The sequence below is a fragment of the Bacillus sp. AMCV2 genome, assembly GCF_056033925.1.
In genome coordinates this window covers 2,667,086-2,897,771 of the sequence record NZ_JBVYIB010000002.1, presented here as the reverse complement: position 1 = coordinate 2,897,771, position 230,686 = coordinate 2,667,086, and the positions used below count along the sequence as shown (strand labels likewise).

Below are 230,686 nucleotides of genomic sequence, written 5' to 3'. Positions count from 1 at the left end.
AGAAAAGACGACAGCGTACAGGCCGTGATGAATGACATCGCCAAAAGCGGTAAATGGATTTGAGATCATCAATCCTTCCGGCAAATGAGGAAGTGACATAAATCCCTTTGAAAAATGGAGCTGACCGGTGAAAAAGGCGATCAAAGCGGTAGCTGCCATTCCGATAAATAAAGCGCCGCTAACATTCAGCACCATCAGGACCACGCTGATCAAAAGGCCAACCAGCGTTAAGATAACACCAGGTGAATGCAGATTGCCGAGAGTGACCAGGTTTGACTCATCAGCTGCCACAATGCCCGCTTGACGCAAACCGATAAAAGCAATAAACAGCCCGATCCCTGTTGTGATCCCGTATTTTAAATTGTTTGGAATCGCTTCTATAAGTTGTTTTCTTAAAGGCGTTAACGATAGAATAATGAAGAGAACCCCTGCTGTAAATACTGCGCTGAAAGCTGTTGCGTACGTGATGCCGCCATCGCTTGCGCTTACGACATGAAAGGCTAAATAAGCGTTCAAGCCCATGCCGGGCGCAATAGCAATCGGATAATTTGCTGCCAGGGCCATCCACAGCGTTCCGACAATGGAGGCAATAATCGTTGCGGTGAACACCTGGTCGAAAGGAACCCCGGCGTTAGCCAGAATGACCGGATTGACCACGACGATATAGACCATTGTGAAAAAGGTCGTCAGCCCTGCTATGATTTCTTGCTTTATGGATGTTTGCTGCTCTTTTAGATGAAACATAGTATCCTCCAATTACGAACGTTTTAACAAAACACCATTAATATTATTCGTTTTATTTGGTTTTTGCAAGTCATTTCTTGCGGAAAGGGGATCATTATGAACTGGGAAGTTGAAGTGATCAGAAAAAAAGAGGATTTAATTCGTGATACGCAGGAATTTTTGAGAATCAACAGTGTCATGGACGAAACAACCGCCGGACCCGGTAAACCGTTTGGAGAAGGGGTAAATGCCAGCCTGACTTCATTGCTGGAGCTTGGAGAAAAAGAAGGCTTTACAACAAAAAATCTTGACGGCTTCGCAGGTCATATTGAATGGGGGGAGGGTGATGACATTATCGGCGTACTTTGCCATGTTGACGTCGTGCCGCCGGGAGATGGGTGGACGAGTGATCCATTTTCAGCTGAAATCCGCAACGGACGGATTTATGCAAGGGGCGCCATTGATGACAAAGGCCCGACAATGGCGGCATTCTACGCGCTGAAAATCGTGAAAGACATGAATTTGCCCCTGTCCAAGCGAGTCAGAATGATTATCGGAACAGATGAAGAAAGTGATTGGAGATGCGTAGAGCATTATTTCAAGCATGAAGAAATGCCAACAATGGGCTTTGCGCCTGACGCCGATTTTCCTATCATTAATGCGGAAAAAGGGATCATCGATGCTTCTTTACTTATTCCGCACCGCCCAAATCAAGCAGAACCAAAGGCAGTGCTTGTCTCGTTTCAATCAGGCCTTCGTTTGAACATGGTGCCTGATGCTGCGGAAGCTGTCATTGAAGGGCCGAAAAATGAAGAGATTCTGTCTTCATTTAAAGACATGCTCCGCACGACGGACCAAAAAGGGGAAGCTGCAATAGAGAACGGACAGCTCATTTTGCGTATGTACGGTCTTTCCTGCCATGCGATGGAACCGAACAATGGGATCAATGCCGGCATTTTATTGTGCGAATTTCTCCAGCAGACTGAGCTTGACGATGCAGGAAAGCGGTTTGTGCAAGTTGTGACAGATAAGTTCTCAGGTGATACAAGAGGAAAAAAACTGGACATCGACTGTGAGGATGAAATCAGCGGTGAGCTGACATTAAATGTCGGAACACTGCGCTATAAAGAAGGGCAAGGAGGCGAGCTCGGGATCAATATCCGCTATCCTGTGACAGCTGAAAGCAAAGTGATCCGCGATGCATTCGAAAGCGCATCTGAATTTGAGCTGGGAGAATTCAAAGACAGCAAGCCGCATCACGTGTCCGCAGATCATCCGTTAGTCAAAACCCTGCAAAAGGTTTATGAAGGCCAGCTGGGTAAAAAAGCTGACTTAATCTCAATTGGCGGGGGGACTTATGCGAGATCCTTAAAAGCCGGTGTCGCGTTCGGCCCGCTGTTCCCCGGACGCCCTGACAGCGCACACCAAAAGGATGAATATATCGAGATTGATGACCTGCTTAGATCGACAGCGTTATATGCTCAGGCAATTTACGAGCTTGCAAAATAAAAGGACCGGCTTCTGCTGAAGCCAGTCCTTTTTTTAAATAAATGACCATAAATCAGTTGATAAGTACCGTTCTCCTGTATCAGCTGTCATGCAGACCACAACTTTGTCAGGAGAGAGGCGTTTCGCTGTTTCGATTGCCGCGAAGCAGGCAGCGCCTGATGAAGGACCGACAAGAATTCCTTCTTCAGCAGCAAGCCGTCTTGTCGTCGTATACGCGTCTTCATCAGAGATTTTGATAATTTCATCATAAACGTCTTCATTTAAAATCGGCGGTATAAAGCCTGGGCTCGTTCCTACAAGTTTATGCGCGCCAGGTTTTCCGCCGGATAATACAGGCGAACCCGCTGGCTCAACAACATGAACCGTGATATCCGGAAAAAGCTCTTTGAGCGCCTCACCTGTTCCGGTAATGGTTCCGCCCGTTCCAGAGGAGGCGACAAAAGCGCCGAGCGGTTTTCCGATTTCCTCTATTGCCCGGGCGATTTCAGGCGCTGTTGTTTTCCGGTGCGCATCAGGATTGGCAGTGTTATCGAACTGCATTGGAATATAGCTGTTCGGAATTTGTTCGGCAAGCTCCTTCGCTTTTTTGATGCTGCCCGGCATTCTTTCCTCTCCGGGAGTTAATACAACCTCTGCACCGTAAGCTTTAAGTAGGTTGATCCGTTCCTTCGTCATCGTATCAGGCATAACTAAGATTGCTTTATATCCGCGTGCTGCCGCATTCATGGCGAGCCCGATTCCGGTATTTCCGCTTGTCGGCTCTATAATAACTGATCCCGGCTTGAGTAAACCGTTTTGTTCAGCTTCTATGATCATTTGATAAGCGGCTCTGTCTTTCACACTGCCGCTCGGATTGAAAAATTCAAGCTTTAAATAGACTTGTGCCGCATTTTCCGGCTGAAGCCGATTCAATCTCACTAGCGGTGTATCTCCTATCAGATCAGCTGTGTTTGCAACGATTTTCAACATTGTCATTCCTTTCTGAATAAAACAAGTGTCATATAATATCCTAACATAATAAACGTTTGTGCGAGAGTGTTTTCATACACTGTTCCTCTATCCGCACAGCCTCTTTATTGATAAAATAATAGCTGTCAAAGAAGGGAGTGTCAGACGGATGCCAGATATACGGCCTCATTATTTCATCGGTGTTCCCATACCTGAGGGAATTGCAAATCCGATCTACCAGGCTGCGAAAAACGAACCGGTATTGACGTTTCAAAAATGGGTGCACCCGCTTGACTATCATATCACGTTAATTTTTCTCGGAGCGGCGGATGAGACACAAATAAAGAAGCTTGAAGTTTCGCTAGCAGAGATTGCTTCAGAAATTGACCCATTTTCAATTGAGTTTGACAAGATAGATGTATTCGGCGACCGCAGAAGGCCGCGCGTTTTACATCTGGAGCCAAAGAAAAACAAAACGCTTGATAGACTGCGGGAACATACGAAGCAGGCTGTACTTCAGGCCGGCTTTCAAGTGGAAAAAAGACCGTATCATCCTCATATGACGCTGGCAAGAAAATGGACAGGCGAACAAGGATTTCCAGCTCATGTTCCGTTTGAAAGCGGCGAAGTTTCGATGATGGCTGAACGATTTTCGCTCTTTCAAATACACTTGAACCAATCACCAAAATACGAGGAAATATTCAAATTTCAATTATCTTAATTCATTGCGGAGTGGAGAAACAAACATGGCACAAATCATCAAAATTCATGATTATATATCAAGATATGAGCTTGATCCGTACCATTATATCAACCAGTTTGTACGTCTGAAAAAAGAGCGCTGGCTTTCACTAGTAGAAGCAGCGGAGCGCCAGCATGAAGAAAGGCAAGCCAGTGCTGAAGAACCGGAACCGGTGCAGAAACGAAAAAAATTTTCATTGAAAAGAAGAAAAGAAGAGATAAAAGCCGATATACAAGAAGAGAGACACCAATGGTTTGAGGACGAAGAAGATATTCATGTAAGGCTCCCGAAGAGCAGGGTGGCGCTTGCTTCTTTTTATAAAAGACATTTATATGATTTTCAGCTCAAATGGGCCAGCTCTACTCTTTCAGAAATATCTCAACTCTCAAACCAGGTGAAGCAGGACCGCATTTTGCGTTATCTGACCCAGCAGCTGCCTGATTCTTATTTTATTATGTATAAGCCTGTGCTGAAAATTCAGCAGGCGGCGGTTGAATTAAGCATTGTGATTATTTCTCCTCTGGAAATTTATTGCGTTTCTTTTTTAGAGGCTGAGGAAGACAGTGTCTACATAGGGTCTAAAAATCGTTTTTGGGACAAGAAAACAGCCTCTCAGACTGCATCAGTGTTAAATCCAGGGCTTAGCCTGTTTCGTACGGACTCGGTTGTGTCAAAAATCGTAAAGGAAAAACAGGCTGAGATTCCGGTTCGGAAATTGCTTCTGAGCAGAACGTCGTACATCGATTACCCGGAGCCGCCATACGGCTTAGAAATAGCGGATAAGCGGAGCGCGGAAGAATGGATTGAGCGGCAGAAGAAAAACACTGCTCCGATCAAACATCATCAGGTAAAGGCTGCAAAGGCTCTATTGTCTTACTGCATGTCTGACTCCTATCGCAGACAGGAGTGGCTGGAGTAAAAGAGAACGATTTGAGCGGTTTTCTCATAACATAAGCAGGTGAGAAAGATGAGCCATTGGTTTTTTATTATTAATCCGACAGCAGGACATCGGAACGGCCTGCGTGTTTGGAAGTCCATTCAAAAAGAATTGATCAAACGAAAGATTGAGCACCGTTCATTTTTAACTGAACATCCGGGACACGCCGAGGTGCTCGCCAGACAGATTTCAACGATACAAGAATATAAGCTGAAGCGCCTGATCGTCATTGGCGGAGACGGAACCATGCATGAAGTTGTCAACGGGCTGAAAGATGTTGACGATATTGAGCTGAGCTTTGTACCGGCGGGCGCGTATAATGATTTTTCGCGAGGATTCTCTATCAAAAAAATCGATCTGATACAGGAAATCAAGAAGGTAAAGCGCCCGTTAACAAGAACCTTTCATTTAGGGAGCGTCAATTTCCTTCAGGATAAATCACAGATTCTTTATTTTATGAATCATATCGGAATCGGGTTTGACGCATATGTCAATAAAAAGGCGATGGAATTTCCGTTGAGACGGGTTTTTCTTTTTCTCCGCCTTCGATTTCTTGTGTATCCGCTTTCTCATTTGCACGCTTCGGCAACCTTTAAGCCGTTTACGTTAGCTTGTACGACGGAGGACGAGACGCGCGAATTTCATGATGTCTGGTTTGCCGTTGTATCCAACCATCCGTTTTACGGGGGAGGCATGAAGGCTGCGCCCCTAGCAAATCCGCGCGAGAAGACATTTGATATCGTAATCGTTGAAAACCAGCCGTTTTTGAAAAAATATTGGCTTTTATGTCTCATGGCATTTGGAAAACATACAAAGATGGATGGCGTTACGATGTTTAAAGCGAAAGACATTACATTTTACACGAAGGACAAAATCCCGTTCCATGCTGACGGAGAAATCATGGGCACTACCCCGTTTCGTCTGGCATCTAGTCCTTCACCCCTAAGGATCAAAACATAAACGTGTTTGAAGGAGAGAGCTTCCGATGGTCAGCATCCGCCGCAGCTTCGAAGCGTATGTCGATGACATGAATATCATTACTGTTCTGATTCCTGCTGAGCAAAAGGAAATCATGACACCGCCGTTTCGGCTTGAGACAGAAACAACAGTTTTTCCTCTGGCTGTCAGGGAGGAATACTCCCTTGAAGCAAAATACAAGTACATCTGCGTATCCGACCATCCTGTGACATTTGGAAAAATCCATTGCGTCAGAGCATCCAGCGGCCACAAAACGGATCTCCAAATTGGCGCGGTCATCCGGACGGCTGCGTTTGATGACGAATTTTATTATGACGGAGAGCTGGGCGCCGTTTATACCGCGGATCATACCGTATTTAAAGTATGGGCGCCTGCTGCAACCTCAGCTGCTGTCAAGCTTTCACACCCCAATAAAAGCGGGCGCACATTCCAAATGACTCGGTTGGAAAAAGGCGTCTATGCCGTTACGGTCACAGGTGACCTTCACGGATATGAGTATTTGTTTTCTATCTGCAACAATTCAGAATGGATGGAAACCGTTGACCCGTATGCAAAGGCTGTGACAGTAAATGGAGAGAAGGGCGTCGTCTTGCGCCAGGATCAAATGAAATGGACTGCTCCTCTTAAACCATTCTCACACCCTGTGGATGCCGTCATCTATGAGACGCATCTTCGCGACTTCTCCATCCATGAAAACAGCGGCATGATAAACAAGGGAAAATACTTAGCGCTGACGGAAACTGATACACAAACCGCAAATGGCAGTTCTTCGGGACTGGCGTATGTAAAAGAGCTTGGTGTTACACATGTGGAGCTTCTGCCGGTGAATGATTTTGCCGGAGTTGATGAAGAGAAGCCGCTTGATGCATACAATTGGGGATATAACCCGCTTCATTTCTTTGCCCCGGAGGGAAGCTATGCCTCAAACCCTCATGATCCTCAAACGAGAAAAACAGAGCTGAAACAAATGATCAATACCCTGCATCAGCACGGTCTGCGAGTCATTCTGGATGTTGTTTTTAACCATGTGTATAATCGCGAGAATTCACCCTTTGAAAAGACAGTGCCCGGTTACTTTTTCCGGCACGACGAATGTGGGATGCCGTCAAACGGCACCGGCGTTGGCAATGATATTGCATCAGAAAGAAGGATGGCGAGAAAGTTTATTGCAGATTGCGTGGTCTATTGGCTTGAAGAATACAATGTCGACGGCTTCCGATTTGATCTCCTCGGCATTTTAGATATTGACACCGTGCTTTATATGAAAGAGAAAGCAACTAAGGCAAAGCCCGGAATCCTGCTTTTTGGAGAAGGGTGGGATCTGGCTACACCGCTGCCGCATGAACAGAAAGCTGCTTTGGCGAACGCGCCAAGAATGCCGGGCATCGGTTTTTTTAATGATATGTTTCGTGACGCTGTAAAAGGGAACACCTTTCACCTTATGGCAGCAGGGTTTGCGCTCGGCAGCGGTGAATCAGCACAAGCTGTGATGCATGGAATTGCCGGGTCTTCCGGATGGAAGGCATTAGCACCGATTGTTCCGGAACCAAGCCAGTCCATCAATTATATCGAATCACACGACAATCACACCTTTTGGGATAAAATGAGCTTCGCGCTTCCTCAAGAAAATGACAGCCGAAAGCGAAGCAGGCAAAGGCTTGCAGCCGCGATTATTTTGCTTGCCCAAGGGGTGCCGTTTATTCACAGCGGCCAGGAATTTTTCCGGACGAAGCAGGGAGTGGAAAACAGCTATCAATCCAGTGACAGCATCAACCAGCTCGACTGGGATCGCCGTGAAACGTTCAAAGAAGATGTTCACTATATCCGCAGGCTGATCACGCTGAGAAAAGCGCATCCTGCATTCCGTCTTAGGTCCGCTGCAGACATCCGGCGCCATCTTGAATGCTTGACGCTAAAAGAACACCTTATCGCATACAGGCTTTATGATCTTGACGAGGTTGACGAATGGAAAGATATCATTGTTATCCATCACGCGAGTCCAGCCTCCGTCGAGTGGAGGCTGCCAAACGACATACCTTATCGGCTTTTATGTGATCCATCAGGATTTCAGGAAGACCCGGCAGAAATCAAGAAAACGGTTGCAGTAAACGGCATCGGAACGGTTATCTTATATTTAGCATCAGATCTTAAGAGTTTTGCTTGACGAAGTTTGTGCTATAGCGCTAAAATTTAAAGGACGGCTATTGATTAGCATATGAGACTCTCAATAGCTGTCTTTTTTATTTTTATACGATTCGTACGAAAAAGGCATTCGCTGGATAGACTAGAAACGATTAGCCTTAATTCTAAAATATTTTAAGAAATGATGGGTTGAACATTGATATGAACTGGTTGGGACAATTACTAGGTAGCGATTGGGAGATCTTCCCCGCCGGAGGAGCTACAGGAGATGCATATTATGCGAAACATAACGGGCAGCAGCTTTTTTTAAAACGTAATAGCTCACCTTTTTTAGCTGTTTTATCCGCCGAAGGCATTGTTCCGAAGCTGGTTTGGACAAAACGGATGGAAAATGGGGACGTCATTACGGCCCAGCACTGGATGACCGGCAGAGAGCTGAAGCCTAAAGACATGAGCGGACGGCCCGTTGCTGAATTGCTTCGTAAAATACACACATCAAAAGCCTTGCTGGACATGCTGAAGAGACTTGGAAAAGAACCGCTGAACCCGGGGGCTCTTTTGTCTCAGCTGAAGCAGGCTGTATTTGCTGTGCAGCAATCTTCGCCGCTGATTCAAGAAGGGATCAAGTATTTGGAAGAACACCTGCATGAAGTGCATTTCGGTGAGAAAGTCGTTTGCCATTGTGATGTCAATCATAATAACTGGCTATTGTCTGAAGACAACCAGCTGTATTTAATTGACTGGGACGGCGCCATGATCGCTGATCCGGCGATGGACCTCGGGCCTTTGCTGTACCACTACGTCGAAAAGCCAGCTTGGGAGAGCTGGCTGAGCATGTACGGCATAGAGCTGACAGAAAGCCTTCGGTTGCGAATGGCTTGGTATGTGTTATCTGAAACAATTACTTTCATTGCCTGGCATAAAGCAAAAGGAAATGATAAGGAATTTCATGATGCAATGGAAGAGCTGCATATCCTCATGAAACGAATTGTTGATTAATCAGGAATACGAATCCATTTGCTCTACCCATTGAGACAGGCTGTTCTGATGCTCTTGTATGTGTGAGTCGATGGATTTGGACGATATTCCTGATTGGCTGTAGCGGTAAACATCTTCAAGCACGTTTTTGAAATTTGAATCAAGCTCGGTGTTTGCCATCAGTGATTTAATCACACGCTCAAGCTGCTCGTACTCTGCGACTGTTCCGCAGCAGTCCAATTGATGGTCAGTCAATATATCCTTCAATAAATGAACTTGATGCTCATAATGTAAACCCATAACGGTACACTTCCCTTCAGTATCATACGGGTTAAATTGTTCAAAACAGAGCGTTTTTATACATGTGAAAGGAGTGTTCCAGCAGACGGGACCCTCTTTTTTTATGCGCTCGGCCTTAAGAGAGATACACTGGAAAAACGAGCTTGCGGGTCTTTTTAATTCATGGTATGTTGTTAGTCGAAATAATAGATAGAGGTGTCAATCATATGAGAATGCGCCACAAGCCTTGGGCTGATGACTTTTTGGCTGAAAACGCAGATATTGCCATCAGCAATCCTGCTGATTATAAAGGGAAATGGAACACAGTGTTTGGCAACGACAATCCGATCCATATCGAGGTCGGTACAGGAAAAGGCCAATTTATTTCTGGTATGGCCAAACAAAATTCCGACATCAATTATATTGGTATTGAGTTATTTAAAAGCGTCATCGTGACAGCCGTCCAAAAAGTAAAAGACAGCGAAGCGCAGAATGTAAAGCTTCTGAATATAGATGCGGACACGCTGACGGATGTGTTTGAGCCGGGGGAAGTGAAACGGGTCTACTTGAACTTTTCTGATCCTTGGCCGAAGAAACGGCATGAAAAACGCCGCCTGACATATTCCCACTTCCTCAAAAAATATGAAGAAGTAATGGGCAAAGGCGGATCGATTCATTTTAAAACGGACAACCGAGGTTTGTTTGAGTACTCTTTGAAGAGCTTCTCTGAGTACGGCCTGCTGCTGACATACGTCAGTCTCGATTTGCATAACAGCAATCTGGAAGGCAATATTATGACAGAATATGAAGAAAAATTCTCTGCACTCGGCCAGCCGATCTATCGGGCTGAGGTTGAATGGAGAACGTAAAGACAGACTCTGACAGGAGTCTGTTTTTTTTATGGACCGTTTGCTACCATGATGACAGGGGGGATGAAAATGGAAACAATGAAAATTGGTAATATCACGTTGACCTGGCTTGACGGAGGCGTGACGCATATGGACGGAGGTGCCATGTTCGGCGTCGTTCCAAAGCCGCTTTGGTCTAAAAAATATCCAGTCAATGAAAAAAACCAGATTGAACTAAGGACAGACCCTATTTTGATTCAAAAGGATGGGCTCAATATCATCGTTGACGCCGGAATTGGGTCCGGCAAGCTGACTGATAAACAAAAACGAAACTATGGCGTGACACAAGAGTCGAATGTGAAACCCTCATTAGCTGCACTCGGATTAACGGTTGCCGATATAGATGTGATCGCAATGACACACCTTCATTTTGATCATGCATGCGGTTTAACGGAATATGAAGGTGAACGGCTCGTCTCTGTCTTTCCGAATGCAGTGATTTATACATCAGCTGTTGAATGGGACGAAATGCGCCATCCGAATATCAGGTCGAAAAATACGTATTGGAAAGAAAATTGGGAGGCTGTAACTGGCCAAGTCAAAACCTTTGAAGACACCTTAACGATCACAGAGGGTATTACAATGCATCACACCGGAGGCCATAGCGACGGACACAGTGTCCTGATATGCGAGGATGCGGGTGAAACTGCCGTACATATGGCAGATCTGATGCCGACACATGCCCACCGCAATCCGCTATGGGTGCTGGCTTACGATGATTATCCGATGACCTCTATCCCGCAAAAGCAGAAATGGCAGGCGTTCGCAGCAGAAAAAGACGCTTGGTTTATTTTTTATCATGATGCCGAGTATCGCGCCCTTCAATGGGAGGAGGACGGAAGCATCAAAAAGTCAGTTAAGCGAATGAAGCAATAGCATATTTTTATGTTTACCCTGCATGTTTTCCGGCTAATAATGCAAACCTAGTACTAATTATACTCAGAAAGGAAGAGGCAGGGTGAAACAATTCAGAGTAACAAACGAAGGAGACATTCAAACAACATTAAGAGGCCTTGAAGTGCTCTCTGTTCCTTTTTTGAACAAAGGTGTTGCTTTTACTGAGGAAGAAAGAAAAGAACTTGGTTTAAAAGGCTTTCTGCCGCCCAAGGTATTAACAATTGATGATCAGGCGAAAAGAGCGTATGAACAATATTCCGCACAGCCTGACGATTTGAGTAAAAATGTCTATTTAACGGCGCTGCACGATCGGAATGAAACGTTGTTTTACCGCCTGTTAAATGACCATTTAGGAGAAATGCTCCCGATTGTCTACACACCGACAGTTGGAACGGCAATTCAGAGATACAGCCATGAATACAGAAAACCACGAGGGCTCTATCTGTCAATCGATGACCCGGACGGTATGAAAGAAGCATTTAAACAGTATAAAGATCAAAGCGATACGATCGATTTAATTGTTGCAACTGATGCAGAAGGAATTTTAGGAATCGGTGACTGGGGCGTCGGAGGAATCGCGATTTCTATTGGCAAGCTGGCGGTTTATACAGCGGCTGCGGGCATTGATCCGAGCAGAGTGCTGGCTGTTGTTTTAGATGCGGGGACAAATCAGGAGAGCCTCTTGAACGATCCGCTTTATGTCGGCAACCAGCATTCCAGAGTGCGCGGGGAACGCTATGACCAATTTATTGACGACTACGTTGCGCTGGCGAGAGAAACATTTCCGAATGCATTACTGCATTGGGAGGATTTCGGGGCGAAAAACGCGCGAAGCATTTTGAAACGCTATAAAGATAAAGTGTGTACCTTCAATGATGATATCCAAGGAACTGGCGCTGTTTCTTTGGCCGCAGTCTTATCCTGTGCAAAAGCGTCTAAAGTTCCGCTGAGGGATCACAGAGTTGTTATATTCGGAGCGGGAACGGCAGGAATTGGAATTGCCGAACAACTGCGGGAAGCATTGGTGCGCGAGGGACTGAGTGAAGAAGAATCATACAAGCGCTTCTGGTGCATAGACAGAAACGGGCTGTTAACAGATGATATGGATCAGCTTCTTGATTTCCAAAAGCCGTATGCTCGTTCGGCTGATGAAGTGAAGGATTATCAGCGGAACGGAGACGGCGGAGGCATTGATCTTCTTGAAGTGGTCCGGCAGGCGAAACCGACGATCCTGATCGGCACATCTACGGTTTCCGGCGCTTTCACTGAAGAAATTGTAAAAGAAATGGCGTCACATGTGAAACGGCCGGCGATTTTGCCAATGTCAAATCCGACAACTCTTTCTGAAGCAAAGCCGGAGGATTTAATCGAATGGACAGAAGGCCGTGCGCTGATCACGACAGGAAGCCCGTTCCCGCCAGTTGAATATAACGGAGTTACGTATCATATCGGGCAGGCGAACAACGCGCTTGTCTTCCCTGGTCTCGGTCTTGGAACGATTGTTACCAAATCAAAATTAATTACCGATGGCATGTTTGAAGCATGTGCTCGGGCAATCGCAGGTATGGTCAATGTCGGGGTGCCTGGCGCGCCGATGCTTCCAAAAGTTGAAGATTTGCGCACTGTTTCGGCAACCGTTGCTGTTGAAGTTGCAAAAACCGCAATGAAGGAAGGCGTCGCTACGGAAGAGCCTGAAGACATTATACAGGCAGTGCAGGAAGCGATGTGGTATCCGGTATACAAACCGATTCGCGCGATATAATAAAAAAGAGCCGCTGCGTAGGCAGCGGCTTCTATTTTTTGCTTGTCCGGTGTTAAGAGGCGATTGTATCAATGACATCAACAATTTCTCCCGTTTTCGCATCCACCATGACTTCATACTGTTCTAATTCTCCGAAAGCTGATCGTGTAATGCCGGTTTTGTATACCTGTACCGTTTCTCCGTTAATATTGTAAGGCTCCGGCTGGGTGTAAATCCATGATCCGTCTATCGGGCCCCGCTGCTTAAAAGCAGACTTTACAATGCGAAGCGCTTTTTCTGAAGAAATATAAGGCTTCATCACATATTGTTTCACAACGACAGCCGTACAAATTCCAAGTCCTGCTCCTAAAAGAAGATGACGCAATTTCAAAATAAAGCACCTCCTGGTTGATCGTACTTTTCATTATACAGAAACAGCCAAATCCTGTTAAGCAATACGCGGCTGATCGAGCAGATTGGGTCAGGGTGCTTGGAAAACTTCATTGTTTCTAATAAAATAAAAGGACTACATAGAAATGAGGGGAAAACATGAATCAAGAAACGAAAGCGCTTTTCCAAACACTGACGCAGCTTCCCGGCGCGCCGGGCAATGAGCATCAGGTTCGTGCTTTTATGAAGCAGGAGCTAGCCAAATATGCCGATGACATCGTTCAGGACAGACTGGGAAGTGTTTTCGGAGTCAGACGAGGCGCAGAGGACACACCGAGAATTATGGTAGCCGGGCACATGGACGAAGTCGGCTTCATGGTGACATCCATTACAGACAACGGGCTGCTCAGATTCCAGACGCTCGGAGGCTGGTGGAGCCAAGTTTTGCTTGCGCAACGGGTTGAAATTCAAACAGATAACGGGCCGGTTCCGGGTGTGATTTCAAGCATACCGCCGCATTTATTGACAGATGCGCAGCGAAACCGTCCGATGGATATCAAAAACATGATGATCGATATTGGAGCGGATGATAAGGAAGACGCCATCAAAATCGGCATTAAACCGGGACAGCAGATTGTGCCTGTTTGTCCGTTTACGACGATGGCGAATGAAAAGAAAATTTTATCAAAAGCATGGGATAACAGATATGGATGCGGCTTAAGCATTGAACTTCTGAAGGAATTACACGGTAAAGAGCTTCCGAATACACTCTATGCGGGTGCAACGGTTCAGGAAGAAGTAGGGCTAAGGGGCGCGCAGACAGCTTCTCATATGATTAAACCGGACTTGTTTTTCGCCCTTGACGCCAGCCCGGCAAACGATATGAGCGGAGACAAAAATGAATTCGGCCAGCTTGGAAAAGGCTTTTTGCTTCGCATTCTTGACAGAACGACAGTCATGCATCGCGGAATGAGGGAATTCGTTCTTGATATGGCTGAAACGCATGATATTCCATATCAATATTTTGTATCCGGCGGGGGAACAGACGCAGGCAAGGTTCATATTTCGAACAGCGGTGTGCCGTCAGCGGTTATCGGAATATGTTCCCGCTATATTCATACAAACGCTTCTATCATTCATATTGATGATTATGCTGCTGCTAAAGAAATGCTCATCAAACTTGTAACAGCCTGCGATAAGCAGACGGTGGATGCGATTAAAGAAAATATGTAGGTTTCATAAAAGCTTGTTGAACGAGCAGTAAGCCCGGATCGACAAGCTTTTTTCTTATTCTGTTTCAAATAGATAGGAAAGAGCCTTAATGGCTTGGTTAACGGTTTCAACCGTAATATTCGCTTTATTGGAAAGCTCTTTTAAAGGATGGTGGAGCGATTCTGGCCGGATGATAATCAGGGGTTTTCCTTTTGCGATCGCATATGATGCATCCATTGCCGTGTTCCACTGTTTGTACTTTTCGCCAAACAGGGCGATCACAAAGTCTGCTTTATTCATCAGGACGGCGGTTCTGAAGTTGTTGATGTCAGAGGCTTTGTCATCCTTTAAAACGGCATTTGGCTGTACGCCCATAATTTCTTCACCAATATTGTCTGAGCGGTCATGATTCTCCATCGGGCCAACAAACGTAATCGGGAGCTTCAGTGATTTTGTTTTCTCTTTAATTTCCTCGCGCCAATTGCTGTGGATTTCTCCTGCTAAATAGACGATAAACTCCATATAAAAATCCCTCCTTATGTATGTCCATCTGTAATTTTCACCCTCATGTACACGATGTTAAACGAAACGAGCTTGATAATGCAAATAAAATATGATAATGATAATGGGAAAGCCAATCTTACATATTCATTCGTTGCATATAAGTGGTTTTGCCTCAAGCAGTTTGGTATGATCCAAATGGACGAGTATCGATAAAAAACATGTAAGAACATAAACAACTGGAGGGATATGAAATGAAAAAAATTGAATCAACTCAAGAGCTGGAAAAAGCGATAAAGGATGATTGGTCTGTATTTATGTTTTCAGCCGATTGGTGCCCGGATTGCCGTTTTGTAGAGCCTTTCCTGCCTGAACTGGAAGCGAATTTCCCTGAATTCACCTACTACTACGTAGACCGTGACAAATTCATTGATACATGTGCAGAGTGGGAAATTTACGGAATCCCAAGCTTTGTGGTGTTTAATGAAGGAAAAGAAGTAAATCGTTTTGTGAGCAAAGACCGCAAAACAAAAGAAGAAATTGAACAGTTTTTAACAGACTCTCTCGCTAAAGCGTAAAGGAGGACATCGGTTTGAAAATGACCTCAAGGAAGCTGTCAGATATACTGAAACAGCGCCTTCAGCACGAGAATCGCTCCTTTCTGTTTGACAGAGAAAAAGACACCCTCCGTGTTGAGGATCAAACGACTAAAAAAGGGATTACGCTCGATTTGCCGCCGATTATTGCAAAATGGGAACTGAAAAAAGACGAAGCCATTGATGAGATCGTGTACTATGTCTCCGAAGCGATGACGGCAATGGAAGGGAAGGCTCAGGAAATGACCGGGAAAGAAACTCGCATTTATCCGGTCATCCGCTCGACTTCCTTCCCGGACAAGTCCAGCGAAGATATTCCGCTCATTTATGACGATCATACCGCAGAGACAAGAATTTATTACGCGCTAGATCTCGGGAAAACCTACCGTTTAATTGACCAGCGCATGCTTGAGAAAGAAAACTGGACAAAAGAGCGGATCAGAGAGACGGCCGCATTTAATCTCCGTTCCCTGCCGACGGTTGTCAAAGAGGATACGGTTGCCGGCAATTACTTTTATTTCTTCAGGGCAAACGACGGATACGACGCAAGCCGGATTTTGAACGAAGCGATCTTAAATGAGTATAAGCAGCATGCAGAAGGTGAGCTGGCGATCTCTGTTCCTCATCAGGACGTTTTGATTCTTGCTGACATCCGGAATGAATCGGGGTATGATATTCTAGGACAAATGTCGATGAGCTTCTTTGCAGGCGGCACCGTCCCGATTACCGCCCTTTCATTTTTGTACAATGAAGGAAAGCTGGAACCGGTGTTTATCCTGGCGAAAAGCCGTCCGAAAAAGGATTAGAAAGGATTTTTACTTATGAACGCTTTTTATAATAAAGAAGGTGTGGGAGACACGCTCCTGATCTCTCTTCAAGATGTGACACGCGAACAATTAGGCTATGAAAAACACGGCAACGTCGTCAAAATTTTCAATAACGAAACAAAAGAAACAACGGGCTTCAACATTTTCAATGCGTCTTCTTACTTGACCATTGATGAAAACGGCCCTGTTGCGCTCTCAGAAACATTCGTGCAAGACGTGAATGAGATTTTAAACAGAAACGGCGTTGAAGAAACATTAGTCGTTGATTTATCTCCGAAGTTTGTTGTGGGGTATGTAGAATCAAAAGAAAAACATCCGAATGCGGATAAATTAAGCGTATGTAAAGTCAACGTAGGAGAAGAAACGCTTCAGATCGTCTGCGGCGCGCCTAACGTTGACCAAGGCCAAAAAGTTGTCGTTGCCAAAGTCGGTGCTGTGATGCCTAGCGGACTTGTCATTAAGGATGCAGAGCTTCGCGGCGTTCCGTCAAGCGGAATGATCTGCTCAGCGAAAGAGCTTGATTTGCCGGATGCCCCTGCTGAAAAAGGCATCCTTGTGTTAGAAGGAGACTATGAGGCGGGAGACGCATTTCAGTTTTAGACTCCCATAAATCCGCCAAAAAAAACGAATCATGTGAAAAGCCGCTAAGCCCTTGTTTAGCGGCTTTGTTTCTGCTGATAGCTTAATCTTTTCTGGGCCGACCAGCAGTGGTATACTAAAAACCGTCCCAGAAAACTATAAGGGAGTTAGAGATAAATTATGAGTTGGCTTCATAAATTTTTTGATTTGTTTTTAGGCGAAAGCGAAGAGGATGCTGAACGGGAGACAAAACCCGCTCAAATTCCGCAGCAACAAGAAGTACATCATCCTGAAGGACAATTAAAAAGATTGGAAGATCCTAAAATATATTATGAATATCCAAAAGGCAAATTCCGTTTTCCAGTCGTGCCTGACGGATACAAAAATCATGACCTGAGAAGGCGCCGCACACCATCGGACGAACCGAAATCCGCGCCTCGTCCAAGTGCTGCACCTTACAGAGAGCGTCCCAGAAATGAAGAAGAGCAGCATACATATCAAGCATCAGAGCCGGCGAAGAAACCGTTTAAACCGACAAATATCCCTTCGCCTGTCTATGGATTCAATCAAAAACCATCTGTTAAAAAGGATGTGCCGAAAAAGCCTTCTGAAACATTGAACGAACCGGATAAATCGGTAAAAGAGAAGGTAACACTGCTGTCAGAAGAGATCGAACGTGAACGCGGCTATCCTGCTTCAGACACACAGGCGCATTCCAAAAAAGAAAGTCCTTTCTTCCCGGATACCCAATTTGAAAAACAGCCTTCTGGCGGTTTAAACAGAAAGGATACGGAGTATGATGAGGCGCTGGCGAAACGGCCAGCCGAGCCGTCAGGTAACAAAGTGTCATTTGAGTCAGGCGTTCAACAGCCGGAAAAAGAGGAGCCTTCCTTCCCAGCTGAACATCCCGAAGAGCAAACACCGCCTGAGATGCTCACAGATACGGCGGCTGAAGGGCTTTCAGACAGTGAAGTAGGTCGCGAAGAGCCTGCAACGGCTGAGGAAGAACAAAGGGAGCAGCAGTCAGAGAAATTTGAAGAGCCTGTTTTCTCCGCTGAACTTGATGAAGAGCAAACAGCTCCTGAATCTCAGACAGAGGCAGTATCTGAGGATGAAAAAGCAAAAGAGCCGTCAGACAGCCCAGTATACAATCATCATGAAAACGCGGCAGAAGGTGCTGAGTCCCCGTTCGTTCAAGAAGAACAAATGGACATTCGTCAGGAAGAGCCTTTATTGACTGATCATGAGTATTCATCAGAGGCTCTGGCTCAAGCAGAAACTGTGGCAAAAGAATCAGAAGAGCCGTCAGACAGCATAATAAATAATCATTATGACATCCTGGGAGAGGCTCAGGAAACGAAGATAGATGTTCAGCCATACAGCCATGCAGAGCCTGAGAAAACTGAACGCTTGGAGCAGGGTTCCAAATCGTTTTCTGCAACCCTTGAAAACCGGCAGGAAATTCGCGCAGACAAACCTCGCGAAGCTTCAGAAGAGCCGAAAAAAAGGCCTGGTGTACAGGAGAAAAGGACCGAACAAAGCGCATCTTCTCAAAAAGGGCCATCCGTTCCTTTTAATGTGATGATGCTGAAAAGAGATACGCATAAACAGCAAAAAGCAGAGGAGCGCCGCGGCAGCTATGTATTTCCGAATGTTGCACTGCTTGATGTCCCGCCAGCGCAGGTTCAAGATGATACTGCGTGGATCGAAGAACAGCGTCAGCTTCTTGATTTAACCTTGAAAAACTTCAATGTCCGCGCCAATGTGGTCCATGTAACCCAGGGTCCGTCTGTCACGAGATTTGAAGTGCATCCTGAACCAGGTGTAAAGGTGAATAAAATCACCAACTTGTCCGATGATATTAAACTCAGTCTCTCAGCGAGAGATATTCGGATTGAAGCGCCGATTCCGGGGAAAAACACGATCGGAATAGAAGTGCCGAACCGCACGAGCAAGGTGGTTGATTTGCGCCAGATGATTCGCAGCTCCGCTTTTAGGACAAGCAAGTCACCGCTCACAGCTGCGCTGGGATTAGATATTTCGGGAAATCCTGTCGTTATCGACTTGAAGAAAATGCCGCATGGCTTGATTGCCGGCGCTACAGGCTCCGGAAAAAGCGTATGCATCAATACAATATTAGTCAGCCTGCTTTATAAAGCTGACCCGAGTGAGGTAAAGGTGCTGCTGATTGATCCGAAAATGGTAGAGCTGGCCCCTTACAATAAAATTCCTCACCTCGTCAGCCCGGTCATTACTGACGCCAAAGCGGCTACCGCTGCTTTAAAATGGGTCGTTGAGGAAATGGAGCGCCGCTATGAGCTTTTTGCCCATTCAGGTGTCCGCGACATTGACCGCTTTAATCAATTAACTGCTGAACACCAAATGGGTGAAAAGCTGCCATATTTAGTTGTCATTATTGATGAGCTTGCAGATTTGATGATGGTGGCTCCAAACGATGTGGAAGAAAGCATTGCGCGGATCGCCCAAAAAGCCAGAGCGTGCGGTATCCATCTTCTCGTCGCAACTCAGCGTCCGTCAGTCGATGTCATTACAGGTCTGATTAAGGCGAATATCCCAACGAGAATCGCCTTTTCTGTCTCAAGCCAGGTTGATTCCCGAACAATTATTGACATAGCCGGTGCAGAAAAGCTTCTCGGAAAAGGAGATATGCTCTTTTTGGAAAACGGCTCGGGAAAACCGGTCCGTCTGCAAGGTAACTTTGTGTCAGACCGGGAAATCGACCGCGTTGTTTCCCACGTCAGAAGCCAAATGCCGCCGACCTATTTATTTGAACAAGAAGAGCTCGTAAGACAAGGATCAGCCCTGAAAGAAGAGGACGAACTGTTTTACGAAGCGTGTGAGTTTGTTGTAGAGCAAAACAGTGCGAGCACTTCAAGCCTGCAAAGAAGATTCAGAATCGGTTACAATCGTGCGGCAAGGCTGATCGACATGATGGAAGCGGAAGGCATGATCTCTGAGGCAAAAGGAAGCAAGCCTCGAGAGGTGCTGATCACAGCAAGTGATTTAATAAACGAATAATATGGGTTCATTTTCACACCAAACATGGTATGATAGTGTTTAGAGCATTTAACAGCTTACAGCAGCTGTGCATAGACAAATCTTGATATCTGGGTTTAATCGGAAAGAAATAACCTGATACTAAACATAACAAAACATATAAAATACGCCGCTAAGGGGGGCTTTTCAGCCGCCGCGGTCGCAAATTGAAATGAGCGTCATATACTGGGGAACAGATAGACGTTTGTTGGAGGTACAATTATGACTGTTTATCATTTTGTTGGAATAAAAGGGACCGGTATGAGTCCGCTTGCCCAAATACTTCATGATAATGGATATACTGTCCAAGGATCGGATATCGAAAAATTTATTTTTACGCAAACAGCGCTTGAAAAAAGAAATATTACGATTCTTCCTTTTAGCGCGGAAAATATTAAACCCGGCATGACAGTCATCGCCGGAAACGCATTCCCAGACACGCATCCTGAAATAGAAAAAGCGATGTCTGAGGGAATTCCGGTGATACGTTATCATAAGTTTTTAGGCGACTACATGAAAAAATTCACGAGTGTTGCCGTTACGGGCGCACACGGCAAAACGTCGACTACGGGTCTGCTGGCTCACGTGATCCAAAACGCAAAACCGACGTCTTTCTTAATCGGAGACGGAACAGGCCAGGGAAATGAAAACAGCGAATACTTTGTGTTTGAAGCGTGCGAATACCGCCGCCATTTCTTAAGCTATCAGCCGGATTATGCGATTATGACGAATATTGATTTTGATCACCCTGATTACTTCTCAAGCATTGACGATGTATTTGACGCTTTCCAAGAGATGGCTCTTCAAGTCAACAAAGGCATTATTGCCTGCGGAGACGATGAGCATCTGCCGAAAATCCATGCGAACGTCCCGGTTGTGTATTACGGCACGGGGGAAGAAAATGATTTTCAAGCCAGAAACATCGTAAAAAGCACGGAAGGGACAACTTTTGATGTCTTTGTCCGCAATACGTTCTATGATACGTTTTATATTCCTGCGTACGGCCACCACAATGTATTAAACTCATTGGCGGTCATTGCGTTATGCCATTATGAAGAAATTGATTCCAGCATCATTAAGCATGCTCTCAAATCCTTTGGGGGCGTCAAACGCAGATTCAATGAGAAGCAGCTTGGGGATCAAGTGCTGATCGATGACTATGCTCATCATCCGACAGAAATAAAAGTGACAATTGAGGCGGCAAGACAGAAATATCCTGATCGGGAAATTGTCGCGGTATTTCAGCCTCATACATTTACACGGACGCAGCAGTTTCTTGACGAATTTGCAGAAAGCCTGAGCGGCGCTGACTGTGTGTATTTATGCGATATTTTCGGCTCAGCCCGTGAGAATGCCGGAAAGCTGACGATCGGTGATCTCCAGGGAAAAATTCATAATGCCAAGCTGATTGAAGAAGATGACACATCTGTTTTAAAAGCTCATGATAAAGCCGTTCTCATCTTTATGGGAGCAGGAGATATCCAAAAATATATGAGAGCCTACGAAAACGTCATGGCATAATAAAAAGCAGTGATCTCACTGCTTTTTATTTATCTGATGGGAAAGCTTATTAAAGGATTTTCTTACATAACGGAGAATAGTATGTATACAGCCCAGTACACATGTTTATGATTGAAGAAAACGGGTAAACAGCAGTATATCCTGCAGCAAGGAGGTTTGAGATGATTATTATTCTTTATTTGAGCGTTGCACTCATCGCAGTTGCATTTCTCGTATTAGTGATCTACTTGTCTAAAACATTTAAGTCACTGCAGCTGACACTAAAAAACGTCGCATCCACTCTTGAAGGGCTGGAGGGACAAATGAAGGGCATCACAACTGAAACAGCCGAGCTTTTACATAAGACCAACCGCCTGGCTGAAGATATTCAGGAAAAATCAGAAAAGCTGAATACGGTCGTTCATGCTGTTCAAGGAGTGGGAGCTTCTGTACAGCAGTTCAATACATCCATGAAACAAGCGGCAGGGTCTGTATCGGCATCAGTTAGAGAAAATCAAGATAAGATCAATCAAGTTGTCACATGGAGTCAAGCAGCAATGGAAATTTGGGAGAAATGGAAGCAAAAGAAAAAATCAGCCCTGTAAGAGAAAAAAATACTAAGAGGAGGAATAATGATGAGCAAAGATGGAATTAATAGTAAAGATTTTTTAATCGGAACTTTAATCGGGGGAATCATCGGTGCCACTACAGCTCTTTTTCTAGCGCCTAAATCAGGCAAAGAACTTCGCGACGATCTCGGCAGCCAAGCTGTTGCTTTACGGGACAAAACTGATAAAATGACGGCAGATGCGAAGGAAAAAGGCACGCAATATGTCAGCATCGCAAAAGACAAAACTTCCAACATCACACAGCTTGTAGCGGATCAGTCTGGGCAGATCATGAACAAGGTAAAGGATTTAAGAGACCGTTCCAAATCTGACAAAACGGATTCATCGACTGCAATGCAAGATATGAGGGAAGAAGCGATGCAGGCGGCTGATGAAACAAAAGATCAAGTCCTCCAGACGAAAGAAGATGTAAAAGACGAACTGAAAGATGCACAAAAACAGGCTGAGCAGTTGAATCGCTGAGCAGGGAAGGAAGAGCTTGAGTCATGGCTAAACAGCTTATTCAATCTGAGGAAGAATTTAAACGGATTGCAGAACAGGAAGGCGTTTTCGTCTTCTTTAAACACAGCACCACATGCCCGATCAGCCAGGCAGCATTTCATGAGTTTGATGCCTTTGCAAATCAGCATGAGGATGTGCCGGCTTACTATCTTCAAGTACAAGAAGCCCGGCCGCTGTCCAATTTCATTGCAGAAACATATGGGGTCAAGCATGAAAGCCCTCAGATATTCATCATCCAGAACGGTGAAGTGAAATGGCATACCTCACATTCACAAATTACAGAAGCCGCTATTGAGCAGCATTTGTCATAGAAAAAAGCGCCCAGATATCATCTGGCGCTTTTTTTTGTAAAAAACCCTTGAACATTGCCCTCACATCATGTAGGATAGCTTCATAGATTACTTTATCACTTAAAAGCGTTTGGGTAATAAAGTAGAGTTTTTATAAAATTTTTTGTATTTCAGTATTTCCATTTGGAATTACTTATAGTAAGATGCATGATAACTACAAAATAAAAAATGAATGTGCAGGGAAAGGATGAAAAAAAATGAGCAACACAGAGTTAGAGCTTTTAAGGCAGAAAGCAGACGAATTAAACCTACAAATTTTAAAACTAATCAACGAACGCGGAAATGTTGTAAAAGAGATCGGTAAAGCGAAGGAAGCACAGGGTGTCAACCGATTTGACCCTGTCAGAGAACGCACAATGCTGAACAATATCATTGAAAACAATGACGGGCCGTTCGAAAATTCAACCATCCAGCACATTTTTAAAGAGATATTCAAAGCCGGTTTAGAGCTTCAGGAAGAAGATCACAGCAAAGCGCTGCTTGTCTCCCGCAAGAAAAAACCTGAAGATACAATTGTTGATATCAAAGGCGAAAAAATCGGAGACGGCCAGCAAAGATTCATTGTCGGCCCATGTGCGGTAGAGAGCTATGAGCAGGTAGCTGAAGTCGCTGCAGCTGCGAAAAAACAAGGGATTAAAATTTTGCGCGGTGGAGCCTTTAAGCCTCGTACGAGCCCATACGATTTCCAAGGGCTTGGTGTTGAAGGCCTTCAAATTTTAAAACGTGTAGCGGATGAATTTGATCTGGCGGTTATCAGTGAAATCGTAACTCCGGCTCATATCGAAGAAGCGCTGGACTACATTGATGTCATTCAAATCGGAGCGCGCAACATGCAAAACTTCGAATTGCTGAAGGCGGCCGGCGCAGTGAAAAAGCCAGTGCTTCTGAAACGTGGTCTTGCTGCAACGATCTCTGAATTCATCAATGCTGCTGAATACATCATGTCACAAGGAAATGACCAAATTATCCTTTGTGAGCGCGGAATCAGAACATATGAAACAGCAACGAGAAACACGCTGGATATTTCAGCTGTGCCGATTTTGAAACAAGAAACGCATTTGCCAGTCTTTGTTGATGTTACGCATTCAACAGGCCGCCGTGACCTCTTGCTTCCGACAGCTAAAGCCGCTTTAGCGATCGGTGCAGATGGCGTAATGGCTGAGGTTCACCCTGATCCGTCAGTCGCACTTTCTGACTCTGCTCAGCAAATGGCGATTCCTGAATTCGAAAAATGGCTGAATGAACTGAAGCCAATGGTGAAAGTCAACGCTTAATTGAACAATCCAAAAGGCCGCGCCTGCGGCCTTTTTTTATGCTTTCTCGTTTATTTAGTTATAAAAACCAAGTATACGTTTTCATCATCTATAAAAACGTGTATAATTTCATGAGAAGTAATTAAATTTGATGAATAATGAAAAATAATGTACACTACTGACTTACGCTTACAAATCATAAACGACATAAATTCGGACATTATGACATTTCTCTACATAAAGTGTTTATGCTATAGATAAGGATAAGTGTATCCAGTAAAAGGAGTGGTTTTAGGATGAGCAATATTACGATCTACGATGTAGCGAGAGAAGCTAATGTAAGCATGGCAACCGTTTCCCGTGTCGTGAACGGCAACCCGAATGTAAAACCGACAACGCGGAAAAAAGTCTTGGAAGCCATTGAACGTCTCGGTTACCGTCCAAACGCGGTGGCAAGAGGGCTGGCAAGTAAAAAAACAACAACTGTAGGTGTCATCATTCCCGATATCTCAAGCATTTTCTATTCAGAGCTTGCACGCGGAATTGAAGATATCGCGACAATGTATAAATACAATATTATTTTGAGCAACTCTGACCAAAACATGGAGAAAGAGCTGCACTTGTTAAACACAATGCTCGGCAAACAAGTGGACGGCATCGTGTTTATGGGCGGAAACATTACGGACGAGCATGTGGCGGAATTTAAGCGTTCCCCAGTGCCGATCGTACTTGCTGCTTCTGTAGAAGAGCAGGAGGAAACACCGTCAGTCGCTATCGATTACGAACAGGCGATTTATGATGCCGTGAAGCTTTTGGTTGATAAAGGACATACAGACATCGCGTTCGTTTCCGGACCAATGGCAGAACCGATCAACCGTTCGAAAAAACTCCAAGGCTACAAACGTGCGCTTGAAGAAGCGAACCTTCCGTTTAATGAACAATTTGTAGCTGAAGGGGATTACACATATGATTCCGGACTCGAAGCACTGCAGCATCTGATGAGCCTGGATAAAAAACCGACAGCCATTCTTTCTGCAACTGATGAAATGGCACTGGGCATTATCCATGCTGCTCAGGATCAGGGCTTATCCATTCCGGAGGATCTCGACATTATCGGTTTTGATAATACAAGATTAAGCCTTATGGTTCGCCCGCAGCTTTCAACAGTTGTTCAGCCGACATATGATATTGGCGCCGTTGCGATGAGACTGCTGACGAAGCTCATGAATAAAGAGCCGGTTGAAGAGCATATCGTCGAACTGCCGCACCGTATAGAGCTAAGAAAGTCAACCAAGTCATAAGAAAAACAAAGAGCAAGCTTCACCTTTATGGTGAATTCTTGCTTTTTTCATGGGGAGAAATGATGAAACGTTTTGATTATCTTACACCTGTTGGATTTGTGTTAGGAACGATTATTATTGTTATTGGGATTATTTCGGGATCGGGAGTAAGCGGTTTCCGCTCTTTTCTTGATCTGACCTCTTTCTTCATCGTAACAGGGGGACTTTGCGCGGCTGTTTTTATCAGTTTTCCACCAAGAGAGCTGAAAAAAGCGCCCTCTGTGTTAAAGCAGGCATTCATCCGCCAGGAAGACAATGTGAAAGATCTTGTGAAAACCTTTGTCTCCCTTTCCGATCACGCGCGAAAACACGGGCTTTTATCATTGGATGATCAGGCTCGGGAAATCAAAGATCCATTCTTGAAAAAAGGGCTGCTTTTAGCGATTGACGGCTGGGATGAAGAAACGATTCGGCTCGTCATGGATTCAGAAATCGCAGCAATGGAGGAACAGCACCGAAAAGGGCGGCGAGTTTTTGAAAAAGCGGGAGAATTCGCTCCGGCGTGGGGAATGATCGGAACACTCGTCGGGCTTGTGCTGATGCTCAAAAACTTAAACGACCCGCATATGCTCGGACCAAACATGGCCATTGCGCTTCTGACGACTTTATATGGTTCATTACTGGCAAATATGGTCTTCAACCCGATCGCGGCTAAGCTTGAAGAGAAAACAGAAAGTGAAATTTTCATCAAGCAGGTAATGGTGGAAGGGATTATCGGTGTTCAATCCGGAAAAAACCCGCGCAACCTTGAAAGCCAGCTGGTCGTTTTCAGCTCACGGGAAGAATGGCAGAAGCAGCCAAAACAAGTAAAAACAAAAAAGGGATCTGTACATGAAGCTTAGAAGAGAACGTTTTGAAAGAAGGAATGGAAGCGGAAAAAACAGTCAATCTTCATCCAGCTGGATGGTAACCTTTACAGATTTGATCACCTTGATCCTTGTGTTCTTTATTTTACTCTTTTCGATGTCCCAAATTGATCTGCAAAAATTCAAAGCGGCAGTGGACTCAATCCAGAAGGAAGGCAACGGGCTTCAGCCGGACCAAACATCCATAGAAAAAAAAGAATATATCCCCACCTGATACGAAGAAGCAAGAGGATCAGCAGGATCAGCTTCTCAAGAAAGTAAATACATATATAAAAGACAATCATTTGAAGGCCCAAATGACAGCCAAACGGGATGAACGCGGTGTCGTGCTCGTTCTTCAGGAGGCTGTGCTGTTTGATACAGGTGAGGCAAAGGTGCTGAAAAATGCCGAAACACTTCTTCACCAAATTGCCGTTCTTCTTCAAACAATTCCAAATGACATTCAGGTGGAGGGGCATACAGACAGCCGAAACATTTCGACATACCGATACCCGTCGAACTGGGAGCTATCAGCAGCACGGGCAAGTGGAGTGATTCAATACTTCACGTCAAAAGAGAAGCTTCCCTCCAAGCGCTTTATTGCTGTCGGTTATGCGGATACAAAGCCGGTGAAGGATAACAAGACAAATGAACACATGAAGGAAAATCGGCGTGTGGAAATAGTGATCAAAAAATCAAAAACGACCTCTTCGTAAAGGTCGTTTTTTACTTTGTTCTTTGCTGTTCAGAACGTATCGCATATAATGCTTTGCTGACAGTTTGGGCATTTTTTTCTGTAATTTCAGGCTTGCGGGGAATCGGAGGATATAAATCAGCCGGATCGCTCCAGCTCGACGGAAGGGCCACGGGGCATTGTTTTTGCCATTTAGCAATCCATTCCGGCGGGATCTCGTGTCCCGGGTCAATTCCCTTCATTTCAAGCCATATTCTGGCCCAGGCGCGGGGCACGACACGCCAAATATCATATCCGCCGCCTCCGACTGCAATCCATTTCCCTCCGCAATATTGATGAGCCAAAGTGTGTGCAAGACGGGGGATTTCTTCGTATATATTGATTGTTGCTGATAAATGCGTCAGCGGGTCGTAGTAATGGGCATCGGCGCCGTTTTGGCTGATAATGACATCAGGCTCGAAATACGCGGCGACTTCTGAAGCTGCTGTCCGGTAAGCCTCAAGAAAAGAATCATCCTCTGTAAAAGCGTCAAGCGGGATATTAAAGGAATAGCCATATCCTTTTCCGCTGCCTTTTTCTTGGATCTGGCCGGTTACAGGGAATAAATACCTTCCTGTTTCATGAATGGACAGCGTGCATACGTCAGGATTATCGTAAAATGTAAATTGCACACCGTCCCCGTGGTGGGCGTCCGTATCAATATAAAGCACTCTGGCGCTATATTTTTTCTGGATATATTGAATCGCCACAGCGCTGTCGTTGTATATGCAGAATCCTGATGCTCTCCCGCGAAAGCCATGATGAAGCCCTCCACCAAGGTTTGCCGCATGCAGGGCTTGTCCTGACATGACCCAGTCTGCGGCCGTTAAAGTGCCGCCGACCAAGAGGGATGCCGCTTCGTGCATGCCGGCAAAGACGGGTGTGTCTTCAGTGCCGAGCCCGTAGCTTTCTCCTTCTTCAGCGGGAAGCTTTCCGGCGCCCGCAAGCTTTACGGCCTGAATGTAATCGTCCGTGTGGACAAGGGAAAGCTCCTCTTCTGAAGCGAGTCTGGGGGTGACAATGTCTCCATCATCAAAGGCATTGATCATCTTAAGCAAATCATATGTTAACAGAACCCGCTGCTGATTAAAGGGATGCTCCTGATGAAACATATAGGTTTGGTAGGATGGAGAATAGATAAATACACTGTCTCTCATAGCAGATCCCTTTGCTCTGACGGCCATACGACGTGGTGTCCATTTCTTTGTAATGCCTGCAAAAACGGCAGCGGATTCATCGTTTTTACACGGAAGACAAGCACTTTTACACCGGGATCGTCATGCGGATAAACAAGCACGCTTAATATTTTCACTTGAAGGTCTTGGCAAAGACTGCTGATCTCAGCGAGGCTTTTGGTGATGTCGTTTACTTTTATCTCAATTTGCGATCCCGGCTGGTCAGCGCCTGTCAATTTGACAAACGTCCGCAGCAAATCGGTTTTTGTTAAAATGCCTATTAATTTTTGATGGTGTACCACTGGAAGGCAGCCGATGCCATGCTCGTAGAACACGGCTGATATTTCTTCGACAAAATCTAACGGATGGGCGCAGACAACATCTTTTTTCATAATTGAATCTACGCTTCGTGTGAGAAATAGGCTTCGTTTGTTTTCTTCAAAAATACTCGGGCTGGCCTGTTTCATGTCTCTGTCTGTAATCATGCCGATCACGTGTCGTTCTTCATCTACAACAGGCAGATGCCTGATATGGAATTCCTTCAATTTGCATATTGCTGTTTCAAGCGTATCCGTCTTCGTTAATGTAATGACATCTCTTTTCATGATTTGCTCAACAATCATTATTTTTTCCCCTTTGTCAGTGTCAGTTAATACATATAACGATGATAAAAACGGAGCCTGTCAAATTGCTCAATTGATTCTTGGCTGACGTTTTTTCCAATGCGGGCCATCAGACAGTTTGCAGGGTGGGAGCTGATCTCCGGCTCATCCGTTGCAAACCAGACCAATCCGCCTGCATTCATCATCTTTTCCATGATCTTTCTGTATTCCCACACATCTTTTTTCATCCCTTTTAAATCCCAATGCCAGTAATATTCTGTCGTCATCACAATGTAGTTTTCCATTTGTTCATCCATCATGCTGACGGTCAGGAGCGTCTTTCCGACAGCGCATCCCCGATAGTCCGGCGCTACTTCGATGGCTCCGAGCTCAATCAAATCCTCCATATTTCCTTCAGACCATCTTTCGAGCGGGTCAGGATATAAATACGTGACATAGCCGACAATGGTTCGGCCGTCTCTGGCAATAATAATGCGCCCTTCGGGAAGGCCTGCAATGTCGACTAGCGCTTCATGCTGCTCGCGAGGCGGACGAAATGCGGTTAAATCTTTATGAAACTCATAACCTGCCAAATCCTCTGGAGAGACAGGCCCTTCTATCAGTAAAGAGCCGGTTGCTGTTTTGATGTTTGCTGAATGGTATGTTTTATGATGTTCCACTAATTCACCGTCCCATCAATTCTTATAAAAATACATGCCTTCTTTAAGAATACCAAATTATAAAGCGTTTTCAACATGGTTTATATTTTAAAAATTGAGAAGAATATGAATATATACTATAATAATTGTGACAACTTCAGCAAAGGGGGATGTTTGGGCATGAATTTGAAAGCGTTACCAGCAATAGAGGGGGATCATAACTTAAAAAACTATGAAGAAACGTACCGGCATTTTGATTGGGCCGAGGCAGAGAAACATTTCTCTTGGCATGAGACAGGGAAACTGAATGCGGCGTATGAAGCGATTGACCGCCATGCCGAATCGTTTCGAAAAAACAAAGTAGCGCTTTATTATAAAGACGCAAAAAGGGATGAAAAATACACATTTAAAGAAATGAAGGAAGAATCAAACAGAGCCGGGAATGTGCTGAGACGGTATGGAAATGTGGAAAAAGGGGACCGCGTTTTTATTTTTATGCCGAGATCACCCGAGCTTTATTTTATTATGCTTGGCGCAATCAAAATTGGCGCCATCGCCGGGCCGCTGTTCGAAGCATTTATGGAGGGAGCGGTGAAAGACCGGCTTGAAAACAGTGAGGCAAAGGTTGTTGTCACAACACCTGAGCTGCTGGAGAGAATACCGGTAGACAAACTGCCTCACTTGCAGCATGTCTTCGTAGTCGGGGGAGAGGCTGAGAGCGGCACGAATATCATCAATTATGATGAAGCAGCGAAACAGGAAAGCACAAGACTGGATATCGAATGGATGGATAAAAAAGACGGCTTTCTGCTTCACTATACATCAGGTTCCACTGGTACGCCAAAGGGCGTGCTGCATGTCCATGAAGCGATGATTCAGCAATATCAAACAGGAAAGTGGGTCCTTGATTTAAAGGAAGAAGACATTTATTGGTGCACGGCTGATCCAGGCTGGGTGACAGGTACGGTATATGGCATTTTTGCACCGTGGTTGAACGGAGCGACAAATGTCATCGTCGGCGGACGTTTCAGCCCGGAAAGCTGGTATGGAACGATTGAACAGCTTGGCGTCAATGTCTGGTATAGCGCGCCGACCGCTTTTCGGATGCTGATGGGAGCGGGAGATGAAATGGCTGCGAAATATGATCTAACTTCACTACGGCATGTGCTCAGTGTCGGTGAGCCGCTAAATCCGGAAGTCATCAGATGGGGACATAAAGTTTTTAACAAACGAATTCATGATACATGGTGGATGACCGAAACGGGCAGTCAGCTCATCTGCAACTATCCTTGCATGGATATTAAACCGGGTTCAATGGGTAAGCCGATTCCAGGAGTGGAGGCAGCGATCGTTGACAATCAAGGCAACGAGCTACCGCCATACCGAATGGGCAATCTCGCCATCAAAAAGGGCTGGCCTTCCATGATGCATACCATTTGGAATAACGCTGAAAAGTATGAATCGTATTTCATGCCGGGCGGTTGGTATGTGTCTGGGGATTCTGCTTACATGGATGAAGAGGGATACTTTTGGTTCCAAGGCAGAGTTGATGACGTCATCATGACTTCCGGTGAGCGCGTCGGCCCATTTGAAGTGGAAAGCAAGCTTGTCGAACATCCGGCTATTGCAGAAGCAGGCGTAATCGGAAAGCCTGACCCGGTGCGTGGAGAAATCATTAAAGCCTTTATTGCACTCAGGGAAGGATTTGAGCCGTCTGATAAACTGAAAGAAGAGATCCGCCTATTTGTAAAGCAGGGTCTTGCAGCCCATGCGGCTCCGCGTGAGATCGAATTTAAAGATAAGCTTCCGAAAACCCGAAGCGGAAAGATCATGAGGCGCGTGCTGAAGGCATGGGAGCTTAATCTGCCTGCTGGAGATCTGTCAACAATGGAGGATTAAAAGGCGGCGTTGACACAGGATTTTATTTATGTTAAAAATGATATAGCTTCATATGAAAAGGTAAAGATTGAGACAAGTAGAATATCCTTACGTTCCAGAGAGCTGATGGCCGGTGAAAATCAGCACAGATGGGTATATCGAATACACTCATGAACCGCTTTTGCAAACAAAGCCGGCCAGGCTTTCAGTAGTGAAAGAACGGACCTGATCCGTTATCAGGCAAAGTGATAAGACGAATGTTTGCATTCTCTTATTAGTAGGGTGGTACCGCGATAATCAATCGTCCCTTCGTGTAAACGAAGGGGCGTTTTTTATTTTAATCAAAAAAGGAGCTTTATCTTATGACTAACTTACTTGAAGACTTATCCTTCCGCGGATTGATTCAGCAAATGACAGATGAAGAAGGGTTAAATAAACAGCTGAATGAAGAAAAAATCCGCTTGTACTCAGGCTTTGACCCGACAGCAGACAGCTTGCATATCGGACACCTGCTGCCTATTTTAACACTTCGCCGTTTTCAGCTTGCAGGGCACCATCCGATTGCGCTTGTGGGCGGCGCGACGGGCCTCATCGGTGATCCAAGCGGAAAAAAAGCAGAGCGTACATTAAACACTGCTGACATCGTATCCGAATGGTCCCAAAAAATCAAAAACCAGCTGTCCAGATTTCTAGATTTTGAAGCAGCAGAAAACCCAGCTGTCATCGCGAACAACTTTGACTGGATCGGCAAAATGAATGTGATCGATTTCCTTCGAGACGTTGGTAAAAATTTCGGCATCAATTACATGCTGGCAAAAGATACGGTCAGCTCAAGAATTGAATCCGGCATCTCGTACACAGAATTCAGCTACATGATTCTTCAATCTTATGATTTCTTAAATCTTTACAGAGACAAAAACTGTAAACTGCAAATCGGCGGAAGCGATCAGTGGGGCAATATCACAGCGGGTCTTGAACTGATCAGAAAATCAGAAGAAGAAGGAGCAAAAGCGTTCGGCCTAACGATTCCGCTTGTCACAAAAGCAGACGGCACGAAGTTCGGAAAAACGGAAGGCGGCGCGATCTGGCTTGATAAAGAAAAAACATCGCCATATGAATTCTATCAATTCTGGATCAACACAGACGACCGTGACGTTGTCAAATACTTGAAATACTTTACGTTCCTTTCAAAAGAGGAAATTGAAGCATACGCTGAAAAAACAGAAACGGCGCCAGAAAAACGTGAAGCACAAAAACGCCTGGCAGAAGAAGTGACATCACTAGTTCACGGACGCGAGGCGCTGGAGCAAGCCATCAACATCTCCCAAGCGCTGTTCAGCGGCAATATTAAAGAGCTTTCTGCTCAAGACGTAAAAGTAGGCTTTAAAGATGTTCCTTCTATGGAAGCTGACAGCACCCAAGAGCTTTCACTTGTAGATGTGTTGGTGCAATCTAAATTATCTCCTTCTAAACGCCAAGCGCGTGAAGACATTCAAAACGGAGCTGTTTACATTAACGGTGAACGCCAGACGGAAATAAATTATACCCTATCAGCTGAAGACCGTATCGAAAATCAATTTACTGTTATGCGCCGCGGGAAGAAAAAATACTTCCTTGTGACGTATAAATAAGAAAAAGATCCTTTGCCACTGAAGGCAAAGGATCTTTTTGTTTACCGCATAGGAATGAAAGGAAAAGAGTATATTAGATAGGGCAAACACGACCAATCACCACCTTTTAAATGAAAGGAGCGCTAAAGCGTGAATCTCATGTGTACGATTGCAAAAGAACGGCTGCAGCGGGATTATTGGGAGCAGCAGGCGCAGGATAGTGTTGGCCAGCAAGAGGCAAAAGACAAAATAGACGATAAAAAAACCCCGACCGCATAGCGGCAGGGGTTTTTAAAACGATTAACGAGAGTAGAACTCAACGATAAGCGCTTCGTTAATTTCCGGAGCAAGTTCAGAACGCTCAGGAAGACGAGTGAAAGTACCTTCAAGCTTTTCAGCGTCGAAAGTAAGGTATTCAGGAACGAAGTTGTTCACTTCAACAGATTCTTTGATGATAGAAAGGTTTCTTGATTTTTCGCGAACACCGATTGTTTGACCAGGTTTCACTAGGTAAGACGGGATATCAACGCGGCTTCCGTCTACAAGAATGTGACCGTGGTTAACCAATTGGCGAGCTTGACGGCGAGTACGTGCTAAACCTAGCTTGTACACAACGTTATCAAGACGAGAATCTAAAAGAATCATGAAGTTTTCACCGTGTTTACCAGCTAGTTTGCCAGCTTTGTCAAACAAAGTGCGGAATTGACGTTCGTTTACACCGTACATGTGACGAAGCTTTTGCTTTTCTTGCAATTGCAAACCGTATTCTGATAATTTTTTACGTTGTCCTGGGCCGTGTGGACCTGGAGCGTAAGGGCGTTTTTCTAATTCTTTTCCTGTACCGCTAAGAGAGATTCCTAGACGGCGAGACAGTTTCCAAGATGGACCTGTATAGCGAGCCATAATGTGACTCCTCCTTTGGTTTTATTTTTGTGGAAAATAAAAACCGTCTGCTCTATTCGACCATGCACATTTTGTTTTCATGTATCCTCGCTCCAGCAGCAGAGAGTTACACGATACACCTTATTGATAAGGAACAAAATGAAAACATAGAAGCTGAACAAAAAGGCTGCAATATTTCACACAAAGGTCATTATATAATTTATTTGTTTTGAAGTCAACCATTCCTCCATTATTGCTTCACCGTTTATGATATAATAAACAAAAATTAGTGGTAAACTTTTAGGTGATAAAAACATGGTAGAACAAACTAAAGATCAATTATCCGCCTTTCATTATCATATGCTCGATTTTTTATTAACCAAATCTGAAAAAGTCACATTCACCGACTCTTTAATATGGCTGACTTCGGCTATTCAAACCTATTTTTCAACCCTTTGTGTTTCGCTTACACCGTCATCATCAGACTTTGTGACAAAACTGGCAGATGGTGAAGCGCGTTTTTCCGCTTCAAAAATAAACGCTTCATGTTATCTGATTGAGGACGGCTCCGGCAGGCGTTTCCATCTTGCGTGCAGGCAGGATGAAGAGATTCCTGAAGGGCTTCCGGACGTGGTTGCTTCATTTTTAAACCAGTCGATGAAACAGGAAAGACTCTATAACAAAACGATCTACCAAAAAAAGATATACAAAATGACGGAGCTGTTCCATTCACTGCTTGATCAGACAGATGTGCTGAAGCAGCTTTTAGAAAGCTTGACCAGCACATTTTCTCTTTTTGAGTTTTCTTTATTTATATCGCACGATCAAGACCAATGTTTAGGGATTCCTGCAAAAGAGCTGTATATGGAAGGGGAAAAATCCGATTCCTTTGCGCTCAAAGTGTATTTGTCCGGGGACATTTTGCGGAAAAATGAATCTGCCGCCTATATTCCGATCAAAGGACAGCAGGGCACATACGGGGTGTTGAAGGCTGAGGGAACGGGTGACAGCTTTCTTACTGATGCCTGCCTTGATGAAATGTCGCTGTTAGCAAACGCCGCGGGAAAAGCGTTTGAAAATGCCCAGCTCTACGAACAATCCAAAGCAAGCATCGCAAATTTGGAATTGATTAATGAAACATCACGCCGCCTGAATCAGCGGCTGACACTGACTGATACAATGAATGATCTGGCTGTGAGAATGGCAGAATCGTTTCAGGCAGAAGAAGTGGGATTTTTTCATATAGACCATTTTGAAAACCTAACATTGCTCCCAGGCAGCACAGCATTTTTTAAAGAAGCGAAGCCGTCAGATTTTTATAATGAGCTGAAAGAAAAGCTGTATGAAGGTGAAAAAGGGGTTTTCATCGGGAATGGCCAGTCTGTTTTTGGGAAGGCGGGGTACGGCTCGCTGATGGCTGCTCCGATGATTCAAAACGACCGGCTTCTAGGTTTTGCGGTTTTATTGAAACAGGAGCTGTACGCTTTTACATTTGAAATGTACAAGCTGTTTCAGGCGCTGATTCATCACGCGACACTGGCTGTAACCAATTCAATGCTCCGCGACCGCCTTGAGCATCTCGTGAAAACAGATCAGCTGACTGAACTGTATTCACGAGCGTATTTAGATGAAAAAATTCAATACAGCATGAAAATCCACCAAAAGGGTGTTTTTATTCTTGTTGATATTGATAATTTTAAGAATGTAAATGATACGTACGGCCATCAGACTGGGGACGAGATTTTAATTCAAGTCGCTTCAGTGATTAAAAGCAACATCCGAAAGCATGATGTCGGTGCCCGCTGGGGAGGCGAGGAGCTGGCGATTTATTTGCCAAATGTGCCGGTTGCAGTGGGGAAACGGATTACCGAGCGACTGGTTTATGCGGTCAGAAAAAATACGAAACCCGAGGTAACCATTTCCTGCGGTATATCCTGCTGGACGACAGAAACAAAAAAGTCGCTGAAAGAGCTTGTGCATGAGGCAGATGAAGCGCTCTACAGCGCGAAACGGAGCGGGAAAAACCGTTTGATGATTCATGACTCAATAAAATAAAAAAAGCCCAAAACGATATCAGTTTTGGGCTTTTATATTACTGAGCTAACGCTTTTTCTAGCGTTTCGGCAAATTGAGTTAAGTATTTTTCATCAATTTCGTCGAAACGGTTTTTCACTGGGCTGTCGATGTCCAAGACGCCGACAATTTTTCCGTCTACACGAATCGGAAGCACAATTTCTGATTGAGACGCTGCATCGCAGGCGATATGTCCAGGAAACGCGTTTACATCCTCAACACGTTCCACTTTTCCGTTTGCGTACGCTGTGCCGCAAACCCCTCTGCCGAAAGGAATCCGAACACATGCCGGCAGGCCTTGGAACGGACCTAACACAAGCTGTCCATCCTCTTCTTTGGCAAAATAGAAACCCGCCCAGTTGACTTCAGGCAGCGAATGATACAGCAGCGCTGAGGCATTTGCATAGTTAGCTATTTGGTCTGTTTCGTCTTCGGTCATGGCTTCGAGCTGTTTTAGCAGAAGCTGATAGTCTTTTTCTTTATCTCCAGATTGTTTTTCGACATGGAACATGGAAAACCCTCACTTTTTCTATAATATAAAACAAAGTTCCGGCTTTTCTGCCGGCATTTGTCGATAAGTTCTTACAGGAACAGCGGCTTTCTGCTTGAATAGTATCAAGAGGAAGGAGTGAGCCGTATGAAAGTAAGCACCAAAGACAAAATTATTGAATCTGCTGTCATGCTTTTTAACCAAAAAGGATTTTCTGGCACGTCTGTCCGTGAAATCGCAAAGTCAGCTGATGTAAATGTTGCGCACATCTCCTACTATTTTAAAGGCAAAGGAGGCTTGATGGAACACTTAGTTTCAGAGTTTTACGAAGGCTACAGCAAAACGCTTGAAACAGCGGCAAGCAATATCTCTTCTCAAAGCACGCAGGAACATCTTCTTCAATTGGTTTTCGATATTTTATCCTATCAGCATAATCATCGTCAATTAACTCGTTTTGTCTACCGGGAAGTTACAATTGACTCCACATTAATCAGGGAAATTATGTCGACATATCTAATGAAGGAAAAGTATATCTTTCAGCTGATCATTGAGGAAGGAGAAAAACAGCGTGAATATTTAACGCTGCCGCTGCCTCATTTTATTCTCCAATTAAAATCTCTCTTGATGATGCCCTATCTCCAGCCTCAATATATTTCAGAAGTACTCTACATGCAGCCGCACGAGCCGTATTTTTATAAAATGTATTTTGAAGAAATCAAGATTTGGATCAGAAGCGTCTTCCGGACAGGAGACGTGGCGCTCACCAATTAGCACCGTTCCAAAAACGCCTCATACGCATATCCGACATCTCCCGCTTGATGGGCATCTGACCCAAACACAAGCGGGATCTTCTTTTGCTTCGCTTTATTCAGCATCCAATCCTCGATATAAATACCGCCAGCGTAAGTTTTTCTTAAGCCGGAAGTATTGAAGTCGAGCTCCATTCCGTTTTCTTCAATGGCATTCAGGCACAGGGAAACGAGGCCGCGAATATGCTCGGACATGCTGTATGGAAACAGCTTGATGAATTTTTGGACGAGTGTGATGTGACCGACTCTTTTTGGCTTATAAACGCCGAGAGATGCTACAATGGAAGAATAGATACTCCGGTAATATTGTTCGTATACAGCTTCAATGCTTCCGCAGGCTGAAATTAGCTCTTTGAAGGTATGCTCGTCATAATCAAGGCATAGATAGGAAGAGTCTGTGCGCAAAAAATGAACGGATAAGATGCTGTCATCTAAATATGGCCCGTATGTGTCCAGGAATAATGTAATTTCGTCTTCAAATTCAGCGATATAATCGACTTCAAGCCCTGTCCGTATGCTAAGCTGTCCGCGATATTCTTTTTTTAATCCGGAAATTTCATTGATATAGCGTTCCAAAGAAGCTTGCGCCATCGCGCTGTCTTTCAGCGGCGTGGGATCGGTAAAAGAGGGCGGCAATGGGGCGTGTTCGGTAAAAGTAATCGATTCAAACCCTTTTTTTAAGGCTTCTTCTGCATATTGTCTGAGTGTGTCATTGGAGCCGTGAGGGCAAAATGGTGTGTGAATATGTCCGTCTCGCTTTTGCATTGATGTCACCCCATGAAAAAATAGTCAAATCCTGCCGATTTTGCACAAAAAGTTTTTGATTTCTGGTCAAAAAATGTTTGTTACATGGTATCATAATAACAATGAAAACGACAGTTTTTCTCAATACATATCCTGAAATCTTTCTGAATAAATAAAACACCCTGACAGATTAAGGTAAACAGCAAGGGGGCTCATTATGGAGTTTGTCATTGGATTATTAATTGTACTGCTTGCGCTGTTTGCGGCAGGCTACTTTTTCAGGAAAAAAATCTACGCCGAAATCGACCGGCTGGAATCGTGGAAGATTGAAATTCTGAATCGGTCGATCGTGGAAGAAATGTCTAAAATAAAACATTTAAAAATGACGGGTCAGACAGAAGAGTTCTTTGAGAAGTGGCGTGAAGAATGGGATGAGATTGTCACAGCCCACATGCCGAAAGTTGAAGAGCTCCTTTATGATGCCGAGGAAAATGCAGACAAATACCGGTTTAAAAAGGCCAATCAAGTGCTCGTTCATATCGACGACCTGCTGACAGCGGCTGAATCAAGCATTGAAAAGATTCTTCGGGAAATCAGCGATCTTGTCACAAGTGAGGAAAAGAGCCGTGAAGAGATTGAACAGGTGAGGGAGCGCTATTCGAAATCTCGAAAAAACCTGCTGGCTTACAGCCACCTTTACGGGGAGCTTTATGACAGCCTTGAAAAGGATCTGGACGAAATTTGGAGCGGCATCAAACAATTTGAAGAAGAAACAGAAGGCGGAAACTATATTACTGCAAGAAAAGTACTGCTTGAGCAGGACCGCAATCTTGAGCGGCTTCAGTCATACATCGATGACGTGCCGAAGCTGTTAGCTGATTGTAAGCAAACGGTGCCTGGCCAGATTGCTAAGCTCAAGGACGGCTATGCCGAGATGAAAGAAAAAGGGTACAAGCTTGAGCATATCCAGCTTGATAAGGAATTAGAAAATCTGTCAAACCAGCTGAAACGAGCGGAACATGTCCTGATGACTGAGCTGGATATTGATGAAGCGTCCGCAATCCTGCAGCTCATTGACGAAAATATTCAATCTGTTTATCAGCAGCTGGAGGGCGAAGTTGAAGCTGGTCAATCCGTACTAAGCAAAATGCCTGAATTGATTATTGCTTACGACAAGCTTAAAGAAGAGAAAGAGCATACGAAGGCGGAAACTGAGCTGGTGAAGGAAAGCTACAGGCTGACAGCCGGTGAGCTCGGCAAACAGCAGGCTTTTGAAAAGCGCCTTGATGAAATTGGGAAGTTGCTATCATCCGTTAAAGATAAGCTTGATGCAGAGCATGTCGCCTACTCACTTTTAGTAGAAGAAGTTGCTTCAATAGAGAAGCAAATTGAAGAAGTGAAAAAAGAGCATGACGAGTATCGTGAAAATCTGCAAGCGCTGAGAAAAGAAGAGCTTCAGGCGAGGGAGACGCTCAGCAATTTGAAAAAAACAATTTCTGAGACAGCAAGACTGCTGAAGAATAGCAACATTCCAGGCATTCCGAGCCATATTCAAGAGATGCTGGAGAACGCGCATCATCATATTCAAGAAACGGTCAATCAACTAAACGAACTTCCATTAAATATGGAAGAAGCCGGAGCCCATTTGAAGCAAGCAGAAGATATCGTCAACAGGGCAAGCCGGGAATCAGAGGAACTTGTCGAGCAGGTCATCCTCATTGAAAAAATCATTCAGTTCGGAAACCGGTTCAGAAGCCAGAATCATATTTTATCTGAACAGCTGAAAGAAGCGGAAAGACGTTTTTATGCTTTTGATTATGACGACTCTTATGAAATTGCAGCTGCCGCTGTAGAAAAGGCTGCGCCAGGTGCAGTAGAAAAAATCAAAGCTGATATATCCGCTTAGATAATCACGACCATGAAAAAGAGCCCGCAGTGTAATGAGCAGGCTCTTTTTTTTTCATTACAAAACGCCTGCGCAATAACGCAGGCGTTCTGTGACATTAACTTATTTCATTAAGCTGTTTGGATGGTCCGATGAATAAGGTCAGCACATAGCCGATAACCGCTCCGACGATTCCTGGAAGCACCCAGCCGATGCCGAGGCTGTAAAGAGGAAGATTCGCATTTAGAAACACATCTAAAGATCCAAGTGAAAAACCGGCTGCTTTGATACCGTCTAAAATACTGAAAAGTCCTGTACCGATCAAGCATGCGATGTACACTTCGCGTCTTTCTTTAAAGATCTTATCGATGAAGGAAAGAACGATAATGACAATGGCAAGCGGATAGATAGCTGATAAAATAGGAACAGAAAACGCGATAATTTGCGCGAGTCCGAAATTCGCAATGATCAAGCTGAATAACGTGACAATCGTAACGACAATTTTATATGATAATGCCGGAATAAGTTTTGAAAAATATTGGCCGCAAGATGTGACAAGGCCGATGCTTGTTGTTAAACATGCGACTGTAATCGCTGCTCCGAGTACGATGTTGCCTAATGAACCGAATAAATAATGGGAAGACGCAGATAAAATTTTAGCTCCTTCACCAACAGGACCAATGGCATTTGTGCTTGTTGCACCTAAATAAGCAAGGGATACATAAATGAAAGTCAGGCCTAAAGCGGCAATCACACCTGCTTTAATGCAGGCTGCAGCAAGAGCTTTAGACTGTGTAACGCCTTTGCTTTTTACAGCATTTACAACGACAACGCCAAATACAATTGAAGCAAGTGCGTCCATTGTTTTATAGCCTTCTAAAAATCCTTTAAAAACCGGTGTTCCTTTATATGCTTCTGTCACGGCGCCCAATCCGCCCATCGGCGTGAAGATGGCTTTGAGAACAATGATTAAAATAATTGTGAATTTGATGGGAGTCAGAATTTTTCCGACTCGATCCACAACCTTAGATGGGTTTAACGCTAAATAGTACGTAACGCCGAAAAAGATAAGTGTAAATATTAATAAAGAAAGTCTTTCTGGTACGCCAGTCAAAAACGGAACAGCGCCAATTTCATATGAAACAGTTCCTGTTCTCGGGATGGCGAATAATGGTCCGATTGATAAATAAAGCACGACAGTAAAGATTGTGCCGAAAACAGGGTGCGCTTTGTCAGCAAGGCCTTTAGCGTCCTTACCGGTTAATGCGATGGCGATAATGCCAAGAAGCGGCAGGCCTACCCCTGTCAGTAAAAATCCGCCGATGGCCTTCCAGACGTTGTGTCCGGCTGCTTGTCCAAGTTCCGGCGGATAAATCATATTTCCTGCTCCAAAGAATAACGCAAATAGCATGAAACCAATAATAATGGTATCTTTGACAGGCAGTGAGTGTTTCATGAAAAAAATCCTCCTAATAATTATGTTAAAATATTCTGTCAATTAATTGTCAGATAATATGACGAAACGAACAAATCTTATTATATGGTAAAAAAATTAGAAGTCAATACTAGTTTTTCGTAATTTTCTATTAAATTTTGTTATGGTAACATAAATATCATACCTTGTACCGCTTTCATAAAGGAGTAAAAAAGATGATATATTTAGATAATAGTTCAACGACGAAGCCTTACGATGAAGTCTTGAACGTATATGAACAGACAAGCAGCCGATACTTTGGCAATCCTTCATCTTTGCACCGATATGGAGCCGAAACGGAACAGCTGCTTCAAGCAGCCAAAAATCAAATCAAAAGGTCCTTAGGCCTAAAAAAATATGATATTGTATTTACGTCAGGCGCCACAGAAGCCAATAATGCGGCTTTAAAAGGAGCGGCTTTGTCAAAGATAAAAACAGGCAAACATATCATTGCCACTTCTATTGAACATCCATCTGTTACGGAATCGTTAGAACAGCTGAAAGAGTTGTTCGGGTTTGATATCACTTATCTTTCTGTGAATGAAGACGGATTTGTTTCTATTGAAGAACTAAAAGCAGCCATCCGTCCCGATACCGTGCTTGTCAGCATGATGCATGTGAACAATGAAGTCGGTTCCGTCCAGCCGATTGAAGCGGCAGGAGAAGTGCTGAAAGAGCACTCGAACATTTTGTTTCACGTCGATTATGTGCAGGGCATCTATAAAGTGCCCTTGGCAATTGAAAAGGCCGGCATTGATCTATGTTCAATTTCGGGGCATAAATTTCACGGCCTAAAGGGGACAGGCGCACTTATTGTAAAAGAAGGAACACGCCTTATTCCGCTCATAACGGGAGGCTCTCAGCAAAAAGGCATACGGGCCGGAACAGAACATACTGCTGGTGCGGTTTCGCTTGCCAAGGCCATTAATCTTGCCTCTGCTGATTTTGACACACGGCTTGACACGATGACTGCCACAAAGGAATTGTTTATGAAAAGGCTGAGTGAAATTGAGGGCGTCGTTATCAACACGCCTCAAATGAATAGCGCGCCGCACATTATTAATTTCTCTGTACCGGGGATTAAAGCGGAAGTGCTTTTACACATGCTTGAGGAACAGGATATATTCGTCTCCACAACATCGGCTTGCTCGGCAAAAGAACATAAGCCCAGTAAAGTTCTCTTAGAGATGGGCAAAGGAGAGCAGATTGCCGGAAGCAGCATCAGAATCAGTTTAAATTACAGCCAGACAAGCGATGTGGCAGATCCGTTTATGAACGCGCTTCGACCTGGCATCAAAAAATTAAGGAAAATGATGAGGTAGAAACATGAATTACGATCATATATTAATTCGTTTTGGGGAAATTTCGACCAAAGGCAAAAACAGAAAAAGCTTTATTGAGCGCTTAAAACAAAACATCAGACTCGTTTTGAAAGACTATCCGAATTTAAAATACTTTTCCAACAGGGATCGTATGACGATTACATTAAATGGAGAGGATCCTGAGGCTCTTTTTCCTCATTTAAAGCAAGTGTTTGGGATTCAAAGCTTCAGCCTGGCAATTAAATGTGACAGCCGCCTTGATGATATTAAGGCAACCGCACTAAAGGCCATCAAAGATCAATATAAACCAGGTGATACGTTTAAAGTCGCGACAAAGAGAGCGTATAAGCAATTTGAATTAGATACAAACCAGATGAACGCTGAAATCGGCGGCCATATTTTGCGAAATACAGAAGGATTGACGGTCGATGTTCGCAACCCAGACATCCCGCTCAGAATCGAAATCAGGGAAGAAGCAACATTTTTGACAATTCGTGATGAAAAAGGTGCAGGCGGGCTGCCAGTTGGTTCAGCAGGAAAAGCGATGCTGATGCTTTCTGGCGGCTTTGACAGCCCTGTGGCCGGTTTTTATGCGATGAAACGGGGATTGTCGGTAGAAGCTGTTCATTTCTTCAGCCCGCCATACACGAGTGAGCGCGCAAAGCAAAAGGTAATGGATCTGGCGAAATGTCTGTCCCGTTTTGGGGGAAGCATGACACTTCATATTGTTCCATTTACAAAAACGCAAGAGCTCATCCAAAAACAAATTCCTGAAAATTACACAATGACGGCAACCCGCCGCCTCATGCTTCAGATCGCCGACAGAATCAGAGAAAAGAGAAACGGGCTTGCCATTATTACGGGAGAAAGCCTCGGTCAGGTAGCGAGCCAAACGCTTGAAAGCATGTATGCAATTAATGCGGTGACGTCAACACCGATTTTGCGTCCGTTAATCGCCATGGACAAAACAGAAATCATCGAAAAATCACGGGAAATTGGCACATATGAGACAAGCATTCAGCCGTTTGAAGACTGCTGCACGATCTTTACACCGCCAAGCCCGAAAACACGCCCTAAAAAAGAGAAAATTGAACACTTTGAAAGCTTTGTTGATTTCGAGCCGTATATTCAAGAAGCGGTAGATAACATTGAGACAATGACCCTGTATAGCGAACAAGAAGCTAACGATAAATTCGATGAACTCTTTTAAATCAATTTTCAGCTCCTGTATACAATTACCAAAGTTTTTCTGAATGAAGCCATGTGTTTTGACACATTCTATACTCACAAGGAGGTGAGACACATGGCTAACAATAACTCAGGTAACAGCAACAACCTTTTAGTACCAGGAGCTGCTCAAGCGATCGACCAAATGAAATTAGAAATCGCTTCTGAATTCGGTGTAAACCTTGGAGCAGACACAACTTCTCGCGCTAACGGTTCTGTTGGAGGAGAGATCACAAAACGTCTTGTATCTTTTGCTCAACAAAACATGGGCGGAGGACAATTCTAATTTACAATTTCACATAATGGCTTAGGAGTGGGGGTATCCCCACTCCTTTTCATTTTTTACATATAAAAAAGGACCAGCGGCCTATAAAATCTATGTTTACAGAGGTTGCTTTTAGGCATATCCTTACGGAAAGAGCCTGTATTTATGTATAATGGGTGGAGAAAGTGAGGAGTTGTTCGTGTTAAAACGTGAAGATTTAATTGCCCCTATGCAATATAATTTAGTGAATGAAATGGAAAAGTTCAGTGCCGCTGGACAAAAAACCGCTCTTCTGTGGGAGGACGAGTCGGGCAAGCAAGAATCTTGGTCGTATGAAAAGCTGATGGAAGAAACAAATAAAATCGGAGCGGCCTTAGCTGATCTTGGATTTAAAAAGGGAGACAAGCTGATTGTAATGGTTCCGCGGGTGCTTGAAGCCTATGCTGTTTATTTGGCTATCCTGAAATCAGGAATGGTTGTCATTCCGTGCTCCGAAATGCTTCGCGCGAAAGATCTTGAATACCGGATTGAACATGCAGAGGTAAAAGGCGCCATCGTCTACTCAAAATTTATTGGCGCTTTCCGGGATGTCAGTACGGCTGATAAACTGATTACACTGTCTATTGGTGAAAATGATGCCGGCTGGAAAAACCTCTTATCAATTGAAGCGGACGGAAGCCAATTTAAAACAGCTGACACAACAAGAGATGATATGGCTTTCTTATCTTATACATCCGGGACAACAGGTCAGCCGAAAGGTGTTGTACATACACATGGATGGGCATTTGCTCATTTAAAAACTTCTGCCGGCGCTTGGCTTGATATTTCTGAAAAGGATATCGTCTGGGCAACTGCTGCCCCTGGCTGGCAAAAGTGGGTATGGAGTCCATTTTTAGCGGTGCTTGGCAGCGGAGCAACCGGTTTTGTGTACCACGGCAGATTCAAAGCAGAAAAATATCTAGAGCTTTTAAATCGCTACAAAATCAATGTTTTCTGCTGCACGCCGACAGAATACCGCTTAATGGCGAAGGTTGAAGGCTTGGACCGCTTTGATCTTTCTGCCCTGCACAGCGCTGTTTCCGCAGGTGAGCCGCTCAACCGTGAAGTCATTGATGTTTTCCAAAAGCACTTTGGCATTAAGGTACGGGACGGATATGGCCAAACAGAAAGCACGCTTTTGGTTGGTGTTTTGAAGGATACGCCTATTAAACCGGGAAGCATGGGAAAACCAACACCGGGAAATCAGGTGGAGATCATAAATGAAGACGGTGAAATCTGCAAACCTGGTGAGGTTGGCGATATCGCTGTTCACCTCAGTACGCCTGCGCTCTTTAAAGAGTATTTTAAAGATCCGGAAAGAATGAAAACACAAATTCGCGGCGATTATTTCCTAACGGGAGACAGAGCAAGAAAAGATGAGGAAGGTTACTTCTGGTTTGAAAGCCGAAATGACGATATTATTATCAGCTCCGGCTATACGATCGGGCCTTTCGAGGTGGAAGACGCGCTTGTTAAGCACCCAGAAGTAAAAGAATGTGCTGTTGTCGCAAGCCCTGATGAAATCAGAGGCTCCATCGTAAAGGCGTATGTAGTCCTGCAAAATCATGAAAAACGCAGTGATGAGCTTGTCAAAATGCTGCAAAACCATGTGAAGACGATTACCGCTCCATACAAATATCCTAGAGAAATTGAATTTGTGGAAAGCCTGCCGAAAACGGCTTCTGCAAAAATAAGACGAGTGGAATTAAGAAGACGTGAAGAACAGCTCAAAGCCAATAAAAAGGCGTAAAGAAAGAGAGTGAACGTGAATGAAGGCGATATGGCACGGCGGTTTCATTTATACGATGCTCAAAGAAGGTGATCGGACTGAGGCAGTTTATGTTGAGGATGGTGTCATAAAAGGCACCGGCAGCTATGAACGTTTGAAGGAAAAGTACGGGTCGCCGGAAACAGAAGAAATCAGCCTGAACGGAGCAGTGATGTTCCCCGGTTTTGTTGACAGCCATCTACATTTGATCGGCCACGGTGAGAAACAGCTTCAGCTCGATCTATCCGCACTGACGTCGAAAGATGCAATTTTACAGGCTGCGAAGGAAAGAGAGCGGCAGCTTCCTAAAAATGATTGGCTCATTGGAGAGGGCTGGAATGAAAATCAGTTTGAGACACCTGACTACTTGACTAAGCATGATCTTGATCGCCTGTTTCCTGACAGGCCCGTCTTGCTCAAGCGTATATGCCGGCATGCAATAGCTGTCAATTCTGCGGCTCTTCAAGCAGCGGGAATTTCAAGAAATACCCCTGACCCTGACGGCGGAGTCATTGTAAAAGATGCAAATGGAGAGCCGACCGGACTCCTGTTTGATAAGGCGCAGGATTTGATTCTGAAGGCTGTCCCGCCAGTCTCCCAGCACTATGTTGATGAGGCATTAACGGCTGCAATAAAGGATTGCTGGACAAAAGGCCTGACGGGCGGCCATTCGGAAGACTTGTCCTATTATGGTGAGGTTTCGGTGCCGTTGAAAGCTTATGAGAAAGCTGCCGCTGGCGGAAAGTATCCGTTCCGCTGCCATTTGCTCGTTCATCATGAAGCGGTCGATCGATGGGAGCAGCTGGAGAAACCGTCCGGCCCGTATGTGGAGTTTGGTGCGATGAAAATCTTTGCGGACGGGGCGCTTGGCGGGAGAACGGCTTTATTGAAAGAACCATATCAGGATGATCCATCAACAAATGGTGTCCAGGTTCATGATGACGAAACCCTTGGCCGGCTCATTCGCAAAGCGAGAGAAAAAGGGATGGAGGTTGCTGTTCATGCAATCGGCGATCTTGCTTTTGAAAAAGTGCTGAACGCAATAGAAAAGCATCAGCCCAAAAACGGCCGGCATGATCGGCTTATTCATGCCCAAGTGCTTGATAACGAATTAATCGAGAGAGCAGCACGCATGCCTATCGCACTTGACCTTCAGCCGCACTTCGTTGCAAGCGACTTTCCGTGGGTCATTGACCGTCTCGGAAAAGACCGGATGAAGACTGCATTTGCCTGGAAAACTCTTATATCTAAAGGCATTTTATGCGCTGGTGGTTCAGATGCCCCGATTGAGCCTGTTGACCCGCTTCTAGGGATACAGTCCGCGGTTCTCAGGAAAAGCAGTCATGAGCAAAACGGGCCAAGCTATAATGAAAGTGAATGTTTACCTGTATATGAAGCGATAAAGCTTTATACAGAAGGTAGCGCCGGTATCATTTATAAAGAGAAGTCACGCGGAAAAATTGCGGAAGGCTATGACGCGGATTTTACAGTTCTCAGTGGTGATCCGTTTGCCATTGACCCCGCACAGCTTCATCTTTTAGATATTAAAAAAACCGTGATTAACGGCCAGATTGTATATGAGAAATCGTAAAAGGACAGGCAGCTGCCTGTCCTTTTAGTTTCTATAAAAAAGTACGCTTCACTTTTTCCCAAAATGAATTGTCCTTTAGTTTGACTGTTTTGATTTGCTTATTAGACAGTTTGATTTCGATCGTTTTCACATTTCTCGTGCTGAGTGCTTCATTGTCTAAGCCAATGATTGGGTGTTCGTTGCCGTCCTGCACCACACGAAGGGTCAGCTTTCGGTCAGAGCTGAGGACAAATGGCGAGCCGAGTGTCCGGTAGGTGTTATTGTTAAGAGAAGCAAGCTCAGATACCTGCATGCATGGGAGCAGCGGATCAACAACCGCTCCTGCAACAGACTTGTTATAGGCGGTGCTGCCTGTAGGCGTTGAGATGATCATTCCGTCACCTCTAAACGTTTCAAAGTGGAGATCATCAATCAGCACGTCCATCACAAAGGTTTTAATGATGCTTGAACGGATGGAAACCTCGTTTAAGCAATGAAAAGGACTGGCGTTATCCACTGTCACTTCAATCAGCGGATATTTTCTGACTTCAATTTGTTCAAACGTCATAGCATCGACCATTTTTTCACGCTCATCACTATGAAAGTCGCAATATAAATGAGCTTTCCCCTTTTTGGTAATGCCGACGTACAAGCAGTCGTCACGAAAATTTGTCTTTCTGACTGCCTGCAAAAATGTGCCGTCCCCGCCAATGCTAGCGATAATATTGGCGTCTGAGTGCTGGTTCACAACGGTAAATCCATGCTCTTCAGCCAATTGTGTTAACGAGCGGGCTTGTTCGTTTGTTTCCTGATCCTGTTTGTGAAAAAAATAAACATTACGGCGTTGATCGGTCATATCCCATTTCCCCTTTGCTGTCATATTTAAGTTTTTCTGCCATCCAGTATTTGTGATAAAATACCTTTGGCCATAAGTGTACCACGTTTGCCGGCAGCCCGTTAAGCCGGAGCTTTCTCATGAAGTGAAACATTTTTCATATTGAATCGTATAATGAGAGAGTTTAGGAAAAAGGAGGAGAAAAAATGAATGCAAAAAGATGGATTGCATTAGTGATTGCTCTGGGGATTTTCGGCGTGTCTATTATCGTCAGCATCTCTATGAGTTTCTTTGAAAGCGTCAAAGGCGCTCAAACGGATCTCACATCACTGACGGATGAATCGCAGGAAAAGACGCTGGAAAACGGCAGTCTCTCAAGTAAAATTGCCGTATTAGAGGTCAGCGGCACCATTCAGGATAATGGGGACTCAAGCAGTCTGCTTGGTGCAGACGGATATAACCACAGAACGTTCTTAAAAAACCTTGAGCGCGCAAAAGATGACAAGACGGTCAAAGGTATCGTTCTGAAGGTGAATTCTCCGGGTGGCGGAGTGTATGAAAGTGCTGAAATACATAAGAAACTGGAAGAAATCAAGAAAGAAACTAAAAAACCGATTTACGTGTCAATGGGTTCGATGGCAGCATCAGGAGGCTATTACATCTCAACAGCGGCTGATAAGATTTTTGCGACACCAGAAACCCTGACCGGGTCACTCGGCGTCATTATGGAAAGCGTCAATTATTCAAAGCTTGCCGATAAGCTTGGCATTTCTTTTGAAACGATTAAGAGCGGGGCCCATAAGGACATTATGTCTCCTTCCCGTGAGATGACGAAAGAAGAAAAAAACATCATGCAATCGATGGTTGATAATTCGTATGAAGGCTTTGTTGATGTCATTTCAAAAGGGCGCAGCATGCCGAAAGCAGAGGTAAAGAAAATTGCGGACGGCCGCGTGTATGACGGACGGCAGGCAAAAAAACTGAACCTCGTTGATGAGCTTGGTTTTTATGACGATACCATTACGGCGATGAAAAAGGATCACAAGGATTTGAAAAACGCCTCTGTCATTTCTTATGAGGAAAGCTTCGGATTAGGCTCACTGTTTTCCATGGGCGCGAACAAAATGTTTAAAAGTGAAATTGATTTTTTGAATATGAGAGAAATTCTATCGCAATCCGGTTCGCCGAGAATGATGTATCTCTATGCGAAGTAGGAGGGAACAATAATGGACGCGACATATGAAGAGTTAGAGCGCAATGACATCAAAGGCCCGCAAGAAGCGGAGCAGCTGACACATGCCTATGCTGGCTTTTGGGTTCGTTTCTGGGCTTTCCTGCTTGATTGGCTCGTGATATGGGGATTAAACCATTTGCTCGTTTCTCCCCTCTTTACCGTATTGGATCTGCCGAAAACATCCGGCATGTTTACCTTCTCGGCTTACAGTGTGACAACGCTTATTGTGTATCTTGCCTACTTCGCACTAATGACTAAATACTTCAGGCAGACGCTTGGTAAAATGGTGTTCGGCCTCAAAGTGGTTTCTGTGAAGCAAGATAGCAAGCTGACATGGAGTACAGTGATTTTTCGTGAAGTGGTTGGACGGTATATTGATAAGATTTGGATTTTATATATCGTTGTTGCTTTTTCACCTACAAAACAGGGGATCCATGATTACATCGCGGATACCACCGTGGTGCATGAAAAATTATACCGCAAATAACCGATAACCCGGACCTCTGTCCGGGTTTATTTTTTTAGGAATTGGCGATAATGCTCCTAGAGGAAGTGAAGAATATGGTGTATGTACTGACAGCCATTCTTATTCTCATAGGGATCGTACTGCTTCTCAGAATGAAAATCCATGTCGCGCTGGAGTATCTTCATGCCGCTGATAATGACAAATTGACTTTGAAGATTACGGCGCTGTTTGGCCTTATAAGGATCAAAAAAACAATCCCGGCGATTAAGGTGAACAAAGAAGACGGAACAGTGGATATCAAACAAAAAACTGAATCTAAAATGAAAAAAAGCAGCGGAAAGAAAAAAATTACACAAAACGATGTGCAGCAAAGCATTAATAAAATCGAAATGCTTTTGCATCAGGTCACCAGACTACGGAAAATCAGCGCGTCTTTTCTCGCGCATTTACATATCACAAAACTAGAATGGGTTACAGTAATCGGAATTCAGGACGCGGCAGTGACAGGTGTGTTAACAGGTGCTGTTTGGGGTGTGAAGGGCGGTATCGCAGCAATGCTCTACGACCACCTGGACTTTGTGAATAAACCTGTCTATGAGGTAATCCCGTCGTTTCAAGTCCCTGTTTCCAAGACCCATTTTCAGTGTATATTCTTTTTTCGCTTTGGACATGCTATGCTTGCAGCTTTCAAATTCGTCAAATACGGACGGGAGCTATCCGTATTAAAGAAGAATCCGTCGGCTAGAATGACTTCAAAGAATGATTCATCAGTTTAAGGAGGAAGCGTATATGGCAGACCATCCCATCCAAGGTTTAATGAAAACCGCAATGGAAAACTTGAAGGAAATGATTGATGTTAACACCATCATCGGAGATCCAGTAGAAACGCCTGATGGAAGTGTGATTTTAACTGTTTCTAAAGTTGGATTCGGATTCGCCGCAGGCGGAAGCGAGTTTGGCGGAAAGCCGGCCGAAAAGAAATCGGAAGACGATGAGACAAGAGAACAGAAACTTCCTTTCGGAGGCGGAAGCGGGGGCGGTGTGTCCATTACGCCGATCGCGTTTTTAATTGTCGGATCGACAGGCATCAGAATGCTTCATTTAGATGAAAATACCCATTTAATAGAGAAAATTTTAGACGCAGCCCCTCAAACACTCGAACGCATCCAGCAAATGTTCAAGAAAAATAACAAGAACCAAGGCCAGGGCCAAAATCAAAGCCAAATGAACAATATGAATTATTAAAAAAAGGTTAACTGCGCTGGCCGCAGTTAACTTTTTTTTGGCATAAACTTTGCAGTTTGCAGGAAACTTTACTATGATAGAGACATACATACAAAAGGGAGGAATTATAATGGCTGAAATTACATTCAAAGGCGGTCCGGTTACACTTGTCGGACAAGAAGTGAAGGTAGGAGATCAAGCTCCTGATTTCACAGTGCTGACTAACAGCCTTGAAGAAAAATCGTTAGCTGACATGAAAGGAAAGGTAACGATTATTTCTGTTATCCCTTCAATTGATACAGGTGTTTGTGATGCACAAACACGCCGTTTTAACGAAGAAGCTGCAAAGCTTGGAGATGTCAACGTCTACACAATCAGTGCAGACCTTCCATTTGCGCAAGCGCGCTGGTGCGGCGCTAACGGAATTGACAAAGTGGAAACACTGTCTGACCACAGAGATATGTCATTTGGCGAAGCGTTCGGTGTGTATATTAAAGAACTTCGTCTGCTTGCGCGTTCCGTATTTGTCCTTGATGAGAACGGAAAAGTCGTTTACGCTGAATATGTAAGCGAAGCAACAAACCACCCGAACTATGAAAAGCCAATTGAGGCTGCTAAGGCATTAGTGAAGTAAGCAGGGAAAAAAGCTCCAGGCTGCCGCCGGAGCTTTTTTTATGGCAAGGAGGAACACAATATGCAAAAAGACCATGTAGGTGCGGTGTATGAGCTGTTAAACGAAGCCGCGATTATGATAAAGAATGAATTGCAGATTTCATATATAGAGGCGCTGGCCGAAGCAGGAGAAATGTATTTTCTTGAAAAAACGGATCAGCTGAAACTGCCTGCTGATCAGAAAACCAAACAACTTCAGGCTCTGCTTGAAAAAGCGGAATTCGGAACGTATGAGCATGAGTGGGTGCGCAAGGCTTTTCAGCTTGCCGTCCTTAAAGGAATGAAAGATATCTCCCATCCAAACAGACAAATGACGCCGGATACGATCGGGCTTTTCATCAGCTATTTGGTGAATAAGTTTATGGCGGACAAAAAGGAACTGGCCATTCTTGATCCGGCCTTGGGAACTGGGAACCTTCTGTTTACCGTGCTGAACCAGCTGTCTGAAAAAACGGCAAACAGCTTTGGCATTGAAATTGATGATGTGCTCTTGAAGATCGCCTATGCCCAAGCGAACCTTCTGAAAAAAGAGCTTGAGCTTTTCCACCAGGACAGCCTCGAGCCGTTGTTTATCGATCCAGTTGACACGGTCATTTGTGATCTGCCAGTCGGCTATTATCCGAATGACGAAGGAGCAGAAGCGTTTGAGCTCAAAGCTGACGAAGGCCATTCCTTCGCTCATCATCTGTTTATTGAACAGAGCGTCAAGCATACCAAACCGGGCGGCTACTTATTTTTTATGATTCCGAATCATTTGTTTGAGAGCTCCCAAAGCGTCAAGCTGAAACAGTTTTTCAAAGATAAGGTTCATATCAACGCACTGTTGCAGCTGCCAAAATCTATTTTTAAAGACGAAGCGCATGCCAAAAGCATCCTTGTGCTTCAGAAACAAGGAGAGAATACGAAAGCGCCGGGGCAAATTCTGCTTGCGAATCTTCCGTCTTTCTCCAATCAAAAGGCGATGCTTGATATGATGGCTCAATTTGATGAATGGTTTAAAAAAGAAAAGTAAGTGTTTTAAAAGCAGCTTAGGCAGCCGTATGAGGTCGATGCCTAAGCTGCTTTTATTTATGCTTTTGAAGACCGGACTTGACGAATTGAATCCAGCTTTGAAACACAAAATACAGAGGGAAAAACCGCAAATTGTAAGCGTTCATCAATACAAAACTTATAGGGAATGTGTCTGAAAATAACGACTTCTTATTGTAAGCGTTATCAATACGCAAGTTGACTTGAAAAGCCGACATGACAATGTTTAAATGGAAAAGTCAGATATTTTTCGGAGAAGATGTTGATATTCACCGGGAAAAAAGTACGAAAAACGAAGTTGTTGATACAGAGTATAAAGGAGCGTCAATCATGTCCAAAATTATTGCAATTAACGCAGGAAGCTCGTCTTTGAAATTTCAGCTTTTCGAAATGCCTTCAGAAACCGTTTTAACGAAGGGTTTAGTTGAACGAATCGGTATCGCCGACAGCGTATTCACAATTTCTGTGAACGGCGAAAAAAATACAGAAGTAACTGATATTCCGGATCATGCGGTAGCTGTTAAAATGCTGCTGAATAAGTTGACGGAATTCGGCATTATTAAAGACTTGAATGAAATTGACGGAATTGGCCATCGTGTCGTTCACGGCGGAGAAAAATTCAGCGATTCTGTTTTATTAACGGATGAAACCATTAAGGAAATCGAAGATATTTCTGAATTGGCACCGCTTCACAATCCGGCAAATATCGTTGGAATTAAAGCGTTCAAAGAAGTGCTTCCAAATGTTCCTGCGGTAGCTGTATTTGATACGGCATTCCACCAAACAATGCCTGAGCAGTCTTACCTGTACAGCTTGCCGTATGAATACTATGAAAAATTCGGCATCCGTAAATACGGCTTCCACGGCACTTCACATAAATATGTAACTGAGCGTGCGGCAGAGCTTCTCGGCCGTCCGTTAAAAGACTTGCGCCTGATTTCCTGCCACCTTGGAAACGGAGCAAGTATTGCCGCTGTTGAAGGCGGAAAATCAATTGACACATCCATGGGCTTTACGCCGCTGGCCGGTGTAGCAATGGGTACACGCTCTGGAAACATCGACCCTGCCCTGATTCCATACATCATGGAGAAAACAGGCCAAACGGCTGACGAAGTATTGAATACATTAAACAAAAAAAGCGGACTGCTCGGCATTTCCGGTTTCTCAAGCGATCTTCGTGACATCGTTGAAGCAACGAAAGAAGGAAATGAGCGCGCGGAAACGGCTCTTGAAGTATTCGCAAGCAGAATCCACAAATACATCGGTTCTTACGCTGCAAGAATGAGCGGTGTCGATGCGATCATCTTTACTGCCGGTATCGGTGAAAACAGTGTGGAAGTCAGAGAACGCGTTCTTCGCGGTTTAGAATTCATGGGCGTATACTGGGATCCTGCGCTTAATAACGTGCGCGGCGAGGAAGCTTTCATCAGCTATCCGCATTCTCCGGTAAAAGTCATGATCATTCCGACTGATGAAGAAGTCATGATTGCGCGCGACGTTGTTCGTTTAGCAAAATAAATCGCATGAAAGCACATTCTCTTGAATGTGCTTTTTTGTTGATGCATGATAGTGACAGACAGAAAACATAAAAGAGGTGGGCCAATGAGCGTTCAAGAGCATAAACAAGAAGCTCCCGATATCGTTCGGTGCAAAGTGATTACTGTCAGTGACACGAGGACAGAGGAAACCGATAAAAGCGGCAAGCTGATGATCTCATTTTTAGAAGAAGCCGGTCATCATATTGCTGCATATGAAATTGTAAAAGACGAAAAGGATGCTTTGCAGCGGTCAGTGCTTGCGGGCTGCATGGATGAACAGACAGACGCGGTACTCTTAAACGGAGGGACAGGCATAGCAGATCGGGATGTCACAATTGAAGCCATTACGCCGCTGTTTTCGAAAGAACTGCCCGGCTTTGGAGAAATATTCAGGATGCTGAGTTATACAGAGGATATCGGCTCTGCTGCAATCATGTCGAGAGCAACTGCCGGCGTCATTCAGCATACCGCTGTTTTCTCAACGCCAGGCTCAAGCGGCGCGGTAAAGCTGGCAATGAATAAGCTGATTATTCCCGAACTTGCGCATATGGTCAGAGAAATCAGAAAAGACAAGTAAATGAATAAATACTACGAAACTTCACCTGAAATTTAGGTGAAGTTTTTTTTATAAAAGGCTTGAAAAAACGAAACGTACTTGTTAAAGTGTATACATACAAAATGTATTTTTATTAAATATAATTTATTTTTATACAAAATAGAAACACGGTTGAGAGGGGAATTTTATCATGTCAGAACAGAAAAAAGTCGTATTAGCATACTCAGGGGGTCTTGATACTTCCGTCGCAATAAAATGGCTTCAGGAGCAAGGATATAATGTAATCGCCTGCTGTCTGGATGTCGGTGAGGGCAAAGATTTGGCATTTGTTCAGCAGAAAGCGCTTGAAGTCGGCGCGACAAACTCCTACGTGATCGATGCAAAAGAAGAATTTGCACAGGACTACGCGCTTATTTCTTTGCAGGCCCACACGATGTATGAAGGAAAATACCCGCTTGTTTCGGCATTATCTCGACCGCTGATCGCGAAAAAACTGGTTGAAATTGCGGAAAAAGAAGATGCACAGGCGATTGCCCACGGATGCACAGGGAAAGGAAATGACCAGGTTCGTTTTGAAGTCTCCATTAAATCATTAAACCCTGATCTTGAAGTCATCGCGCCGGTTCGCGAATGGCAGTGGTCACGTGAAGAAGAAATTGAATATGCGGCTAGCCGCGGCATTCCGATTCCGATCAATCTTGACAGCCCGTATTCTATCGACCAAAACCTCTGGGGACGCGCCAATGAGTGCGGCATTTTAGAAGATCCATGGGCGGCGCCGCCAGAAGGTGCATACGATTTAACAGCTCCGCTGGAAAAAACGCCGGACACGCCGGAAGTGATTGAAATTGCATTTGAACAGGGCGTGCCTGTCTCCATTGACGGTGTTTCCTACTCGCTTTCTGAGCTGATCTTGAAGCTGAATGAAATGGCGGGCGCGCATGGTGTCGGACGTATCGACCACGTGGAAAACCGCCTCGTCGGCATTAAATCCCGGGAAGTATACGAATGCCCTGGTGCGATGACACTGATCAAAGCGCATAAAGAATTAGAAGATTTGACACTGGTGAAAGAGGTAGCCCACTTTAAACCGATCATCGAGCAAAAAATGTCAGAAATCATTTATAACGGCTTATGGTTCTCGCCGTTAAAAGACGCGCTGCACGCTTTCTTAAAAGAAACGCAAAAGCATGTCACAGGCATTGTCCGCGTGAAGCTGTTTAAAGGCCATGCAATTGTAGAAGGACGTAAATCGGAATACTCTCTATATGATGAAAAACTTGCAACATATACAAAAGACGATGCATTTGATCACCATGCAGCAATCGGATTTATCGAGCTTTGGGGACTTCCGACAAAAGTGAACAGCATCGTGAAAAAGAAGGAGCAGATTAAAGCATGAAGAAGCTTTGGGGAGGCCGATTTCAAAAAACACCGGAAAAATGGGTCGACGAGTTCGGCGCGTCCATATCATTTGACCAAAATTTAGTTGCTGAAGACATTACAGGGTCTCTCGCACATGCTGCCATGCTGAAAAAATGCGGTATTCTGACAGCAGAAGAAGAGCTGAAAATCCGAGAGGGCCTGAATACCCTTTTGCAAAAAGCAGAGGAGGGAACATTGGAATTCTCAGTCGATTATGAGGATATTCATTTGAACATTGAGAAAATGCTCATTGACGAAATCGGTCCTCTTGGCGGCAAACTGCATACCGGCAGAAGTCGGAATGACCAGGTGGCGACTGACATGCATTTATACTTGAAGAATCATGTCGGCCACGTCATCGAGCTGATTGAGGCATTCCAAAGTGCGCTGATTGAAAAGGCGGAAGCGAACGTTGAAACGATTCTGCCGGGCTACACACATCTGCAGCGCGCCCAGCCGATTTCATTCGCTCACCATCTGCTTGCGTATTTCTGGATGCTTGAGCGCGACAAGGAGCGTTTTCAGGATTCAATGAAGCGGATTAACAAATCTCCGCTCGGCTGCGGGGCGCTCGCGGGAACAACCTTCCCAATCGACCGTGATTATTCAGCGGAACTGCTCGGCTTTGATGCCATTTATGAAAACAGCTTGGACGGCGTCAGTGACAGAGACTTCATTTTGGAGTTTTTAAGCAACAGCAGTATGCTGATGATGCACCTATCCCGTCTCGCTGAAGAAATCATTTTATGGTGCTCGCAGGAGTTTAAATTCATCGAGCTTGACGATACGTACGCAACAGGAAGCAGCATGATGCCGCAAAAGAAAAATCCTGATATGGCGGAGCTGATCCGCGGCAAAACAGGACGCGTATACGGCGATATGATGGGACTGTTTACGATCATGAAAGGACTTCCGCTCGCTTACAACAAAGATCTGCAGGAAGACAAAGAGGGCATGTTTGACACGGTGAAAACGGTGGAGGGCAGCCTGCAAATCTTCACAGGCATGATCCAAACAATGACTATAAACAAAGACGTCATGAAGCAAGCGACAAAACAAGACTTTTCAAATGCGACGGAACTGGCGGATTATTTAGCTAAAAAGGGAATGCCGTTCAGAGAAGCGCATGAAGTGGTCGGGAAACTTGTGTACACATGCATCGAAAGAGGGATCTATTTAAGCGATATGCCGTTTGGCGAGTTTCAGCAGGCGAGCACACTATTCGAAGAAGATATTTACACTGTGTTAGACCCTTACTACGCAGTTGAAAAAAGAATGAGCGCCGGGGGCACCGGATTCAAACAGGTAAAGCAGGCGCTTGAAAAAGCGAAAGCTTGCGTGGCAGCAGGAGTTTGTTAAAATTTCCTTCATAAAATCCCGTCATTATAGCCAACCTACCTCTATAATGATGGGAGGCAGAATGATGAAAAAAGAACCGGAACGCTATATTTATGATGAACAAGAAAGCCAGGAGACAACAAGGCTCATTTCAGAAGCATATCAAAGCGGTTATGTCGATATGCCTGATCAGGAGTCTTCATCTCCTGCAGAATAAGCTGTCTGTACAGGCAGCTTTTTTTGTATGCCAAAGTGTAAAAAGTGATATTGCAAGCCTTTTATAGTAAAGTAGAAGAAGAAACACTTTATTGAAAGCGGCGACGTTGCTTTGGGAGGTATTCATGTGCGACATGCTTTAATTACTGCCGGTTCGAAGGGTTTAGGCCGCAAAGTGACTGAAACGTTGCTTGCAAAGGGGTATTCAGTAACAGTCAATTACAGACAGGATGAGGAGGCAGTCGGCCGCCTGAAGGAAGCCTGTCCCGATTGTCTTGACCGGCTGCAATTTGTAAAAGGTGATGTCACCAAAAAAGAAGATCTGCTGCGTATTGCAGAGGCTGCCTTAAACCGCTTCGGAAGGATCGACTTTTTGATTAACAACGCGGGACCATACATATTTGAACGTAAAAAGTTAGCCGATTATACTGATGATGAATGGTATGGCATGCTGGAAGGAAATTTAAGCGCCGTCTTTCATTTATTCAAAGCGGTTATTCCTATTATGAGAAAACAGCAATTTGGACGCATCATTACGTACGGATTCCAAGGTGCGGCTCACGCGCCCGGCTGGCTTCACCGATCGGCATTTGGCGCTGCGAAAGTGGGCTTGGCTTCTTTGACGAAGACAATTGCCATTGAAGAAGCCGAATTCGGCATAACCGCCAACATGGTTTGCCCGGGAGACATTGTCGGCGACATGAAAGAAGCATCGATAGAGGAAGCCAGAATGCGAATCGGCAAAGAAAAAACGCCGATAGGAAGATCCGGTACAGGCGAGGATATCGCCCGGATTATCGCTTTCTTGTGTGAGGAGAACTCAGACCTTGTGACAGGGACTGTTATTGAAGCCACAGGAGGCCTCAATGTCATTAACAAGAATCAAACAACATAAGTTTTTCAGCTTTTTAAAAAGGGAAAATAAAAAAATCAAAATCATGTGACGAGGTGAAAGAAATGAAAGTGACATATCACGGACATTCTGTAATCACAGTGGAAACGAAGGACCATCATATTATTTTTGATCCGTTTTTAACAGGGAATTCATTAACGGATATAAAGCCGGAGGATGTAAAAGCGGATGTCATCTTACTAACGCACGGCCACAATGACCATGTCGGTGATACTGAACAAATCGCCAAGCAAAATAACGCGTTGGTTATAGCCCCAAACGAGCTCGCTGTGTACTTAGGCTGGAAAGGCTTGAATGTTCATCCAATGCATATTGGCGGCTCCCGCCAGTTCGATTTTGGAAAAGTGAAGCTCACACAGGCCTTTCATGGATCAGCCATCACAGATGAAGAAAACAAAACGATCACTTACACAGGCATGCCTGCCGGTATTTTGCTGACTGTAGAAGATAAAACGATTTTCCACGCGGGCGATACGGCTCTTTTCTCTGATATGAAACTCATTGGCGAATTGAATCATATCGACCTTGCTTTCCTGCCGATTGGCGATAACTTTACGATGGGACCTGAAGACGCCAAGCTTGCCGCTGAATGGCTGCGCGCAAAACAGGTCGTGCCGGTGCATTACAATACATTCCCGGTCATCGAACAAGACCCAGAAGCATTCGCTGACAGCCTGCCGGGCGGAGTCGGCAAAGTCATGTCGGTCGGTGAGACGATCGAGCTTTAAACCGTGAAACCATCTCCTGATGAATCAGGAGGTGGTTTTTATTTTTTCAGTTATCCTGTAATGGTCTTATTAGAGGTTCCTTCCAATTCTTTGCTGTGCTGCTGAAAACGTTTGGTTATCCGGGCGATTAAGTCCTTCGTGGCGCGGTCAAAATGATTTTCTTTTTGATTTGTCAACAGCCCTATGGGCGGGGTGATATCCAGGTTCAGAATTGGAATGACTTTAGTGCCGTTGAACGGTTTAGAATGTGCGGTGCTGGTAAAGATTGAAATTCCGATGTTTTCACGTACGTAATATTCATGTGACATGCTGCTTGTGAGCTCCATTTTTTTGTAGCGATTCCCGAGTTCTCTATGTAAGTGCTGTTCAATTTGTAAGCGAATGGGGCAATTGGCGGGCGTAAATATGAAGCGCTCTTCTGCTAAATCAGACAAATGGACAGCCTTCTTCTCAGCGAGCGGATGTTGATCAGATACAATCACATTTAATGTGTCATAAAAAAATGGATGGTAGTAATTTTCAAGAATCAGCTCCGGCTCGCCGCAGACTGCAAAATCAATCGTCCCGTCTAAGAGCTTTTGACTGCAAGTATTGGCGTCATCAACCTTGATATTAACCGTTATCTTTGGGTAATCCTTTAAGAAATCCTTTAAAATCTCGGGGAATATCAGACTGGCGGTCGGCTCTGAAACCCCGATGTTGATAATGCCTGCCTCTTCTTCCTTTAAGTCGGAGAGGTTGTGTTTAAGCGCCTCGTATTGCATCAAAAGATCTCCTGTTCGTTCATAAAAAAGTTTCCCTGCTTTTGTCAACTGCAGGCTTTTTCCTCTTTCAAACAGCAGTACGCCTAAATCCTGCTCCAATTGCTTCATACGCATCGATATCGTCGGCTGCGAGTAGTTGAGTTTTTCTGCAGCTTTATAGAAGCTTCCAAATTTTACAATCGTATGAAACGTTTTGATTGAGCGTAACTCCAATGTGTTCCCTCCTGTTTTTCATCATTAAAAATACTGAAGTGAAGGTTTACTTTTTTTGATTAGTCAAATATCAGAGTATGCTTTATAGTATAAACAATAAAAGCTTAGTAAACAAATAGGAATTATATATTTTGAGAAGAGGAGTGACATAAATGAGTGAGGATATTTTTCGACTGGCAACTGTTGAAGATGCATCGGAGCTGTTGAAACTGGTTAACAGCGCATTTCAGCTCATTCGGCAGCTGGATATTGATTGGCCATCCACGAGAGCTGATATCCAAATGGTATCAGAAAATATTGAACATCATTCAGCGATTGTGCTGGAGCGGGATGGGAAGCTGATTTCAACGATTACAATCAGGTTCCCGTGGGAGAGTGAGACGCCTCCTTCAAAATATCCGTTTGTGTGGTGGTTTGCGACACTGCCGGAATATAAAGGGCAAGGTGCCGGAAGTAAGCTGCTTACGTATGTTGAAGAAAAAGTGCTTCGAGATATGCTGAAGGCTCCTGCGCTGACACTCGGCACATCGGCGCGCAAGCATCCTTGGCTTGCTGACATGTACAAAAGGAGAGGGTATGAAGTGTATTTTGAGCAGGAAAAAGACGGGGACATAGGTGTGATGATGCACAAGGTTTTGATTCCGGAACGATTTAACCCAACGCTTTTAGGTGCGCCCAGCTGGGCATGATGTGAGGCAGCCTATGAATAAGCGTAAAGGATTGGTTTTGCTGCTGTCAGTGTTTGCATTACTTGGCGGGGGATGTTCGCAAACAAATAACAAAACAGATCGTCAGGCTCAAACGGTCATAGTCGGCACTGGAACAGATTTTCCGAATATTGCGTTTTTAAATGAAAAAGGCGATTTGACCGGGTATGACATTGAAGTGATGAAAGCCATCGATAAGGAGTTGCCTCAATATACATTTGAATTTAAAACGATGGATTTCTCAAATTTGCTGACGAGTCTCGGAAATAAAAAAATTGATGTGATTGCGCACAATATGGCCAAAAATAAAGAACGAGAAAAGCGTTTTTTGTATCATAAAGTCCCATATAACTACTCGCCGATGTACATCACGGTGAAAGAGGATAATCACAAGATTCATACATTAAAAGACTTACACGGAAAAACAGTCATAGTTGGCGCCACGTCAAATGCGGCAGATTATATTACAAAGTACAACAAAACGCACGGCAGCCCGATTCATTTGAGATATGCGGGACAGGGAAGCAATGACACCGCCAATCAAATTGAAACCGGGCGCGCAGATGCAACAATAGCTACACCGTTTGCCGTCGATTTTCAGAATAAAACGCACGCCTTCCGCCAAAAGACAGTCGGTGACGTGTTATTAGATACCGAGGTGTACTTTATGTTTAATAAAGGCAGCCAAACCTTGGCGGATGACACGGATCAAGCGATTAAAAAGCTGGAGAAAAACGGAACGCTAAAAAAACTAAGCCGAAAATGGCTCGGGGCAGATTATTCAAAATCAAGTTTTGAAAAATAAATGGGGCGATGAGATGAAAACGAAAGCAGCATTCATGGCAATATTATTTTCGCTTATAACAGTTCTGTCAGCTTGCGGTGCAGGCAGTCAAACGACGGGAGCCGGGCAAAAGAAGGTACAGACGATCACGGTCGGAACTGGAACCCAATTTCCGAATATTTGCTTTATCGATGAAAAAGGCGATTTAACCGGTTATGATGTCGAACTGATCAAAGAGCTTGATAAGCGCCTGCCACATTATAAATTTACATTTAAAACGATGGAATTTTCCAACCTGCTTGTCAGCCTCGGACAGCATAAAGTCGATATCGTGGCACATCAAATGGAGAAAAGCAAAGAGCGTGAGAAAAAATTTCTGTTTAACAAGGTTGCTTACAACCATTTTCCTTTAAAAATTACTGTGCTTCAAAATAACGATACGATCCGTGGAATTGAAGACTTAAAAGGAAAACGGGTGATTACGAGTGCAACCTCCAACGGAGCGCTTGTACTGAAAAAATGGAATGAGGATAATGGACGGCCGTTTGAGATTGCCTATGAGGGCCAAGGCGCAAATGAGACTGCGAATCAGCTGAAATCGGGGCGTGCGGACGCAACGATCTCAACGCCTTTTGCAGTAGACTTTCAAAACAAGACGAGCGCTATTAAAGAAAAAACCGTCGGTCATGTGCTTTCAAATGCTAAAGTGTATTTTATGTTTAACAAAAATGAACAAACGTTAAGTGACGATATTGATAAAGCCTTACAGGAAATCATTGATGACGGAACGCTGAAAAGGCTCAGTTTGAAATGGCTTGGTGACGACTATTCCAAAGAGCAGTATTAGGTAAAAAGAGAGGGAGCAGTGATGGAAAAAGCGTTTGATATGAACATGATTGGAGATTTTGTGCCGACGTTAACCGCTTATTTACCGGTTACATTATACATTTTAACACTGTCCTTGCTTTTCGGTTTTGTATTAGGACTCTTTCTGGCACTGCCCCGCATCTACAATATGCCAATTGTAAATCAATTGGCAAAAGTGTATATCTCATTTTTCAGGGGAACGCCTATCATGGTGCAGCTTTTCATCGTGTTTTACGGAATCCCGGCGCTTACGGGGCTTATCGGGATTGATACAACAAAAATGGACCCGTTTTATGCTGCTGTCGCAACCTACGCGTTAAGCAATGCAGCGGCAGCCGCAGAAATCATTCGAGCGGGGGTGGGCAGTGTAGATAAAGGCCAAACGGAAGCGGCGTACAGTATTGGCTTAAGCGGTAGTCAGGCCTTCAGGCGAATCGTTCTGCCCCAGGCACTTGTCCAAGCGTTTCCGAATATGGGAAACATGGTGATCAGTTCTTTAAAAGATACATCTCTAGCTTTTTCAATAGGTGTTATGGATATGTCCGGAAGGGGCCAAACACTGATTACCTCAAGCAACCATTCTCTTGAAGTTTACATTGCGCTATCCATTGTTTATTATGCTGTAGCGATTTTATTCGAATGGTTCTTTCGAGTGGCAGAAAAACGAATCAAGAAGAATCAAACAAGGATTGTTACTGTTTTTGACATGAACATACATTGATATATTTCTTCGGATGAGGGGGGAGAAGATTGCAATTTGACTTTCCGTTTATCGTTTCCGCCATGAAAGAAATGGTAAAGACCATTCCTCTGACATTGATGATGGCTGTTTTGCCGATTGTGTTTGGATTTCTCGTGGCTCTTGGAAATATAATTGTTAGAATTTTTAGAATTAAGGGCTTGGTGGCTTGCTCAAGGTTTTATGTGTCTTTCTTTCGAAGTACACCTGCAATTCTTCACATTATGTTGATTTATTTAGGGATACCGCCTGTTGCAGATCAAGTCAGCAGTTTTTTTCATCTCGGCTGGTCCGCCAATGAGATACCGGTCTCCATGTTTGTCATCATAGCCTTGTCTTTAACTGCCGGAGCTTATCTGACAGAAATCATCCGGTCGGGCATTCTGGCGATGGATACCGGACAGGTCGAAGCGGCTTATTCAATCGGCTTGACACACAGCCAAACCTTTCGGCGTGTAATATTGCCGCAGGCGCTGATGGTTTCCATCCCAAACTTCACAAATTTGGGTATCGGCTTTTTGCATACCACCTCTATCGCGGCTATAGTGGCTGTCCCAGAGATTACAGGGACGGCGACTATCGTTGCTTCTGATAATTATGCATTTTTAGAAGCGTTTATCGGAGCAGCGATTATCTATTGGGTGCTGACTCTTATCCTAGAATCCGTAAATGGAGTATTAGAGAGAAAGGCAGCCAGATTTCAAGGAGGCACTTTATGATTGAGATTAAGAATATCCATAAACAGTTTGGCATCCACCATGTATTAAAAGGGATAAATCTCACGGTACGCAAGGGAGAAGTTGTGACGATTATCGGGCCGAGCGGATCAGGGAAAACCACCTTTTTACGGTGCCTGAATTTATTAGAACGTCCAGACGAAGGGATCATTTCTATACATGACAAAGTGATTAATTGCAGCTTTCCGTCCAAAAAAGAGGTTCACTGGCTCAGAAAACAGACGGCAATGGTATTTCAGCAATACCACCTGTTTGCTCACAAAACGGTAATTGAAAATGTCATGGAGGGCTTGACGATTGCCCGGAAAATGAGAAAACAAGACGCGTATACCGTAGCGGAAAATGAACTGAGAAAGGTCGGGCTTCAAGATAAATTGAACGCTTATCCGAGTCAGTTATCGGGAGGACAAAAGCAGAGGGTCGGGATAGCAAGGGCGCTTGCCATTCATCCTGATGTGCTGCTGTTCGATGAGCCGACGGCAGCGCTTGACCCGGAGCTGGTCGGTGAAGTGCTTGAGGTAATGCTGGAAATCGTGAAAACCGGAGCCACCATGATTGTTGTTACACATGAAATGGAGTTTGCAAGAAGGGTCTCTGATCAAGTTGTTTTTATGGATGAAGGAGTCATTGTTGAGCAAGGAACCCCGGAGGAAGTCTTCCGCCATACCAAAAAAGACAGAACGAGGCAGTTTCTCCGCCGTGTTTCGCCGGAATATTTATTTGAACCAAAAGAACACATAAAGGAGCCGGTGATATGATCCGCTTAAGTATTTTAGACCAAAGCTTGATTGGTGAAGGGGAGACAGCAGCTGATACATTACAGCATACAGTGAAATTGGCGCAAATGGCTGAAGAGTGTGGATATTACCGATTTTGGGTGGCCGAACATCACAATAATGATGAGATTGCAGGGTCTGCACCCGAGGTTCTTTTAGGCTATCTTGCTGCAAGCACAAGAAAAATTCGTTTAGCATCAGGCGGAGTGATGCTGCAGCATTACAGCTCCTATAAAGTAGCGGAGCAATTCCATCTTCTATCAGCGTTAGCTCCCGGCCGTATAGATCTTGGAGTGGGCAAAGCGCCCGGCGGGTTTCAGCTGTCCACAGACGCGCTGCAGGCTGAATATAAAAAACCGGTGCGTCAGTTTGATGAAAAACTGGAGGAGCTTACTCATTTCGTTCGGGATGATTTTCCTGATACCCACCGCTATGCTGCATTGCGTCCTAGGCCGCAGGTTGATCGGAAGCCGGGTATTTTTCTATTGGGAGGAAGCGCAGAGAGTGCCATTTCGGCTGCAAAACTGGGAATCTCTTTTGTCTTTGCTTACTTTATTAACGGTGAAGAGGAAGTGCTGAAGGAAGCCCGCCGAGCATTTGACGCGCATCTCCCGCCAGGATCTGAGGCTGAATTTCATCTTGCCCCCGCTGTTTTTGCGGCACATACAAAAGAAGAAGCGGAAAAACATATTGTGTCGCGTGAATCGATAAAAGTGGTTTTGAAAGACGGGCGTAAGGTCAACGCCGGTTCCCGCGAACAGGCTGAGGCCTATCTGGAAAACGTCACAGAGCCCTATGACATCATCGTGCAAAAAACCGGGATTATTGCCGGAACAAAGGAAGAAGTGGCAGAAGAATTAACACGTTTATCAGGCACATACAAAATCAATGATTTTGTTATTTTTACACCGATCAAAAATGCTGAAGAAAAACAGCTGTCTTATCAGCTGCTGAGCGATGCAGTTTTAGCTGCAAAACGTTAAGGAGGGACAGAAGAATGAGTGATGTTTTGAACATTGTGGTTTGGAGTAAAAAAGGCTGTTCGTATTGTGAAGAAGTCAAGAATTATTTGAATGAAAAAGGGTTCCCGTTCCAAAATATCGATGTTTCAGAAAAAGAAAAGCTTAGAGATATTTTACAGGTGAAATATGGGGTACGCCATGTGCCTGTGGTTGAAATCGGGCGCGGCAATCACTATCAAGGGATAACTGAAATCGGCATTGAACACCTTGATCTTGCACTTGCGAATTATATCCAAAGATAAAGGAGGCAAAAAGATGACACGTTCAGATTTTATTCAGTTTGGAGCCATGATTCACGGTGTCGGGGGAACAACTGACGGCTGGCGTCATCCCGATATTGATCCCTCGGCCAGCACGAATATTGAATTTTACATGAAAAAGGCGCAAACAGCCGAAAAAGGCTTGTTTAGTTTTATTTTCATTGCAGACGGCTTATTTATTTCTGAAAAATCGATTCCTCATTTTTTAAACCGTTTTGAACCGATCACCATTTTATCTGCGCTGGCATCAGTTACCAAAAATATTGGTTTAGTAGGGACGTTCTCTACATCTTTTACTGAGCCATTTACTATCTCCAGACAATTGATGTCGCTGGACCATATCAGCGGGGGCAGGGCAGGCTGGAATCTTGTTACTTCTCCGCAGGAAGGAGCGGCGCGCAACCATAGTAAGTCTAATTTGCCAGAACATACTGAACGTTACGCGATCGCACAGGAGCATTTGGATGTTGTGCGCGGGCTGTGGAATTCCTGGGAGCATGACGCATTTATACACAATAAGAAAACAGGGCAGTTTTTCGATCCGGCGAAGCTTCATCGCCTGAAACATAAAGGAAAGTATTTTCAAGTAGAGGGGCCCTTGAATATCGGGCGCTCTAAGCAGGGAGAGCCTGTAGTGTTTCAAGCGGGTTCATCAGAAACAGGCCGGCAGTTTGCTGCTAAAAATGCGGATGCGATTTTTACCCATTCCAATTCATTAGAAGAGACAAAAGCGTTTTATGCGGATGTGAAAAGCCGAGCTGTTGATGAAGGGCGTGATCCTTCAAGTGTGCGGATTTTTCCAGGGATCAGCCCGATTGTGGCAGATACGGAAGAAGAGGCGGAAAAGAAGTATCGTGAATTTGCAGAATTGATACCGATTGAAAATGCTGTTACTTATTTGGCCCGTTTTTTTGATGATTATGATCTGAGTGTTTACCCGTTGGATGAGCCATTTCCCGATATTGGCGATGTGGGAAAGAATGCGTTTCAAAGCACAACAGACCGGATTAAGAGAGAAGCAAAAGCCAGAAATCTGACGTTGCGGGAGGTAGCACAGGAAATGGCTTTTCCACGGCCTCTATTTATCGGCACACCAGAGCGTGTCGCATCCTTAATTGAAACTTGGTTCAACGCTGAGGCGGCGGATGGGTTTATCATTGGGTCGGATATACCGGGTACACTTGATGCTTTTGTAGAAAAGGTGATTCCGATTCTTCAAGAAAGAGGGCTTTATCGTCAAGATTATCGCGGCGGGACCTTGCGGGAAAATCTCGGTCTTGGCATTCCGCAGCATCAATCCGTTTTACATTCATCACATCAATAGGTTTCGTCTGATCGAATGCGGAAGCTGAGAGGGGAGGCTGACTTTTTTGACGATCATTGCCGGTACGGTTGTGAAAGGAAAACAATTAGGCAGAACGCTTGGATTCCCCACGGCAAATGTAGATGCAAAAATGCATGGGCTGCGTAATGGAGTTTATGGAGTTCTGGCGACAGTCAATCATCAATTTCATTTAGGGGTTATGAATATCGGTGTGAAACCGACGGTGGGCTCTAACCTTAAAAGGACATTGGAGATTTTTTTGTTTGACTTTCATAGAGACATCTATGGAGAAAAAATCGAATGCAGCATTCTCTTTAAAATTAGAGAAGAAAGAAGGTTTGATTCTTTGGAGTCGTTAACAAAGCAAATTAAAAAGGATATTTCGTGCGTTGCAAAACGCTTTGAGCTGATTGGGATTATGGCACCGAACAAAAAAGAAAGCCTGCTTTCCCATCAGGAGTTAAATCTTCCGGATCTCTGCTTTTACAAGAAGTGTAACAACCTATATGGCATCAACCGAGGCGTATACAATGTTATTGATAACTGGTTTTTTGAGTACGGAATTACACAAGTAGCTTACAGGCGCATTTATATTTTATCTTTTTTAAGCTTTTTGAAAGAAGATAATCCGAAAGTTTCCAGCAAGTATATAAGATTTGGGGCGGGCGGTCTTGCTGATAAATTGAACCGATTTATTTCATCTTATGTTGAAGAGTCTGAAGAAAATATATTGGGATAGGGAAAGGAGCGGAACATATGTCTTTGGATTATTGGAGAAATATAGAAGGCTCCTATCCATATCAGACTACAGGAAATGACATCCTGAAGTTGAAAGAGGAGTATAATCCCGTAAATCTCTCAACGCTAGAAAAGCAGCTTATCGGCATTCGCCGGCACCTGCACCAATATCCTGAACTGTCAAAAGAAGAATTTGAAACAACTGCTTTTATAAAAAAATGCCTTAAAGAAAAAGGGATACAGATTCGCCCTACTGCTCTAAAAACGGGTGTGTTCGCAGACATAGCAGGGGAGTCAGAAGGTCCGGCGATTGCTTTGAGGGCTGATATTGACGCCTTGCCAATTGAAGAAAAAACAGGATTGCCTTATGCGTCTAAACATAAAGGAATCATGCATGCGTGCGGTCATGATTTTCATACGGCAGCGCTTCTTGGTGCGGCCTTTTTATTGAAGGAAAATCAAGACAGTCTGAAAGGGAAGATTCGTTTATTATTTCAGCCGGCAGAGGAAGCGGGTGCCGGCGCTGCAAAAGTGATAGAGGACGGCCAACTGGATGGCATTGGTGCGGTTATTGGACTTCACAATAAACCGGATATCGCGGTTGGGACTGTAGGGTTAAAAACAGGCCCGCTTATGGCTGCTGTTGACCGATTTAAAGTAGAGATAGAAGGGAAAGGCGCTCATGCAGCATTGCCGCATAATGGTTTTGATCCAATTGTCGGCGCCTCTCAGCTTATTGTCGCCCTGCAAACGATTGTAAGCAGAAATGTAAACCCGCTGCAAAGCGCGATTTTAACCATAGGGAAAATCAACGGTGGCAGCACTTGGAATGTCATTCCGGATACAGTTGTCATTGAGGGCACTGTTCGTACATTTGATTCAGAGGTTCGTGATCAAGTGAAACAGCGTTTTTTGGCAGTCACAGAGCAGATTTCTGCCGCTTTCTCGTTAAAGGCAAATGTGAAGTGGCATTCCGGACCGCCGCCGCTTTGTAATGATGAGGAAATTACGGGGCTGGTGCGAGACGCTGCGCATAAAGCGAAACTTCAAGTCATTGATCCCGCCCCATCAACCGCGGGGGAAGATTTTGCTTATTATCTTGAGCATATTCCGGGATCCTTTGCGTTTTTTGGAACAGACGGTGATCATGATTGGCACCACCCTGCATTTACAATTGATGAAACTGCCATTATCAAAGCCTCTTATTTTTTATATGAAAGCGCCAAGAGATTGTTAGATTCGAATGAAGAATCAAAAATATCTGATTGATATAGATGGGGTGTTCTGATGAAGAAATTAATCGTTTTTGCATTTATTGGTTTATTGTCGCAGTTAATAGACGGTTCGTTAGGTATGGCTTATGGGGTTACCTCAACTTCTTTGTTATTGGCGTTTGGCATCACACCTGCTGTGGCTTCGGCTTCTGTCCATTTAGCGGAAGTCGTAACGACTGCCGCATCGGGAGTGTCGCATATTAAATTTGGCAATGTTGACAAACAAACCGTTTATCAGCTTGTCATTCCCGGCTCTATAGGCGCTTTTTTAGGCGCGGCATTCCTCAGCCATTTACCTGGAGATGTAGCGAAACCCTATATTTCTTTGTTTTTGCTCCTTCTGGGCGGATATGTATTGATCAGGTTTTTATTTCAATATAAACCGGCTCTTGAGAAGAAGCATGTGCCGTTAAACCGAAAACAATCCATCCCATTGGGAGTGATCGCTGGTTTTGCAGATGCCACAGGCGGAGGCGGCTGGGGACCGGTGACCACTCCGATTTTATTATCCCGCAAAGGCTTGAGCCCGAGGAAAGTTGTCGGGACTGTAGACACAAGTGAATTTGCCATCGCCGTATCTGCAACTGCCGGTTTTCTTATTTCATTAGGATGGGAGGACGTCAATTGGCTATGGGTGTTTTCACTAATGGCCGGCGGAATTATTGCTGCCCCTATCGCAGCATGGCTGGTGCAGAAGTTTCATCCGCAATTGATGGGTGTGCTTGTAGGAGGATTTATTATTCTGGTAAATGCCAGAACATTAATAAATGAATGGATCGCAAACACAGCTGTTTATCCATTGATCTATACGGCCATAGGGGCGATATGGCTATCCGCAGTTTTATTTGTTTTATCTAAAATAGGGAATCGAAATATTGTTAAGACAGCGGTTGATGTCCATTTAAAAGAAAAATAAAGGTTTTTCCGCTTTACGATGTAAAAGGAATCACGAGGTCCTTGCGCTTGACTGGAACGAAATCAACGCTGTAAGAAGCCGGTCGGGCTTCTTTTTTATTTTCCAGCCTCATTGCGTATAAATCCTTTGAAACCTTATAATAAAAACAAGAAGACTGTCCTTAGAGGTGAAAGGCTTGGCAACGAAGCATGAACAAATTTTAACGTATATCGATTCACTGCCTGTCGGTGAAAAAATTTCTGTCCGAAGAATTGCAAAGGAAATGAAAGTAAGCGAAGGAACCGCGTACAGAGCGATCAAGGAAGCAGAGAATAAAGGGTTTGTCAGCACGATTGAACGTGTGGGCACAATCAGAATTGAACAAAAGAAAAAAGAGAACATTGAAAAGCTTACCTATGCAGAGGTTGTAAATGTTATAGACGGACAAGTGCTCGGAGGCAGGGCAGGGCTCCATAAGACCTTGAATAAATTCGTCATCGGCGCGATGGAGCTTGACGCGATGATGCGTTACACCGCAGCGGGGAATCTTTTGATTGTCGGAAACAGAATCAATGCACACAGGCAGGCGCTTGAAGCGGGTGCGGCCGTATTGGTGACCGGGGGCTTTAACACGGATGACAGCATTGTGCAGCTGGCAGATGAGCTTGAACTGCCGATTTTATCCACGAGCTATGACACCTTTACAGTTGCCGCGATGATTAACCGGGCAATTTATGACCAGCTGATCAAAAAAGAAATTGTTTTGGTGGAGGACATCCTAACACCTGCTGACCGCACGGTATATCTTTCGCCTAAGGATAAACTTGAAAAGTGGTATGAGAAAAATTTTGAAACGGGGCACGGCCGCTTCCCGGTTGTCGACGATCAAATGAAAATCCATGGCATTCTGACATCAAAAGATATTGCTGGCCATGACCGAAATGCATCTATAGAAAAAGTCATGACCAAAAATCCCGTCACGGTTATTGGGAAAACATCTGTCGCTTCAGCTGCGCAAATGATGGTATGGGAAGGGATCGAAGTGCTTCCCGTCACTGACGGCCACCAAAAACTCATCGGCATGATCAGCCGCCAAGACGTATTGAAAGCTCTTCAAATGATTCAAAAGCAGCCGCAGGTCGGGGAGAAGCTTGATGATATCGTTTCAAGGGGGTTTAAAGATGAGGGTGATGATAAAGAAGATCAAACGGTTTACGAGTATGAAGTTACGCCGCAAATGACAAATCAGCTTGGAACCATTTCTTATGGCGTATTTACGACTATTTTGACGCAAGCGGCAAACCGATTTTTGCGCTCGAAAAAACGCGGCGAACTCGTCATAGAGAGCATCACCATTTTCTTTTTGAAGCCTGTGCAGATGGAATCAGTCATCGAAGTCAAACCTCGCATCTTGGAGGCCGGCAGAAAGTTTGGGAAAATGGAAGTGGAAGTGCACAGCCAAGGTCATATCGTGTCTAAAGCGATGCTGATGGTTCAGCTGATGGAAAGAAGCTAAGGGACGTTCAGGCGCCCCTTACGCGTGATCTCTTTCAGCTTCTTTGGCGTGAAGGGGATTGTAATGCCTAAAGGCTTTATAACCTGCCCAAGCGCTTCCTGCTCCTATGACGATAAAGATACCGCCGATTACTAACGTTAATACTGAATGGAATAATATCATTTGGTTAAGCCCGTAGAACAGGACTAGTGACCCTAAGGCCATGCTTGATTTTGCTGAACATATTTCTTTTGCCAAAGATGGCTTTGCCCGTACGCCTTTTACTTTATAGTACACATAAAAGCAGGCTGAAAGCCCAATCAAAAAAACAAGAACCAGCATAAATGAAATCCTCCATCGTAAAAGTTTACAAACCCATTTTATACAAAAACGGGCTTGGTTTTGACGTTATTTTTCTTTTCCGTCGGCAGAGAATGTGATTTAATGAATAAAAACAATAAAGGAGTATCAAATGAAAACAGAATTGATCAGAACCATATCATTATATGACACAATTATCTTACATAGACATGTGCGTCCTGATCCGGATGCCTACGGATCACAGTGCGGGCTTACGGAAATCCTGCGTGAAACATATCCTGAAAAAAATATTTTTGCGGTCGGCACGCCTGAACCGTCCCTCTCTTTCTTATATTCCCTCGATGAGGTGGACAATGAAACATATGAAGGCGCACTTGTCATTGTCTGCGATACGGCAAATCAGGAAAGAATCGACGATCAGCGTTATCCTTCAGGCGCCAAACTAATGAAAATCGACCACCATCCGAACGAAGATCCATACGGTGACCTTCTCTGGGTCGATACAAGCGCCAGCTCAGTAAGTGAAATGATTTACGAGCTGTATTTAGAAGGAAAAGAGCACGGCTGGAAGCTGAATACGAAAGCGGCAGAGCTGATCTACGCCGGCATTGTTGGAGATACCGGACGCTTTTTATTTCCGAATACCACGGAAAAAACATTAAAATATGCAGGCGAGCTCATTCAGTATCCATTCTCTTCCTCAGAGTTATTTAATCAATTGTATGAAACAAAACTGAATGTGGTGAAGCTTAACGGCTTTATCTTTCAAAATGTGTCTTTGTCCGAAAACGGGGCGGCTTCTGTTTTCATCAAAAAGGATACGCTTGAAAAATTCGGCACAACGGCTTCTGAAGCGTCGCAGCTTGTCGGGACGCTTGGCAATATCTCAGGTATTCGCGCCTGGGTGTTTTTCGTAGAAGAAGACGATCAAATCAGAGTCAGATTCCGTTCGAAGGGGCCTGTCATTAACGGACTTGCCCGGAAATATAACGGCGGAGGGCATCCGTTAGCTTCAGGCGCCTCTATTTACAGCTGGGATGAAGCTGATCGGATTTTAGCTGATCTGGAAACATTATGTAAAGAACACGAGTAGAGGGGAGACCCTCTCTCTTAGTGTTCATCTGTGACGGGGATGAACCAGCAGCCGAAATCAGTAAGGTCCTCGTAGACTTGGAGATTGTGTGATTGAAGTTCTTTTTTGATGAGGGAAGCGAGTGAGTTTGTTTCGGCATATGCAGAAAAACCTTGTCTGAGACGGGCTGCTTGATCTTTTGCTAACTGACGGTCACTGTAAACCTCCATTTCCCTTCCTCCTTCCTTTCGCCATTAAGCCTCACATATAGTTTATAAAAAAGAATGGGAAAAAGCGACAGAAGTTTGGAGAATTTAAAAAAAATCCATAATTATGTGGCGAAAGATATTTCAAGTTCCACTGTCAGCCTCGTATAAATAATCAATTCTCTGACGGTTGCCTCGTATTTTTTCTCATTGATCATATAGACTTTATTTTCAATTGTCCGCTTCAAGAGATCCTTTGTTTGATAGACGCTCTCTATGTCTTTTGTAATCACCTCTGAAATATCATCCTTTACATGCTCCTCGAATTTCGTTTTATCCGGCTGTGATATTTTATATTTATCCCCATTCAGCAATTTGACGCTGACGCTTTGAATCAGCAGTTTTCTTTTATTATCTTCATTCAGTTTATGGAGGTCTTCCTGATAGATCGAAATTTGATTGTTCAAGTCTTTTACATGCTCTTTTTGCTTTTCGATGAGGCTGACCTGCTCCTCTTGGAATGTTCCGTAAGTAAACAGGAAAAAGAACCAGCTGATTACGGCCCCGCACATCATTCCCGCGAAAAAACGCTGCCATCCCGGTTTTTTGTAATGCTGGGGGACCCTCATGAAGAAAGATGCTCCTGGGTCAGCCATGATATAATAAGCCAGCCGCTTTGCGCGCCTCCCATGGCCGAAATAATTAAAAGAAGCTGTTTAAAGATATCTCTCGTATTGCCTTCGAGTATGCCGCGTTCAAAGCTGTATACCGCATCAAAGGTGCCTCCGATAGCTGCGACAAGCGCCCATATTTTTAACCGGTTGGCAAGCTTTGTAATGGCTGTAAGCGGGGGTTCGCCTGCCAAGTATGCTCCGAGCCCTCCAATGAGTGCGCCCCCGATCAGCACCCCTAACGCAATGAAGTAGCTATTGATAAAATTCACCATAAATCCTGCTTCCTGATCCATCTTTATCACCTCACCTTTTATATCATATTGAGCTTTCAGGACAAGTATGATGATGAGTCAAAAAAGAACATTTGTTTCTTTTGGAAACCGGCCTTATAATGAAGGAAGAAATGGATCGTAATGAGAAAGAGGTGATAGCATGTCTTTTGTTCACCTGCAAGTGCATAGTGGGTATAGCCTGCTAAACAGCGCCGCGGCTGTGGAAGAGCTCGTCAGTGAAGCTGACAGGCTCGGATATGCGTCTTTGGCGCTGACAGATGATCATGTCATGTACGGAGCTATTCAATTTTATAAAGCTTGCAAGGCGAGAGGGATCAACCCAATAATTGGTTTGACGGCTTCTGTTTTTACAGATGACAGCGAGCTTGAAGCATACCCGCTCGTCCTGCTGGCAAAATCAAATACAGGCTATCAAAACCTGCTGAAAATCAGCAGCGTTCTGCAATCTAAATCAAAAGGCGGACTGAAGCCGAAATGGCTTCACAGTTATCGAGAAGGGATTATCGCAATAACGCCCGGCGAAAAAGGATATATTGAAACGCTTCTTGAAGGAGGGCTGTTCGAACAGGCTGCTCAAGCCTCGCTGGAATTTCAGTCTATATTCGGAAAGGGAGCTTTTTATTTCTCCTATCAGCCTTTTAAAGGGAATCAAGTCTTGTCTGAGCAGATTCTAAAGCTGTCAGAAGAAACGGGTATCCCTGTTACGGCCACAGGCGATGTGCATTACATAAGGAAGGAAGATAAGGCTGCCTACCGTTGTTTGAAAGCGATTAAAGCGGGGGAAAAACTGACGGATGCACCCCCTGAAGATTTGCCTGATCTCGATTTGAAACCACTCGAAGAAATGCAAAACATTTATCGAGAGCATCCCGAGGCACTGCAAGCTTCTGTAGAGATCGCGGAACAATGCCGGGTTGACGTCAGTCTCGGGCAGACCCGTCTACCGTCTTTCCCGACCCCAGACGGAACGTCCGCTGATGATTATTTAACGGATATCTGTATGGAGGGACTCCGCAGCCGTTTCGGCAAGCCTGATGAACGATACCTTCGCCGTCTTCAATATGAGCTTGATGTCATCAAGCGGATGAAGTTCAGCGATTACTTTCTGATCGTGTGGGATTTTATGAAGCACGCCCATGAAAAAGGGATTGTTACAGGACCGGGAAGGGGTTCTGCGGCAGGTTCTCTTGTGGCATATGTCCTGTATATCACAGATGTTGACCCGATTAAGCATCACCTTCTGTTTGAAAGATTTTTAAATCCCGAACGCGTCAGCATGCCGGATATTGATATCGACTTTCCCGATACTAGAAGGGATGAAGTCATTCAATATGTTCAGCAGAAATACGGTGCAATGCACGTCGCACAGATTATCACCTTTGGAACACTTGCGGCAAAGGCGGCGCTCCGGGACGTCGGCAGAGTATTCGGCGTCAGCCCGAAGGAGGCAGATCAGCTTGCAAAACTCATTCCTTCAAGACCGGGCATGACGCTGGATGAAGCGAGACAGCAGTCACCGCAGCTGGATAAGCGGCTTCGGGAGTCAAGCCTGCTTCAGCAAGTCTATTCAATTGCCCGGAAAATAGAAGGGCTGCCAAGGCATGCATCAACCCACGCAGCGGGCGTTGTCCTGAGTGAAGAACCGTTAACAGATGTTGTTCCGCTGCAAGAAGGGCATGAAGGGATCTATTTAACGCAATACGCGATGGACCATCTTGAAGACTTGGGCCTTTTAAAAATGGATTTCTTAGGTTTGAGGAACCTGACACTTATTGAATCCATCACTTCAATGATTGAAAAAGAAGAAAATATTAAAATAGATCTTTCAAGTATTTCCTACAGCGATGACAAAACGTTCTCCTTGCTGTCAAAAGGGGATACGACAGGCATTTTCCAGCTTGAATCTGCAGGGATGAGAAGCGTCTTGAAACGGCTGAAACCTTCAGGCCTAGAAGATATTGTGGCGGTCAATGCACTGTACCGGCCGGGTCCGATGGAAAATATTCCGTTATTTATCGACCGTAAACACGGCCGGGCGCCAGTTCACTATCCTCATGAAGATTTAAGGAGCATTTTGGAAGATACATATGGCGTCATTGTGTATCAGGAACAAATTATGATGATTGCTTCCCGTATGGCGGGGTTTTCTTTAGGCGAAGCAGACCTATTGAGAAGGGCGGTCAGCAAAAAGAAAAAAGAAATCCTGGACAGAGAGCGAAGCCATTTTGTTGAAGGGTGCTTAAAAAAGGAGTATTCTGTAGACACTGCAAATGAGGTCTACGATTTAATCGTCAAATTCGCAAACTATGGCTTTAACCGAAGCCATGCGGTGGCATACAGCATGATCGGGTGCCAGCTTGCGTATTTGAAAGCTCATTATCCGTTATATTTTATGTGCGGATTGCTGACAAGCGTCATTGGCAATGAGGATAAAATCTCTCAATATCTTTACGAAGCAAAGGGGAGCGGGATTCGTATCCTTCCTCCGTCAGTGAATAAAAGCAGTTTTCCGTTTACAGTTGAAAACGGATCTGTCAGATACAGCCTCCGCGCGATAAAAAGTGTAGGCGTCTCAGCAGTCAAAGATATATATAAAGCAAGAAAAGAGAAACCATTTGAAGATCTTTTCGATTTCTGCTTTCGGGTGCCGTCAAAAAGCGTAAATCGCAAAATGCTTGAAGCACTTATCTTTTCTGGTGCGATGGACGAATTCGGCCAAAACCGGGCCACGCTGCTCGCATCCATTGATGTTGCTTTGGAACATGCTGAGCTATTCGCCGCGGACGATGACCAAATGGGATTGTTTTTAGATGAATCGTTTTCAATTAAGCCGAAGTATGTGGAAACGGAAGAGCTTCCGCTAGTGGATTTACTTGCATTTGAAAAGGAAACGCTTGGCATTTATTTTTCAAATCATCCGCTCTCCGCCTTCCGAAAACAGCTCACTGCGCATGGAGCAGTCTCCATTCTGCAGGCTCAGCGGGCAGTCAAAAGGCAGCTTTCACTAGGCGTTCTGCTGTCGAAGATCAAAACGATTCGGACGAAAACAGGTCAAAACATGGCGTTTTTAACGCTCAGTGATGAAACCGGCGAGATGGAAGCCGTAGTCTTCCCTGAACAATTCAGACAGCTTTCACCCGTTTTAAGAGAAGGCGCTCTTTTGTTCACAGCGGGGAAATGCGAAGTAAGACAAGATAAGATTCAATTCATCATGTCCCGGGCAGAATTATTAGAAAATATGGATGCAGAAAAAGCGCCATCGGTTTATATAAAAATAGAAAGCAGTCAGCACAGCCAGGAGATCCTGGCAAAGATTAAGCGCATTTTGCTGGAGCATAAAGGGGAAACAGGCGTTTATCTCTATTATGAAAGGCAAAAACAGACGATTAAGCTACCTGAGTCGTTCCATATCAATGCAGATCACCAGGTGTTATATCGCTTAAAAGAGCTGTTGGGTCAAAAAAACGTCGTTTTAAAACAGTGGTAACGATTCGCTTTTTGTTATACAATTGGAGCAATTATGTGATCCTGTTTAAATATTCAGATAGATTTACTCCGCAGAATGCAGCAATCAACGCAGCAGTATACGAATCAAAAAATATCCATAAGGAGTGTTTAGGAGAATGTCATTAAGAGAAGAAGCATTACACCTGCATAAAGTCAACCAGGGGAAACTGGAGTCTAAATCAAAAGTAGAGGTCAGAAATGCGAAAGATCTAAGCCTCGCTTATTCTCCGGGTGTTGCAGAACCGTGTAAGGATATTCATGAAGACATTAACAAAGTATATGATTATACAATGAAGGGGAACATGGTAGCAGTTGTAACTGACGGTACAGCTGTGCTTGGCCTTGGAAACATCGGCCCTGAAGCGGCGCTTCCTGTTATGGAAGGGAAAGCAGTTCTTTTCAAAAGCTTTGCGGGCGTAGATGCGTTCCCGATTGCTTTAAACACAAACGATGTTGATAAAATCGTTGAAACTGTAAAATTGCTGGAACCGACATTTGGCGGCGTCAACCTTGAAGATATTGCAGCGCCAAACTGCTTTATCATTGAAGAGCGCCTCAAAAAAGAAACAAACATCCCGGTTTTCCATGATGATCAGCACGGTACTGCCATTGTAACCGTAGCAGGTCTTGTGAACGCGCTGAAACTGTCTGGAAAATCCATGTCATCCATTAAAGTTGTCGCAAACGGCGCGGGTGCGGCTGGCATTGCGATTATCAAGCTTCTTCATCATTATGGCGTTCGCGACATTGTGATGTGCGATTCCAAAGGGGCCATTTATGAAGGGGCGCCGAACGGCATGAACGATGTCAAAAATGAAGTGGCGAAGTTCACGAACCAAGATCGCAAAGACGGTTCTCTGAAAGATGTCATCGTTGATGCTGACGTATTTATCGGTGTCTCTGTAGCAGGCGCGTTAACAAAAGAAATGGTTCAAAGCATGGCAAAAGATCCAATTATCTTTGCAATGGCAAATCCAAATCCGGAAATCATGCCGGAAGATGCGCGTGAAGCCGGAGCAAGCGTTATCGGAACTGGCCGTTCTGATTTCCCGAACCAAGTAAACAATGTTCTTGCATTCCCTGGTATTTTCCGCGGAGCGCTTGATGTGCGTGCCACTCATATTAACGAGGAAATGAAAATCGCAGCGGTTGAAGCCATTGCTTCACTGGTTTCAGAAGATGAGCTTAGCGCAGACTATGTCATCCCTGCACCGTTTGATAAACGTGTTGCGCCTGCTGTTGCGAAGGCTGTGGCAAAAGCTGCGATGGAAACAGGTGTTGCAAGAATCACTGTTGACCCTGAGGAAGTCGCAGAAAAAACAAGAAAACTTACGATTATTGGTGAATAATTAATTCATTCCAAAAATGGCAGCGCGTTGGCGGAGACCGGCGCGCTGTTCTCAAGTTAAACTGACGGCTGAAATTTTTTTAGGGGGTTAGCCTTAAAAAAATTTCAGCCGGGTTTAACATTATTTTTGAATGCGCTGTCAACCTTGTCGTTTCAACACCTTATCTGATTTCATACAAGCCTTTCCGAGCACGTCATCGAATAAAAAGTTGTCGAATTGAGGATGACAGCGTTTGACAAAAAAAGTACAATAGTTTCGGTAAAGTTATTAGCAAGTCTATCTGTTTGATGACATGCGGTGAAGAGAACCCTTCACAAAAGGGAGGTAATCATTTGTTAAAGGATATATTCACGAAAAAGAAAAAGTATGCTTCCGTACCATCTGATCAAGCGAAGCACGATGTTCCGGAAGGCATTATGACAAAATGTCCTAAGTGTAAAAAAATCATGCTCACTAAAGAGTTGGATAAAAATATGCGGGTATGCATGAACTGCGATTATCATTTCCCAATGAACGCAAAACAGCGTATCGAAAGCTTGATGGATGAACAATCCTTTGAGGAATTCAATCAGGGAATGCTCTCGGAAAATCCACTTGGTTTCCCGGGATATCTGGAAAAGCTTGAAAAAGATCGCGAGAAAACATCCTTAAACGAGGCTGTTGTGACAGGCAAGGGCACCATCGGCGGACACCCGGCTGTTGTCGCCGTCATGGACTCTTCATTCAGAATGGGCAGCATGGGTTCAGTCGTCGGTGAAAAAATCACGCTTGCGATTGAAAAAGCAAAAGCTGATAAAGTTCCGTTTATTATTTTTACGGCTTCAGGCGGCGCTAGAATGCAGGAAGGCGTATTAAGTTTGATGCAGATGGCTAAGACAAGCTCTGCGTTAAAACTGTTCAGTGAAGAGCAGGGTCTTATTATTTCAGTAATGACGCATCCGACTACCGGAGGCGTATCAGCAAGCTTTGCATCCCTTGGCGATTACAATTTCGCTGAGCCTGGCGCGCTGATCGGTTTTGCCGGAAGACGGATTATTGAACAGACAATAGGAGAAAAACTGCCTGAGGACTTCCAAACGGCTGAATTTTTATTAAAACATGGACAGCTTGATGCGGTTATTCATCGCGACGATATGAAAAAAACGTTAGAAAATCTGCTGGATATGCATCAAACAGGAGGTGACATTGAGTGGCTCCAAGATTAGAATTTGAAAAACCGGTGATTGAACTGCAATCCAAAATCGCCGAACTAAAAAAATTCACCCAAGATTCCGATATGGATCTAAGTGCGGAAATCGAACGGCTCGAAGACCGTCTCGCTAAGCTTCAGGATGATATTTACAAAAATCTGAAGCCATGGGACCGGGTTCAAATTGCGCGTCTGGCGGACCGTCCGACAACTCTTGATTATATCGAACACCTGTTTACCGACTTTTTTGAATGTCACGGAGACAGAGCGTACGGGGACGATGAAGCCATTGTTGGCGGGATTGCGAAGTTCCACGGCCTCCCTGTAACGGTAATCGGGCATCAGCGCGGCAAAGACACGAAGGAAAACCTAGTCCGCAATTTTGGGATGCCGCATCCTGAAGGCTACAGAAAAGCGCTTCGTCTGATGAAACAGGCTGACAAATTTAACAGACCGATTATCTGTTTTATTGATACGAAGGGGGCATACCCTGGACGAGCAGCTGAAGAAAGAGGACAAAGTGAAGCTATTGCCAAAAACCTGTTTGAGATGGCCGGCCTTCGAGTGCCTGTTATCTGCATCGTCATCGGTGAAGGCGGAAGCGGCGGAGCCCTTGGTCTGGGAGTAGGCAATCACTTGCATATGCTTGAAAACTCTACTTATTCTGTTATTTCTCCGGAAGGTGCCGCGGCACTTTTATGGAAGGACTCCAGTCTTGCTAAAAAAGCAGCAGAAACAATGAAAATCACTGCGCCGGATTTAAAAGAATTAGGTATTATAGATCATATGATTAAAGAAGTAAAAGGCGGAGCGCACCATGATGTGAAGCTGCAGGCAAGCTATATGGACGAAACCCTTAAACAATCGTTAAAAACTTTGCTGAAGCTGAGCGAAGAAGAATTAGTTCAGCAGCGCTATGAAAAATATAAAGCAATTGGCAAAGTCTCGGTTGAAGATCAATATATCGGGGTAAACTAAATAAACGTGAAGCCTTTGGCTCACGTTTATTTTTTGTGACATTCCTTAAATTTTATTTAAAAACAATTTATTTAATTGTATAATAGGTAAGGTTTCATAGGGAGGATGGAGATCCCTTTTCATTGTTTTTAGGGCAATGATCATGTTATGTTTAATCATATATGTTGCTGAGGTGAATGGAGAATGAAACGTATAGGGGTATTAACGAGCGGCGGGGATTCCCCGGGAATGAACGCAGCAGTTCGCGCAGTAGTCAGAAAAGCGATCTATCATGACGTTGAAGTTTACGGTATTTACAACGGATACGCGGGATTGATCAGCGGAAAGATTGAAAAGCTTGAACTCGGATCAGTAGGCGATATTATACATCGTGGAGGAACTAAGCTTTATACGGCAAGATGTCCTGAATTCAAAACAGTTGAAGGCCGTGAAAAAGGGATAGAAAACTTGAAGAAGCTTGGTATTGAAGGCCTTGTTGTTATCGGCGGAGACGGTTCATATATGGGTGCGAAAAAATTAACGGAACACGGGTTTCCATGTGTAGGTGTACCGGGTACAATTGATAATGACATTCCGGGCACTGATTTTACAATCGGTTTCGATACAGCTTTAAATACAGTAATTGACGCAATTGATAAGATTCGCGATACAGCGACTTCTCATGAACGTACATATGTAATCGAAGTAATGGGCCGTCATGCCGGCGATATCGCATTGTGGGCCGGTCTTGCAGGGGGCGCGGAATCGATCTTAATCCCTGAGGCAGACTATGACATGCACGAAATCATTGCCCGCTTAAAACGCGGCCACGAACGCGGCAAGAAGCACAGTATTATTATTGTTGCCGAAGGTGTAGGCAGCGGTGTTGAATTCGGGAAACGCATTGAAGAAGAAACAAATCTTGAAACTAGGGTATCTGTATTGGGCCATATCCAGCGCGGAGGTTCTCCGAGTGCTGCTGACCGTGTGTTAGCAAGCCGTCTCGGCGCATATGCAGTTGAACTGCTGCTTGAAGGAAAAGGCGGACGCTGTGTAGGTATACAAAACAATAAGCTTGTAGACCATGATATTATAGAAATACTGGAGACAAAACACACAGTTGAGCAAAACATGTATCAGCTTTCAAAAGAACTGTCTATCTAATGTGCAGCTGAAGGCTGAAGATTTCAGAAGGAAGTGAACCAAATGAGAAAAACTAAAATTGTTTGTACCATCGGTCCGGCAAGTGAAAGTATTGAAATGCTTACGAAATTAATGGAGTCAGGAATGAACGTGGCTCGATTAAACTTTTCTCACGGAGATTTTGAGGAGCACGGTGCAAGAATTAAAAATATCCGCGAAGCAAGCAAAAAACTTGGCAAGAACGTTGGTATTCTGCTTGATACAAAAGGTCCTGAAATCCGCACACATACAATGGAAAACGGCGGTATTGAGCTTGAAACAGGCAAAGAGCTTATCATTTCAATGGACGAGGTTGTAGGAACAACAGATAAAATTTCAGTGACATATGAAGGTTTAGTCCATGACGTTGAACAAGGTTCAACGATTCTGTTAGATGACGGCCTTATCGGTCTTGAGGTACTTGATGTAGATGCCGCTAAACGCGAAATCAAAACAAAAGTATTAAACAACGGAACACTCAAAAATAAAAAAGGTGTTAACGTACCGGGCGTAAGTGTCAATCTTCCGGGTATTACTGAAAAGGATGCGCGAGACATCGTTTTCGGTATTGAGCAAGGAGTAGACTTCATCGCACCATCTTTCATTCGACGTTCCACGGACGTGCTCGAAATCCGTGAGCTTCTTGAAGAGCACAACGCTCAGGATATTCAAATCATCCCTAAAATCGAAAACCAAGAGGGCGTTGACAACATCGATGCAATTCTCGAAGTGTCTGACGGCTTAATGGTTGCACGCGGAGACTTAGGTGTGGAAATTCCAGCTGAAGAAGTGCCGCTTGTGCAAAAAGAACTGATCAAAAAATGCAACGCGCTGGGCAAACCTGTTATTACAGCGACACAAATGCTTGACAGCATGCAGCGCAACCCGCGTCCGACTCGTGCGGAAGCAAGTGACGTTGCAAACGCGATCTTCGACGGAACAGATGCGATCATGCTATCTGGTGAAACTGCTGCCGGAAGCTATCCGGTTGAAGCAGTTCAAACAATGCATAACATCGCGTCCCGTTCTGAAGAAGCTTTAAATTATAAAGAAATTCTCTCAAAACGCAGAGATCAAGTGGGCATGACAATTACAGACGCAATTGGACAATCTGTCGCGCATACGGCGATTAACCTGAATGCTGCTGCGATTGTAACGCCGACAGAAAGCGGCCATACAGCACGTATGATTGCAAAATACCGTCCGCAGGCTCCGATTGTTGCGGTTACTGTAAATGACTCTATTTCCAGAAAGCTTGCCCTCGTATCTGGCGTATTCGCAGAAAGCGGCCAAAATGCGAGCTCAACAGATGAGATGCTTGAGGATGCTGTCCAAAAATCATTGAACAGCGGAATTGTAAAACACGGCGATCTTATCGTTATTACAGCAGGCACTGTCGGTGAGTCCGGCACTACAAACTTAATGAAGGTTCATACTGTCGGCGATATCATCGCTAAAGGGCAAGGCATTGGACGCAAATCAGCTTACGGTCCGGTTGTCGTTGCACAAAATGCAAAAGAAGCTGAGCAAAAAATGACGGACGGTGCGGTACTTGTTACCAAAAGCACTGACCGTGATATGATTGCATCCCTTGAAAAAGCGTCTGCTCTTATTACAGAAGAAGGCGGCTTGACTAGCCATGCTGCGGTAGTCGGATTAAGCCTTGGCATCCCGGTTATCGTGGGTCTGGAAAATGCGACATCTATTTTGACAGATGGCCAGGATATTACAGTTGACGCTTCCAGAGGCGCAGTCTATCAAGGCCGTGCGAGCGTTCTTTAATTACAGGTGAAAACGGAAGGGGAATCCCTTCCTTTTCTCTTTATCATGCCTTTTGTTGAACAGAACGTGTTACACGTGTGGGGGGCTTGGATATGAGATTTTTGTTTTTGCTTTTTATTGTGTTTCCGGCAATAGAAATCGGCATATTCCTGTTTTTAGGCAAGCTGATTGGCATTTTGCCGACAGTTTTATTCATGATTCTGACGGGCATTATCGGCGCAGCAGCTGCAAAAAAACAAGGAACCGAAGTGTATTATAAGGTTCAGCGTGATCTTCAATATGGCAAAATGCCGGGGGAAGCGATTGCTGACGGTCTGTGCATTTTCATCGGCGGTCTATTGCTGATGCTTCCGGGCTTTTTATCAGATTTGGCCGGCGCTGTCTTCTTATCCCATTTACCCGCGGCTGGTGTAAGCCGATTCTGTTCAAATGGCTGAGAGGAATGTCGAAGAATAAGCGGATCATCATCAAATAAAAAACGGCAGCCATGAAAAAACGGCTGCCGTTTTATTTTTGCTGAACGGTGATATAGGACCATATTTCTTTTAATGCGCCTGTTGTGATGAAAGCTTGGATGATGACGAGTACAGCCGGTCCCGCAATCAGTCCTAAAAACCCGAATAATTTAAAGCCGGCAAACAGGGCGATGAGCGTTGCCAGCGGATCGATCCCGATAGATTTACTTAGTATCTTGGGCTCTGTCAGCTGCCGCTGAATAAGAACGACGAGGTACAGGATACCAATTCCGATCGCTTGGGGCAGCTGGCCCGTAATTGATAAATACAAAATCCAGGGCACAAATACGGAGCCGGCACCTAAGTAAGGGAGAAGATCTACAAGCCCGATTAAAAAAGCAATTGTTGCGGCGTGTTCAACCTTTAAGAGAGAAAGGCCGATAAATACAATCACCATCGTGATGAAAACGAGGACGGCTTGTGCTTTGATAAAACCAGTCATTGCTTTTTTTAATTCGCTGCTGATCGCTTTACTGTTAGCTGTCACACGATCCGGCAGAATTAAAACAAGCATGGCTTTCAGCTTATGCCAATCTTTTGTCATAAAAAAGGTTGCCAGAAGAGAAAAAATCAGAACCGCCGCCGTATTGGGAAGAAGAGCGAAAAATCTCGGGATCATCTCTAGAATGTGGGACAGCAGGAGCCCGGCATTTTTAGCGGCAGAATCACCGAGTGTCTGGATATGAGTGACGATGGAAGCCTGCTGGTTCGTTTCCAATTCTTGAAACAAAAGAGTTAACTCGTTATAGAGCGGCTGAATATGAGTTGTAAACAATTTTTCGCAATATGAAATAAACGTGCTGATATGCGGAGGCAGCGTTTTTGCTAGATAGGCTGTTCCCGTTACGATTTCGGCTACCAGAATGGTGAGCACACCGATGGCTGCGAGCAGAAAAAAAGCAAGAACGCCCAGAACATTTATCGTTCGGGGGAATCCTGTCACTTTGTCCAAATAATCGACAACAGGATGAATCACTGATGAAAGAATAAGGGCGATCAGGAACGGATAAGTTAACGGAAACGAATAATAGGCCGCAGCTATCGACCCTGCGGTCATTGATATGACAAAGAGGGTTCTGAAAAAAATAGTGATATAAGATTGATTCACGAAAACGGTCCTCCTCTCGTCAGCATGTCCTATTTTTTATATGTATTCACGCTGTTGCTGAATATGAATACATTCATCTTAAAGGAGGGATGGCATGTGTTTACACAAGCGAATTTATTTTTAATTTTACTCTTGGCCATCGCACTTATCGCAAAAAACCAATCATTGCTCTTTGCTGTATCCGTCCTTTTGATCATCAAAATCGTTGGACTTGATCAGAAATTATTCCCGACCATCCAGTCAAAAGGCATTAACTGGGGTGTGACCATTATTACCATCGCCGTTCTTGTCCCGATTGCCACGGGAGAAATCGGATTTAAGCAGCTTGGAGAAGCAATGCGGTCTTCCTACGCATGGATCGCCCTTGGAGCGGGGATCGCAGTGGCGCTGATTGCAAAAAACGGCCTGACCCTGCTTGAAAATGATCCGCATATTACAACTGCTCTCGTGATCGGGACCATTCTTGCAGTCGCGCTTTTTGGAGGAGTTGCGGTGGGACCGCTGATCGGAGCGGGGATTGCTTATTTAGCTATGCAGATCGTAAAACTGTTCACTTCATAAAAAAAAAGCGGCCTTAAAGCCGCTTTTTTTTGTATGCAAAAACCCGCAAATAAAGGCGTTTTTTCGGGGAAATCACAGAATGAAAAAAAAAAATTATAGGTAAACATTTAACAAATGTCTGATTATTGTTTATAATGAGAATAGGCTTAAACTTAAATAAGCTTATAAGAATTTGTTATGTTCTTTCATAAGCAAAGGGTTTTAGTACCAGCAGCCAGTAAAATGTAAGCATTTTCTTTTTGGGGGAGAGAAATACTTGCATCGTGCTTTTTAAGTAAGCCTCATGTTTTTACAACACTCTTAAAGGGGAAATTTATTGAAAAGGAGATGTTATATATGACAGCGACACGCGGTCTTGAAGGGGTTGTAGCAACAACATCATCTGTTAGTTCTATAATTGATGATACCCTTACATATGTGGGGTATGATATCGATGATTTGACAGAGAATGCAAGTTTTGAAGAAATCATCTACTTGCTTTGGCATCTAAGGCTGCCAAACAAAAAAGAGCTTGAAGAGTTAAAGCAGCAGCTTGCAAAGGAAGCTGCCGTTCCGCAAGAAATTATTGAGCACTTCAAATCTTATTCCCTCGAAAATGTTCATCCCATGGCTGCTCTTCGGACAGCAATTTCATTACTAGGCCTGCTAGACAGCGAGGCTGATACCATGAACCCGGAAGCCAACTACAGAAAGGCGATCCGCCTTCAGGCAAAGGTGCCTGGCCTGGTTGCAGCGTTTTCCAGAATTCGCAAGGGTCTTGAGCCTGTTGAACCGAGAGAAGATTACGGTATTGCGGAGAATTTTCTTTACACATTAAACGGTGAAGAGCCTTCACCAATTGAAGTTGAAGCCTTCAACAAAGCATTGATTTTACATGCTGACCATGAGCTGAACGCGTCAACGTTCACAGCGAGGGTCTGCGTCGCAACACTTTCTGACATCTATTCAGGCATTACTGCAGCAATCGGCGCGCTGAAAGGGCCTCTTCACGGCGGAGCGAATGAAGGCGTTATGAAAATGCTGACAGAAATCGGTGAAGTGGAAAATGCTGAGCCGTACATCCGCGCTAAACTTGAAAAGAAAGAAAAAATCATGGGATTCGGCCACCGTGTGTATAAGCATGGTGATCCGCGCGCGAAGCATCTGAAAGAAATGAGCAAGCGCCTGACCAACCTGACAGGCGAAAGCAAATGGTATGAGATGTCAATTCGTATAGAAGACATCGTCACATCAGAGAAAAAGCTTCCGCCTAACGTTGATTTCTATTCGGCTTCTGTATATCACAGCCTCGGTATTGACCATGATTTGTTTACACCGATTTTTGCTGTAAGCAGAATGTCCGGCTGGCTCGCTCATATTCTTGAGCAGTATGACAACAACCGTCTGATCCGCCCGCGGGCAGATTACACAGGCCCTGACAAACAAAAATTCGTTCCGATTGAAGAAAGAGCCTAAAGAACCATTGGAGGCTGGCTTGCGTCAATGAGGTTAGCCTCTTGTTCAGAACATCAAAATTGGGTTACACTTTAAATTGAATGTTGGGAAAAATCATTTTGTTTTCTATATAAGAAAAATAAAATGTTTTCTAAATATGAATTACATACTGGGAGGTTTTTATTGTGGCACAAGGTGAAAAAATTACAGTCTCTAACGGAGTATTAAACGTACCAAACAACCCGATTATCCCATTTATCGAAGGAGACGGAACCGGTCCTGATATTTGGAACGCGGCTTCGAAGGTTTTGGAAGCAGCAGTAGAAAAAGCATACAAAGGCGAAAAGAAAATTACATGGAAAGAAGTTTACGCCGGAGAAAAGGCTTATAATAAAACAGGTGAGTGGCTCCCTGCTGAAACATTAGATGTGATCCGCGAATATTTCATCGCGATTAAAGGCCCGTTAACGACACCTGTCGGCGGCGGTATCCGTTCTTTGAACGTAGCGCTCAGACAAGAGCTTGACCTATTCGTCTGCTTAAGACCTGTAAGATACTTTACTGGAGTGCCGTCACCGGTAAAACGCCCTGAAGATACTGATATGGTCATCTTCCGTGAAAATACAGAAGATATTTACGCAGGCATCGAGTATGCAAAAGGCTCTGAAGAAGTGCAAAAGCTTATCAGCTTCCTTCAAAATGAGTTAAACGTCAACAAAATCCGTTTCCCTGAGACATCAGGTATCGGCATTAAGCCTGTTTCAGAAGAAGGAACAAGCCGCTTGGTCAGAGCTGCCATTGATTATGCGATCGAGCATGGCCGCAAATCTGTAACGCTTGTTCACAAAGGAAACATCATGAAGTTCACAGAAGGCGCCTTCAAAAACTGGGGCTATGAACTTGCTGAAAAAGAATACGGAGATAAAGTCTTCACATGGGCTCAATATGACCGCATTGCTGAAGAAGAAGGAAAAGACGCTGCCAACAAAGCGCAAAGCGAAGCGGAAGCAGCAGGAAAAATCATTATCAAAGACAGCATTGCTGACATTTTCCTTCAGCAGATCTTAACGCGTCCAAACGAGTTTGATGTCGTTGCGACAATGAACTTGAACGGAGATTACATTTCTGATGCTCTTGCTGCGCAAGTCGGCGGAATCGGCATTGCTCCTGGAGCGAACATCAACTACGAAACAGGACATGCGATTTTCGAGGCGACGCACGGAACGGCTCCTAAATATGCAGGCCTTGATAAAGTAAACCCATCTTCAGTTATTCTTTCAGGCGTTCTGCTTCTTGAGCATTTAGGATGGAACGAAGCGGCTGATTTGGTTATCAAATCTATGGAAAAAACAATCGCTTCCAAAGTCGTAACTTACGATTTTGCTAGATTAATGGACGGGGCGACTGAAGTGAAATGTTCAGAGTTCGGAGAAGAACTGATCAAAAACATGGACTAAGCAAGGAAAAAGCCTAAAACTAGCCATAAAGGAGAAGAGAGACATGGGAAATACTCGTAAAAAAGTTTCTGTTATCGGAGCAGGTTTTACCGGAGCTACAACTGCATTTTTAATCGCTCAAAAAGAGCTGGCAGACGTTGTTCTTGTTGACATTCCGCAATTGGAGAACCCGACAAAGGGAAAAGCGCTTGATATGCTTGAAGCAAGCCCAGTTCAAGGCTTTGACGCAAAAATTACGGGAACATCTAATTACGAGGATACAGCTGGCTCTGACATTGTTGTCATTACAGCCGGTATCGCAAGAAAACCTGGTATGAGCAGAGATGATCTGGTCTCTACAAACGAAAAGATTATGAGAAGCGTTACGCGGGAAATCGTGAAATATTCTCCTGACTCTATTATTGTGGTGCTGACAAATCCTGTTGATGCAATGACATACGCGGTGTACAAAGAATCAGGCTTCCCTAAAGAGCGTGTAATCGGCCAGTCCGGTGTGCTTGATACGGCAAGATTCAGAACATTTGTGGCAGAGGAATTAAACCTGTCAGTGAAAGATGTGACTGGTTTCGTACTCGGCGGACACGGTGACGATATGGTGCCGCTTGTGCGTTATTCTTATGCTGGCGGTATCCCGCTTGAAACTCTTATTCCGAAAGAACGGATTGACGCAATTGTGGAGCGCACTAGAAAAGGCGGAGGCGAAATCGTGAATCTTCTTGGAAACGGAAGCGCGTATTATGCGCCTGCGGCTTCTCTGACAGAAATGGTCGAAGCGATCTTGAAAGATCAGCGCCGCGTCCTTCCTACAATTGCTTATCTTGAAGGGGAATACGGCTATGAAGGCATCTACCTTGGTGTTCCTACAATTGTAGGCGGCAACGGTCTTGAGCAAATCATTGAACTTGAACTGACAGACTATGAAAGAGCGCAGCTGAATAAATCAGTTGAATCTGTCAAAAATGTCATGAAAGTATTATCCTAATAAAAAGAGAGAAAGGCTTGCTTAATACAGCCTTTCTCTTTTTACTATAAATGAAAGCGTTATCATGCACATCTATATTTCTTTTAAAAATGATGTAAAAGGCGAATTGTCGGAATGTCCTGCTTTCGCTAAAATAAAATCATGAAACATGTTAAGATGACATAAAATAGAGAAATAGGATGTCGGGGAATTATAATACTGGAGGCACAGCATGAACAAGAAAATTTTAGTTGTGGATGATGAAGAATCTATTGTTACTCTTTTACAGTACAATTTGGAACGGTCAGGCTATGATGTCATTACCGCCTCGGATGGGGAAGAAGCACTCAAAAAAGCGGAAACAGAGAAGCCTGATTTGATTGTGCTTGATGTGATGCTTCCAAAATTGGACGGAATCGAAGTATGCAAGCAGCTGAGACAGCAAAAACTGATGTTTCCCATTTTAATGCTGACAGCGAAGGATGAGGAATTCGACAAAGTATTAGGGCTTGAGCTCGGTGCTGATGATTATATGACCAAGCCGTTCAGTCCAAGGGAAGTAAATGCGAGAGTAAAAGCGATTTTAAGGCGTTCGGAAATGGCTGCGCCCTCTAGTGAGATGAAGAATGATGAAATGGAAGGCCAGATCGTAATTGGCGATCTGAAAATCCTGCCTGATCATTATGAAGCGTACTTTAAAGAAAGTCAGCTTGAACTGACACCGAAAGAATTCGAACTGCTGCTCTATTTAGGCAGACATAAAGGCAGAGTTCTGACGAGAGACCTGTTGCTGAGCGCAGTCTGGAATTATGATTTTGCCGGAGATACGAGAATTGTTGATGTGCACATCAGCCATCTTCGCGACAAAATTGAAAACAATACCAAAAAACCGATCTACATTAAAACGATTAGGGGATTGGGGTATAAACTGGAGGAGCCAAAAATGAATGAATAAATACCGTGTGCGCCTTTTTTCTGTATTCGTTGTCTGTATGATTCTGGTGTTTTGTGTCCTCGGGCTGTTTTTACAGCAGCTTTTTGAAACATCTGATCAAAGGAAAGCAGAGGAACACATTGAAAAAGAAGCAAAATACTTGGCTTCGCTTCTTGATGCCGGCAATCTGAATGATCAAGCAAATGAGAAAATCATTAAAGATGCAGGCGGCGCGCTTGATGTGAGCGCATCCGTTATCGATACAGACGGCAAGGTGCTGTATGGGTCAAACGGGAGAGCGGCTGATTCCCAAAAGGTGCAGGCGCTTGTTTCTGGCCATGAGGGGATTCTGTCAACAACAGATAACAAGCTTTATTACGGACTTTCACTTAGAAGCGAAGGTGAAAAAACAGGATATGTGCTGCTTTCCGCCTCTGGAAAAAGCGACGGCTTAAAAGGCGAATTGTGGGGGATGCTGACGGCCAGTCTTTGTACCGCATTTATCGTCATTGTTTATTTTTATTCCAGCATGACCTCACGTTATAAAAGGTCAATTGAGTCAGCCACAAATGTAGCCACAGAACTCTCTAAGGGCAACTACGATGCACGGACATACGGCGGCTATATTAGGCGTTCTGATAAGCTAGGACATGCGATGAACAGCCTTGCCATTGATCTGATGGAAATGACGCGAACGCAGGAAATGCAGCGGGATCGGCTGCTGACAGTCATTGAAAACATTGGCTCCGGGCTGATTATGATCGACGGAAGAGGCTTTATTAATCTCGTAAACAGGTCTTACGCCAAGCAGTTTCATATCAATCCGAATCATATGCTGCGCCGTCTTTATCACGATGCATTTGAACATGAAGAAGTGATCCAGCTTGTCGAAGACATTTTTATGACGGAGACAAAGAAATGCAAGCTGTTAAGACTGCCGATCAAAATAGAACGGCGTTATTTTGAAGTGGACGGCGTTCCGATTATGGGGCCGGACGATGAATGGAAAGGAATTGTGCTTGTTTTCCATGACATGACGGAAACAAAGAAATTAGAGCAGATGAGGAAGGATTTTGTGGCCAATGTTTCTCATGAGCTGAAAACGCCGATTACGTCTATAAAAGGGTTTACGGAGACGTTATTGGACGGGGCGATGGAGGATAAAGAGGCGCTTTCTGAATTTCTCTCTATTATTCTTAAGGAAAGCGAAAGGCTTCAGTCTTTGGTTCAGGATTTGCTCGATCTCTCAAAAATCGAGCAGCAAAATTTCACGCTCAGTATCGAAACGTTTGATCCGGCCAAAATGCTTGGTGAGATTGAAACGCTTCTGAAGCATAAGGCGGATGAGAAAGGCATCTCCTTGCAACTGAATGTCCCGAAAGACCCTCAATATGTATCTGGTGACCCGTACAGGCTGAAACAGGTATTTCTTAATCTCGTAAACAATGCGTTAACCTACACGCCTGAGGGGGGCTCCGTGGCTATCAATGTAAAGCCCAGAGAAAAAGACATTCAGATTGAGGTTGCCGATTCTGGAATCGGAATTCAGAAAGAAGAAATTCCGCGCATCTTTGAACGCTTTTACCGCGTAGATAAAGACAGAAGCAGGAATTCGGGCGGAACAGGGCTGGGCCTTGCGATTGTCAAGCATTTAATAGAGGCTCATGAAGGGAAAATTGATGTCACAAGCGAGCCTGGACGGGGAACTGTCTTTACCGTGACGTTGAAACGGGCCGCTGAAAAGTCCGCCTAATGTTTACAAAGGTTTAACAATATCTTCATGCACTGTTAAACCTATGCTGGTAGGATGTAGTAGAACCCCTTCATCCAAGGAGCCAATTTTGACGGCGGGAACCTATTTGTGTTCCCGTCCTTTTTTGTGTCTTCTCTTATAGTTCACGTATTTTCCTTTCAAATTGAACTTTGTTAAAATAAGAGGAGCTAATGACTATGTAAGAGATGAATGGAAGCCTGAGGCTTCTTAGGAGGAAATTGAATGACGGAACGAAAAAAATTAGTGCTTGTAGACGGAAACAGTCTGGCTTACCGGGCGTTTTTTGCATTGCCGCTGTTAAGCAATGATAAAGGTGTTCATACGAATGCTGTATACGGCTTTGCGATGATTTTGATGAAAATGCTTGAGGATGAAAAACCGACGCACATGCTGGTTGCGTTTGATGCCGGGAAAACAACATTTCGTCACGGCACATTTAAAGAATATAAAGGCGGCAGACAGAAAACTCCGCCTGAGCTTTCCGAACAAATGCCGTTTATCCGCGAGCTGCTGGATGCCTACCAGATCAGCCGCTATGAACTGGAACAATATGAAGCGGATGATATTATCGGCACACTGGCCAAATCGGCTGAAAAAGACGGATTTGAAGTTAAGGTTTTCTCAGGGGATAAGGATTTAACCCAGCTGGCAACGGACAAAACGACAGTTGCCATTACGAGAAAGGGAATTACCGACGTTGAATTTTACACACCGGAGCATGTCAAAGAGAAATATGGGCTTACGCCTGAACAAATCATTGACATGAAGGGTCTGATGGGCGATTCCTCAGATAATATTCCGGGTGTGCCCGGCGTCGGAGAAAAGACTGCGATTAAGCTTTTAAAACAATTTGATTCCGTTGAAAAGCTGCTGGAGTCCATTGACGAGGTGAGCGGAAAGAAATTGAAGGAAAAGCTTGAGGAGTTTAAGGATCAAGCATTGATGAGCAAGGAGCTTGCGACAATTATGACAGATGCTCCGATTGAGGTATCTGTTTCCGCTCTGGAATATCAAGGCTTTAATCGTGAACAGGTCATTGCCATCTTTAAAGATCTTGGCTTCAACACGCTTCTTGAACGGCTTGGAGAAGACAGTGCAGAAGCAGAACAGGATCAATCGTTGGAAGACATTAATGTCAAAACAGTCACAGACGTGACAAGCGATATATTGGTTTCTCCATCCGCATTTGTCGTTGAACAGATTGGCGATAATTATCATGAAGAGCCGATTCTCGGATTTTCGATCGTAAATGAAACGGGAGCTTATTTCATTCCGAAAGACATTGCCGTTGAGTCTGAGGTGTTTAAAGAATGGGTGGAAAATGACGATCAGAAGAAATGGGTCTTCGACAGCAAGCGGGCTGTTGTCGCTTTGCGCTGGCAGGGCATTGAGCTGAAAGGAGCCGAGTTTGATACGCTCCTTGCGGCTTATATCATCAACCCGGGCAATTCATATGACGACGTTGCGAGTGTGGCTAAGGATTACGGCCTGCATATCGTTTCAAGTGATGAATCAGTTTATGGAAAAGGAGCAAAACGAGCAGTGCCGTCAGAAGACGTACTGTCTGAGCACCTTGGCCGAAAAGCGTTAGCGATTCAAAGCCTTCGGGAAAAGCTCGTTCAGGAGCTGGAAAACAACGACCAGCTTGAACTGTTTGAAGAGCTGGAAATGCCTCTTGCGCTTATTCTCGGCGAAATGGAATCAACTGGCGTCAAGGTCGATGTTGACCGTTTAAAACGGATGGGTGAAGAACTGGGTGCGAAGCTGAAGGAATATGAAGAAAAAATCCATGAGATTGCGGGAGAGCCGTTTAACATCAATTCTCCGAAGCAGCTAGGCGTCATCTTATTTGAAAAGATCGGTCTTCCTGTCGTAAAGAAAACGAAAACAGGCTATTCTACGTCTGCCGATGTGCTTGAAAAGCTGGCTGACAAGCATGATATTGTCGACTATATTTTACAGTACAGACAAATTGGCAAGCTTCAATCAACATATATCGAAGGGCTTTTAAAGGTGACGAGACCGGATTCGCATAAAGTGCACACGCGATTTAACCAGGCCTTAACGCAAACTGGCCGTCTCAGCTCGACTGATCCGAACCTGCAAAACATTCCGATCAGGCTTGAGGAAGGGCGGAAAATTCGCCAAGCTTTTGTGCCGTCTGAAAAAGACTGGCTCATTTTTGCAGCCGATTATTCACAAATCGAGCTGCGGGTGCTTGCCCATATTTCAAAGGATGAAAATCTGATCGAAGCTTTTACAAATGATATGGATATTCACACGAAAACGGCAATGGATGTGTTCCATGTCGCTAAGGATGAAGTGACATCTGCGATGAGACGCCAGGCGAAAGCGGTCAACTTTGGCATTGTTTACGGGATCAGCGATTACGGTCTGTCACAGAACCTCGGCATTACTCGGAAGGAAGCGGGAGCATTTATCGACCGCTATCTGGAAAGCTTCCAAGGCGTAAAAGCGTACATGGAAGATTCAGTACAGGAAGCGAAACAAAAAGGATACGTAACAACGCTTATGCATCGCCGCCGCTACATCCCTGAGCTGACGAGCCGGAACTTTAATATCCGAAGTTTTGCGGAGCGGACGGCCATGAATACGCCGATTCAAGGAAGCGCCGCTGATATTATCAAAAAAGCCATGATTGACATGGCTGCCAAGCTGAAAGAAAAACAGTTGAAAGCAAGGCTTCTGCTTCAAGTACACGATGAATTGATTTTTGAGGCGCCAAAGGAAGAAATTGAAATTCTTGAAAAGCTTGTTCCTGAAGTGATGGAGCATGCGCTTGCATTAGATGTGCCGTTAAAGGTGGACTTTGCATCAGGCCCATCTTGGTACGATGCGAAATAAACAGAGATAGGAAGTGATGGATGTGCCGGAATTACCAGAGGTTGAGACAGTCCGGCGCACTCTGACCGGGCTTGTAAAGGGAAAAACAATCAAATCGGTAGAGATCAGATGGCCGAATATCATCAAACGGCCTGCCGAACCGGAGGAATTTGCGCGAAAACTAGCAGGAGAAACGATACAGTCCATCGGAAGACGGGGAAAGTTTTTACTGTTTCATTTAGATCATTATGTTATGGTTTCTCACCTTCGAATGGAAGGAAAATACGGTCTTCATCAAGCCGAGGAGCCTGACGATAAACACGTGCATGTCATATTCACGATGACGGATGGAACCCAGCTTCGGTACAGGGATGTGCGGAAATTTGGAACCATGCACTTATTTAAACCGGGAGAAGAAGCGGGCGAGCTCCCGCTTTCTCAGTTAGGTCCGGAGCCGGATGCAGAAGAATTTACGAGTGCGTATTTAAAAGAACGGCTTGCGAAAACAAACCGCGCTGTCAAAACTGCCCTACTGGATCAAAAAACGGTAGTTGGACTAGGGAACATTTATGTGGATGAGGCTCTTTTCAGAGCGGGTGTCCATCCCGAGACAAAAGCAAATCAATTATCAGATAAAATAATCAAAACCCTTCACGCTGAAATCAAAAACACTCTGCAGGAGGCGATTGATGCGGGCGGAAGCACAGTCCGTTCATATATCAACTCCCAAGGGGAAATCGGAATGTTCCAGCTGCAGCATTTTGTGTACGGAAAAAAAGACGAGCCATGCAAAAATTGCGGCACGATGATTTCGAAAATTGTCGTTGGAGGAAGAGGCACGCACTTTTGCGCAAAGTGCCAGAAAAAAAAGTAGCATAATGCTTCATCGTCCAAGCTGTCGGTGCATATATCAGTAACTCTGTAATGGAGGATGCCATTTTCGAAACACGGATTTTTCACTTTCCCATATATATGATTGTGATGAATCCCGGGCATTTCACATCTGATACAAGAGCACCAACAGAAAGGAAGAAACGGATATGCAAATGGTTTCTATACTGCTGCTGGCGTTGGCTGTCAGCTTGGACAGTTTTTCAGTCGGATTTACGTACGGATTGAGAAAAATGAAAATACCGTTTAAAGCGATTTTGGTTATCGCCTGCTGTTCCGGTGCTGTCATGTTTATATCCATGCTGATCGGAAGTTTTCTCACGAAGTTTTTTCCTGTATATGTGACGGAGAAGCTTGGCGGTTTGATATTGGTTGGAATCGGTGCGTGGGTTCTGTATCAATTTTTCAAACCGGCAAAAGATAAAGAATACCTCTTGCATGAAAAAACACTGCTTAATTTAGAGGTTCGGTCATTAGGGATTGTGATTCATATTTTGAGAAAACCCATGAGTGCGGATATCGACAAATCGGGTGTGATCAATGGAATTGAGGCGGTCTTATTGGGATTTGCCTTATCGATTGATGCCTTTGGAGCAGGTATAGGCGCAGCCATTCTCGGTTTTTCACCGATTGTGATGAGCATTGCCGTGGCAATCATGAGCTCGCTGTTTGTATCAATTGGAATCAATGCCGGCCATTTTCTGTCTAAGTGGAAATGGATCGATAAAATGGCGTTTTTGCCGGGGCTTCTATTAATCACGATTGGGCTCTGGAAATTGTAAAAAGGAGTGGATCTCTTGACCTTAGTCATTGGTTTAACGGGAGGAATAGCTAGCGGCAAAAGCACGGTAGCCAATATGCTGATTGAAAAAGGAATAACAGTTATAGATGCAGATATCATTGCAAAACAAGCGGTAGAAAAAGGGATGCCGGCCTACCGGCAAATCATTGACGAATTCGGTGAAGACATTCTGCTCCCAAATGGCGATATAGATCGGAAAAAGCTTGGGGCACTGGTATTTACAAATGAACAAAAGCGTCTCGCTTTAAATGCAATTGTTCATCCCGCAGTCAGGCAGGAAATGCTCAATCGCCGTGATGAAGCCGTTGCAAATCGGGAGACATTTGTTGTATTGGATATCCCGCTATTGTTCGAAAGCAAATTGGAATCATTGGTTGATAAAATTATTGTGGTCAGTGTGACAAAAGAGCTTCAACTGGAACGTCTGATGAAGCGCAATCAGCTGACGGAAGAAGAAGCAGTCAGCCGTATCCGCTCTCAAATGCCCTTAGAGGAAAAAACTGCAAGAGCAGATCAAGTCATTGATAACAGCGGCACGCTTGAAGAGACCAAAAGGCAGCTTGATGAAATCATGAACAGCTGGGCATAATCAAAAAACACCGTTCATATTGAACGGTGTTTTTTTGCCATTAAAAATCAAAGTTGTCCGGATCAGGACCGACGCGCAAGTTTTCATTCAGTGCATCGATTCGGTTCATGTCATCCTGCGTTAATTCAAAGTCAAATACGCTTGCATTTTCTTTAATGCGGTGTTCCTTCGTTGATTTAGGAATCGTAATGATGCCATGCTGCAGATCCCAGCGCAAAATAATTTGTGCGACAGATTTATTATATGTTTGAGCGATGTCAGCCAATACAGGATGATCCAGCAGCTGCCCCTGCATTAAAGGTGACCAAGCCTCCATCTGGATGCCCTGATTTTGGCAGTATCTTATCAACTCTTTTTGTGTAAGGCGCGGGTGAAATTCCACTTGGTTAATCATAGGCTTAATTTCAGCTGCCGTCATCAGATCTTCAAGATGGTGAATTTGGAAGTTGCTTACGCCAATCGCTTTGATACGGCCTTCTTTATACAGCGTTTCAAGCGCTCTCCAAGCTTCTTTATACTTTCCTTCTACAGGCCAGTGGATGAGGTATAGATCCAAATAATCCAGACCGAGTTTGGACAGGCTTGTTTCAAACGCGGCGAGTGTTTCCTCGTAGCCTAAATCCGCATTCCATACTTTCGATGTGATAAACAGATCATCTCTTGAAATGCCTGCTTCTTCAATGCCTTCCCGAATCCCTTCTCCGACTCCAGCTTCATTTCCATAGATTGCTGCAGTATCAATACTGCGGTACCCGTGAACAATGGCAGTTTTAACTGCGTTTATCAGTTCAGATCCTTCTTCCACTTGGAACACGCCGAGGCCGAACCAAGGCATTTCCACCCCATTATGAAGTGTTGCTTTTGCTTGTAAATGTGTTGTCATGATCATTTCCTCCTTTAAAATTGTCAGGCTTCCTGCCGATCTCGTTTTTCCATCAAGCGGCTCCAGCCTGTTAAAATGACTGCACCGACCACCATTAATCCGCCTATCCAAGCGGTATGAATCAATCCGATTGAATCGGTGATCACACCGCCAAGGTATGACCCAAGCGCGATCCCTGCATTAAAAGCAGCGATATTCATCGCGGATGCGACGTCAACTGCACTCGGGACAAAACGCTCAGCCAGCATGACGACATACACCTGAAGGCCGGGCACGTTCATAAAGGCCAGCAATCCCATACAGAGAATGGTAATGAGCCCAGCTGCTTGATACGGGGCTGTAAATGTCAGTACGAATAGAACAATTGCCTGTACGATAAACATATAGAATAAAGCGGCGATCGGATTTCGGTTTGACAGCTTTCCGCCAATCATATTGCCGATAGCAATAGCTATTCCGTATCCGAGCAGAATCACTGCAACAGTCCCGGCTTTGAAGCCTGTTACTTCCTGAAGCAGGGGAGACAGATACGTGAACACAACGAATGTTCCTCCGTATCCAAGCGCTGTAATGACAAATAAAAGCAATAACCGGCTGTTTGTCACAAGCTTCAATTGATCCCGCATCGTTGTTTTCGTCCCTTTTCGTAATTTGGACGGTACAAGAATGCCATTTGTAATGAAAGCAATGATTCCGACGGCGATAATGACCATAAAGGCGAAACGCCAGCCAAACTGCTGGCCGATAAATGTCCCAAAAGGAACTCCGGTTACAGTTGCCACAGTGAGGCCAGTAAACATAATTGAAATCGCGCTAGCCCTTTTATCTTCCGGGACAATATCCGCTGCGATTGTCGAACCGATCGACATAAACACACCGTGCGAAAATGCCGATATTACACGTGCAGCTAGTAAAATCCCGATGCTTGAAGCGGTTGCTGCCATCGTATTACCGGCAATAAAAATAAACATGATCCAAAGCAATAGTGTCTTACGTGACATGCTTGAGGTCAATGAAGTTAATATAGGTGCCCCAAATGTAACGCCGAGCGCATAAAGGGAAACGGTCAATCCTGCTGTCGTGACTGGAATATCCAGGTCATCAGCAATGAGCGGCAAAAGGCCGACACTGATAAATTCAGTTGTCCCTATTGCGAATGCACTTACGGCCAAAGCTAGTAGTGCAGGAATACTGCTTTTATTGGCTGAAGTCATGATGTTCCTCCTTTGTAAGATGTGTTGTATGATTGAAATTCTGCCGAGTAAGCTATATAAATAAAAAAGAGCAGATTCAAATCAGCCGGCAAATGTGATTATGAAACATATCGTTAAGAAATAAAAGTACGTACTTTTAAGTGCTATAGTCACTTTTTGGTGCCTGTGAGGAGAATGGATTGTATGGAGAAGAAAAAATATAACATTTCTGTTGAAGCGACCCTTGAAGTGATTGGAGGGAAATGGAAATGCGTCATTTTATGCCATCTAACGCACGGAAAAAAACGCACAAGTGAATTAAAACGCCTAATGCCCAATATCACGCAAAAAATGCTGACTCAGCAGCTGCGCGAGCTGGAAGCGGACGGTGTCATTAACCGAATCGTATATAATCAAGTTCCTCCCAAAGTGGAATACGAGCTCAGCGAATACGGCCGCAGCTTAGAAGGAATTTTAGATATGCTGTGTGCTTGGGGAGCGAATCATATTAACAGAGTGTACGGGGATACATTTTCTGTGCTAGAAGAAAGTGTGCTCAATGATAAGTTAAAACAGGAATCATAAAGCATGAGGGCAGTCAGTGCGGAGCGCTGGCTGCTTTTTGGTTCTTACGCCTGATATTCTGTGCAAGAAAACATAAGATGCATCATAAATTAGCGTTATAATCGTTGATTTTTATCAATATGTACTGGCGAATTTGTTTTAATGTGTTATACTAATTTTAGATAGTAACAAATTAGGATGGCATAATTGATAAGGGGTGTCCAACATGAAGGTAAAAGTAGCGATCAACGGGTTTGGAAGAATCGGAAGAATGGTTTTTAGAAAAGCGATGTTAGACGATCAAATTCAAGTAGTGGCCATTAACGCCAGCTATTCCGCAGAAACGCTGGCTCATTTAATAAAGTATGACACAATTCACGGCAGATACGATAAAGAGGTTGTGGCTGGTGAAGACAGCCTGATCGTAAATGGAAAGAAAGTGCTTTTGTTAAACAGCCGTGATCCAAAACAGCTGCCTTGGCGGGAATATGATATTGACATAGTCGTCGAAGCAACAGGGAAGTTTAATGCTAAAGATAAAGCGATGGGCCATATAGAAGCAGGCGCAAAAAAAGTGATTTTGACCGCTCCGGGAAAAAATGAAGACGTTACCATTGTGATGGGCGTAAATGAGGACCAATTCGACGCAGAGCGCCATGTCATTATTTCAAATGCGTCATGCACGACAAATTGCCTTGCGCCTGTTGTAAAAGTGCTGGATGAAGAGTTTGGCATTGAGAGCGGTCTGATGACTACAGTTCATGCGTATACGAATGACCAAAAAAATATTGATAACCCGCACAAAGATTTGCGCCGGGCGCGGGCTTGCGGTGAATCCATCATTCCGACGACAACAGGAGCGGCAAAGGCGCTTTCGCTTGTGCTGCCGCATCTGAAAGGAAAACTTCACGGCCTCGCCTTGCGTGTCCCTGTTCCGAACGTCTCATTGGTTGATCTCGTTGTTGATCTGAAAACGGATGTTACGGCTGAAGAAGTAAACGAGGCATTTAAACGCGCTGCCAAAACGTCGATGTACGGTGTACTTGATTACTCAGATGAACCGCTCGTTTCGACTGATTATAATACGAATCCGCATTCAGCGGTCATTGACGGGCTTACAACAATGGTAATGGAAGACAGGAAAGTAAAGGTGCTGGCGTGGTATGACAACGAATGGGGCTACTCCTGCAGAGTTGTTGATCTGATCCGCCATGTAGCGGCACGAATGAAACATCCGTCTGCTGTATAAAATAAGGTCATGGACACATTTTAAAGAAAAAACCCTTAACAACATATTTCTGAAAAAACGCACCTTGCAAATTAGACTTAAACACAGTATACTATTTTTCGTGAACTTCTTGCTTGAGACTGTTTCGGAATTACTTAAAGGGTTAGGACCTCTCCGGACTAACTTTCCCCCGTGGTAAATGGCCGACCCAGTTGTTGGAATTTCACTTTTTAATTCTTGTTAAGGGGGGTCCATGACTATGGAAACAATGGGGCGTCACGTTATCTCCGAGCTATGGGGATGCGATTTTGATAAGCTGAATGACATGGATTTTATTGAAAAAACGTTTGTAAATGCTGCTCTAAAATCAGGTGCTGAGGTGCGCGAGGTTGCATTTCACAAATTTGCACCGCAAGGCGTAAGCGGAGTTGTGATTATTTCTGAATCACACTTAACGATTCACAGTTTTCCTGAGCACGGATATGCGAGCATTGATGTTTATACTTGTGGAGACTTAGATCCTAATGTCGCTGCTGATTACATTGCAGAGGCATTACATGCTGATACAAGAGAAAACATTGAAATACCAAGAGGAATGGGGCCTGTGCAGATTAAACAGGCGCAAGCGAAAGTACTATAAAGTAAATTGCGAACACAAAGGGAGCTGAAGCTAGAAAGCCATTATGCGCTTTTTAGCTTATGCTCCTTTTATTTTTATAAAGAAACGAGAGTGTCAGCTTTTTCTTTTTTCATTTTTTTTGTAAAATAAGAAGGAGATTTTCACAAACCACCTAATGCTAAAGAAACAAATTTAACACCGGCTCTCCCGACAGATGCTGTCACATCTATTTTTAAAAGGCGGAGGCTGCCGAAAATACATTGCAGGGAACGATATAGTTGGGAGCTGATTTTATTGAAATGTCCTTCATGCCAGCATAACGGAACACGAGTCCTTGATTCACGGCCTGTGGATGACGGAAAGTCGATTCGCCGAAGACGCGAGTGCGAATCCTGCCACTACCGGTTTACGACCTTTGAGAAAGTGGAGGAAACCCCGCTCATCGTCGTGAAAAAAGAAGGTGTGCGTGAGGAATTCAGCAGAGAAAAAATGCTGCGCGGTCTCATAAAAGCATGTGAAAAAAGGCCTGTTTCACTCAAAACGCTTGAAGACATGTGCTTTGATATTGAAAAAGAGCTTCGCAATCAAGGCTGCTCCGAGGTGAAGAGTGAGCTCGTCGGAGAAATGGTCATGGACCGGCTGGCTAAGATTGACGAAGTCGCATATGTGCGGTTCGCGTCCGTCTATCGGCAGTTTAAAGATATAAACGTCTTTATCGATGAATTAAAAGACTTAATAAAGAAAGAGCGTTAAAAGAGCTAAGAGGATTCTTCTAGCTCTTTTCTCATGTGCAAAATTGGCATTTGATAGATATAAGAAACGGTGTAAAATGAAAGGTAGAAACAAATTCGGAAGGTTTGAGAATGTATGGCTGACTATTGGAAAGATGTACTGCCTGTAGACCCGTATGTGGTTAAAAGCAGATCGATGCTGCAGGATATCGACAGACAAATTATTACACAACTGTACCAGCCCTTAATCGGCCCTGTTGCATTCTCTCTTTATATGACATTGTGGGGAGAGCTTGAACAAAACCGTCTGTGGGGCGGAGAGTCCACACATAGACAGCTGATGGGGATGACACAGTCCAACTTAAAAACGATCCATCAGGAACAGGGGAAGCTCGAGGGCATCGGATTGCTGAAAGTATATATGAAAGAATCCGAGCGGCAGGAGCGCCTCTTTATATATGAACTCCTTCCGCCGCTCAGACCAAATGAATTTTTTGAAGACGGAATGCTGAATGTTTTTCTGTATAATAGAGTCGGAAAAACGAAATATCAGCAATTAAAACAATTTTTTACGCACCCGGCCATTACAGAAGATGCGAAGGACATTACGCGGCCGTTTAATCACGCGTTTGAATCGCTGCAGCCGAGTGAATGGAAGCTCACATCCGATATGGAGGAAACGGTAAGGCTTGCCGAGGGGTCCGAGTATACTTCTGTCGGACAGTCTCCGTCCTACACCATAACGGAGGATGTGTTTGATTTTGATTTGTTTTTAGCGGGACTTTCTGAGACGATGATACCGAGAAAAGCGATGACCCAGCAGGTGCGTGACACAATCAAAAAGCTTTCTTATCTGTACGGAATTGACCCTTTGCAAATGCAAAATGTTGTGATGAGCGCAATTGATGAGCGTGACGTCATTACGACGGAGGCATTAAGAAAAGCGGCGAGCGACTGGTATCAAATTGAAAGAAACGGACAGCTGCCTGATTTGGTGGAAAAAACACAGCCGGTGCATCTGCGTGAAGGCGAAAAACCGGCAGAAGAGGATTCTCTAGATGGGAAGCTGATCGCATTGCTGGAGGCGATTTCTCCGAAGAAGCTTCTGCAGGACATTGCTGACGGAACAGAGCCGTCAAAAGCTGATCTGAAGATCATAGAAGAAATTATGTTCGAACAGAAGCTCGAGCCAGGCGTCACAAATGTGTTAATTTATTATGTCATGCTGAAAACCGACATGAAGCTGTCGAAAAACTATATTCAAAAAATCGCTTCGCATTGGGCACGCAAAAAGGTAAAAACGGTCAGGGAAGCGATGAAGCTCGCAATAGAAGAAAACCGCCAGTATCTTGAATGGGCTGAAGGAAAAACAAAGTCTTCGAAACGAAACCAAAAAGTGATTCGTGAAGAAAAGCTTCCTGATTGGATGACAGAAAAGGAAACAGCGTCTGATTCAGAATCCGGACAGCAGAAGCTGCATCCGCAGGATTTGGAAGAACAGAAGAAAAAGATGATGGAAGAAATGCAAAAACTGAAAAAATACTCTGCCTATTAAAGACAGAGATGCGGGGTGAAGGAATAGATGGAACCAATCGGCCGTTCCCTGCAGGGCGTAACCGGCAGGCCGGATTTCCAAAAACGTCTTGAACAAATGAAGGAAAAAGTCATGAAAGATCAAGATGTTCAAGCATTTTTAAAGGAAAACGAAGAAGTGATTGACCAAAAAATGATCGAAAAGAGTTTAAATAAGCTTTATGAATATATCGAACAAAGCAAGAATTGCTCCTATTGTTCGGAAGATGAAAACTGCAACAATTTGTTGGAGGGCTACCATCCGAAGCTTGTTGTCAATGGGCGGTCTATAGATATCGAGTATTATGAATGTCCAGTCAAACGGAAGCTCGACCAGCAGAAGAAACAAAAGTCTCTTATGAAAAGCATGTATATCCAGCAGGATCTTCTCGGAGCGACGTTCCAGCAAGTTGATATCAGTGACCCGAGCAGGCTCGCGATGTTTCAGCATGTTACAGACTTCCTGAAAAGCTATAATGAGACGGGAAAAGGGAAAGGATTATATTTATACGGGAAATTCGGGGTAGGAAAAACGTTTATGCTCGCTGCGATTGCCAATGAGCTGGCGGAAAAAGAGTATTCCTCCATGATTGTCTATGTGCCTGAATTTGTGAGAGAGCTTAAGAATTCGCTGCAAGACCAGACATTGGAAGAGAAGCTCAATATGGTAAAGACCACACCCGTATTGATGCTTGATGACATCGGAGCAGAATCAATGACAAGCTGGGTAAGGGATGAAGTCATCGGAACGGTGCTTCAGCACAGAATGTCCCAGCAGCTGCCTACTTTCTTTTCTTCTAATTTCTCACCTGACGAGCTGAAGCATCATTTTACGTATTCGCAAAGGGGGGAAAAGGAAGAAGTAAAAGCGGCAAGATTAATGGAGCGGATATTATATTTGGCTGCTCCGATCCGCCTTGACGGAGAAAACCGCCGCCATCCGTAACTGCTGCGGTTCAAAGGGGAAGGAACTGAGGGTATGAATCGAAAAACCGCTTTTAAATGGCTGGCAGTGCTGGCAGGTGCAGGTTTAATCTTTTGGGGAAATAAAATATATTTGAATGTATCGCCGAAAGAGATCAGGGTATGGGTATTGTCGTTCGGAGTCTTTGCACCTCTGATGTTTATCGGGATATCCATCGTCAGGCCACTTGTTTTATTTCCGGTGTCTGTTATATCAATAGCTGGCGGACTTGCGTTTGGCCCGCTTCTCGGCACGTTTTATACGTTATTCGGTTCGATGTGCGCCTCAGCTGTTTCGTTTTTTGCGGCAGGTTTGTTTGCGGCGAAAAAGAACGGGCATTACGAAAGGCTTGAAGCCATACAGAAGCAAATGGAGGATAACGGATTTTTCTATATCTTTCTTTTGAGAATCCTGCCGATCAATTTTGATTTCGTCAGCTATGCGGCAGGCCTTTCCAATGTCAAAGCGCTGCCGTATTTTGCGGCGACGGCTGTAGGAATCATCCCTGGGACCATTGCGCTGAATGTTCTGGGAGCAAGCTTTTTGACTGGCAATCTGCCAGCTTTCTTTCTTGTCCTCGCTCTATATATCGTGTTTATCTCGCTGCCATTTATCTTCAGAAAGAAAATGCAAAACTTGTTTCAGGAATCAAATTAAGATTTGCCAATGACCTTTACGTCTATTTTAAAAACATCCCCCATATACTTTTAACAGATGCCGTAAGGGGGGACAAACATGCTTGAAATAATCTTTGAAGATGACCATGATGCAGCCGCTTTTTTACATCTCATTCAGCATTCGGACGATCGGAACAATATCATTGTCCGTGAAGGCATACGAAAAATCGGGATTGAAAAAGCGAATCCGGCTTTTCCTATTCAGCGTTTTATGGAGCCGATTCTGGTCAAATTTTTTTTGGAATGCAAAGAAGACGAGCATATGCTGTCATTGATTGAGGAAACGTATTGTTTCACGGACCAGGATGAACAGCAGCAAATCCTTCAGCTCGCACACAGTATTATTGAAGGTGAAGCAGACGATCTTCCGTTTGAGCCGCTGAAGCTTTCACGGAAACAATCAATTTTGGATGAACTCCAAACGATCTGTTTAGAGGAAGGAGTATTTTACATTCGCTCCTTTCAGACCTTCCGACTTGGATCATACTATAAGCAGCTGAGAGATATTACAGAAGCAGCGATTGATGAATATAAGATGGAACAGGAATATCAAAACTTTATTCAAACACTCAGAGACTATGTAAACGCCAAACAGCCGCGAATCAAAAAAGTGCATATTGTCCATGATGGTTCCTTTACATTATGGGAGCTGCGCTATGTGCCGGAACGGGAAAAAATGAAATACATAGACAGGAGATTTGTCCGGGATCATCCTATGTATATTGATTCTCATTTGCTCGCGCCGCTGATTTCTATTGCGCCTGATGAAGTCGTGCTTTATACCGACCAGCCCGAGCACATGATGGCAAGGACCATTCAAAACGTATTTCAAGAGAGAGTGGAAATGCTCCCGCTGCACGCTTTTTCAGATGCAGAAATACCGGTGAAGCACTCGGAAGGATGAGGGCCGGCAGCCTGTTTATATAAGGCTGTCGGTTTAAAAAAGGAAACGCGATCGTGTTGATTTTTTGGATTGAACAATTTATAATACATAGGAGATTAAGAAAGACACACGTATTGATAAGGACACGAAGGAATGATACCGGCTCAAAGAGAGGGAAGCCCTGGCTGCAAGCTTCCCAGCTAAGGACCATTCGCTTTACCGCCTTTGAACTTCAGCTGTGAACCTCTTGAAAAGGAACAGTAATGGCTGACGGGAACTCCCGTTACAGAGCTTAGAGCCGCAGGTGCCGTGTATTGGCTTTGCGGAAAAAAGGGTGGAACCACGATTCCGTTTATTCAACCTCGTCCCTTTCATAGGGGGCGGGGTTTTTATATGCAAAAAAAGGAGTGACAAAGATGTCAGATATGGTAAAAATCACATTTCCTGATGGAGCAGTCAAGGAGTTTGCGAAAGGAACAACAACAGAAGATATCGCGGCATCCATCAGTCCGGGATTAAAGAAAAAATCATTAGCCGGAAAACTGAACGGAAAAGAAATCGATTTGAGAACGCCGATCAATGAAGACGGTACAGTGGAAATCATTACAGAAGGCTCAGAAGAAGGTCTTCAAATTATGCGCCACAGTACGGCTCACTTGCTGGCTCAAGCGATTAAACGCATCTACAAGGATGTTAAATTCGGCGTCGGTCCGGTTATCGAAAACGGGTTTTACTACGATGTAGAAATGGACGAAGCGATTACACCGGAGGATCTGCCGAAAATCGAGAAAGAAATGAAAAAAATCGTTAATGCGAACCTTCCGATCGTTCGAAAAGAAGTCAGCCGTGAAGAAGCGAAAGCCCGTTTTGCGGAAATCGGCGACGACCTGAAGCTTGAACTATTGGATGCGATTCCTGAAGGAGAAACCGTTTCGATCTATGAGCAAGGCGAATTCTTTGACCTGTGCCGTGGCGTCCATGTTCCTTCAACCGGAAAAATCAAAGAATTTAAGCTGTTAAGCCTTGCTGGCGCATACTGGCGCGGCGACAGCAAAAACCAAATGCTTCAGCGCGTATATGGTACAGCTTTCTTCAAAAAAGCTGATCTTGAAGAGCATCTTCGTATGCTAGAAGAAGCGAAAGAACGCGACCACAGAAAGCTCGGCAAAGAATTAAAGCTGTTCGCGAACTCTCAAAAAGTCGGACAAGGCCTGCCGCTTTGGCTGCCAAAAGGCGCGACAATCCGCCGCGTCATCGAGCGTTACATTGTCGATAAAGAAATCAGCCTCGGCTATGAGCACGTATACACACCTGTGCTTGGCAGCAAAGAGCTGTATGAAACATCAGGGCATTGGGACCATTATCAGGAAGGCATGTTCCCTCCGATGGAAATGGACAATGAAACACTTGTATTGCGTCCGATGAACTGTCCGCACCATATGATGATTTACAAACAAGACATTCACAGTTATCGCGAGCTTCCGATTCGTATTGCGGAGCTTGGAACGATGCACCGCTATGAAATGTCAGGTGCGCTGTCAGGACTTCAACGGGTACGCGGAATGACGTTAAATGATGCACACATCTTTGTGCGCCCGGATCAAATTAAGGATGAGTTTATCCGTACAGTCCGTTTAATCCAGGATGTATATGAAGACTTCGGTTTAAGTGATTACACATTCCGTCTGTCTTACCGCGATCCGGAAGATACAGAGAAATATTTTGATGACGATGAAATGTGGAACAAAGCGCAATCCATGCTGAAAGAGGCAATGGACGAAATCGGCCACGACTATTACGAAGCAGAAGGTGAAGCGGCATTCTACGGCCCTAAACTTGATGTTCAGGTGAAAACTGCGATCGGAAAAGAAGAAACACTGTCTACGGTTCAGCTTGATTTCTTATTGCCGGAACGTTTCGACCTGACATACATCGGTGAGGACGGCAAGCAGCACCGTCCGGTTGTCATTCACAGAGGTGTCGTTTCAACAATGGAACGCTTTGTTGCCTTCTTAATCGAAGAACACAAAGGCGCGCTGCCGACATGGCTTGCGCCGGTTCAGTTCCAAGTCATCCCGGTTTCTCCGGCTGTGCATTTAGACTACGCGAAAAAAGTGCAGGAACGCCTGCAGCGTGAAGGCCTGCGTGTTGAAGTCGACAGCCGCGATGAAAAAATCGGCTACAAAATCCGTGAAGCGCAAATGCAAAAAATCCCGTACATGCTGGTGGTCGGTGACCAAGAAGCAGAAAACGGAGCGGTAAACGTGCGTAAATACGGAGAACAGAACTCTGAAACCATTTCACTTGATGAGTTTGTGAAAAAGGCAGTAGCTGAAGCGAAAAAATAAAATAAAAAGCATGATCTCATTGAAGAGATCATGCTTTTTTATTTCTCTAATATAGGAAACAAATCATGAAGGCTGCTGATGATGTAATCAGGCGTTACGTCAGTTTCGTTTTTCTTATCCGTCCGGTTGATCCAAACGGTTTTGATTCCGGCTCTTGAAGCGCCTAAAATATCAGTATTCAAATTATCGCCGACCATGATGGCATCGTCTTTTTCAATATTCATCAGCTTAAGGCAGTGTTCAAAAATTGAAACATCCGGCTTGCCCTTGCCGAATGCGCCCGAGATGACGATTTCATTGAAGTAAGGAGCGAGCTCAGGTACGCCGGCAAGCTTCTCCTTTTGCAGACTCGGATCGCCATTTGTCAAAAGCAATAATTCATACTTGCCTTTTAATTGATCGAGTACAGCAAAAGTTTCATCATATACAAACGGGCGTTTTCTACGCTCTGCCGCAAAAAACTCTCCCAAGTATTCGCCATATGCAGGATCATCGATCCCAAGCGCTTTCAGTCCGTTTGTCCATGCATTTCTTCTGTACTCCGGCACAATCTTGTTCAGCTTTTGAAAGCCTTCACTGATTGGCTCTGAGAAATTGGACCACAATCCTTCAAACGGGTTAATGCCGATCATCACTGTATATGGATACGTCTCATATGACATGTACAATTCTCTCGCCGCTTCGCGAACAGCTGCTTCGAATTCCTCAGGGGCAAGGCCATATTTTTTCTCCGCCTGTAAGCAAGTTTCTGCAAATGTTGTTCTGACGCTTTTCTCGTCCCAAAGTAGTGTATCATCTAAATCAAAAAATACGGCTTTCATGATCTTCTCCTCTGCTTCAGATTCAAATCTTTCTGCCAAAAGGCTCATGTTTTATTTTACAATAGATAAAAGCCTTGTGAAATATGTTTTCAGACGATTTTAAAAAAACAGTCAGCCGTAAAACGAAAACATGCTAGAATGAAAACGGAAAGAACAGGTGACATGAATGATTCATTTAATGATTATGATGCTGGAGAGAGTGGGGATTATTGTTATATTAGGGTTCATTCTCGCCCATACGAAACTTTTCAGACAAGCTCTTCAGAATCAGGACGGCTATAAAGGAAAAGCGATTTTAATTTCTATTTTTTCTCTTTTCAGCATCATCAGCAATTATACAGGCATCGAAATTCAAAGAAATATGATTGTAAACAATGACTGGGTGTTTACGATAGATCCATCGGGCTCTATCGCGAATACCCGTATTTTGGGCGTGGAAATCGGGGGCCTTCTCGGAGGTCCGTTTGTAGGGGCTGGGATCGGCATACTGGCGGGCCTGCATCGTTTTTCACTCGGTGGCAGCACGGCCTTAAGCTGTGCCGTATCATCTATTTTAGCGGGTGTTCTTGCAGGCTTGATCGGCAGGTATTTTACGAAGCGATATCGAATGCCGACACCGCGCATCGCCGCTCTTGTGGGAATCGGCATGGAGTCACTGCAAATGATCATTATTTTGCTGATGGCAAAGCCGTTCAGTGACGCTTGGGAGCTTGTCAGCATGATCGGAATTCCGATGATACTCATCAATGGAACAGGCAGTTTTATTTTTCTGTCTATTATTCAAGCGATCATTCGCAAGGAAGAACAGGCAAGGGCTCTCGAAACGCATCGAGTGCTGACGATTGCTGATCAGACACTTCCATTTTTTCGCCAAGGATTAAATGAAAACTCCTGTAAAAGTGTAGCGGCTATTATCCATAAGCTGACAGGAACAGATGCGGTGTCTCTCACTGACAAAGAAAAGATCCTTGCGCATGTCGGTGCGGGAATGGATCACCACATCCCATCGAAAAGCTTGATCACCGGCCTGTCCAAAAAGGTGATTAAAACAGGGCATATTATGAAGGCGATTTCGCAGGAAGAGATTGAATGCACGCATGCTGAATGCCCTTTGCACGCTGCAATTGTCCTGCCGCTGACATCGAACGGCAATACAATCGGCACCTTAAAAATGTACTTTAAAAGCCCGGCAGGCCTGAGTCAGGTAGAGGAGGAACTTGCCGAGGGGCTGGCCATGCTGTTTTCAACACAGCTTGAGCTTGGGGAAGCAGAGCTGCAAAGCAAACTTCTCAAGGATGCTGAAATTAAAGCGCTTCAAGCACAGGTGAATCCGCATTTTTTATTTAATGCGATCAACACGATTTCTGCGCTATGCCGTACAGATGTTGAAAAAACCCGTAAGCTCCTATTGCAGCTCAGTGTTTATTTTCGTTCAAACCTTCAAGGAGCGAGACAGCTGCTGATTCCGCTCTCAAAGGAGCTGAACCATCTTAACGCCTATTTGTCATTAGAACAGGCGCGTTTTCCCGGGAAATATAAAATTGAGCTTAATATCGACAGCAGACTGGAGCAGATTGATATCCCTCCGTTTGTTTTGCAGGTGCTTGTCGAGAACGCGCTTCGGCACGCGTTTCCGAAAAAACAAGACATATGCAAGGTTACAGTCTGTGTCTTATCTGATGATGCATCCGTCTATATGAAGGTGGCGGATAACGGACGCGGAATTCCGCCGGACGTCTTGTCGGAACTGGGAAAGAAACCGTTTCCGTCTAAGGAGGGAACCGGTACAGCGCTTTATAACCTAAATCAGCGGCTGATCGGTTTATTCGGACAGCAGGCTGCACTGCATATCAGCAGTGAGGTTCATAAAGGGACAGAGGTTTCCTTTCAAGTGCCAATGCAACAGATGAAAGAGGGAGAAGAACATGCTCAGGGTGTTAATAGTTGATGATGAGATGCTGGCAAGAGATGAACTGGCTTACTTGCTTAAGCGGACCAATGAGGAAATGGAAATCAATGAAGCGGAAAATATCGAATCCGCTTTTGACCAAATGATGGATCAAAAACCTGATTTGCTGTTTTTAGATGTTGATTTATCCGGAGAAAACGGTTTTGATATCGCAAAGCGATTGAAAAAAATGAAGCATCCTCCTGCTGTTGTGTTTGCGACAGCGTATGACCAGTATGCGCTCAAAGCGTTTGAGGTGGACGCTCTTGATTATTTAACCAAGCCTTTCGATGAAGAAAGAATTCAGCAAACGCTGAAAAAATATAAAAAAGTCAATCGGGATATTGTAGAAACAGAGCAAAACAGCCATGCTGGCCAGCACAAGCTCGCGCTATCTGTGGGGGAATCGATTGTGATTGTGGATACGAAGGACATTATCTATGCCGGAACAGAAGATGGTCATGTCAATGTAAAAACCTTCGATCATTCTTATACGGTCAGCGATACACTCGTTGTGATTGAGAAAAAGCTGCCGGATTCTGATTTTATCCGCGTCCATCGGAGCTTTGTCGTGAATACCGAATATATTAAAGAAATTCAGCCATGGTTTAATTCAACGTATAATCTGATCATGAAAGACGGATCGAAAATACCGGTCAGCCGGACATATGCGAAGGAATTGAAAAAGCTGCTCCATATTTGATGGGCGGCTTTTTGCATTTCAGCCATTTGATTCTGCAACTCAGACCCGCTATTCGGCAAGTTATCTTGTAAGCGCTTTATAACAGGGAATTCTTATTTATAATGAGGGTACCAAAGAGAAAGAGGTGAAGAAAATGAGTGCTAAAAAAGTGTACGGGTTTTTAACACAAGCATTTATTTTTGCCGTCATTATGCTGGTTTCGAATATGATTGCCGCTATTGTCCCAATACCTATCCCGGCATCGGTTGTAGGGTTGGTCTTATTATTTCTCCTATTATGTTTGAAAGTCATTAAACTGGAACAAGTGGAAACGCTCGGAACGTCTTTAACCTCTCTGATCGGATTTTTATTTGTTCCGTCAGGTATATCTGTTATGAATTCGCTTGGTGTGATGCAGCAATACGGCCTGCAAATTGTTCTTGTCATTCTGCTCGCAACGATTATTTTGCTGGGGGCTACGGGATTGTTTTCTCAGCTGATTCTTTCGCTGAGCGGAAAACGCAAAACCGCAGCGGACATGAAAACAAAAACAGTGCAAAGCCCGCAGAACAATAACGAACTCGTTCACCATTAAGGGAAACAGGAGGTTCTTCACATGGAAAGCACAATGAGTCCTTATTTTGGGATTGTCGTATCACTTGCTGCATTCGGCATCGGCACCTTTTTATTTAAGAAAACGAAAGGCTTCTTCCTTTTCACTCCTTTGTTTGTTGCCATGGTGCTGGGGATCGCATTTTTAAAAATCGGCGGTTTTTCCTACGCGGATTATAATAACGGGGGAGAGATCATTAAGTTTTTCCTTGAACCGGCAACGATCGCATTTGCAATTCCTTTGTACAAACAAAGAGATAAGCTTAAAAAATACTGGTGGCAAATCATGGCCTCCATTATTGCCGGCTCTATCTGCTCTGTCACGATTGTTTATTTGCTCGCTAAAGGCATTCATCTCGATTCGGCCGTAATGAAAAGCATGCTTCCGCAGGCGGCTACAACGGCAATTGCGCTTCCTTTATCAAAAGGCATCGGGGGCATCAGCGACATCACAGCCTTTGCGGTCATCTTTAACGCTGTCATCGTATATGCGCTCGGAGCATTGTTCTTGAAGGTGTTTAAAGTGAAAAATCCGATTTCTAAAGGATTGGCTCTTGGAACATCCGGACATGCACTTGGTGTAGCGGTCGGGATTGAGATGGGAGAAGTTGAAGCTGCTATGGCAAGCATTGCTGTTGTCGTAGTAGGAGTGGTAACGGTTCTGGTCATCCCAGTGTTCGTGCAGCTGATCGGAGGATAAGCCAAGGCTGAATGCCATGGCTTTTTTTATTTTATGGTGCGTCTTCGGGATCGATATACCCTTGTTTAATGCCCCATTCTACTTGATCGTCATGCCACTTTTTTCGTTCTTCATAACCATAACCATCGTCATCAGGAAGCTCTGAAGCTGGCTGTTGAATGGTTTTATCTGTCTGACTCGAGGAAGATGGTGGATTTTTACTATTAGATGAGGGTGCCTCGGTCTGCTGCCGTTGTGCCTGTGATTGCCGCTTTTTCTCAGCGTTCGCTTTCTGCTCTTTTTGGATTGCTGCCTGCCGCTGTCTTTCAAGTTCAGCTTGTCTTTCCGCTTCCGCTAATCGCTGTCTCTCTGCCGCCTGCTGCTCTGCTAATCTCTGTCTCTCAGCTTTTTCCTCCTGCTGTTTCTTTCGTTTCGCCTCCCGTTCTTTTTCAAGCTTTTTCTCGGCGGCGATTTGTCTTTGCTTTTCAGCTTCTTCTTTTGCCTTCCGTTTTCCTAACTCAGTAGCGAGTGGACTCTCGAACTTCATGTCTAATGAAACGGGTTTTAGTTTTTTTAGCTCTTTCTCCAGCTCCTTTTGAGGAAATGCTGCAGTTGTCTTAACAGTTTCGACTTTTGATTCGGAAGATGTGCTGCTATTCGAGCAACCGGTTAATATCAATGTGAAAAATAAAGCAAGCTGTATCAGTTTGTTCATGTGTCAGGCTCCCTTCTGCTTCTTATATCGGTCAGAGATTAACTTTGTTTTACATTTCTTCCTGTCGGTGGTTTTGTTGTAAATTGCGAAATAAGGGGGAATGGTTGGCTCTTTGCATTCTGGGTGGGGATGAAAGATTTTCTTTTTCTCTCTTGCGCTCATAGAAAACCCATGTTACAATGTAAAAGTTGTTCCGGATAAGTCGTCCTTGACTAAAGATCCGGTATTGTGTAGAATAGTTATTGAATTGAATATAAATCACAAGCAGAAGCACCCGCTTCTCACCTGATTGACACATGCATGTAGTTGGCAGGTTGACCGTACATTTTTATTGATACAGATGTTCGTAGTGTGGGTGTTTTATAATGCCCACACTTTTTGTTTGCCTGCAAAATGCATTCAAAATGAGTTGTGAATCAATTCGAAGAAACTATGGAGGTGGCTCATTATTAGCAAAGATCAATTGGTTAATGAGGGTATCCGTGCACGTGAGGTCCGTTTAATCGGACAAAATGGCGACCAGCTTGGAATCAAGTCCCGTCAGGAAGCACTTGAAATCGCCGGCCGCGCAAATCTTGACCTTGTGTTAGTTGCAGCGAATGCAAAACCGCCTGTCTGCCGAATCATGGACTACGGTAAGTTCCGATTTGAGCAGCAGAAAAAGGAAAAAGAAGCACGCAAGAATCAAAAAATCATTAACTTAAAAGAAGTTCGGTTAAGTCCGACAATCGATGAGCATGACTTTAACACGAAATTGCGCAATGCGATTAAATTCCTTGAAAAAGGCGATAAAGTGAAAGCTTCTATCCGCTTTAAAGGACGCGCAATCACTCATAAAGAAATCGGTCAGCGTGTATTAGACCGTTTCTCCGAAGCATGTGCTGAGGTTGCGACAGTCGAAACAAAACCAAAAATGGACGGCCGCAGCATGTTCTTAATGCTCGCACCGAAAAACGAAAAGCAATAAGGAGGAAATCCCATGCCAAAAATGAAAACTCACCGCGGATCTGCTAAACGTTTTAAAAAGACAGGTTCTGGGAAGTTAAAACGTTCTCACGCGTACACAAGTCACTTATTCGCCAACAAATCTCAAAAGCAAAAGCGTAAGCTTCGCAAGAGTGCTGTTGTAAGCGCAGGAGACTTCAAACGTATCAAACAAATGCTTGCTAACATCAAGTAATCGGATAAGGAACAATTAGGAGGGAAATTCAATGCCAAGAGTAAAAGGCGGAACTGTTACACGTAAGCGTCGTAAAAAGGTTCTTAAATTAGCAAAAGGTTATTTCGGTTCAAAACATACATTATACAAAGTAGCTAACCAGCAGGTCATGAAATCTGGAAACTATGCTTTCCGTGACCGTCGTCAGAAAAAACGTGATTTCCGTAAACTTTGGATCACTCGTATCAACGCAGCTGCTCGCATGAACGGCCTTTCTTACAGCCGTTTAATGCACGGTCTTAAGCTTTCTGGTATCGAAGTAAACCGTAAAATGCTTGCTGATCTTGCTGTAAACGATCTTACTGCATTCAATCAGCTTGCTGATGCTGCTAAAGCTCAATTAAACAAGTAATCATATAGAGCCGCTCTCCAGCAGAGCGGCTTTTTCTATATAAAGGATGAGGCAACATGATTATTGCAGCTTATTTGGTGTTAATTAATCTGTGCGGTTTTTGGGTGATGGGCATTGACAAACGCAAAGCGCAGCAGCACAAGTGGAGAATTTCTGAAGACCGGCTGTGGCTGATAGCCATCGTGTTTGGAGCGCTCGGTGTCTGGCTTGGCATGCAAACCTTCAGACATAAAACGAAACACGCTTCTTTTAAGTATGGAGTACCGCTTCTTCTGGTAATTGAAGCGATTCTCATCGCTATTTACTATAGCCCGTTTGATTTATAAAAAGCAGAAAAGCGTTTAACGCTCTTCTGCTTTTTTTGCGAGTTTAATGGGCTGGTCCCAGTCAATCTTACAATTTGGATATCGTTCCAGCACTTTTTCTTCAATGTTCTCAAAATCTTTTGCAGAGAAATGTTTCAGCTTCTCAGGAGATTCTGTCCAGACAAAGATCGTGTGAATAAACAGCGGATGATCCTTGGAAGGAATATGCTTTTCTCCCTCAAAAAGCACGCCTTTATACGTCAGCTGAAAATTCTTCCGGGTATTGTTTTGTTCATCAATAATATAAAAATGTTCTTTTGATTGGGCCAGCTTAAGCCTTCTCTTAGGATTCGCGACATATTTGACCACGGCATAAATACAATAAGCAAAAAGTGCAAGCAAAATAATCCTTAGAACCATGACAAACATTGTGTGAAGGCACCTCCCTTATTGTGATGATCTGATGTAATACGAAAAGCATAGAAAAAGGTTTCACTTTTTCTAAAAGAAAGCTGTAAAAACATATACCCGATTTTCAAGTGAAATAGTCGTATGGTTAGCGCCATGTTTTGTATAATAAGAATGCAGGACTGATGAAGGAGGGTTTGGAACATGGCAAAATTAGATGAAACATTGACCATGCTGAAAGATTTAACAGATGCAAAAGGCATACCGGGCAATGAAAGAGAAGTAAGGCAAGTGATGAAATCATACATAGAACCATTTGCTGATGAGGTGACAACAGATCGCCTGGGCAGTTTAATTGCCAAAAAAACTGGTGCAGAAAACGGCCCGAAAATTATGATCGCCGGACATTTGGATGAAGTCGGCTTTATGGTGACACAAATCACAGATAAAGGCTTTATCCGTTTTCAAACCGTTGGCGGCTGGTGGGCTCAGGTTATGCTTGCCCAGCGCGTCACCATTGTCACAAAAAAAGGAGAAATCACAGGGGTTATCGGATCTAAGCCGCCTCATATTTTGTCTCCTGAAGCAAGAAAAAAATCAGTGGAAATAAAAGACATGTTTATTGATATCGGAGCTTCAAGCCGGGAAGAAGCCTTGGAGTGGGGTGTACTTCCGGGAGATATGATGGTTCCGCATTTTGAATTTACGGTCATGAACAATGAAAAATTCCTACTCGCAAAGGCCTGGGACAACCGCATCGGCTGTGCGATTGCAATTGATGTGTTAAGAAACTTACAAAACACAGACCATCCAAATATAGTGTATGGCGTCGGAACCGTGCAGGAGGAAGTCGGCCTGAGGGGAGCGAAAACGGCTGCACACACCATTCAGCCTGATATTGCGTTTGGTGTTGATGTAGGGATAGCAGGCGACACGCCTGGCATTTCCGAGAAGGAAGCGCAGAGCAAAATGGGCAAAGGCCCGCAGATTATCGTTTACGATGCATCCATGGTCTCTCACAAAGGTTTGCGCGATGCAGTTGTAGCCACTGCGGAGGAAGCCGGCATTCCGTACCAATTTGATGCCATTGCCGGCGGCGGAACTGATTCGGGTGCCATCCATTTGACGGCAAATGGCGTTCCTGCGCTGTCCATTACTATTGCAACCCGCTACATTCATACGCACGCGGCCATGCTGCATCGTGATGATTATGAAAACGCGGTAAAGTTAATTACAGAAGTCATTAAGAAGTTAGACCGAAAAACGGTTGACGAAATTACGTACCGATAAAAAGATACGGAAGAATCCGCCTATTGAGGCGGATTCTATTTTTTTGTCTGTACAAATTACAGCATAGTGACTACAATAAAGAGGATACCGAAAATTTCCTGAACATGACGATATACGAGACGCAGCTCGATTTGACAGGAAGGGAGGGTAAACAATCTAATTTGTAAGCGCTCTCTAATATAAAGGAGGTTGAACAACATTGAAAAAGAAAAAAACATGGAAACGCTTCTTACACTTTTCGAGTGCCGCTCTGGCTGCAGGTTTGATATTCACTTCCGCTGCTCCTGCAGAGGCAGCATTTTGGGGTGCATCCAATGAGCTCCTTCATGATCCGACTATGATTAAAGAGGGGAGCTCATGGTATGCGCTCGGAACAGGGCTTACAGAAGAACGGGGACTGCGGGTGTTGAAGTCTTCAGACGCTAAAAATTGGACCGTACAAAAATCCATTTTTAGCACACCGCTATCGTGGTGGTCCAATTATGTGCCGAATTACGAGCCAAACCAATGGGCGCCGGACATCCAATACTATAACGGAAAGTACTGGCTGTATTATTCTGTTTCTACTTTTGGAAGCAATACATCTGCCATTGGCCTGGCATCTTCCACAAGCATTAGTTCGGGGAGCTGGAAGGACGAGGGCTTGGTGATTCGTTCGACAAGCTCAAATAATTATAACGCCATTGATCCGGAGCTGACATTCGACAAGGATGGCAACCCGTGGCTCGCGTTTGGCTCGTTTTGGACCGGCATTAAGCTGACCAAGCTTGATAAGAATACGATGAAGCCTACTGGCTCGCTCTATTCGATTGCAGCCAGACCGAATAATGGCGATGCCTTAGAAGCTCCTACTCTTACGTATCAAAATGGTTACTACTATTTAATGGTTTCATTTGATAAATGCTGTGCTGGAGTGAACAGTACGTACAAAATTGCTTACGGAAGATCTAAAAACATTACAGGCCCTTATCTTGATAAAAGCGGAAAAAGCATGCTCGAAGGCGGAGGCACCATTTTGGATTCGGGCAATGACCAATGGAAAGGACCTGGAGGCCAGGATATTGTAAATGGAAACATTCTTGTTCGCCATGCCTATGATGCCAATAACAACGGCATTCCGAAGCTTCTTATCAATGATTTGAATTGGAGCTCGGGCTGGCCGTCCTATTGAATCAAAAAGCCGGGGGGAGAGCCCGGCTTTTTTTAAAAGAAAAGATTGACAGTATAATAGTCAATTACTATAATGAAATTGTTCGTACAAATATTTATTTATAGGTTTATTATCTATCATTAGTACGTATCTTTTATAATTGAAAGCGTTTTATTTTATGAGAAAGGGGCAGTTTACATGCTTCAGACAAAGGATTATGAATTCTGGTTTGTGACAGGAAGCCAGCACCTATACGGGGAAGAGACGCTGGAACTGGTAGATCAGCATGCTAAAAGCATTTGTGAGGGGCTCAGCGGGGTTTCTTCCAGATATAAAATCACTCATAAGCCCGTCGTCACTTCACCGGAAACCATCAGAGAGCTGTTAAGAGAAGCGGAGTACAGTGAGACATGCGCTGGCATCATTACATGGATGCACACATTTTCCCCTGCAAAAATGTGGATAGAAGGCCTTTCCTCTTATCAAAAACCGCTTATGCATTTGCATACCCAATATAATCGCGATATCCCGTGGGGTACGATTGACATGGATTTTATGAACAGCAACCAATCCGCACATGGCGATCGAGAGTACGGTTACATCAACTCGAGAATGGGGCTTAGCCGAAAAGTCATTGCCGGCTATTGGGATGATGAAGAAGTGAAAAAAGAAATGTCCCAGTGGATGGATACGGCGGCTGCATTAAATGAAAGCAGACATATTAAGGTTGCCAGATTTGGAGATAACATGCGTCATGTCGCGGTAACGGACGGAGACAAGGTGGGAGCGCATATTCAATTTGGCTGGCAGGTTGACGGATATGGCATCGGGGATCTCGTTGAAGTGATGGATCGCATTACGGACGACGAGGTTGACACGCTTTATGCGGAGTATGACAGACTATATGTGGTCAGTGAGGAAACAAAACGTGACGAAGCAAAGGTAGCGTCCATTAAAGAACAGGCGAAAATTGAACTTGGCTTAACCGCTTTTCTTGAGCAAGGCGGATACACAGCGTTTACGACATCGTTTGAAGTGCTGCACGGAATGAAACAGCTGCCGGGACTTGCCGTTCAGCGCCTGATGGAGAAAGGCTACGGGTTTGCCGGTGAAGGAGATTGGAAGACAGCGGCCCTTGTACGGATGATGAAAATCATGGCTAAAGGAAAAAGAACTTCCTTCATGGAAGATTACACGTACCATTTTGAACCGGGAAATGAAATGATTCTGGGCTCTCACATGCTTGAAGTGTGTCCGACTGTCGCTTTGGATCAGCCGAAAATCGAGGTTCATCCGCTTTCGATTGGCGGCAAAGAAGACCCTGCGCGTTTTGTATTTAAAGGCATCAGCGGTTCTGCCATTCAAGCTAGCATTGTTGATATTGGCGGGCGTTTCCGCCTTGTGCTGAATGAAGTCAACGGCCAGGAAATTGAAAAAGACATGCCGAATTTACCGGTTGCCCGTGTTCTCTGGAAGCCGGAGCCGTCATTGAAAACAGCAGCGGAGGCATGGATTTTAGCCGGCGGTGCACACCATACCTGCCTGTCTTATGAACTGACAGCGGAGCAAATGCTTGATTGGGCGGAAATGGCGGGGATCGAAAGTGTTCTCATTTCCCGTGATACGACAATTCATAAACTGAAACACGAGTTAAAATGGAACGAGGCGCTTTACCGGCTTCAAAAGTAGAGGGGGATGTCACATGGCTTACACAATAGGGGTTGATTTTGGAACTTTATCAGGAAGAGCGGTGCTCGTTCATGTCCAAACAGGGGAGGAACTTGCGGCTGCTGTAAAAGAATACAGGCATGCTGTCATTGATACCATCCTTCCAAAAACGGGTCAAAAGCTGCCGCGCGACTGGGCGCTGCAGCACCCTGCTGATTACCTCGAAGTCTTGGAAACAACCATTCCGTCTTTACTCGAACAGACGGGCGTTGAACCGAAAGACATTATCGGGATTGGAATTGATTTCACGGCATGTACGATCCTTCCTATTGACAGCAGCGGGCAGCCGTTATGCATGCTGCCTGAATATGAAGAGGAGCCGCACAGCTATGTGAAGCTCTGGAAGCATCATGCGGCCCAAAAACATGCTGATCGGCTCAATCAAATCGCGGAAGAAGAAGGAGAGGCTTTTTTACAGCGGTACGGAGGAAAAATTTCATCAGAATGGATGATTCCAAAGGTCATGCAAATTGCCGAGGAAGCGCCTCACATTTATGAAGCGGCTGACCGGATCATCGAGGCTGCAGACTGGATCGTGTACCAGCTGTGCGGCTCGCTCAAGCGAAGCAATTGTACCGCAGGGTATAAAGCGATGTGGAGTGAAAAAGCGGGGTATCCGTCAGATGATTTCTTTGAGAAATTAAATCCTTCAATGAAAACGATTACAAAGGACAAATTGTCAGGTTCTATTCATTCAGTAGGAGAAAAAGCCGGCAGTCTGACTGAAAAAATGGCAAAGCTGACAGGGCTTCTCCCGGGAACGGCTGTTGCGGTTGCCAATGTGGACGCTCATGTTTCCGTACCGGCGGTCGGCATTACAGAGCCAGGGAAAATGCTGATGATTATGGGAACCTCAACGTGCCATGTTCTTCTTGGTGAAGAGGTGCATATCGTTCCAGGTATGTGCGGCGTTGTGGACAACGGAATTCTCCCGGGCTATGCGGGATATGAAGCCGGGCAGTCCTGTGTCGGCGATCATTTTGACTGGTTTGTGAAAACATGTGTCCCGCCAGCTTATCAAGAGGAAGCAAAGGAAAAAAACATTGGCGTTCATGAGCTGCTGAGTGAGAAAGCAAACCATCAAGCGCCAGGTGAAAGCGGCCTGCTTGCTTTAGATTGGTGGAATGGAAACCGTTCAACTCTTGTTGATGCAGATTTAACAGGGATGATGCTTGGCATGACACTGCTGACGAAGCCTGAAGAGATTTATAGAGCGTTAGTTGAGGCGACAGCTTACGGAACACGGATGATTATCGAAACATTCAAAGAAAGCGGTGTTCCGATTGAGGAACTGTTCGCAGCCGGCGGAATAGCTGAGAAAAACCCGTTTGTCATGCAGATTTATGCGGATGTGACAAACATGGACATTAAAATCTCTGGTTCACCGCAAGCCCCAGCCTTAGGATCTGCCATTTTCGGCGCGCTTGCAGCAGGCAAAGAAAAAGGCGGCTACGATGACATCAAAGAGGCAGCGGCGAACATGGGAAAACTGAAAGATATAACTTATACGCCAAATGCCGAAAACGCCGCGGTTTATGAAAAATTGTACGCTGAATATAAAGAGCTGGTTCATTATTTCGGAAAAGAAAACCATGTCATGAAACGTCTGAAAACGATCAAAAATCTTCAATTTTCATCTGCCGCCAAAAAGAATTGATAAAGGGTGATGGAGCATGCTTGAAACATTAAAAAAGGAAGTGCTGACTGCCAACCTGAAGCTTCAAGAGCATCAGCTGGTAACCTTTACGTGGGGAAATGTTAGCGGTATTGACCGTGAAAAAGAAAGAATTGTCATCAAACCTAGCGGAGTCGAATACAGCGACCTGACAGCAGATGACTTGGTTGTTTTGAACCTTGATGGAGAGGTCGTCGAAGGCTCGCTTAAGCCTTCTTCAGATACACCTACCCATGTTTATTTATATAAAGCCTTTCCGAATATCGGGGGAATTGTCCATACCCATTCTCAATGGGCGACAAGCTGGGCGCAATCGGGCAGAGACATCCCTCCGTTAGGCACGACCCATGCTGATTATTTTGACAGTGCGATTCCATGTACTCGAGAAATGTACGATGAAGAAATCATTCATGACTACGAACTGAATACAGGAAAAGTCATAGCGGAAACCTTTCAGCATCATAACTACGAACAGGTGCCGGGTGTGCTCGTGAATAATCACGGACCGTTCTGCTGGGGCACTGACGCCTTAAATGCCATTCATAACGCAGTTGTATTAGAAACGGTTGCCGAAATGGCCTATCACTCCATTATGCTGAACAAGGATGTAACCCCAATCAATACAGTCCTGCATGAAAAGCATTTTTATCGAAAACACGGAGCAAATGCGTATTATGGCCAGTCATGATACGCCTGTGTCACCAGCCGGCATTCTGATTGACTTGGACGGTACTGTATTCAGAGGAAATGAGTTGATCGAAGGAGCAAGAGAAGCGATCAAAACGCTTAGGAGAATGGGAAAGAAAATCGTCTTTTTAAGCAACCGGGGGAATATCTCCCGTGCCATGTGCAGAAAAAAACTTCTTGGCGCGGGGATTGAAACGGACGTAAACGACATTGTTCTGTCATCAAGCGTGACAGCGGCTTTTCTGAAAAAACATTATCGTTTTTCAAAGGTATGGGTGCTTGGGGAGCAAGGCTTGGTTGACGAGCTGAGGCTGGCCGGTGTGCAGCACGCGAACGAACCGAAGGAAGCGGATTGGCTCGTGATCTCCCTTCATGAAACGGTCACGTACGAAGATTTAAATCAAGCCTTTCAAGCAGCTGCCGGCGGCGCTCGTATTATTGCTACAAACAAAGACCGCTCTTTTCCGAACGAAGACGGAAATGCCATTGATGTGGCTGGAATGATTGGGGCGATAGAGGCTTCCGCACAAGCGAAGACTGAACTTGTTGTCGGTAAGCCGTCATGGCTGATGGCGGAGGCTGCCTGTACAGCAATGGGGCTGTCCGCACATGAATGCATGATTATAGGAGACAGCATTGAATCTGACATTGCGATGGGGAAGCTTTATGGCATGAAAAGCGCCTTAGTGCTTACTGGTTCTGCGAAACAGGGCGAACAGCGTTTGTACACACCAGATTATGTGCTGGATTCTATTAAGGATGTAACCAAATTGGCTGAGGAGGGGATTCTGATATGAATCGTATCGCAGCTGACGTTCAGCGTGCTTTTGAACACGCCGGAGAAAAGACGTTTCCTATAAAAGTTGAAGAAATTGTTCTCGGTAAACAAGCAGCTGATTCGCTTTTGAATTATGTAAAACGAAAAAACAATAAACATATTGTCCTTGTCTGCGACGCGAATACACACCGCATTGCAGGAATTGATCTGGAAAATCAGCTAAATCAAGAAGGATTTCAGGCCGAGTGCCTGATCATTCCAGAAAATGAAGCCGGAGATGTGACAGCTGATGAACGATCGCTCATTCATGTGCTGATCCATACGAAACAAACAACGGATGTCATGATCGCAGTTGGTTCGGGCACGATTCATGATATCGTCCGCTTTGCGGCGTTTCAAAGAGATTTGCCGTTTATTTCTTATCCGACTGCTCCATCTGTAGACGGTTTTACATCAGCAGGGGCGCCGATTATTTTATACGGTACGAAAACAACCATTCAAACGAAGGCCCCTTCTGCACTGTTCGCTGATCTGGATCTATTAAAAGCCGCACCCCAGTCAATGGTGGCGGCTGGGTTTGGTGACATGCTCGGTAAAATAACGTCTTTAGCAGATTGGGAAATATCCCGGCATCTTGCCGGCGAGCCTTATTCGCCAGCAGGAGCTAAGATTGTTCAGGAGGCGCTTGCTGCCTGCATTGAACACACAGAAGACATTGCGATGAAAACGGAAACAGGCATACAGGTTTTGATGGAGTCTTTAATCGTATCGGGGCTTGTCATGCTGGCATTAGATCATTCCCGCCCGGCATCAGGCGGAGAACATCATATTTCACATTGGATTGAGATGGAATTAATGGAGAAAAAACGGCCACAGATTCTTCATGGGGCAAAGGTGGGCTGTGCAGCTGTTTTATTAACTGACACATACAGAAAGCTTGCTAAGGATGACGGGCTGAACGAATTTTCACCGAGCCGGCGGCAAGCCATCCAATCGGCTTATCAAACTCTCCCGGAAGGAGAAGTGCTGGCTGATTGGCTGAGATCAGCCGGAGGCCCTGCGTATTTTGACGAAATCGGTGTCGGGCAGGATTCCGTCAAGAATGCCTTCAGACACGCGCACACCTTAAGAGACCGCTGCACCGGATTAAGAATCATTAATGAAAACAAAACGCTGATCAACCATGGTCTATATGAATAGCCCGCACCTCGAATGGAAGGGGTAACGCAGATGAAAAAAATGACTGTCTGTTTTCTTGTGCTCATGATGCTGCTGACATTAGTCATTGCTGGGTGTTCAGCAGAAAGATCATCCGGGAAGTCGGGTGAAACCGAGCTGACCTTTTGGACATTTAACGGACTTCATGAGCAGTTCTATGTAGAAATGGTGAAGGAATGGAATGAAAAATATCCTGACCGCAAAATTAAGCTGAATACGGTCGTTTATCCGTATGGACAAATGCACGATAACTTGTCTATCTCCTTAATTGCAGGAGAAGGCGTCCCTGATATTGCCGATGTCGAATTGGCCCGTTTTTCAAACTTTTTGAAGGGCTCTGACATACCGCTTGCCGACTTGACTCCGCTGATTGAAAAGGACCGCGATAAATTCGTTGAGGCGCGGCTAACCCTGTACAGCAAAAACGGCAAGCTTTACGGACTCGATACGCATGTAGGAACAACAGTCATGTTTTATAACATGGATGTTATGAAGAAAGCCGGCGTCAATCCTGACGATATTAAAACATGGGATGATTACCATAAAGCCGGACAGAAAGTGCGCAAAGTGACCGGGAAGCCGATGGGAACGGTGGAAACAAATGATTCCGGAACGTTCTTATCTATGATTTCACAGCAAAACTCAGGCTATTTTGATAAAAACGGCAAGCTGATCCTCAATAATGACACCAACGTAAAAACACTTCAATATTTAAAAGACATGATCAATGATAAAACGATGATTCCTGCGCCGGGCGGCGGGCATCACAGTGAAGAATACTACGGCTTTATGAACCAAGGAGGAGCTGCTTCAGTCCTCATGCCGATTTGGTATATGGGAAGATTTATCGATTATATGCCTGATCTGAAAGGGAAGATTGCCATCAGGCCGCTCCCGGCATGGAAAGAGGGAGGCGACCGCTCGGCAGGTTTGGGCGGTACGGCAACCGTTGTGCCGAAGCAAGCCAAGCATGTTGAGTTAGCAAAAGAGTTTTTAGCCTTTGCGAAGGGTTCTAAAGAAGGAAACAAAAAGCTCTGGAGCGTACTTGGGTTTGACCCGCTTCGCTGGGATGTTTGGAGCTCCAAGGAATTGAAAGAGAAAAACAAATACACGGATTACTTCCAAAACGGAACAGGCATTTTTTCCGTGCTGCTCGATATCAAGGATGAAATCAATCCGATTTATTTACATGAGGATTTTGCCAAGGCTTCAGACCTTGTCAACAGAAGCGTGTTGTTCGACGCACTTAAATCTCAGCAAAAAACGCCTAAACAGGCCTTGGACAGAGCGGCAGGTGAACTGAAACAGAAATAGAATCCCATTCAAAAAGTGAAAGCGGGGAGGTTCTCATGAAACCTGTGAAAACAGGAACGGTTCATCCCGTTCCTTCAGCTGCGAAACAATCAGGCTGGCGAGATCTATTTTATTCAAAAAAAGCGGCGCCCTATCTGTTTACAGCGCCATTCGTTTTATCCTTTCTCGTATTTTTTCTATACCCCATCATTAGTGTCTTCATCATGAGCTTCCAAAGAATTTTGCCGGGAGAGGTGTCCTTTGTCGGATTGACTAATTATACAGCGCTAAACAACCCGACGTTCTATACCGCCCTTTGGAATACGCTGGAATACACCTTTTGGACGCTGATCGTGCTGATTCCTGTCCCATTGCTTCTGGCCATATTCCTGAATTCAAAGCTGGTCAAATTTAGAAATATATTTAAATCAGCGCTATTCATCCCGGCATTGACCTCCACCATTGTAGCGGGGATCATTTTTCGGCTGATCTTCGGAGAAATGGAAACGTCTCTGGCCAATTCCATCCTACTCAAACTCGGCTTTTCACCTCAGAACTGGATGAACAATGAACATACCGGCATGTTTTTGATGGTGCTGCTTGCTTCATGGAGATGGATGGGAATCAACATCCTTTACTTTTTAGCCGGTTTGCAAAATGTGCCGAAAGAGCTGTACGAAGCCGCTGATATAGACGGCGCGAATACAATGAAAAAATTTCTGCACATCACGCTGCCGTTTCTTAAGCCTGTAACCGTATATGTACTGACCATCAGCATCATCGGCGGATTCAGGATGTTTGAGGAAAGCTACGTCCTTTGGCAGAATAATTCCCCGGGTAATATTGGTCTGACGCTTGTCGGATATTTGTATCAGCAGGGGCTTGCCTACAACGAAATGGGGTACGGAGCGGCCATCGGCATCGTGCTTTTGATTGTGATCCTTGTTGTCAGCCTGATTTCATTAAAGCTGTCAGGCTCGTTTAAGGGGGAGGGATAAATGTTGCGGCACAGTCCTCAGTTCAGCGTTTATAGAATTGCGCTAACCCTGTTTTTTATTATGCTGAGCCTATTGTATCTTTTTCCGATTTTCTGTTTGCTTTTAGGATCATTAAAGCCGTCATCTGAGCTTTTGCGTGTGGGGCTCAATCTTGACATTGATCCTAAAGTAATGAGTCTTGATAATTATACATTTCTGTTTAACGGCGGAAGCATTTATTTCAAATGGTTTTTTAACAGTCTTGTACTTGGGCTTTTCACAACCGTGCTCACCCTGTTTTTTTCTTCGATGATCGGGTACGGGCTTGCGGTTTATGATTTTAAGGGCAGAAACATCATCTTTGTTCTTGTGCTGATTATCATGATGGTTCCGCTGGAAGTGATGATGCTTCCACTGTTTAAGCTTACCGTCGGACTGCACTTGATCGATTCATATACGGGTGTCATATTGCCGTTTATCGTTTCACCTGTTGCCGTTTTCTTTTTCAGGCAATATGCTCTTGGCCTTCCAAGAGATCTGCTGGACTCTGCAAGAATGGACGGCTGTACGGAATTCGGCATCTTTTTCAGGATTATGGCACCGCTGATGAAACCGGCTTTCGGCGCGATGATTATCCTTCAGTCCTTAAACAGCTGGAACAACTTCTTGTGGCCGCTGATTGTGCTTCGGTCGAAAGAAATGTTTACGCTTCCAATAGGGCTGTCCAGCTTGCTGAGCCCTTATGGAAATAATTACGACATGCTTATATCCGGCTCAGTATTTGCGATTTTGCCGGTGATTATCATTTTCTTGTTTTTCCAAAAGTACTTTATCTCCGGCCTGACGGTAGGGGGAGTCAAAGGTTAATGAAGGAGGAAACGTGTGATGAAAAAAGCGCGAATGATTGTAGACAAAGAATATAAAATCGGTGAAGTAGATAAACGAATTTATGGCTCGTTTATCGAACATATGGGTCGTGCGGTATATGAAGGCATATACGAGCCTGATCACCCTGAAGCGGATGAAGATGGGTTTAGAAAAGATGTTCAGTCGCTGATCAAAGAATTACAGGTTCCCATCATCCGCTATCCGGGCGGAAACTTTTTATCCGGATACAACTGGGAGGACGGTGTCGGACCAGTCGAAAACCGCCCGAGACGGCTTGACTTGGCATGGCAAACGACAGAAACCAATGAAGTGGGAACAAATGAATTTTTATCTTGGGCAAAAAAGGTGAACACTGAGGTCAATATGGCCGTCAACCTTGGTACAAGAGGCATAGATGCCGCCCGTAATCTCGTTGAATATTGCAACCATCCGAAAGGCTCTTACTGGAGTGATTTAAGAAGATCGCATGGCTATGAACAGCCGTATGGCATCAAAACATGGTGCTTAGGAAACGAAATGGATGGACCGTGGCAGATCGGCCACAAAACAGCTGATGAATACGGACGGCTAGCCGCAGAGACGGCAAAGGTCATGAAATGGGTTGATCCATCAATTGAACTTGTTGCCTGCGGCAGCTCAAACAGCGGCATGCCGACCTTTATCGATTGGGAAGCGAAGGTGCTGGAGCATACGTACGAGCATGTTGACTATATCTCTCTTCACACCTACTACGGAAACCGGGATAACAATCTGCCAAACTACTTGGCCCGTTCTATGGATCTGGATCATTTTATCAAATCCGTCGCTGCAACCTGTGACTATGTAAAAGCAAAAACACGCAGCAAGAAAACAATCAATCTTTCTCTGGATGAATGGAACGTCTGGTACCACTCAAATGAGGCTGATAAAAAAGTCGAGCCGTGGATCACTGCGCGTCCGATTTTAGAGGATATTTACAATTTTGAAGATGCCTTATTAGTCGGCTCTCTGCTCATTACGATGCTGCAGCACGCAGACCGTGTGAAAATTGCGTGTCTTGCACAGCTTGTCAATGTCATCGCGCCGATCATGACGGAAAAAGGCGGAGAAGCATGGAGACAGCCGATTTTCTATCCATACATGCATGCTTCTGTTTACGGAAGGGGCGAGTCACTGAAACCGCTTATTTCTTCTCCTAAGTACGACTGTTCTGATTTCACTGATGTGCCATATGTTGATGCTGCTGTTGTGTACTCTGAAGAGGAAGAAACCCTCACTATTTTTGCGGTAAACAAGGCTGAGGATCAGATGGAGACGGAGATTTCGCTCAGAGGCTTTGAATCCTACCAAATCGCAGAACACATCGTACTTGAGCATCAGGATATCAAAGCGACAAACCAGCATAACAGAAAAAATGTCGTCCCGCATTCCAACGGAACATCGTCTGTCAGCGAAAACGGCTTAACTGCTCATTTCACGCCGCTTTCCTGGAATGTGATCCGCCTGAAAAAACAGTCATAAGAGAAGCTAAGCCGGAGATTTCTCTCCGGCTTGTCTTTCAACTGCCACGAGCCGGCCCGTTCAAGCCGGCTTTTTGTATAGGAAAAAATGACCGCTTTTCACCATGAAATTGTGATATATTTATGAAAAACAGCAAAGGGGATGGGAGAAAATGAATGCGGTTACAATTGTGATAGCGTCAATGTGTATTTTGGCTATTGCCTATCGTTTATACGGAACATTTATGATGGTGAAGGTTCTCAAAGTGAATGATGACAAGCCAACACCTGCTCATGCGCTTGAGGATGGGAAAGACTATGTGCCTACAAATAAATGGGTTTCGTTCGGCCATCACTTTGCCGCGATCGCAGCGGCCGGTCCGCTGGTCGGACCCATTCTGGCGGCGCAGTTTGGCTATTTGCCGGGATTATTGTGGCTGTTAATCGGGGCGGTAATTGGGGGAGCCGTCCATGATATTGTTGTGCTGTTTGCATCGATGCGCAAAAACGGAAAATCGCTGTCGGAAGTGGCGAAGGATGAGCTTGGCCCTGTTGCAGGATTTTGTACAGGACTGTCCATGCTGTTTATCATCACGATCACAATGGCGGGCCTGTCGATGGTTGTCTTGCATGCGCTTGAACGTAATCCATGGGGAACATTTGCGGTAGGGATTACGATTCCGATTGCGATGGGTGTGGGCTTATTTTATAAGAAAACGGGAAATTTAAAGCTCGCTTCAACGGTCGGCTTTCTCTTTTTAATGGCAGGAGTCTTTATCGGTCCATGGGTACAGACTACCGCGCTCGGTGACTTTTTAACGCTAGATACGAAAACGCTTGCAATCGCGCTTCCTGTTTATGCGTTTTTTGCGGCTGCGCTTCCCGTTTGGCTGCTTCTTGCTCCGCGTGATTATTTAAGCAGCTTTATGAAAATCGGTGTTTTTATCGCTTTGATTGTTGGTGTGTTTGTCGTCAATCCGTCCATTCCGTTCCCTGCGTTTACAGAATTCGTAAAAGGCGGCGGGCCGGTACTGGCAGGACCTGTCTGGCCGTTCATCTCAATAACCATTGCCTGCGGGGCGATCTCTGGGTTCCATGCCTTTGTCGGTTCAGGAACGACACCGAAAATGCTGAATAAATGGAGTGATATGAAGCCGGTTGCGTTTGGCGCAATGCTTGTTGAGTGTCTTGTCGGCATCATGGCGCTGATTGCAGCGACCGCTTTACAGCCTGCTGATTACTTTGCGATTAACAGCACGCCTGAGGTTTTCCGTACGCTTGGCATGAATATCGTACATTTGCCTGAATTGAGCAGGGAAATCGGTCTGGACTTAGAAGGAAGAACAGGGGGAGCCGTCACACTTGCGGTGGGAATGACTTATATTTTTACCGGAATGCCGTTTTTCAGCCATTTGGCCTCATACTTTTTCCAATTTGTCATTATGTTTGAAGCGGTCTTTATTTTAACAGCGATTGACGCCGGCACACGCGTTGCCCGTTATTTGATCCAGGATTTCTTCGGGGAGGTGTATAAACCGCTGAAGAAAACAGACTGGATTCCGGGCTCTGTATTTGCCAGCGCGCTTGCCTGTTTGATGTGGGGGTACTTGCTGTATTCAGGAGATATCGGTTCCATTTGGGCGCTGTTCGGCGTTTCTAATCAGCTGATGGCTTCAGTGGGGCTGATTATCGGAGCGACCATCGTGCTGAAAATCGCTGATAAACGCCGGTACATTCTGACTTGCCTTATCCCGCTTGCCTATTTATATGTCACTGTCAATTATGCGGGCTATTGGATGGTGCGCAATGTGTATCTCAATCCTGAAGCAGCAGGATATAGTGTATTGAATGGCGTATTATCTATCATCATGCTGGTGTTAGGCTTCATCATTATCGTGGCGGCTGTGAAAAAATGGGCGCAGATGTGGAAAGATCCGAGCTTAAGGATGGAAGCGTCTATACCGGGCTAGAAGGACTATTGAAAATGCTGAGGGGGGTTGGCAATGAATCTATCAATGAAATATCTTATTCTATACGTATCGGACAGCAAGCGGGCTATTCATTTTTACCGGGATATTTTAGGACTGCCGATTCGTGCTGAACACGGCACGTATGTCGAATTTGATACAGGGTCTACGATATTGGCGCTTAATACCCGGGAAAGCGCCAGAGACATCACGGCGCTGGACATTCCGGATACATCTGCTTCAAACACATTTGAAATCGGGTTTGTTACTGAAAATGTAGAAGCGGTCATCAAAAGGATGAGAGAACAAGGCGTCTCGATTATCGGGGAGCCGAAAGTGAAACCATGGGGGCAGACGGTCGCCTATATCGCTGATCCGGATGGACATTATATCGAAATTTGCAGTCCGATGGAATAACGCACAAAAGCCCAAAACAATTTCTGTTTTGGGCTTTCTCATGATGTTTTGTGCCCGGCTGCTTCCAATAGCAGATCAGCCAGGTGAACGGCTCTGACTTTACCGCTTAGTCCTTCGCGTTCAATCCCGAGCTTCATCTGCAGCAGGCAGCCGGGATTTGCTGTTACAATGAGGATCGCTTCGGTTGCTTTGACGGCAGCCATTTTGCTGTCCAGTATTTTCATAGACATTTCAGCTTCGACGATGTTGTAAATTCCCGCTGACCCGCAGCAGCTGTCTGCTTTCTCCATTTCTTTGAATTCCGCCCCTTTGATGCTTTTAAGAAGCTGGCGGGGCTCAAGCGACGTATGCATTACATTTCTTAGGTGGCATGAATCTTGGTAGGTAACGACCTGAGGTGTCTCGAGCGCTAAGTCCATTTGATGGAAATCGAGTTCAACCAAAACGGAAGAAAAATCCTTCAGCTTTTGAACAAAAGCGGCGGCTCGCTCCGACCATTCCGGGTCATCCTTCAGCAAATGATCATATTCGGTAAGAAAGGCTCCGCATCCTCCTGCGTTTGTAATGACTGCATCCACGTCTAATGCTTCGAAAGCAGCGATATTTTGTTTCGCGAGCTCTTTCCCTGTGTTTTTTTCACCGCTGTGTCCATGAAGCGCCCCGCAGCAAGCCTGTTCAGGCGGAATGACAATGTCGCAGCCTGCCAGCTGTAAAAGCTTCAGTGTGGCATTATTGGTCGGTAAAAACATTGTATCCATTAAGCAGCCCGAAAAAAAGGCGACCCGCTTTTTCATGGGGCCAATGGACGGCAGGAAACGCGGTCGATGTTTCATGTCTTTGCTTTTAGGAACATCAGGAAGAACGGCTTCCATCGTTCGCAAATGCTCAGGCAGGACCCGAAGCATGCCTGATTTTCGCACAGCGGTTTGCAGTCCTGACCGCTGATACAAACCGATAAGGCTTACAGCTGATCGCATGCGGTTTTGGTGCGGAAACAGCTCGTGAAAAGCCGTCTTTCGCATGACACGTGCGCCGAGCGAGTGTTTTTTGTTTTGGTGGATAATATCTCTGGCTTCCTCAAGCAGCTGTCCGTATTTCACGCCTGACGGGCATACAGGTTCACAGGCGCGGCAGCCGAGGCAAAGTGACAGCGACCGTTCGACATCTTCATCCGGTTCAATCATACCGTCGGCTACGGCTTTCATTAAGGCGATACGCCCACGCGGAGAGTGTGTTTCCTGAAATCCCGATTCGATATAGGTCGGACAGGAAGGAAGACAGAAGCCGCAGCGCATACAATTCAAAAGCTCGCCTTCATCCATGCGCTCTTTAAACTCATTTTGGATCTGTTTCATTTCTTTTTCTGTTGTCATCTTTCTGCCACCACACGTTTTCTGGCATCTTTCGCAAACACTTTGCCCGGATTTAATATGTTCTGGGGGTCAAATGCCGCTTTCAGCGCTTTCATCGCATCAATGCCTTCTTTTTTCAGCTTCATTTCCAAGTAAGGCGCTTTCATTTCCCCGACTCCGTGCTCTCCGGTTATCGTCCCGCCAAGTTCAATCGCTTTCTCAAAAATCTCGGCAAAAGCCTGTTCGACACGTTCCATTTCATCCTTATTTCTTATGTCTGTCGTGCAAGTCGGGTGCAGGTTCCCGTCTCCCGCATGGCCAAAGGTGCAGATGGAAATATCATATTTAGCAGCAATATCATTAATCGCTTTTACCATATTGGCGATTTCTGAGCGAGGAACGGTCGCATCCTCTAAAATCGTCGTTGGCTTGAGGCGGGCAAGGGCAGAAAGTGCAGAGCGCCGTGCTTCAGTCAGGGCGAATGCTTCCTCCTCCGTTTGTGCGGTCTGAACGGAAACGGCCTCGCCTTTTTTGCAAATCGCCTCAATCTTTTCCATATCCCGTTCAACAGTTTCAAATGGCCCGTCTTGTTCAATTAACAGAACCGCCTTTGCGTTTGTCGGCAGTCCGATTTTGGCATAATCCTCAATCACCAATAGTGTAGGCTGGTCGAGAAATTCAAGCGTGGCGGGTATGATTTTTGCGGCAATGATGTCTGATACCGTTTGAGCAGCGGCATCGATATTTTCATATAGGGCAAGCAGCGTCTTTTTTGTTTCAGGCTTTGGAACGAGCTTGACGATTGCCTCTGTCACAATGCCGAGTGTTCCTTCTGAGCCGACAAAAAGACGTGTGAGATCGTATCCGGCCACATCCTTTGCGAGTTTTCCGCCGGTGCGGATGATGTCACCATTTGCGAGCACAACCTCCAGTCCAATAACATAGTCGCGGGTGACGCCGTATTTTAATCCGCGGAGCCCGCCGGAATTTTCATTGATGTTTCCGCCCATGGTTGATATTTTCATAGAACTCGGGTCAGGCGGATAAAACAAACCTTTGCTTTCAACCGCGCGGATCATATCCAGCGTAATGACGCCCGGCTGAACTGTGGCAGTTAAATTTTCTTCATCAATCTCAAGAATCTGGTTCATGTGCTTAAAGAGAAGCACAAGTCCGCCTTCAGTCGGGCACGTGCCGCCGCACAGGTTTGTCCCTGATCCTCTTGGAACGATTGGCACTCGATGTTCGCTGCAAATTGTTAAAATGCGTGATACTTCATCAGTATTCCTCGGAGCAATCACGGCATCAGGCATAGACTGATACTGAGGCGCCGCATCATATGAATAGACGAGACGGCCGGCAGTCGAGTCATCAAAGTTTTCTGGTCCGGAGACCCGAATCAGCTGCTCCTTTACATCCTTGGTGATCATTTTACCCATCCCCCTGTCAAAAAACGCTTTCAATCTATTGTAAAAGAAAAAAAGCAAAGCCTTCCATGGAGAAACATACAAAAAATGAAACTGAAACTCTCTCTATTTTGTATCTTGATCTAAAAAATAGAGGGCGACGTACATCGTGACGATGTCCTCGGTACGGTCAAAACGTAAACCCGTCAGCTGTTCAGCCTTAGCCAGACGATATCGCAATGTATTGATATGAATATGCATATCTTCTGCGGTTTGTTTCAAAGACAAATCGAGATGAAAGAAAGTCCGTAACGTATTCATAAGTTCCTGATGCTCTAGCGCCTCTCCTAATACTCTTTGCGGAAATTCGTTTCGGGTTCCCGGGCTGATCTCCGTCAGACACATATCAAGCTTCAGATCCTCTTCAAATATGGGCGTTTTTCGCTTAAGGCTGACAGCCAGCGCTTTTTCCGCTTGCTCGTATGAATCTGTCAGGCTGGAGCTTGCGACAGCCCTTCCGGCGCCAGCTGCTGTATATTGGCTGCTTGCGGTATTGGCAAACGAACAAATGTGAAGGATCTTCCGTAAAAGCTGATCCCTTTGTTCATGCTGCGGCACTTCATGATTAATCAAAATCCGTTCATTTCCCCACCTGATGAACAAATCCGCAGGGTACGAGGATTTCCAGCTGCATGCCATTTTTTCAATATCATGACGTGACCACTCATACCCCTGAATAAGAATCATTTGGCGCCGGGAGGAAAGGTCAACACCAAGAAGCTGAGCTTTCTCAAGAAAACTGGGAGACCACTCCTTTAATTGCAGCCAATCGATCATAAAGGACTCCAGCATTCTCTCACGCCACTGGGATTGCTCTAAATGCCGCGATTCCTTAATGAACAGCTCTGTCATTTTTCGAAGCAGTTCTCCGAATGGCTGAATCTCTGCAGGCTCACCTGTCAGCCCGAAGACGGCGATCACATCATGGTCAAAAAATACAGGGAGGTTTATGCCTGCTTTCACTCCTTTTAACCTTGTTTCATCTTCTCTTGTAATAATCACGCTGCGTCTTTCTTTTGCGCAGATAAGCGCTCCCTCATGAAATTGTCCGACACGCTCATCGTTTGTGCCTGCCATAATAAGACCGTCCGTGTTTACAATAATGACTTCACGTTCGTACATTTTTTTAACTTCAGCAATAATTTTTTTCGCTAATAACGGCTGTAAAAACATGGCGTTCCCCCTCATCATGTTTTTATTATATAAGAAAAAAACCGGGCGCTGTCACCCGGTTTCATGTCTTATTCGGCGGGTTTTAATCCGCCTTCAAGCGTTTTCAGCATTTCGTTTTTCTCACTTTCAGATGCGTGCTGCCAAATGACTTCGAATAAAACGCCGAGCCCTGGAAGCATTTTTTCTTCACCGCTTTGAATCGCATCTACGATTGTATGCTCAAGCTGCTCCTGATTATTGCCGGTGACATTGGAGATGACGGCATGACGTAAATTAAGATCCATGTAAAACGCTCCTTTTTCTAAAATGTAATACGTATATTCTAACCCTGCACCTGGTTTATTATGTGCTGTTCTTGCGATATAATAACATCATGTTAAAAAAAGGAGCGCCACATAGACAGTGAAACAAATAGAATCGGCAAAAAACCAAAAAGTGAAGGATTGGAAAAAGCTTCACACAAAAAAAGAACGAACAAAAACAAATACATTTCTGATAGAGGGAGAACACCTCGTTGAAGAGGCGTTGAAAAGCCCGGGCATTGTGAAAGAAATCCTTGTAAAGGATGAAACGAAGATTCCTTCAGATCTTGAGACTGGTATCCAGTGCTATATGCTGAGTGAAGATGCGTTTTCAGCTGTGACTGAAACCGAAACGCCGCAGCAGATTGCCGCTGTGTGCCATATGCCTGAAGAAAAGCTGGCAACGGCACGCAAGGTGCTGCTGATTGACGCTGTTCAAGATCCGGGAAACCTTGGCACAATGATTCGAACGGCTGATGCGGCCGGTTTGGATGCGGTTGTACTCGGTGACGGCACGGCGGACGCCTTTAACGGAAAAACACTGCGATCTGCGCAAGGATCTCACTTCCATATTCCTGTTGTGAGAAGAAACCTGCCTTCATATGTGGACGAATTGAAGGCAGAGGGCGTAAAAGTATACGGCACGGCGCTGCAAAACGGAGCGCCTTATCAGGAGATTCCTCAGTCTGAATCCTTTGCGCTCATTGTAGGAAATGAAGGTGCAGGGGTGGATGCTGCATTGCTGGAAAAAACGGATTTGAACCTATACGTGCCGCTTTACGGACAGGCTGAATCACTAAACGTTGCGGTTGCGGCTGCCATCCTCGTGTATCACTTGCGAGGATAGTGTTGCGCCAAGCGTTGGATTTCTCTATAATAGAACATAATATTTCAAAAACCGTGACAGAGGACCTCAATTTCTGATCAACTGCTTTCCAGGGAGAAAATGCCGCTGACTGAGAGCATTTTTAACGCAGCCGGAAATTGGCTTCACCTCTTGAGTTGTCGCCGGGACCGCGTACACTGCGCGTAAAGGTGAACCGGAATCTGATTCCGTTATGTCAATGAAGCTGACGACAGCATCAGTCTGTCTGAAATAAGGGTGGTACCGCGGCCACAACTCGTCCCTTGTACAAGGGACGGGTTTTTTTTATTTTCCAAAGACATATGACGGTTTGTTTACATAAAAGGAGGATGCAAAATGGAAGAAAAGCTAAAACAGCTGGAACAAGAAGCTTTAGAACAAGTAGAAGCGGCAAGCTCATTGAAGGTTGTCAATGATATTCGGGTGCAATATCTCGGAAAAAAAGGGCCGATTACAGAAGTGCTGCGCGGAATGGGCAAGCTTTCTGCTGAGGAACGTCCAAAAATGGGGGCGCTCGCGAACGAAGTAAGGGAGCGTATTGCCAATGCGATTGCTGACAAAAACGAGAAGCTTGAAGAAGAGGAAATGAAGCAGAAGCTTGCAGGACAGACAATTGACGTCACGCTGCCGGGGAACCCTGTTGCAGTCGGCGGCCGCCATCCGCTCACTGTTGTCATTGAAGAAATTGAAGATTTATTTATCGGTATGGGCTACACAGTCGAGGAAGGGCCAGAGGTTGAAACGGATTACTACAACTTCGAATCGCTCAATCTTCCGAAAGAACACCCTGCGCGCGATATGCAGGACAGCTTTTACATCACAGAGGAGACTTTGATGAGAACGCAAACTTCTCCTGTCCAAACACGGACGATGGAAAAGCATGAAGGCAAAGGTCCCGTTAAAATCATTTGCCCGGGTAAAGTATATCGCCGTGATAACGATGATGCGACGCACTCTCACCAATTTATGCAAATTGAAGGGCTTGTCGTTGACAAAAACATCAGCATGAGTGATTTAAAAGGAACGCTTGAACTCGTTGCGAAAAAAATGTTCGGGCAAGACCGTGAAATCAGACTCCGCCCAAGCTTCTTCCCGTTTACTGAGCCTTCAGTAGAAGTGGATGTGACATGCTTTAAATGCGGTGGAAACGGCTGCTCAGTATGTAAAGGAACAGGCTGGATTGAAATCCTCGGTGCCGGAATGGTTCACCCGAACGTGCTTAAAATGGCTGGCTTTGATCCGAAGGAATATCAGGGCTTCGCATTCGGAATGGGTGTTGAGCGCATCGCCATGCTGAAATACGGCATTGATGATATCCGCCACTTCTATACAAACGATGTCAGATTTATTTCGCAGTTTAAACAGGCGTAAGAGGAGGATGCAAGGATGTTTGTTTCTTATAAATGGTTAGAGGATTATGTTGATTTAAAAGGCATGGACCCGGCTGTTCTTGCTGAAAAAATTACAAGAGCCGGTATTGAGGTTGAAGGAATTGAATACAAAGGAGAAGGCATCAAAGGCGTTGTCATCGGCCATGTGCTGGAGCGCGAGCAGCACCCGAATGCTGATAAGCTGAATAAGTGCCTTGTGGATATCGGTGCTGAAGCCCCTGTACAAATCATTTGCGGCGCGCCGAATGTGGATAAGGGACAAAAAGTCGCGGTTGCAACTGTCGGAGCGGTGCTGCCGGGCAATTTCAAAATCAAAAAAGCCAAGCTTCGCGGTGAAGAATCAAATGGCATGATCTGTTCCTTACAGGAGCTTGGTATCGAAAGCAAACTTGTGGCGAAGGAGTATGCAGAAGGCATTTTCGTATTCCCGAATGACGCTGAAACAGGAAGCGATGCCTTAGCGGCTTTACAGCTTGACGATGCGATTCTTGAGCTGGGTTTAACGCCAAACCGCGCCGATGCCATGAACATGCTTGGTGTTGCTTACGAGGTTGCCGCGATTTTAGACACTGAGGTAAAGCTTCCGCAAACGGATTACCCGGCTGCTTCAGAACAAGCGTCTGATTACATTGCAGTCAAAATTGAAGATCAAGAAGCGAACCCGCTGTACACTGCAAAAATCATTAAAAATGTCACGATTGCTCCATCACCGCTTTGGATGCAGACAAAGCTGATGAATGCAGGCATTCGTCCGCACAACAACGTCGTTGACATCACAAATTTTGTCCTGTTGGAATACGGACAGCCGCTTCATGCGTTTGATTATGACAGATTTGGCTCTAAGGAAGTCGTAGTAAGAAAAGCAGCTGAGAATGAAATGCTCGTAACTCTTGATGATCAAGAACGTAAGCTGTCCGCCGATCACCTTGTCATTACAAACGGAACGAAAGCGCAGGCCGTTGCGGGTGTCATGGGAGGAGCAGAGTCAGAGGTTCAGGAAGATACGAAAACGATTTTGCTTGAGGCTGCGTATTTCAATGGGCAGACGGTTCGCAAGGCTTCCAAAGACCTTGGTTTGAGAAGTGAATCAAGCGTAAGATTTGAAAAAGGAATTGATCCGGCGCGCGTACGTCTTGCAGCAGAACGGGCTGCGCAGCTGATCCATCTGTATGCCGGCGGTGAGGTGCTTGCTGGAACAGTTGAGGAAGATCACCTGACAATCGAAGCAAATAACATTCACGTATCTGCTGACAAAGTGAGCAGCGTTCTAGGCCTGACGATCAGTAAAGAAGAACTGATCAGCATTTATAAACGTCTCGGTTTTACGGTCGGTGAAGCGGGTGAACTTCTCGTTGTGACTGTCCCATCACGCCGAGGCGACATTATAATAGAAGAGGATTTAATCGAAGAAGCGGCAAGACTGTACGGCTACGATAACATTCCGTCTACGCTTCCTGAGACAGCGGGAACTACAGGCGGATTAACGCCTTACCAGGCAAAACGCCGTAAAGTCAGACGCTTCCTTGAAGGCGCAGGCTTATCACAAGCGATCACTTACTCACTGACAAACGAGAAGAAAGCGGCAGCGTTTGCGATTGAAAAATCACTGAATACTGTGCTTGCGCTTCCAATGAGTGAAGAAAGAAGCATTCTCAGACACAGTCTTGTTCCGAATCTGCTTGATTCTGTTTCTTACAACCTTGCGAGGCAGACTGACTCAGTTGCACTGTACGAAGTCGGCTCCGTTTTCCTGACGAAGGAAGAGGACACAAAACCTGTTGAAACAGAACGCGTAGCAGGAGCTGTTACCGGATTATGGCGCAAGCAGCTATGGCAGGGTGAAAAGAAACCAGTTGATTTCTTTGTTGTCAAAGGAATTGTGGAAGGGCTGTTAGACAAACTCAACGTCCTAGACAGAATTGAATTTGTACAGTCTGAACGCAAACAGCTGCATCCGGGCAGAACAGCGAACATTTTATTGAATGGTTCTCTGATCGGCTTCATCGGCCAAGTCCATCCTTCATTGGAAAAAGAACTGGATATAAAGGAAACATACGTATTTGAGCTCGATCTTCATGCGTTGCTCGCAGCAGAAACAGCACCGCTTGTTTACAAGGCGATTCCGAAATATCCGTCTGTGACACGTGATATCGCCCTTGTAACAGATAAAACCGTCACAAGCGGCCAGCTTGAGAGCGTCATTAAAGAGGCTGGCGGCAAGCTTCTGAAAGAGGTAACTGTCTTTGACGTATACGAAGGCGAACATATGGAGGAAGGCAAGAAGTCAGTCGCTTTCTCACTCCAGTATGTCAACCCTGAACAAACACTGACTGAAGAAGAAGTGACAAAGGCGCACAGCAAAGTGCTGAAAGCGTTAGAAGACACATATCAAGCTGTTTTAAGAGGCTGATAAAAAAGCTTGCAGAGAAATCTGCAAGCTTTTTTCTATGAACGTTTTTTATCAGCAAGGCGCTGCGCTTTTTGCGTATTGGCGAAATGGAGTTTTGTAAAGGTTCTGAGTGCAGATGCCCCTTTTTTGAGGATCAGCTTGGCGGCCGCTTCATCGACGTGCGGACCGGCCCCTTTTGGAAGCGTCATTCCTGCCTCGCGTGATAGTTTATCCATTTCCATTAAAAACGAATATCTTGCAATGATTGAAGCAGCGGCGACAGCCAGGTGAATGCCTTCAGCTTTTGTGCTAAAATAGGTCCGCTCCTTCACAATGTCTCTGCCCTTTAAATGATTGAAGTAGACGCCTGGCTCAGCGAATTGGTCAATCAAAATGGCTTCAGGCTTTACTCCATCCAATTTTCTTAATAAATGGGTGATCGCTTGATTGTGCAGCAAAGCTTTCATTTTCCCTTGGCTCATGCCTTTTTCCTGCATGCTGTTATACTTTTCATTCTTTAAAACCAGCAGGCTATATGGAATAGTTTTGATCAGGTTTCGGGCAATCTCGATGATTTGCGGATCTTTTAAATCTTTAGAATCCTTAACACCGAGTTCCTTCATTAAAGGAAGCATGGTTTTGTCGACGTACGCACATACAACCGTCATTGGGCCAAAGTAATCTCCGGTTCCGACTTCGTCAGAACCGATAACAGACATTCCGGCGATATCTGCCGGAGGGGCATAGCGGGGATCAGCCGGCTTTTTGGCCGTTTTCTTCTTTTCCTGAGGCTCCGCTGTTCCCCAGCGCGCGGATTCTGCCGCTGCGTTTTTGCCTTGAAACAAGACCTTGCCTGATTTATATGCTGTAATGGTACAGCCGGGCGGTTTCGCCTGAAAAACGGCTCCCTGCGGAACAGAGGCTGTAAGCGAACCACTGTATGTCATTTTCATTTGGTCAATAGCAGACAACGATACTTTTATCACTGAATGGGACACGTAATAATCTCCTTTTTTTACACTTTTCGCTGTATATACCAGTGTATCATAACAGCGGGAGGCTCGTCTTTCCATTCATTTAATAAACGTGTTATGATAAGAACTAGGATTCTCGCGGAATGGAGGAGAAACGTTGTCTGACGGCAAAAAAACAAAAACAACCGTTGACATTTACGGCCAGCACTTCACGATTGTCGGTGAAGAAAGCAGAGCCCATATGAGGTATGTCGCCGGAATTGTTGATGATAAAATGAGAGAAATCAATGAAAAAAATCCATACCTTGATATAAATAAACTTGCAGTGCTGACAGCGGTAAATGTGGTGCACGATTATGTCAAATTACAAGAGAAATGTGAAAAACTGGAGCGTCAGCTTAAAGAAAAGGATTGAACAACTATGCTAGATATCATCATCTTAATCTTGCTCCTGATGGGGACTTTACTGGGGTTAAAACGCGGTTTTATCCTGCAGTTTATCCGCTTGACGAGCTTTATTTTATCAATTGCCTTTGCGGCTTTATTCTATAAAAACGTGGCACCGCATTTACATTGGATTCCCGCACCCGATTTTTCAGCGGGACAGCCGGCTCTTTCTTTTTTTACGGGGAATTTGGAAGCAGCGTACTATAATGCGATTGCGTTTATCGTTTTATTTATCATTGCTAAAATCTTACTGAGAATCATCGGCTCGTTCCTGAGTATTGTAGCCGGCATTCCGGTGATTAAACAAATCAACCAGATGCTGGGAGCCGTTCTCGGTTTTCTAGAAGTCTATTTATTTACATTTGTGCTGCTGTATGTCGCATCCGTTCTGCCGGTAGATGCACTGCAGCAAATGATGGGGCAATCGTCTCTCGCAAATGTGATCATTAACCATACACCGTACTTGTCAGGGCTTTTACAAGAGCTGTGGACACAGTACGGGGCATAAAAAAACTTCTCTTGTCCGGAGAAGTTTTTTTCAAGTATGATGGAAACATATGTGAACGTCTGGGGGTTATGATATGCATAAAAAAGATATTATCCGGCTGCTTGAAACCATTGCAGTCTATATGGAACTCAAAGGGGACAACCCGTTTAAAGTATCCGCCTTCCGAAAAGCGGCGGCAGCCCTGGAACAGGACGACCGAAGCTTATCAGAAATGGACGATATGATGTCGCTGTCCGGCATTGGAAAAGGAACGTACAGCGTCATTAAAGAGTATATAGATGAAGGAAAGTCAAGCACGCTCGAATCGCTTCAGAAAGAAGTGCCGGAAGGACTCGTGCCTTTATTGAAGCTGCCGGGGCTCGGCGGCAAAAAAATCGCAAAGCTGTATAAAGAGCTCGGCGTACACGATGCAGAATCTCTAAAGGAAGCCTGTGAACAGCAAAAGGTGCAAGGTCTTGCGGGCTTTGGCAAAAAATCGGAAGAAAAAATATTACAGGCGCTCGGGGAAGCCGGAAAACAGCCTGAACGGTTCCCGATCGGCTACGCCCTCCGGATCGCGCGGGAAATTGAGGAGCATCTTTCTCAATTTACGCATATCATCAAATTTTCTCGTGCCGGAAGTCTCCGCAGAGCGCGGGAAACGGTGAAGGATCTGGATTATATCATTGCTACAGATCATCCGGCTGAAGTAAGAGAGCAGCTTCTTGAGCTGCCAAACATCAAAAGCGTGATCGCAAGCGGAGATACGAAGGTGTCCGTCATCCTTTCCTTTGAATATGAAACAAGCGTCGATTTCCGTCTTGTGACGGAAGAGCAGTTTCCGACAACACTCCATCATTTTACGGGATCAAAGGATCACAATATTAAAATGCGCCAAATCGCCAAAGAACGCGGCGAGCGGATCAGTGAATACGGCGTTGAGACAGTTGAAACCGGAGAGATCAAAACATTTCCGAGTGAACGTGAATTTTATGCGCACTTCGGCCTGCCGCTGATTCCGCCGGAAATTCGTGAAAGCGGACAGGAAGTGGAAACCTACAGCGACAGCATTGAACTGATAGAACCCGGGCAAATCAAAGGTGATCTCCACATGCACTCAACGTGGAGCGATGGTGCATTTTCGATCAGAGAGATGGCTGAAGCCTGCATCAAAAAAGGCTATCAATACATGGCGATCACCGATCACTCACAATATTTAAAGGTCGCCAACGGGCTTACTGCAGAAAGACTTAAGCAGCAGGCAAAAGAAATTGACGCACTGAATGCAGAGTTTGAAAACTTCCGTATTTTGAAAGGCGTTGAGATGGATATCCTGCCTGACGGTACGCTCGATTATGATGACGATGTGCTTGCGGAAATGGATATCGTTATTGCATCGATTCATTCCAGTTTTAATCAGCCGGAACACGTGATTATGAAACGGCTTGAGACGGCACTGACAAACAAGCATGTTGACATTATCGCACACCCGACCGGGCGCCTTATCGGCAGACGGGCCGGTTACGAAATCGATATTGATCAGCTGATTGAGCTTGCGAGGAAAACAAATACGGCGCTTGAACTCAACGCCAACCCTGCGCGCCTTGATCTGCGCACAGAGCATTTAATGAAAGCAAACGAACAAGGGGTTACATTGGTGATTAATACTGATGCCCATAATATTGAGATGTTAGACGATATGAAAACTGGCGTTACTGCCGCGCGCAAAGGATGGACGGAAACGAAAAACGTTCTGAATGCCCGGTCGCTTAAAGACGTAGAGGCATTTCTGAAGCGCAACGATTAAGTAAGGAGGCTCACACAATCGTGCAGCAAAAAGTATTATCAGCTCTTGAATTTCATAAAGTGAAAGAACAGGTTATTGGGCATGCCGCTTCATCGCTCGGAAAAGAAATGCTTCTCGAGCTTAAGCCTTCTGCTTCTATAGACGAAATCAAAAAACAGCTTGATGAAGTAGACGAAGCTTCTGACATTATCCGGCTGAGAGGCCAAGCGCCATTTGGCGGCCTTGTAGATATCAGAGGAGCGTTAAGACGGGCGGAAATCGGCAGCGTTCTCAGTCCTTCTGAATTCACTGAAATCTCAGGCCTGCTTTATGCAGTTAAACAAATGAAACATTTTATCACCCAAATGGCTGAAGACGGTGTCGACATTCCGCTGATCCATCAGCATGCTGAACAGCTTATCACGCTGTCCGATTTAGAGCGGGACATTAATTCCTGCATTGATGATCACGGAGAAGTGCTTGATCATGCATCGGAAACATTAAGAGGAATCCGCACACAGCTCAGAACACTCGAATCAAGAGTCAGAGACCGGTTAGAGTCGATGCTGCGTTCCTCTTCCGCTTCGAAAATGCTGTCTGATACGATTGTTACGATTCGGAATGACCGCTTTGTGATCCCGGTCAAACAGGAGTACAGATCCAGCTATGGGGGAATTGTGCACGACACCTCATCCTCTGGTGCGACACTATTCATTGAACCGCAGGCGATTGTAGATATGAACAATTCCCTTCAGCAGGCGAAAGTGAAAGAAAAGCAAGAAATTGAACGGATTTTGCGTGTGCTGACAGAGAAAACGGCAGAGCATACAGAGGAGCTATTTCTAGATTTGCAAGTGCTGCAGACGCTTGACTTTATTTTTGCAAAAGCTAGATATGCAAAAGCGGTTAAAGCGACAAAACCGATTATGAACGACACCGGCTTTATCCGTTTGAAAAAAGCCCGCCATCCATTGCTTCCGCCTGACCAGGTTGTTGCCAATGACATCGAGCTTGGCCGCGATTTTTCAACCATTGTCATCACAGGGCCAAACACCGGGGGGAAAACAGTCACCCTTAAAACGTTAGGCCTGCTAACCTTAATGGCGCAATCAGGTCTTCATATCCCGGCAGATGAAGGGTCAGAAGCGGCAGTATTTGAGCACGTATTCGCTGATATCGGTGATGAACAGTCGATTGAGCAAAGTTTAAGTACGTTCTCATCCCATATGGTGAACATTGTCGGCATTTTAGAACAGGTCAATGAAAACAGCCTTGTGCTTTTCGATGAACTTGGTGCAGGGACAGATCCGCAGGAGGGGGCGGCCCTCGCCATGAGCATCTTGGATGACGTGCATCGCACCAATGCACGAGTGTTAGCTACGACGCATTATCCGGAATTGAAGGCGTACGGCTATAACAGAGAAGGCGTCATGAATGCCAGCGTTGAATTTGACATTGAAACGCTGTCACCGACCTATAAACTTTTAATTGGTGTGCCGGGTCGAAGCAATGCTTTCGAAATTTCAAAACGCCTCGGGCTTCCGGACCATATCATCGGGCAGGCGAAGTCAGAAATGACGGCCGAGCATAACGAAGTCGATACGATGATTGCGTCGCTGGAACAAAGCAAAAAACGTGCGGAAGAAGAGCTTTCTGAGACAGAATCAATCAGAAAAGAAGCGGAAAAACTGCATAAAGAGCTGCAGCAGCAAATCATCGAGCTTAACAGCAAAAAAGACAAAATGCTTGAAGAGGCAGAACAGCAGGCTGCTGAAAAAGTAAAAGCGGCAATAAAAGAAGCCGAGGACATTATTCATGAATTGCGCTCCATAAAAGAAGAACACAAATCCTTCAAGGATCACGAGCTGATTAACGCGAAGAAACGGTTAGAAGGCGCTATGCCGGCTTTTGAAAAGTCCAAGAAACCGGAAAAGCCAAAAGCGCAAAAACGCGACTTTAAGCCTGGTGACGAGGTGAAAGTCCTCACTTTCGGGCAAAAAGGAACATTGCTCGAAAAAACAGGCGGCAATGAATGGAATGTTCAAATCGGTATTTTAAAGATGAAAGTAAAAGAAAAAGATCTGGAGTTTATCAAATCAGCTCCGGAGCCAAAAAAAGAAAAAATCATTACAGCGGTCAAGGGAAAGGACTATCACGTATCGCTTGAACTTGATCTCCGCGGCGAACGCTATGAAAATGCCCTCAGCCGGGTTGAAAAATACTTGGATGATGCGGTGTTAGCCGGATATCCAAGAGTGTCAATCATCCACGGAAAAGGAACCGGCGCTTTAAGAAAAGGCGTACAGGATCTTCTGAAAAACCACCGCAGCGTCAAAAGTTCCCGTTTCGGTGAAGCAGGTGAGGGAGGATCAGGCGTTACGGTTGTTGAACTAAAATAAAAGGGAGTATGGCCATGAGTGATTTTTGGGAAAACGAGCTTGTGGAAATCGCGGCATATTACAGTGTCGCGGTTCTCTGCCTCGTCCTCTTTTTGACTGTGTTTGAGCTGGTGACGGCTTATAAAAACTGGGAAGAGATTCAAAAAGGAAATCTTGCGGTGGCAATGGCGACCGGCGGAAAAATTTTGGGAATCGCAAACGTATTTCAGCATTCCATCTCCCAGCATAATTCGCTGCTGCAAATGATCGGCTGGGGCGTTTACGGGTTTGTTATGCTTCTGATCAGTTACTTTATTTTTGAGTTTTTGACTCCGCGGTTTAAAATTGATCAGGAAATCGAAAATGATAACCGGGCTGTCGGCTTTATTTCATTTGTCATTTCTGTCGGGCTTTCATTTGTGGTGGCAGCCGGAATATAAGGGGACGGAGAATAGATGGAAAAGCTTGCGAAAATACTGCTCGCCGCGGCGGGAATCTTTTTGTTAATTGGTCTTATATATCTGTTCATATTATGAGAAAAAGAAAGATTTACCTTTCTTTTTCTTTTTTTTGCCGTCCATCTGCTATAATGATAAGGTGGATCTCTAAAATCGAAAGGGGAGGTTTTATGCAGTCTCAAAAGCCGTGGCTTGCCGAGTATCCCAACGATATCCCGCATGAGCTTCCATTGCCGAATAAAACCCTGCAATCCATCCTGACAGACTCCGCCGCACGATTCCCTGATAAAACCGCAATATCGTTTTATGGAAAAAAACTCACCTTTCATGACATTCTGACGGATGCTCTTAAACTTGCAGCTTTTTTGCAGTGCAATGGCCTGCAAAAAGGAGACAGAGTGGCTGTTATGCTGCCCAATTGCCCGCAAACAGTGATTTCTTATTATGGCGTCTTGTTTGCCGGTGGCATCGTGGTGCAGACGAATCCGCTTTATACCGAGCATGAGCTTGAATACCAGCTTAGAGATGCTCAGGTAAGTGTGATCATCACCTTAGATTTGCTTTTCCCGAAGGCAATAAAAATGAAAACGTTATCAATAGTCGACCAGATTTTGATAACCAGCGTAAAAGACTATTTGCCTTTTCCGAAGAATATTCTTTACCCGCTGACGCAAAAACAAAAAGTGCATATCGATTTTGACAAAACAGCTAACATTCACACGTTTGCTTCCAGTATGAAGCAGGAAAAAACTGAACTCCTGACAATCCCGAAGATCGATCCTGAGCATGATATCGCTGTCCTCCAGTATACCGGAGGAACAACCGGAGCTCCAAAAGGGGTCATGCTCACGCACCAAAATATTTTGGCAAATACTGAAATGTGCGCCGCTTGGATGTATGACGTGAAAGAAGGCGCTGAAAAAGTGCTGGGCATCGTCCCGTTTTTTCATGTTTACGGACTGACGGCAGTCATGAACTATTCGATTAAACTAGGCTTCGAAATGATTCTTCTTCCTAAGTTTGATCCGCTCGAAACACTTAAAATCATCGACAAACACAAACCAACGCTCTTTCCTGGCGCACCGACAATTTACATTGGCCTTTTGCATCACCCCGAATTGCAGCATTATGATCTGTCATCCATTAAAAGCTGTCTTAGCGGATCAGCCGCGCTCCCCGTGGAGGTAAAGCAGAAATTTGAAAAGGTGACTGGCGGAAAGCTTGTGGAAGGCTATGGTTTGTCTGAGGCATCCCCAGTGACGCACGCTAACTTTATCTGGGGAAAAAACAAGCCGGGCAGTATCGGCTGTCCTTGGCCGAGTACGGACGCCGCGATCTATTCTGAAGAGACGGGTGAGCTTGCCGCTCCGTATGAGCATGGAGAAATCATTGTAAAAGGTCCGCAAGTCATGAAAGGATACTGGAATAAACCAGAGGAAACCGCAGCAGTGCTGAGAGATGGCTGGCTGTTCACCGGGGACATGGGCTATATGGATGAAGAAGGCTTTTTCTATATTGCTGACAGGAAGAAGGATATCATCATTGCCGGCGGTTACAATATTTACCCGCGTGAGGTAGAAGAAGCGCTTTATGAACATGAAGCCATCCAGGAAATTGTTGTCGCAGGCGTTCCCGATTCTTACAGGGGAGAAACAGTAAAAGCATTTGTAGTATTAAAGAAAGGCGCAAAAGCCGATACAGAAGAACTGGACACTTTTGCGAGATCACGTCTAGCTCCCTATAAGGTGCCCAAAGCCTATGAGTTCAGAAAAGAGCTGCCGAAAACGGCGGTGGGGAAAATTTTAAGAAGGCGTTTACTTGAAGAAGAAGCCGAAAATCATCATATCAAATAAAAAAGAGAACTCCTATGAATAAACTTGACAAACCTGAAAATCCTTCTTATCATGAAATTATGAATGAATAGTCATTCATTTCTATAGGAAGGAACGATGAACATTGAAGCAAAAACGGCCAAAGTATATGCAGATTATTGATGCAGCAGTAGAAGTCATTGCAGAAAACGGCTACCACCAGTCACAGGTATCCAAAATTGCCAAACAAGCCGGAGTAGCGGACGGCACCATCTATCTCTATTTTAAAAACAAAGAAGATATTTTAATTTCTCTTTTCAAAGAAAAAATGGGTCAATTTATTGAGCGGATGGAAGAGGACATTAAAGAAAAAGCAACAGCGAAAGAGAAATTGGCGCTTGTGATTTCAAAGCATTTTTCCCTTTTAGCGGGTGACCATAATCTCGCAATTGTCACGCAGCTCGAGCTCCGCCAATCCAACTTGGAGCTGCGCCAAAAAATCAACGAAATATTAAAAGGCTACTTAAATATTTTGGATGGCATTTTGACGGAAGGTATACAATCAGGCGAATTAAAAGAAGGCCTCGACGTCCGCCTCGCCCGGCAGATGATTTTTGGAACGATTGACGAAACCGTGACAACTTGGGTGATGAATGACCAAAAGTACGATCTCGCTGCGCTTTCAGACAGCGTTTTAGAATTATTGGTGTCTGGAATTCATAATAAGTAAAGGAGTTCTGTCCTATGAATGCAATATCACTGGCAGTTGATCAATTTGTGGCAGTTTTGACGATTCACAATCCGCCGGCAAATGCACTTTCCAGCCGGATATTAGAAGAGCTGTCTTCCTGTCTTGATCAATGTGAGACAGATGCAGGCGTACGAAGCATTATCATTCACGGCGAGGGAAGATTTTTCTCAGCCGGCGCTGATATTAAAGAATTTACATCGCTTAAAGGCAACGAGGATTCCTCACTGCTGGCTGAGCGCGGCCAGCAGCTGATGGAAAGAATCGAAAGCTTTCCAAAACCGATTATCGCGGCGATTCACGGCGCTGCTCTTGGAGGCGGGCTGGAGCTGGCGATGGCTTGTCATATCAGAATCGCGGCAGAAGACGCCAAGCTGGGGCTCCCGGAGCTTAATCTCGGTATCATTCCGGGTTTTGCGGGGACACAGCGCCTTCCGAGATATGTCGGTACAGCCAAAGCACTAGAGCTCATCGGATCAGGAGAACCGATATCCGGAAAAGAAGCGCTTGATCTCGGACTTGTCTCAATTGGAGCGAAAGATGAGGCAGAAGTGATTGAAAAAGCAAAAGCACTTGCCGCTAAGTTTGCAGAGAAAAGCCCGCAAACGCTGGCATCTTTGCTTGAACTTCTTTATTCCAACAAGGTGTATTCCTATGAAGGCAGCTTAAAGCTTGAAGCAAAGCGATTTGGGGAAGCATTTGAGTCAGAGGACGCCAAGGAAGGCATCCAGGCATTTCTCGAAAAAAGAAAGCCTCAGTTCAAAGGCGAATAAAAGGGGATATGATCATGAATCTATTTGTACTGATGAAACGGACGTTTGACACAGAAGAAAAAATCGTCATTGAAACAGGAAAGATTCAGGATGACGGAGCGGAATGGATCATTAATCCATATGATGAGTACGCGATAGAAGAAGCCATCCAGCTGAAGGAAAAGCATGGCGGCACGATCACCGCCGTCACGGTCGGCGGTGAAGAAGCGGAGAAAGAATTGCGTACGGCGCTGGCCATGGGTTGTGACCAAGCTGTTTTAATCAACATAGAAGATGATCTCGAAGAACCCGACCAATATTCCATTTCTCAAGTTTTATACCACTATATGAAGGATCAGGAGTTTGATTTGATTCTCGGCGGAAATGTTGCCATTGACGGAGGATCAGGACAAGTGGCGCCTCGGCTTGCCGAGCTACTGGACATTCCGTGTATCACTACGATCACCAAACTCGAAATCAACGGCACTGATGCAGAAGCAGAAAGGGACGTCGAAGGGGATGTTGAAAAAATCAAAACGACGCTCCCATTGCTTGCCACAGCTCAGCAGGGCTTAAACGAGCCGCGCTATCCATCGCTTCCGGGAATTATGAAGGCTAAGAAAAAGCCGCTTGAAGAGCTTGAACTTGATGATCTTGACCTGGACGAAGAGGATGCTGAACCAAAGCTGAAAACCATTGAGCGTTTTCTGCCGCCAAAAAAAGAAGCCGGGAAGCTTCTCCAAGGTGAGCCTGCCGAACAGGCAAAAGAGCTTGTCTCATTGCTCCGCAGCGAAGCTAAAGTCATTTAAAGCTTGGACATTCAAAGAAACAGGGGGATGTTAGAATGGGAAAAAAAGTGATCGTACTTGGAGAAATACGCGATGGGGAATTGCGGAATGTCACCTTTGAAGCAATAGCTGCAGGAAGAACCATTTCAGGAGATGGAGAAGTCATCGGTGTTCTCATCGGTGAAAATGTACAAAGCATTGCACAAGAGCTTATTCATTACGGAGCAGATAAAGTTCTTACCGCTGAGGACCCGAAGCTGAAAACATACACGGCAGACGGGTACAGCCAGGTCATGAGAGGTGTTATCGAGCAAGAAAATCCTGATTCAGTCATCTTCGGGCATACGGCAATGGGCAAGGATCTTTCACCGAAGCTTGCTGCCCGGCTGCAAACAGGCTTAATTTCTGATGCTATAGATGTAAGCGTTACCGGAGGGAATGTTGTGTTCACACGGCCGATTTACTCGGGGAAAGCTTTTGAACGCGTCATTTCAACCGATCCGATGATCTTTGCGACAATTCGCCCCAATAACATACAAGCTTCAGAAAAAGACACCAGCAGATCGGGGAGCATCGAAAGCATTGATGTTTCTCTTACTGACCTCCGCACTGTTATCCAAGAGGTCGTGAAAAAAACAGCTGACGGCGTTGATCTCTCCGAAGCAAAAATTATCGTTGCGGGCGGCCGAGGAGTCAAAAGCAAGGAGGGATTTCAGCCTCTGCAGGAGCTTGCAGAGGTGCTAGGGGCCGCAGTCGGGGCTTCTCGCGGGGCATGTGACGCTGATTATTGCGATTACGCTCTTCAAATCGGGCAGACGGGGAAAGTCGTCACTCCGGATTTGTACATTGCATGCGGCATTTCCGGCGCCATCCAGCATTTGGCCGGCATGTCAAACAGCAAGGTGATCGTCGCCATCAATAAAGACCCCGAAGCCGATATCTTTAAAATAGCGGATTACGGCATCGTCGGTGATTTATTTGAAGTTGTCCCGTTATTAACTGAGGAATTCAAACAATTGAATATACACTCATAAAGGAAATCCCGGACTTTAAAAGTTCGGGATTTTTTCATAGTTATAAATACATACGTACAAATATAAAAACAATAGAAAATGTCGTTGACATGTACGAACATATATAATATGGTTACTTTAAAAGCGCTTACATTCATGATGACTCCTCAGGCAAAAGACAGATCACATATTTGACTGTGGTGCTTTTCATATCCGTATGAAAGGAATGATCAGAGGCATGTCTGAACATCAAGCAGTGATTCAAACAGATATCGTAAAAGGAACCATTAACAAAAATATATACGGTCATTTTGCTGAGCATTTAGGAAGAGGGATTTATGAGGGGATCTGGGTCGGAACGGACTCAGACATCCCCAATATCAACGGGATACGAAAGGACGTGCTGGAGGCGCTCAAACAGCTGCACATTCCTGTCCTCAGATGGCCGGGCGGGTGTTTTGCGGACGAATACCATTGGGCAAACGGTGTCGGTGACCGTAAGACAATGCTGAACACTCACTGGGGCGGTACAATTGAATCAAATGAATTCGGAACGCATGAATTTATGATGCTTTGCGAGCTGCTTGAATGCGAGCCATATATTTGCGGCAATGTCGGAAGCGGAACCGTTCAGGAAATGGCGGAGTGGATTGAGTATATGACATTTGAAGAAGGCACGCCGATGTCAGACTGGAGAAAACAAAATGGAAGAGAAGAGCCTTGGAAGCTGAAATATTTCGGCGTGGGCAATGAAAACTGGGGCTGCGGCGGCAACATGCATCCCGAATACTACGCAGATCTGTACCGGCGTTTTCAGACTTATGTCCGTAATTACAGCAGGAATGACATTTATAAAATTGCCGGCGGCGCAAATGTGGATGATTTTAATTGGACGGATGTGCTTATGAAAAAAGCCGCTGGCCTGATGGACGGGTTGAGTCTTCATTATTACACGATTCCGGGGGATTTTTGGAAGGGCAAAGGATCAGCCACAGAATTCACGGAAGATGAATGGTTTATTACGATGAAAAAAGCCAAATACATCGATGAATTGATTCAAAAACACGGCACGATTATGGACCGGTACGATCCGGAGCAGCGGGTCGGGCTGATTATTGATGAATGGGGCACGTGGTTTGATCCCGAGCCAGGCACGAATCCCGGTTTCTTATATCAGCAAAACACCATTCGTGATGCGCTGGTGGCGGCTTCTCATTTCCACATCTTCCATCAGCATTGCCGCCGGGTGCAAATGACAAATATCGCCCAAACGGTCAACGTTCTTCAAGCGATGATTTTGACTGAGGGAGAGCGGATGCTTTTGACACCGACGTACCATGTATTCAATATGTTTAAGGTGCACCAGGACGCTTCTCTTTTAGCCACAGAGACAATGTCTGCCGACTATGAATGGAACGGTGAAACGCTTCCGCAAATCAGCATTTCAGCGTCGAAACAAGCTGAAGGTGATATCAATATCACTATTTGCAACATCGATCACCAAAACAAAGCGGAGGCGCAAATCGAGCTGAGGGGCCTACACAAGGCAGCGGACCATTCCGGAGTCATTCTCACGGCAGAAAAAATGAATGCGCATAACACGTTTGACGATCCTCATCATGTCAAACCGGAATCCTTCAGACAATACACGCTCAGCAAAAACAAACTGAAAGTAAAACTCCCGCCAATGTCAGTCGTCTTACTTACGCTGCGTGCTGATTCTTAATCGCGCAAGAGCGCCGGAGCTTCATGCCGGCGCTCTTTTTCAGGTTTTAAAACAGCTCCGGCAGGGCATGGTAAAGTACATGACAGTGAAGAGGAGATGTGATCTTATGCTTCGTACCATTTTAATGATTATTGGGGCAATTGTAGTGATCGGGGCCATTATCAGATTTGTGTTTTAAAAAAAGAGCATATCCCATTCAACCATATAAAAATGAGTAAACCGGCTGTGATCAGGAAAAAATAATTTGTAAGCATTAAAATAGCGTGAACGAATGGGAGATGCTATACTAAAAATCATCATTTCACATTGGAGGAATTCAATAATGGCTATCGTAAAAGCAACTGATCAATCTTTCTCAGCTGAAACAAGCGAAGGCGTCGTACTGGCAGACTTCTGGGCTCCTTGGTGCGGACCTTGTAAAATGATTGCACCTGTTCTTGAAGAATTGGATCAAGAAATGGGAGACAAACTGAAAATCGTAAAAATCGATGTAGATGAAAACCAAGAAACTGCCGGAAAATACGGCGTTATGAGCATCCCGACTCTTCTTGTGTTAAAAGACGGCGAAGTAGTTGAAACTTCAGTCGGCTTCAAACCAAAAGAAGCGCTTCAAGAGCTTGTAAACAAACATCTTTAATTTTCCGCTGCTTACATGCCAGAGCGATTCCGATTGAGGGATCGCTTTTTTTATTCGCCAATTGTGAATCATAGAGAAAAACAAACGTTCGTGTTAAACTAGGAATAAAGGATTAAACATAAGGAAGGGTAACATATGAACAAACAACTGAAAGAAAAACTCGCCCTCCTTCCTGATCAACCGGGTTGTTATCTCATGAAGGACCGGCAGCAGACTGTGATCTACGTAGGGAAAGCAAAAGTGCTGAAAAACAGAGTACGCTCCTACTTCACCGGTTCTCACGACGCGAAAACCCAAAGGCTTGTGACGGAAATCGAGGATTTTGAATATATCGTGACGTCCTCCAATCTTGAAGCGCTTATTTTAGAAATGAATCTGATCAAAAAGCATGATCCGAAATACAACGTCATGCTCAAAGACGACAAAACCTATCCTTTCATAAAACTCACCCATGAACGCCACCCAAGGCTGATTGTCACCCGCAATGTCAAAAAAGACAAAGGGCGCTATTTCGGGCCGTATCCGAATGTACAGGCAGCAAGGGAAACAAAAAAACTGCTCGACCGTCTGTATCCTCTCAGAAAATGCTCCAAGCTCCCGGACAGAGTGTGCCTTTACTATCATCTGGGCCAATGCCTCGCTCCGTGCGTAAAGGATATTTCCGAAGAGACGAACAGAGAGCTGGTTGAAAGCATTACACGTTTCTTAAGGGGCGGCTATAATGAGGTCAAAAAAGAGCTTGAAGAGAAAATGCATGAAGCTGCTGAGAATCTTGAGTTTGAACGAGCAAAAGAGCTTCGTGACCAAATTGCCCATATTGAATCAACGATGGAAAAACAAAAAATGACGATGAACGATCTAGTCGACCGTGATGTATTCGCGTACGCGTACGATAAGGGCTGGATGTGCGTGCAGGTCTTTTTCATCCGCCAAGGAAAGCTCATTGAACGCGATGTCAGCATGTTCCCGCTTTATCAGGAAGCAGATGAAGAGTTCCTCACGTTCATCGGGCAGTTCTATTCAAAAAACAACCACTTCCTTCCGAAGGAGATTTTAGTTCCGGACAGCGTAGATCAATCCATGATCGAGCAGCTGCTGGAAACAAACGTTCACCAGCCGAAAAAAGGCCCGAAAAAAGAACTGCTCATGCTTGCCCATAAAAATGCGAAAATCGCATTGAAAGAAAAATTCTCTTTAATCGAACGGGACGAGGAGCGTTCAATCGGGGCTGTGCAGAAGCTAGGTGAGGCATTAAATATTTATACGCCGCACAGAATTGAAGCGTTTGATAACTCAAACATACAGGGGACAAACCCGGTTTCCGCGATGATTGTGTTTATCGACGGCAAACCATACAAAAAGGAATACCGCAAATATAAAATCAAAACTGTTACAGGGCCGGATGATTACGGTTCTATGAGAGAGGTTGTCAGAAGACGCTATACGAGAGTGCTTCGTGAGAATCTGCCGCTGCCCGATCTGATCATCATTGACGGAGGAAAAGGGCAGATCAACGCAGCAAGGGATGTCATTGAAAATGAACTCGGCTTGGATATCCCGATCGCCGGTTTAGCGAAAGATGAAAAACACAGAACCTCAAATTTACTGATCGGTGAGCCGCTGGAGGTGGTGTATCTGGAACGAAACAGCCAGGAATTTTACCTCCTGCAGCGCATTCAGGACGAGGTGCACCGTTTTGCAATCAGTTTTCACAGGCAAATCCGCGGAAAAAGCGCGTTTCAATCCGTTTTGGACGACATCCCGGGTATCGGAGAGAAAAGAAAGAAAATGCTGTTAAAGCATTTCGGTTCCGTTAAAAAAATGAAGGAAGCAAGCCTTGAGGACATCAAAAAAGCCGGTGTTCCCGCAGCGGCGGCTCAGCTCCTTTACGGCAAATTGCAAAAATAATGTTGTCCTTTTAAATAAGATCTGATAAAATGTGAACTAATTTCATAGTTAGATCGTGTTATATGGTGAAGATAGAGGTGCGAACTTCAAGAGTATGCCTTTGGAGAAAGATGGATTCTGTGAAAAAGGCTGAAAGGGGAGCGTCGCCGAAGCAAATAAAACCCCATCGGTATTATTTGCTGGCCGTGCATTGAATAAATGTAAGGCTGTCAAGAAATCATTTTCTTGGAGGGCTATCTCGTTGTTCATAATCATTTATGATGATTAATTGATAAGCAATGAGAGTATTCCTCTCATTGCTTTTTTTATTGTGGACAAAGCGCTCTTTCTCCTCACCCGCACGAACCAAAATGTAAAGGGTGGTAATACATGGGTCTTATTGTACAAAAATTCGGAGGCACTTCCGTCGGCTCAGTCGAAAAAATTCAAAATGCGGCAAACCGCGCAATTGCAGAAAAACAGAAAGACCATCAAGTCGTTGTCGTCGTTTCAGCAATGGGAAAATCCACTGACGAATTGGTCAGCCTTGCAAAAGCTATTTCTGACCAGCCGAGCAAACGCGAAATGGATATGCTGCTGGCGACAGGCGAGCAGGTCACGATTTCACTCCTTTCAATGGCATTGCAGGAAAAAGGCTATGACGCTGTGTCTTATACTGGCTGGCAGGCGGGAATCCGTACGGAGGCCATTCACGGAAACGCCAGAATTACAGATATCGACACTTCGGGTTTAGCAGACCAGCTTGAAAAAGGAAAAATTGTCATTGTTGCAGGATTCCAAGGCATGACAGAGGATTGTGAAATTACGACATTGGGCCGGGGCGGTTCAGATACAACAGCAGTTGCTTTGGCTGCCGCTTTAAAAGCTGATAAATGTGACATATACACAGACGTGCCAGGCGTGTTTACAACCGATCCGCGCTATGTGAAATCAGCGAGAAAACTTGCGGGCATCTCATACGATGAAATGCTTGAGCTTGCCAATTTAGGCGCCGGCGTTCTTCATCCAAGAGCAGTTGAGTTCGCGAAAAATTACCAAGTGCCGTTAGAAGTGCGTTCAAGTACAGAAACCGAAGCGGGAACATTAATTGAGGAGGAATCATCCATGGAACAGAATTTAATTGTCAGAGGCATTGCATTTGAAGATCAAATCACAAGAGTAACCATTTACGGGCTGACTAGCGGCCTGACAACTTTGTCTACTATTTTTACGACACTTGCCAAAAGAAACATAAACGTGGATATCATTATCCAAACGCAGGCCGAGGACAAGACTGGAATTTCCTTCTCTGTCAAAACAGAAGATGCAGACCAAACCGTTGCGGTGCTTGAAGAGTATAAAGACGCGCTGGAATTTGAGAAAATTGAGACAGAAAGCAAATTGGCTAAAGTATCCATTGTTGGATCCGGCATGGTCTCAAATCCTGGTGTAGCGGCTGAAATGTTTGCTGTACTGGCGCAAAAAAACATTTTAATCAAAATGGTCAGCACATCTGAAATCAAAGTGTCAACAGTCGTAAGCGAAAATGACATGGTGAAAGCAGTCGAGTCGCTTCACGATGCATTTGAGCTTTCAAAACACCCTTCAGCTGTGTAATGACAATCAAAAAGGCGGGACTATGCAGTCACCGCCTTTTTGATTACACTGGGTCTTTCATATCCCATTTCACAGTCAGAACCACTTTATCGGCTCTCTTTTTCACTTGTTCATATGATTCGGCAATCTGATCATTCATCAATTGAATTTGTTCAGCGATAAAACCAGCCTCCAGCTGAAAGCAAGGTTCTTTCTGATGTTTAAGCCGGTTGGAAATGATCGGCCCTTCAAGTTCAAATTCAAGCTCCTGTTTTTTAGCGCTTACGTTGGTGAGGGCTTCCCAGCCCGCTTCTTCAAAGAAGGCCGGAAATTCCTCCCATGATTCAAGAGGAAACTTACGGGCGAGATGTTTTCCTGCCCAATACATCATGGAAGAGTAATCTTGGCCAAGCATATCTGGGAGAACGATCTCTCGTATTAGTTCGTAGGCATAGGCGTTCATTTCAATTTCTTTTAGGTTGTCAATAGATGCTTCAAATTTAGACTTCATATCTGTCTCCCCTCTCTCCTGCGTATATTATAGCTCAAACAGGGGGGAGGATTACAGAATGATCCTGTAATTCTTATGAAAAATTAAGCAAGAAATATATATTGATAAAATAAAATTTTTCAATCAACTAATCAATTCGGAAAATTATAATTTATGTACGCGTTTTCTTGACGCCCTTTTGAGGGAGGAGTAAAATGAAATTGTCAATAAATCTTAATAAAGTGCTTACAATTGAAAGAAGTGGGGGAAGAGATTTAGCACATTTCGCACTTATCAAACAGGGGGTAAAGTAATGTCTGGGAACAGAGAGTTTTATTTTCGAAGATTGCATTCCTTGCTTGGCGTCATACCGGTCGGCATCTTTCTTATTCAGCATTTAGTCGTCAACCAGTTTGCCGCAAGGGGCGCTGAAGCATTCAATAGCGCTGCTCATTTTATGGATAGTCTGCCTTTCAGGTATGCCTTGGAAATTTTTATTATCTTCTTACCATTAATTTATCATGCAGTTTATGGTGTGTACATAGCGTTTACTGCGAAAAATAACGCAGGCCAATACAGCTACATGAGAAACTGGCTATTCGTCCTGCAGCGTGTAACCGGTATCATCACCCTCATTTTCGTCAGCTGGCACGTGTGGGAAACCCGCATTGCCGCACAAATGGGCGCTGAGGTCAATTTCGACATGATGGCGAATATTTTGAGCTCTCCGGCTATGCTTGGTTTTTACATTGTCGGTGTTTTATCAACAATTTTCCACTTCTCGAACGGTTTATGGTCTTTCGCTGTTACATGGGGCATCACGGTAACGCCTCGTTCTCAAAGAATTTCGACATACGTTACGCTGATTATTTTTGTTGCACTGTCATACGTAGGCTTAAAAGCGATTTTTGCATTTGTTTAAGAGTACTAGATTACTAGAGGGAGAGGGGCTATCATGAGTCAATCAAGCATTATCGTAGTCGGCGGGGGTCTTGCCGGCCTCATGGCGACAATTAAAGCAGCGGAATCAGGAATGGCGGTTAAGCTGTTTTCCATCGTTCCTGTCAAACGTTCTCATTCGGTTTGTGCGCAAGGCGGCATAAACGGAGCGGTCAATACAAAAGGGGAAGGTGACTCTCCGTGGGAACATTTTGATGACACGGTATACGGGGGAGACTTTCTTGCCAACCAGCCGCCGGTCAAGGCGATGTGTGAAGCGGCGCCTTCTATCATCCACTTATTAGACCGGATGGGCGTCATGTTTAACCGGACGCCTGAAGGCCTGCTTGATTTCCGCCGATTCGGGGGTACACAGCACCACAGAACTGCTTATGCTGGTGCGACGACGGGACAGCAGCTGCTTTACGCACTGGACGAGCAAGTGCGCAGATACGAAGTTGCGGGTCTGGTCACAAAATACGAAGGCTGGGAATTCCTTGGCGCTGTTTTAGATGATGACAGAACCTGCCGCGGAATTGTTGCACAAAACCTGACAAACATGCAAATTGAATCCTTCCGTTCAGACGCTGTCATTATGGCGACGGGCGGACCGGGAATCATTTTTGGAAAATCAACGAACTCCATGATTAATACAGGATCTGCTGCATCAATCGTTTATCAGCAGGGAGCGTATTATGCAAACGGAGAATTCATTCAAATCCACCCGACAGCCATACCGGGCGATGACAAACTAAGACTGATGAGTGAATCAGCGCGTGGAGAAGGCGGGCGCGTGTGGACATATAAAGACGGCAAACCATGGTATTTCCTGGAGGAAAAATATCCGGCATACGGAAACCTGGTGCCGCGTGATATTGCGACACGCGAAATATTTGATGTGTGTGTGAACCAGAAGCTCGGCATTAACGGTGAAAACATGGTATATCTCGATCTGTCTCATAAAGATCCGAAAGAGCTTGATATTAAGCTTGGCGGCATCATTGAGATTTATGAGAAATTCATGGGAGACGACCCGCGTAAGCTTCCAATGAAAATCTTCCCTGCGGTCCATTATTCTATGGGCGGTTTATGGGTGGATTACGATCAAATGACAAACATCCCTGGACTGTTTGCGGCTGGGGAATGTGATTATTCTATGCACGGCGGCAACCGCTTGGGAGCGAACTCCCTGCTGTCTGCGATTTACGGAGGCATGGTGGCCGGACCGAATGCGGTGAAATATGTAAACGGCTTAGAATCTTCAGCGGAAGACATGTCTTCATCCCTATTCGACGCTCACGTTAAGAAAGAAGAAGAAAAATGGGCTGATATTATGAGTATGGACGGAACCGAAAATGCCTATGTTCTTCACAAAGAGCTCGGTGAGTGGATGACGGCGAACGTAACGGTTGTCCGCCATAATGACAAGCTTTTGAAAACGGATGACAAAATTCAGGAGTTAATGGAGCGCTTCAAAAAGATCAACATCAATGACACGACAAAATGGAGCAACCAGGGAGCGATGTTCACACGCCAGTTCTCGAACATGCTTCAGCTTGCGAGGGTGATTACCCTTGGCGCATACAACCGTAATGAAAGCCGGGGCGCCCATTATAAACCGGATTATCCTGAACGTAATGATGACGAATGGCTCAAAACAACAATGGCTAAACATGTAAGCCCGTATGAAGCGCCGGAATTTGAGTATCAGGATGTCGATGTATCACTGATAACGCCTCGGAAACGGGATTACTCGAAGAAGAAGGTGGCGAAATAATCATGAGTGAACAAAAAACCATACGATTTATTATCACACGTCAAGATACAGCCGACAGCACGCCTTACGATGAAGAATTTGAGATTCCATACCGCCCGAATCTGAACGTCATTTCCGCTCTGATGGAAATCCGCCGGAATCCGGTTAATGTCAAAGGTGAGAAGACAACCCCTGTCACATGGGATATGAACTGTCTTGAGGAAGTATGCGGCGCATGTTCAATGGTCATAAACGGAAAACCCCGCCAGTCTTGTACGGCGCTTATTGACCAGCTTGAACAGCCGATCCGTTTAAAACCAATGAAAACATTCCCAGTCGTTCGTGATTTGCAGGTTGATCGCAGCAGAATGTTTGATTCATTGAAAAAAGTAAAAGCGTGGATACCGATTGACGGTACGTACGATTTAGGACCGGGGCCGAGAATGCCGGAAAAACGCCGTCAATGGGCATATGAATTATCAAAATGCATGACATGCGGCGTCTGCCTCGAAGCTTGCCCGAATGTGAACAGCAAATCGAAGTTCATGGGGCCTGCACCGATGTCGCAAGTCCGCCTGTTTAACGCACATCCGACAGGCGCCATGAATAAATCTGAACGATTAGAAGCATTAATGGATGAAGGCGGCCTTGCAGATTGCGGCAACTCGCAAAACTGTGTTCAATCCTGTCCAAAGGGGATTCCGCTTACCACTTCGATTGCAGCCTTGAATAGAGATACAAACTTACAAGCGTTCCGCAATTTCTTCGGAAGCGACAGAGTATAAGAAGAAAAAACCTCTTCCGCATGGGAGAGGTTTTTTAAACAATAAGGAGATGAAAAAAGATGAAGCTTCCCGCTTATATTGATATGCCGTTTCAAGAATGGAAAACATCCTTTTCTTTTTTCAATGAGGTATCCGTAAGATTTTCCGAGACAGACATGTTTGGGCATATGAATAATGTAACCCCTTTTATATATTTTGAGGAGGCGCGGATTTCTTATTTTAAAAAGCTGAATATGATGAGTGAAAACAAACAGACCATGACAGTCGTGGCAAGCCAGCAATGCGATTATTTGCGCCAAGTCATGCCTTATGAAGAGTTGCGTATCTATGTGAAAACAAGCGCAGTCGGCAGTTCATCTCTTACCTTGCACTATCTCGGAGAGAACCTCGAAGGCGAGCCCTGCTTCACCGGGACAGTTGTGATGGTTCAAGTCTCAAAGGAAAGCGGCAAGGCTGTCAGCTGGACGGATGAGGAGAAAGAAACGCTTCTTCATACACGATAAACTAATTATCTTGTAAACGTCACCTCCTGCGCCCTTCTTACATATGATATCTCGACTATATCAAAACCCATTCGTTTCTGATTCGCTCTCACCTTAGCAAGGAGGGTTACAATACTTGAAGGAGAAAGAATTTCAATCGAAGCCGCTGCTAACGAAAAGAGAAAGAGAAGTGTTCGAATTGCTCGTTCAAGATAAGACAACAAAGGAGATTGCAAGCGAGCTATTTATCAGTGAGAAAACCGTTCGAAACCATATTTCAAATGCCATGCAGAAATTGGGTGTGAAAGGGCGTTCGCAAGCCGTTGTTGAGCTTCTTAGAATGGGTGAGCTAGAGCTTTAATCCTTGCCGGTATTCCTTCTTTTGGAAGGAGCCGGTTATTGCTGTTTGTTTGGAACATTCGAAACCATATTTGGAATGCTGTGCAAAACGTAGGCAAGTCATAAATTAAATTTTATTTCTTGATGTTGTTTGACTAAAGTCCTCTATTTCTCTCCTGCGAGTCTTGCATTTTCTTCAAAAAAGAAGGAAAATAGACACGGAACGCTTTTGTGCGTAAGAGATCCTTGAGTGAGGGATGGACAAATGACATCAAAACCTTTGGAGCATGTTGCGGATATTGAAAAGTCACTCCGCCACATTGCCGCGATCATTAAGCAAAAAGGACGAGAAATCCTTAACCAATATGCGATTACGCCGCCGCAATTTGTCGGCTTGCAATGGCTTTATGAATTAGGAGATATGACAATCGGTGAATTATCGGGCAAAATGTATCTGGCATGCAGCACGACAACAGACTTAATCGACCGCATGCAAAAAAATGAGCTTGTTGAGCGGGTCAAGGACCCGGCGGACAGACGTGTTGTCCGGATACATCTGCTGCCTGAAGGAGAACGGATTATCCAAGAGGTCATTACAAAAAGACAGGAATATCTGCGTGATATGTTCGAATCGTTTACAGATGAAGAAATAGCCATCTTCGAAAAATCTTTGATGAAACTGCAGCATGAAATGAAGAGAAAATGAGGCGATTTTGTTGGAACAACCAATAGGAGTCATTGATTCCGGGGTTGGCGGTTTAACCGTTGCGAAGGAAATCATGAGACAGCTACCTAAAGAAAATATTATCTACGTCGGGGATACGAAACGGTGTCCTTATGGGCCGCGCCCTGAAGAAGAGGTGCTTCAATATACGTGGGAGCTGACGAATTATTTACTCGAAAACCACCACATCAAAATGCTGGTGATCGCCTGTAATACAGCAACAGCGATCGCATTGGATGACATCCAGCGAAGCGTCGGTATACCGGTGGTCGGAGTGATTCAGCCTGGTGCGAGAGCAGCGATAAAAGTAACGGATAATCAGCATATCGGTGTCATCGGCACAGAGAATACGATTAAGAGCAATGCATACGAAGAGGCGCTTTTGGCATTAAACCCTGATCTGAAGGTTGAAAACCTTGCCTGCCCGCTGCTTGTGCCTTTTGTGGAAAGCGGGAAGTTTCTCGACAAAACAGCAGACGAGATTGTCAAAACCTCGCTGTATCCGTTAAAAGATACATCGATTGATTCGCTGATTTTAGGCTGCACCCACTATCCCATTTTGAAAGAAGCCATTCAAAGATATATGGGAGAACACGTTAACATTATTTCGTCCGGCGATGAAACAGCCCGGGAAGTCAGCACGATTCTCTCGTATAAAGGGCTGCTGAACCAGTCTGCGAATGCCCCGGATCATCAGTTCTTGACAACAGGAGCGCGTGATCAGTTTGCGAAAATCGCAGACGATTGGTTTGGCCATGAGGTGGGCCATGTGGAATGCATCTCACTGCAAGAACCGATTAGAAGATAGTTTTCCCCGCAACGTTATGTTGCGGGTTTTTTTCTGTTTTGCCGGAATTCTTCGGTCTATTTCCTAAAGAGGCTCGTATACATAATAGTACAAACATCCTTAGGAGGGAAAAGTATGCTGAAAAAAGGACCTGCAGTCATTGGTGCCACTTGTCTCACCTCTGCCTTGCTTTTATCCGGATGCGGTTTGTTTCAATCTGATAAGGCAGCCGAGGAAATTGATCCGCCTCAAGACGTTACATTCGTGAACGATGAAGCGGGTGCCAATTCAAATACAACAGCAGCCAAAAAAACAGAAAGTGAAAAAAGCGATACCGCAAAAGCGGATCAGGCCTCATCTACTGTCATGAGGGAGCTTTATCTCATTGATAAAAACGGGTATGTTGTTGCGCAAACGCTGCCTCTTCCTAAAAGTGAGAGCACGGCTAAGCAGGCGCTTGAATACCTCGTACAGGGCGGGCCTGTGTCAGAAATTCTTCCGAATGGCTTCAGAGCGGTATTGCCGGCTGACACAACTGTTAACGTTGACATCAAAAAAGATGGAACCGCGATAGCTGATTTCTCTAATGAGTTCAAAAATTATAAGAAAGAAGACGAACAGAAAATCGTTCAGTCTGTGACGTGGACGCTGACGCAATTTAGTTCGATAGATAAAGTGAAGCTGAGAATAAACGGGCATGAACTGAAGGAGATGCCTGTAGGAGGGACACCGATCTCAGATGATTTAAGCCGCAAAGACGGCATTAATTTGGAGACAGCCGGTGTAAATGATCTCACTGCTACCCATCCGCTGACAGTCTACTACTTGGCGGAAAACGAAGACAGTGAATACTACGTGCCGGTGACCAAACGAATCGACAATTCGGAAAAAGACGACATCACAGCAGCCATTAATGAATTGGCTAAAGGCCCAAGCAAGGTGAGCGGGCTGTTAACAGACTTCAGTGAAGATGTAAAGCTGGTCAGCAAACCGAAAATCAAAGACGGGCGCGTGACGTTGGATTTCAATCAATCTATATTCGGCAGCGCCGATGAGAAGACGAAAATGATTTCTTCAGAAGTGCTGAACAGCATTGTGCTCACGTTAACGGAGCAGCCGGATATAAAAGGCGTGTCTGTTAAAGTGAACGGAAAATCAGAGCTGGTAAATGAAAAAGGCGAAAAGCTCACAGAACCGGTCTCCAGACCATCTCAAGTGAATACGGGTAGTTTTTAAATTGGGATTTTTGATATACTAGAAAGAAAGAGGTTAGCGTTCCGGCTGCCTCTTTCTTTATTCAATTCCGGGACAAAAATGGTTTATGTACATACAATCGGAGGTAAAACATGAGACATGACGGAAGACAACACGATGAGCTGCGTCCAATCACATTCGATTTGGATTTTATCAGCCATCCGGAAGGTTCTGTTCTAATAACAGCGGGAAATACAAAGGTAATCTGCAACGCGTCTGTTGAGGACCGCGTACCGCCGTTTTTGCGGGGCGGAGGGAAAGGCTGGATTACAGCAGAGTACAGCATGTTGCCGCGGGCAACAAACCAAAGAACAATCAGAGAATCTTCTAAGGGGAAAATTTCCGGCAGAACAATGGAGATCCAACGCCTGATCGGCCGCGCGCTTCGAGCTGTTGTAGATCTGGAAAAGCTCGGTGAACGGACGATTTGGATTGACTGTGATGTCATTCAAGCTGACGGAGGAACTAGAACAGCTTCCATTACAGGCGCATTTCTTGCTATGGCGATTGCGATTGGCAAGCTGATCAAAGCAGGAACAATCAAGACAAATCCGATCACTGATTTTCTTGCTGCAATCTCTGTTGGAATTGATAAGGAACAGGGAATTTTGTTAGATTTAAATTATGAAGAAGATTCCTCCGCTGAAGTTGACATGAATGTCATCATGACAGGCAGCGGCCGTTTTGTGGAACTGCAGGGAACCGGGGAAGAGGCGACTTTTTCAAGAGAGGATCTGAACGGTCTTCTGGGTCTTGCGGAAAAAGGAATTCAAGAGCTGATTGACAAGCAAAAAGAAGTGCTGGGTGATTCTCTGCCAGAACTGAAATAAAGACAGAAAGGCTTGATCATCATGAAAGAAGCAATTATTGCGACACATAATCCGGGAAAAGTGAAGGAATTCAAAGAAATTCTTGAGCCAAGAGGCTATGATGTCAAATCTTTAGCTGAAATTGGATTCACAGAAGAAATTGAAGAAACAGGCCATACATTTGAAGAAAATGCCATTCTGAAAGCGGAAGCTGTTGCCAAAGCAGTGAACAAAATGGTGATTGCGGACGACTCCGGTCTATCAATCGATAATCTTGGCGGCAGACCCGGGGTTTATTCAGCCCGCTATGCAGGGGAACAGAAAGACGACCAGGCAAATATCGAAAAAGTGCTCAGCGAGCTGAAAGGTATCGAAAAAGAACAGCGCACCGCCCGTTTCCGCTGCGCACTGGCCGTGAGTATTCCCGGTGAGGAAACAAAAACAGTCGAAGGCCATGTTGAAGGGTATATTGCCGAAGAACCGAGAGGAGAATATGGCTTTGGCTATGACCCAATCTTTATCGTGAAAGATAAAGATAAGACAATGGCTGAACTGACAAGTGATGAAAAAAATAAAATCAGCCATAGGGCTGACGCGCTTAAAAAGCTGTCTAAGCTTTTGGAGGCATAAGGAGGAAGCTTGTACATGAACGTGCTGATTATCAGTGACAGCCATGGGCTTGAAGAAGAACTCCAAACCATTGCGAAACGGCATGAGGCAGAAGTTGATCTCATGATTCATTGCGGGGACTCTGAGCTTGAAACGAGGCATCCTGCATTGGAGCCTTATGCGGTTGTAAAAGGCAATTGCGATTTTGCCGGCGATTTTAAGGACGAGCTTCTACTGACTGCCGGTTCAAGAAAAATACTGGTCACACACGGCCACCTTCACGGTATAAAACAGACCTTGTTAAACGTATACTATCGTGCAGAGGAGCTCGGAGCGGATATTATCTGCTTCGGGCATTCGCACATCGCGGGAAGCGAAGTGCTGCGGGGCAAACTGATGATTAACCCAGGCAGCATCCGGCTTCCGAGGGTGCGCAGGACAGAAAGCTATGCTATACTGACATTAGAAAATGATGCTGCGACAGTCCGTTTTTACGACCAAGCAGGCAATGAAATTGAGGATCTGCAAAACCGAGTCACACTATGAAAATGTCATGAGGAAGAAAATTTTCTTCCTCATGAAAAAAATTCTAAAAAACCGTTGACTTATTATTGCATCCCATATATAATAAATCTTGTCGCTGATAGTTAAAGCGAAAAACAAAAAAACAAAAAACAAAACGTGTCCCAGTAGCTCAGCTGGATAGAGCAACGGCCTTCTAAGCCGTCGGTCGGGAGTTCGAATCTCTCCTGGGACGTACCAAAAGAAAAACCTCAAATCCATTTAGGATTTGAGGTTTTTTGTTGTCGTCTTATGATTTTCATTTGTTATTTAACGGATCATCATCCAAGCCGTCAACTTTTCCGTCTTTATTCAGACGAGGTTCTTCTTTTTTCACAGTTTCAGAAATATGTTCATTTTCTTCAACAGTGCGTTTACCGACAACCACTTCATCAGTGACAACTGGTTTTTTAGTCACTTCCAGCTTTTCCTCAACGATTGGCACTCTGATTTCTTCCGAATCGTTGACGGGAGAAGCATCCGTTTTATTTTCATCCACTGGACGGCGTTCGACATAAATTTCATCATGTCTCACCGGGATGTCCATATCTCTTTTTTCTGTTTTCACTTCTTTTCCTATTTCTACTTCGCCGGTTTGAACGTCTTCCTTATCGACTTTAAGCTGTTCTTCTCGGAGCGGCATCGTTTTTTCTTCTTTCGTTGTATAATCCAATTCATTTGTGCTTGAAAAGCCGCCTGAAAGGGCATTGCCGTTATCAATAGGAGCAATTACATCTGCATCTGTATCGACGGCCACCAGAAGTTTTCCGTCATCCAAATCTTCTTGATACTTGTCTATGTCCTCAGTTTTAATATCCAAGTCGGATAATGCTTTGCTGTGTGTAGCAGTATCATCCATTGTGAAATAATCTTTCAGTTTATCGAAAAAAGATTCAGATTCGTCCTGATGTGCATCGATAGCTTGATTGACTTCTGTTCCTGTACGTGACTCCAAATAATCTGTATCTCGCCGGCTTGTCACAACAGAAATGTCATCAGAATCATAGCCTTTTGTGAGTAAGCCTTCAATCGCTGCGATGGTTTCCTGCGGGGTATCGTATACACCAACTATGCTTTTCATATCAATCTCCTCCTTTATGAATTTGCATTATATCGTTCATGTCGTTTGTAATTCCCGCTGTTTTTTAGATTAAACAAAATTGAAAACATCCGAGTTTTTTTAGAGAAAACTTTAATTAGAGTTTCCTGAAAAATGAATATACAGGAAAAGATATGAAAAAATTCATAGTCTTGCCGATATTTGTTATGTGAAACAATTAAATAAAGGAGTGTTTTCTTTTGAAAAAATGGTTCGTTGTTTTTTTCTTATTTGTTATTGCGCTGTTTCAATCGCTCCAAACAGTTAGCGCGGAAACAGTTGAATGGAAAGAAAGAGCAGATTTGCCTGAGCCGCGTGTCGGCGCAAGCAGCGGTGTAGTAGATGGAAAGATATATGTGATAGGTGGCGGAACTGTAAAACCAGATACTTATGGGAATCAAACGTTTGTCTATGATCCTAAAACAAATGAATGGACAAGAAAAGCCGACATGCCCACAGAGAGGGGAGGTGCTGCAACAGTTACAGTTGACGGTAAAATTTATGTCATGGGTGGAAGGTCAAACGATGGAGTTGTCAAGACAGTAGAAGTTTATGATCCAAAAAAAGATACATGGGAAAAATTAGATGATCTTCCCTTTGGAAATAATAAAGTTCCAGCTTATAAGATTTATGCAGAAGCTATAGGAAAGAAAATATATGTTGTGGCCTATGAAAATTCTAGATATGCAACGACTTACAGTTACGATCTCGAAACGAAAAAATGGGAGAAAAAACAGAATTTAAATTATGAAGTAACAGGAGCTTCTACTGCAGTAATTGATAATAAACTATATATTCTTGGCGGAACGCATTATATTCCCCAAATCGTTTATGTTTATGATCCAGAAAAAGACACATGGGCAGAAAATGGTAAAGGATTCACAGCAGGATATTATTCTGCGCTTGCTTATAAAGGGAAAATTTTGATGACTGGAGGTGTAAACCGAATTAAGGTGTACGATCCTAAAAGTCAATCAGTTACAGCAGTGACAAATCCGAAAGCGCTATACAGAATGGCGCATTCTTCTGCCATTATTGATGATACACTTTACGTAATTGGTGGAAGAGAAGAAAACTCCAGTTTTGGTGGAAGTTTTGGTGATAATGCAAATGCTAAAATTAAATCAGTTATATCTATTTCGCTCAAGGATTTAAACATACCATCCGATTCGGAGGAAACTCCGGGAGATAAGGATAAAGGATCAACAACACCTTCTGAGGATAACTCAGCAGAAGACGGAGACGCCCTTCTTGTTGTCACCATGGTAAACGGTTTGCAAAAAGAATATCAGCTGTCTATGAAAGAAGTGAACGGATTCCTCAAATGGTACAAGCAGCGTGATGCCGGAGAGGGACCAGGCTTTTATGAAATAGATGAGCATGACAACAACAAAGGGCCTTTTGAAAGTAAAAAGGATTATGTTGTGTTTAAAAACATCTTGATGTACGAAGTAAATAAATATAAATAAACCATCCATCCAAAAACCATCCAATGCAATGTTGGATGGTTCTTGTTGACTTACTCTATTAAACTTTAGAAGGGAAACGGTAAGAGATAGACAGACCTTCCCCTGCACCTATCTATCCTCATAAAGCAGTCTCACAATTCCTTCGTCATAAACACACTGTTTGGATCTTCAACATAGTCTGCAAACGGTTCACAGTACTGAAAATCGAAGCTTTCATACAACTTTCTTGCCGGCTCAAATGAAGCCATTGAACCCGTTTCTAAGCTTAACCGCTCATAGCCTCGCTTTCCAGCTTCTTCAATGATATGCTGGAGAACTTGTTTGGCAACGCCTTTTCTTAAATGTGATGCAGATGTTCGCATTGATTTGATTTCTCCGTGCCGGCTGTCCAGTTCTTTTAGCGCTCCGCAACCGGCTAGTTCATCACCCTCCCATGCACTCCAAAATGTTATTCCAGGGCCTCTTAGTTTCTCTAAACCTAAGGCATGGATGCTTTCCGGCGGGGACATAAGCGTCATGCTATGTAAATGCTCATTCACCAGTGAAACCACCTGATGTCCAGTTAAATCATCTATTTTTATATACATTTTATTCCTCCTCAAACATTCATCTTAATCATATTCCATCCTGTTTCCAACTATAAAGACAGAAAATCTGACAGTATTGAAGCACTTTTGGAATGTATGAGTTGCAGAAGATGCTTGAAAGAAAAAAAGGCCGAAATCGTTGTTCGGCCCTTGTAGTTTTCTTTAATATCTAAAGCCTCCATGCACACCGGCTGTTCCGCTGAACCCGCCGACGTGTGTCGCCGGAATACTGAACCCGCCGCTATGGCCGCTGAAGCCAGTGCCTGAAAATTGCTGCCCGAAAAAATCTGAAGTGTATGGATAAGAGGAGTACATAGCAGAGGGAGTGGTCAACGGGCTATATGCCTGGCTGAACGGCTGTCCGTATCCGTAGCCTCCAAATGGCTGATGGCTTTGCTGGTAAAAGGCAGGGACAGCAGGATAGTACTGCTGCGGAAAGCTCGGGAAGCTTGGAAAGCCTGCAGGGAATCCTTGCATGTCTGCTAATGATTTATTCATCGTATCACCTTTTCTTTGCAAGATACCATTAATGTATGCCGGGGAATAATAGGGGTGCCTATCCGAAATTGAAATGGATTGCAATATGATCTGTCAGACTCAATCCATATACGAACCGTAGCGTGTTATAAAATCTTACATATTTATTTAAAATTAAATAATTCTGGTGTATTGTTGATAGATTAATAAAAAAATTATAAAAACTTTTAACATTTGCGATTCCTTTTGTACCAATCATGAAAGCGTATACAATATAGATTGATTAATCAAAATTGTCTAATAATTTTAAAAAATGCTGTTGACACTGCGTCCAAAGCGGCGTAATATGAGTTCAACAAAAGATAAACGCAAGCTTCACAAGCGAAAATCATCGCAGTATGATTCTAAAAAAATGAAAAACAAACGACCTTCTTGAACAGCTGGAAAGCCGTTCCGAAGGCTGAATATGAAAAGCGCAGATGAGGATAAGTAGCCTTGAAAAAGCTTTCCACAGAGAACCGGGGTAGCTGAGAACCGGCGAAGCTTTACAAGGTGAACTCGCCTCAGAGTGCCAGTCTGAAATGACAGTAGGACTTGGCCGGGTGAACTTGATTCACTCGTTACTAAAGCGGATAGAAATATCCATGAGACGGCCGATTAACAGGCCGTAAACAAGGGTGGTACCGCGGAAAGAAAAGCCTTTTCGCCCCTTTTAGCTATCGCAGTTACTGCGCGGCTGATTGTGGGCGGAAGGGCTTTTTTTATTGAATAATCAGCTATCTAGCTAATGAAAAGATGATCTTTAAAGGATGAAAATCCAAAAGGAGGAACTAAAATGGGGACTAATGTACAGGTGGATTCAGCATCTGCCAAATGTACACAGACGATGAGCGGAGCATTAATGCTGATTGAATCATTAAAAAAAGAGAAAGTAGAAATGATCTTCGGTTATCCGGGCGGGGCTGTGCTTCCGATTTACGATAAGCTATACAATTCAGGGTTGGTACATATCCTTCCCCGTCACGAACAAGGCGCAATTCATGCAGCGGAGGGATACGCAAGAGTCTCCGGAAAACCGGGTGTCGTCATTGCCACGTCAGGCCCGGGAGCGACAAACCTTGTTACAGGCCTTGCTGATGCCATGATTGATTCATTGCCGTTAGTTGTCTTTACAGGGCAGGTAGCAACCTCTGTAATCGGGAGCGATGCATTTCAGGAAGCGGACATTTTAGGGATTACGATGCCAGTAACAAAACACAGCTACCAGGTTCGCCAGCCGGAAGATCTGCCGCGCATCATTAAAGAAGCGTTCCATATTGCAACAACTGGAAGACCCGGACCTGTATTGATTGATATTCCGAAAGATGTAGCAACAATTGAAGGAGAATTCAGCTACGATCATGAGATGAATCTCCCGGGATACCAGCCGACAACAGAGCCGAATTATTTGCAGATCCGCAAGCTTGTGGAAGCCGTGAGCAGTGCGAAAAAACCGGTGATCCTGGCGGGTGCGGGCGTACTGCACGGAAAAGCGTCAGAAGAATTAAAAAATTATGCTGAACAGCAGCAAATCCCTGTGGCACACACCCTTTTGGGACTCGGAGGCTTCCCGGCTGACCATCCGCTTTTCCTAGGGATGGCGGGAATGCATGGTACTTATACAGCCAATATGGCCCTTCATGAATGTGATCTATTAATCAGTATCGGCGCCCGTTTTGATGACCGTGTCACAGGAAACCTGAAACACTTTGCCAGAAACGCAAAGATTGCCCACATCGATATTGATCCAGCTGAAATCGGAAAAATCATGAAAACACAGATTCCTGTAGTCGGAGACAGCAAAATTGTCCTGCAGGAGCTGATCAAACAAGACGGCAAACAAAGCGATTCAAGCGAATGGAAAAAACAGCTCGCAGAATGGAAAGAAGAGTATCCGCTCTGGTATGTAGATAATGAAGAAGAAGGTTTTAAACCTCAGAAATTGATTGAATATATTCATCAATTTACAAAAGGAGAGGCCATTGTCGCAACGGATGTAGGCCAGCATCAAATGTGGTCAGCGCAATTTTATCCGTTCCAAAAAGCAGATAAATGGGTCACGTCAGGCGGACTTGGAACGATGGGATTCGGTCTTCCGGCGGCGATCGAGCGCCCAGCTGGCCGAAAAAGATGCTACTGTTGTCGCGGTTGTCGGAGACGGCGGATTCCAAATGACGCTTCAAGAACTCGATGTTATTCGCGAATTAAATCTTCCGGTTAAGGTAGTGATTTTAAATAACGCTTGTCTCGGAATGGTCAGACAGTGGCAAGAAATTTTCTATGAAGAACGTTATTCAGAATCTAAATTCGCTTCTCAGCCTGACTTCGTCAAATTGTCCGAAGCGTACGGCATTAAAGGCATCAGAATTTCATCAGAAGCGGAAGCAAAGGAAAAGCTGGAAGAGGCATTAACATCAAGAGAACCTGTTGTCATTGATGTGCGGGTTGCCAGCGAAGAAAAAGTATTCCCGATGGTGGCTCCGGGGAAAGGGCTGCATGAAATGGTGGGGGTGAAACCTTGAAAAGAATTATCACATTGACTGTGGTGAACCGCTCCGGAGTGTTAAACCGGATCACCGGTCTATTCACAAAAAGGCATTACAACATTGAAAGCATTACAGTTGGACACACAGAAACAGCCGGCGTTTCCAGAATCACCTTCGTCGTTCACGTTGAAGGAGAAAATGATGTTGAACAGTTAACGAAACAGCTCAACAAACAGATTGATGTGCTGAAAGTCACAGACATCACAAATCAATCGATTGTCCAGAGGGAGCTGGCCTTAATCAAGGTTGTCTCCGCACCTTCAACGAGAACAGAGATTAATGGAATCATAGAACCGTTTAGAGCCTCTGTCGTTGATGTCAGCAGAGACAGCATCGTTGTTCAGGTGACAGGTGAATCTAACAAAATTGAAGCGCTTATTGAATTATTAAAACCTTATGGCATTAAAGAAATCGCGAGAACAGGTACAACGGCTTTTGCGAGGGGAACCCAGCAAAAGGCGTCATCCAATAAAACAATATCTATTGTATAAAACATAACAAGGGAGAGATTAAAATGGTAAAAGTATATTATAACGGTGATATCAAAGAGAACGTATTGGCTGGAAAAACAGTAGCGGTTATCGGGTACGGTTCGCAAGGTCACGCACATGCCCTGAACCTTAAAGAAAGCGGAGTAGACGTGATCGTCGGTGTTAGACAAGGAAAATCTTTCACTCAAGCCCAAGAAGACGGACATAAAGTATTTTCAGTAAAAGAAGCGGCAGCCCAAGCCGAAATCATCATGGTTCTGCTTCCGGATGAGCAGCAGCAAAAAGTATACGAAGCTGAAATCAAAGATGAATTGACAGCAGGAAAATCATTAGTATTCGCTCATGGATTTAACGTGCATTTCCATCAAATTGTTCCTCCGGCGGATGTAGATGTATTCTTAGTGGCGCCTAAAGGCCCGGGACACTTGGTCAGAAGAACATATGAGCAAGGAGCTGGCGTACCTGCATTGTTCGCAATCTATCAAGATGTGACTGGAGAAGCAAGAGACAAAGCCCTCGCTTATGCTAAAGGAATCGGCGGCGCAAGAGCGGGCGTACTAGAAACGACATTTAAAGAAGAAACAGAAACAGATTTGTTCGGTGAGCAAGCAGTTCTTTGCGGCGGATTAAGCGCGCTTGTCAAAGCAGGATTTGAAACATTAACTGAAGCAGGTTATCAGCCTGAACTTGCATACTTCGAGTGTCTTCATGAGCTGAAATTAATCGTAGACCTTATGTACGAAGAAGGACTTGCAGGAATGAGATATTCAATCTCTGACACAGCACAGTGGGGAGATTTCGTATCAGGCCCTCGCGTTGTGGACGCTAAAGTAAAAGAATCTATGAAAGAAGTATTAAAAGATATCCAAAACGGTACATTCGCAAAAGAGTGGATCGTCGAAAACCAAGTAAACCGTCCTCGTTTCAACGCTATCAATGCAAGCGAGAACGAACATCAAATCGAAGTAGTGGGAAGAAAGCTTCGTGAAATGATGCCGTTTGTGAAACAAGGCAAGAAGAAGGAAGCGGTGGTCTCCGTTGCGCAAAATTAATTTTTTCGATACGACGCTTCGTGATGGTGAACAGTCCCCTGGAGTGAACTTGAATACACAGGAGAAACTTGCCATAGCTAAGCAGCTCGAAAGACTCGGGGCAGATATCATTGAAGCGGGATTTCCCGCTTCGTCCCGAGGTGACTTTTTAGCTGTTCAGGAAATCGCAAGAACCATTAAAAATTGTTCAGTAACTGGTCTGGCCCGTTGTGTAAAAGGTGATATTGATGCTGCTTGGGAAGCGTTAAAAGAAGGTTCTCACCCGAGAATTCATGTTTTTATCGCCACATCGGACATTCATTTGAAGCACAAGCTGAAAATGACACGTGAGCAAGTCATTGAAAGAGCGGTTGAAATGGTGAAATACGCAAAAGAACGTTTTCCGATTGTGCAATGGTCAGCTGAAGATGCCTGCCGCACTGAACTGCCGTTTCTAGCAGAAATCGTCGAGAAAGTGATTGACGCAGGCGCCAGTGTTATCAATCTTCCAGACACTGTCGGCTACCTGGCCCCGGCGGAATACGGAAATATCTTTAAATATATGAAGGAAAACGTTCCGAACATTCACAAAGCAAAGCTTTCAGCCCACTGTCATGATGATTTAGGAATGGCAGTCGCAAACTCTCTTGCTGCGATTGAAAATGGCGCTGATCAAATCGAATGCGCTGTGAATGGGATCGGTGAAAGAGCCGGAAACGCAGCATTAGAGGAAATTGCCGTAGCCCTCCATACCAGAAAAGATTTCTACCAAGTCGAAACAGGTATTACACTAAACGAGATTAAGAGAACAAGTGATTTAGTAAGCAAACTGACAGGCATGGCTGTCCCGCGCAACAAAGCGGTTGTTGGAGATAATGCATTTGCTCATGAATCAGGCATCCATCAGGACGGCTTTTTAAAAGAAAAATCGACTTATGAAATTATTTCACCGGAGCTTGTCGGCGTAACCGCAGATGCGCTTGTCCTAGGTAAACATTCCGGACGCCACGCATTTAAAGACCGGCTGACTGCTTTAGGATTCCAATTTGACAGTGAAGAGATTAATAAATTCTTTACGATGTTCAAAGAGTTGACTGAGAAGAAAAAAGAAATCACTGATGAGGATCTTGTTTCTCTTATTTTAGAAGAAAAAGTAACAGATCGCAAGATTGGGTATGAATTTCTTTCTCTGCAAGTACATTACGGAACAAGTCAGGTCCCTACGGCTACTCTTTCTTTGAAAAATCAAGAAAACGCAGAGCTTATTCAGGAAGCTGCAACTGGAGCTGGAAGCGTGGAAGCAATCTACAATACGCTTGAGCGCTGCATCGATAAGGATGTGGAGCTCTTAGACTACCGCATTCAGTCTAACAGAAAAGGCGAAGATGCATTTGCCCAGGTGTATGTAAGAGTTTTGGTGAACGGAAAAGAATCAGCAGGGCGGGGCATAGCGCAAGACGTATTAGAAGCATCAGCGAAAGCTTATTTGAACGCAGTAAACCGTCAATTGGTTTTCCAGTCGAATATGAGTGGGTTGAAAAACCACACAGCTGTCGGATCATAAAAGAAAGGAGAACGGTTAACTTGAAGAAACGTATTGCTCTATTGCCCGGAGACGGGATCGGCCCTGAAGTATTAGAATCAGCGACAGACGTACTGAAAAGTGTTGCCGAACGCTTTAACCATGAATTTGAATTTGAATATGGCCTGATTGGAGGGGCGGCTATTGATGAACATCATAACCCCCTCCCGGAGGAAACCGTTGCTGCTTGTAAAAATGCAGACGCGATATTGCTTGGCGCTGTCGGCGGACCGAAATGGGATCAAAATCCTTCGGAACTGAGACCGGAAAAAGGGCTGCTCAGCATCAGAAAACAGCTTGATTTGTTTGCGAACTTGCGGCCTGTGAAGGTATTTGAAAGCCTTTCTGACGCTTCGCCTTTGAAAAAAGAATATATAGATAATGTTGATTTCGTTATCGTTCGTGAGCTCACAGGCGGCTTGTATTTCGGCCAGCCGAGCAAACGCTATGTAAACACTGAAGGTGAGCAGGAAGCAGTAGATACACTGTTTTATAAGCGAACGGAAATTGAACGGGTGATCAGAGAGGGCTTCAAAATGGCGGCAGCCAGAAAAGGCAAAGTGACCTCTGTAGATAAAGCGAATGTTCTTGAATCAAGCCGGCTGTGGCGTGAAGTGGCTGAGGACGTTGCACAAGAGTTTCCTGATGTGAAGCTTGAGCACATGCTTGTGGATAACGCGGCCATGCAGCTAATTTATGCACCGAATCAATTTGATGTCGTGGTGACTGAAAATATGTTCGGTGATATTTTAAGCGATGAAGCGTCCATGCTTACAGGCTCGCTCGGAATGCTCCCGTCAGCCAGCCTATCAAGCTCTGGTCTTCATCTGTTTGAACCTGTTCATGGCTCCGCGCCTGATATTGCTGGTAAAGGGATGGCAAATCCGTTCGCAGCCATATTGTCAGCGGCAATGCTTTTGAGAACATCTTTCGGGCTTGAAGAGGAAGCGAAAGCTGTAGAAGATGCGGTAAACAAAGTCTTGGCTTCCGGAAAAAGAACAAGAGACTTGGCACGGGGTGAAGAGTTCAGCAGCACTCAGGCCATTACAGAGGAAGTTAAGGCAGCAATCATGAGTGAAAATACAATTTCTAATGTGTGACAGCTTACGTTAAGCGGTCTTAGCTCTAGGTAGAGGGAGGAAATAAAAGATGATGCCTCGAACAATCATCGAAAAGATTTGGGATCAGCATATTGTAAAACATGGTGAGGGAAAGCCGGATCTTCTCTATATTGATTTGCACCTCATTCATGAGGTGACGTCTCCTCAGGCATTTGAAGGCTTGAGACAAAAGGGAAGAAAGGTCAGAAGACCCCAAAATACATTTGCGACAATGGACCACAACATCCCGACTGTCAATCGTTTTGAGATAAAGGATGAAGTTGCGAAACGCCAAGTAACGGCGCTTGAAAGAAACTGTGAGGAATTTGGCGTGCGCCTTGCCGATCTTCACAGTGTGGATCAAGGGATTGTCCATGTCGTCGGCCCTGAACTGGGCTTAACGCTTCCGGGGAAAACGATTGTGTGCGGTGACAGTCATACATCAACACATGGCGCATTCGGCGCTCTTGCATTTGGTATCGGGACGAGTGAAGTTGAACATGTCCTTTCCACACAGACACTTTGGCAGCAGCGTCCAAAAACACTTGAAGTGCGCGTAGATGGAACGCTTCAAAAAGGGGTAACGGCAAAGGATGTCATCCTTGCTGTCATCGGCAAATACGGTGTGAAATTCGGCACAGGCTACGTCATTGAATACACTGGGGAAGTATTCAGAAATATGACGATGGATGAACGAATGACTGTTTGTAACATGTCAATTGAAGCAGGAGCAAGAGCAGGTTTGATTGCACCTGACGAGGTGACGTTTGAATATTGCAAAAATCGCAAGTACACGCCAAAAGGCGAAGAATTTGACAAGGCCGTAGAGGAATGGAAGGCGCTGCGCACAGACCCGGGCGCTGTTTACGATAAATCTATCGTCCTTGACGGCAACAAAATTTCCCCTATGGTGACATGGGGCATTAACCCGGGAATGGTTCTTCCTGTCGATTCTGAAGTTCCTGCGCCGGAAAGCTTTTCTGCAGAAGATGACAAAAAAGAAGCGATTCGCGCTTATGAATATATGGGACTCACTCCTCATCAGAAAATTGAAGACATTAAAGTGGAGCACGTATTTATCGGTTCCTGCACGAATTCCCGCATGACTGACCTTCGCCAGGCTGCTGATATGATCAAGGGGAAGAAGGTAGCTGACAGCGTAAGGGCCATCGTCGTGCCCGGATCCCAAAGCGTGAAGCTTCAGGCTGAAAAAGAAGGGCTTGACCAGATTTTCTTGGAGGCTGGATTTGAATGGAGAGAGTCAGGCTGCAGCATGTGTTTGAGTATGAATAATGATGTTGTTCCTGAGGGAGAGCGCTGTGCATCAACCTCTAACCGCAACTTCGAGGGCAGACAAGGAAAAGGTGCAAGAACACATCTCGTCAGCCCGGCAATGGCTGCGATGGCTGCCATTCACGGACACTTCGTTGATGTCAGAAAGTTTTATCAGGAAAAAACAGTTGTGTAAGGAGTGCGCGAGATGGAACCTTTGAAATCACATACGGGGAAAGCGGCCGTATTAAATCGGATCAATGTGGATACAGACCAGATTATTCCTAAGCAATTTTTGAAGAGGATTGAAAGAACAGGCTACGGGCGTTTTGCATTCTTTGACTGGAGATATGATGCGAATGGTGAACCGAACCCTGAATTTGAATTAAACCAGCCTGTTTATCAAGGAGCTTCCATTTTAATAGCGGGAGAAAACTTCGGCTGCGGGTCATCGCGTGAACACGCTCCGTGGGCACTTGATGATTATGGGTTTAAAATTATCATTGCACCGTCATTTGCTGATATTTTCCATCAGAACTGCTTTAAAAATGGCATGCTTCCGATCCGCATGCCATATGACAATTGGAAACAGCTTGTCGGCCAGTATGAAAACAAGTCATTGCAAATGACTGTTGACCTTGAAAATCAGCTGATTCATGACAGTGAAGGCAATCAAATTTCATTTGAAGTTGATCCGCATTGGAAAGAGATGCTGATCAACGGATATGATGAAATTTCATTAACGCTGCTGCTGGAGGATGAAATCAAGCAATTTGAATCACAAAGAAGCTCTTGGCTTCAAGCCTGAAAAAGCGGCCGGTATTTGTCCGGCGGCTTTTTTTGCCTAATGAAACCTTTCAATTCTTGTGTTTGTTCACAGGTGTTGATACACTTGAACAAAATAAATGCCTGAAAGGAATATAGGTATGACGCATGACAAGAAGAACGCAAAAATTATTCCTTTTCCTCATCTGAAAGACCGCCTTGTGGAAAAAGGGATGTCATCACTAAAGGAAAAAAAGTATCAAGAAGCGCTTGAACTGTTTTCAGAAGCGATGAAATATGATGATACTGAATCCGATCTTCACTTAGGGATGGCCATCTGCTTTTTAGAGCTGGGCGAGCTGGAAGAGGCAAAAAGCGTGTGCGAGAAGATGCTCAAAGAAGGTTATGGCCATTATTTTACGGTTTTGCAGGTGTACATGACCATCTTAATTCAGCTCAAAAAATATGAAGAAGTCAAAAGCACCATTGAAGCCGTTTTGGAAGAAAATCAGCTGCCGGCAGAAAGCGCCGAGCAATTTTATAAGCTGCTGGATTTCAGCCGGAAAATGACCGATCCGGATCGTGAGGACGAGGCTTGGGCCGAAGAATATGAGGATACAATTGACACCGAGAAAGTGCTGGCAAGCCCTGAGGAGCAAATGAATCTCATTCATTCCTTAAAAGACCGTAACGTAGCAAAGTATACAGGATTGCTCAAAACAATTCTCCAAGACCCCTCAGCCCATCCGATTATCAAAACGATGATTGTCATGCTATTGGCTGAGCATGAGTACAGTAAACCTGTGCACATTAGTAAATTTGGCGAGTCTTTGACAATTGAACCGTCTGAGATTGTTCCGCCTGATGCCGCCCCGATTCTGCACCGTGTTCTCAGGGTGCTGGATGAGACACTTGGAAATGAAAATCCTACCTTATATGCGGCAGTAGAAGAATTGTGGAGAAGACATTTGTACGTTTTATATCCGTTCCAGCCGAAATTGCTGTCGGCTGACCTTTGGGCGGCTGCCCTTCATAAAGTCGGTTACGAGATGCACGGGATTGAAATTGAAAGCGAAGAACTTCATATGATGTATGAATTTACAGACAGAGAACTCGATGAAGCTTGCACAATGTTAAAAGATATTGAAGAAATTTCTTATTTGTAAATCGCGCCATATAGTTGAAAGCGCTATGTGTTATGTTATAATATAGTGGTTGTATTTGTGTATAACGGGTTATAAGAAATACGGTTGGACAGGCTTTGCAGTTCATTATTAACATCTATACATAATGATTCTGATCTTTGGCAGCTTTGTTTTTGTTGGACGAAGCCGAATGATTGCTTTAGAATGGAAGACCGACACAACCTGAATAGATTTTTGGAGGGAAACACATGTCTGTAAAATGGGAAAAACAAGAAGGCAACGAAGGCGTTTTAACGGTTGAAGTTGATGCTGAAACGTTTAAAACAGCACTTGATGATGCATTTAAAAAAGTAGTAAAACAAGTTTCAATTCCTGGATTCCGTAAAGGTAAAATTCCTCGCGGATTATTCGAACAGCGCTTTGGCGTAGAAGCTCTTTACCAAGATGCTTTGGATATTCTTCTTCCTGTAGAATACCCTAAAGCGGTTGAAGAAGCTGGAATCGAGCCTGTAGACCGTCCTGAAATCGATGTTGAAAAAATCGAAAAAGGCGAAAGCTTAATCTTCACTGCGAAAGTAACAGTAAAACCTGAAGTGAAGCTTGGCGAATACAAAGGCCTGGGCATTGAAAAAGACGACACAACTGTAACTGACGAAGATGTTCAAAACGAACTAAAAGCCCTTCAAGAGCGTCAAGCTGAGCTTGTTGTAAAAGAAGAAGGCGCCGTTGAAGAAGGAAACACAGTTGTTCTTGATTTCGAAGGATTCGTTGACGGCGAAGCTTTCGAAGGCGGAAAAGCTGAAAACTACTCTCTTGAAGTAGGATCTGGCTCATTCATCCCTGGCTTCGAAGATCAGTTAGTTGGTCTTGAAGCAGGCGCTGAAAAGGATGTTGAAGTGACATTCCCAGAAGAATACCACGCTGAAGAGCTTGCAGGCAAACCAGCTGTGTTTAAAGTGAAAATTCACGAAATCAAAGCGAAAGAGCTTCCTGAGCTTGACGATGAATTCGCAAAAGATATCGATGAAGAAGTGGAAACACTTGCTGAATTAACTGAAAAAACAAAGAAACGTCTGGAAGAAGCAAAAGAAAACGAAGCTGACGCTAAATTACGTGAAGAGCTTGTTCTGAAAGCTTCTGAAAATGCTGAAATCGACGTTCCGCAAGCAATGGTCGACACTGAGCTTGACCGCATGCTGAAAGAATTCGAACAGCGTCTGCAAATGCAAGGCATGAACCTTGAGCTTTACACTCAATTCTCAGGTCAAGATGAAGCTGCGCTTAAAGAGCAAATGAAAGAAGATGCTGAAAAACGCGTAAAATCTAACCTGACTCTTGAGGCGATTGCGAAAGCGGAAAACCTTGAAGTATCAGATGAGGAAGTTGATGCTGAGCTTACTAAAATGGCTGAAGCATACAACATGCCTGTTGAAAATATTAAACAAGCCATCGGTTCTACTGACGCGATGAAAGAAGATTTAAAAGTTCGCAAAGCAATTGATTTTCTTGTAGAAAACCGTTAATATGGTGCATAATAATAGTAATAGTACTAATAAAACAGGGCGCGAATCATTCGTGCCTTGTTTTGTACAATTATGAGTTATCTCTTTTTCTTGGGGCAATATAGTTAATGCAGGGCTGTTTTTTGTCATACATATAGAATGTGCAAGTCAGAAACACATTGTTACCGTCTTTTTGGAAAGTATGGTAAAATGCAATACATACTCGTTCGTTTCAAGAATCATTTTCTTTTGCTCTGCCGGTAAAAGAAAAAGTGAGACAAGATTAAGGGGTGAAAGAATGTTTAAATTTAACGAGGAAAAAGGACAATTAAAATGCTCGTTCTGTGGAAAAACACAAGATCAGGTTCGTAAGCTTGTAGCTGGACCTGGTGTATATATATGTGACGAATGTATCGAACTCTGCACTGAAATTGTAGAGGAAGAACTCGGAACAGAAGAAGAAGTAGAATTTAAAGACGTACCAAAGCCTCAGGAAATTCGTGAAATTTTGAATGAATATGTCATCGGCCAAGATCAAGCGAAGAAATCACTTGCTGTGGCTGTGTATAACCACTATAAGCGCATTAACTCTAACAGCAAAGTTGATGATGTTGAGCTTTCAAAAAGTAATATTTCATTAATCGGCCCTACGGGAAGCGGTAAAACCCTTCTGGCGCAAACATTGGCTCGCATTTTAAATGTGCCGTTTGCGATTGCAGACGCTACATCTTTGACTGAAGCTGGATACGTGGGTGAAGATGTAGAGAATATTCTCTTGAAGCTCATCCAAGCTGCTGATTATGATGTGGAAAAAGCCGAAAAAGGCATTATCTATATTGATGAAATCGATAAAGTGGCTAGAAAATCTGAAAACCCGTCTATCACACGTGATGTGTCAGGTGAGGGTGTACAGCAGGCATTGCTTAAAATTCTTGAGGGTACAGTGGCAAGCGTACCGCCTCAAGGTGGACGTAAGCATCCTCATCAAGAATTCATTCAAATTGACACAACAAATATTTTGTTCATTTGCGGCGGAGCTTTCGATGGTATCGAACAAATCATCAAACGCCGTTTAGGCCAAAAAGTGATTGGATTCGGTGCCGACAATAAAGCTGCTGATCTTGAGAAAGAAGACCTTCTTTCAAAAGTGCTTCCTGAAGATTTGCTTCGTTTCGGGTTAATTCCTGAATTTATCGGACGTCTTCCGGTTATTGCAAGCCTTGAAAAGCTTGACGAAGAAGCATTGGTTGCGATCTTAACAAAACCGAAAAACGCTCTTGTTAAGCAATTCAAGAAAATGCTTGAGCTTGACAACGTTGAGCTTGAGTTTGAAGAAGAAGCGCTTTCTGAAATTGCTAAAAAAGCAATTGAACGCAAGACTGGAGCACGCGGACTCCGTTCCATCATTGAAGGCATCATGCTTGATGTGATGTTTGAGCTGCCTTCTCGTGATGACATTGAAAAATGTGTAATCACCGGGGCAACTGTGACACACGGAGAGCCTCCTCGCCTCTTATTAAAAGACGGCACTGAGGTAAGCCAAGATAAAACATCTGCATAAAGATAAGTACAAACCTCCTGAGTGGTAACACTCAGGAGGTTTTTTTGCATGCAACTCTTCTGGAAAAACGTTTATTCCCGTCTTCTATGGGAGATACTAGCAATCAGAGGAATGAATTGGATACATAAATTGTTTTTCAGGAGGGACCACCATGAGTTGGACAGGGATCGCGTTATTTATTCAGCTGTTTTTTGGGATCATCATCGGTTTGTATTTTTGGAATTTGCTTAAAAATCAAAGGACACAAAAGGTCACGATAGATAAAGAATCAAAGAAGGAAATGGAGCAGCTTCGGAAAATGCGCGCTATCAGCTTGTCCGAGCCATTATCTGAGAAGGTCCGCCCCAAAAGCTTTAAAGATATCGTCGGACAGGAAGACGGCATTAAAGCATTAAAGGCTGCTTTATGCGGGCCAAATCCTCAGCATGTGATTGTCTATGGGCCACCGGGAGTTGGGAAAACGGCTGCTGCGCGGCTTGTGTTGGAAGAAGCAAAAAAACATAAACAATCACCGTTTAAAGAGCAGGCTGTCTTTGTGGAACTCGATGCGACAACAGCCCGTTTTGATGAAAGAGGAATTGCCGATCCGCTCATTGGCTCTGTCCATGACCCGATATACCAAGGGGCCGGAGCGATGGGACAGGCTGGGATTCCGCAGCCGAAGCAGGGAGCTGTCACCCATGCCCATGGCGGTGTGCTGTTTATTGATGAAATAGGGGAGCTGCATCCTATTCAAATGAATAAAATGCTGAAGGTGCTTGAGGACAGAAAAGTCTTTTTAGACAGTGCGTATTACAGTGAGGAAAATACACAAATTCCGAATCATATTCATGATATTTTTCAAAATGGGCTGCCGGCTGATTTTCGCTTGATTGGCGCGACCACGAGAATGCCAAACGAAATTCCGCCAGCTATCCGGTCCCGCTGTTTGGAGGTTTTTTTCCGCGAGCTTGAAAAGGACGAGCTGAAAACGGTTGCTAAAACAGCAGCTGATAAAATTGAAAAAAATATCTCCGAAGAAGGACTGGATCTTTTGACCAGCTACACGCGGAACGGGCGGGAAGCCGTCAATATGATTCAAATCGCAGCGGGGATGGCTGTAACGGAGAATCGGAAAGACATTACGATTGAGGATATTGAATGGGTCATTCACTCCAGTCAGCTTACTCCAAAGCACGAGCAAAAAATCGGTGTTGAACCACAGGTTGGCATTGTAAATGGGCTTGCAGTCTATGGGCCTAACAGCGGATCGCTTCTGGAAATCGAAGTGAGTGTAACCTCGGCTCAAGATAAAGGATCAATTAACATCACAGGAATAGCTGAAGAAGAAAGCATCGGCAGCCAATCAAAATCAATCAGACGAAAAAGCATGGCGAAGGGTTCGGTTGAAAATGTATTAACCGTGCTCCGGACAATGGGAATGAAGCCTTCTGATTATGATATTCACATCAATTTCCCAGGAGGGATTCCAATTGATGGGCCGTCAGCAGGCATTGCGATGGCGGCGGGGATTTTCTCGGCGATACACAAAATTCCTATTGACAATACCGTTGCGATGACGGGCGAAATCAGCCTGAACGGTCTTGTGAAACCCATCGGAGGCGTCATTCCGAAAATAAAAGCGGCCAAGCAGTCCGGTGCGAAAAAGGTGATTATCCCATATGAAAATCAGCAGGCGATCTTAAAGCAGATTGACGGGATCAAGATTATTGCAGTGAAGACGTTCCAGGAAGTGCTTGATGAAATTTTAGTGAATCCGCCAACGGAACAAAAACCGTTTCATATTGAAATCAATAAAGAATCCGTTTAAACCCTATTTTGATAATAGGGTTTTTTTCATGAAGGACATCTTTTCCTTTTTCATATCAGAAAGAAAGGGTATACTACGAGGAGACTGTTTTATAGAAAATGGAACCATGCCGTTTATTGTACAAGGATGAAAAAGTTGTATTATAATGGTTCATACTAAAGTCACGGAGGTGTCAGTCACATGGCAGAAGAATTAAAACGCAGCATCCCGCTCCTCCCTTTAAGAGGTTTATTAGTGTACCCGACGATGGTTTTGCATTTAGATGTAGGACGTGACAAGTCGGTTCAGGCTCTTGAACAGGCAATGATGCATGATCATATGATATTTTTAGCCACTCAGCAGGATATTTCGATAGACGAACCTGGTGAAGACGAGATTTTCACTGTCGGCACCTATACAAAAATTAAGCAAATGCTGAAGCTTCCGAACGGTACGATTCGTGTGTTGGTGGAGGGCCTCAAGCGCGCCCATATCGTCAAATACAATGAACACGAGGATTACACGTCGGTAGACATTCAACTTATTCATGAAGATGATTCAAAAGATACAGAAGACGAAGCATTGATGCGGACTTTGCTAGACCACTTTGATCAGTACATAAAAATTTCTAAAAAAATCTCGGCCGAAACGTACGCCGCGGTTACTGATATCGAAGAGCCGGGGAGAATGGCAGACATCGTTGCTTCTCATCTGCCCCTTAAACTAAAGGATAAGCAGGATATTTTAGAAACGGCTGATGTCAAAGACAGGCTGAACAAGGTCATTGATTTTATTAATAATGAAAAAGAAGTGCTGGAGATTGAGAAAAAAATCGGCCAGCGTGTCAAACGTTCGATGGAGCGTACGCAGAAGGAATACTACTTGCGTGAACAAATGAAGGCGATCCAAAAAGAGCTTGGCGATAAAGAAGGCAAAACTGGCGAAGTTCAGACACTGACGGAAAAAATCGAAGAAGCAGGCATGCCTGAGCATGTGAAGGAAACAGCGCTTAAAGAATTGAACAGATATGAAAAAATTCCGTCAAGTTCTGCGGAAAGCTCCGTGATCCGCAACTATATCGACTGGCTGGTTGCTCTTCCATGGACGGATGAAACAGATGATAAGCTTGATTTGAAAGAAGCAGGACGTCTCTTGGACGAAGAGCACCACGGGCTTGAAAAAGTAAAAGAACGTATTTTAGAATATTTGGCTGTCCAGAAGCTGACCAAATCCCTGAAAGGCCCGATTCTCTGTTTGGCAGGACCTCCGGGTGTCGGAAAAACGTCTTTAGCCAAATCAATTGCAAAAAGCTTGGGACGCAAATTCGTCAGAATCTCACTCGGAGGAGTACGGGACGAATCAGAGATACGCGGACACAGACGGACCTATGTCGGAGCAATGCCTGGACGTATTATTCAAGGGATGAAAAAAGCGGGCAAGCTGAATCCGGTCTTCTTATTAGACGAAATTGACAAAATGTCATCTGATTTTAGAGGAGACCCATCATCCGCTATGCTTGAAGTGCTTGATCCAGAGCAAAACAGCAGCTTCAGTGATCACTATATTGAAGAAACCTTTGATTTATCCAAAGTGCTGTTTATCGCAACGGCGAACAATTTGGCCACAATCCCGGGCCCGCTCAGAGACAGAATGGAAATTATTAATATCGCAGGCTACACAGAAATAGAAAAACTTGAAATCGTAAAGGATCACTTGCTCCCAAAGCAAATCAAAGAACACGGGCTGAAGAAAAGCAACCTGCAGCTGCGTGATCAGGCGATTCTTGATATTATCCGCTACTATACGAGAGAAGCTGGTGTGAGAAGCCTTGAACGCCAGCTTGCCGCGATTTGCCGTAAAGCTGCAAAAGCCATTGTTGCTGAAGAGCGAAAACGGATTACGGTTACTGAGAAGAACCTTCAAGACTTTATCGGAAAACGTATTTTCAGATATGGACAAGCTGAAACAGAGGATCAGGTTGGTGTAGTGACAGGGCTTGCTTATACAACCGTTGGCGGAGATACGCTGTCGATTGAAGTATCGCTTTCTCCGGGGAAAGGGAAATTAATCCTGACAGGAAAGCTCGGAGATGTTATGAGAGAGTCAGCTCAGGCTGCATTCAGCTATGTGCGATCCAAAACAGAAGAACTTGGCATTGAACCTGACTTTCATGAGAAGTATGATATTCATATACATGTACCAGAGGGTGCGGTGCCAAAAGATGGTCCGTCAGCCGGTATTACGATGGCAACAGCGCTTGTTTCTGCTTTAACGGGACGGGCGGTTTCGCGTGAAGTCGGCATGACTGGGGAAATCACGCTTCGCGGGCGCGTGCTGCCGATCGGCGGCTTGAAGGAAAAAGCGCTTGGCGCACATAGAGCGGGATTAACGACCATTATTGCGCCTAAAGATAATGAAAAAGATATAGAGGATATTCCGGAAAGCGTCAGGGAGGGGCTGACATTTATATTGGCGTCCCACTTAGACGAGGTTTTGGAACATGCCTTAGTAGGAGAGAAGAAATGAAAGTCACAAAGTCAGAAATCGTGATCAGTGCAGTAAAACCGGAACAGTACCCTGAAGGGGGGCTTCCGGAAATCGCATTGGCCGGAAGATCGAACGTAGGAAAATCGTCTTTTATCAATTCATTAATCAATCGCAAAAATCTTGCGAGAACGTCATCAAAGCCAGGAAAAACACAAACGCTTAATTTCTATATTATCAATGATGAGCTGCATTTTGTGGATGTGCCGGGCTACGGTTTTGCCAAAGTGTCAAAGTCTGAGCGTGAAGCATGGGGCAGAATGATTGAAACCTACATCACGACACGCGAGGAATTAAAAGCTGTGGTGCAGATCGTTGATTTGCGGCATGCGCCATCTAATGATGATGTACAGATGTATGAATTCTTAAAGTATTACGGCATTCCTGTTATTGTTATCGCTACAAAGGCGGATAAAATCCCGAAAGGCAAATGGGACAAACATGCGAAGGTTGTCCGACAAACATTAAATATTGATCCGGAAGACGAGCTGATTCTCTTTTCCTCAGAAACGAAAAAGGGAAAAGACGAAGCTTGGGGAGCGATCAAAAAAATGATAAACCGGTAGAGAATCCTCTACCGGTTTTATTTATCGTATAGATTTTTTTCGTTTTATCAATAATAACAATAAACTAATTCCAATAAAGACAAACGGCCAATACTCCTTCAGAAGCGCTGTTGGAATATGCGCAGACTCAAGCCATGCCATAATTTGTTTAAAAAAGTACAAAAACAGGGAAAAACAAATCATCGACACAGCTTCATATACATATTCTTTTTTTTGAACGGCTGAAACGAGAAGTGAGAAGCCGATCATAAAGAGGAGCATTTCAAAATCATCCGGCCACCATACCCATTTCGGCTTGGCAAAAAAGTGTAAACCGATCCCGAAGAGAAGTAAACCGATGAAGAAATGGGGTGTAACGGCTTCTTTTTTTCCTTGATATACAAAGGCTGCGCCTAACAGCATGAGGAGAACAGGCCATTGATCCTGCCCTGAAAACAGTTCGGCTTGGCCGCTTTCTAGCCATGCATATACAGAAGCGGCAAGCAGCAGACAAGGGAATAAAATTGATTTTTGTTTCATGCATATCACCTTCTTGTTTTTTAGAGCTGATGTGTAGTAAATTTCTGCTGTTTTTGGTATTGTCAATAGGAATGCTTCTTTTCCCTGAAGCTTTTTCTAATATAGCATAAGAATTTTAAAATCTGTTCACATTTTGTGAAAGAAACTATGTTATAATTATTATAAATAATGAGTTCTATGTTAGAATGATTATAAATTAAGATTCGGTGTTGGGGGTGTAATTAGAGCGATGCATATACTTGTTGTGGGAGTAGATTATAAATCCGCCCCTATTGAGATACGTGAAAAAGTAAGTTTTCAGCCGAATGAGCTGGCAGAAGCAATGGTGCAGCTGAAAGAAGAGAAAAGCATTCTTGAAAACATCATTGTCTCAACCTGCAACCGCACTGAAATTTATGCGGTAGTCGACCAGCTTCATACCGGCCGTTATTATATAAAAAAGTTTTTAGCTGATTGGTTTCAATTAAGCAAAGAAGAGCTGTCACCGTTCTTAACGTTTTATGAGAGCGATGCCGCTGTTGAGCATTTATTCCGTGTAGCCTGCGGACTTGACTCTATGGTGATTGGCGAAACGCAGATTCTCGGACAGGTACGCGACAGCTTTAAAACAGCTCAGCAAGAAAAAACGATCGGGACTATTTTTAATGAGCTGTTTAAGCAGGCGGTTACAGTGGGCAAACGGACTCACGCCGAAACAGACATTGGCTCAAATGCGGTGTCAGTAAGCTATGCTGCAGTTGAACTTGCTAAAAAAATCTTCGGGAATCTTTCAAGCAAGCACATATTGATTCTCGGTGCGGGAAAAATGGGCGAGCTTGCTGCGGAAAACCTGCACGGACAGGGAATCGGCAAGGTCACTGTCATTAACCGAACATACTTGAAAGCGAAGGAGCTTGCAGACCGTTTCTCAGGTGAAGCGAGAAGCTTGAATCAGCTTGAAAGCGCGCTTGCGGAGGCTGATATTTTAATCAGTTCAACCGGTGCAAGTGAATTTGTCGTGTCCAAAGAGATGATGGAAAACGCGAATAAGCTTCGCAAGGGACGTCCGCTGTTTATGGTGGACATTGCCGTGCCTAGAGATCTTGATCCGGCGCTGAATGATCTTGAAGGTGTTTTTCTTTATGATATCGACGATCTGGAAGGCATTGTAGAAGCGAACATGAAAGAACGGAGAGAAACAGCTGAAAAAGTTGAACTGTTAATTGAAGAAACCATTGTGGAATTTAAACAATGGATGAATACACTTGGTGTTGTGCCGGTTATTTCTGCATTGCGCGAAAAGGCGCTTGCCATCCAGTCAGAAACGATGGACAGCATCGAGCGTAAGCTGCCTCACTTAAGCACAAGAGAGAAAAAACTGTTGAACAAACACACCAAAAGTATTATTAACCAAATGCTTCGTGATCCGATTTTAAAGGTGAAAGAGCTTGCGGCAGATGCTGATTCTGAAGAAAAGCTCGCGTTGTTTATGCAGATTTTTGATATTGAAGAAGCTGCGGGCCGTCAAATGATGAAAACCGTTGAAAGCAGCCAGAAGGTCCACTCTTTTAAGAAGGCTGAATCAAAAGCGGGCTTTAGCCCACTTGTAAGTGAGTGAAAGCTGAATGATTGATACTGCAATGGCAAGACTTAATGAGGGGACAATCGTCATTTACGCGTTAAGTGTACTCTTTTATTTTATAGATTTTCTTCAACACAACCGGAAGGCTGGAAAAATGGCCTTCTGGTTGCTTTCTATTGTCTGGACTCTGCAAACCGTGTATTTAGCCTATTTTATGTGGGTGACGGGGCGGTTTCCCGTATTAAATGTGACGGAGGCGCTTTATTTTTATGCCTGGGTGCTTGTCACGCTGTCACTTGTACTGACAAAGCTTTTACGTGTTGACTTTATCGTGTTTTTTACAAATGTTATAGGATTTTCTATGATCGCCATTCACACATTTTCACCGACAGAGCAGCAGTCAGCTGCTTTTTCCGGGCAGCTTGTATCCGAGCTTTTGGTGATCCATATTACAATGGCGATTCTTTCATACGGCGCTTTTTCCCTTTCTTTCGTTTTTTCTGTGCTATATATGTTTCAATATCATCTGCTGAAAAAGAAAAAGTGGGGAAAATGGCTGTTGAGAATAGAAGATTTATCTAAGCTTGATTATATGGCGTATGTTTTAAATGTCATTGGGGTTCCGATGCTGCTGCTGAGTTTGATTCTCGGCGTCATTTGGGCATATGTCTCACTAGAAACGCTGTATTGGTTTGACGCCAAAGTGCTTGGTTCGTTTGTCGTCCTGCTGCTGTACAGCTATTATCTTTATATCAGGCTGATTAAAGAGCTGCAAGGAAAGGTCGCTGCACTGTGGAATACGGCTTGTTTTCTGGTGCTGATGATCAATTATTTCCTGCTTGGAAGCCTGTCGCAATTCCATTGGTTCAGTTAAACGATGTCCCAAGCAGATTCGGGAGGAAAGAAATGATGAGAACGATTAAAGTAGGTTCCAGACGAAGCAAACTCGCTATGACTCAAACAAAATGGGTTATTCAAAAACTGAAGGAAATCAATCCTTTGTTTGCTTTTGAAATTAAAGAGATCGTGACAAAGGGCGACCGGATTGTCGATGTTACACTCTCAAAAGTGGGTGGAAAAGGGCTGTTTGTCAAAGAAATTGAACAGGCGCTTTTAAACGAAGAGATTGATATGGCAGTGCACAGCATGAAGGACATGCCTGCTGTTTTGCCTGAAGGCCTTGTGATCGGCTGTATTCCTGAACGGGAAGATCCTCGTGATGCCCTTATTTCAAAGAATCGCGTAAAGCTTTCAGAAATGAAGGAAGGTGCTGTCATTGGCACAAGCAGTTTAAGAAGAAGCGCGCAGCTTTTGATTGAGCGCCCTGACCTTACAATTAAATGGATTAGAGGTAATATAGATACAAGACTTCAAAAGCTGGAAACAGAGGATTATGACGCGATTATTTTAGCGGCTGCCGGCCTTTCTAGAATGGGTTGGAAGCAAGATGTCGTAACCGAATTCCTTGAGCCTGAGCGCTGTTTGCCTGCTGTGGGGCAGGGAGCACTGGCGATTGAGTGCCGAGAATCGGATGAAGAGCTGTTGGCGTTGTTTTCTCAGTTTACAGATGAATATACAAAACGGACTGTCTTAGCGGAACGTGCTTTTTTAAACACGATGGAGGGCGGCTGCCAGGTTCCGATCGCAGGCTACTCCGTGTTAAATGGACAGGATGAAATTGAAATGACAGGTCTTGTCGCTTCACCTGACGGCAAAATCATTTTTAAAGAAACCGTCACCGGAAACGATCCGGAGGAAGTAGGAAAGCGCTGTGCCGCTCTTATGGCTGACAAAGGAGCAAAAGATTTAATTGATCGTGTAAAACGGGAGCTTGATGAGGATGGAAAATGATTTTCCGTTGAAAGGAAAAACAGTGCTTGTCACCCGGAATAAGGCACAGGCAACATCATTTCAGCAAAAAGTGGAGGCGCTTGGCGGTAAAGCTGTTTTAACCTCTTTGATTACGTTTCGCCGCGCTTTGCCGAATGATGTTGCGGAACAGGTAAGAGAGGATCTTGCCGCGCCAGGCTGGCTTGTTTTTACAAGTGTGAACGGGGCAGACTTCTTTTTTTCTTATCTGAAGGAAAATCAGCTTATTCTCCCTGCGCATAAAAAAATTGCAGCCGTCGGTGAAAAAACCGCCCGCCGTTTAAAAACGCATAACGTATCGGTTGATGTGATGCCACAGGAGTATATTGCTGAACAATTGGCTGACGCTCTTAAGCAGCATGCTGAACCGGGGGAGCCCATTACCGTGATGAAAGGGAATTTGTCACGTGATGTGATAAAACAAGAGCTTGTCCCGCTCGGTTTTGAAGTAAAGGAATGGGTTCTCTACGAAACGATTCCGGATGAAGAAGGCATTGAGGCACTGAAAGACGCTGCGGGTCAATATTCCTTTGACTATGTAACATTTACGAGTTCATCAACCGTACATACGTTTATGCATGTCTTGGGAGAAGAATTAAAAAAGTGGAAGGCGAATGGGACGGCCTGTATCAGCATTGGGCCTTTAACAAGTGATGCCCTTCTGACGTACGGCATCACATCGCATACGCCTGATACATTTACAATAGATGGCATGCTTGAGTTAATGTGCAGCATGTCAAGAGAGGAAGAGAGAATATGAGTCAATCATTTAATAGACACCGCCGCCTGCGGACATCAAAAGCAATGAGAGAAATGGTAAAGGAAATACGTTTGCATCCATCAGATTTTATTTATCCGATTTTTGTCGTTGAAGGTCTGGAAGGCAAAAAAGCTGTTCCGTCAATGCCTGATGTTTACCATGTATCATTAGATTTATTGAAGGATGAAGTAGCGGAGCTGGTGAAACTGGGCATTCAATCTGTTATCGTGTTCGGCATCCCGGAAGAAAAAGATGATTGCGGAACACAAGCGTACCATGATCACGGAATTGTCCAAAAAGCCATCACAGAAATTAAAGAACACTTCCCTGAAATGGTTGTTGTCGCTGACACGTGCCTGTGCGAATATACAGACCACGGCCATTGCGGACTTGTCAAAGACGGGGTCATCCTCAATGATGAATCGCTGGAGCTTTTGGCGCAGACAGCTGTCAGCCAAGCGAAAGCAGGTGCGGATATCATTGCGCCATCAAACATGATGGACGGATTTGTTACAGTGATCAGAGAAGCACTTGATAAAGAAGGATTCGTCAATATTCCCATCATGTCTTACGCTGTTAAATATTCAAGTGAGTTTTACGGTCCGTTCCGTGATGCAGCAAACAGCACACCGCAATTCGGAGACCGCAAAACATATCAGATGGACCCTGCCAACCGTATGGAGGCACTCCGCGAAGCACAATCAGATGTCGAGGAAGGCGCGGACTTTTTGATTGTCAAACCTTCGCTTTCTTATATGGATATCATGCGTGACGTAAAAAATGAGTTTACTTTGCCGCTCGTCGCTTATAATGTAAGCGGAGAGTATTCAATGGTGAAGGCTGCAGCGCAGAACGGCTGGATCAAAGAAAAAGAAATTGTGTTGGAAATTTTGACAAGCATGAAGCGCGCGGGTGCCGACCTGATTATTACGTATCATGCGAAAGACGCAGCGAAATGGCTTGCGGAGTAATTTTATTCAGTTGACAGGAGTTGAGGCAGATGAGAAGCTATGAAAAATCAAAAACGGCTTTTAAAGAAGCGCAAAAACTCATGCCGGGCGGTGTGAACAGTCCCGTTCGCGCATTTAAATCGGTAGACATGGACCCGATTTTTATGGAGCGCGGAAAAGGTTCGAAAATCTTTGATATTGACGGGAATGAATATATTGACTACGTCTTGTCATGGGGGCCTTTAATTTTAGGGCATACAAATGACCGCGTCGTAGAAAGCCTCAAAAAAGTGGCTGAATACGGGACAAGCTTCGGTGCTCCGACTGAAGTGGAAAATGAACTGGCTAAGCTCGTCATTGATCGTGTGCCATCTGTAGAAATTGTACGAATGGTAAGCTCCGGAACAGAGGCTACAATGAGTGCCCTCCGTTTGGCAAGGGGCTATACAGGGCGCAACAAGATTTTAAAATTTGAGGGCTGCTACCACGGGCACGGCGATTCTCTCTTGATTAAAGCTGGTTCAGGTGTTGCCACTCTCGGTCTGCCTGACAGCCCGGGGGTGCCTGAAGGCATTGCGAAAAACACCATCACCGTTCCGTACAATGATTTAGAAAGTGTAAAGCTTGCTTTCCAGCAATTCGGTGAAGACATTGCGGGAGTCATTGTAGAGCCAGTTGCCGGAAATATGGGTGTTGTTCCGCCGCAAGAAGGTTTCCTGCAGGGTCTGCGTGATATCACTGAGCAGTACGGCTCTCTGCTGATTTTTGATGAAGTGATGACTGGCTTCCGGGTCGATTATAACTGCGCTCAAGGCTACTTCGGCGTAACGCCTGATCTGACTTGTTTAGGAAAAGTAATTGGGGGCGGACTTCCTGTCGGGGCCTATGGCGGAAAGGCAGAAATCATGGAGCAGATCGCTCCAAGCGGTCCGATCTATCAAGCTGGTACATTGTCAGGCAACCCGCTTGCAATGACGGCTGGCTTAGAGACATTGAAACAGCTGACACCTGATTCCTACAAGAATTTCATCAAAAAAGGCGACAGACTGGAAGAAGGAATTTCAAAAGCCGCCGAGGCTCATGGCATTCCGCATACCTTTAACCGTGCAGGTTCGATGATCGGTTTCTTCTTTACAAACGAACCAGTCATCAATTATGAAACAGCGAAATCATCTGATTTGAAGCTGTTCGCAAGCTATTATAAGGGGATGGCAAATGAAGGGGTATTCCTTCCGCCATCACAATTCGAAGGTCTTTTCCTCTCAACGGCCCATACTGATGAAGATATTGAAAACACAATCCAGGCAGCTGAGAAAGTATTTGCTGAGATCAGCCGCAGATAAGATTGAAAACCGGTATCAAGGACTCCTTGTGCCGGTTTTTTCGTGCTCTCCCACTCATATTTTCTCCAGTTCATACATACACCTTTAGTGACATCTAATTTTAAGGATTAGATGAAAGGAGGATATGAACTTGCCGCAAAATCATCGATTGCAATTTTCTGTAGAAGAATCGATCTGTTTCCAAAAAGGACAGGAAGTTTCTGAACTGCTTTCTATTTCATTAGATCCTGATATTAGGGTTCAGGAAGTAAATGATTATGTATCAATCATAGGATCGCTTGAACTTACAGGTGAGTACAACATAGATCAAAACAAACATACCGAAGAGATTTATACAGATAAGCGGTTTGTTGAACAAGTTAGAAAGAGAGAGGATGGAAGTGCGGAACTGACTCACTGTTTTCCTGTGGATATTACCATTCCGAAAAATAAAGTGAGCCATTTACAGGATGTCTTCGTCTTTATTGACGCATTTGACTATCAATTGACGGATTCGCGCATTTTAACAATTCAAGCTGATTTAGCGATCGAAGGGCTTCTGGACGATACGCAAGACAAAGAGCAGGAGATACCTTTATATGAAGCTCCTGCGGCATTCAGGGAGGAAGAGCTTTCAGAGCCGCCGGCACATAGTGTAGTAGAAGAACCGGGTGCATCATCGGCAGAGGAAGCAGTTCTTCAGCATGAACCGCCAGCCGAACCGCCAGAACTTTTTATCTCAAAAGCGGGGCTCCGTGAAGAACTGGAGACAGAAAAAGCAGAATCTGAGCCGCCTGAATCGGTTGCTTCAGAACCAGAGGCCAGAGAAGATGTAAAAGAGGAAGAAGAGTCAGAAGAGCTTGCTGTGCCGGAAACGGAGGTTCGTGCTGAATCGGAAACAGAAGAATCTGAGCCAGAACCTGATCATTCAGAAATAGAGATTCAAGAGATCGTTAAAGCAAAAAAAGAAACGGCTGAGCCGGCAGCTGCAATAGCGGACGTTCGTGAAGAAGCAGACTCTCCAGCGGAGACTGAGCTTCGTGAACACGCCGGAGCAGAAGAATCGCCTGCTTTGGAAGCTGAACTTCATTCAGAGACTGTGATTGCAGAGGAAAAAACGGAAACAACAGTGTCTCCCAATCATGAATATGCGCTGCGCCAAGAGGCTCAAAATGAAGAAGCAGCTCAATCGGATCAGGCTGATCCTGCGCTTTGCCAAGAAGAGGCGGAAGCGGATGAAGCTTTGGAGAGTGTATCAGAGGCCGCTCTCTCCATAGAAGATAGCAGAGAAACAATTTCAGCTGTATATGTGGAGAATGACAAAGCCGATTTACATTTCCATTTCAATCAAAAAACAAGCTCGGAGGAGGCAGCTCAAGAAGAATTGCCTGAACCGGCATACCGTACCTTCCTGCCTGAACAAGAAGAGGAGGATTCTTTTTATTCAGCGCCTAAGCTGCTGGAGGAGGAAGAACAAGAGGAAGAGAGCTTCGAAATTGAAGTGAGAAAAACACCATCAGCTGAAGAGCCTAAGGAAGAAACACCTTTTCAATCCTTCCAGCTGCCTGAATCTTCTGAGACTGAAAGGAAGGAAACGGATGCTGTTCCTAGGGTTGCTCCTGCTGCTGAAACGAAGGAACCTCAAACAAAGGAAAGTGATAATTCTCTTTATTTAACAAAACTCTTTACAAAAGAAGCGGATGAGTTTTCGAGAATGAAAATTTGTATTGTGCAGCAGGAAGATACGATCGAGCGTTTATGCGAACGGTATGAAATTACATCTCAGCAGCTGATCAGGATGAATTCTTTAGCCTTGGATGATGAATTAAAAGCAGGACAGATTCTCTATATTCCTCAATATAAAAATAGCCATGCGTAAACCGTAAGTGATCGGAAAATGTGGTGAATGAAATGGAAGATACCCAATCGGTTCTTCAGGAATACGGACTGACTGCTCAATTTATTGAGCCTGTCAGTCCTCTTGTTTGGAAAGTGTATACAGACTACGGCATATTTGCCCTGAAAAAATTGAAAGAGGGGCGCGGCAAGCATTTTACAGATCATATGGTGGCGATTGAGGAAAAAGGCTTTCGTTCATTCGTTCCCGTTTACAGAACAAATAGCGGTGAGTTTTTCTCAGCAGGCATACAATACGGAGATACTTACTATTTAATGCCTTGGCTCCAATTTGACCAAGAGGAAGAGCGGGATCAGAAGCATGCTTATTTATTTAGAGAAACAGCCCGTCTTCACGAGAGAACTGCACAGGAACTAAAGGTTAGACGTGATGAGATTGAACGTTATTACGGGCAAACGAAAAAAAAGTGGGAACAAGATAAAATTTTCTATGAGCAGTTTGTGGATAGAGCGGAGAAGGAATGGTACCTTTCTCCTTTTGAACTCCAGGCCATAACCTATTTTTCAGAAACCATTTCCGCGGTGAATTTTGCGCTGGAACGGTTGGAGGACTGGTATGAGTCTGCAAAGGAAAAGGACGTTTCACGGGTTGTAATGAACCACGGCAGCCTGTCTATACACCATTTTCTGTATAATGATGCTGGGACCGGATATTTTACAAACTTCGAAAGAGCATCTGTCGGTCCGCCGCAAAACGACCTGCTCGGCTTTTATACAAAAATGTTCAGAGGCTTTCCGAAAGCTTGTCCGGAATGCGTCGAATGGTTTTATGGATATACGAAATCATTCCCTTTGCGTGAAGCGGAAGTCAGCCTTTTTCTCAGCTATATGGCATATCCGGCAGCCATGTACAAGGTGCTGAACGGTTATCAAACTGGGAAAAGACAGCATGAAAAAGAGGAATGTACACAATTATTAAAGGCTTATTGGCAAATGAAAAATATAGAGCCGTTTGTGATGAAAATCCATCAGATTGAACAAGAGAAAAAATTTCAGGCTGAAAACGAGTCCACGTCTTAATGGCGCGGACTTGTTTGTTTATATCCATTCTAAATGAAGGGCGCAAGCTAAAAAGATTAGGATTGCGAGCAGCAAAACATCAAAGGTTGTCGGAAAGAAAATGGTTCTGATTCCTTGAAAAATCGTAATGGGAATAATCACTTGTGCGGATACAAGCCGAATTTGCCTTACCCATGGCGGCAACGAATAAGAGCTGAAACGTTTCTTCACGGTGCATCCTCCTCTACGCATTTACAAGCATCATATGTAAACTTGGGCAATAGGTGCCTGCCCATCTGTATAGAAAGCGGTGTTTTTGGAAAAGATGATTGACGAATCAAAAACACTTTTACTATAATAAAGAACATAAATAATGTATACAATGAGCTGATAAATACACCTGCTTAGAACGGGAAGAGTACAAAAAAGGCGCATGCAGAGAGAGAAGCCGTTTGCTGAAAGGCTTCTTATGTTGTCTGATTGGAAGGTCGCCCGGGAGCATAATTTCTTGAAAGAAGAGTAGAGAAATTCGGGAAACACCCGTTATCCGTTATAAGTGCATGAACTGATAGAGTTCATGAAAAAAGGTGGTACCGCGAAAGAGCTTTTCGTCCTTTTACAGGGATGAAGAGCTCTTTTTTCGTTCTCAGCCATTTTTAAACATGCTGGAGGGTTATGATGGAAACGAATGAACAAACAATGCCGACGAAATATGATCCGGCAGCGGTTGAAAAAGACCGATATGATTTTTGGCTAAAAGGCAAATTTTTTGAAGCGGGCAGTGACCAGACAAAAGAGCCATACTCTGTTGTCATCCCGCCGCCAAACGTAACAGGAAGACTTCACCTTGGCCACGCATGGGACACAACGCTGCAAGACATTGTAACAAGAATGAAACGCATGCAGGGCTATGATGTGCTGTGGCTTCCAGGCATGGACCACGCCGGCATCGCGACACAGGCTAAAGTGGAGGCGAAACTTCGTGAAGAAGGCAAATCCCGCTACGATTTAGGCCGTGAAAAATTCCTCGAAGAAACGTGGAAGTGGAAGGAAGAATATGCTGACTTTATTCGCAGCCAGTGGGCGAAATTAGGTCTTGGCCTAGATTATTCCCGTGAACGTTTTACGCTGGATGAAGGATTGAGCAAAGCGGTAAGAGAAGTATTCGTTAAGCTTTATGAAAAAGGCCTGATCTACAGAGGCGAATATATTATTAACTGGGACCCAGCGACAAAAACAGCCCTATCCGACATTGAGGTGATTTACAAGGATGTTCAAGGCGCGTTCTATCATATGAGCTATCCGCTTGCTGACGGTTCAGGCTCAATTGAAATTGCGACGACACGTCCTGAAACAATGCTCGGTGATACAGCTGTTGCCGTTCACCCTGAAGACGAGCGCTATAAACACCTTATCGGAAAAACGGTGATCCTGCCGATTGTAAATCGTGAAATTCCGATTGTCGGTGATGACTATGTTGATATGGAATTTGGTTCAGGTGCCGTGAAAATTACGCCTGCTCATGATCCGAACGACTTCGAGCTTGGCAACCGCCACAATTTAGAACGCATTCTTGTCATGAATGAAGATGGCACGATGAATGAAAATGCTCTGCAATATCAAGGTATGGATCGTTTTGAATGCCGCAAAAAGCTCGTGAAAGATTTACAGGAGGCGGGAGTTCTCTTCAAGATCGAGGATCATATGCACTCTGTCGGCCATAGTGAACGAAGCGGGGCTGTTGTGGAGCCTTATCTTTCTACACAATGGTTTGTGCGCATGCAGCCGCTTGCTGATGCAGCGATTGAGCTGCAAAAGAAAGAAGAAAAGGTCAACTTTGTGCCTGACCGTTTCGAAAAAACGTATTTACACTGGATGGAAAACATCCGCGACTGGTGTATCTCCCGTCAATTGTGGTGGGGCCATCGTATTCCTGCTTGGTATCATAAAGAAACAGGCGAGCTATATGTCGGGCTTGAAGCGCCGGAAGACAGCGAAAATTGGGAACAGGATACAGACGTACTGGATACATGGTTCAGTTCTGCGCTATGGCCTTTCTCCACAATGGGCTGGCCTGATGTAACGGCTGAAGACTTTAAACGCTACTATCCGACAGATGTTCTCGTGACAGGGTACGATATCATTTTCTTCTGGGTATCACGCATGATTTTCCAAGGCATTGAATTTACAGGCGAGCGCCCGTTCAAAGATGTTTTAATCCACGGCTTAATCCGTGACGAGCAAGGCCGGAAAATGAGTAAATCTCTTGGCAACGGTGTCGACCCGATGGATGTGATTGACAAGTACGGAGCCGATTCTCTGCGTTATTTCCTTGCGACTGGAAGCTCTCCTGGCCAGGATCTGCGCTTCAGCTATGAAAAAGTGGAATCGACCTGGAATTTTGCCAATAAAATTTGGAACGCCTCCCGTTTTGCATTAATGAATATGGATGGCATGACGTACGATGAACTTGATCTGTCAGGCGAAAAGTCAGTCGCTGACAAGTGGATTTTAACGCGATTAAATGAAACGATCGAGCACGTGACCCAGCTTGCTGATCGATATGAATTTGGTGAAGTAGGACGCCATTTATATAACTTTATTTGGGATGATTTCTGTGATTGGTATATTGAAATGGCGAAGCTTCCGCTTTATGGAGAAGACGAAGCGGCCAAGAAAACTACCCGTTCCATCCTTGCTTACGTACTTGATCAAACGATGCGTCTGCTCCATCCGTTTATGCCATTCTTAACGGAGGAAATTTGGCAGCACCTTCCTCACCAAGGGGAATCGATTACAGTAAGTCAATGGCCTGCAGTAGTGCCGGAGCATACCGATACTGAAGCGGCAGCTGACATGAAGCTTCTTGTTGAGCTGATCCGTTCTGTGCGCAATATCCGCAGTGAAGTCAATACGCCAATGAGCAAGCAGGTTGAACTGTACATTAAAACAAGCACAGACGAAATAGCAGCCCGCCTCGAAGCGAACCGTTCATATGTTGAACGCTTTACGAATCCGAGCGTGCTTAAAATCGGCACCGATATTGAGGCTGTTGATAAGGCGATGACGGCCGTTGTCTCAGGAGCAGAGGTTATTCTTCCGCTTGAAGGCTTAATCAATATTGATGAAGAAATTGCCCGTCTGCAAAAAGAATTTGATAAACTGACAAAAGAAGTTGAGCGTGTCCAAAAGAAACTTGGAAATGAAGGATTTATGAAAAAAGCGCCTGCACACGTAATTGATGAAGAACGTGAAAAAGAAAAAGATTATGTGGCGAAGCGTGACGCTGTTCAAAAACGAATGGCTGAGCTGAAGGGTTAATGAAAAGCCGGGGCGGTTTCTAGAGAAACCGCCTTGTCTTATAAAAGAGGGGATTATCATTGTTTACTGCATATCAAGATGCGCGCAGCTGGATTCACGGGAGGCTGAAATTCGGGGTGAAGCCCGGACTTGGCCGAATGAAACAGCTGATGGCGCGGTTAGGACATCCTGAAAAAAAAATCCGAGCGTTCCACGTCGCAGGAACAAACGGTAAAGGATCAACTGTCGCTTTTATCCGTTCTATGCTGCAGGAAGCCGGATATACGGTTGGAACATTTACATCGCCTTATATTATTACGTTTAATGAACGGATCAGCGTAAACGGGATACCGATTTCAGATGAGGAATGGACAGCACTCGTCAATCAAATGAAACCGCACGTTGAAGCCCTTGATCAAACGGAATACGGACAGCCGACAGAATTTGAAATTATGACAGCATGTGCATTTTTATATTTTGCAGAGTTTCATAAGGTCGATTTTGTTATTTTTGAAACAGGTCTGGGCGGTAGATTCGATTCTACTAATGTGGTTGAACCGCTCTTAACTGTGATTACAAGCATCGGACACGATCATATGAACATTTTGGGAAACACCATTGAAGAAATTGCAGGAGAAAAGGCCGGTATTATTAAAGAAGGTATTCCAATCGTTACAGCAGTTACCCAGCCGGAAGCTTTACAGGTCATCCGCCATGAAGCTCAACGGCATGCTGCGCCGTTCCAGTCATTGCATGATGCATGTGTTATTTTCAATGAAGAGGCTCTGCCTGCAGGAGAACAGTTTTCATTCAAAACGGAAGAGAAATGCTATGAAGATATTCGGACATCTCTGATTGGCACCCATCAAAGACAAAATGCTGCTTTGTCCATTTTGGCTGCGGAGTGGCTCAATAAGGAGAATATCGCCCATATCAGTGACGAAGCGTTAAGGAGCGGGCTTGTGAAGGCTGCTTGGCCGGGACGGTTAGAGCTTGTTCAGGAACATCCTCCGGTATATTTAGACGGTGCGCATAACGAAGAAGGTGTTGAAAAGCTGGCGGAAACCATGAAGCAGCGTTTCGCCAATTCACACATTTCTGTGGTGTTTAGCGCGTTAAAGGACAAACCGTATCAGAACATGATTAAAAGACTGGAAACCATTGCTCATGCGATTCATTTTGCTTCTTTTGATTTCCCGCGTGCTTCCCTTGCAAAAGATCTCTATGATGCAAGTGAAATCAGCAATAAAAGCTGGAGTGAAGATCCAGACGATGTGATCAAATTCATAGAAAGTAAAAAGGGCTCAAATGAAATTGTGCTGATTACCGGATCTCTTTACTTTATTTCTGACATTCGAAAAAGGTTGAAATAAAAGCATCCGGCTCCGGCAGAATCAAAAAAAAAAAGATTCTGCCGTTTTTTTTATGTGTAAAATTGAATATTCCCAATTGGAGCTCAGGATGTCCATTTTGCTACAATCCATACCAGAACTCAATGAGTAAAGGTGTGTTGTCTATGCTATCCATTCTTTTTATCTTCGGACTTATCCTTGGTTCTTTTTACTATACGGCCGGGTGCCGTATCCCCTTACATCTATCTATTATTGCGCCCCGTTCATCATGCCCGTTTTGCCGGCGGACATTAACTCCTGCAGAATTAATTCCCATCCTGTCATTCCTATTTCAAAAAGGTAAATGTAAAAGCTGCGGGCATAGGATTTCTTTTATGTATCCCGCAGCAGAGCTTGTGACAGCGTGTTTATTTGCCGCCGCAGGAATACGCTTTGGCACGTCGCTGGAACTGTTTCCCGCTGTGGTGTTTATCTCTCTTCTCATTATTGTTGCAGTGACAGATCTTCATTTTATGCTGATTCCAAATCGAATATTGATTTTCTTTCTTCCCTTTTTGGCGGCCGCGAGATTGATTTCTCCGCTTGATACCTGGTATGCAGGCCTGTTAGGTGCGGCAGCCGGATTTCTGTTTCTGGCTGTAATTGCCGCAATCACCCATGGGGGAGTAGGGGGAGGAGATATTAAATTATTTGCGGTGATTGGCTTTGTGCTTGGTGTGAAGATGCTGGCAGCTGCCTTTTTCTTTTCTGTTTTGATAGGTGCATTATATGGAGCGGCAGCTGTTCTGACTGGTAGACTCGCTAAAAGGCAGCCGCTTCCCTTCGCCCCCGCTATAGCCGCAGGGAGCATTTTAGCCTATTTATACGGTGACTCTATCATTTCTTTTTATATCAAAATGGCATTGGGCTGACTGCTGAAAAATTTGACGAACGTTTTTTGGACAAGGCGACAAAAGTCTTGTTCTTTTTTTCTTTGCCTGTGCTAAAGTGTGTAGCATGAAAAGCCGACAAGAACGGTCAAGCAAATGAAGGGAGGAAGCGGAATTGAAAAAAAGAAAGAATAAAAAAAACAGTAAAGCCGCAGAAAAAGCCCTCAAGGTGACGATTAATGGAAAAGAAGAGACGGTTTACGAACAAGAGACACCAGATACAGAGGCAGATAAAAGCATGACATTCTCAAATTGGGAGGAAAAAAGACAGGCAGAACAAGAGGTTGCGGCATCCCAGGAACATCCTGATGAAGATGAATTTAATTGGGATTCCGAGGAGGACAAGGTGTTTAAAGAGGACCCCAAAGTTGTTCCTCCTTATCAAAAGAAAAAAACAAAGTCTTATGCAAAAGGAAAGACCGGGACTGCCAAACCAGTAAAAAGAGTGGCTGCGACGATTGCCTTCGCGGCTGTCATTGGCACTGGATTAGGGCTATTCGCGTTAAGCATATCGGGGAATAAAGAAGCGTCAGCACCGGCCTCTTTAGAGGATTCTCTGGGCAGCCAAACGGCAAAAGCCGGAGATACTTCTGCTGATAAACAAACCTCAGGCGCAGAAAAACAAGCAGCACAAACTGAAGGTACATACAAAACATACGCTGTGCAAGCCGGGAAATTTTCAAATGAAAAGGGTGCCGAAACGTTAACAGAACAATTGACCGAAAAGGGTTATTCCGCCGTGTCACTGTCAAAGGATGACGGGTATACGTATGTCATCGCGGGCTTAGCCAGTGATAAGAATGTCTCACAGCAGTTAGGACAGGTTTTAATCGACAGTGATTTTGAAGCCTGGGGAGGCAAGGAGCTTTCCTTATCAATAGAGTCAGATATGACAGATACTTTTAAGGAAACAGCGGAGCTTGCAGCAAAGGCGATTCTCGGTGAAGACATTACAAAAGCGAGTGTAGAGAAAATAGAAAAGTCGCTTGGTGAAACAAAAGCGTCAGAAACAGGAGAGAAAAAAGCGATTTTGCAGGCTTTAAAGGAATTAGAGGATCCAAGTGCTGAAGCCGGGTGGAAGGCTCAGCAGGAGCTGTTAGCCGTCGTAAAATAAGAGATAGTGCCCTGAGCCTTCGTCCTTTAGTGACAGGCTTTTTTTATTTTGTCATGAAAAAGTTATTTTTCTGAAATTGTGACAAGCCTCGTGATTTGGTAGGATAAACGAGTATCTTTTTTTCTTAAGCAAACCCTGAAAGGATGACGAACATGACAAAACCGCTAATACTTGCATCACAATCTCCGCGCAGGAAAGAACTCCTCGATCTTCTCCAGCTGCCCTACTCCATTATTGTCAGTGAAGTAGAAGAAAAATTAAATCGAAACTTTTCACCAGAAGAAAACGTCCAATGGTTGGCAAAACAAAAAGCTAAGGCTGTAGCTGATCTCCACCCGCATGCAATCGTTATCGGTGCTGATACAATGGTATGCCTTGACGGCGAATGTCTTGGCAAACCGCAGGATCAAGAAGAAGCTGCTTCTATGCTGCGGAGGCTTTCAGGCCGAAGTCACTCAGTAATAACCGCGGTCAGCATTCAAGCTGAAAATCACAGCGAGACTTTTTATGATAAGACAGAAGTTGCGTTTTGGTCCCTCAGTGAAGAAGAGATTTGGACGTATATTGAAACAAAAGAGCCGATGGATAAAGCAGGTGCATACGGCATCCAAGGAAGAGGCGCGCTTTTTGTAAAGAAAATAGACGGAGATTATTATTCAGTCATGGGCCTTCCTATATCAAAAACAATGAGAGCTCTTCGCCATTTTGATATAAGGGCATGACGGTTCTATAAACGGGAAGGGAAAGAAAAGGAGTGCTTGGTCATACACGATCTGCCATTAAAACTCAAAGATTTCCCAATCAAAGAAAAGCCAAGAGAACGGCTTCTGAAAGTCGGAGCCGAGAACTTAGCGAACCATGAACTTTTGGCTATATTATTGCGGACAGGGACTAAACACGAATCTGTTTTGGACCTGTCAAACCGGCTGCTGCGCTCATTTGATGGGCTGCGTCTGCTCAAGGAAGCATCGGTTGAAGAGCTGTCAAGCATCCCGGGAATCGGTATGGTAAAAGCGATTCAAATACTGGCTGCAGTTGAGCTTGGAAGCCGGATTCATAAATTAGCCAACGAAGAACATTTCGTTATTCGCTCCCCGGAAGACGGCGCTAATCTTGTCATGGAGGATATGCGCTTTTTAACCCAGGAGCATTTTGTCTGTTTATACTTAAATACAAAAAATCAAGTCATCCATAAACGCACCATATTTATCGGAAGCCTGAATTCATCTATTGTCCACCCGCGAGAGGTGTTTAAAGAAGCGTTTAAACGATCTGCCGCTTCCTTTATTTGTGTTCATAATCATCCTTCTGGAGATCCGACACCGAGCAGGGAAGATATTGAAGTGACAAGACGGCTGTTTGAATGCGGAAACCTGATTGGCATCGAGCTGCTTGACCATTTGGTGATCGGGGATAAAAAATTTGTGAGTTTAAAGGAAAAAGGATATTTGTAACACTTTTTTTTTCGTCGAATTAAGCTATAATAGAGTTTATGAGTTTTTCCCTTTAGGGTATTTTTGCTTTAAGAAAGGAAGATACATACATATGTTTGGAATTGGTGCTAGAGACCTTGGTATAGATCTTGGAACTGCGAATACGCTTGTTTTTGTAAAAGGAAAAGGAATTGTTGTGAGAGAGCCGTCAGTTGTCGCTTTGCAGACGGATACGAAATCGATTGTCGCTGTCGGAAATGATGCGAAAAATATGATTGGACGGACACCGGGCAACGTGGTGGCTCTTCGCCCGATGAAAGACGGCGTTATCGCTGATTATGAAACAACGGCGACGATGATGAAATATTACATCAATCAGGCCATAAAAAATAAAGGCATGTTTGCCAGAAAACCATATGTAATGGTATGTGTCCCATCAGGCATTACAGCTGTTGAAGAACGCGCTGTTATCGATGCGACAAGACAGGCTGGAGCGCGTGACGCGTATCCGATTGAAGAGCCTTTTGCCGCAGCAATCGGAGCCAATCTGCCAGTTTGGGAACCAACTGGAAGCATGGTTGTTGATATCGGGGGCGGTACGACAGAAGTTGCGATTATTTCCCTCGGAGGCATTGTAACGTCTCAGTCAATCCGTGTAGCCGGTGATGAGATGGATGACGCGATTATCAACTACATCAGAAAAACGTACAACCTGATGATCGGTGACCGTACGGCTGAAGCGATTAAAATGGAAATCGGATCTGCAGAAGCTCCTGAAGAATCCGACAACATGGAAATCCGCGGACGCGATTTGCTCACAGGTCTGCCGAAAACAATTGAAATTACAGGAAAAGAGATTTCTAATGCTCTACGCGACACTGTATCTACAATTGTCGAAGCAGTGAAGAGCACACTCGAAAAAACACCGCCTGAGCTTGCAGCAGATATCATGGACAGAGGTATAGTGTTAACCGGCGGCGGAGCGCTTTTGCGCAATTTGGACAAAGTCATCAGCGAAGAAACGAAAATGCCGGTCCTTATCGCCGAAGATCCGCTTGATTGTGTAGCGATCGGAACAGGGAAAGCACTGGAGCACATCCATCTTTTCAAAGGGAAAACTAGATAATCGGGAGTTCAATAGAAGAGGTGTAACACGATGCCGAATAAGCGGTTAATGCTATTACTTCTGTGTATTATCATATTGGTGGCTATGATTGGATTTTCGCTGAAGGGCGGCCGCAATACCACCTGGCCTGAGAAAGTGATCGGCGATACGACGGGAGTATTTCAAAATATTTTTCATACGCCTGCCGAATTTTTTGCAGGAATATTTGAGAACATCAATGATTTAAAAAACACATACAAAGAAAACGAGCGTCTAAGAGAAAAGCTTGACGGACAGACACAATATGAAGCCAAGCTTCAAGAGCTTGAAGAAGAAAACAAATCCTTGCGAGACGAGCTTGGCCATGTCAAATCGATTAAAGATTACAAGCCGATTTTAGCAACGGTCATCGCCAGAAGCCCTGATAATTGGGCGAAACAGGTCACCATTAACAAGGGGACTCAGCAAAACGTAGCGAAAGATATGGCCGTTACAAACGAAAAAGGCGCATTAATCGGCAAGATCAAAAGTTCCGGACTTAATAATTTTACGTCTACTGTTCAGCTTTTAAGCGATACTGACCGCAATAACAGAGTCGCGACGAAAATTTCCGGAAAAAAAGGAAGCAAAGGCTACGGCTTGATCGAAGGATATGACAAAGAGAAAAAACGTCTTAAGATGACAATTATTGAGCGTAAGGATAAACAAGACGTGAAAAAAGGCGATCTTATTGAAACATCAGGGACAGGCGGTGTTTTCCCAGAAGGGCTGACAATCGGTGAAGTGACTGATATCGAGTCAGATTCCTATGGACTAACGAAGGTTGCTTATGTAAAACCTGCGGCTGACCTTACCGATTTAAATAATGTGATCGTTGTTAACCGTGACGTGCCGACTGTCGATACAGAGGAGGAAGGATCGTGAAACGTTTCCTTCTCCCTTTCGTTATGATGCTTGTTTTTTCTGCGGAAAGCATTTTTACAGATTTGGTGCATTTTCCTTTCGTTACAGATGACCAAGTGCTCGCCCCGCGTTTTTTGATGCTTGTATTGATATTCATGTCGGCTTTTATCAACCAAAAACACGCGATGATTTACGGATTTATTTTTGGTTTTCTATATGACATGAACTATACAAGTCTATTAGGCGTTTACATGTTTGGTTTTGCAGGGTTATGCTATTTGGCTTCAAAAGCGTTTAAAGTGTTGCATACAAACGCATTTGTAGTGATATTGATAGCAGTTCTGGCTGTCTGTCTGCTCGAATTTTACGTATTCGGCATTCAGTCTTTGATTCATAAAGACATTATGACGTTTAACGGATTTGTGCTTGACCGGTTTATACCGACAATTTTATTAAATATTGCAGCAGCTCTTATTCTTGTTCTGCCATTTAGATTGTTTTTTATGAGTCTAAAGAAAGAATTGAGAGATGAGTAAAAAGGATTTTATCTTTTTTTGACGAAATGAGTATGTTGTTGAGGTGAATATTGTGAAGACCAAAAAGCAGCAATATGTAACAATAAAAGGAACAAAGAATGGACTAACATTGCATCTGGATGATGCGTGTTCTTTTGATGAGCTTCTCGATGGTCTTCAGAATATGCTGTCAATTGAACAATATACCGATGGAAAAGGCCAGAAAATCAGCGTTCATGTTAAGCTGGGAAATCGCTTTTTATATAAGGAGCAAGAGGAACAGCTGACCGAATTGATTGCGTCAAAGAAAGATTTGTTTGTTCATTCTATTGACAGTGAAGTCATTACTAAAAAAGAAGCACAGCAGATAAGAGAGGAAGCCGAAATTATTTCTGTTTCAAAAATTGTCCGTTCAGGCCAAGTGCTGCAGGTAAAAGGCGACTTGCTCCTGATCGGTGACGTGAATCCCGGCGGAACAGTCAGGGCCGGAGGGAACATTTTTGTTCTGGGCTCACTGAAAGGAATCGCGCATGCCGGATTTAATGGAAATAATCAAGCGGTCATCGCCGCCTCTGAAATGCTTCCGACACAATTAAGAATCAATCATGTGTTAAATCGCTCCCCAGACCACATTCAAAAAGGGAACGAAATGGAATGTGCTTATTTAGATACAGACGGAAATATGGTCATTGAACGCCTTCAACATTTGGCTCATTTAAGACCTGATCTAACAAGGCTTGAGGGAGGAATGTGAATTGGGTGAGGCTATCGTAATAACTTCGGGAAAAGGCGGAGTAGGTAAGACAACAACATCTGCGAACCTCGGTACCGCCTTAGCCATTTTAGGGAAGCGCGTATGCTTAGTAGATACTGATATAGGACTGCGCAACCTTGATGTTGTAATGGGTCTTGAAAATAGAATTATTTACGATCTGGTAGACGTTGTAGAGGGCAGATGCAAAATGCATCAGGCGCTCGTAAAAGACAAACGTTTCGATGATCTGCTCTATTTAATGCCCGCTGCTCAAACGAGCGATAAGACAGCTGTTGCTCCTGAACAAATTAAAAACATGGTCCAAGAGCTTAAACAGGAATTTGACTATGTCATCATAGACTGTCCTGCCGGAATCGAGCAAGGGTACAAAAATGCCGTTTCCGGAGCTGATAAAGCGATTGTGGTCACTACGCCTGAAATCTCAGCTGTTCGTGATGCTGACCGTATTATAGGACTGCTGGAGCAAGAGGAAAATATTGAACCGCCGCGGCTCGTTGTTAACAGAATCAGAAATCACCTGATGAAAAACGGTGATACGATGGATATCGACGAAATCGTACAGCATTTGTCGATCGATTTGCTAGGAATCGTGGCTGATGATGATGAAGTCATCAAAGCTTCCAACCATGGTGAACCGATTGCGATGGACCCGAAAAACCGCGCTTCTATTGCCTATCGCAATATTGCCCGCCGCATCTTAGGTGAATCTGTTCCTTTACAGGTGCTTGAAGAGCAAAACAAAGGAATGATGGCTAAGATTAAGTCATTTTTCGGAGTAAGATCTTAATGTGATAGAATCAAAGAGAAGAATCTGACAAAGCAAATGCTATGTCAGGTTTTTTTGTTTTTGCCTGCTTTGTTCTTGACTAAACCGAATATTTGCCATGGACAAGACATATGATGTACAAACCCAACGAATGCAAAGGATGATGGCAATGAGTCACAGAGCAGATGAAATCAGAAAACGATTAGAGAAAAGAAGAAAGCAGCTTTCCGGCTCAAAACGTTTCTCTACTCAGACAGTTTCTGAAAAGCAGAAACCTCCGTCCTGGGTGATGGTAACGGATCAGGAAAAACATGGAACAATCCCGGTCTACGAAGATAACATGCCAACATTCAACGGAAAACACCCATTGGTGAAAACAGATTCAATTATCCTGAAATGTCTTCTGTCGGCCTGCCTTGTTCTCGTTTCAGCTATAGCCTATAAAACAAACATTGGACCCGTCAGTCAGATTAAACCCGCCGTAGCCAAAACCTTTGAAACTGAATTTCAATTTGCCTCAGCAAGCCATTGGTTCGAAACCAAATTCGGAAATCCGCTTGCTTTCCTGGCTCCTGAACACAAAAATAAGGAACAGCAGATTGAAGTAGGCAAAGATCTGATCGCGCCTGCATCCGGGAAAGTACAGCAGGATTTTCAGGACAATGGGGAAGGAATTAAAGTCGAAACAAGCAGCGATAAGATTGATAGTGTAAAAGAAGGCTATGTGGTTGAAGTCAGCAAAGACAGCCAGACGGGACTGACGGTTAAGGTGCAGCATGCTGACAACACCTATAGTATTTATGGCGAGCTCAAAGATGTGGATGTTGCTTTATATGATTTTGTTGATAAAGGCAAAAAGCTCGGTTCGATTAAGCTTGATGATCATAATAAAGGGGTCTATTATTTTGCCATGAAAGACGGCGATAAATTTATTGATCCGATTCAGGTGATTTCATTTGAATAAATGGCTCGACCTTATCTTAAAGATCCATGTGCATCCTTTTCTTTGGATTATCGCGGCATTGGGCTTGCTCACAGGCCATATGAAAGCATTATTATGTCTGCTCCTGATTGTATTGATTCATGAGCTGGGGCATGCTGCTCTGGCCGTGTTTTTTTCTTGGAGAATCAAGCGTGTTTTTTTGCTGCCGTTTGGGGGAACGGTCGAAGTGGAAGAGCACGGGAATCGACCGTTAAAGGAAGAGTTTGCGGTTATTATTGCCGGCCCTCTTCAGCACATCTGGCTTCAGTTTGCCGCCTGGATGCTTGCAGAAGTCTCAGTGATTCATCAGCATACCTTTGAACTCTTCACCTTTTATAATCTTTCTATCTTATTTGTCAATTTACTGCCGATCTGGCCGCTGGATGGAGGAAAACTGTTATTTTTGTTGTTTTCCAAACAGCTGCCTTTTCAAAAGGCTCACCGGCTTAATCTAAAAACGTCGCTCTGCTTCTGCCTGTTGCTCGGGTGCTGGGTTTTATTCGTGATTCCTCTGCAAATCAGCGCATGGGTTTTGTTTGTCTTTCTGGCTGTTTCCTTGTTTGAGGAATATCGGCAAAGGCACTATACCCATGTGAGATTTCTCCTCGAAAGGTATTACGGAAAAAACAGGGAGCTTGAGAAACTTCTGCCGCTGACAGTAAAGGCGGAGGATAAAGTCTATCATGTGATGGCCGAGTTCAAACGTGGCTGTAAGCATCCGATTATTATAGAAAAATCAGGCCAAAAGCTCAGCCAGCTTGACGAGAATGAAGTGCTGCACGCTTACTTTGCCGATAAGCGGACGAATTCTTCCATGGAGGAACTGCTGCTGCCCTACTAAAACTGATTGACAAACGCCTTGTATTTTGGTATATTTTTTAATGTTATGGATGTAGCACCATTGCTACAACCGCTCAGTACAGGTGTTAAGAGCTTTTACAGCCCCCTGGTATCTGGCGAGTCTTAGTCTAATAGGAGGTGCAGAGAATGTACGCAATCATTAAAACAGGCGGTAAACAAATCAAAGTTGAAGAAGGCCAAACTGTTTACATCGAAAAACTTGCTGCTGAAGCAGGTGAAACAGTTACTTTTGAAGACGTTTTGTTTGTTGGCGGAGACAACGTGAAAGTCGGCAACCCTACAGTTGAAGGCGCAACAGTAACGGCTAAAGTTGAAAAACAAGGCCGCGCGAAAAAAATCACTGTTTTCAGATACAAACCAAAGAAAAACGTTCATAAAAAACAAGGTCATCGTCAGCCTTACACTAAAGTGACGATCGAAAAAATCAACGCGTAAGCATGATTCAGGCAACAATCAGAAGGTCTCATGATAAAGGCATATTGTCTTTTGAAATGACGGGCCATGCGAATTTTGCTGAACATGGACAAGATCTTGTTTGTGCCGGAGTGACAGCCGTTGTGTTTGGAGCCGTTAACGCGGTCATTGTGCTCGCGGGCTTCGAGCCGCTTCTTGATATAGGGGAGGACGGGGGTTATTTTTATTTTGAATTCCCTGAATCTCTTGATCCAGAGGCACGCCAAAAAGCTCAGCTGCTGATTGAAGGCATGATTGTTTCGCTGGAGACAATCGAACGGGATTACAAAGACAACTTGCGTGTGACCACAAACATAATATAGGAGGTGAGCTACATGCTTAGATTAGATCTTCAGTTTTTCGCTTCTAAAAAAGGAGTAGGTTCTACAAAGAACGGACGTGACTCTGAGGCTAAACGTTTAGGTGCTAAACGTGCTGACGGTCAATTCGTAACAGGCGGTTCTATCCTTTACCGTCAACGCGGAACAAAAATTTACCCAGGTGAAAACGTGGGCCGCGGCGGAGATGACACTCTATTTGCGAAAATCGACGGAACTGTTAAATTCGAACGTTTCGGCCGTGACCGCAAAAAAGTGAGCGTATATCCTGTAGCTCAATAATGATTCAAAAAACTCCGGTCGATGATGACTGGAGTTTTTTTTGCAATATGCGGAGTAAACACCTAGAATGAAATGCAGAGTATGTGCGAGCAGACCCCGCCAAGAATGAGAATAAACATCTCAAACCCACTGGATATGTTCCCCAAGCAGTAATACATAAAATGTTCTGCCTGGCTGCAAATCAACCAAAGCCAGAAAAAAGGAACATGATATTTCTGGGAAAAACAATTGTTTTTCTAACAAAGCCTTCTCTGTTATAATTCATAATACACACTTATACAGACTCCTAAATAAGAAATTAAATGATTGGGAGTGCGAAAATGAAGGATGTTTCAAAAAATCAAGAAGAAAATATAAGCGACGACACGGCATTAACAAACGAACTGATTCATCTGCTTGGCCATTCCCGGCATGATTGGATGAATAAGCTGCAGCTGATTAAAGGAAACTTAAGCTTGCAGAAGTATGACCGCGTCTTTGAAATGATTGAAGAAATGGTTATAGACGCAAAGCACGAATCAAAGCTCTCAAACCTGAAAACACCGCATTTGGCGTTTGATTTTCTTACGTTTAATTGGAAAACCCATTATATGACGCTTGAATATGAAGTTCTCGGAGAAATTAAGGATTTGTCGGCTTATGATCAAAAGCTGGCGAAACTGATGAGAAAGCTGTTTCATCTGTTTGATCAAGCAGTCAGCAGAGAGAGTGAAAATCATTTAACGGTTTCGCTTCAAACAGATCATCCTGACAGACAGCTGATTCTGTACCTTGATTTTCACGGCGCCTTTGCCGATCCATCTGCTTTTAATGATATTCGGCAGAATGGATATGAGGACATTGATATCATGCGTTTTGAAATCACGAGTCACGAATGTCTGATTGAAATTGGGTTGGACTAGCGGAGTTTTTAACGGTTTAGAACGGAGGACATTATGTTTGTAGATCAGGTCAAAGTATATGTAAAAGGCGGCGACGGCGGCAACGGTATGGTTGCGTTTCGCCGTGAAAAATATGTGCCGAAAGGCGGCCCTGCCGGCGGTGACGGAGGAAAGGGAGGAGACGTCGTTTTTGAAGTAGATGAAGGTCTCCGCACCCTGATGGATTTTAGATACAAAAAACACTTTAAAGCGATTCGCGGCGAGCATGGCATGTCCAAAAACCAGCACGGACGAAATGCTGATGATATGGTCATTAAAGTTCCGCCGGGCACCGTTGTGACAGACGATGATACGAAACAGGTCATCGCTGATTTAACAGAGCACGGACAGCGGGCTGTCATTGCAAGAGGCGGAAGAGGCGGAAGAGGAAATAGCCGCTTTGCTACACCGGCTAATCCCGCGCCTCAGCTTTCAGAAAACGGCGAGCCGGGAAAAGAACGCTACATTGTTCTTGAATTAAAAGTGCTTGCAGATGTCGGACTTGTCGGGTTCCCGAGTGTGGGAAAATCGACTTTGCTGTCTGTTGTCTCATCTGCAAAACCGAAAATTGCGGACTATCACTTTACAACGCTTGTCCCGAATCTCGGCATGGTTGAAACGGATGACGGACGCAGCTTTGTCATGGCTGATTTGCCAGGACTGATTGAAGGCGCACACCAAGGCGTCGGACTGGGCCACCAGTTTTTGCGCCATATTGAACGGACGAGGGTTATTGTTCACGTCATTGACATGTCGGGCTTAGAGGGCCGCGATCCGTATGAGGATTATCTTACGATTAACCAGGAGCTGAGCGAGTACAATCTGCGTCTCACTGAGCGTCCGCAAATTATCGTTGCAAATAAAATGGACATGCCGGAGGCTGCGGAAAATCTCGAAGCCTTTAAAGAAAAGCTGACGGATGATTATCCGGTATTCCCGATCAGTGCGGTGACAAGAGAAGGTCTGCGTGAGCTTCTGTTTGAGGTTGCCAATCAGCTTGAGAACACACCGGAATTCCCGCTGTATGACGAGGAAGAGCTTACACAAAACCGTGTCATGTACACGATGGAAAATGAAGAAGTGCCATTTAACATTACACGCGATCCAGACGGTGTATTTGTGCTTTCAGGAGACAGCCTTGAGCGGTTATTCAAGATGACTGATTTCTCACGTGATGAATCGGTTAAACGGTTTGCAAGACAGATGCGCGGAATGGGTGTTGATGAAGCACTCAGAGAACGCGGAGCCAAGGATGGAGATATAATCAGGCTTCTGGAATTTGAATTTGAATTTATTGATTAATGAATGTTGGCTGAAAAGAGAGCCTGGTGTCAGGCTCTCTATTTTAAAGGGGGGATGCAAATGAAAGAGGAGACATTTTATCTTGTCCGTGAAGATGTATTGCCCGATGCAATGAGAAAAACATTGGAAGTCAAAAAGCTGCTTGATCGAAAAAAAGCAGATTCAGTAGCAGATGCCGTTCAAAAGGTCGATTTAAGCAGAAGTGCGTTTTATAAATACAGGGATGCTGTTTTTCCATTCTACACCATGGTAAAAGAACAAATTATCACACTTTTCTTTCATTTAGAGGATAGGTCAGGTGCGTTATCTCAGCTTCTTCAGGCGGTAGCTGATTCTGGAAGCAACGTTCTTTCCATTCACCAGACCATTCCGCTTCAAGGCAGAGCAAATGTGACACTGTCTATCAGTACGTCGGCAATGGAAGAAGACATTCATACATTAATGAATAAGCTCAGGAAGTTTGATTTTGTAGAAAAGGTTGAAATATTAGGTTCAGGTGCATAAGGGAGAGAAAATCGTCATGAAAGTCGGTTATTTAGGTCCAGTAGCTACATTTACACATCTAGCAGTCAGTTCTTGTTTTCAAAACGGCGCTGAACATGTTGCTTACCGCACCATTCCGGAGTGTATAGATGCAGCCGTTGCAGGCGAAGTTGATTTTGCTTTTGTTCCTTTGGAAAATGCATTAGAAGGATCTGTTAATCTAACAATAGACTATTTAATACATGAACAGCCCTTGCCAATCGTGGGTGAAATGACGTTGCCGATTCATCAGCACTTGCTCGTCCATCCCTCTAGAGAGAATGCATGGAAAGAGCTCGACAAAATTTACTCGCATTCACACGCGATTGCGCAATGCCATAAATTTCTCCATCGACATTTTCCTTCCGTTCCATATGAATACGCCAATTCTACCGGGGCGGCAGCAAAGTTTGTCAGTGACCATCCCGAGCTGAATATCGGGGTCATTGCCAATGATATGGCAGCTTCTACATACGAATTAAAAATCGTGAAACGGGATATACAGGATTATAGGGACAATCATACAAGATTTGTTATTCTATCTCCTGATGAAAACATATCTTTTGAAGTGAATTCAAAATTGAGCTCTAGGCCCAAAACGACCTTAATGGTCATGCTGCCGCAAGATGATCAGTCCGGGGCGCTGCATAGAGTGCTGTCTGCATTTTCTTGGAGAAATTTAAACCTGTCAAAAATTGAGTCACGTCCGACTAAAACCGGATTAGGCCATTATTTCTTTATTATTGATATTGAGAAATCGTTTGATGATGTATTGATTCCAGGGGCCATGCAGGAGCTTGAAGCGCTCGGCTGCAAAGTGAGGCTTCTGGGTGCATACCAGTCTTACCAATTATAAAAAAAGCCCACTAGAGGGCTTTTTTTAGTCTTTAATTAAAATGCCGGCTTCTTCAAGTGCTTGGCAGGCTTGATCGATGCGATGTTCATCAGGTGCTGTCAGTGTATGCAGGTGCACGCCGTCGGTCAGCTGTGATAAGTAGGCAGCATTCGTAGAATTGATTTTTTTGATGAAATGGCTAACTTCCTTCCGGGTGCCTACTTGGATGGCTGCAGTTAAATCTCCGTATACGGGATGCTCGATTTTTACGTCTATTACTGTAACGCCTTCGTCGACGATGAGCTGCAGTTCCTCTTCTGTCCGTTCAGGACCGTGCATACATGCTATGATTCTTTCTGCCTGCTGGTGCTGCTGAGCGGCTGCATCCATGTATACATATCCTTGGCTTGTGGCGATAATCGGTACATTTTTCGCTTTCAAGAGGGATATATCCTGTACAATAACCTGTCTTGAAACGTTCGCTTTTTTTGCGAGTTCTCCTCCTGTCAGCGGTGATTTAGATTCCTTCAGCCACAGAAGAAGCTGGTCACGCCTGTTGGCGCCCATTAGCTTTAATTCTTCGGTCAATATCAAATTCTCCTTTCTTTTGTTCCCAAAGCACTGTAAACGTATGTAATAACTGTTCCAGCTGTTCAGCTGTTGTATGCCTGCCAAAAGAGATGCGGATAAATTGCAGAGCTTCTTGTTCGGTTTTTCTTAATGCTTTCATTGTTTCAGACGGACCGTGGTAACCTGCAGAACAAGCGCTGCCGGTTGAAATGCAAATATTACTCCGATTACATTCTAACATAACATATTGTCCTTCAAATGAGTGAAAAAAACACCCTATAATATGCGGAAGACATTCTGCTTGCGAAGTGTCTGCCGCAAGGGTTACAGGGAGAGACCGAATACGGATTTGGTCTAGAAAGTATGTTCTTAATGCCTCATTGCGGGATATCTGTTTTTCCATTTCGCTTACGATCAATTCTGCAGCGGCAGTGAAGGCACCGATCCCGGGAACATTTACGGTGCCGGCTCTGAATCCGTATTCGTGAGTAGTCAGAGGATAAACGGGTTTCCAAGGGACATCCGGTCGGATATAGACCGCCCCTACTCCTTTAGGACCGTGGATTTTATGGCTGGACATTGAGAGTGCATCTACTCCCAGATTTTTTGTATTGATCGGGATCTTTCCAAACGTTTGAACAGCGTCGCAATGAAGAAGAATCCCCTTATTATGCAGGTATGAAGACAGGCGTTGAATGGGCTGAATGATCCCGGTTTCAGAATTTGCATGCTGAATAGATACAAGGCCTGTTTCCGGCCGGATATGGGCTAGTAATATTTCCTCGGTAATAAGCCCGTATTCATTCGGTTCAATGACTGTTACATCATATCCCTGCTGTTCCAAAAAAGCAGCACAATTATGAATGGACTGATGCTCCATGGCAGTCGTAATAAAATGTCTTTTCGTTTTTGGCAGACCGTTTAGCAATGATTGAATGGCCAGAAAGTTGGATTCAGTGCCGCCGCTTGTAAAATAGATGCCGCTTGCTTCTCCGCCAATGATGTTGGCGATTTTTTTACGGCAGTACTCCAGTATGTGCTTTGCTTTTCCTCCTGCATCATGCAGGCTGCTGGCATTTCCGTACACATCCATACTAAGCTTCTGATATACGGTAAGGGCTTCCTCACAAATAGGCGTTGTCGCTGCATAATCTAAATAAATCATCCGGTCTTCCTCCATCCGTTCTCCATAAAAAACTCTTGAGTTTATTTTATCCTTGTGTAAATATAGGTGTCAAGACAGGTGTAAATAACAGGAGGATGGCATATGTCTAAAAAGACGATTGCAGTCATCGGTTCAGGGGCGGCGGCACTTTCCTTAGCTGCAGCTTTCCCGCCATCATACGAAGTGACTGTTATCACAAAAAAAAGCGTCAAAAACAGCAATTCTGTCTATGCACAAGGCGGGATTGCTGCGGCCTATGCAAAAGATGACTCGATTGAAGCCCATCTGGAGGATACGTTATACGCAGGGTGCGGCCATAATAATCTAGCTATTGCAGCAGACGTTTTACATGATGGAAAAATGATGGTTCAAAGCCTATTGGAGCGTGGATTTCCATTCGACCGCAATGAACGAGGCGGTGTTTGTCTTGGAAGAGAAGCGGCCCACTCATACAACCGCATATTTCATGCAGGCGGAGACGCAACAGGCAGGCTGCTTATCGATTATTTGCTCAAAGGGATCAACAGCAAAATCAAGTTAATCGAGAATGAAATGGCAGCAGATTTGCTTATAGAGGACGGACGATGTATCGGCGTCATGACAAAAGACAGCAAAGGGCGGCTCAAGGTAAGGCACGCAGACGAAGTTGTGCTGGCTGCCGGCGGCTGTGGAAACCTGTTTCTTCACCATACGAATGATCCTACTGTCACAGGTGACGGTCTTTCTCTGGCTTTCCGGGCCGGGGCGGAATTAACGGATTTGGAGTTTACTCAATTTCACCCGACACTGCTTGTGAAAAATGGTGTTTCCTACGGGCTTGTTTCAGAAGCTGTCAGAGGGGAAGGCGGATGTTTAGTAGACGAAAACGGCCGCAGGATTATGGCTGAACGGCATCCCTTAGGTGACCTGGCTCCAAGAGATATTGTCTCACGGGTTATTCACGAAGAAATGGCAAAAGGAAATCGCGTTTATATAGACTTCAGTGCGATTTCTGATTTTGAGACACGTTTCCCTACCATCACCGCCATTTGTGAAAAAGCAGGGGTTGATATTCACAGCGGAAAAATTCCTGTTGCTCCGGGAATGCATTTCTTAATGGGAGGTGTTTCAGTTAATCGCTGGGGAGAAACGACAGTGCCGGGGCTTTATGCGATTGGCGAGACAGCATGTTCCGGTTTACATGGAGCAAACAGGCTTGCAAGCAATTCTTTATTGGAAGCGCTGGTATTTGGAAAAAGGGCAGCAGAGCATATTATCCAAAAACCGGTTTATAACAGGCAATATCAATCAAGGCTAGAAACCAGTGTCGTCTACGAGGTGCCGGATATAGAGATGCATGAACTGCAAAGCAAAATGACAAGCCACATGTCTATTCTGCGGGAACAAAGCAGTTTGATTGAGCTTAGCATCTGGCTTCATATGCTGCCTTTTCAGGAAGTAAATGTGAAGGATATCACAATTCGGCAGATGGAGCTTTCTCATCTATGGCAAACTGCAAAGCTGATGACGTTTTCTGCGCTTTTGCGGGAGGAAAGCAGAGGGGCTCACTTCCGCACCGATTTTCCTCATGCTGAGGTGAGCTGGCAAGGAAGACAAATTGTCCATACAAAAAAAGGAACGAAGATCAGAAAAAACGGGGGGATTTGGAACAATGAATCATTTACAGCTGAAAAAATTACTGAATCACTTTTTTCTTGAGGATATTGGGACAGGGGATCTTACATCGCAGTCTATTTTTGGAGTACAGAGCTGTGAAGCGGAGATTGTTGCAAAGTCAGAGGGTATCTTTGCAGGAGCAGCGATCATAAAAGAAGGCTTTTCGTTATTGGACGAAAGTGTTCGAACCATATTACGCAAATCAGATGGGGACATGTTGCATAAAGGTGAAGTGATTGCCGAGTTACAAGGTCCCGCAGCTGCGCTCCTTTCAGGAGAGCGGGTCGTATTAAATCTTATTCAGAGACTGTCAGGAATTGCGACAATGACAAGAGAGGCTGTTCGTTGTCTGGATGATGAACAGATTAAAATTTGTGACACGAGAAAAACAACACCGGGGCTCAGAATGCTGGAGAAATATGCTGTCAGAGCCGGCGGCGGGTATAATCATCGATTCGGTTTGTATGACGGCATCATGATTAAAGATAATCATATCGCAGCATGCGGTTCTATTTTAGAGGCGTGCAAAAAAGCCCGTCAGGCCGCAGGGCACATGGTAAATATCGAGGTGGAAATTGAAACGGAGGAACAGCTGCGGGAAGCAATTGCAGCTGGCGCGGATGTTATTATGTTTGACAACTGTCCGCCTGATACGGTCCGTCATTTTGCAAAGCTCACACCGGATCATATAAAAACTGAAGCCTCCGGCGGGATTACGTTAGAATCTTTGCCTGCTTTTAAAGGGACGGGTGTGAATTATATTTCATTAGGATTTCTGACTCATTCCGTCAAAAGTTTAGATATCAGCATGGATGTTACGTTATCAAATGAATCTGTGGAGGAATGCCGTTATGTCAATTCTTGATGTGATCAAACAATCGAATGATATGATGCCCGAAAGTTATAAAGAACTATCGAGAAAGGATATGGAAACGCGCGTTGCCGCCATTAAGAAAAAGTTCGGCAGCAGGCTCTTTATACCAGGCCATCATTATCAAAAGGATGAAGTGATACAATTTGCTGACCAAACAGGCGACTCCCTGCAATTGGCCCAAGTAGCGGAAAAAAACAAAGAAGCGGATTATATCGTATTTTGCGGCGTTCACTTTATGGCAGAAACCGCCGATATGCTGACAAGCGAGCAGCAAACGGTCGTCCTGCCAGATATGAGAGCTGGATGTTCTATGGCTGACATGGCTGACATGCAGCAGACCAATAGGGCATGGAAGAAGCTTCAGCATATATTTGGAGATACGATCATACCTTTAACTTATGTGAACTCCACTGCGGAGATCAAGGCATTCGTCGGAAAGCATGGCGGAGCAACTGTGACTTCTTCGAATGCGAAAAAAGTGCTTGAATGGGCGTTTACACAGAAAAAAAGAATTTTATTTTTGCCTGATCAGCATTTAGGGAGAAATACGGCTTATGATCTGGGCATTGCGCTTGAAGATATGGCTGTGTGGGACCCGATGAAAGATGAATTAGTAGCTGAATCCGGGCATACGAATGTGAAAGTGATTTTGTGGAAAGGGCATTGCTCTGTTCACGAGAAATTCACCACTAAAAATATCCATGATATGAGAGAGCGAGACCCCGACATTCAGATCATTGTGCACCCGGAATGCTCACACGAAGTCGTGACACTAAGCGATGATAACGGATCAACGAAATATATTATCGACACAATCAACCAGGCTCCGGCGGGAAGCAAGTGGGCAATCGGGACAGAAATGAATCTTGTTCAGCGGATCATTCACGAGCATACAGATAAACAAATTGAATCACTCAACCCTGACATGTGCCCTTGCCTGACAATGAACCGAATTGATTTGCCGCATTTGTTGTGGTCGTTGGAACAAATTGAAAAAGGAGAACCTTCAGGCGTCATCAAGGTGCCAAAAGCCATTCAGGAAGATGCACTCCTTGCCCTGAATCGAATGCTTTCGATCACGTAGATCAGAAATATTTTCCCTTCCTGTACTCATAACTTCTTTTGTTCAGTCATATGTTGTGAAGAAACATATTGTAATCACAGCTGAACTGTTCACGTTTTGCATAGGAGGGGAAAACGTTGAAAATCCATATCGTTCAAAAAGGCGATTCGCTCTGGAAAATAGCTGAAAAGTACGGAGTCGATGTTGAGGAAGTGAAAAAACTCAATACACAGCTTAGCAATCCAGACTTAATCATGCCTGGAATGAAAATAAAAGTGCCGTCAGAAGGAGTCCCGGTCAGAAAAGAGCCAAAAGCGGGCAAAAGTCCTGCGGCCGGGAGTGTGAAGCAAGAACATCCGTATGCGAAAGAGAAGCCTAAATCCGTTGTCGATGTAGAAGACACAAAGCCGAAAGAAAAGAAGTCCATGCCGTATGTCCCGCCGATGCCTAATTTGCAGGAAAATGTGTACCCTGAAGCTGATGTGAACGATTATTATGATATGAAACAGCTTTTCCAGCCTTGGTCGCCTCCTAAACCGGAGGAGCCGAAAAAACATCATGACGGAAATATGGATCATATGTATCATATGCAAGACCAATTTCCACAACAGGAGGCTATGAGTAATATGGAAAATGCAAATTATCCGAATATGCCTAATATGCCAAAGGCGCCAGAGGTAGGCGGTGTAGAAGAAGAAAACGTTCATCACACAGTTCCGAATATGCCGGCTGTTCAGCCTTATTATCATTATCCGGCTCATTTCGTACCGTGTCCGGTGCCTGTTTCGCCAATTCTTCCAGGATCAGGGTTATGCTATCCGTACTATCCGGCACAAGCTTATCCAATGCATCCGATGCATGGATACCAGCCAGGCTTTGTATCGCCTCAGTATGACCCGGGTTATGAAAACCAGCATCATGAAAACAGCCATCATGGACATTACGGTTCATACGGTGCGCCGCAATACGCATCTCCGGCTTATGGATCTCCGTATGGACATATGCCGTATGGCCCTTATTACGGCACTCCCCAAGTAATGGGAGCATACCAGCCTGCTGCGGCTCATGGTTACATGCCATACAAAGATCATGACGACTGCGGCTGTGACGGTGATCATCAGCCATATTTCTCTGCGCCTGGCCATTCGGGAATGGGAGCTTATGGAAGCCCTAATATGCCATATGGCACAGCTAACCCAAATCCAAACCCATATTCGGCAGGAGTTTCTATGCCAATGACGAACCAGCCTTCTGTAAACCAAATGTTTGGCCGGCCAGAAGAAGAAAATGAGTGATCGTTCGGAACGATGTAAATCGTTCCTTTTTTTGTTTTCAAACAGATCACTGCCAAATGGAGAGAACTGACACGCTTAACATGCCCCCCATACGCACATGATAAAAGCGAGCAAACATGCTCAATTCGTCCACGGGGGGTTTTTCCATTGGGTAAAAAAATGACGATCGCTAGCCTGATTCTAATGACAGCCGGCTTAACAGCATGCGGAGCAAACGATAATGCTATGAATGATACGCGCAATAACGGCAATACCCGTCCAATCGGATATTATACAAATGAAAATGACGCCGATAGACAGGGAGACGGAATCGACCACGATGGTCCTGTTTCTGAATTAATGGAGGATCAGAACGACGGTAATCGAAACACCACGAATGTAAATAACCGTGACCGTGTTACCGCTGACGATCGTGTTCCTTTGGCAACTGACGGAACATATAACAACACGAATAACCGAAACATGAATCGGAATGCAGCGAACAACGGGTATGACAACCAAGAAAACAGAAGACTGGCTGCAAAAATTGCCAACCGTGTGAAACAAGTGAAAAACGTCAATGACACACAAGTTATGGTTTCGGATGACCGAGTAGTTATCGCAGTCAAAAGCCACAGAGAGTTCACAAAGTCTGACAGAGATAATGTCGTAAAAGCAGCGCGCAACTATGCAAATGGCCGTGACGTCCAAGTATCAACAGATAAAGGGCTGTTCAGAAAACTTCATAAAATGAACAACCGCTAGGAAGGAAGGGCTGCCGGAAATGATATTCGGCAGCCTTTTTCTTTGCATCAGCGAACAATTCCCATTAAAGTGTACATAGAAAATGTAAAAGAAGGTGAAAACATGGCAGGCCATTCCAAGTGGAAAAACATTCAAAAAAGAAAAAATGCACAGGATGCAAAGCGCGGGAAAATATTTATGAAGCTGGCAAAAGAAATCTATGTGGCAGCGAAAGAAGGCGGAGCGGATCCAGAAGCAAATTCAGCATTGCGTCTTGTCATCGAAAAAGCAAAAGGCGCCAATATGCCGAATGAAAATATAGATCGGGCCATTAAAAAAGCTGCGGGAGGCCAAGACGGAAGCAGCTATGAAGAAATCACCTATGAAGGCTACGGCCCTTCAGGGATTGCCGTCATGGTTGAATGCGTAACAGATAATAAAAACCGAACGGCGTCAAATGTGCGGACAGCCTTTAATAAAAATGGCGGAAGTCTGGGAGAAAGCGGATGTGTAGCCTTTTTATTTGAACGAAAGGGGTTCATTACGATAGACCGTACTGAACGGCAAATAGAAGAAGATGAGCTCATGCTTGATGTGCTTGAAGCAGGAGGAGAAGAGCTGCGAATTGAAGAAGACCTATATGAGGTTTTCACAGAGCCTGAGCATTTTGAAGAGGTGAAAACAGCCCTCGAATCGAAATATCTAATTTCTTCGGCGGAGGTGACCATGCTTCCCAATACCTATGCAGAAGCCGATGATCAGGCTGTTGAGAAGCTGGAAACATTAATAGACGTCCTTGAAGATGACGATGATGTTCAAGAAGTGTATACAAACTATCGTTCATAAAAAACCGGCACGATTTCATATCGGGCCGGTTTAAGTATGTTCAGGAGACACGTTCACTTTCATGAGTGTATTCTTTCTCCCAGAAATCAGCGTTTTTGATACCCAGCGCTTTTGGATCAAAGACCGGGTCTAAGCCCTGCTTCTTTTGGCGCTCATAATCCTTTAAAGCAAGAAGCGCCGGCTTGGCAAGCAGCACAATGGCAATGACGTTCAGCCATACCATAATGCCAAGCCCTGCATCCCCTAATGCCCAAGCAAGTGAAGCTGTTTTCACAGTACCATAGAACGTGGCGGCTAAAATAATCAGTTTTAAGCCAAGCATTGCCCATTTGCTTTCTCTGCCTCGTGCTAAATAGGCGATATTTGTTTCTGCGATGTAGTAATACGCCATAATTGTTGTAAAAGCGAAGAAGAATAAAGCGATGGCAACAAAGCCTGCACCGAATCCGGGAAGAACACTGTCAATTGCCGCTTGTGTGAAACCAGGTCCTGCTTCTACGCCTTTAAGCTGGTGAACGATAAAGGAACCATCTGCAGCCTGGGTATTGTACATGCCGGTAAACAAGATCATGAAAGCTGTAGCGGAACATACAAACAAGGTGTCAATATAAACAGAAAATGCCTGAACCAGTCCCTGCTTGACCGGATGAGAAACCTCTGCAGCAGCTGCCGGATGCGGGCCTGTTCCCTGGCCGGCTTCGTTTGAGTAAATGCCACGTTTAACGCCCCAGGAAATCGCCATGCCGATCAAGCCGCCAAAAGCGGAATCCAATGCAAAAGCACTTTTGAATATTAATGAGATCACAGCGGGCAATTCAGACACATTCATGACAATAATAATCAAAGACAGCAGGATATATCCAATGGCCATAAATGGAACAATCATTTGCGCCGCATTGGCAATTCGTTTGACGCCGCCAAAAATAATAAACCCTAATAATAAAACCAGACCACACCCTGTGACGAAAGGAGAGATGCCGAATGCATTTTGGATCCCAGCCGCAATGGAGTTGGACTGTACGCCCGGCATTAGAAAGGCCATTGCAATAAGGGCAGCAGCGGCAAATAAGACGGCAAACCACTTAATGCCTAAGCCTTTTTCTATATAATAAGCAGGACCGCCCCGATATTGACCGTCTTGTTTCACTTTGTAAATTTGAGCAAGCGTTGATTCTACAAAGGCACTCGCCGCCCCGATAAAGGCAATCGCCCACATCCAGAACACTGCACCGGGTCCGCCGAATGCAATTGCTGTCGCCACTCCCGCGATGTTTCCTGTGCCCACACGGCCGGACAGCGCAATCGATAACGCTTGGAAAGATGAAACGCCGGCTTCAGAGCTCTTGCCTTTGAACATCTGAACAATCATTTCTTTTAAATGTCGGACTTGTAAAAAACGGGTCATAATTGAAAAGGCGAATCCAATTCCCAATAAAATATAAATGACGGGCGTACTCCATAAGACCGCATTCAAACTAGCAACAAAATCTGCCATCAAGCTTCCCCCTCACTTCAAATTCGAATACATGTATAAAAAGGATTTTGGTCTAATCGAACTATTTCTACAATCGATTTGTCACATTATATGACCTGCAATTATCAATAAGAAGAGGAAGGGAAAAAGAAAAAACGCGGCGTATCGACTACGCTGCGTTTTTCTACAGAGGCAAACTTATGGCAATTGTTATAAAATCCTTCAGCAACAAATAGCCTAGTTCAGTCAAAACGTATATAAAGGATAAAGCAATCACAAAATGATTGAAATGCTTTTCATCATTTGTTCCGTTCATCTTATTCATGTTTCATCACCTTACTGACGACTGCGGCGGTTCTTCACGGATCCAATGATCATCTTTTCGCCAATCATACGTTTCATCAGTATCAAGATGTAAAGTCTGATTGCCGATTTTCACTGTATTGTGATTGATCCACGTCACTGCTGGGCGGCTGTCCGGGTAATTCCAGTAGATTGTTCTCTTGACAAGTGTTTTTTCATTTACAAGTTCACCTCTGGCTGCATCTAAGCTCAAGGTGTTTTCGGATACATAAGTGTTTAACGTATAGCTGCCGTCCGGCGATTCAACCGATTGGACGAGATTGCCTTTCGGAACGTTTTTTAGTGAAAATAACATCCAATAGATGGCGCCGCCGAAGAAGACCAGCAGGGCAAACATAATAAGCGGGATGTTGCTGCATGTCTTAATGTGACTCTCTCCCTTTTTTTCTCTCATTTTACTATATATCGGATTCATATGATCTTTACATTTCTTTAAAATTACCTCAATAAAGCAATGATAAGATGAAATAAAGCCAGTAAAGGGTGGGGGGAGACAGAAATGGAAAAAACGTATTGTCATTCCGGCGAGAAGGACCCAGAAGCGGTCTACTTAACTGTGAGAGGCTATCGAATTAAGCTGTCGCCTGAACAAATGAAACTGATTTCTGCCGTCAGAAAGTAAAAAATACATGATAAAGGCAGCCGCTTGTGCGGCTGCCTTTTTGATTTAAGAATATTTTCTTTTCCGCTGTGCAAAATGCTTTTGAAACCAAACTTTCTTATATAAAAATGCGATGATCTCCAGCCAAAAACCCGGAATCTTTTTGGGGAATATCGGTTTTTTGTAGAGTGCATGATATGCGGATTTTAAGTCGTCCCACTGCGTGCATGTTTTTGTCTGCTCAAATCTCGCAACATCA

The 230,686-nt window shown here is 44.5% G+C and carries 225 protein-coding genes, 1 tRNA gene, 5 pseudogenes, 1 riboswitch and 5 other annotated features (2 of these 237 cut by a window edge); of the genes and pseudogenes, 188 read left to right on the top strand and 43 right to left on the bottom strand.

Annotated features, from left to right (window positions below; genetic code table 11):
* Positions 1-744: the 5' portion of a hypoxanthine/guanine permease PbuO gene (pbuO, locus tag AC0OMA_RS15045; protein ID WP_003229234.1), read on the bottom strand. It extends 555 nt beyond the left edge of the window; the window shows 744 of its 1,299 coding nt (coding positions 1-744); it begins with the start codon at positions 742-744; the stop codon falls past the left edge of the window.
* A gap of 96 nt (positions 745-840) precedes the next feature.
* On the opposite strand from pbuO, the gene pepV reads away from it, so the two are divergent.
* Positions 841-2,232, top strand: a complete 1,392-nt coding sequence (gene pepV / locus AC0OMA_RS15040; RefSeq protein WP_021480325.1) for a dipeptidase PepV — start codon at positions 841-843, stop codon at positions 2,230-2,232.
* 33 nt (positions 2,233-2,265) lie between these two features.
* Here pepV and cysK read toward each other — a convergent pair whose 3' ends face one another.
* A complete protein-coding gene (gene cysK, locus AC0OMA_RS15035) occupies positions 2,266-3,201 on the bottom strand; it encodes a cysteine synthase A (protein WP_003229237.1) in 936 nt (311 codons plus the stop codon).
* A gap of 148 nt (positions 3,202-3,349) precedes the next feature.
* On the opposite strand from cysK, the gene thpR reads away from it, so the two are divergent.
* From thpR to AC0OMA_RS15010, 5 genes are all read left to right on the top strand, one after another.
* Complete coding sequence (thpR, locus tag AC0OMA_RS15030; RefSeq protein WP_474222218.1) at positions 3,350-3,901, top strand: RNA 2',3'-cyclic phosphodiesterase; 552 nt, start codon at positions 3,350-3,352, stop codon at positions 3,899-3,901.
* A gap of 25 nt (positions 3,902-3,926) precedes the next feature.
* Positions 3,927-4,841 carry a hypothetical protein gene (locus AC0OMA_RS15025; protein ID WP_003229241.1) on the top strand — a complete coding sequence of 305 codons (915 nt, stop codon included), beginning with the start codon at positions 3,927-3,929 and terminating at the stop codon, positions 4,839-4,841.
* Between the two features lie 48 nt (positions 4,842-4,889).
* Complete coding sequence (locus AC0OMA_RS15020) at positions 4,890-5,819, top strand: YegS/Rv2252/BmrU family lipid kinase (protein WP_047183042.1); 930 nt, start codon at positions 4,890-4,892, stop codon at positions 5,817-5,819.
* Between the two features lie 25 nt (positions 5,820-5,844).
* Entirely contained in the window at positions 5,845-8,001 is a 2,157-nt protein-coding gene (pulA, locus tag AC0OMA_RS15015; RefSeq protein WP_474222217.1) for a type I pullulanase, read from the top strand.
* Between the two features lie 179 nt (positions 8,002-8,180).
* Entirely contained in the window at positions 8,181-8,978 is a 798-nt protein-coding gene (locus AC0OMA_RS15010; protein WP_009967993.1) for a phosphotransferase family protein, read from the top strand.
* Here AC0OMA_RS15010 and AC0OMA_RS15005 read toward each other — a convergent pair whose 3' ends face one another.
* Entirely contained in the window at positions 8,979-9,257 is a 279-nt protein-coding gene (locus tag AC0OMA_RS15005) for a YtzH-like family protein (protein WP_003237926.1), read from the bottom strand.
* Between the two features lie 206 nt (positions 9,258-9,463).
* Between AC0OMA_RS15005 and trmB the strand changes: the two genes are divergently transcribed.
* The 3 genes from trmB (at position 9,464) to AC0OMA_RS14990 (ending at position 12,803) form a co-directional block, all read left to right on the top strand.
* Positions 9,464-10,105: a tRNA (guanosine(46)-N7)-methyltransferase TrmB gene (gene trmB / locus AC0OMA_RS15000; RefSeq protein WP_047183040.1), complete on the top strand. Its 642-nt coding sequence runs from the start codon at positions 9,464-9,466 to the stop codon at positions 10,103-10,105.
* A gap of 69 nt (positions 10,106-10,174) precedes the next feature.
* Positions 10,175-11,020: a YtnP family quorum-quenching lactonase gene (locus tag AC0OMA_RS14995; protein WP_047183039.1), complete on the top strand. Its 846-nt coding sequence runs from the start codon at positions 10,175-10,177 to the stop codon at positions 11,018-11,020.
* Positions 11,021-11,102: 82 nt separating this feature from the next.
* Positions 11,103-12,803 carry an NAD-dependent malic enzyme gene (locus AC0OMA_RS14990; RefSeq protein WP_474222216.1) on the top strand — a complete coding sequence of 567 codons (1,701 nt, stop codon included), beginning with the start codon at positions 11,103-11,105 and terminating at the stop codon, positions 12,801-12,803.
* Positions 12,804-12,855: 52 nt separating this feature from the next.
* On the opposite strand, the gene AC0OMA_RS14985 is transcribed toward AC0OMA_RS14990, so the two are convergent.
* Entirely contained in the window at positions 12,856-13,173 is a 318-nt protein-coding gene (locus AC0OMA_RS14985) for a PepSY domain-containing protein (RefSeq protein WP_014477682.1), read from the bottom strand.
* A 158-nt stretch (positions 13,174-13,331) separates the two neighbouring features.
* Between AC0OMA_RS14985 and AC0OMA_RS14980 the strand changes: the two genes are divergently transcribed.
* Positions 13,332-14,405, top strand: a complete 1,074-nt coding sequence (locus AC0OMA_RS14980) for a M42 family metallopeptidase (protein ID WP_015384391.1) — start codon at positions 13,332-13,334, stop codon at positions 14,403-14,405.
* Between the two features lie 54 nt (positions 14,406-14,459).
* Here the strand turns inward: AC0OMA_RS14980 and AC0OMA_RS14975 are convergent, their stop codons facing one another.
* Positions 14,460-14,906 carry a YtoQ family protein gene (locus AC0OMA_RS14975; RefSeq protein ID WP_003229263.1) on the bottom strand — a complete coding sequence of 149 codons (447 nt, stop codon included), beginning with the start codon at positions 14,904-14,906 and terminating at the stop codon, positions 14,460-14,462.
* A 78-nt stretch (positions 14,907-14,984) separates the two neighbouring features.
* Here AC0OMA_RS14975 and AC0OMA_RS14970 point away from each other — a divergent pair, with 78 nt between their 5' ends.
* The 13 genes and pseudogenes from AC0OMA_RS14970 (at position 14,985) to motS (ending at position 27,078) form a co-directional block, all read left to right on the top strand.
* Positions 14,985-15,101: a hypothetical protein gene (locus AC0OMA_RS14970; RefSeq protein ID WP_004399150.1), complete on the top strand. Its 117-nt coding sequence runs from the start codon at positions 14,985-14,987 to the stop codon at positions 15,099-15,101.
* Between the two features lie 38 nt (positions 15,102-15,139).
* Positions 15,140-15,463: a thioredoxin family protein gene (locus AC0OMA_RS14965; RefSeq protein WP_015384390.1), complete on the top strand. Its 324-nt coding sequence runs from the start codon at positions 15,140-15,142 to the stop codon at positions 15,461-15,463.
* A gap of 14 nt (positions 15,464-15,477) precedes the next feature.
* Complete coding sequence (locus tag AC0OMA_RS14960; RefSeq protein WP_009967991.1) at positions 15,478-16,287, top strand: DUF1444 domain-containing protein; 810 nt, start codon at positions 15,478-15,480, stop codon at positions 16,285-16,287.
* A gap of 15 nt (positions 16,288-16,302) precedes the next feature.
* Complete coding sequence (gene ytpR, locus AC0OMA_RS14955) at positions 16,303-16,908, top strand: YtpR family tRNA-binding protein (protein WP_198878563.1); 606 nt, start codon at positions 16,303-16,305, stop codon at positions 16,906-16,908.
* A 159-nt stretch (positions 16,909-17,067) separates the two neighbouring features.
* A complete protein-coding gene (gene sftA / locus AC0OMA_RS14950) occupies positions 17,068-19,926 on the top strand; it encodes a DNA translocase SftA (RefSeq protein ID WP_474222215.1) in 2,859 nt (952 codons plus the stop codon).
* 240 nt (positions 19,927-20,166) lie between these two features.
* Entirely contained in the window at positions 20,167-21,465 is a 1,299-nt protein-coding gene (murC, locus tag AC0OMA_RS14945; protein WP_003229274.1) for a UDP-N-acetylmuramate--L-alanine ligase, read from the top strand.
* 161 nt (positions 21,466-21,626) lie between these two features.
* Positions 21,627-22,049: a DUF948 domain-containing protein gene (locus tag AC0OMA_RS14940; RefSeq protein WP_474222214.1), complete on the top strand. Its 423-nt coding sequence runs from the start codon at positions 21,627-21,629 to the stop codon at positions 22,047-22,049.
* 30 nt (positions 22,050-22,079) lie between these two features.
* Positions 22,080-22,535, top strand: coding sequence for a YtxH domain-containing protein (locus AC0OMA_RS14935; protein WP_004398549.1), 456 nt, complete (start codon positions 22,080-22,082; stop codon positions 22,533-22,535).
* A gap of 23 nt (positions 22,536-22,558) precedes the next feature.
* A complete protein-coding gene (ytxJ, locus tag AC0OMA_RS14930) occupies positions 22,559-22,885 on the top strand; it encodes a bacillithiol system redox-active protein YtxJ (RefSeq protein ID WP_015251445.1) in 327 nt (108 codons plus the stop codon).
* A gap of 236 nt (positions 22,886-23,121) precedes the next feature.
* Positions 23,122-24,198 (top strand): bifunctional 3-deoxy-7-phosphoheptulonate synthase/chorismate mutase, encoded by a 1,077-nt coding sequence (locus AC0OMA_RS14925; protein ID WP_003223454.1) that lies wholly within the window; start codon positions 23,122-23,124, stop codon positions 24,196-24,198.
* A 275-nt stretch (positions 24,199-24,473) separates the two neighbouring features.
* Positions 24,474-25,478: a catabolite control protein A gene (gene ccpA / locus AC0OMA_RS14920; RefSeq protein ID WP_003229285.1), complete on the top strand. Its 1,005-nt coding sequence runs from the start codon at positions 24,474-24,476 to the stop codon at positions 25,476-25,478.
* A gap of 62 nt (positions 25,479-25,540) precedes the next feature.
* Positions 25,541-26,359 (top strand): flagellar motor protein MotP, encoded by an 819-nt coding sequence (gene motP / locus AC0OMA_RS14915; RefSeq protein ID WP_474222440.1) that lies wholly within the window; start codon positions 25,541-25,543, stop codon positions 26,357-26,359.
* A pseudogene (gene motS, locus AC0OMA_RS14910) lies at positions 26,349-27,078 on the top strand (flagellar motor protein MotS). The gene motP and the pseudogene motS overlap by 11 nt, the downstream one beginning before the upstream one ends.
* 10 nt (positions 27,079-27,088) lie before the next feature.
* On the opposite strand, the gene AC0OMA_RS14905 reads toward motS, so the two are convergent.
* From AC0OMA_RS14905 to acuA, 3 genes are read right to left on the bottom strand one after another with little or no spacing between them, the layout of a single operon-like run.
* Positions 27,089-28,252 carry an acetoin utilization protein AcuC gene (locus AC0OMA_RS14905; RefSeq protein ID WP_474222213.1) on the bottom strand — a complete coding sequence of 388 codons (1,164 nt, stop codon included), beginning with the start codon at positions 28,250-28,252 and terminating at the stop codon, positions 27,089-27,091.
* Entirely contained in the window at positions 28,249-28,893 is a 645-nt protein-coding gene (locus AC0OMA_RS14900) for an acetoin utilization AcuB family protein (RefSeq protein WP_003229294.1), read from the bottom strand. The genes AC0OMA_RS14905 and AC0OMA_RS14900 overlap by 4 nt, the downstream gene beginning before the upstream one ends.
* Before the next feature lie 26 nt (positions 28,894-28,919).
* Complete coding sequence (gene acuA, locus AC0OMA_RS14895) at positions 28,920-29,552, bottom strand: acetoin utilization protein acetyltransferase AcuA (protein ID WP_003229296.1); 633 nt, start codon at positions 29,550-29,552, stop codon at positions 28,920-28,922.
* Between the two features lie 159 nt (positions 29,553-29,711).
* On the opposite strand from acuA, the gene acsA reads away from it, so the two are divergent.
* From acsA to sr7p, 3 genes are all read left to right on the top strand, one after another.
* Complete coding sequence (gene acsA / locus AC0OMA_RS14890) at positions 29,712-31,430, top strand: acetate--CoA ligase (protein WP_047183033.1); 1,719 nt, start codon at positions 29,712-29,714, stop codon at positions 31,428-31,430.
* Between the two features lie 54 nt (positions 31,431-31,484).
* Positions 31,485-31,721 (top strand) — a binding site (T-box leader).
* A 50-nt stretch (positions 31,722-31,771) separates the two neighbouring features.
* A complete protein-coding gene (gene tyrS, locus AC0OMA_RS14885; RefSeq protein WP_474222212.1) occupies positions 31,772-33,040 on the top strand; it encodes a tyrosine--tRNA ligase in 1,269 nt (422 codons plus the stop codon).
* Between the two features lie 129 nt (positions 33,041-33,169).
* Positions 33,170-33,298 carry a small protein SR7P gene (gene sr7p / locus AC0OMA_RS14880; RefSeq protein WP_015483566.1) on the top strand — a complete coding sequence of 43 codons (129 nt, stop codon included), beginning with the start codon at positions 33,170-33,172 and terminating at the stop codon, positions 33,296-33,298.
* 21 nt (positions 33,299-33,319) lie between these two features.
* Here the strand turns inward: sr7p and rpsD are convergent, their stop codons facing one another.
* On the bottom strand, positions 33,320-33,922 hold the full coding sequence (rpsD, locus tag AC0OMA_RS14875; RefSeq protein ID WP_003229304.1) for a 30S ribosomal protein S4: 603 nt from the start codon (positions 33,920-33,922) through the stop codon (positions 33,320-33,322).
* A gap of 294 nt (positions 33,923-34,216) precedes the next feature.
* Here rpsD and AC0OMA_RS14870 point away from each other — a divergent pair, with 294 nt between their 5' ends.
* A complete protein-coding gene (locus AC0OMA_RS14870) occupies positions 34,217-35,956 on the top strand; it encodes a diguanylate cyclase domain-containing protein (RefSeq protein ID WP_015384382.1) in 1,740 nt (579 codons plus the stop codon).
* 37 nt (positions 35,957-35,993) lie between these two features.
* Here AC0OMA_RS14870 and AC0OMA_RS14865 read toward each other — a convergent pair whose 3' ends face one another.
* Complete coding sequence (locus tag AC0OMA_RS14865; RefSeq protein ID WP_014477664.1) at positions 35,994-36,485, bottom strand: GAF domain-containing protein; 492 nt, start codon at positions 36,483-36,485, stop codon at positions 35,994-35,996.
* A 126-nt stretch (positions 36,486-36,611) separates the two neighbouring features.
* On the opposite strand from AC0OMA_RS14865, the gene refZ reads away from it, so the two are divergent.
* Positions 36,612-37,235: a transcriptional regulator RefZ gene (gene refZ / locus AC0OMA_RS14860; protein ID WP_015384381.1), complete on the top strand. Its 624-nt coding sequence runs from the start codon at positions 36,612-36,614 to the stop codon at positions 37,233-37,235.
* Here the strand turns inward: refZ and hisJ are convergent.
* A complete protein-coding gene (gene hisJ / locus AC0OMA_RS14855) occupies positions 37,232-38,038 on the bottom strand; it encodes a histidinol-phosphatase HisJ (protein ID WP_015384380.1) in 807 nt (268 codons plus the stop codon). The genes refZ and hisJ overlap by 4 nt on opposite strands.
* Before the next feature lie 196 nt (positions 38,039-38,234).
* Here hisJ and ezrA point away from each other — a divergent pair, with 196 nt between their 5' ends.
* Positions 38,235-39,923, top strand: coding sequence for a septation ring formation regulator EzrA (gene ezrA / locus AC0OMA_RS14850; RefSeq protein ID WP_015384379.1), 1,689 nt, complete (start codon positions 38,235-38,237; stop codon positions 39,921-39,923).
* Positions 39,924-40,020: 97 nt separating this feature from the next.
* Here ezrA and brnQ read toward each other — a convergent pair whose 3' ends face one another.
* On the bottom strand, positions 40,021-41,358 hold the full coding sequence (brnQ, locus tag AC0OMA_RS14845) for a branched-chain amino acid transport system II carrier protein (RefSeq protein ID WP_003229322.1): 1,338 nt from the start codon (positions 41,356-41,358) through the stop codon (positions 40,021-40,023).
* 194 nt (positions 41,359-41,552) lie between these two features.
* On the opposite strand from brnQ, the gene AC0OMA_RS14840 reads away from it, so the two are divergent.
* The 5 genes from AC0OMA_RS14840 (at position 41,553) to AC0OMA_RS14820 (ending at position 47,588) form a co-directional block, all read left to right on the top strand.
* Positions 41,553-42,698, top strand: a complete 1,146-nt coding sequence (locus AC0OMA_RS14840) for a cysteine desulfurase family protein (protein WP_015483565.1) — start codon at positions 41,553-41,555, stop codon at positions 42,696-42,698.
* A gap of 4 nt (positions 42,699-42,702) precedes the next feature.
* On the top strand, positions 42,703-43,908 hold the full coding sequence (gene thiI / locus AC0OMA_RS14835) for a tRNA uracil 4-sulfurtransferase ThiI (protein WP_015384377.1): 1,206 nt from the start codon (positions 42,703-42,705) through the stop codon (positions 43,906-43,908).
* A gap of 93 nt (positions 43,909-44,001) precedes the next feature.
* Positions 44,002-44,211, top strand: a complete 210-nt coding sequence (gene sspA, locus AC0OMA_RS14830) for an alpha type acid-soluble spore protein SspA (protein ID WP_003223491.1) — start codon at positions 44,002-44,004, stop codon at positions 44,209-44,211.
* Between the two features lie 178 nt (positions 44,212-44,389).
* Positions 44,390-45,979, top strand: coding sequence for an acyl-CoA synthetase MbcS (mbcS, locus tag AC0OMA_RS14825; protein WP_015483564.1), 1,590 nt, complete (start codon positions 44,390-44,392; stop codon positions 45,977-45,979).
* Between the two features lie 19 nt (positions 45,980-45,998).
* On the top strand, positions 45,999-47,588 hold the full coding sequence (locus AC0OMA_RS14820; protein WP_181220035.1) for an amidohydrolase: 1,590 nt from the start codon (positions 45,999-46,001) through the stop codon (positions 47,586-47,588).
* 31 nt (positions 47,589-47,619) lie between these two features.
* Here the strand turns inward: AC0OMA_RS14820 and AC0OMA_RS14815 are convergent, their stop codons facing one another.
* Positions 47,620-48,423: an NAD kinase gene (locus AC0OMA_RS14815; RefSeq protein WP_015384374.1), complete on the bottom strand. Its 804-nt coding sequence runs from the start codon at positions 48,421-48,423 to the stop codon at positions 47,620-47,622.
* Between the two features lie 185 nt (positions 48,424-48,608).
* On the opposite strand from AC0OMA_RS14815, the gene sppA reads away from it, so the two are divergent.
* The 14 genes from sppA (at position 48,609) to AC0OMA_RS14745 (ending at position 59,741) form a co-directional block, all read left to right on the top strand.
* Entirely contained in the window at positions 48,609-49,616 is a 1,008-nt protein-coding gene (sppA, locus tag AC0OMA_RS14810; protein WP_021480310.1) for a signal peptide peptidase SppA, read from the top strand.
* A 12-nt stretch (positions 49,617-49,628) separates the two neighbouring features.
* Positions 49,629-50,123 (top strand): RDD family protein, encoded by a 495-nt coding sequence (locus AC0OMA_RS14805; RefSeq protein WP_014477652.1) that lies wholly within the window; start codon positions 49,629-49,631, stop codon positions 50,121-50,123.
* A gap of 74 nt (positions 50,124-50,197) precedes the next feature.
* Complete coding sequence (locus AC0OMA_RS14800) at positions 50,198-50,878, top strand: DUF2953 domain-containing protein (protein ID WP_015483561.1); 681 nt, start codon at positions 50,198-50,200, stop codon at positions 50,876-50,878.
* 13 nt (positions 50,879-50,891) lie between these two features.
* Positions 50,892-51,347, top strand: a complete 456-nt coding sequence (gene ytfJ / locus AC0OMA_RS14795; protein WP_063335802.1) for a GerW family sporulation protein — start codon at positions 50,892-50,894, stop codon at positions 51,345-51,347.
* A gap of 109 nt (positions 51,348-51,456) precedes the next feature.
* On the top strand, positions 51,457-51,960 hold the full coding sequence (gene tpx, locus AC0OMA_RS14790) for a thiol peroxidase (RefSeq protein ID WP_003223506.1): 504 nt from the start codon (positions 51,457-51,459) through the stop codon (positions 51,958-51,960).
* A 60-nt stretch (positions 51,961-52,020) separates the two neighbouring features.
* Entirely contained in the window at positions 52,021-53,010 is a 990-nt protein-coding gene (locus AC0OMA_RS14785; RefSeq protein WP_181220033.1) for a class I SAM-dependent methyltransferase, read from the top strand.
* The gene (locus AC0OMA_RS14780) at positions 52,982-53,185 is read left to right on the top strand and encodes a hypothetical protein (protein ID WP_123372909.1); all 204 of its coding nucleotides are present in this window, start codon (positions 52,982-52,984) and stop codon (positions 53,183-53,185) included. Before AC0OMA_RS14785 ends, AC0OMA_RS14780 begins: the two co-directional genes overlap by 29 nt.
* A 172-nt stretch (positions 53,186-53,357) precedes the next feature.
* A complete protein-coding gene (locus tag AC0OMA_RS14775) occupies positions 53,358-54,545 on the top strand; it encodes an acetate kinase (RefSeq protein WP_003223511.1) in 1,188 nt (395 codons plus the stop codon).
* 84 nt (positions 54,546-54,629) lie between these two features.
* The gene (locus tag AC0OMA_RS14770; RefSeq protein WP_181220032.1) at positions 54,630-55,142 is read left to right on the top strand and encodes a MogA/MoaB family molybdenum cofactor biosynthesis protein; all 513 of its coding nucleotides are present in this window, start codon (positions 54,630-54,632) and stop codon (positions 55,140-55,142) included.
* 169 nt (positions 55,143-55,311) lie between these two features.
* On the top strand, positions 55,312-56,523 hold the full coding sequence (locus tag AC0OMA_RS14765) for an argininosuccinate synthase (RefSeq protein WP_003229357.1): 1,212 nt from the start codon (positions 55,312-55,314) through the stop codon (positions 56,521-56,523).
* Entirely contained in the window at positions 56,520-57,905 is a 1,386-nt protein-coding gene (gene argH / locus AC0OMA_RS14760) for an argininosuccinate lyase (protein WP_181220031.1), read from the top strand. The genes AC0OMA_RS14765 and argH overlap by 4 nt, the downstream gene beginning before the upstream one ends.
* 61 nt (positions 57,906-57,966) lie before the next feature.
* Complete coding sequence (locus tag AC0OMA_RS14755; RefSeq protein WP_004399018.1) at positions 57,967-58,101, top strand: hypothetical protein; 135 nt, start codon at positions 57,967-57,969, stop codon at positions 58,099-58,101.
* A 126-nt stretch (positions 58,102-58,227) separates the two neighbouring features.
* Positions 58,228-58,995 (top strand): SDR family oxidoreductase, encoded by a 768-nt coding sequence (locus AC0OMA_RS14750; protein WP_015384368.1) that lies wholly within the window; start codon positions 58,228-58,230, stop codon positions 58,993-58,995.
* A gap of 62 nt (positions 58,996-59,057) precedes the next feature.
* Entirely contained in the window at positions 59,058-59,741 is a 684-nt protein-coding gene (locus tag AC0OMA_RS14745) for a metal-dependent hydrolase (RefSeq protein ID WP_003245964.1), read from the top strand.
* Between the two features lie 50 nt (positions 59,742-59,791).
* On the opposite strand, the gene ytlI is transcribed toward AC0OMA_RS14745, so the two are convergent.
* Positions 59,792-60,718: a LysR family transcriptional regulator YtlI gene (gene ytlI / locus AC0OMA_RS14740; protein ID WP_047183020.1), complete on the bottom strand. Its 927-nt coding sequence runs from the start codon at positions 60,716-60,718 to the stop codon at positions 59,792-59,794.
* 152 nt (positions 60,719-60,870) lie between these two features.
* Between ytlI and snaA the strand changes: the two genes are divergently transcribed.
* From snaA to AC0OMA_RS14675, 13 genes and pseudogenes are all read left to right on the top strand, one after another.
* Positions 60,871-61,407, top strand: a complete 537-nt coding sequence (snaA, locus tag AC0OMA_RS14735) for an N-acetyltransferase SnaA (RefSeq protein ID WP_474222209.1) — start codon at positions 60,871-60,873, stop codon at positions 61,405-61,407.
* Between the two features lie 13 nt (positions 61,408-61,420).
* Positions 61,421-62,230 carry a sulfur-containing amino acid ABC transporter substrate-binding protein TcyJ gene (tcyJ, locus tag AC0OMA_RS14730; RefSeq protein WP_015384366.1) on the top strand — a complete coding sequence of 270 codons (810 nt, stop codon included), beginning with the start codon at positions 61,421-61,423 and terminating at the stop codon, positions 62,228-62,230.
* Positions 62,231-62,243: 13 nt separating this feature from the next.
* Complete coding sequence (gene tcyK / locus AC0OMA_RS14725) at positions 62,244-63,056, top strand: sulfur-containing amino acid ABC transporter substrate-binding protein TcyK (protein WP_024572165.1); 813 nt, start codon at positions 62,244-62,246, stop codon at positions 63,054-63,056.
* Between the two features lie 21 nt (positions 63,057-63,077).
* A complete protein-coding gene (gene tcyL, locus AC0OMA_RS14720; protein ID WP_015384364.1) occupies positions 63,078-63,797 on the top strand; it encodes a sulfur-containing amino acid ABC transporter permease TcyL in 720 nt (239 codons plus the stop codon).
* Between the two features lie 29 nt (positions 63,798-63,826).
* A complete protein-coding gene (tcyM, locus tag AC0OMA_RS14715) occupies positions 63,827-64,534 on the top strand; it encodes a sulfur-containing amino acid ABC transporter permease TcyM (protein ID WP_015384363.1) in 708 nt (235 codons plus the stop codon).
* Positions 64,531-65,310, top strand: coding sequence for a sulfur-containing amino-acid ABC transporter ATP-binding protein TcyN (tcyN, locus tag AC0OMA_RS14710; RefSeq protein WP_181220029.1), 780 nt, complete (start codon positions 64,531-64,533; stop codon positions 65,308-65,310). Before tcyM ends, tcyN begins: the two co-directional genes overlap by 4 nt.
* On the top strand, positions 65,307-66,311 hold the full coding sequence (locus AC0OMA_RS14705) for an LLM class flavin-dependent oxidoreductase (protein ID WP_181220028.1): 1,005 nt from the start codon (positions 65,307-65,309) through the stop codon (positions 66,309-66,311). The genes tcyN and AC0OMA_RS14705 overlap by 4 nt, the downstream gene beginning before the upstream one ends.
* 14 nt (positions 66,312-66,325) lie before the next feature.
* Positions 66,326-66,609 (top strand): annotated as a pseudogene (locus AC0OMA_RS14700) (glutaredoxin family protein).
* Positions 66,606-67,934, top strand: a complete 1,329-nt coding sequence (locus tag AC0OMA_RS14695) for an LLM class flavin-dependent oxidoreductase (RefSeq protein WP_181220027.1) — start codon at positions 66,606-66,608, stop codon at positions 67,932-67,934. The pseudogene AC0OMA_RS14700 and the gene AC0OMA_RS14695 overlap by 4 nt, the downstream one beginning before the upstream one ends.
* A 46-nt stretch (positions 67,935-67,980) precedes the next feature.
* Entirely contained in the window at positions 67,981-68,673 is a 693-nt protein-coding gene (gene ribR / locus AC0OMA_RS14690; RefSeq protein ID WP_047183016.1) for an RNA-binding riboflavin kinase RibR, read from the top strand.
* A 17-nt stretch (positions 68,674-68,690) separates the two neighbouring features.
* Entirely contained in the window at positions 68,691-69,941 is a 1,251-nt protein-coding gene (gene sndA, locus AC0OMA_RS14685; protein ID WP_181220026.1) for an S-alkyl-N-acetyl-metabolite deacetylase SndA, read from the top strand.
* Positions 69,942-69,959: 18 nt separating this feature from the next.
* Positions 69,960-70,862, top strand: a complete 903-nt coding sequence (locus AC0OMA_RS14680; RefSeq protein WP_015384356.1) for a sulfite exporter TauE/SafE family protein — start codon at positions 69,960-69,962, stop codon at positions 70,860-70,862.
* A 175-nt stretch (positions 70,863-71,037) separates the two neighbouring features.
* Positions 71,038-72,357, top strand: coding sequence for a CBS domain-containing protein (locus AC0OMA_RS14675; protein ID WP_004398641.1), 1,320 nt, complete (start codon positions 71,038-71,040; stop codon positions 72,355-72,357).
* A gap of 18 nt (positions 72,358-72,375) precedes the next feature.
* Here the strand turns inward: AC0OMA_RS14675 and AC0OMA_RS14670 are convergent, their stop codons facing one another.
* Positions 72,376-72,678, bottom strand: a complete 303-nt coding sequence (locus AC0OMA_RS14670; protein WP_003229401.1) for a YtpI family protein — start codon at positions 72,676-72,678, stop codon at positions 72,376-72,378.
* 130 nt (positions 72,679-72,808) lie between these two features.
* On the opposite strand from AC0OMA_RS14670, the gene nrnA reads away from it, so the two are divergent.
* On the top strand, positions 72,809-73,750 hold the full coding sequence (gene nrnA, locus AC0OMA_RS14665) for a bifunctional oligoribonuclease/PAP phosphatase NrnA (protein ID WP_004398971.1): 942 nt from the start codon (positions 72,809-72,811) through the stop codon (positions 73,748-73,750).
* Positions 73,751-73,767: 17 nt separating this feature from the next.
* Here the strand turns inward: nrnA and AC0OMA_RS14660 are convergent, their stop codons facing one another.
* The 3 genes from AC0OMA_RS14660 to ytrH all read right to left on the bottom strand — a co-directional run bounded on the left by AC0OMA_RS14660 (position 73,768) and on the right by ytrH (position 74,902).
* Complete coding sequence (locus AC0OMA_RS14660) at positions 73,768-73,959, bottom strand: YtzJ family protein (protein ID WP_003229407.1); 192 nt, start codon at positions 73,957-73,959, stop codon at positions 73,768-73,770.
* Positions 73,960-74,060: 101 nt separating this feature from the next.
* A complete protein-coding gene (gene ytrI / locus AC0OMA_RS14655; RefSeq protein ID WP_003229408.1) occupies positions 74,061-74,564 on the bottom strand; it encodes a sporulation membrane protein YtrI in 504 nt (167 codons plus the stop codon).
* Entirely contained in the window at positions 74,561-74,902 is a 342-nt protein-coding gene (gene ytrH / locus AC0OMA_RS14650; RefSeq protein WP_003229410.1) for a sporulation membrane protein YtrH, read from the bottom strand. The genes ytrI and ytrH overlap by 4 nt, the downstream gene beginning before the upstream one ends.
* Before the next feature lie 139 nt (positions 74,903-75,041).
* On the opposite strand from ytrH, the gene dnaE reads away from it, so the two are divergent.
* The 7 genes and pseudogenes from dnaE (at position 75,042) to AC0OMA_RS14615 (ending at position 85,343) form a co-directional block, all read left to right on the top strand.
* Complete coding sequence (dnaE, locus tag AC0OMA_RS14645) at positions 75,042-78,389, top strand: DNA polymerase III subunit alpha (RefSeq protein WP_322839751.1); 3,348 nt, start codon at positions 75,042-75,044, stop codon at positions 78,387-78,389.
* Between the two features lie 136 nt (positions 78,390-78,525).
* Positions 78,526-79,758, top strand: a complete 1,233-nt coding sequence (gene ystJ / locus AC0OMA_RS14640) for an NADP-dependent malic enzyme (RefSeq protein WP_474222208.1) — start codon at positions 78,526-78,528, stop codon at positions 79,756-79,758.
* A gap of 332 nt (positions 79,759-80,090) precedes the next feature.
* Positions 80,091-80,963 (top strand): acetyl-CoA carboxylase, carboxyltransferase subunit beta, encoded by an 873-nt coding sequence (gene accD / locus AC0OMA_RS14635; RefSeq protein WP_003223544.1) that lies wholly within the window; start codon positions 80,091-80,093, stop codon positions 80,961-80,963.
* Positions 80,948-81,925 carry an acetyl-CoA carboxylase carboxyl transferase subunit alpha gene (accA, locus tag AC0OMA_RS14630; protein ID WP_015384352.1) on the top strand — a complete coding sequence of 326 codons (978 nt, stop codon included), beginning with the start codon at positions 80,948-80,950 and terminating at the stop codon, positions 81,923-81,925. Before accD ends, accA begins: the two co-directional genes overlap by 16 nt.
* A 183-nt stretch (positions 81,926-82,108) precedes the next feature.
* On the top strand, positions 82,109-83,068 hold the full coding sequence (gene pfkA / locus AC0OMA_RS14625) for a 6-phosphofructokinase (protein WP_003237788.1): 960 nt from the start codon (positions 82,109-82,111) through the stop codon (positions 83,066-83,068).
* Positions 83,069-83,110: 42 nt separating this feature from the next.
* A complete protein-coding gene (gene pyk / locus AC0OMA_RS14620) occupies positions 83,111-84,868 on the top strand; it encodes a pyruvate kinase (RefSeq protein ID WP_004398560.1) in 1,758 nt (585 codons plus the stop codon).
* A gap of 92 nt (positions 84,869-84,960) precedes the next feature.
* Positions 84,961-85,343, top strand: a pseudogene (locus AC0OMA_RS14615) (FxsA family protein).
* A 32-nt stretch (positions 85,344-85,375) separates the two neighbouring features.
* Here AC0OMA_RS14615 and ytvI read toward each other — a convergent pair.
* Positions 85,376-86,491: a sporulation integral membrane protein YtvI gene (ytvI, locus tag AC0OMA_RS14610; protein WP_181220024.1), complete on the bottom strand. Its 1,116-nt coding sequence runs from the start codon at positions 86,489-86,491 to the stop codon at positions 85,376-85,378.
* A gap of 96 nt (positions 86,492-86,587) precedes the next feature.
* On the opposite strand from ytvI, the gene AC0OMA_RS14605 reads away from it, so the two are divergent.
* From AC0OMA_RS14605 to coaE, 10 genes and pseudogenes are all read left to right on the top strand, one after another.
* The gene (locus AC0OMA_RS14605) at positions 86,588-87,052 is read left to right on the top strand and encodes a DUF441 domain-containing protein (RefSeq protein WP_004398695.1); all 465 of its coding nucleotides are present in this window, start codon (positions 86,588-86,590) and stop codon (positions 87,050-87,052) included.
* Between the two features lie 336 nt (positions 87,053-87,388).
* Entirely contained in the window at positions 87,389-88,507 is a 1,119-nt protein-coding gene (gene citZ, locus AC0OMA_RS14600) for a citrate synthase (RefSeq protein WP_004398810.1), read from the top strand.
* A gap of 164 nt (positions 88,508-88,671) precedes the next feature.
* Complete coding sequence (gene icd / locus AC0OMA_RS14595) at positions 88,672-89,943, top strand: NADP-dependent isocitrate dehydrogenase (RefSeq protein WP_014477637.1); 1,272 nt, start codon at positions 88,672-88,674, stop codon at positions 89,941-89,943.
* A 43-nt stretch (positions 89,944-89,986) separates the two neighbouring features.
* Complete coding sequence (gene mdh, locus AC0OMA_RS14590; protein ID WP_003237775.1) at positions 89,987-90,925, top strand: malate dehydrogenase; 939 nt, start codon at positions 89,987-89,989, stop codon at positions 90,923-90,925.
* A gap of 211 nt (positions 90,926-91,136) precedes the next feature.
* Positions 91,137-91,859 (top strand): two-component system response regulator PhoP, encoded by a 723-nt coding sequence (phoP, locus tag AC0OMA_RS14585; protein WP_014477634.1) that lies wholly within the window; start codon positions 91,137-91,139, stop codon positions 91,857-91,859.
* On the top strand, positions 91,852-93,591 hold the full coding sequence (phoR, locus tag AC0OMA_RS14580; protein ID WP_015483551.1) for a sensory box histidine kinase PhoR: 1,740 nt from the start codon (positions 91,852-91,854) through the stop codon (positions 93,589-93,591). Before phoP ends, phoR begins: the two co-directional genes overlap by 8 nt.
* A 243-nt stretch (positions 93,592-93,834) precedes the next feature.
* Positions 93,835-96,477: a DNA polymerase I gene (gene polA, locus AC0OMA_RS14575; RefSeq protein ID WP_015384345.1), complete on the top strand. Its 2,643-nt coding sequence runs from the start codon at positions 93,835-93,837 to the stop codon at positions 96,475-96,477.
* A 22-nt stretch (positions 96,478-96,499) separates the two neighbouring features.
* A complete protein-coding gene (gene mutM, locus AC0OMA_RS14570) occupies positions 96,500-97,330 on the top strand; it encodes a DNA-formamidopyrimidine glycosylase (RefSeq protein ID WP_015483550.1) in 831 nt (276 codons plus the stop codon).
* Positions 97,331-97,478: 148 nt separating this feature from the next.
* Positions 97,479-98,129: pseudogene (ytaF, locus tag AC0OMA_RS14565) on the top strand (sporulation membrane protein YtaF); the annotation flags it as partial.
* Positions 98,130-98,144: 15 nt separating this feature from the next.
* Entirely contained in the window at positions 98,145-98,738 is a 594-nt protein-coding gene (gene coaE / locus AC0OMA_RS14560; protein ID WP_015483549.1) for a dephospho-CoA kinase, read from the top strand.
* A 40-nt stretch (positions 98,739-98,778) separates the two neighbouring features.
* Here coaE and ytbE read toward each other — a convergent pair whose 3' ends face one another.
* Entirely contained in the window at positions 98,779-99,621 is an 843-nt protein-coding gene (gene ytbE / locus AC0OMA_RS14555; protein WP_015483548.1) for an aldo/keto reductase YtbE, read from the bottom strand.
* A gap of 23 nt (positions 99,622-99,644) precedes the next feature.
* Positions 99,645-100,835, bottom strand: a complete 1,191-nt coding sequence (locus AC0OMA_RS14550; RefSeq protein ID WP_015483547.1) for an MFS transporter — start codon at positions 100,833-100,835, stop codon at positions 99,645-99,647.
* Between the two features lie 183 nt (positions 100,836-101,018).
* On the opposite strand from AC0OMA_RS14550, the gene AC0OMA_RS14545 reads away from it, so the two are divergent.
* From AC0OMA_RS14545 to thrS, 9 genes are all read left to right on the top strand, one after another.
* Positions 101,019-101,399, top strand: coding sequence for a winged helix-turn-helix transcriptional regulator (locus tag AC0OMA_RS14545; protein ID WP_003229458.1), 381 nt, complete (start codon positions 101,019-101,021; stop codon positions 101,397-101,399).
* 205 nt (positions 101,400-101,604) lie between these two features.
* Positions 101,605-102,627, top strand: coding sequence for a glyceraldehyde-3-phosphate dehydrogenase (locus AC0OMA_RS14540; protein ID WP_003229459.1), 1,023 nt, complete (start codon positions 101,605-101,607; stop codon positions 102,625-102,627).
* Between the two features lie 238 nt (positions 102,628-102,865).
* Positions 102,866-103,246 carry an adenosylmethionine decarboxylase gene (gene speD / locus AC0OMA_RS14535; protein WP_003223584.1) on the top strand — a complete coding sequence of 127 codons (381 nt, stop codon included), beginning with the start codon at positions 102,866-102,868 and terminating at the stop codon, positions 103,244-103,246.
* 273 nt (positions 103,247-103,519) lie between these two features.
* Positions 103,520-103,978: a transcriptional regulator NrdR gene (gene nrdR, locus AC0OMA_RS14530; protein ID WP_003223586.1), complete on the top strand. Its 459-nt coding sequence runs from the start codon at positions 103,520-103,522 to the stop codon at positions 103,976-103,978.
* Between the two features lie 114 nt (positions 103,979-104,092).
* The gene (gene dnaB / locus AC0OMA_RS14525; RefSeq protein ID WP_015384339.1) at positions 104,093-105,511 is read left to right on the top strand and encodes a replicative helicase loading/DNA remodeling protein DnaB; all 1,419 of its coding nucleotides are present in this window, start codon (positions 104,093-104,095) and stop codon (positions 105,509-105,511) included.
* Positions 105,512-105,538: 27 nt separating this feature from the next.
* On the top strand, positions 105,539-106,474 hold the full coding sequence (dnaI, locus tag AC0OMA_RS14520) for a primosomal protein DnaI (RefSeq protein ID WP_014480531.1): 936 nt from the start codon (positions 105,539-105,541) through the stop codon (positions 106,472-106,474).
* Between the two features lie 33 nt (positions 106,475-106,507).
* Positions 106,508-107,149 carry a TVP38/TMEM64 family protein gene (locus AC0OMA_RS14515; protein WP_015384338.1) on the top strand — a complete coding sequence of 214 codons (642 nt, stop codon included), beginning with the start codon at positions 106,508-106,510 and terminating at the stop codon, positions 107,147-107,149.
* Between the two features lie 78 nt (positions 107,150-107,227).
* Entirely contained in the window at positions 107,228-108,073 is an 846-nt protein-coding gene (gene ytxC, locus AC0OMA_RS14510; RefSeq protein ID WP_015384337.1) for a putative sporulation protein YtxC, read from the top strand.
* 395 nt (positions 108,074-108,468) lie between these two features.
* Entirely contained in the window at positions 108,469-110,400 is a 1,932-nt protein-coding gene (gene thrS / locus AC0OMA_RS14505; RefSeq protein WP_014480529.1) for a threonine--tRNA ligase, read from the top strand.
* Between the two features lie 38 nt (positions 110,401-110,438).
* On the opposite strand, the gene AC0OMA_RS14500 is transcribed toward thrS, so the two are convergent.
* Positions 110,439-111,221: an HAD family hydrolase gene (locus tag AC0OMA_RS14500; RefSeq protein WP_015251491.1), complete on the bottom strand. Its 783-nt coding sequence runs from the start codon at positions 111,219-111,221 to the stop codon at positions 110,439-110,441.
* 166 nt (positions 111,222-111,387) lie between these two features.
* Between AC0OMA_RS14500 and lytS the strand changes: the two genes are divergently transcribed.
* From lytS to lrgB, 4 genes are all read left to right on the top strand, one after another.
* A complete protein-coding gene (gene lytS / locus AC0OMA_RS14495; protein WP_015384334.1) occupies positions 111,388-113,169 on the top strand; it encodes a two-component system sensor histidine kinase LytS in 1,782 nt (593 codons plus the stop codon).
* Complete coding sequence (gene lytT, locus AC0OMA_RS14490) at positions 113,147-113,872, top strand: two-component system response regulator LytT (protein ID WP_015251493.1); 726 nt, start codon at positions 113,147-113,149, stop codon at positions 113,870-113,872. The genes lytS and lytT overlap by 23 nt, the downstream gene beginning before the upstream one ends.
* A 133-nt stretch (positions 113,873-114,005) precedes the next feature.
* Positions 114,006-114,446 (top strand): antiholin-like murein hydrolase modulator LrgA, encoded by a 441-nt coding sequence (gene lrgA, locus AC0OMA_RS14485; RefSeq protein ID WP_014477620.1) that lies wholly within the window; start codon positions 114,006-114,008, stop codon positions 114,444-114,446.
* A gap of 21 nt (positions 114,447-114,467) precedes the next feature.
* Positions 114,468-115,163 carry an antiholin-like protein LrgB gene (lrgB, locus tag AC0OMA_RS14480; RefSeq protein ID WP_003229482.1) on the top strand — a complete coding sequence of 232 codons (696 nt, stop codon included), beginning with the start codon at positions 114,468-114,470 and terminating at the stop codon, positions 115,161-115,163.
* Positions 115,164-115,194: 31 nt separating this feature from the next.
* Here lrgB and AC0OMA_RS14475 read toward each other — a convergent pair whose 3' ends face one another.
* Positions 115,195-115,857, bottom strand: a complete 663-nt coding sequence (locus AC0OMA_RS14475) for a lipoprotein (protein WP_015384331.1) — start codon at positions 115,855-115,857, stop codon at positions 115,195-115,197.
* Positions 115,858-116,113: 256 nt separating this feature from the next.
* Positions 116,114-116,244, top strand: a sequence feature (ribosomal protein L20 leader region).
* 58 nt (positions 116,245-116,302) lie between these two features.
* Between AC0OMA_RS14475 and infC the strand changes: the two genes are divergently transcribed.
* Genes infC through AC0OMA_RS14455 form a run of 4 tightly spaced genes read left to right on the top strand, consistent with a single transcriptional unit; the run spans position 116,303 to position 117,754 of the window.
* Positions 116,303-116,824, top strand: a complete 522-nt coding sequence (gene infC, locus AC0OMA_RS14470; protein ID WP_010886591.1) for a translation initiation factor IF-3 — start codon at positions 116,303-116,305, stop codon at positions 116,822-116,824.
* Between the two features lie 12 nt (positions 116,825-116,836).
* Positions 116,837-117,037, top strand: coding sequence for a 50S ribosomal protein L35 (rpmI, locus tag AC0OMA_RS14465; RefSeq protein ID WP_003222418.1), 201 nt, complete (start codon positions 116,837-116,839; stop codon positions 117,035-117,037).
* 31 nt (positions 117,038-117,068) lie between these two features.
* The gene (gene rplT, locus AC0OMA_RS14460) at positions 117,069-117,428 is read left to right on the top strand and encodes a 50S ribosomal protein L20 (RefSeq protein WP_003222420.1); all 360 of its coding nucleotides are present in this window, start codon (positions 117,069-117,071) and stop codon (positions 117,426-117,428) included.
* Positions 117,429-117,484: 56 nt separating this feature from the next.
* A complete protein-coding gene (locus AC0OMA_RS14455; protein WP_003229490.1) occupies positions 117,485-117,754 on the top strand; it encodes a DUF1294 domain-containing protein in 270 nt (89 codons plus the stop codon).
* A 15-nt stretch (positions 117,755-117,769) separates the two neighbouring features.
* Here the strand turns inward: AC0OMA_RS14455 and ysdB are convergent, their stop codons facing one another.
* Positions 117,770-118,162: a sigma W pathway protein YsdB gene (gene ysdB / locus AC0OMA_RS14450; RefSeq protein ID WP_003229493.1), complete on the bottom strand. Its 393-nt coding sequence runs from the start codon at positions 118,160-118,162 to the stop codon at positions 117,770-117,772.
* A 183-nt stretch (positions 118,163-118,345) separates the two neighbouring features.
* Here ysdB and AC0OMA_RS14445 point away from each other — a divergent pair, with 183 nt between their 5' ends.
* From AC0OMA_RS14445 to AC0OMA_RS14380, 14 genes are all read left to right on the top strand, one after another.
* A complete protein-coding gene (locus tag AC0OMA_RS14445) occupies positions 118,346-119,431 on the top strand; it encodes a M42 family metallopeptidase (protein ID WP_474222207.1) in 1,086 nt (361 codons plus the stop codon).
* Positions 119,432-119,630: 199 nt separating this feature from the next.
* Complete coding sequence (abnA, locus tag AC0OMA_RS14440) at positions 119,631-120,602, top strand: arabinan endo-1,5-alpha-L-arabinosidase AbnA (protein WP_015384330.1); 972 nt, start codon at positions 119,631-119,633, stop codon at positions 120,600-120,602.
* 177 nt (positions 120,603-120,779) lie between these two features.
* A complete protein-coding gene (araA, locus tag AC0OMA_RS14435; protein ID WP_015384328.1) occupies positions 120,780-122,270 on the top strand; it encodes an L-arabinose isomerase in 1,491 nt (496 codons plus the stop codon).
* Positions 122,271-122,283: 13 nt separating this feature from the next.
* The gene (araB, locus tag AC0OMA_RS14430) at positions 122,284-123,966 is read left to right on the top strand and encodes a ribulokinase (RefSeq protein ID WP_474222206.1); all 1,683 of its coding nucleotides are present in this window, start codon (positions 122,284-122,286) and stop codon (positions 123,964-123,966) included.
* A 16-nt stretch (positions 123,967-123,982) separates the two neighbouring features.
* Entirely contained in the window at positions 123,983-124,672 is a 690-nt protein-coding gene (araD, locus tag AC0OMA_RS14425; RefSeq protein WP_015384326.1) for an L-ribulose-5-phosphate 4-epimerase, read from the top strand.
* A complete protein-coding gene (araL, locus tag AC0OMA_RS14420; protein ID WP_080344279.1) occupies positions 124,650-125,468 on the top strand; it encodes a sugar-phosphatase AraL in 819 nt (272 codons plus the stop codon). The genes araD and araL overlap by 23 nt, the downstream gene beginning before the upstream one ends.
* Complete coding sequence (egsA, locus tag AC0OMA_RS14415) at positions 125,465-126,649, top strand: sn-glycerol-1-phosphate dehydrogenase (RefSeq protein WP_047183000.1); 1,185 nt, start codon at positions 125,465-125,467, stop codon at positions 126,647-126,649. Before araL ends, egsA begins: the two co-directional genes overlap by 4 nt.
* A 30-nt stretch (positions 126,650-126,679) precedes the next feature.
* Complete coding sequence (locus AC0OMA_RS14410; RefSeq protein WP_047182999.1) at positions 126,680-127,981, top strand: ABC transporter substrate-binding protein; 1,302 nt, start codon at positions 126,680-126,682, stop codon at positions 127,979-127,981.
* 35 nt (positions 127,982-128,016) lie between these two features.
* The gene (locus AC0OMA_RS14405; RefSeq protein ID WP_047182998.1) at positions 128,017-128,958 is read left to right on the top strand and encodes a carbohydrate ABC transporter permease; all 942 of its coding nucleotides are present in this window, start codon (positions 128,017-128,019) and stop codon (positions 128,956-128,958) included.
* A complete protein-coding gene (araQ, locus tag AC0OMA_RS14400; protein ID WP_015251504.1) occupies positions 128,959-129,804 on the top strand; it encodes an arabinose ABC transporter permease AraQ in 846 nt (281 codons plus the stop codon).
* Between the two features lie 18 nt (positions 129,805-129,822).
* Entirely contained in the window at positions 129,823-131,325 is a 1,503-nt protein-coding gene (gene abfA / locus AC0OMA_RS14395) for an alpha-L-arabinofuranosidase AbfA (RefSeq protein ID WP_003222445.1), read from the top strand.
* 151 nt (positions 131,326-131,476) lie between these two features.
* Positions 131,477-133,273 (top strand): carbon starvation protein CstA, encoded by a 1,797-nt coding sequence (gene cstA, locus AC0OMA_RS14390; protein ID WP_474222205.1) that lies wholly within the window; start codon positions 131,477-131,479, stop codon positions 133,271-133,273.
* Entirely contained in the window at positions 133,216-133,404 is a 189-nt protein-coding gene (locus AC0OMA_RS14385) for a hypothetical protein (RefSeq protein ID WP_100506469.1), read from the top strand. The genes cstA and AC0OMA_RS14385 overlap by 58 nt, the downstream gene beginning before the upstream one ends.
* Complete coding sequence (locus AC0OMA_RS14380; RefSeq protein ID WP_225510034.1) at positions 133,319-133,687, top strand: VOC family protein; 369 nt, start codon at positions 133,319-133,321, stop codon at positions 133,685-133,687. The genes AC0OMA_RS14385 and AC0OMA_RS14380 overlap by 86 nt, the downstream gene beginning before the upstream one ends.
* A gap of 38 nt (positions 133,688-133,725) precedes the next feature.
* On the opposite strand, the gene AC0OMA_RS14375 is transcribed toward AC0OMA_RS14380, so the two are convergent.
* From AC0OMA_RS14375 to sspI, 4 genes are all read right to left on the bottom strand, one after another.
* Positions 133,726-135,060, bottom strand: coding sequence for a (Fe-S)-binding protein (locus AC0OMA_RS14375; RefSeq protein ID WP_100506470.1), 1,335 nt, complete (start codon positions 135,058-135,060; stop codon positions 133,726-133,728).
* The gene (gene glcD / locus AC0OMA_RS14370; RefSeq protein WP_327845060.1) at positions 135,057-136,469 is read right to left on the bottom strand and encodes a glycolate oxidase subunit GlcD; all 1,413 of its coding nucleotides are present in this window, start codon (positions 136,467-136,469) and stop codon (positions 135,057-135,059) included. Before glcD ends, AC0OMA_RS14375 begins: the two co-directional genes overlap by 4 nt.
* A 102-nt stretch (positions 136,470-136,571) precedes the next feature.
* Complete coding sequence (locus tag AC0OMA_RS14365) at positions 136,572-137,678, bottom strand: CdaR family transcriptional regulator (RefSeq protein ID WP_474222204.1); 1,107 nt, start codon at positions 137,676-137,678, stop codon at positions 136,572-136,574.
* A 68-nt stretch (positions 137,679-137,746) separates the two neighbouring features.
* The gene (gene sspI / locus AC0OMA_RS14360; protein WP_021480275.1) at positions 137,747-137,962 is read right to left on the bottom strand and encodes a small acid-soluble spore protein SspI; all 216 of its coding nucleotides are present in this window, start codon (positions 137,960-137,962) and stop codon (positions 137,747-137,749) included.
* Positions 137,963-138,080: 118 nt separating this feature from the next.
* Here sspI and AC0OMA_RS14355 point away from each other — a divergent pair, with 118 nt between their 5' ends.
* Positions 138,081-138,827: a TrmH family RNA methyltransferase gene (locus tag AC0OMA_RS14355; RefSeq protein WP_015714484.1), complete on the top strand. Its 747-nt coding sequence runs from the start codon at positions 138,081-138,083 to the stop codon at positions 138,825-138,827.
* 66 nt (positions 138,828-138,893) lie between these two features.
* On the opposite strand, the gene AC0OMA_RS14350 is transcribed toward AC0OMA_RS14355, so the two are convergent.
* Positions 138,894-139,100 (bottom strand): hypothetical protein, encoded by a 207-nt coding sequence (locus AC0OMA_RS14350; protein WP_004398812.1) that lies wholly within the window; start codon positions 139,098-139,100, stop codon positions 138,894-138,896.
* An 81-nt stretch (positions 139,101-139,181) separates the two neighbouring features.
* On the opposite strand from AC0OMA_RS14350, the gene pheS reads away from it, so the two are divergent.
* Together pheS and pheT are read left to right on the top strand one after the other, a co-directional pair.
* Positions 139,182-140,216, top strand: a complete 1,035-nt coding sequence (gene pheS, locus AC0OMA_RS14345; protein ID WP_004398818.1) for a phenylalanine--tRNA ligase subunit alpha — start codon at positions 139,182-139,184, stop codon at positions 140,214-140,216.
* 15 nt (positions 140,217-140,231) lie between these two features.
* Positions 140,232-142,646, top strand: coding sequence for a phenylalanine--tRNA ligase subunit beta (gene pheT / locus AC0OMA_RS14340; RefSeq protein WP_474222203.1), 2,415 nt, complete (start codon positions 140,232-140,234; stop codon positions 142,644-142,646).
* Positions 142,647-142,681: 35 nt separating this feature from the next.
* Here pheT and rnhC read toward each other — a convergent pair whose 3' ends face one another.
* The gene (gene rnhC / locus AC0OMA_RS14335) at positions 142,682-143,623 is read right to left on the bottom strand and encodes a ribonuclease HIII (protein ID WP_015483536.1); all 942 of its coding nucleotides are present in this window, start codon (positions 143,621-143,623) and stop codon (positions 142,682-142,684) included.
* Between the two features lie 133 nt (positions 143,624-143,756).
* Here rnhC and zapA point away from each other — a divergent pair, with 133 nt between their 5' ends.
* From zapA to AC0OMA_RS14265, 14 genes are all read left to right on the top strand, one after another.
* Positions 143,757-144,014 (top strand): cell division protein ZapA, encoded by a 258-nt coding sequence (gene zapA, locus AC0OMA_RS14330; protein WP_003229534.1) that lies wholly within the window; start codon positions 143,757-143,759, stop codon positions 144,012-144,014.
* Between the two features lie 6 nt (positions 144,015-144,020).
* On the top strand, positions 144,021-144,554 hold the full coding sequence (locus tag AC0OMA_RS14325; protein WP_003229537.1) for a CvpA family protein: 534 nt from the start codon (positions 144,021-144,023) through the stop codon (positions 144,552-144,554).
* A gap of 73 nt (positions 144,555-144,627) precedes the next feature.
* Positions 144,628-146,340, top strand: coding sequence for a DNA polymerase/3'-5' exonuclease PolX (gene polX / locus AC0OMA_RS14320; protein WP_015384310.1), 1,713 nt, complete (start codon positions 144,628-144,630; stop codon positions 146,338-146,340).
* 20 nt (positions 146,341-146,360) lie between these two features.
* Complete coding sequence (locus AC0OMA_RS14315) at positions 146,361-148,718, top strand: endonuclease MutS2 (RefSeq protein ID WP_015384309.1); 2,358 nt, start codon at positions 146,361-146,363, stop codon at positions 148,716-148,718.
* Positions 148,719-148,732: 14 nt separating this feature from the next.
* Positions 148,733-149,137: a DUF350 domain-containing protein gene (locus AC0OMA_RS14310; RefSeq protein WP_003237674.1), complete on the top strand. Its 405-nt coding sequence runs from the start codon at positions 148,733-148,735 to the stop codon at positions 149,135-149,137.
* A gap of 188 nt (positions 149,138-149,325) precedes the next feature.
* Positions 149,326-151,008 (top strand): long-chain-fatty-acid--CoA ligase LcfA, encoded by a 1,683-nt coding sequence (gene lcfA, locus AC0OMA_RS14305; protein WP_015384307.1) that lies wholly within the window; start codon positions 149,326-149,328, stop codon positions 151,006-151,008.
* Positions 151,009-151,111: 103 nt separating this feature from the next.
* A complete protein-coding gene (fadR, locus tag AC0OMA_RS14300; RefSeq protein WP_014477593.1) occupies positions 151,112-151,696 on the top strand; it encodes a fatty acid metabolism transcriptional regulator FadR in 585 nt (194 codons plus the stop codon).
* Positions 151,697-151,710: 14 nt separating this feature from the next.
* Positions 151,711-152,487, top strand: a complete 777-nt coding sequence (locus AC0OMA_RS14295) for an enoyl-CoA hydratase (protein WP_003229549.1) — start codon at positions 151,711-151,713, stop codon at positions 152,485-152,487.
* A gap of 14 nt (positions 152,488-152,501) precedes the next feature.
* Positions 152,502-153,275, top strand: coding sequence for an electron transfer flavoprotein subunit beta (gene etfB, locus AC0OMA_RS14290; protein WP_474222202.1), 774 nt, complete (start codon positions 152,502-152,504; stop codon positions 153,273-153,275).
* A 35-nt stretch (positions 153,276-153,310) separates the two neighbouring features.
* A complete protein-coding gene (gene etfA / locus AC0OMA_RS14285) occupies positions 153,311-154,288 on the top strand; it encodes an electron transfer flavoprotein subunit alpha (protein ID WP_004398999.1) in 978 nt (325 codons plus the stop codon).
* Between the two features lie 217 nt (positions 154,289-154,505).
* On the top strand, positions 154,506-155,993 hold the full coding sequence (abfB, locus tag AC0OMA_RS14280) for an alpha-L-arabinofuranosidase AbfB (protein ID WP_474222201.1): 1,488 nt from the start codon (positions 154,506-154,508) through the stop codon (positions 155,991-155,993).
* A gap of 322 nt (positions 155,994-156,315) precedes the next feature.
* Entirely contained in the window at positions 156,316-156,630 is a 315-nt protein-coding gene (trxA, locus tag AC0OMA_RS14275; RefSeq protein ID WP_003222500.1) for a thioredoxin, read from the top strand.
* 135 nt (positions 156,631-156,765) lie between these two features.
* Positions 156,766-158,538 (top strand): excinuclease ABC subunit UvrC, encoded by a 1,773-nt coding sequence (uvrC, locus tag AC0OMA_RS14270; RefSeq protein WP_474222200.1) that lies wholly within the window; start codon positions 156,766-156,768, stop codon positions 158,536-158,538.
* 64 nt (positions 158,539-158,602) lie between these two features.
* Positions 158,603-158,782, top strand: a riboswitch (Lysine riboswitch).
* Between the two features lie 125 nt (positions 158,783-158,907).
* Entirely contained in the window at positions 158,908-160,134 is a 1,227-nt protein-coding gene (locus tag AC0OMA_RS14265; RefSeq protein ID WP_474222199.1) for an aspartate kinase, read from the top strand.
* Positions 160,135-160,177: 43 nt separating this feature from the next.
* Here the strand turns inward: AC0OMA_RS14265 and AC0OMA_RS14260 are convergent, their stop codons facing one another.
* Entirely contained in the window at positions 160,178-160,624 is a 447-nt protein-coding gene (locus tag AC0OMA_RS14260; RefSeq protein WP_474222198.1) for a YslB family protein, read from the bottom strand.
* Positions 160,625-160,916: 292 nt separating this feature from the next.
* Between AC0OMA_RS14260 and sdhC the strand changes: the two genes are divergently transcribed.
* From sdhC to AC0OMA_RS14200, 12 genes are all read left to right on the top strand, one after another.
* Entirely contained in the window at positions 160,917-161,525 is a 609-nt protein-coding gene (gene sdhC / locus AC0OMA_RS14255) for a succinate dehydrogenase cytochrome B558 (RefSeq protein WP_003222512.1), read from the top strand.
* Positions 161,526-161,558: 33 nt separating this feature from the next.
* Positions 161,559-163,319 carry a succinate dehydrogenase flavoprotein subunit gene (gene sdhA, locus AC0OMA_RS14250; RefSeq protein WP_003229567.1) on the top strand — a complete coding sequence of 587 codons (1,761 nt, stop codon included), beginning with the start codon at positions 161,559-161,561 and terminating at the stop codon, positions 163,317-163,319.
* A 2-nt stretch (positions 163,320-163,321) separates the two neighbouring features.
* Positions 163,322-164,083, top strand: coding sequence for a succinate dehydrogenase iron-sulfur subunit (gene sdhB / locus AC0OMA_RS14245; RefSeq protein WP_003229569.1), 762 nt, complete (start codon positions 163,322-163,324; stop codon positions 164,081-164,083).
* A gap of 59 nt (positions 164,084-164,142) precedes the next feature.
* Positions 164,143-164,586, top strand: coding sequence for an acyl-CoA thioesterase (locus AC0OMA_RS14240; protein ID WP_015384296.1), 444 nt, complete (start codon positions 164,143-164,145; stop codon positions 164,584-164,586).
* Between the two features lie 115 nt (positions 164,587-164,701).
* Complete coding sequence (gene gerE / locus AC0OMA_RS14235) at positions 164,702-164,926, top strand: spore germination transcription factor GerE (protein WP_003184172.1); 225 nt, start codon at positions 164,702-164,704, stop codon at positions 164,924-164,926.
* 243 nt (positions 164,927-165,169) lie between these two features.
* Complete coding sequence (locus AC0OMA_RS14230) at positions 165,170-165,610, top strand: MarR family winged helix-turn-helix transcriptional regulator (protein WP_003229573.1); 441 nt, start codon at positions 165,170-165,172, stop codon at positions 165,608-165,610.
* Between the two features lie 7 nt (positions 165,611-165,617).
* Positions 165,618-166,436: a glutamate racemase gene (racE, locus tag AC0OMA_RS14225; RefSeq protein WP_015251521.1), complete on the top strand. Its 819-nt coding sequence runs from the start codon at positions 165,618-165,620 to the stop codon at positions 166,434-166,436.
* Positions 166,437-166,550: 114 nt separating this feature from the next.
* Positions 166,551-167,651 carry a spore germination protein GerM gene (gene gerM / locus AC0OMA_RS14220; protein WP_021480263.1) on the top strand — a complete coding sequence of 367 codons (1,101 nt, stop codon included), beginning with the start codon at positions 166,551-166,553 and terminating at the stop codon, positions 167,649-167,651.
* Between the two features lie 110 nt (positions 167,652-167,761).
* The gene (gene rph, locus AC0OMA_RS14215; protein ID WP_003246039.1) at positions 167,762-168,499 is read left to right on the top strand and encodes a ribonuclease PH; all 738 of its coding nucleotides are present in this window, start codon (positions 167,762-167,764) and stop codon (positions 168,497-168,499) included.
* Positions 168,500-168,511: 12 nt separating this feature from the next.
* The gene (locus tag AC0OMA_RS14210) at positions 168,512-169,108 is read left to right on the top strand and encodes an XTP/dITP diphosphatase (protein WP_015251523.1); all 597 of its coding nucleotides are present in this window, start codon (positions 168,512-168,514) and stop codon (positions 169,106-169,108) included.
* A 15-nt stretch (positions 169,109-169,123) separates the two neighbouring features.
* On the top strand, positions 169,124-169,633 hold the full coding sequence (locus tag AC0OMA_RS14205; protein ID WP_015384295.1) for a metallophosphoesterase: 510 nt from the start codon (positions 169,124-169,126) through the stop codon (positions 169,631-169,633).
* A 137-nt stretch (positions 169,634-169,770) separates the two neighbouring features.
* Positions 169,771-169,844, top strand: a tRNA-Arg gene (locus AC0OMA_RS14200).
* A gap of 63 nt (positions 169,845-169,907) precedes the next feature.
* Here AC0OMA_RS14200 and AC0OMA_RS14195 read toward each other — a convergent pair.
* Positions 169,908-170,729 carry a YsnF/AvaK domain-containing protein gene (locus AC0OMA_RS14195; RefSeq protein ID WP_015384294.1) on the bottom strand — a complete coding sequence of 274 codons (822 nt, stop codon included), beginning with the start codon at positions 170,727-170,729 and terminating at the stop codon, positions 169,908-169,910.
* Between the two features lie 218 nt (positions 170,730-170,947).
* Between AC0OMA_RS14195 and AC0OMA_RS14190 the strand changes: the two genes are divergently transcribed.
* Positions 170,948-172,216, top strand: coding sequence for a Kelch repeat-containing protein (locus AC0OMA_RS14190; RefSeq protein WP_474222195.1), 1,269 nt, complete (start codon positions 170,948-170,950; stop codon positions 172,214-172,216).
* 131 nt (positions 172,217-172,347) lie between these two features.
* Here AC0OMA_RS14190 and AC0OMA_RS14185 read toward each other — a convergent pair whose 3' ends face one another.
* Entirely contained in the window at positions 172,348-172,803 is a 456-nt protein-coding gene (locus AC0OMA_RS14185; protein ID WP_047182984.1) for a GNAT family N-acetyltransferase, read from the bottom strand.
* 162 nt (positions 172,804-172,965) lie between these two features.
* Positions 172,966-173,301, bottom strand: coding sequence for an inner spore coat protein CotQ (cotQ, locus tag AC0OMA_RS14180; protein WP_015483533.1), 336 nt, complete (start codon positions 173,299-173,301; stop codon positions 172,966-172,968).
* Positions 173,302-173,747: 446 nt separating this feature from the next.
* Positions 173,748-173,994 (top strand) — a binding site (T-box leader).
* Positions 173,995-174,115: 121 nt separating this feature from the next.
* Here cotQ and ilvB point away from each other — a divergent pair.
* The 13 genes and pseudogenes from ilvB (at position 174,116) to yihA (ending at position 191,213) form a co-directional block, all read left to right on the top strand.
* A pseudogene (ilvB, locus tag AC0OMA_RS14175) lies at positions 174,116-175,841 on the top strand (acetolactate synthase large subunit).
* The gene (ilvN, locus tag AC0OMA_RS14170; RefSeq protein WP_004399096.1) at positions 175,838-176,356 is read left to right on the top strand and encodes an acetolactate synthase small subunit; all 519 of its coding nucleotides are present in this window, start codon (positions 175,838-175,840) and stop codon (positions 176,354-176,356) included. The pseudogene ilvB and the gene ilvN overlap by 4 nt, the downstream one beginning before the upstream one ends.
* A gap of 23 nt (positions 176,357-176,379) precedes the next feature.
* Positions 176,380-177,408 carry a ketol-acid reductoisomerase gene (gene ilvC, locus AC0OMA_RS14165; RefSeq protein WP_003222549.1) on the top strand — a complete coding sequence of 343 codons (1,029 nt, stop codon included), beginning with the start codon at positions 176,380-176,382 and terminating at the stop codon, positions 177,406-177,408.
* On the top strand, positions 177,395-178,951 hold the full coding sequence (locus AC0OMA_RS14160; protein WP_100506482.1) for a 2-isopropylmalate synthase: 1,557 nt from the start codon (positions 177,395-177,397) through the stop codon (positions 178,949-178,951). Before ilvC ends, AC0OMA_RS14160 begins: the two co-directional genes overlap by 14 nt.
* A 20-nt stretch (positions 178,952-178,971) precedes the next feature.
* Complete coding sequence (gene leuB / locus AC0OMA_RS14155; protein ID WP_015251530.1) at positions 178,972-180,069, top strand: 3-isopropylmalate dehydrogenase; 1,098 nt, start codon at positions 178,972-178,974, stop codon at positions 180,067-180,069.
* A 49-nt stretch (positions 180,070-180,118) separates the two neighbouring features.
* Entirely contained in the window at positions 180,119-181,537 is a 1,419-nt protein-coding gene (leuC, locus tag AC0OMA_RS14150) for a 3-isopropylmalate dehydratase large subunit (RefSeq protein WP_003229604.1), read from the top strand.
* A gap of 12 nt (positions 181,538-181,549) precedes the next feature.
* A complete protein-coding gene (leuD, locus tag AC0OMA_RS14145) occupies positions 181,550-182,149 on the top strand; it encodes a 3-isopropylmalate dehydratase small subunit (RefSeq protein ID WP_063335546.1) in 600 nt (199 codons plus the stop codon).
* Positions 182,150-182,267: 118 nt separating this feature from the next.
* Positions 182,268-183,272, top strand: a complete 1,005-nt coding sequence (gene ddcA, locus AC0OMA_RS14140; protein WP_015483530.1) for a DNA damage checkpoint antagonist DdcA — start codon at positions 182,268-182,270, stop codon at positions 183,270-183,272.
* A 227-nt stretch (positions 183,273-183,499) separates the two neighbouring features.
* A complete protein-coding gene (gene tig / locus AC0OMA_RS14135) occupies positions 183,500-184,774 on the top strand; it encodes a trigger factor (RefSeq protein WP_014477565.1) in 1,275 nt (424 codons plus the stop codon).
* 277 nt (positions 184,775-185,051) lie between these two features.
* A complete protein-coding gene (gene clpX / locus AC0OMA_RS14130; protein WP_003229613.1) occupies positions 185,052-186,314 on the top strand; it encodes an ATP-dependent protease ATP-binding subunit ClpX in 1,263 nt (420 codons plus the stop codon).
* Positions 186,315-186,465: 151 nt separating this feature from the next.
* Positions 186,466-188,124, top strand: coding sequence for an ATP-dependent protease LonB (gene lonB, locus AC0OMA_RS14125; protein ID WP_015483529.1), 1,659 nt, complete (start codon positions 186,466-186,468; stop codon positions 188,122-188,124).
* Positions 188,125-188,304: 180 nt separating this feature from the next.
* Positions 188,305-190,629: an endopeptidase La gene (lon, locus tag AC0OMA_RS14120; protein WP_015384282.1), complete on the top strand. Its 2,325-nt coding sequence runs from the start codon at positions 188,305-188,307 to the stop codon at positions 190,627-190,629.
* A complete protein-coding gene (yihA, locus tag AC0OMA_RS14115; protein WP_003229621.1) occupies positions 190,626-191,213 on the top strand; it encodes a ribosome biogenesis GTP-binding protein YihA/YsxC in 588 nt (195 codons plus the stop codon). Before lon ends, yihA begins: the two co-directional genes overlap by 4 nt.
* 21 nt (positions 191,214-191,234) lie before the next feature.
* Here yihA and AC0OMA_RS14110 read toward each other — a convergent pair whose 3' ends face one another.
* Positions 191,235-191,732 carry a hypothetical protein gene (locus AC0OMA_RS14110; RefSeq protein WP_014477563.1) on the bottom strand — a complete coding sequence of 166 codons (498 nt, stop codon included), beginning with the start codon at positions 191,730-191,732 and terminating at the stop codon, positions 191,235-191,237.
* A 229-nt stretch (positions 191,733-191,961) separates the two neighbouring features.
* Between AC0OMA_RS14110 and hemA the strand changes: the two genes are divergently transcribed.
* The 8 genes from hemA to cotN all read left to right on the top strand — a co-directional run bounded on the left by hemA (position 191,962) and on the right by cotN (position 201,131).
* The gene (gene hemA, locus AC0OMA_RS14105) at positions 191,962-193,329 is read left to right on the top strand and encodes a glutamyl-tRNA reductase (protein WP_004399038.1); all 1,368 of its coding nucleotides are present in this window, start codon (positions 191,962-191,964) and stop codon (positions 193,327-193,329) included.
* Positions 193,330-193,336: 7 nt separating this feature from the next.
* Entirely contained in the window at positions 193,337-194,167 is an 831-nt protein-coding gene (locus AC0OMA_RS14100) for a cytochrome c biogenesis protein (protein ID WP_003222575.1), read from the top strand.
* A gap of 32 nt (positions 194,168-194,199) precedes the next feature.
* A complete protein-coding gene (gene hemC / locus AC0OMA_RS14095; protein WP_080467340.1) occupies positions 194,200-195,144 on the top strand; it encodes a hydroxymethylbilane synthase in 945 nt (314 codons plus the stop codon).
* Entirely contained in the window at positions 195,134-195,922 is a 789-nt protein-coding gene (hemD, locus tag AC0OMA_RS14090) for a uroporphyrinogen-III synthase (protein ID WP_015483526.1), read from the top strand. The genes hemC and hemD overlap by 11 nt, the downstream gene beginning before the upstream one ends.
* The gene (hemB, locus tag AC0OMA_RS14085; protein WP_474222192.1) at positions 195,919-196,893 is read left to right on the top strand and encodes a porphobilinogen synthase; all 975 of its coding nucleotides are present in this window, start codon (positions 195,919-195,921) and stop codon (positions 196,891-196,893) included. Before hemD ends, hemB begins: the two co-directional genes overlap by 4 nt.
* 29 nt (positions 196,894-196,922) lie before the next feature.
* Positions 196,923-198,215, top strand: coding sequence for a glutamate-1-semialdehyde 2,1-aminomutase (gene hemL / locus AC0OMA_RS14080; protein ID WP_015384279.1), 1,293 nt, complete (start codon positions 196,923-196,925; stop codon positions 198,213-198,215).
* Positions 198,216-198,345: 130 nt separating this feature from the next.
* Entirely contained in the window at positions 198,346-200,073 is a 1,728-nt protein-coding gene (gene spoVID / locus AC0OMA_RS14075; protein ID WP_474222190.1) for a spore coat morphogenetic protein SpoVID, read from the top strand.
* A 32-nt stretch (positions 200,074-200,105) separates the two neighbouring features.
* Positions 200,106-201,131 carry a spore coat protein CotN gene (cotN, locus tag AC0OMA_RS14070; protein ID WP_014480462.1) on the top strand — a complete coding sequence of 342 codons (1,026 nt, stop codon included), beginning with the start codon at positions 200,106-200,108 and terminating at the stop codon, positions 201,129-201,131.
* An 18-nt stretch (positions 201,132-201,149) separates the two neighbouring features.
* On the opposite strand, the gene AC0OMA_RS14065 is transcribed toward cotN, so the two are convergent.
* On the bottom strand, positions 201,150-201,341 hold the full coding sequence (locus tag AC0OMA_RS14065; RefSeq protein WP_003222590.1) for a hypothetical protein: 192 nt from the start codon (positions 201,339-201,341) through the stop codon (positions 201,150-201,152).
* A gap of 165 nt (positions 201,342-201,506) precedes the next feature.
* Positions 201,507-201,729: a binding site (T-box leader), on the top strand.
* Positions 201,730-201,788: 59 nt separating this feature from the next.
* On the opposite strand from AC0OMA_RS14065, the gene valS reads away from it, so the two are divergent.
* The 16 genes from valS (at position 201,789) to rpmA (ending at position 216,218) form a co-directional block, all read left to right on the top strand.
* Complete coding sequence (gene valS / locus AC0OMA_RS14060; protein ID WP_072175589.1) at positions 201,789-204,431, top strand: valine--tRNA ligase; 2,643 nt, start codon at positions 201,789-201,791, stop codon at positions 204,429-204,431.
* Positions 204,432-204,490: 59 nt separating this feature from the next.
* On the top strand, positions 204,491-205,783 hold the full coding sequence (locus AC0OMA_RS14055; RefSeq protein ID WP_181219992.1) for a bifunctional folylpolyglutamate synthase/dihydrofolate synthase: 1,293 nt from the start codon (positions 204,491-204,493) through the stop codon (positions 205,781-205,783).
* A gap of 143 nt (positions 205,784-205,926) precedes the next feature.
* Entirely contained in the window at positions 205,927-206,673 is a 747-nt protein-coding gene (locus AC0OMA_RS14050; RefSeq protein WP_474222188.1) for a prepilin peptidase, read from the top strand.
* Positions 206,674-206,806: 133 nt separating this feature from the next.
* Positions 206,807-207,805 (top strand): stage II sporulation protein SpoIIB, encoded by a 999-nt coding sequence (spoIIB, locus tag AC0OMA_RS14045; RefSeq protein WP_015384273.1) that lies wholly within the window; start codon positions 206,807-206,809, stop codon positions 207,803-207,805.
* Positions 207,806-207,957: 152 nt separating this feature from the next.
* Positions 207,958-208,527: a Maf family nucleotide pyrophosphatase gene (locus tag AC0OMA_RS14040; protein ID WP_004398496.1), complete on the top strand. Its 570-nt coding sequence runs from the start codon at positions 207,958-207,960 to the stop codon at positions 208,525-208,527.
* Positions 208,528-208,563: 36 nt separating this feature from the next.
* Positions 208,564-209,259 carry a RadC family protein gene (gene radC, locus AC0OMA_RS14035; RefSeq protein WP_015384272.1) on the top strand — a complete coding sequence of 232 codons (696 nt, stop codon included), beginning with the start codon at positions 208,564-208,566 and terminating at the stop codon, positions 209,257-209,259.
* Positions 209,260-209,350: 91 nt separating this feature from the next.
* Entirely contained in the window at positions 209,351-210,364 is a 1,014-nt protein-coding gene (gene mreB, locus AC0OMA_RS14030; protein WP_003229650.1) for a cell shape-determining protein MreB, read from the top strand.
* A 30-nt stretch (positions 210,365-210,394) separates the two neighbouring features.
* Positions 210,395-211,267 (top strand): rod shape-determining protein MreC, encoded by an 873-nt coding sequence (mreC, locus tag AC0OMA_RS14025; protein WP_003222609.1) that lies wholly within the window; start codon positions 210,395-210,397, stop codon positions 211,265-211,267.
* Entirely contained in the window at positions 211,264-211,782 is a 519-nt protein-coding gene (mreD, locus tag AC0OMA_RS14020) for a rod shape-determining protein MreD (protein WP_004398811.1), read from the top strand. Before mreC ends, mreD begins: the two co-directional genes overlap by 4 nt.
* Before the next feature lie 52 nt (positions 211,783-211,834).
* Complete coding sequence (gene minC, locus AC0OMA_RS14015; protein ID WP_004398901.1) at positions 211,835-212,515, top strand: septum site-determining protein MinC; 681 nt, start codon at positions 211,835-211,837, stop codon at positions 212,513-212,515.
* 1 nt (position 212,516) lies between these two features.
* Positions 212,517-213,323 carry a septum site-determining protein MinD gene (minD, locus tag AC0OMA_RS14010; protein WP_004398624.1) on the top strand — a complete coding sequence of 269 codons (807 nt, stop codon included), beginning with the start codon at positions 212,517-212,519 and terminating at the stop codon, positions 213,321-213,323.
* A gap of 148 nt (positions 213,324-213,471) precedes the next feature.
* Entirely contained in the window at positions 213,472-214,266 is a 795-nt protein-coding gene (gene spoIVFA / locus AC0OMA_RS14005) for a stage IV sporulation protein SpoIVFA (protein WP_087614643.1), read from the top strand.
* Positions 214,259-215,125, top strand: a complete 867-nt coding sequence (gene spoIVFB / locus AC0OMA_RS14000; protein ID WP_103803775.1) for a stage IV sporulation intramembrane metalloprotease SpoIVFB — start codon at positions 214,259-214,261, stop codon at positions 215,123-215,125. Before spoIVFA ends, spoIVFB begins: the two co-directional genes overlap by 8 nt.
* Positions 215,126-215,182: 57 nt before the next feature.
* Positions 215,183-215,258: a sequence feature (ribosomal protein L21 leader region), on the top strand.
* Between the two features lie 13 nt (positions 215,259-215,271).
* A complete protein-coding gene (rplU, locus tag AC0OMA_RS13995; RefSeq protein ID WP_003229668.1) occupies positions 215,272-215,580 on the top strand; it encodes a 50S ribosomal protein L21 in 309 nt (102 codons plus the stop codon).
* 2 nt (positions 215,581-215,582) lie between these two features.
* The gene (locus AC0OMA_RS13990; RefSeq protein WP_003229669.1) at positions 215,583-215,921 is read left to right on the top strand and encodes a ribosomal-processing cysteine protease Prp; all 339 of its coding nucleotides are present in this window, start codon (positions 215,583-215,585) and stop codon (positions 215,919-215,921) included.
* Positions 215,922-215,933: 12 nt separating this feature from the next.
* Positions 215,934-216,218, top strand: coding sequence for a 50S ribosomal protein L27 (gene rpmA, locus AC0OMA_RS13985; protein ID WP_003222623.1), 285 nt, complete (start codon positions 215,934-215,936; stop codon positions 216,216-216,218).
* Positions 216,219-216,338: 120 nt separating this feature from the next.
* On the opposite strand, the gene AC0OMA_RS13980 is transcribed toward rpmA, so the two are convergent.
* Complete coding sequence (locus tag AC0OMA_RS13980) at positions 216,339-216,461, bottom strand: hypothetical protein (RefSeq protein ID WP_003229671.1); 123 nt, start codon at positions 216,459-216,461, stop codon at positions 216,339-216,341.
* A gap of 77 nt (positions 216,462-216,538) precedes the next feature.
* Between AC0OMA_RS13980 and spo0B the strand changes: the two genes are divergently transcribed.
* Genes spo0B through pheA form a run of 4 tightly spaced genes read left to right on the top strand, consistent with a single transcriptional unit; the run spans position 216,539 to position 219,818 of the window.
* Positions 216,539-217,120 (top strand): sporulation initiation phosphotransferase Sop0B, encoded by a 582-nt coding sequence (gene spo0B, locus AC0OMA_RS13975; RefSeq protein WP_015483521.1) that lies wholly within the window; start codon positions 216,539-216,541, stop codon positions 217,118-217,120.
* A 33-nt stretch (positions 217,121-217,153) separates the two neighbouring features.
* Entirely contained in the window at positions 217,154-218,440 is a 1,287-nt protein-coding gene (gene obgE / locus AC0OMA_RS13970; RefSeq protein ID WP_003229675.1) for a GTPase ObgE, read from the top strand.
* Positions 218,441-218,500: 60 nt separating this feature from the next.
* Complete coding sequence (thrR, locus tag AC0OMA_RS13965) at positions 218,501-218,944, top strand: transcriptional regulator ThrR (RefSeq protein WP_003222630.1); 444 nt, start codon at positions 218,501-218,503, stop codon at positions 218,942-218,944.
* Between the two features lie 16 nt (positions 218,945-218,960).
* Positions 218,961-219,818: a prephenate dehydratase gene (gene pheA / locus AC0OMA_RS13960; protein WP_047182971.1), complete on the top strand. Its 858-nt coding sequence runs from the start codon at positions 218,961-218,963 to the stop codon at positions 219,816-219,818.
* 24 nt (positions 219,819-219,842) lie between these two features.
* On the opposite strand, the gene AC0OMA_RS13955 is transcribed toward pheA, so the two are convergent.
* Together AC0OMA_RS13955 and nifS are read right to left on the bottom strand one after the other, a co-directional pair.
* A complete protein-coding gene (locus AC0OMA_RS13955) occupies positions 219,843-220,385 on the bottom strand; it encodes a transcription repressor NadR (protein WP_181219990.1) in 543 nt (180 codons plus the stop codon).
* The gene (gene nifS, locus AC0OMA_RS13950) at positions 220,345-221,532 is read right to left on the bottom strand and encodes a cysteine desulfurase NifS (protein WP_063335536.1); all 1,188 of its coding nucleotides are present in this window, start codon (positions 221,530-221,532) and stop codon (positions 220,345-220,347) included. The genes AC0OMA_RS13955 and nifS overlap by 41 nt, the downstream gene beginning before the upstream one ends.
* 102 nt (positions 221,533-221,634) lie before the next feature.
* Here nifS and nadB point away from each other — a divergent pair, with 102 nt between their 5' ends.
* The 6 genes from nadB (at position 221,635) to AC0OMA_RS13920 (ending at position 227,989) form a co-directional block, all read left to right on the top strand.
* The gene (gene nadB / locus AC0OMA_RS13945) at positions 221,635-223,230 is read left to right on the top strand and encodes an L-aspartate oxidase (protein WP_474222186.1); all 1,596 of its coding nucleotides are present in this window, start codon (positions 221,635-221,637) and stop codon (positions 223,228-223,230) included.
* Positions 223,184-224,053, top strand: a complete 870-nt coding sequence (gene nadC, locus AC0OMA_RS13940; protein ID WP_100506495.1) for a carboxylating nicotinate-nucleotide diphosphorylase — start codon at positions 223,184-223,186, stop codon at positions 224,051-224,053. Before nadB ends, nadC begins: the two co-directional genes overlap by 47 nt.
* On the top strand, positions 224,040-225,146 hold the full coding sequence (nadA, locus tag AC0OMA_RS13935) for a quinolinate synthase NadA (RefSeq protein WP_015384262.1): 1,107 nt from the start codon (positions 224,040-224,042) through the stop codon (positions 225,144-225,146). Before nadC ends, nadA begins: the two co-directional genes overlap by 14 nt.
* Before the next feature lie 116 nt (positions 225,147-225,262).
* A complete protein-coding gene (safA, locus tag AC0OMA_RS13930; RefSeq protein ID WP_015384261.1) occupies positions 225,263-226,420 on the top strand; it encodes a spore coat assembly protein SafA in 1,158 nt (385 codons plus the stop codon).
* Between the two features lie 147 nt (positions 226,421-226,567).
* The gene (gene sgpA / locus AC0OMA_RS13925; RefSeq protein ID WP_003245996.1) at positions 226,568-227,164 is read left to right on the top strand and encodes a spore germination protein SgpA; all 597 of its coding nucleotides are present in this window, start codon (positions 226,568-226,570) and stop codon (positions 227,162-227,164) included.
* Positions 227,165-227,266: 102 nt separating this feature from the next.
* Positions 227,267-227,989, top strand: a complete 723-nt coding sequence (locus AC0OMA_RS13920; protein ID WP_004398802.1) for a YebC/PmpR family DNA-binding transcriptional regulator — start codon at positions 227,267-227,269, stop codon at positions 227,987-227,989.
* A 40-nt stretch (positions 227,990-228,029) separates the two neighbouring features.
* Here AC0OMA_RS13920 and AC0OMA_RS13915 read toward each other — a convergent pair whose 3' ends face one another.
* From AC0OMA_RS13915 to AC0OMA_RS13905, 3 genes are all read right to left on the bottom strand, one after another.
* Positions 228,030-229,484 carry an alanine/glycine:cation symporter family protein gene (locus tag AC0OMA_RS13915; RefSeq protein ID WP_021480230.1) on the bottom strand — a complete coding sequence of 485 codons (1,455 nt, stop codon included), beginning with the start codon at positions 229,482-229,484 and terminating at the stop codon, positions 228,030-228,032.
* Between the two features lie 163 nt (positions 229,485-229,647).
* On the bottom strand, positions 229,648-229,788 hold the full coding sequence (locus tag AC0OMA_RS13910; RefSeq protein WP_474222185.1) for a hypothetical protein: 141 nt from the start codon (positions 229,786-229,788) through the stop codon (positions 229,648-229,650).
* A 6-nt stretch (positions 229,789-229,794) separates the two neighbouring features.
* Complete coding sequence (locus AC0OMA_RS13905; protein WP_474222439.1) at positions 229,795-230,163, bottom strand: DUF5412 family protein; 369 nt, start codon at positions 230,161-230,163, stop codon at positions 229,795-229,797.
* Between the two features lie 162 nt (positions 230,164-230,325).
* On the opposite strand from AC0OMA_RS13905, the gene AC0OMA_RS13900 reads away from it, so the two are divergent.
* Positions 230,326-230,448, top strand: coding sequence for a hypothetical protein (locus AC0OMA_RS13900; protein WP_003229707.1), 123 nt, complete (start codon positions 230,326-230,328; stop codon positions 230,446-230,448).
* A 45-nt stretch (positions 230,449-230,493) separates the two neighbouring features.
* Here the strand turns inward: AC0OMA_RS13900 and AC0OMA_RS13895 are convergent, their stop codons facing one another.
* Positions 230,494-230,686: the 3' end of a phosphotransferase gene (locus tag AC0OMA_RS13895; protein ID WP_047182966.1), read on the bottom strand. 455 nt of this gene lie beyond the right edge of the window; only the last 193 of its 648 coding nucleotides appear in the window; its start codon lies off the right edge, out of view — the gene reads right to left on this strand; it ends in the stop codon at positions 230,494-230,496.

Coding starts and splice junctions, on each gene's coding strand:
- araQ (WP_015251504.1), top strand. CDS start 128,959: ATGTTGCGGCACAGTCCTCAGTTCAGCGTTTATAGAATTGCGCTAACC.
- tig (WP_014477565.1), top strand. CDS start 183,500: ATGTCTGTAAAATGGGAAAAACAAGAAGGCAACGAAGGCGTTTTAACG.
- nifS (WP_063335536.1), bottom strand. CDS start 221,532: ATGATTTATTTAGATTATGCAGCGACAACGCCTATTTGTGAGGAAGCC.
- AC0OMA_RS14980 (WP_015384391.1), top strand. CDS start 13,332: ATGAATCAAGAAACGAAAGCGCTTTTCCAAACACTGACGCAGCTTCCC.
- abfA (WP_003222445.1), top strand. CDS start 129,823: ATGAAAAAAGCGCGAATGATTGTAGACAAAGAATATAAAATCGGTGAA.
- AC0OMA_RS14050 (WP_474222188.1), top strand. CDS start 205,927: ATGCTATCCATTCTTTTTATCTTCGGACTTATCCTTGGTTCTTTTTAC.
- pulA (WP_474222217.1), top strand. CDS start 5,845: ATGGTCAGCATCCGCCGCAGCTTCGAAGCGTATGTCGATGACATGAAT.
- AC0OMA_RS14965 (WP_015384390.1), top strand. CDS start 15,140: ATGAAAAAAATTGAATCAACTCAAGAGCTGGAAAAAGCGATAAAGGAT.
- AC0OMA_RS14475 (WP_015384331.1), bottom strand. CDS start 115,857: ATGAACAAACTGATACAGCTTGCTTTATTTTTCACATTGATATTAACC.
- AC0OMA_RS14935 (WP_004398549.1), top strand. CDS start 22,080: ATGAGCAAAGATGGAATTAATAGTAAAGATTTTTTAATCGGAACTTTA.
- murC (WP_003229274.1), top strand. CDS start 20,167: ATGACTGTTTATCATTTTGTTGGAATAAAAGGGACCGGTATGAGTCCG.
- sspA (WP_003223491.1), top strand. CDS start 44,002: ATGGCTAACAATAACTCAGGTAACAGCAACAACCTTTTAGTACCAGGA.
- tpx (WP_003223506.1), top strand. CDS start 51,457: ATGGCTGAAATTACATTCAAAGGCGGTCCGGTTACACTTGTCGGACAA.
- AC0OMA_RS14375 (WP_100506470.1), bottom strand. CDS start 135,060: ATGACAACAGAAAAAGAAATGAAACAGATCCAAAATGAGTTTAAAGAG.
- ysdB (WP_003229493.1), bottom strand. CDS start 118,162: ATGTTTGTCATGGTTCTAAGGATTATTTTGCTTGCACTTTTTGCTTAT.
- sdhC (WP_003222512.1), top strand. CDS start 160,917: ATGTCTGGGAACAGAGAGTTTTATTTTCGAAGATTGCATTCCTTGCTT.
- AC0OMA_RS14705 (WP_181220028.1), top strand. CDS start 65,307: ATGATCCGCTTAAGTATTTTAGACCAAAGCTTGATTGGTGAAGGGGAG.
- valS (WP_072175589.1), top strand. CDS start 201,789: ATGGAAACGAATGAACAAACAATGCCGACGAAATATGATCCGGCAGCG.
- trmB (WP_047183040.1), top strand. CDS start 9,464: ATGAGAATGCGCCACAAGCCTTGGGCTGATGACTTTTTGGCTGAAAAC.
- AC0OMA_RS14940 (WP_474222214.1), top strand. CDS start 21,627: ATGATTATTATTCTTTATTTGAGCGTTGCACTCATCGCAGTTGCATTT.
- lytT (WP_015251493.1), top strand. CDS start 113,147: ATGCTCAGGGTGTTAATAGTTGATGATGAGATGCTGGCAAGAGATGAA.
- sdhB (WP_003229569.1), top strand. CDS start 163,322: ATGAGTGAACAAAAAACCATACGATTTATTATCACACGTCAAGATACA.
- ytrI (WP_003229408.1), bottom strand. CDS start 74,564: ATGAGGGTCCCCCAGCATTACAAAAAACCGGGATGGCAGCGTTTTTTC.
- AC0OMA_RS15010 (WP_009967993.1), top strand. CDS start 8,181: ATGAACTGGTTGGGACAATTACTAGGTAGCGATTGGGAGATCTTCCCC.
- clpX (WP_003229613.1), top strand. CDS start 185,052: ATGTTTAAATTTAACGAGGAAAAAGGACAATTAAAATGCTCGTTCTGT.
- nadA (WP_015384262.1), top strand. CDS start 224,040: ATGTCAATTCTTGATGTGATCAAACAATCGAATGATATGATGCCCGAA.
- speD (WP_003223584.1), top strand. CDS start 102,866: ATGGAAACAATGGGGCGTCACGTTATCTCCGAGCTATGGGGATGCGAT.
- motP (WP_474222440.1), top strand. CDS start 25,541: ATGAAACGTTTTGATTATCTTACACCTGTTGGATTTGTGTTAGGAACG.
- snaA (WP_474222209.1), top strand. CDS start 60,871: ATGAGTGAGGATATTTTTCGACTGGCAACTGTTGAAGATGCATCGGAG.
- tcyL (WP_015384364.1), top strand. CDS start 63,078: ATGGAAAAAGCGTTTGATATGAACATGATTGGAGATTTTGTGCCGACG.
- lon (WP_015384282.1), top strand. CDS start 188,305: ATGGCAGAAGAATTAAAACGCAGCATCCCGCTCCTCCCTTTAAGAGGT.
- AC0OMA_RS14865 (WP_014477664.1), bottom strand. CDS start 36,485: ATGTTCCATGTCGAAAAACAATCTGGAGATAAAGAAAAAGACTATCAG.
- AC0OMA_RS14995 (WP_047183039.1), top strand. CDS start 10,175: ATGGAAACAATGAAAATTGGTAATATCACGTTGACCTGGCTTGACGGA.
- AC0OMA_RS14385 (WP_100506469.1), top strand. CDS start 133,216: ATGGGCGCAGATGTGGAAAGATCCGAGCTTAAGGATGGAAGCGTCTAT.
- spo0B (WP_015483521.1), top strand. CDS start 216,539: ATGAAGGATGTTTCAAAAAATCAAGAAGAAAATATAAGCGACGACACG.
- thiI (WP_015384377.1), top strand. CDS start 42,703: ATGAATTACGATCATATATTAATTCGTTTTGGGGAAATTTCGACCAAA.
- rplU (WP_003229668.1), top strand. CDS start 215,272: ATGTACGCAATCATTAAAACAGGCGGTAAACAAATCAAAGTTGAAGAA.
- sdhA (WP_003229567.1), top strand. CDS start 161,559: ATGAGTCAATCAAGCATTATCGTAGTCGGCGGGGGTCTTGCCGGCCTC.
- rpmI (WP_003222418.1), top strand. CDS start 116,837: ATGCCAAAAATGAAAACTCACCGCGGATCTGCTAAACGTTTTAAAAAG.
- argH (WP_181220031.1), top strand. CDS start 56,520: ATGAAGAAGCTTTGGGGAGGCCGATTTCAAAAAACACCGGAAAAATGG.
- tcyK (WP_024572165.1), top strand. CDS start 62,244: ATGAAAACGAAAGCAGCATTCATGGCAATATTATTTTCGCTTATAACA.
- ytfJ (WP_063335802.1), top strand. CDS start 50,892: ATGGCAGACCATCCCATCCAAGGTTTAATGAAAACCGCAATGGAAAAC.
- polA (WP_015384345.1), top strand. CDS start 93,835: ATGACGGAACGAAAAAAATTAGTGCTTGTAGACGGAAACAGTCTGGCT.
- sndA (WP_181220026.1), top strand. CDS start 68,691: ATGTCTTTGGATTATTGGAGAAATATAGAAGGCTCCTATCCATATCAG.
- cotQ (WP_015483533.1), bottom strand. CDS start 173,301: ATGAATAAATCATTAGCAGACATGCAAGGATTCCCTGCAGGCTTTCCA.
- AC0OMA_RS14230 (WP_003229573.1), top strand. CDS start 165,170: ATGACATCAAAACCTTTGGAGCATGTTGCGGATATTGAAAAGTCACTC.
- ytxC (WP_015384337.1), top strand. CDS start 107,228: ATGCTTGAAATAATCTTTGAAGATGACCATGATGCAGCCGCTTTTTTA.
- AC0OMA_RS15020 (WP_047183042.1), top strand. CDS start 4,890: ATGAGCCATTGGTTTTTTATTATTAATCCGACAGCAGGACATCGGAAC.
- sftA (WP_474222215.1), top strand. CDS start 17,068: ATGAGTTGGCTTCATAAATTTTTTGATTTGTTTTTAGGCGAAAGCGAA.
- AC0OMA_RS14680 (WP_015384356.1), top strand. CDS start 69,960: ATGAAGAAATTAATCGTTTTTGCATTTATTGGTTTATTGTCGCAGTTA.
- AC0OMA_RS14545 (WP_003229458.1), top strand. CDS start 101,019: ATGGAGAAGAAAAAATATAACATTTCTGTTGAAGCGACCCTTGAAGTG.
- AC0OMA_RS13920 (WP_004398802.1), top strand. CDS start 227,267: ATGGCAGGCCATTCCAAGTGGAAAAACATTCAAAAAAGAAAAAATGCA.
- etfB (WP_474222202.1), top strand. CDS start 152,502: ATGAATCTATTTGTACTGATGAAACGGACGTTTGACACAGAAGAAAAA.
- pfkA (WP_003237788.1), top strand. CDS start 82,109: ATGAAACGTATAGGGGTATTAACGAGCGGCGGGGATTCCCCGGGAATG.
- gerM (WP_021480263.1), top strand. CDS start 166,551: ATGCTGAAAAAAGGACCTGCAGTCATTGGTGCCACTTGTCTCACCTCT.
- AC0OMA_RS14110 (WP_014477563.1), bottom strand. CDS start 191,732: ATGAAACAAAAATCAATTTTATTCCCTTGTCTGCTGCTTGCCGCTTCT.
- ytpR (WP_198878563.1), top strand. CDS start 16,303: ATGAACGCTTTTTATAATAAAGAAGGTGTGGGAGACACGCTCCTGATC.
- AC0OMA_RS14770 (WP_181220032.1), top strand. CDS start 54,630: ATGAGCGTTCAAGAGCATAAACAAGAAGCTCCCGATATCGTTCGGTGC.
- araL (WP_080344279.1), top strand. CDS start 124,650: ATGCGTATTATGGCCAGTCATGATACGCCTGTGTCACCAGCCGGCATT.
- dnaE (WP_322839751.1), top strand. CDS start 75,042: ATGTCTTTTGTTCACCTGCAAGTGCATAGTGGGTATAGCCTGCTAAAC.
- AC0OMA_RS14325 (WP_003229537.1), top strand. CDS start 144,021: ATGCTAGATATCATCATCTTAATCTTGCTCCTGATGGGGACTTTACTG.
- phoR (WP_015483551.1), top strand. CDS start 91,852: ATGAATAAATACCGTGTGCGCCTTTTTTCTGTATTCGTTGTCTGTATG.
- refZ (WP_015384381.1), top strand. CDS start 36,612: ATGAAAGTAAGCACCAAAGACAAAATTATTGAATCTGCTGTCATGCTT.
- mreB (WP_003229650.1), top strand. CDS start 209,351: ATGTTTGGAATTGGTGCTAGAGACCTTGGTATAGATCTTGGAACTGCG.
- lrgA (WP_014477620.1), top strand. CDS start 114,006: ATGAGTGCTAAAAAAGTGTACGGGTTTTTAACACAAGCATTTATTTTT.
- tyrS (WP_474222212.1), top strand. CDS start 31,772: ATGACTAACTTACTTGAAGACTTATCCTTCCGCGGATTGATTCAGCAA.
- AC0OMA_RS14500 (WP_015251491.1), bottom strand. CDS start 111,221: ATGAAAGCCGTATTTTTTGATTTAGATGATACACTACTTTGGGACGAG.
- AC0OMA_RS15025 (WP_003229241.1), top strand. CDS start 3,927: ATGGCACAAATCATCAAAATTCATGATTATATATCAAGATATGAGCTT.
- pepV (WP_021480325.1), top strand. CDS start 841: ATGAACTGGGAAGTTGAAGTGATCAGAAAAAAAGAGGATTTAATTCGT.
- cstA (WP_474222205.1), top strand. CDS start 131,477: ATGAATGCGGTTACAATTGTGATAGCGTCAATGTGTATTTTGGCTATT.
- dnaB (WP_015384339.1), top strand. CDS start 104,093: ATGGCTGACTATTGGAAAGATGTACTGCCTGTAGACCCGTATGTGGTT.
- rpmA (WP_003222623.1), top strand. CDS start 215,934: ATGCTTAGATTAGATCTTCAGTTTTTCGCTTCTAAAAAAGGAGTAGGT.
- AC0OMA_RS14550 (WP_015483547.1), bottom strand. CDS start 100,835: ATGACTTCAGCCAATAAAAGCAGTATTCCTGCACTACTAGCTTTGGCC.
- hisJ (WP_015384380.1), bottom strand. CDS start 38,038: ATGCAAAAGCGAGACGGACATATTCACACACCATTTTGCCCTCACGGC.
- AC0OMA_RS14775 (WP_003223511.1), top strand. CDS start 53,358: ATGTCCAAAATTATTGCAATTAACGCAGGAAGCTCGTCTTTGAAATTT.
- ytxJ (WP_015251445.1), top strand. CDS start 22,559: ATGGCTAAACAGCTTATTCAATCTGAGGAAGAATTTAAACGGATTGCA.
- AC0OMA_RS14905 (WP_474222213.1), bottom strand. CDS start 28,252: ATGAGAGACAGTGTATTTATCTATTCTCCATCCTACCAAACCTATATG.
- AC0OMA_RS14380 (WP_225510034.1), top strand. CDS start 133,319: ATGAAATATCTTATTCTATACGTATCGGACAGCAAGCGGGCTATTCAT.
- brnQ (WP_003229322.1), bottom strand. CDS start 41,358: ATGAAACACTCACTGCCTGTCAAAGATACCATTATTATTGGTTTCATG.
- AC0OMA_RS14295 (WP_003229549.1), top strand. CDS start 151,711: ATGAATGCAATATCACTGGCAGTTGATCAATTTGTGGCAGTTTTGACG.
- phoP (WP_014477634.1), top strand. CDS start 91,137: ATGAACAAGAAAATTTTAGTTGTGGATGATGAAGAATCTATTGTTACT.
- abfB (WP_474222201.1), top strand. CDS start 154,506: ATGTCTGAACATCAAGCAGTGATTCAAACAGATATCGTAAAAGGAACC.
- spoIVFA (WP_087614643.1), top strand. CDS start 213,472: ATGAGTCACAGAGCAGATGAAATCAGAAAACGATTAGAGAAAAGAAGA.
- AC0OMA_RS14265 (WP_474222199.1), top strand. CDS start 158,908: ATGGGTCTTATTGTACAAAAATTCGGAGGCACTTCCGTCGGCTCAGTC.
- sspI (WP_021480275.1), bottom strand. CDS start 137,962: ATGGATCTTAATTTACGTCATGCCGTCATCTCCAATGTCACCGGCAAT.
- lonB (WP_015483529.1), top strand. CDS start 186,466: ATGAGTTGGACAGGGATCGCGTTATTTATTCAGCTGTTTTTTGGGATC.
- AC0OMA_RS14900 (WP_003229294.1), bottom strand. CDS start 28,893: ATGATTGTTGAGCAAATCATGAAAAGAGATGTCATTACATTAACGAAG.
- leuC (WP_003229604.1), top strand. CDS start 180,119: ATGATGCCTCGAACAATCATCGAAAAGATTTGGGATCAGCATATTGTA.
- AC0OMA_RS13915 (WP_021480230.1), bottom strand. CDS start 229,484: ATGGCAGATTTTGTTGCTAGTTTGAATGCGGTCTTATGGAGTACGCCC.
- AC0OMA_RS14755 (WP_004399018.1), top strand. CDS start 57,967: ATGATGAAAAAAGAACCGGAACGCTATATTTATGATGAACAAGAAAGC.
- AC0OMA_RS14540 (WP_003229459.1), top strand. CDS start 101,605: ATGAAGGTAAAAGTAGCGATCAACGGGTTTGGAAGAATCGGAAGAATG.
- ilvC (WP_003222549.1), top strand. CDS start 176,380: ATGGTAAAAGTATATTATAACGGTGATATCAAAGAGAACGTATTGGCT.
- glcD (WP_327845060.1), bottom strand. CDS start 136,469: ATGATCACCAAGGATGTAAAGGAGCAGCTGATTCGGGTCTCCGGACCA.
- AC0OMA_RS14670 (WP_003229401.1), bottom strand. CDS start 72,678: ATGCTGGTTCTTGTTTTTTTGATTGGGCTTTCAGCCTGCTTTTATGTG.
- mdh (WP_003237775.1), top strand. CDS start 89,987: ATGGGAAATACTCGTAAAAAAGTTTCTGTTATCGGAGCAGGTTTTACC.
- citZ (WP_004398810.1), top strand. CDS start 87,389: ATGACAGCGACACGCGGTCTTGAAGGGGTTGTAGCAACAACATCATCT.
- ytrH (WP_003229410.1), bottom strand. CDS start 74,902: ATGGATCAGGAAGCAGGATTTATGGTGAATTTTATCAATAGCTACTTC.
- rpsD (WP_003229304.1), bottom strand. CDS start 33,922: ATGGCTCGCTATACAGGTCCATCTTGGAAACTGTCTCGCCGTCTAGGA.
- AC0OMA_RS14785 (WP_181220033.1), top strand. CDS start 52,021: ATGCAAAAAGACCATGTAGGTGCGGTGTATGAGCTGTTAAACGAAGCC.
- hemD (WP_015483526.1), top strand. CDS start 195,134: ATGGAAAATGATTTTCCGTTGAAAGGAAAAACAGTGCTTGTCACCCGG.
- AC0OMA_RS14970 (WP_004399150.1), top strand. CDS start 14,985: ATGCAAATAAAATATGATAATGATAATGGGAAAGCCAATCTTACATAT.
- AC0OMA_RS15005 (WP_003237926.1), bottom strand. CDS start 9,257: ATGGGTTTACATTATGAGCATCAAGTTCATTTATTGAAGGATATATTG.
- pyk (WP_004398560.1), top strand. CDS start 83,111: ATGAGAAAAACTAAAATTGTTTGTACCATCGGTCCGGCAAGTGAAAGT.
- araA (WP_015384328.1), top strand. CDS start 120,780: ATGCTTCAGACAAAGGATTATGAATTCTGGTTTGTGACAGGAAGCCAG.
- uvrC (WP_474222200.1), top strand. CDS start 156,766: ATGAACAAACAACTGAAAGAAAAACTCGCCCTCCTTCCTGATCAACCG.
- araD (WP_015384326.1), top strand. CDS start 123,983: ATGCTTGAAACATTAAAAAAGGAAGTGCTGACTGCCAACCTGAAGCTT.
- AC0OMA_RS14975 (WP_003229263.1), bottom strand. CDS start 14,906: ATGGAGTTTATCGTCTATTTAGCAGGAGAAATCCACAGCAATTGGCGC.
- AC0OMA_RS14455 (WP_003229490.1), top strand. CDS start 117,485: ATGATTATTGCAGCTTATTTGGTGTTAATTAATCTGTGCGGTTTTTGG.
- pheA (WP_047182971.1), top strand. CDS start 218,961: ATGAAAGTCGGTTATTTAGGTCCAGTAGCTACATTTACACATCTAGCA.
- ccpA (WP_003229285.1), top strand. CDS start 24,474: ATGAGCAATATTACGATCTACGATGTAGCGAGAGAAGCTAATGTAAGC.
- yihA (WP_003229621.1), top strand. CDS start 190,626: ATGAAAGTCACAAAGTCAGAAATCGTGATCAGTGCAGTAAAACCGGAA.
- leuD (WP_063335546.1), top strand. CDS start 181,550: ATGGAACCTTTGAAATCACATACGGGGAAAGCGGCCGTATTAAATCGG.
- etfA (WP_004398999.1), top strand. CDS start 153,311: ATGGGAAAAAAAGTGATCGTACTTGGAGAAATACGCGATGGGGAATTG.
- AC0OMA_RS14820 (WP_181220035.1), top strand. CDS start 45,999: ATGAAGGCGATATGGCACGGCGGTTTCATTTATACGATGCTCAAAGAA.
- AC0OMA_RS14765 (WP_003229357.1), top strand. CDS start 55,312: ATGTCAGAACAGAAAAAAGTCGTATTAGCATACTCAGGGGGTCTTGAT.
- AC0OMA_RS14815 (WP_015384374.1), bottom strand. CDS start 48,423: ATGACCGATCAACGCCGTAATGTTTATTTTTTTCACAAACAGGATCAG.
- AC0OMA_RS14240 (WP_015384296.1), top strand. CDS start 164,143: ATGAAGCTTCCCGCTTATATTGATATGCCGTTTCAAGAATGGAAAACA.
- thpR (WP_474222218.1), top strand. CDS start 3,350: ATGCCAGATATACGGCCTCATTATTTCATCGGTGTTCCCATACCTGAG.
- AC0OMA_RS14805 (WP_014477652.1), top strand. CDS start 49,629: ATGGACGCGACATATGAAGAGTTAGAGCGCAATGACATCAAAGGCCCG.
- ezrA (WP_015384379.1), top strand. CDS start 38,235: ATGGAGTTTGTCATTGGATTATTAATTGTACTGCTTGCGCTGTTTGCG.
- obgE (WP_003229675.1), top strand. CDS start 217,154: ATGTTTGTAGATCAGGTCAAAGTATATGTAAAAGGCGGCGACGGCGGC.
- AC0OMA_RS14100 (WP_003222575.1), top strand. CDS start 193,337: ATGATTGATACTGCAATGGCAAGACTTAATGAGGGGACAATCGTCATT.
- pheT (WP_474222203.1), top strand. CDS start 140,232: ATGTTTGTTTCTTATAAATGGTTAGAGGATTATGTTGATTTAAAAGGC.
- AC0OMA_RS13905 (WP_474222439.1), bottom strand. CDS start 230,163: ATGTTTGCCCTGCTGGTCTTCTTCGGCGGCGCCATCTATTGGATGTTA.
- mreC (WP_003222609.1), top strand. CDS start 210,395: ATGCCGAATAAGCGGTTAATGCTATTACTTCTGTGTATTATCATATTG.
- lrgB (WP_003229482.1), top strand. CDS start 114,468: ATGGAAAGCACAATGAGTCCTTATTTTGGGATTGTCGTATCACTTGCT.
- polX (WP_015384310.1), top strand. CDS start 144,628: ATGCATAAAAAAGATATTATCCGGCTGCTTGAAACCATTGCAGTCTAT.
- hemA (WP_004399038.1), top strand. CDS start 191,962: ATGCATATACTTGTTGTGGGAGTAGATTATAAATCCGCCCCTATTGAG.
- AC0OMA_RS13910 (WP_474222185.1), bottom strand. CDS start 229,788: ATGAATAAGATGAACGGAACAAATGATGAAAAGCATTTCAATCATTTT.
- araB (WP_474222206.1), top strand. CDS start 122,284: ATGGCTTACACAATAGGGGTTGATTTTGGAACTTTATCAGGAAGAGCG.
- acsA (WP_047183033.1), top strand. CDS start 29,712: ATGAATTTGAAAGCGTTACCAGCAATAGAGGGGGATCATAACTTAAAA.
- ytbE (WP_015483548.1), bottom strand. CDS start 99,621: ATGACAACACATTTACAAGCAAAAGCAACACTTCATAATGGGGTGGAA.
- nadB (WP_474222186.1), top strand. CDS start 221,635: ATGTCTAAAAAGACGATTGCAGTCATCGGTTCAGGGGCGGCGGCACTT.
- pheS (WP_004398818.1), top strand. CDS start 139,182: ATGGAAGAAAAGCTAAAACAGCTGGAACAAGAAGCTTTAGAACAAGTA.
- hemL (WP_015384279.1), top strand. CDS start 196,923: ATGAGAAGCTATGAAAAATCAAAAACGGCTTTTAAAGAAGCGCAAAAA.
- AC0OMA_RS14800 (WP_015483561.1), top strand. CDS start 50,198: ATGGTGTATGTACTGACAGCCATTCTTATTCTCATAGGGATCGTACTG.
- thrR (WP_003222630.1), top strand. CDS start 218,501: ATGAAAGAGGAGACATTTTATCTTGTCCGTGAAGATGTATTGCCCGAT.
- AC0OMA_RS13900 (WP_003229707.1), top strand. CDS start 230,326: ATGGAAAAAACGTATTGTCATTCCGGCGAGAAGGACCCAGAAGCGGTC.
- AC0OMA_RS14745 (WP_003245964.1), top strand. CDS start 59,058: ATGAAAGTGACATATCACGGACATTCTGTAATCACAGTGGAAACGAAG.
- AC0OMA_RS14410 (WP_047182999.1), top strand. CDS start 126,680: ATGAAAAAAATGACTGTCTGTTTTCTTGTGCTCATGATGCTGCTGACA.
- AC0OMA_RS14515 (WP_015384338.1), top strand. CDS start 106,508: ATGAATCGAAAAACCGCTTTTAAATGGCTGGCAGTGCTGGCAGGTGCA.
- ystJ (WP_474222208.1), top strand. CDS start 78,526: ATGTCATTAAGAGAAGAAGCATTACACCTGCATAAAGTCAACCAGGGG.
- AC0OMA_RS14185 (WP_047182984.1), bottom strand. CDS start 172,803: ATGTATATAAAAATAGATGATTTAACTGGACATCAGGTGGTTTCACTG.
- AC0OMA_RS13990 (WP_003229669.1), top strand. CDS start 215,583: ATGATTCAGGCAACAATCAGAAGGTCTCATGATAAAGGCATATTGTCT.
- tcyN (WP_181220029.1), top strand. CDS start 64,531: ATGATTGAGATTAAGAATATCCATAAACAGTTTGGCATCCACCATGTA.
- AC0OMA_RS14040 (WP_004398496.1), top strand. CDS start 207,958: ATGACAAAACCGCTAATACTTGCATCACAATCTCCGCGCAGGAAAGAA.
- AC0OMA_RS14365 (WP_474222204.1), bottom strand. CDS start 137,678: ATGTTTTTACAGCCGTTATTAGCGAAAAAAATTATTGCTGAAGTTAAA.
- cysK (WP_003229237.1), bottom strand. CDS start 3,201: ATGTTGAAAATCGTTGCAAACACAGCTGATCTGATAGGAGATACACCG.
- AC0OMA_RS14405 (WP_047182998.1), top strand. CDS start 128,017: ATGAAACCTGTGAAAACAGGAACGGTTCATCCCGTTCCTTCAGCTGCG.
- tcyJ (WP_015384366.1), top strand. CDS start 61,421: ATGAATAAGCGTAAAGGATTGGTTTTGCTGCTGTCAGTGTTTGCATTA.
- egsA (WP_047183000.1), top strand. CDS start 125,465: ATGAATCGTATCGCAGCTGACGTTCAGCGTGCTTTTGAACACGCCGGA.
- ddcA (WP_015483530.1), top strand. CDS start 182,268: ATGACGCATGACAAGAAGAACGCAAAAATTATTCCTTTTCCTCATCTG.
- AC0OMA_RS14260 (WP_474222198.1), bottom strand. CDS start 160,624: ATGAAGTCTAAATTTGAAGCATCTATTGACAACCTAAAAGAAATTGAA.
- AC0OMA_RS14445 (WP_474222207.1), top strand. CDS start 118,346: ATGGCAAAATTAGATGAAACATTGACCATGCTGAAAGATTTAACAGAT.
- cotN (WP_014480462.1), top strand. CDS start 200,106: ATGGAAGATACCCAATCGGTTCTTCAGGAATACGGACTGACTGCTCAA.
- rph (WP_003246039.1), top strand. CDS start 167,762: ATGAGACATGACGGAAGACAACACGATGAGCTGCGTCCAATCACATTC.
- trxA (WP_003222500.1), top strand. CDS start 156,316: ATGGCTATCGTAAAAGCAACTGATCAATCTTTCTCAGCTGAAACAAGC.
- AC0OMA_RS14695 (WP_181220027.1), top strand. CDS start 66,606: ATGACACGTTCAGATTTTATTCAGTTTGGAGCCATGATTCACGGTGTC.
- lytS (WP_015384334.1), top strand. CDS start 111,388: ATGATTCATTTAATGATTATGATGCTGGAGAGAGTGGGGATTATTGTT.
- hemC (WP_080467340.1), top strand. CDS start 194,200: ATGATGAGAACGATTAAAGTAGGTTCCAGACGAAGCAAACTCGCTATG.
- rplT (WP_003222420.1), top strand. CDS start 117,069: ATGCCAAGAGTAAAAGGCGGAACTGTTACACGTAAGCGTCGTAAAAAG.
- sppA (WP_021480310.1), top strand. CDS start 48,609: ATGAATGCAAAAAGATGGATTGCATTAGTGATTGCTCTGGGGATTTTC.
- lcfA (WP_015384307.1), top strand. CDS start 149,326: ATGCAGTCTCAAAAGCCGTGGCTTGCCGAGTATCCCAACGATATCCCG.
- AC0OMA_RS14840 (WP_015483565.1), top strand. CDS start 41,553: ATGATATATTTAGATAATAGTTCAACGACGAAGCCTTACGATGAAGTC.
- AC0OMA_RS14925 (WP_003223454.1), top strand. CDS start 23,122: ATGAGCAACACAGAGTTAGAGCTTTTAAGGCAGAAAGCAGACGAATTA.
- AC0OMA_RS14870 (WP_015384382.1), top strand. CDS start 34,217: ATGGTAGAACAAACTAAAGATCAATTATCCGCCTTTCATTATCATATG.
- AC0OMA_RS14660 (WP_003229407.1), bottom strand. CDS start 73,959: ATGGAGGTTTACAGTGACCGTCAGTTAGCAAAAGATCAAGCAGCCCGT.
- thrS (WP_014480529.1), top strand. CDS start 108,469: ATGTCAGATATGGTAAAAATCACATTTCCTGATGGAGCAGTCAAGGAG.
- AC0OMA_RS14205 (WP_015384295.1), top strand. CDS start 169,124: ATGAACGTGCTGATTATCAGTGACAGCCATGGGCTTGAAGAAGAACTC.
- AC0OMA_RS14310 (WP_003237674.1), top strand. CDS start 148,733: ATGAGTGATTTTTGGGAAAACGAGCTTGTGGAAATCGCGGCATATTAC.
- AC0OMA_RS14195 (WP_015384294.1), bottom strand. CDS start 170,729: ATGAAAAGCATAGTTGGTGTATACGATACCCCGCAGGAAACCATCGCA.
- nrnA (WP_004398971.1), top strand. CDS start 72,809: ATGAAAACAGAATTGATCAGAACCATATCATTATATGACACAATTATC.
- dnaI (WP_014480531.1), top strand. CDS start 105,539: ATGGAACCAATCGGCCGTTCCCTGCAGGGCGTAACCGGCAGGCCGGAT.
- nadC (WP_100506495.1), top strand. CDS start 223,184: ATGAATCATTTACAGCTGAAAAAATTACTGAATCACTTTTTTCTTGAG.
- hemB (WP_474222192.1), top strand. CDS start 195,919: ATGAGTCAATCATTTAATAGACACCGCCGCCTGCGGACATCAAAAGCA.